This window comes from Bacillus sp. FSL K6-1012, assembly GCF_037964915.1.
Lineage (GTDB): Bacteria > Bacillota > Bacilli > Bacillales > Bacillaceae > Bacillus > Bacillus halotolerans.
In genome coordinates this window covers 2478589-2709274 of the sequence record NZ_CP150175.1, presented here as the reverse complement: position 1 = coordinate 2709274, position 230686 = coordinate 2478589, and the positions used below count along the sequence as shown (strand labels likewise).

The following is a 230686-nucleotide window of genomic DNA, read 5'->3' as shown; positions in this document are numbered from 1 at the left end:
ATAGGAAAATGCGTCTAAGGAGATGGAATATGAATCCGTTTAATAATGACTGTTTTCGTAAGTATTATGATTTTAACACGCATCTGGATTTCTCTAGAAAAGTAAAGGTCTTTAGGGATTTATGTCAAAATAATAGTAAGTACCTTATGAAACAAACAGGGAGTTTGGTTGATTAATAAGGAGGGGAAGTATGAAAAAAAATATTCACATATTGGGAGCCTCTGGTGTCGGAACTTCGACATTGGGTGCTGCATTATCAAAGCGTTTGCCTCATACGCATCTTGATACTGATAATTACTATTGGTTAGATAAATTCACTAAAAAAAGAGAAATTCCTGAAAGAAGAAAGTTGCTTGAAAAAGACTTAACAATAAATGAGAAATGGATTCTTTCTGGTGCAGTGTGTGGCTGGGGCGATAATCTAAAAAGTTATTTTGACCTTGTCGTCTTCTTATGGATTCCACAAGATATACGGCTTGAGAGACTAAGGCACAGGGAATTTCAGCGTTATGGAAACGAAGTGTTAGCCGGTGGCAGTAAATATGAACAATCAAAAACATTTTTAGAGTGGGCTTCTTTATATGATAATGCTGGAATGGAAGTTAGAAGTAGAGCTTTGCATGAACATTGGATGGCAGATTTATCTTGTCCAGTGCTAAAGATTGAAGGCGACTGCTCAGTCAATGAAAGAGTTGACCGTGTCTTGGATTATCTGAGTTCTAATTAAACTAACGGATAGCAATAGCTGCATCTGAAAATAAATCCAAAAATCAAAGACAGTTCCAGTATGGCATTTAATGAGCTGTTTTTTATACCGCTATCAGTTTGCCTACTATTTTTGGTAGCATCCCCACAACAGAGAAGAGAATGTTCTTCATAAGGAAGTTTTTGGTTCAGTTGCAGGAAATGGAACCTAAAAGATTAGATACACCCTGAAACCTGTCCAGCTAGTGCTTATGCTGGTTACCATTGAGTGAAAAGCCCTTGCCGATCCTTTTTTGTTGGTGTAATCATTAGTGAATTATTACAATTGCAAATGATAGGGGCAAGGGAAATAAATGGACTTCAAAGGAGTTTAATCATGAAAAATAATGATAAGAAGAAAGAGGTTCAAAGAAAATACAGAGAAGAGATTAAAAAAAAGAAACAAGAGAATGAAGATAATAAAAATTTTATTAAAGAAACAATTATTGTTGTTACGATAATTGTATTGTTTATTTTTTTCACATATACTTTGCAAGGTTTTTAACAAGAAGCCCTCTTTTCCCATTTCGATACTCTGCAATTTCCCTCACAATAAACGCTCAATTTTTTTACATGAGAATATAAAAGAAACATAAATGAAAATATAAATGAGAAAAACAACAAAAACCCTTGCCATGTAAGGGTTTGTAAGGGATTCGAAAATCACTTTATAAATGAGGTTATTATTGAGATATAAATGAGAATCTAAATCTTATTAGTAAACATAATTAAACATAATAAACAGAAATAAATAATAATAAACTAACTGCGTTTATTTATCTGATTTCCGTCTTTCCTTTAATTGCTCCGTTATAATCTCCAAAGCAGCCTGTAAGATTTCATCAGTTACTTCACCGTCTTTAGCTGCAAGGAATGTTTCAGGATCATTTAACACTTTTTTTGCTTCATCCTGAAATACTTTTTCATTGCTTTCTCCTTTAAGAAGATAATCCAAAGAAACATCAAGTATGTTTGAAATATTAATTAAGGTTTTATAGTCAGGCTCACGACTACCTAGTTCATAGGCGGTGTAGGCAGGCCGAGTAATTCCAAGTTTATCAGCCATATTTTGTTGGGTTAGTTTCTTTTGTTTTCTGCACTTTTTCAAGTTCTCGGAGAACATTTTAATCACCTGACTTTTGTTTTTATTCTATATCTCATTGTAACGTAACAAAGAGTTACATATAAGTTTTAGTAACAAAACGATACTTTTTTATGAAAATGTGTTGACAATGTAACGGATCGATACTATTATCTAAGTAACGAAACGTTACATTTTCTGATTAAGGGGGTGAAACCTGATGAGAAAATGGCTTAAGAAAAACCGCTTAGAAAAAGGGTTGACTCAAAAAGAAGTTGCCAAAGCTGCACAGATTGGTAGAGCATACTACACTATGATAGAAAATGGTACTAGGAACCCTAGTGTTATTGTCTCAAAAAAAATAGGAGAGAAATTAGGCTTTGATTGGACTATTTTTTTTGATGATGTATGTAACGAAACGAAACATAATTCTAAGGATTCAGCATGAGTAGAATTCACAAAGGAGGCCTTTTAATTATGAAAGTCATCTTGAAAAAAGGACCGCTGTTTGAACAGGCAGAGGCCAAAGCTTACAAATATCTCAGTGGCATACTTGTTCAGCGAATGAATGAACATCAAGAAAAGTTAGCACAACAAAAGAAAAAGGAATCAGCCTAAGTCATTTATATCCAGCATGGTCTATTAACTTCAATTTTAAAACTGAAAATCGAATATATCAGGAGGCAAACATATGGAGAACAACCCATACAACATGCGGAATTTACCGCAGATTATGCGTAGTGCCCGTAAGGCTGCAGGTCTTTCCCAATACCAAATCGGCAAATTAATCGGAGGTAAGGATCAAAGGTATGTTTCAGATGTTGAAAATGGACTTGCCAAGCTCACTCCAGAGTTATGTATCAAGTGGTTTGAGAAGTGCGATGCCTATGAACATATTGATCTTGTCCATTACTTATTTAAACTTCATCCCACAGCGGCTGCTCCTATTGATCCGGCACTTAATGAATGTGCAAGTAATGCGGTGATTAATATGGTTCACCAATTGGAGGAAGCATTACAAGCAACCAAACATTTAGCCCGTTGGCTTACGGATAACCGACCAGGTAAAACAGAGGAACTGCCGATGGCTGATATTAAACAGATTTTTGATTTGATTGCGGCTAACAAAACATTGATTTATTCACTTGTTCGTACTCACGGGTTGAAAATGCAGGAGCTTGCAGATAGGTGGACGCGGAAAGCTCTAGTTGATCAAGTTGCTATGGCAAAACAAGAAGGAAGGAAGGCGGTTTCAGTATGAATACTAATCATTTCTTGAAGTCAGATGTTCCTATCGCAAAAAGAAAAATCGAATCAGCAGAAGAGCTATCAATCATGCTGTCAGAGGCATTACGTGATGGTGATTATGAAGAAGCGATTAGTCTTGCTGGAAGCATCAAGGTTCTTACTGAGGATATTAGCCGGCTGGCAAACAAAGGACGTCTTTATGAAACGGCATTGAAAATGCAACAGCAAGGTATCAACTTAACTGTAGTGAGCAGGTGTATAGGATGATGGTTCATTTTGTTCATAAGCCTGCAACTGCTTTGGAGGTTCGTAAATGGTGTGCGATGATTCGTAACAATAGAGAATTCCATCTGTTATGGGATAGACGTGCAGACAAATTCAGAGAGGAGAGTAAGAATGGTCGAAAATCCAATTGTCATAAACAACTGGCACGATAAGTTGACTGAAACGGATGTGCAAATAGATTTTTACGGTGATGAAGTAACACCAGTTGATGATTATGTAATTGATGGCGGCGAAATCATTCTCAGAGAGAACTTGGAAAGATATCTAAGGGAGCAACTTGGTTTTGAATTTAAAAATGCGCAATAAAAAAGCCCACTCGGCAAAGTGGACTTCTTTAAAGGCTATCAATAAAAACTCATGTGCAAATATTTTATCAGATAGCCTCAATAAAAACAATGGGGGTTAGGTAGTATGACAAGCAAAAGGGCTGAGGTTCATGCTAAGACTTCTGAAATGAGCCGCGATGAATGGCTTATTGAAAGGAGAAAAGGAATTGGCGGCTCAGATGCATCCGTTATCTTGGGACTAAACAAGTGGAAGACACCTTTTGAATTATGGTTAGACAAAACAGGACAGGTCCCTGTTAGTGAATTGCAAAGTGAAGCTGCTTACTTTGGATCATTGCTAGAAGACATTGTTGCAAAAGAATTTGAGATACGTAGTGGCAAGAAGGTTAGACGTAAAAAAGCAATACTCAGACATCCAGAATATAATTTCATTTTGGCTAATGTTGATCGAATGATCGTTGGTGAAAAAGCGATCCTTGAATGTAAAACAACATCAGCCTACAACTTTAAAGAATGGGAAGACGAAGAAATTCCAGAGAGCTATATCGTTCAGGTCCAGCATTATCTGGGTGTGCTTGGACCTGAATATCGGAAAGCTTATTTTGCTGTGCTGATCGGCGGAAACAAATTTGCCTGGAAAGAGATTGAGCGAGACGACGAGTTAATTGACATGATCTTTGAAGCAGAGATTGAGTTCTGGAATGACAAGGTCTTAGGCGGACAAGCTCCTGCTTTAGATGGTTCAAGTGCTGCGGAGGAATACCTCAAAAAACGATATGCCGAAACGGAAAATAACAAAGCTATTGATTTAACAGCGGCTAATCGAGAACGTATTCAACAATATTTGTGCCTAAAAGAACAGATCACAGAGCTTCAAAGCCAGGCAAAAGAATTAGAAAATCAGATCAAACATGAAATGAAGGATGCAGAGTACGGGTTTGTCGGAGGCTATCAAGCTTGTTGGAAGCCTGTTGTCTCATATCGAGTTGACACGAAAAAGCTCAAAGAGCAGTTTCCGGATATTTACGAGAAGGTCAAAAAGGAAACTAATTTCAGACGTTTTGGAATCAAGGAGGTTAGCTGACTATGGCTACTAATCAATCAATTAAAAACAACATCCAAAAAAAACAAAAAAGCGTTCCTGTTCAGCAACAAGGAGCAACCATGAAAGGCTTGCTTTCCTCACCATCCGTTATTAAGCGATTTGAGGAAGTGTTAGGGAAGAGGGCTACACAGTTTACTGCTTCTATCTTAAGCCTTTATAACAGTGAGCAGATGCTTCAGAAAACAGATCCTATGAGCGTTATTTCATCTGCGATGGTGGCAGCTACACTCGATCTACCTATAGATAAAAACTTAGGGTATGCCTGGATTGTTCCTTATGGAGGAAAGGCTCAATTCCAGCTTGGATACAAAGGATATATACAGCTTGCCTTGCGAACAGGCCAATATAAGTCCATCAATTGCATACCGATTCATGAAGGCGAATTGCAGAAGTGGAATCCGCTGACTGAGGAGATCGAGATTGATTTTGAAAAACGAGAATCTGATGCGGTAATTGGTTATGCAGCTTATTTTGAGTTGATAAATGGCTTCCGAAAAACAGTGTACTGGACAAAGGCACAAGTAGAAAAGCACAAAAAGAAATTCAGTAAGTCTGATTTTGGATGGAAAAATGACTGGGATGCGATGGCTCTTAAGACTGTATTAAAAGCAGTTTTAAGTAAGTGGGGAATTCTCTCTGTGGAAATGCAAAAAGCAGTTATTGAGGAAGATGAAACAAGGGAACAGATTGACATTACGAATGAAGCGGATAGTAGTTCAGAAATTATCGATTCCGAGCCTTCAAACAAAGACGAACCGGAAAAAACAAGCGAACAAGAAGCTGATCCTTTTGACGGCAAGCCTGTAGATATAAAAGAAGATGAACTTCCGTTCGATTGAGGTCGGCACCCGTGACATAACTGCACTCTGTGAAAGGAAGTAGGTGATTAACTTGGACATCAAAGCAATGGGGTATGTGGTCATACCCCGACTACCATTCAAAGAGTTTAGGGATGAAAAAATCTATGATCACTTGTTCAAAAGAGCTGAATACAGGCCAAATCAAGAGTTAGAACTTGGGCAGACGATTATCAAAGTTGTAGAACTTGCAAAAGACTTTAATTGGTCAGCTGCTCAGATTAAATACTCACTAGACCGAATGGAGAAACAGGGATATATCAAATTGGACCGTCTTCCACAAAAAAGAGGGTTCATCGTCACCATACTTCATTATGCAGACTACATACAGCTAGGAAATTACATGAAGAAAAAAGCTCTCGAACCAGCTGAGATCGAACATAAGGAGGTTGATGACAAAATGAAAAATGCCTTTGAGTTATATGAAAACAAAGTTGCTCGGTCAGTCGGCCCGATGGAGGCACAGCGAATTGGATACATGGTCGACGATTATGGTGAAGAAAAAGTGATGGGGGCTATCAAGACAGCGTTTCAATTAAAAGGGAAAGCAGCTAGTTTGTCATACGTTCAAGCCATCTTATCAAATCCATTCACTCAAAAGAGAAAGGAGAAACAATATGGCTATAAACAAAGCAGTCAGTATAGACACCGCATTTCAAACGATCATGCAGGAACTTCGGGAAAAGTCAGCCCGCTTTTTGGTAACAAAACAGGCCGCATCCGAAGAAAAGGCTGATTTTGATTGTCCTTATTGTAAGGATCGTGGAATTGTCGTTTATCGGGTCCATAAAGACACTCCTTGGTATTTGGATGAACAGTTAGAGCTTATGATTCCTAACGAAATGGTACCTGAAGATGACTTTCTGTTAGGAAAGGTTTGCACGCCGGACAAAGCTAGTGAATGGAAAGATACTTATTCAAAACAGTGTGAATGTGTGAGACGAAAGAAAATTGCCAGACTCATGGCAGCTAGTGGCATTACAGAAGAATTTGAAAAGCTTCTCTTTGGTAACTTCATTACAGACGGTAAGCCAGACATGATCAAAGATGCTTATGAATGTGCAGTGGAATACTATAAAGATTTTCAAAAAATCAAAGGAGAACGGCAAAACAGTATCGCATTACTTGGACAGCCAGGTAGCGGTAAAACTCATTTGCTCACGGCGATAATGAATAATCTGATCAAGAAAAAATCAGTACACTGCATGTATTTCCCTTATGTAGAGGGCATGGGTGATTTGAAAGCTGACTTTGACAATTTAGAAGCAAAACTCGATGCCATGAGAAAGGTCCAAGTTCTATTCATTGATGACTTATTCAAACCAATAAACGGGCAGCCAAGGGCAACCGATTGGCAGGTTGAACAAATTCAGTCTGTCATTAATTATCGGTACTTGAATCACAAGCCTTTGCTGATTTCTTCGGAGTTAACAATCGATGAGCTTTTGGACATTGACGAGGCTCTTGGTTCACGAATTCACCAGATGTGTCGTGATTACATAGTGATTATTAAAGGCGATCGAATGCAATTAAATCATAGGTTAGGTGATTGGGAATGAAAAAGAAAACGAATATAAAAGCAACTGGTGGACTTTATATATTTGGACCTCTAAGTCCTACAGAAGGTAAAGATCTTACACCAACAATCCGTTTACTTGAGGAAAAAATAAAGCAAATGGAGCGGATGCTGAGTGCTTAAAGCAGTCGTGTCTCTGCTGGCAATTTTACTCTCCGCACCGAGAATAGAAAAAGAAATTCAGCTATGGGAACAGCTTGATGGGAGGTAAAGAGCAGTTGGATTGCATTAAGTTCACTGTATATGGTGAGCCAGTCGCACAAGGACGGCCGCGTGGATCAATACGAAATGGGAAGGTGCATATGCGTGATCCAGCGAAATCAAAGCATTTTAAGCAGTATGTTGCATTGGTTGCGTCTCAGCATCGCCCAGAAACAATTATTACTGGTCCTGTCTCAATGGATGTCAAAGTGTACAGGCCAATGCCAAAAACAGTTTCAAACTCATCAAAGAAGAAAGAAAAAGCTGAAAAGGGTCTTCTGCGGCCGACTACAAAGCCCGACGTTGATAATTATGTAAAGGGTGTGAAAGATGCTTTGAATCATCTGATATACAAAGATGATAGTCAGGTTGTGGATCTGAAAGTTAGCAAGTTTTATAGCGAAGAGCCGAGAGTGGAAGTCATGATAAAAGAGGTTTCTGTCTAAAAATAAAAAACACCGAAGCGCTTAGCCACAGTGTTCTTGATATGAACTGGTACTTCTATCATAACATAGGGGGCGTTTTGTGTGTACAATCCAAGAGAAATAAACATCAAAAAAGACTTCACTATTCAGCAGAAAATCGACCCGGGGAAGGTTAAGATCATTGTATTAGATGGGAATCAAGGTACAGCCCATGTCTTAGATGCTCCGGAGCATGGCAAAACGGTGATCCAGACGGTAAAGGGCAACTTTGCGCGGGTTGATCATGAGATAGGGTTTAAAGTGAAATGATTCTGGAGATTCAACTTTAAAATGTGTAGTGTTTGTAAACCTTGATAGAATATAAAATCAAATTCTTCTTCTTTAAATAAGTGGGTTCTGTGTTATTATTTACCTTGATACGTTAAAAAGGGTGAAAGACATTGCGGAAACTTAGAGATAGTGATATCCGGGAAGTTTTGTTAACTCATTTGCTTAATAAATTTTCCGATGATGAAAATATAAAAATAATCAATGAATTAGGTGTTCTTCATGGACAATCTAGAGTAGATATAGCTGTGATTAATGGTATGCTTCATGGATTTGAAATTAAAAGCGAAAGCGATACATTATTAAGACTGCCAAGTCAGATAGAAGACTATAATAAGGTATTTGACAGAATGACAATAGTTGTTCAGAGAAATCATTTACATGCGGTCCGAAAAATAGTTCCAAAATGGTGGGGAATTCTTCTTGTTACAAGGAATAAAGATCAAATAAATTTAAGGGAAGTTAGAAAAGGGAGATGTAATTTGAAAGTAGACCCTTTTTCATTAACTCACTTGCTATGGAGAAATGAAGCACTCGATATTTTGAAAGAAAGAGGTTTGCAAAAAGGATACTTAAGCAAACCTCGGGCAGAATTATATGAAAAGATCTGTAATAGTTTCACTTTGGAAGAGATAAAGGTTATTGTGAACGAGCAACTAAGGAATCGTGAAAACTGGAGAGTTGATTGCTAGCCAAAGTTAAATGGTGGTTAGTTCCAACTTTCCTCCAAGTTTCTGCATTACCTGTACTATTTCTTCCATGTGCACATTCATATATATAATTGTCACCAAAAGAGTAATCCTTACCATAAAAGCTATGATGCTCAATTAGTCTTTTACATAATGTTTGAGCTTGTTGCCACTTTCCGAATTTCGGACTTCTTACTGAATGTCCTCTAAAAAATAAATAATCCTCATTTGAGGTATACCTAATATTTGCGGCCATTTGTATCAATCGAGGATCAATTGATATGTATTCAGGATTAGAAATTACATAATCACCGAATGATGGGAATCTTGATAAATTAGTTGATAATAACTTTTTGTAGATGAGCCATTCGCTTCTCGGAATGCTTCCATCTGTACCAGTTGGTATTGAAGATAAATTCTCTGGAACACTCGTTCCTATAAAGGTAAGGGTTCTCCAGTCATTTATATATGGAAGTGTTAAGAATGTACCCGCGACTAATGAAGACATACGTGATGTGTGATTGGGGTCGATGTATCTATAATCTAGTATAATATCAATTTTTTCTGGAGAGGCTGGGAATTTTCTTAAGAAAGTACTTATTAATTCATCAGTATTATCTAAATGTTTATCTGACAATCGTATGCAGTATCCTGTATCATAAGTCTCTATAATGGTATGAACAGCCTTTTCATAATTCAGACCAGAATTCGGACATATAACAGGAATTGCATTTAAATTTTCTTTTAATAATGAATCAAAAATATGTTTCAGTGGGTGTATTTTATTGACGGTCATTTCTTCGTCATCAATACATATTTGAAAAGCATCGATAAATATAGTGTTAGCACTGCCCCAAGAATTTTTTAATTGACTAGCAAAATTCTTAATATGTTCGTCAATTGTTTTTTTGGGACATTCGTTCTCGAAATCCCAGTCTATGGGCGGGATCTCTACTAACGGTGTAATTTTATTTTTAATTTTGTCATCAAGTTCTTTAATTGCATTTTGTTCACCTCTTTTCCACCTTAATACTGGAACATAATGATTTTCATTAAACATACTAAAAACCTCCAATTTTTTAGGATAAATGTATTACGAACCGAAAAAACAAAGGTTTCATAAATTCAGAAAAATTATTACATTCTTTTTGAAATTCAACTTGATTATGAAAATACTCGATGAAATCGATGATTTAAATGAGGCTTTCTATATCGTAACTGAAGATTTTTTAAAATGATTATTTCAGGGGTGATTTAATGTTTAAAAGAATACTTAATTATTTAAAATCAAGTGAAAATAGATGGCTAATTGTTGGATGGGTGTTTGTTTTTGTAGCTGTACTGACTCCTACAGTGCTACTAATTAAATTAAATAGCAGTTTGAATCTTGAGAAGTTTGGGTCTTTAGGATCGATTGGAGATTTTCTAGGTGGAACCACTGTTGGATTATTATCGCTTGCCAGTATAGTTTTTGTTGTAGCCACTATCTCAATGCAGAAGAAAGAGCTAGCGCTACAAAGAAAAGAACTAACTATGCAAAAGGATGAACTAAAAAAGACAAGAGAAGAATTCGAACTTTCTAATAAAACTTTGTTAAAACAGCAGTTTGAAAATACATTTTTTAATATGATTAATCTGCATCACAATATTTTAAAGGACTTAAAATTAGAGAAAAATGAAAAAGTTTTCTCAGGAAGATATGTATTTGAGCAACAATATGAACAATTAAAGAGACTTTATAACAATGTAATTAAACAAGATTTTTTTAATGAGACAATTCATCAACTTGTTAATAGTGAAGAAATAGAAAAAACAAATCAAATAACTAAAATACTTTACTTAAAAGAAAAGAGAGATGAGGTATTCGATTTATTGGAAGAAAATATTTCTTCTTATACTTATTATGACCAATATGACGAAATACAAATTGATTCGCGCTATTATGAAGCTGAAGAAAAAATTTATAATGAAACAGATACATATTGGTTAAAGATTAAAAAAGATGCAGAAACTTATTTTGAAAATAACATGAAGAATAATAGGGAAGTTTGTAGAGAGTATTTGTTAACGACAAAAAGAATGTTTGATTATGTACTTAAAGAACAAGAGAGTAATAAAATAAGTAAAGATTTTTTTTTCGATGATATCACAATTAACTTTTTACTTGAATTTAAGAAGAACTTTCTACTTTCTCCTTTAAAGCGTTTGAAGAATAATGCTTATGAGTTAATGTATGATCGAAATGAAGAAGTAATAGGACATTATTTTAGAAACCTTTATAGGATTATAAAGTTTATACAGGATGAAAAGTTTAGTACAGATATAGAAGAAAATGAATTAGAACAAAGGAAATATAGAGGCATTCTTCGTGCTCAACTTTCATCAATTGAATTATTAATGCTTTTCTATAACATAACTTATTCAGAAAAAGGAAAGAAGTTTTCTGATTTGATTTTAAATAAAAATTTTTTTGATGATCATTTAGTGAAATCAAAATTTTTATGGACAAATGATAGTCAAGAATTAAGAAAAATTAATTAAACTAGTCCAAGATGGAAAGCCTGCGGACACTGAACTTACAGCATTTACGCTGTTTGTTTGGTGTCCGTTTTTTATTTGAAAAAGGAGGACACAATCATGAATCGAAAAGATATTGAAAATCTAATCAATAGCTATCACTGGATGGTGAAAGAGGTTCGTCGTTTGCAGAGGGTACTCTATGGTTCAGTAATTCCAATGAAGAATTGGGGTGTTGCACAATATGGATTAGAAGCAGCTATGCCGAAAGGAAGTCCTGGGAAGAGTCAGGCTGAATTGCGGCAAATGGATATGAGAGAAGAACGTCTTTTCAAACGTCTTAAGTATTATGAGGAACGAGTATATGCGGTGGAGGTAGGTGCCGAAAAGATCAAAGGTGAGCAGCACAAAGTTATTTATGATTGCATGATGGAGGGGATTAGCTACCGTGCTATTGCTCTTCACTTAGGTATCTCACGGGAAACGGTACGAAAAATGAAAGACGAATTGATCAGCCAATTATGCCAAGATTGCCACTTTGAGCGTTTATTGAATCTGAAAAAATCTGTGGTGTAAAATGGGAGGCAGGTCGGCGCGGATCATTTAATCATTCGCGTTAGGAATAAATTAAAAAACAAAAAACCTCTCTCCTAACGGAGAAAGGCATGAGCGATTGCAATCAAAATTGCGACTGCAAACTCCCGGGAAATTTTGATGTGGATTTCCATAACCACACCCCCCTCTAGGCGAGTAAGGATTTCGACTTGTTCGGATTAACCGTGAGAGCCGCGCTCACCTAGCTTACAAAAGCTTGAAATAATTTTAATATAAAAAAGGATCTGTGTAATGCGTAATCGTTCGACAAATTCTGCAAAATGTTCTTTGTCGAAACCTTTTGCCGATATTAAGGTGGGAGGTGAAAACGTGACAAGAACAATTAATGTTAATCAGCAACATTTGTTAGAACAGTTAGCAGGCGGGTCAGTAAACCGTCAATGCACAATAGAAGCTCTAATTGATATTCTCATCGATAAAAAGGTATTTACTGAAGAAGAATTCGTTAAATATCAAATGCATCATTTAGAACAATCAGCAGATGAGCACTCTGCGGAGCTTTTAGGTATCAGTAAAGAAGATTACATAAAGAGCAGAAAATAAGCATCGTGATTTTTTTGTCGACAAATTTTGCAAATAGTTCCATTGTTGATGACAATAACCGATAATAAGGTGGGAGGGTGAATAAATGGTAAACAAACCGACTACCGAGATTGTATTGGATATATCAGATAAATTGGCTGGGGTTTTAAATAATAACCATACTTCTTTGATAGGGATTTTAGCGCCATATGTGATAGCAATTGCTTCAGTAATTGCTTCTGTAATATTAGGAGTACTATCTTATAATTCAGCTAAGTCTGCACAGCGTATATCATATGAGATTGGGAAGCAGAATATTGAGGCGTTAGATAAAAGCAGGTATATAGAAATTATAAGTAAAGAAAGAGCACAATGGATTGAAAAGTTAAGAAATATTTTTCATGACTTTAATGAATCAGTTCATTTATATTCATTAGAGTTAGATAGAATAAAAGGTTTTATAAATATTAAACCAGAAGAAGAATTAGAACTTAAAAGGCTTAAAAATAATATTCAACATAACTGGGCAAAAACTTTTTTATATATTAACCCATCTGAAAAAGTGACCCAAAAGTTAGATGATTTAATTAATAATGAGCTTTATAAAATTTTATTTATTGAAAAAGCTCTATATTCTAGATTCGATCCTAAACAAGTAAATGAAATTCACCCCGAAATAATATTTATACAAAATGTAATACTAAAATCGGAGTGGAAAAGATTAAAATTAGAAGTTGAAGGTGGCCGTGAACTAAATGAAGAGGAAGTCAATTTTATTTTTATGGAAGTGGCCAAAAATCAACATGAAGAATTCTATGAAAAATTATTAAAAACAGAGTTAGCTAATTAAGCCTTCTATCTAAGAATGCTTTTTTAAATTCTCTATAAACTGCTTCCGGTAGCCTTTTCCAAAACAACACGAATCAGAAGGAGGCAACAATAAATGTAGATGGTTGAAAAGCACATAAAGGCGTATAAGGATTACGTCAAAGGCATGAAATACAAGGACCTTGCCGAGAAATACGGGGTGTCAGTGAACACCATTAAATCATGGAAACAGCGGCATGGTTGGAAAAGAAAAAAGTGTGCACCTATTTCAAAAAGTATGCACACAAATAAAGGTGGGCAGCCAGGTAACAAAAATGCTTTAGGGAATAAGGGCGGCGCACCAAAGGGAAATCAAAACGCTGTGACTCATGGATTCTTCTCAAAGTTCCTACCAGAAGAAACACTATCGATTATGGAAGGGATTCAAGAACGTTCGCCTGTCGATATGATATGGGATCAGATACAGATTCAATATGCTGCAATTATAAGGGCACAAAAAATCATGTTCGTTTCTGACAAGGAAGAAATGATCAAGGAACAGAAAAAGAAAAAGTCTGTTCTATCCGAGACAAATGAAGTCGAAGAGGAAGAATACGAATTCCAATTTTCTTGGGACCGTCACGCCACATTCTTAAATGCTCAATCACGGGCAATGGCAGAACTCAGAAACCTTATAAAGCAGTTTGACGAATTAGCCCATACTGAGGACGAACGACGCCTTAAATTGGAGCATATGCGTTTAAGTATAGACAAGAAAAAATTAGAGATTGAAGAACTTACAGAAGAAGATAAACCTTTTGAGATCACCATTGTGAACAAAGGTGATGACAGTGATTAAACAAGTAAACCCTCATTTTAAAGAATTTCTTTTTGACTGGAATCAAAAGTTTCAATTCTTAGTAGGCGGTTATGGATCATCCAAAAGTTATCATGTGGCACTCAAGATTGTTCTGAAATTGCTAAAAGAAAAGCGTACTGCACTTGTTATTAGAGAAGTGTACGACACACATAGGGACTCCACATTTTCTCTATTTGATGAACTTGTAAGTGATCTGAAATTAGATCATATCGTTAGTTGTGTATCTTCTCCTATGCAGATTCGATTTTCAAATGGCAGCCGCATCATCTTTAAAGGGATGGATAAGCCAGCCAAACTTAAATCGATTAATAATATTTCACTCATTTGGATTGAGGAATGTTCTGAAGTGAAGTATGAGGGATTCAAGGAGCTGTTAGGACGTCTTCGTCACCCGACTTTGCCGCTCCACATGATACTCTCAACAAATCCAGTCGGAGAGGACAATTGGACTTTTAAGCATTTTTTTAAAGACGACCGAGAGAAGCGGTTTGTACTGGATGATAAGGAGCTTTATGAAAAGCGGATAATCGTTAGCAACGACACCTATTATCATCACTCAACGGCAGATGATAATCTTTTTCTGCCAGAAAGCTATGTCCAGCAACTTGAAGAATTGAAGACATACGATCCAGACCTTTACCGAATTGCGCGGAAAGGTCATTTTGGCGTGAATGGAATTCGGGTACTACCGCAGTTTGAAGAACGGCCACATGAAGAGGTTATGACTGCAATCTCTAATATTAACCGTCCACTTAAACGAGTTGGCATGGACTTTGGTTTTGTTGAGTCGTATAACGCCGTTGTTAGGGTTGCTGTGGATCACGAGAAGAAATATCTCTATATCTACTGGGAGTATTACAAAAATGGACTGACGGATGATAAGACAGCCGAAGAACTCAAGGAATTTGCAGTGACTAAAGAATTAATCAAGGCGGATTCTGCAGAGCCAAAGACAATACGTTACTTTCAGCAACACGGTTTCAATATGGTGGGCGCTCGTAAGTACCAAGGATCACGACTCCAATACACAAAGAAGATCAAACGGTTCAAGAAGATTATTTGCTCTGATCGTTGCGAGAACACGATTTATGAACTTAAACCGCTCACTTATGCTACCGATAAGCTGGGGAACATCTTAGAAGACGAGTTCACCATAGACCCACATACACTGTCAGCTATTTGGTATGCACTTGATGACTACGAGGTAACTGATTTGAAAGAAGAATCTAAAGGAAGACCGCAAAGATCAAGACCAGGAAGGAGGTAAAGTATGTCAAAACAATCTGTTAAAGCACGAGTGATCAAAGCCTCACCACCTACTGAATCAACAAAACAAATCTATGAAGATGAATTTGCGGACAGTTATGACAGCAACATTTTGCCGCCTCCGTATAATCTTAAAGAATTAAAGATGATTGCTGAGTATTCAACGATCTTACAGCAATGTGTTGATGCCTACAGGACAAATATTGTGGGTTTTGGATTTGATTTTGAGTACTCGTTTGATGTGAATTCGCCAGATGTGAAAAACAATGAAAAAACAGAAGCTGAAAGTGAATGGACAAAGCTTGAAGAGTTCGTTAAATATCTTCACTTTGATGAGTCAGCTGAGACTTTACTCGGCTTTGTTATTGAAGACCGAGAAAAGACAGGAAATGGTTTTATTGAGGTCATTCGAAATGGTGAAAATAAGCCGGCTGGTATTGAGTATATGGACGTTCAAAATGTTCGTGTTTGTAAATTGTCTGAACCAATTGAAGTTGATTTTACATACTTCGAAAAAGGACAAATGAAATCAATCAAAAGAGAAAAACGATTTCGCAAGTATGTTCAGATGATTGACGGTCGTATGGTTTACTTTAAAGAATATGGTGATCCTCGTACTTTAAATTTAGAGACAGGCCAATATGATGAACAGACTCCATTCGAAAAACAAGCAAATGAAGTGGTTCATTTCAAAATAGGAAGCGGTACTTATGGAAAGCCTCGATGGATCGGCCATATTGTTAATCTGTACGGAGCTCGTAAAGCAGAAGAGCTGAACTTCATGTACTTCAAGCAAGGTAGACATATTCCCGCTGCTATTACAATTGAAAATGGTATGTTGTCAGAAGACTCATACACGCAATTGCAGGATTATATGAATGGGCTTGAAGGGGTGGAGAACGCTCATAAGTTCCTATTACTTGAAGCAGAAGGCATAGAGAAGGGGAAAAACATTCATGGTGATGAAGAGATTGCTCCAGTGAAAGTCGATATTAAATCACTTGCTGAAATCCTTCAAGAGGATGCCTTGTTTCTGGAATATGACCAAAAGAGCCGAGACAAAATTCGATCGGCTTTTCGTTTGCCTCCACTTTATACAGGTGAAGCCCAAGATTACAACAGAGCGACAGCAGACACAGCAAGAAAGATTACTGAGGAACAAGTATTTCAGCCTGAACGAAAATTAATCACAGGTAAACTGAATGCTTTATTTCTAAATGATCTTGAAATTCATAAGGTTCGTCTTATGTTGAAAGGGCCTGACTTTAGAGACCCGCTTGAGATTGCTAAGGTTTTAACACCGTTTATAACAGCTGGTGCAGTTTCTCCGAATGATCTACGTGATTTAGCTGGGAGAGTTCTTGGTAAGACGCTTGAGGAATGGCCTGAGGAAGAATACAATAGGCCGCTTGGTAAGACTAACGAGTCGTCTGCTTCTGATCCTTCGGCTACGCTGTTTAAATCTAAGGCCGGTACTCCTGATATGATTGGATTATTAAAAGATATGCGGGATGTTTTGGAGGATCTGAAGAGATGAACAAAACAGATAAACTGCTGGAAAGTCTAAATGCTTTTATTAAAAAAGCCGAGGAAGATGAGATGAAGAATCTAATGGAGAGTGTACCTGATTTCCCCGGCCTTTCTAAGATACCCAAATTTGTTGAAGAATATGAAAAAGGAATCGCCAAATTGCTCAGACGCCAGCGTAAGAAGTATTTAGACGGTCTGAATGGTTTTGTAAGCAAAGATTCGAAAGCGACTTTAGAAGCGCTTCTAGTGTTTTTTACACAGAACCTATTCGCGGAGGATGATTTCGAGGAAGAATTTCAGGAACTGACCGAGGGATTCTTGCAGCAGACCATTGAAGAACTGGCCGAAGTGATCATGGACTCTATAGATCCGGAAGTGCCTTTTAAGGTCTTATCCAATCGTACAATTAATTGGATTAAGGGTTGGTCTGAAAAACTGGCTCAGATCATGAAGTTAAACACTCATGAAGCAGTAGAAAACGTGCTGACGGATGCAATCGAAAACGGTTCTACAATCCAAGACATTGAGTTGACTCTCAAAGACATGCCACAATTTGATAGGGAGCGGGCGCGTACCACGGCCATCACTGAAGTGCTTGCTGCTTCCTCTGCCGCTCAGCATGAGTCATATGCACAATCGCCGGCAGTTAAGAAAAAGAAATGGCGGCACAGCGGAGGGAAGAAAAACAACCCGCGTGAGAATCATATTGATCTTGATGGCACAGTAATTGGCGTAGATGAAGAATTTCAGATACCAGGTAGTGGCGAGACATGCATGTTTCCACGAGATCCTAAACTATCTGCAGGTGAGCGGGTTCATTGCCATTGTGTTCTATCACCTGTGGTAGATAACGATATCTTAGGGTTGTCAGCTGAGGAAAAGGAAAAGATTCGAAGAGAAGCTTTAAAAGAAATTTAGAGAACCATTGAAACCCTGGCTATTTTATTTCGTAAAGTAAAATAGGAGGGGAGTATATGGAAACAATTTTAACATGTTTAAAAGACTATGGAGCATTATTAGGGTCCATTGTGACTGTGATCCTAACATCAATCTTGGTAATGCAACGGAACAAACTGAAAAGAAATGAAACTATTTTAACTGAAAGTCTAATGGAAGCAAGCGGGTCTCTTTTCTTCTCCATTAAAAACATATTAAATAAAGTTAAGATTACTGATATTACTGAAGAACTGAAAGAGTTTTTTGATAAATACTCAAAAGACCACAATTCACTTGTTAAATTAAAAGATAAGCGTATTATTAAACGGTTTGTAGAACTAGAGGAACTTTATTATGTCTATCTTTCAGAAAAAACCAGTGAAAATCTAGATAGACTTATGACCAAGTTTGTAATTCTGAAAAATGATATTGAGCAGGTGTTTTATACGGAACACAAGGTTGTTAATAAAGAAGTACGATGGTATTTAATTATTGAAAGTAAAGAAAATATATGGTTCCGAATGCTGTTGAGGGGATATAGGTATTTTAGTCACACTGTTATTTTTGCAGCCTTTTTGGATATCATTATGGTGTATGTAACTATAACAGACAGGTTTTCAGAAGAACATATGCTAGAAGGTATTTATGGTTGGGTTTTCTTATTCACCCAGTTGATTTCTATCTTGTTGGTATTTGTTCTATTTGTAAATTTTATGATTCATTTAACTGAAGAAGAAAAAGATAATTGGGGAACTAAATTTTGTAGATTTATAATACCTAAACGTTTGGTTCAAAGATTTCCTTTCTTAAGGAGATTTACTGAGGGAGATAATGAAGTTAATAGCGAAAAGAGAGCAATTAAGGAGTATGAAGAGAAATACAAACAATGGTTAAATCGTGAAAGGAGGTGAACAACATGCCAAGAGAATTAGTAAATGCAAAAATCACACATGTTTCGTATGTAGACAAGGCTGCTAATCAAAAGCAGTTCTTTTTTATGAAGTCAGAAGAAAAGCCGGTATTTCAAAAAGAAGTCAAGGTTCTTACCAAAGAAGCGGACGAGCAAAAACTTGTGTACGGTATCGTATATGAGCCGGATACAGTAGACGCCCACGGTGATTTCATGACAGCTGCAGAAATCGAAAAAGCCGCTCATGGATTCCTGAAAGATGCCCGAGAAATTGACAAGCAACATGATTTTCAGGGCGGTGTTGGTGAGGTGGTTGAGTCCTATGTCGCACCGGCAAACTTTGAAATGAATGGGGAAACCATTAAAAAGGGTTCATGGGTTCTTGTGACAAAGGCTTCAGAAGAAGTATGGGAGCAAATCAAAAAAGGCGAAATTACCGGTTATTCAATGGCTGGTACTGCCGAAACAATTGAAAAGCAAGAAGAAAAGCCCGTTTCTCAAGAGAAAACAGATGAGAAAGGGCTTTTTAATTTGCTCAAAAACTTTTTTATGGGTAAACAACAACAATCATATGAAGAGCCAGTTGAAAAGGCAGGGAGAAAGTTTTCCGCTTCAAACCTGCAGGAAATTAAAAATGCTCATACTGCTCTCGGTAACTTGCTGAGTCAGGTTGAGACAGAAGAGGAGGAAAAAGAAATGACTTCGGAGGAAGTAACGAAATCAATTCAAGCCGCTTTAGAGCCGATTGAGAAGCGGCTGGCAGATCTAGAAAAAGAAGAAGATCCTAAAAAGAAAGATAAAGAAAAAACAGACGAAGAGGTTGAAAAAGAGGGCGAGAAGTTGAAAAAGGCAATATCAGAAGCTGTTCAACCGCTCGTTGATCGAATTGAAGCAATCGAAAAAAAACGTGGAACATCTAAGCAAACCGAAGAATCGGGTTCTGAACAAATTCAAAAATCAATCTGGTCAGGGTTGTTTTAATGGATAAGGAGGATACGAATGAGAAATCAAGAGGTTATTAATAAAGCAGAAATGACGCTTTCTACTTTAGAGAGCGGCGGGATTATGAACCCTACTCAAGCTTCAACTTTTATTCGAATGGTTCAAGATTCGCCAACTATTTTAAGAGATGCGCGTGTTATTCAAATGGACCATGACACACAGAAAATCGAGAAGATCGGTTTTGGTCAGCGTATTTTAAGGGCAGCCCAAGAAGGAGTTGCGTTAACTAAAGATCAAAAATCAGTTCCATCAACTAGCACAGTTAACTTAAGCACAAAAGAAGTTATTGCTGAAGTTAACATCACTTATGACACACTTGAAAACAACATCGAAAAAGATGGCCTTCAAAATACAATCATGCAAATGATAGCTGAACGTGCTGCGGTTGATATTGAAGAGTTGCTTGTAAATGGGGATACATCTTCGTCCGACTCATATCTTGCACAATTAGATGGCATCAGAAAACAAGCTACATCTCATATTGTCGATGCTGCAGGTGAGGAACTGACACGCCAAACATTTAAACGAGGATACAAAGCTGTACCTCCTAAATATTTGCGAATTCCGCAGGAGTTCCGTTTCTATACATCGCCTGGTATTGAGGTTGAATGGAAAGATCGTGTAGCGGATCGTCAAACGAACTTAGGGGATGCAGCTGTTCAAGGTGGTCTTTCTTCTGCGTTTGGTGTTCCGGTCAAAGGTATTGCAAATTTACAGCCTTATACGATTGGAGAGGGAGATACTGCAGCCGATGTTTCTGATATCATCCTAACTCATCCGAAGAATATTATTCTCGGATTCTCTCGTAACATTCGAATTGAAGTAGATAAGGACATTCGTCGCCGTATGTTTATCATTGTTTTGACAGCGAAATTGGATAGTGTTTTTGAAGAAGAGGACGCCGTAGCCAAGATCGTGAAAGTGAAGGAGTAGGTGGTCTGGCGTGTATACTGCAAAGCTTATTAAAGGCAAAACATACAATGTTATGGGAATAACCTTTCGAGCAGGTGTCAGTCAAACAGTATCGAAAAAGCTCTATGAGTATTTAAATGAAAATCCATATTTTGTACTAACCCAAGAGCTTAATAATCAAAAGGAGGATCCGATAAATTATACTGAATCGGAATTGAAAGGTATGAATAAAGCAGAGCATGAATCCATTATTTCTAATCTTGGTGGCAATCCGTCTGACTTCAAAAACGCAGATGAAAGAATTGCCTACATCCTTAACCAAATAGATAACAAAGGGGAGTGACCTTATGCTGTTAATCACTCCTGATGAATTAAAGAGTTATTCAGTTTTTGAGTCTGTAAAGACCAGGCCTGACGAGTTGTTAAAACAGGATATCCTTGAGGCTACTGCTGATATCATTCTTAAAGTTGGACATGACTTTTCAGATGCAGAGTATATTCCTTTGCCTGAAACGGTTCGACTGGCCCTATTAAAGTTGTCGCAGTTTTATGCTCTTATAAATGGCGACGAGTCAATTATTAAAGGATATACAACTGAAAAGATTGGTGATTATTCTTATACTCTAGGGGATGGCAGTTCTCTTCAAGAACCTGATGTGTATGCATTAATAAAAGATTATGTGAAACCGGCTAACCCTGATTTAGAAGGGATTGAAGCGAAAGTGCGGATGAGATCAATATGAGTTATCAATCATTATTGACTCACAGATGTGACATTTACCATCTGCAGGAGAAAAAAGAAAATAGAAAGCAAAAATTCGGGGTGCCGGTTGAAGATGTTCAACCGGTTTTTTCGTACCCTGATGAGCCGGACATAGAAAATCAGCCGTGTTTTTTTATAGAAAAGAGTCAGTCCATTATCCAACAAGAACCGAATGTAGCTATTTATCAATCATTCCTTGTGCATTTCCCTGCTACTACTGATATTCGAGTAAATGACAGGGTGGTTTGGGATGGTACTGCTTATAAATTACAGAAGCCCCGCAAAGTCAGGAATCATCATTGGGAAGTGACGGCAGTACGGGAGGTTGAATGTTTGTGAAGATCAAAGGTCTTGATCAGTTCATTCAGTCATTAAACCGTGCTTCTCGCGGAGAATTGAAAGGGAAATACGAGGAGTGGCTTGAAGCTATGGGTTTTGAGTTCCTAGACATTATTCAAGATGAAATTATCAGGACGAAGACGGTAGACACACGCCGCTTGCTTAATTCCTTTCAGAAAGGTGACCAGGATAATATCTTTTCAATGACAAAAGGCAGCTTAAAGTTGGATGTTGGAACAAATCTGGAATACGCCTCATACGTGAATGACGGGCACTTTACGATCGATCCGTCTAAAAATCAGGATAGACGGTGGGTCCCAGGGCGGTGGAAAGGCGACCGTTTCGAGTATGACCCTGCTGAAAGAAATTCCGGCATGCTGCTGAAGTTCCAATGGGTAGACGGTTCTGGGTTTTGGGATAATGCCATGGCTGTATTTCAGTTGATGTTTGAGAGAAGCCTTGAGCGGAAGCTGCAGCAATGGATTGATGAAGAATTTTAAGGCGGTGCTGCCATGAATCAAGAAGTAGGTTCAATTATGGGCTATCTATACAAACTGTATCCTGTTCAAGTGTATGAAGAAGAAATACCACAGAACTTTGCTGTTCCGTCTCTTTACTTTCCACCGGCTTCCACGGTCGATGGGGCGGACACAGTATCTACGTTTCAGAAAGCCTATATTTTAAACGTAAAACTCTTTCACGAAAACGCACAGAAGGCTCATAATGAAGCAGAAAGGATTGTGGATACACTTAGAAGCAAAAGGGGCATAATTCCGCTTATACAAGAATCTGGCGAGGATACAGGTGATTTTATTCGGCTATCTCGAATAGAAACGCGGGTATCAGATGATTACGCGACCATTGTCTTAAACTGGACGAGCCGCTATTGGTATGAGCGAGAAGAACAGCGTTCAATAGATGGTTTTAAATTTAAAAGTGGGGTGAAATGATGGCCACTAAAAAAGAGAAAGCAGAAAATGCTTTTTATATTAAGGATTTGCGAGAGCACAGTCGAGAGCTCTTTGGGGTAAAACCCGAGGTGTTTGACGGTGCTCTTTTTCATGTTCATAAAACGAGTATTACAAAATCGGAAGCGAAGAAGTTGATTACTCAGTTTCTTCAAAAGGAGGTCAAATAGATGAACGGCGGAACATTCACACCCGGCAAGGAAAAAGAGCGTGCCGGTATTTACTTTAACTTCAAAACGACCGCGGAGAACCGTGTTTCTGCCGGAGAACGTGGAACAGTTGCGCTGCCGATAGCATCCAGCTGGGGTGAGGTTAAGAAATTCATTTCTATCTCTTCCATCGAGGACTTGAATAAAAAAGTAGGGTTGAATATTGATGATCCATCGCTATTGCTTTTACGTGAAGCAATGAAAAAGGCAAGTACAGTCTTGCTTTATCGTCTGACGGAAGGTCTTCGTGCTTCAGCAGACATTAGCGAAGGTGTAAAAGCTACTGCTCTTTATGGCGGCACAAAGGGTAATGACATCATTATCAGCATCACTGAGAACGTTATTGACTCTTTGAAAGTTGATGTCACTACCTACCTTGATCAGTCAGAAGTGGATAAACAAACAGTGTCTAAAGCTGAAGAGCTTAAACAAAATAACTATGTCACGTTTACAGGGAAAGGTGATTTAACAGTCACTATTCCGTTAACCGGTACGGCCCCTGAAGACATTAGCGGGGCTCTTCCGGCATCTTCCGGAATCCGCTTGTCAGGCGGGACAGACAAAACACCGACAAATGCCGATTATACAGCTTTCTTGGAAGCGGCTGAAACGGAATACTTTGACACAATCGCACTGCCTGTAGAGGATAACGAGCAATTAAAAGCAACGTTTGTTGCGTTTATCAAACGGCTGAGAGACAACCAAGGGCAAAAGGTTCAAGGTGTACTTTCAAATTATAAGGGAGACCATGAGGGTATTATCAATGTAACTGGTGGAGTCCTACTTGAAAATGGAACGGAGATCACTCCTGAAAAAGCTACGGCTTGGGTTGCCGGCGCGAGTGCGGGGGCTACATTTAATCAATCACTTACATTTGTAGAATACGAGGGAGCTGTAGATGTTCTTAACCGAATTGACAACGACGAAATCGTTGAACGATTGTCAAATGGGGAATTCTTGTTTACTTATGATTCTCGTGATAAATCAGTATCGGTTGAAAAGGACATTAATTCACTCACAAGCCTAACAGCTGAGAAAAATAAGATGTTCCAGAAAAACAAAATTGTCCGTGTACTTGATGCAATCAATAATGACCTGACATCTCAATTGAAAGCATTGATCAAGTCTCGCAAAGCAAGCGGCAGTGACGTTCCCGCTACAAATGACGGATTGCAGTTTGTAAAAACACTGATTACTCAATACTTGAGTGTTCTTCAAGATAACGGGGGCATTACTGATTTTGATTCAGAGAATGACATTACAATTGCTCTGAATAATGATCGTGACGGCTTCCTGATTGATCTTGCAGTTCAACCGGTGGATGCAGCTGAAAAATTCTACTTTAATGTTGAGGTGAAATAGGAATGGCATTAAAAGCGCAAAACACCATTTCAGGTAAAGAGGGCAGGCTGTTTCTTGATGGAGAAGAAATGGCCCATATCAAAACTTTTGAGGCCAATGTGGAGAAAAATAAATCCGAGGTCAATATCATGGGCCGTCGGATGACGGGGCACAAAACGACTGGAGCAAATGGAACGGGAACAGCCACTTTTTATAAAGTGACTTCTCAATTTGTTCTTATTATGATGGATTATGTGAAAAAGGGAAGCGATCCTTATTTCACGTTGCAAGCTGTACTGGATGACGCATCTTCCGGTCGAGGTACTGAACGTGTCACTTTATATGATGTAAACTTTGACTCAGCGAAAATCGCCGGACTTGATGTGGACTCTGAAGCATTAGAGGAAGAAGTACCATTTACTTTCGAAGACTTTGATGTTCCTGAAAAGCTTAAGGAAACTTTTTAAGAATCAACTGTAATGCATTTCAATTCTTCTTGAAAAATTTTAGAGGAAACTCGTATCATCTAGGGAAAACTAGTAGAATCTAATACATAACCACTTGATAACGTTGTGGTAAAGTGGTTAAAATAGTATTATCAATACTATAGGTATTTCACGAATACCTATGTAATGCATTTCATTTCTTTTAGTTTTCCATGTATTTCTTTCCAAAGAAATGCATAAAATAAAAGAGACCCGGTTGCCGCCGGGTCAGTATAAATGTTGGCCTATCAAGAGGGCTGGCTTAACAACTTCATGAAAGTATTTAGGATAGACTTTACCCTTTAACTTTGCCGAGCTCAAGGGGTGGGTCTATTTCTTCTTTATATAAGTCAACAGGGCAATTATAAATGACCCGAAAGCAAGCATAAGCATTAATGCTTGAAATGTTGACACGTGCATCACCCCCTTTCATGAGGGAGTGAGCCAGACCGCCCTTGAGATGTTGAAAGCCAATATTCATTTATACTAAACCATATTGTACCATAACACTTTCATAATCCGAGGGTTTTTAATAAAAGAAAAAGGGTTAAGGCTTCTATGATCAGGTCGTTTTGAACTCATAGATAAAAAAAGTAACAAATAAAAGATACAAATAATTATATAATCAATATATATTCATGTTATAATGGTGCCAAGCAAAAGTATTGCAATTAATCGCGTAAGTTTATAGGTAGCACTAAATTGCAACAATACAACTTGTTAACGTGTATTTCTTTCTTGAGAAATGCATAAAATAAAAAAAGATAGAGTGCTGCAACACTCTATCTTTTAGGATTTGCTATTTAAGCATCCGTTTGTTTTGGACACTCATTGCTAGCCGCAGGGGTGTCTTTCTTTTTAAATGTGAAAATAAAGGTCAAAAAAGCCAAAACCACAGTCACAACACTGCCAAGTAAATTGGCAAAGTTTATAATGACCATAAATGTTTCATAGGCAGACATATGAATTCACCTCCCTTTTAACGAATATAAATTAAGCAATGATTGTATGGAGGGACTTACATGCTGCATAAGGCAGCTTATCTAGTATTATAACTGAAATAATTGGAAAGGCATATTTTTTATAGAAAATATGCCTTTTTTATTTCCATTTTTGAAAAGGAGCTAATAAACATGAGCGAAAAACAAAACGAAAAAACATATGATCTTTCATTCTTTATGCCAGGAAAAACAATCGAAGCTGAAGAGGTTGAAGTGCCTATCTCAAAGCGGTTTGTAGATAAGCAAGGAAAGGTGATTCCGTTCGTATTCAAAGCTATTACGACAGAACGCATTGATGAGTTGGAGAAAGAAAACACGACATACAAAAATGTAAAAGGCCGAGGTCGCGTAAAGGAGTTGGACAGCCAACGCTTTTATGCTCGTATTGCGGTTGAAACGACTGTTTACCCGAACTTTAAAGCTAAGGAACTACGTGAGGCCTACAAAACAGAAGATCCAGTGGAAGTCGCCAAACGTGTTCTTTCTGTCGGCGGTGAGTATGCAAACTGGCTGAACAAAGCAATTGAAATCAACGGCTTTGATGATGATCTCGAAGACCTTGAAGAAACAGCAAAAAACTAGTAAAGGACGGGGACAAAGAGGCTGTATATCTTTATTACGCGATGCATGAGCTCAAATACGCCCCGTCAGAATTAAGAGAACTATATGAGGCACCGCGACAATTCAAGGCGCTCTTATATGGGTTTATCAGTTATAAGCTTGAGCTGTTAGAAGAAGAAGCGAAGAAGGGAGGTAATTAACTATGGCTAAACTAACAGCCACGTTTGAATTACATGATAAGATTTCCTGCAAGCTTCGAATGATACAAGGCAATGCTGAAAGACTTAAGAGGGCCGCTAATGGCCCTCTTATTTTTGACGCTGAAGACCGGACTGAAAGAGTTATGCGGCGAATTGACCGATCTGCCAACCGTTTGACCGGTCGGGCTCGATCGATTGAAGTGGATTTAGATGATCGAGCTTCAAATGGCTTACATTCTATACGTCAGCAAGCTGAGGATCTTACCGAGAGCCGCCATGAGGTGACGGTTTCCGTAAATGATCTAGCTACACCGCGTTTTCGCTTAATCCGTGGAGGTCTGTCTGATTTGAATCGCTCGCACGCTGAGCCAACTGTTTCAGTTCGTGATCGAGCTTCAAACCAATTAGATGAGATCCGTCGTCAAGTGTCCGATGTAGATAGCGAACATGCAGAGCCAACTGTTTCAATTAAGGATAGAGCTTCAGCGGCTCTTGATGCAATTGAAGCGAAAATAGACAGCTTGAAGATGCTACCATTACTCTGGCAGTTGCAGGTGGTTTTTCTGCAGGTTCAATTATGGGTTCTGGTAAAAGTACAATGTCTCAGGATGCTTATGTGTCAGCAACTTCAAACGTTAATAAAAAAGATGTTGCAAGAATGACGGATCAGATCTATTTCAACAATAAAGCGGGCAGTTCTCGGGAAGAAGTCAGTTTATCTCTAAGAAACTTATCGCAACAGACAGGGGCGTCTAAAAAAGCTCTGGCTGAATTGACTGAGTCGTCAAGTAAGATCGCCCAGCTCATGAATGCTGATCAGACAGAGGTAGATCGCGCTTTCAGTTCAATGTATAACAACTTGAAATTGTCCGGGAAACAAAGCGGAGACTTAATTGCTTATGTATATCGGAATGCCGGTGACCAAGCTGACGATTTATTGGACACGATGAATGAATACAGTTCCACCTTTAAAGACTTGAAGCTCACAGGCGGCCAAATTGCAAACGCCATGATAAAAGGAACAAAGGGTGGCGCCAGAAACTTCGATAATCTAGCCGATAGTATGCGTGAGTTTAACATCCGCCGAACCGAAATGTCTGATAGCCAAGTGGACGCATTTAAAACGCTGTTCGGAGCCAAGGAAACTAAGAAAATGTTCAAGGGCTTCAAAGATGGTTCAATAAGCGGAGAGGAAAGTTTATTTAGGGTGGCAAAAGCCCTTTCTAAAGTGAAAGATAAAACAAAGCGGGCTGCTATTGCAACTGAGCTTATTGGAACACAATACGAAGACCTTAAACAGCCGATTTTAGATATGGCTGAGGGTATTGGTACAAGTGCCAAAACAAGCGGTGAATTAGAACGAAGCTTTACGAAACTTCGGGATAATAACCCGATGACACCGGTTAATGATGCCATGAGAGATTTTGAAAGCATATCTAAGGATATGGGAACTTCTCTGCTAACTGGATTAGGGCCAGCCTTTGATAAAATCAGCTCGTACATTAACAGTAAAGAAGGTCAGGAAAAACTTAAAGAGATCAAAAAAGATATTGCCGATCTTGGTGAGGAGATAGGTGGTAAGTTAAACGTAGCCATTGAGTGGAGCGTCAACCATTGGGATGATTTGAAAACAGCGATTAAAGTTGTGATCCCTTCTTTAATTGGGTTGATTGGTTATTTGAAAATACTACGTCCGCTGTTAAAAGGCATAGGTACTGTCGGAAGTGATGCAGCAGGAGTAATCCGAAAGCTAATTCCAAAACGTACTCCTGAAGCTGGCGCTAATACGCGAAGTGAAAGGAGGAACAGAAACAGTAATCGTAATGCCAGCACAAGGACATCCAAAACTGCCATAGGTCCAACGAGTTTGCCTCGAAGCGGCAGCTTAACATGTTGCTGTTGTAGCGATGGAGGTAAAAATGATCGCATTCGTAGAAGACGAGGGAAAAGAGTTTTAGGACGACGCGGTAATCCAAACCGAATGAACCCTTCTGATAGTTCAATTGCTGTGTCATCTGAACGGTTGGAGAGAAGGCGTTCCGGAAGAACTGTAGGTACTAATCCAACCAGAGATTCAAGATCAGCAATAATCACTACGAGATCGGAGCTATACTCAGCTGGTAGAGCTGCAGGCGGTACATCGAAGTTCGGGAAAGTCTTAAGTCCTCTGAAAAGTGTTGGCAAGTTTGCAAAGGGAGTCCCTCTATTAGGAACAGCGTTAGCGGCAACAGATTTAATTGGGATGAATAAAGACAATGTAGGTGAAAAAATTGGATCAGCTGGCGGTGGTCTTGCTGGAGCGGCTACAGGAGCAGCTATTGGCAGTGTTATTCCAGGAGTGGGAACAGCCATTGGTGGAATAGTTGGTGGTATAGCAGGCACCATGGGCGGTTCAAGTTTAGGTAAGGCGTTTGATGGTTCAGAAGTAAAAAAGAAACTAGACAGTACATTATTTGATCAAAAATGGTGGTCTGAAAAATGGTCCGGTATTAAGAGTAATGCGAAGACTTCTCTGAATGGGTTAAGTGATACATGGTCTCATGTAAAAGAAAAGGTGAAGTCTACTTTATTTAATAGTGAATGGTGGTCTGAGAAGTGGTCTGGCGTTAAAAGCTGGGCACAGGACAAATGGAATAGTGCATCATCTGTTTGGGAGTCCGTAAAGGGAAAAATAAAATCCACTTTGTTTAGTGAGAAGTGGTGGTCAGGAAAATGGGAAGGCGTGAAAGGTTGGGCTCAAAGTAAGTGGGACAGCGCGTCTTCTGTTTGGCAATCCGTTAAAGGAAAGCTAAAGTCCACTTTATTTAGCGAGAAATGGTGGTCAGGAAAATGGGAAAGTGTAAAGAGCTGGTCAAAAAATAAATGGGACAATGCTAAATCAATATGGAAAAGTGTTAAGAGTTCCATCTCAGAAACCCTTTTTAGTAAGAAGTGGTGGTCTGAAAAGTGGCAGAGTGTAAAGGAATTGGGAAGCAGTATTTTAGGCGGAGTAAAAGAAGTTGGTGGTAAAGTAGCTTCAAGTGCGAAAAAAACTGCTGGTAAAGCGTGGGGATATGTGAAGAGTGGCGTAAATTATTTATTTGGTACGGGAAAAGAAAAGCCAAAGAAACATGCTACTGGTGGTTACATTACGAAGCCAACGATATCTTGGATTGGTGAAGCTGGTAAAGAGTTTGTTATTCCTGTTGAGAATAATAAAGGTCGCGGCAAAATGCTCCTTTCTCAAGCTGCTTCGAAATTAGGGATGAATGTTGTTGATGATATAGCATCTGCTTCATCTGCAGGAGGTGAACCAACAACTTCCCCGCTAATCCGTAGAGCGGCGGTGACTGCTTCTGTATCTCCTATCATTGACACATCCAGTCTGGATGAACAAGCGACTTCATTTGGTCAACAGTTCACTAAAGGCTTTGATCAAGGAATTGGAGATCATGTTGTTTCTATGGACGCTTGGAAACAGAAAAACGTTTGCCAGCCAATGAACAATTTAATCTCTTATTTTCCGAATTACGGAAAGCAAGTGGTCAATGGATATGCTAAAGGTCAAAACAGCACTTCGACCGGTACAGATAGCTTCTTGCAGACGAAGGTTAAAATGCCATTTCAGAACACTGTTAATAAATCTTCATCATGGGGAAGCGGAACGATCAAAGGTTTTGCTTCCGGACAAAATAGCTCACAAACTGGTACTGATCAATACGTCAGCACTCATATTAACAAGCCGTTTATCCGCTCTAAAGAATCATCAAACGGATGGGGGAGCGGTATGATCGGTAATTTTGTTTCAGGCATGACTTCTAAGGCAAGTGAAGTCAATGAGGCTGCCAAGGAACTGGCGAAAAAAGTTGAGAAGGCATTTCGTGAAGAGCTGGATATTCATTCACCTTCCCGTGTCATGATGAGTCTTGGTCGTTTTGCCTCTATAGGTATTGTAAAAGGTCTGGATTCTGTTGATGTGAAAAAGTTTGCTGAAAAACAAGCAGGCTCACTAGCTGCTGCTTATTCCGGAATGGGTGCAGTAAGCGGGAATGTAAAGCAATGGCTCATGGCTGCTATCATGGCTACAAAGACACCGATGAGCTGGCTTCCAGGGCTGATGACAATTGCTCAGCATGAGTCAGGCGGTAATCCGAAGGCAATCAACTTATGGGATAGTAATGCGAAAGCAGGACATCCATCTCAGGGGCTCATGCAGACAATCCCAAGTACCTTCAACGCACACAAATTGCCGGGCATGAATAATATTCTTAACCCGATTCACAACGCTGCTGCTGCGATTGGCTATATCAAAAGCAGATATGGATCAATTAATAATGTACCAGGCATTAGAAGCATGAGACGCCGTGGACCGTATGTTGGTTATGCGAACGGCGGACTCATTACCAAAGAGCAGATTGCCCTTGTCGGTGAAGGAAACAAACGGGAATGGATCATTCCGGAGGAGCGGGGCATCCGCGGCCGCTATCTGTTAGCTCAAGCAGCTAAAGCGCTCGGAATGGAAGTCACAGACCCATCTCAAACTGGCCAAACTGAATTATCCTCCGGTCAAATAACAGCCGCTACTACAGGCAGCCAACAAACAACAGTTACAGCTGCAGGAGGCAAAGAAGTTGTTATCCAGTTTAATGGTGATCAGCATTTTCACAATGACCAAGACATGAACAGCCTTGTAGCTAAGATTAAGCAGGCCCTTGTCGAGGAGCTTGAACAGGATATCAACATTGGAACGAAGGGAGTCGTTGCTTTTGACTAAATCCATATATGAATTCTGGATGTCACAAGGGAAGGACAAGCTGCGGCTTCCTGTCCTTCCTGAACAAATTGATATTTCAAACACAATTCAAAATGAATCAGTAAAAGTGGCTAGTTTTGGGGAGATCACTTTTATTGATAAACCGGGAGCGAAAGAAATTTCGTTCTATTCTTTTTTTCCAAAGAAACACAGCCCGCTTGCTGAGTATAAGGGATTTCCTTCTCCTGAAAATGCTATTACAAAGATCGAGAAATGGGTGAAATCTAAAAAGCCGGTTCAATTCTTAATTACTGGAACGAAAATTAATTTAACTTGCAGTATCGAGGTTTTTTCTTATAGCGAGGGCCAAAAAGATATAGGTGATCGTGATTATGAAATAAAGCTGAAGGAATACAAAACTGCTTCGCCGCGGAAGATCAAGCAGAAGAAAAAGACGAAGAAGAAACGGCCATCTAAATCAGCTCCTAAAACATACACCGTTAAGAAAGGCGATACACTGTGGGACCTTGCGGGCAAATTTTATGGAGACAGTACAAAATGGCGCAAGATCTGGAACGTCAATAAAAAGGCTATGATCAAACGAAGCAAACGGAATATAAGACAGCCAGGACACTGGATCTTTCCTGGGCAAAAATTAAAGATACCGCAGTAAGCAGGTGATGACAATGATAGAACTTTTCGTCATTAAAGAAACGGAATGGCTTGAGCTGGTGACTGAAAGTGTTTCTCTTGAGGGACAACGGTATCAGGCACCGCGATCAATCACAGCAAAGATCATAACGAAACAAGGAACCCATTCATATTACAGCGTATCAGAAGGGGATACGGTTCTGTTTAAGTGGAAAGGGAAAGAGCTGTTTCGAGGTATTGTGTTTTCTCGCAATCCGGAAGAACATGGGCTGACCTTTACGGCTTATGACATGCTGCAATATCTGGTTAAGAACAAAGATGTTTATGTTTTCTCAAATCAACGTGCAGACGAGATTATAAAACGGTTGGCGCGAGATTTTCAGATTCCGACTACATCCATTGCAAATACGGGTTACACCATTAAATCATTAGTGTTTAAAGATGATACGAGCCTTTATGACATGATTCTGAAAGCCTTGAAACAAACGAAGAGCCAAACAGGAAGGAATTATCAATTATATTCTGCGAAAGGAAAGCTCGGTCTACGAGCTTGGCCAGATCCTTCAGAAGTATGGGTGCTAGAATCGGGTGTGAACATTACTGGTTATCAATACAGCACTTCCATTAATGACACAGCCACAAAAGTAAAGCTCCGCCGGCAGAAAGACAATAAAACATACACAGCCACCGCAAGTGACAGCTCAGGGATCAGTAAATATGGTGTGCTTCAGTATGTCGAAACGGTTTCTGATAACATTAACCAGGCGCAGCTTCAGGAGCGTGCGAAAGTCAAACAGGCACAGAAAAAAGGTGTTAAAAAAGAACTTAAGAGTATTCAAGCGATTGGCATTCCGGATCTTCAGAGCGGCTTGCCCGTCTATATCTCAATTCCGGAAGTCGGGGTTAAGAAAACATACTGGATTGATACAGATAAACACGAATTTAAAGGATCGACACACACGATGACCATTGATGTGGTTGAGAAAAATTCTATCCCTGATGGTGTTTCCTCATGAGATTAAGTGAAGCAATCAAACATTTGGCTGTCGGTGCAGTTGATTCTGAGTCACCGGTGGATATTATGCCGGCTGAAGTGGTTTCCGTTTCTCCTGTTGAAATTAAACTCAATGAAAATGAAAAGCTAATTATTCCGTCTGATTTGATTATTATTCCTAAACGGCTGCGCGCTGGAGGAGATGAAGAACTAAAGATGGGTGAGAATGTGATGGTTGTCTCCTTAAAAGGCGGACAATCATTTTTTATTCTCGACAAAATATAGGGGGTGCCTGGGTTGGCCCTTTCGCCAGAAATTGAATTTGATGATATTGAAGATAACAGCGAAGTCATAGAGACCTCGCAAACCTACAAAATAGATTTTGAAAATGGCTGTATCACAAATGAAATTATCACAGGCCTTGAAGCGATTAAGCAGTTTGTATATCTGTCTCTCCATACTGAGCGATATGCATATTCTGTTTACAGTCATGACATTGGAAATGAGCTTCAAGACGTGCTGGCAGATAACGAAACAACAGACGCATATAAGAAAATGGAGATCCCTCGGCTGATAGAGGAAGCACTGATCTATGACGACCGAATTTCTGCTGTTACAGATTTTGAAATAGATAAACAAGGCGAATCGTTCCGTGTCTCCTTTACAGTCGAAACTGACGAAGGAACATTGGAGATCGAGGAGGTGCTTGGCGAAGATGTTTGAAGATCAAACCTTTGAAGTGATTATGGATCGTATGTTGAACAGCATTTCAGCGGACATTGATACAAGGGAAGGCAGCGTGATTTATAATGCCTTAGCTCCTGCAGCCGCAGAATTGGCCAAGTCTTACATTTGGCTCGATACGGTGCTGGAACTTGTCTTCTCGGACACAGCACAAGGAGAATTCTTAGATCGTCGTGCTACTGAAGCCGGCATCGAGCGAACGGCTGCCACAAAAGCAGTCAGGGCAGCGGAGTTTACTGAAGGTGTGACCATTCCTGTAGGCTCTCGCTTTTATGTTGATAATCTTTATTTTCAATACACAGTTGACGGGACGTTGGAATGTGAAACAGCCGGAGAAGCGGGGAACGCGAATATTTCTGGCCAGAATCTATTGTCATTAGACACTATACCTGGGCTTCAAAAAGCGATTGTGAAAGAGATTCTGATTCCTGGACGTGAAGAAGAGGATGATGACAGTTTAAGAGCTAGATATTTTACCCGCGTGCGTCGAGAAGCTGTCAGTGCCAATAAAGCACACTATAAACAATGGGCTGAAGAAGTAGACGGAGTGGGGAAGGCAAAGATCTTTCCGCTTTGGAACGGGGACGGCACAGTCAAAATTGTCGTGACTAATGCTAACTTGGAACCTGCTTCCGATATTTTGATTTCTAAGGTTAAAAACTATATTGATCCTGAACCCGGACAAGGTGAGGGACAAGCGCCAATAGGTGCCTTTGTCACAGTGGAGAGTGCGGTATGGAAAGAGGTTGAGATTTCAGCCGAGGTACTTCCCGAGGTCAATAGCTCTATCGAACAGGTAAAGCAAGAAATCGAATCAGGTGTTTTAAATCTCTTTAAAAAGATTGCTTTTGAAGATAACGTTATCCGTTTATCGCAGATTAATAATATCGTCTACAATTCACCTTCAGTAAGTGATTACGCAGATATTAAAATCAACGGCGTGGCCGAAAATTTGGTTCTGAGTGATGTCGAAATCCCTAAATTGGGGCAGGTGAACATCATTGAGCAAACTCGATGAAATGACTTCTTACCTGCCGCCGTTTCTTACCAAATTAAAGGAAATGGCTGAACTTCTTAAAGCGGAAGCTCCGGAATTTGAGAAGCAAAATAACAGTATCTTTGATCTGACAGATCAGCTGTTTGTTACTACGGCAACCTGGGGGCTTGAACGATGGGAAAAGATTTTGAACGTAATGCGGGAATCAGGTGACACCGATGAGATCCGCCGATTGCGTCTAATCTCTAAAATGTCCAACATACCCCCCGCAACATATAGGGCCATTGAACACGCGTTGAACCGGTTCCTGAAAAATCCGTCAGCTCAGGTTCGGCTGCTTCCCGGAGAGTACCGTTTTAATGTTGATATTGATATAGATGATATGCAGCATATGAGCGAGCTCATAGAAACATTGGAGAATATGAAGCCAGCTCATTTGGCATATACCTTGCGAGCTGCTTTGAATGAGCCACTCCAAATAAAAGATACTGTCATTTTGAATAACAGAAGGTATCGAAAAGCAAGTGAGCTAAAGGTAGGTTATTCCGTCACGCTCAATAATAACGAGGTGGTCCTTGTATGATTACACAGCTTTATAGAGAGCGTACAGCTGCAGATTTGAAAAATAGAATATCGAAAGTGCTGCTGAATGGAAATGAAACAGAAATTGTGGAACTCACCATTCAGGGTGCCGTTGTCACGGTGCTTACTCAACGAGAGGAAGACATCAAACATATTAAGAGTGTTCAGATACTTGATGATCAAAACAACGTGATTACGGAAAGAACAACAGATTTAGACGTTAGTAATAATAGAACGCTAGATTTTAGGATTACTTTTGAGGTGGTGTAACAATGGCTTATGATGCAAAAACAGATTGGCTCCCGGACGATCCGATTAATGAAGATGATGTGAACCGTTGGGAGAAAGGCATTCAAGATGCGCATAAAGATTTAGCTGTACATAAAAATGACATGAACAACCCTCACAATACAACAAAGGCGCAAATCGGGCTAGGGAACGTTGATAATGTACAGCAAGCTTCGAAAAAAGAATTTGAAGAGCATCGTAATGATTTACAACGGCACATTACACCAGTGGAACGGGAGAATTGGAATGCAAAAGAAACAATTGTCGGAGCTCAGGAAAAAGCGGATAAGGCTTTATCGGATGCAAAATATTACGTGGATACCAACTATAAAAATAACAATCTGACGTTAATTACTGGAGACAATGCTATTCAAGATGCAAGAACAGGAGGGGAAGAATATCCTTTAGGACTGACCTTAATGGACATTGGGCAGGGAAATACTACAGGCTACCCCTTGGGTTATGGCATTGTCAAAAATGAAAAATATAATAATTACGGTTTCACTCAATACTTTTACGGAACAGGGAATGAGTCTGGGACTTACTATGACAGTACAGGAGTTTGGATTAGACACTGGTGGAGTGGTTCAGGCTGGACTCCGTGGCAAAAGATATCAGGTTTTGCTCATGCGAATATTGGAACTACAGGTGTTCAGTATTTGAAAAAGATTGATCACACTAAAATTGCATTTAACAGGGTCATCAAGGATAGCCATAATGCTTTTGATACTAAAAACAATCGATTTATTGCTCCGTACGATGGAATGTACTTAATCGGGGCAAGTATATATACCTTAAATTATACATCTTATATAAACTTTCATTTGAAGGTTTACCTAAATGGAAAAGCATATAAAACACTGCACCATGTAAGAGGAGACTTTCAGGAAAAGGATAATGGGATGAATCTTGGTTTAAACGGCAATGCGACTGTACCCATGAATAAAGGAGATTACGTTGAAATCTGGTGCTACTGTAATTATGGAGGAGACGAAACACTGAAAAGGGCAGTAGATGATAAAAATGGTGTATTTAACTTTTTTGATATACAAGAACTTGGAGGCCGAAACTATCCAAGATTTTAGGAGGTAACGATGAATATAGGCGAAGCTATTCTTTTTAAATACCCAACAGCTGATCCAACAAAGGATTTTATTGTCCAGAATAATGGTGACGGAACTCCCTCATATATAGCAGAGTGGAATATTAGGGCACCTATACCAACTGAAGCAGAGTTAAAATCTTGGTGGGAAGAGCTTCATAATACATCTGCATATGAACCACCAGTTCAAGTGGATCTACTCGCGCAAGAGTTATCGCAGGAAAAACTGGCTCGTAAACAGCTTGAAGAATTAAACCAAACTTTGGGAAGTGAGCTTTCAAAAATAAAGTTGCAACTGCTTACTCTACAAGGAGGGAAAGATTCATGAATTATTGGGTGCTGGCTTTGCATTATAACTGGGCTTCTTCTGAAATGGTGAAACAGGCAATTCATCTCAAAGATTGCTCGCCCGAAGATTTACAGGAAGGAATAGAGAAAAAACTCATTACAGCTGAACAGTATAAAGAGATCACAGGAGAAGCCATTTAGGGCTTTTTTATTTTGCCTTAAAGGGGGTGGTTCCGTTGTAAACCCATGCTTACCACTAATGATCATGATCTTATAGCAAGGAGGATTTTTAATGGCATCATATAGTTTTCAATTTCCAACAGATGTAACCGGTAAGCCGGGGGCAGCCAAGCCATACAGAGAAGGAAACAGAGATTTTGTTGTGCCGGTAGCTTCAATTTCCGGTAATGCAGAGCTGCTGACGAACGCAGTTTTAAAAGCCACTGAAGTATACACGCAATATGGTCAAGATCGATTAGGTCAGGTTTTAATTTCAAAAGTAAAAGGTCACGCTTATTCTGATCGTGAAGGTACCTTATTCATTGAAGAAAGTAACGATATGAATTCATGGACTACAGTCTCTTCGTTGGTTGTCAAAGCAAATACACTTGGCGAGACTGAATGGGTTCATTTAACTAAACGCTATTTCCGTTTCAGATACGGAAATGGTAACCTGCAGCAATCTGAATTTTTACTATACCAGTCACTGGGCGCAGGTGAAGAGGATATAAACATTAACCACACTGTTCCTATTACAGCAGTTGCTCCGTTCTCAGTCCAGTTAGATAAAAGCAGCTTAACTGATGATGGTCGTTTAAAAGTTCAGACTGAAGGCCTGAACCTTAGCTCATTAGACACTCAAGCAAAAACAATGGATATTGTCTTTCACGATAAAACAGAAACCATAGGTGAGGGTAACCGATTCACCGTTGGATCATTTAAAACGTTACTCATTGAAGTTTATGGGACGGCTGAGACAAGTGAATTGAAATTCTGGGGTAAATCCTTATCGGGAACAAAAAGAGCCTTGAGAGGGCAAAAAGTGGATGACGGAACATTTGCCACTAGCACAAAAGGAAAATCTGAAGCCTGGTCTTTTGACATTTCCGGTTTTAAAGAAATTGTTATGGAGCTTACAGCTTTAACAAATGGAAACTTTTCAGTTAGAGGGACGGCCGTCTCATAAGATCCGGCTGTCCTATTTTTATTTGCCTCGGAGGAGGTGATTAGAAATGGAGGAGACAAGTTTGTTTATCAATTTTGAAACATTAGATTTAGCAAGAGTATATTTATTTGGAGGGGTGAAGTACCTTGATTTACTTCTAGTTCTTAGCATAATAGACGTTTTAACAGGAGTAATTAAGGCATGGAAATTCAAGAAACTGCGAAGCCGGAGCGCATGGTTTGGCTATGTCCGCAAGCTACTCAATTTCTTTGCGGTCATTTTAGCAAACGTTATTGATACAGTCCTCAATTTAAACGGTGTCCTAACCTTTGGTACAGTTCTTTTTTATATTGCTAATGAAGGATTGTCAATAACTGAAAACTTAGCACAGATCGGTGTTAAAATCCCATCAACAATAACAGATCGATTACAAACAATTGAGAACGAAAAAGAACAGAGTAAGAATAGCGCAGACAAAGCTGCTGGCTAAGCCAGTGGCTTTTTTATTATGTAGACAGAAGGAGAGAGGATATATGCCAATCAAAGTTGTTAAAAATCTAGTCTCTAAATCAAAATATGGATTGAAATGTCCTAATCCAATGAAAGCTGAATACATCACTATTCACAACACTGCGAATGATGCTTCAGCAGCCAATGAGATTTCTTACATGAAGAATAACTCTAGCTCAACGAGTTTTCACTTTGCGGTAGACGATAAACAAGTCATTCAAGGAATTCCAACGAATCGAAATGCATGGCACACAGGAGATGGAACAAACGGTACAGGGAATCGTAAGTCGATTGGTGTCGAAATTTGTTATAGCAAGTCAGGAGGGGCACGATATAAGGCAGCGGAAAAGCTTGCTATTAAGTTTGTGGCACAGCTGCTTAAAGAACGAGGATGGGGTGTTGACCGTGTCCGCAAGCATCAAGACTGGAACGGTAAGTATTGTCCGCATCGTATTTTGTCAGAGGGAAGATGGAATCAAGTTAAGGCTGCCATTGAAAAAGAATTAAAGTCGCTAGGTGGGAAAATAAGTACAAGCAAAACAAGTACAGCTAAAAAGAAAACAACAAGCTCAAGTAGCAAGAAAACGTCATATACGCTGCATTCTGGCATCTATAAAGTGACAAGCCCGATGCGAAAAGGAGACGACGTAAGGCAAATTCAAAAAGCACTGGCTGCACTATACTTCTACCCGGATAAAGGAGCTAAGAATAATGGAATTGACGGTGTGTATGGCCCAAAAACAGCAGATGCCGTAAGACGGTTCCAGCTGATGAATGGACTAAATCCTGATGGCATTTATGGACCGAAAACGAAAGCAAAAATAAAAGCACTTTTGAAGTAATAAAAGGTCCCTTGAATTTTCAAGGGACCTTTTATGGATTATAAAGTTTCAATATTCTTTTCTATTTTTTGAATAACTTGTTCGAGCCATACTAATGGAGATACTCCGTAACTACGAATGTCTACTCCGTCAGCAGCTTCATCGATAAAATCATTCTTTTCTTCATCCGTATAATCACTGTTAATAAAATCTTTTAATGCTACTATATCAGTTTCTTGCTCTTCTTTTGGAATCTCTTCTAAGTATTCGTCCAGTGCTGATTCTGGAGTTTCTATATCTTGATGAAAAATACCTCCTAGAAATTGAAAAACAGGTTCGGAAATGTTTGTATCTATCATGGTATCACCTCGTTGGGTAGCCAGTTAATATAAAGCTACCATCTTTGTTCTTTTTCAATATAATTTTAGCATTAGTTAAATCAGTAATTGTATCTTCTCCCTTTGGTATTCCTCTTCCTAAAACTTCATTCCCTTTATAAGAGAGTACTAAAGGCTTTTTCACATCACTATTTAACCATTTTTCTATTTTCGCTTTATTATTTGTGAGAGCACTATTAGCAACTCTTTCTGCAGTTGCTCTATCTTTAAATGATGATGAACCGGATATCTTCTTGTTACTCATTTTGCTCTTATCAAGTCTTTGAATTAGTTCTTCGTCGGTCTTCCCAACATGTCTTTCTATAAGATGCCCGCCTTTTGCCTCATGAGCAGCTAATCCTCCACCAGGTGCGAGAGGGGTACTATCACCTTGTTTGACATTACCGATACCCATGTTGTTAGAAGTTTCAGATTTTCTAAGTACACTCTCTTTTTTATCTTCAATAATCCTTTTTAATAAAGGCGTATTCTTAATATTATATGTATTGTCGATGTCTTGGGCAATCCCGACAAGTGCAAGATCATTCTTATTTCTAACAATAGAATGAATATAGGCTGTTCCCTTTTTAATCCCATTATTCACATGAGAAGCTGCTGTTCCACCTTCAGCCACTTTACCCACTTTTGAGAGCTTAGTAGTGGTTTGTACTGCGGCACCCGCACCTTTTGGTCCAACAATATTGCCGATTGCATAACTGATATAATGTGCTCTTGTGTATGCATCACCATTTATCATTTTATCATTCCATGAATCGGCGATGTTTGTCCAGATTATTTTTGGATAGGAGGGAACGCTTAAGACTGTTGTAATTGTTTTTGTAAGTTTTAGTTCCATAGGAAGCTGTGAATATTCCCAGGCTCCTACAACCAAGTCTTTGATGCCATATATCGTATCGTCAATCGTATCGTTAATCCCATCATTAACACCATCGATGATATCAAATGCTGTCTTACCAGCATTGATTACACTTTCACCGACGGACTTCAACTGTTTTGCTTGTTCTAGCTGCACTACATACTGTAACTGTGCAGGCTCAAGGTTCTCATACCCGATCTTCTTCGCAATTTCTAAATACTCATCCGGATCTGAGACACCATTCGCAAGCTTTTTCTTTAAGTCTTTTATCTCGCGTTCCTTCGCTTCTTCTTTCTTAATCTTCAAATAGGCTTCAGTCTGTTTCTCAATATCGCCTTTTTTCTTATGTATGTCGCTTTCACGGTACGCCTTGGCGTTGTAGTGGATGGGCGTAGCGTTTTTGCCTTTGCCCGTTGCTTCTTGGAGCTTTTGGAAATCTGACTTGATGAATTGTTCATTTGGTTCTGACATAGCATATTCTGTCAGTAAATCTTCGTCAAGATCACCTAGTTTTTCAATTGTTTTTTTGCGTTTGTCATTGGCATCTGCAAGCTCATCCTTGAAGGTTTCTGTTGAAAACAAGTCGAGCGGGAGGATGTCGTCGATATCGTTTAGAATATCTTTCATGGCTTTTTTCTGTTCAGACATGATGGATTTTGATTTTTTATGGGCGTTAGCCAGTTCATGTTCTAGAAAAGATTCCTCAATATAAGCATCAGAGAGGCCTTTGTCCTCGACAGCTCCGGCAATGCTGTTAAAGAATGCGATTTTCATGTCAATGTAGTCAATCCATTGATCAGTGACACAAACATGATCGTGATAGAATGCTTTAATGTTATTAGCGCCTTTACCTGAGAATTCGCTGTCGTCCAGTTCAGCGACGCTTTGTAAAGCTTTTCTCAAGTTGACCATTTGCGTCCTTAGTTCTTTATATTCTTTGGCGCGGTCTGTAGCTTCAGACATAAGTGTTTTAGCTTCAAAGACTTTCATAATCATACCCTCTCATTTAATCATATAACAAAATATTACCATGGAAGAATGATGAAACTAACTGTTATGTAGATCAAATGGTGGAAATGAATCATTCGATCTGTGTCATTTTACCTATTTGCTAATCCTTTCAATGAAAGGGGACTTTCCAATTGTAACATCGCCATCATGAAAAATTTCGATAACGTAGCCAGATTCACTAAACATAAAAGTATCTGATCCAACGGCAGTTACATCATCAATTACGTTTAATGCATGCTCAAGACTGGTTTTTAATGCTGGCTGTTCTCCGTAACCCCAAAGAATAATAATGTTCCTATCTTTAAAATGGTGTTTAGCTAGTCAATCGTAAATCTCTTCCTCGTAAACTATAGATTGATGACAACAAACTTCTTTCCACTTGATTCGTCCCCAAGATGTAAAGGGAAAACTGTTTGAAAGCAGTTCATAATATTTTGCCGTTAATTCTTCTGATAAGATTTCTTTGTTTTTCCCTAGAGCTTCTAAGCATTCATCAAATAAGTCCAAAATGTTCACCTCAAAAGCTTTATGTATGATGGATTTTTTCAGTATCAGAAATAAGAAAAAGCCGTTATGAAACGGCTAAAGGGAATTAGAACTAATGTTGTTTATCGAATCAAACAAGGAATTCATGAGTAGGTGCTAGAGTTACATTCCGGGATGCTTCCTTCATTTCGCCATTAGACATAGATCCGAAAAAGGCAAGTCCAATTAAAACGGCGGATAAACTGATAAACAATTTAGATTTCATACATGCATTCCCCTTTCGATATTTGCTTTTGAGCATATACCATCTTCTTGAAACAGATGATACTATCCTCTATTTTTCCATTATAATCGAAAAGGTTGCCTCCTAACAATGCCAGATCTTCCAGATAAGGGTATCCTTTGCCGTTCTCTAAACGAGAAAAAATGTTGAGGAGTTTAGGTGTATCGCCATTTCTTATATAAAGAACGTCTAATGCTTCAAATAAGTTCATAAAAAGTTCGTCTTTAAAATCTACAGCACTTCTGATTCCTTTGCGGAAGCAATCCATTGCTTGTTCTTTTTTGCCTTGTTTAAAATAAATCAACGCTAGGTCATGATAAGCTTGCGGAAGTACGTCAGAGTTAATTTTTTTGTATTGAACCAAGGCTTGTTCGATGTAACGAGCAGCCTTATTTAAGTTGTCCATTTTGTGATAGCAGTTGCCGAGATTAAAAAATGCAGTGGCATAGATGTGAGTATTTTTACTTTTAAGCAGCTCGGCACCTTTTAAAGCTTCTTGAAGGTGGGGGAGAGCTTTTTCATGATTTTCAAGGTCATCGTAGTTACCGGCAATGACAAAATGGCACTGAATACGCCGAACAGAATAAAGTTCATGTTTTTTATAGATATTGTATGAAAGTTCAGCGTAGTGCATTGAGATATGAGTCATTTTCATATGATAATAGACTTCGGATAACTTAAAATAAAACTCAGCTTTTTCAATCTTGTCGGAGATCGTTGGAATTTTGCGTTCAGCTTTTTTGTAATATGTAATGGCCTTTGTGTATTCACCGTTTCTAAACTCATACATCCCGCGGAAGAAGTTATAATAATATGCCCGCATATTGTCTAGTTTTTTCTTATGGCCTTCGATTTTCTTTAAATATTCTGAAAGTTCCATTCGATTTTCATCAGATGGCAGCGTGTATTCCAACATGATCTTATGGCGAAAGGCCATTAATTGATAATAAATAAGCAAATCTTGATCTTCTTCCATAACCTCTATATCACGTTCGATTTCAGCTTTTAACATTTCAGCATCAGTAACGTTGAATTTTTGAATATGCCTATGCCATTCATTAATCTTCATTCCCACTTCAGCTGATGTGATTGATATCAAGATATTCACCCTTCCCTTAACTCTACTAGTAATGTAAATATTAACAAGTTTTCGTTCGCAGAAAAAGGCAATAGGGCACCGCAATTTAAATTTTCGGTGGGACCGCAATAACTTTTTTCGCTTCTTATAAAAAACCGTGATTATATGCCAGGCTTCTGAGAGGTTAAAACATCAGATTATGAAAAGCAAACATAAGAAATAAGTAAGAGGAGTAAATTATGTATTTACTCCTTTTTTCTGTTTATAAAAGGATTGCCTATGATTTGGTGTCAAGTCGCGGAAGTAATGATAAATTATCTGAAAAATGCGGAGTATAGATATAATATTCTCTTATGCAATTCTTCCTTGTAAAAAAATTTGGGTTGAAATAATGTAATTAATGAAAAGAAGTTACCTTTTTTGATAATTATGTTTGTATTAAACACATTAATTGAAAAGCAAATTAAACCTATAGCTAGATAGTTCTCTCCGATATTTTCTTAAAATCGTTTTCTATAAATTCACGAGCAACTTGTGAGGAAACACCTTCAATCATCATAATTTCTTGTTCCAACAAGGAATTAGCAGTTTTGAAAATATCATGTTCTTCCCTAGAAAGTTTAATTTTTTTGTTCATTGCATACCGAGAATCTCTTGCAAGTTGAATAAGATCCTCACATCTCCCCAATCTCAATTGTTCTTTAAGGGAACTTGTTCTTTCAAAATAACTTAGCGTTAGGTTTTTTTTATGATCATAAGGACGTTGACTAACAGACCTCAGTTTGGTTACTGAAGAAATAAGACGTAGACCTAATTTTTGTGCTTTTTCTTTTGGAACGTATATAAATAACTTTTGATCAGTAATGTAAATTTTATAATACACTTTAAAATTAGCATTAATTCTGAGTTCTTCGATCCCACTGAGGTAACCCACTCCATGTAAAGGATAAAATACTTTATCACCGATTTTAAACATTAGACCCACTCCTGACTTATTGGAAAACCAACAAAACTCTTTAAATTAATTTTACCACACGCGTGTCAAGGGTTTTCTGGGAATAAATATGTCTAAAATGTGAATTTTTCTCATTGGAATGAGACAGCCGTTAATAATCAGTTGATACAAAGTATTGGATTAAACACTAATTCATGAACCATTAAAGAGGTAGCTTTATGTGTTTATAATCTGCATTTGCCATTCATTATTAGTGCATATAACATGCAATTTATTTCCATATAAATTTTCATTTCAAAGCAGTAAGATCGAAAAAACTTGAAAATAATGCTTGCAAAAATGCGCAGAAAATATGTTAAGATGCATCTTGTCAATAACAAGGAGGTATTGTAATTATGAAATTTAATATGGACAAATATGTTTCTTAGCCCTTCAGATTGAAAATATTGCGAATCTTCCAAATGGTAATGTAACGTATAAAATTGAAATTTAACGAGTAAAGGAAGTGGGAATCATGAATTTATCTAAATTTATTGAGTCTTTGTTTAAACCTTTTGAATTTGGAAATCTAAAACTTAAAAATCGCATTGTAATGGCACCTATGACTCGGAGTTTTTCACCAAATGGAATTCCAAGAAATGACGTAGCTGACTATTACTGTCGCAGAGCTGAAAATAAAGTGGGGTTAATTATTACGGAGGGAGTGCTTATTGAACACCCAGCTGCAGGAGCAGAACATGATGTCCCCCATTTTTATGGAGAAGAAGCATTAAATGAATGGGCTCGTATCGTTCAAAAAGTGCATGAATCCGGTGGGAAAATTGCTCCGCAGATTTGGCATACAGGTATGGCACGGGAGAAAAATCATTTTCCTGATGTAGACGTTAATTCTGTTGGGCCTTCTGGTATTAACTTTAAAGGAGAACAAGTATCTGAACCTCTCAGTGTCCAAGAAATTCATGAACTTGTTAAGAGATATGCACAAGCTGCCTCCAATGCTAAAAAAGTTGGTTTTGACGCTGTTGAAATCCACGGAGCTCATGGCTATCTAATCGATCAATTTTTTGCGGATTCCTTTAATAAACGTACGGATGAATATGGTGGGGATTTAGTTCAACGTACTCGTTTTGCCGTAGAGGTTATTAAGGCTGTACGTGAGGCTGTTGGTCCTGACTTCCCAATTATTTTTAGATTTTCTCAATGGAAATTAAACGACTATAATTTCAAACTAGCGAAAAATCCTGAGGAGCTAAAAAGTTTTCTCACACCACTTGTGGAAGCTGGTGTTGATATTTTCCACGCATCAACTCGTCGATTTTGGGAACCTGAATTTGAGGGTTCTGACCTTAATTTGGCAGGATGGACAAAGAAGCTCACTGGTAAGCCTGTTATTTCTGTAGGCTCTGTGGGCACTAATGCTGAATTGACAAAAGGCTTGCAGCAAGGGCAGACGAAACAAAATGACCCAACTGCGCATCTGGATGAGCTTACGTATAAGCTGGATAGTGGCGAATTCGACTTAATCGCTATTGGACGTGCATTAATCAGCAATCCAGACTGGGTAACCAAAATTCAGGAAGGAAGGATTGAAGAATTATCCACATTTACAAAAGAAGATTTGAAAACCTTAGTTTAACATATCAAATACTTTCATCTGAAAATTAGAAGAGATAAAGCAAGAGTTCTACAGTAGCTCTTGCTTTATCTCTTTAAACATTACAGAGTAAAGCCATTGCCCCTCTTTTCGGTTAGAAGCTTCTGTTTTTATAGTAAGAGTCAGCTATTTTTTTATAATATGAGAATAACTTTGACTTTTTGTAAACTTCATAGCTTCTTCAGCTCAAACCTATATTATCGGAGGTTTTTATGCAAAAATTTATTCAAATTACTGGTGCTAGAGAGAATAACCTTAAAAATATTAGTTTAAATATTCCTCGTAATCAAACTGTTGTTTTGACAGGAGTCAGCGGTTCTGGCAAGTCCAGTCTCGCCTTTGATACTCTATATGCAGAGGGACAAAAGCAGTATGTTGAATCTTTGTCTTCTTATGCTCGAATGTTTCTAGGACAGTTAAATAAACCTGATGTTGACAAAATTGATGGTTTATCGCCAGCGATAGCGATTGAACAAAAGACGACTTCCAACAATCCGCGCTCCACTGTTGGAACAGTAACCGAAATTTATGACTATCTACGACTGTTATGGGCAAGAGCTGGTGTGCCGCACTGTCCAAACTGTGGGCTAGAAATTAGCAGACAGTCGATAGACCAAATTGTAGATCAAATCAACCGATTACCTGAAGGTACTCGCTATGCACTGCTTGCTCCTATGATTCATGATCAGAAGGGAGAACACCGTGAGGTTATTCAACAGGCACAAAAAGAAGGATATGCCCGGCTCCGCATCAATGGTGAAATAGTAAGTACAAACGATCCTATTCAGCTTTCTGCTAATAAAAAAAATACAATTGAGATTTTAATTGATCGTCTGGTAGTCCGTGCTGGGAATCAACAAAGACTTGTTGATTCGTTGGAAATGGCGATAAAACTGTCAGGAGATACAGTCATTATTTATGATTATGGTACTAAGGAAGAATTTATTTTTTCTCAAAGCTTTGGGTGTGCACAGTGCGGGTTTTCACTTCCAGAATTATCGCCACGCATGTTTTCTTTTAACAGTCAACATGGAGCGTGTGTAAGTTGTGCTGGTCTTGGTTACCATCTTAAGGCCGATCCTGATAAAATCTTACCGAATCGAAAACTATCGCTCCGACAAGGAGCAATTGTAGTCAAAGGTTGGAAAAATCCTGAACAAGGTTCATCTGCAAGGATATACTATGAAGCCCTTGCTGAAAAATATAACTTTGACTTAGATACACCACTCATAGAATTCTCACAATCTGCTGTTGATGCCTTATTATATGGCACCGACATTGAACTACTGCAATCACATCAGAAGAAGATAAAATCTGTAATAACAACACGTAAATCATTTGAAGGTGTGATTAGAAACATTGAACGCCGTTATGTAGAGACAACATCGGAGCCTGTCAAAAAGGAATTAGAGGAGTACATGTCTCCACTAATCTGTACCACTTGTAATGGTAATCGACTGCAGCCTGGTATACTAGCAGTAACTATCGATTCGATAAATATAGCCGATTTTTGCAATTTATCCATTACACAAGCTTTAACCTGCATTAAAGATATAAAGCTATCTGGCGCTCGTGCAACCATAGCAGAGTCTGTATTAACAGAGATTCAAGAAAGGTTATTATTTTTAGATAATGTAGGACTGGGTTATTTGACACTTGGACGTACTGCCACCACTTTATCTGGTGGGGAGAGTCAGCGAATCCGCCTAGCTACTCAAATTGGTTCCAGGTTGACTGGTGTGCTTTACATTCTTGATGAGCCGTCAATTGGTCTGCATCAGAGAGACAATGACCAGTTGCTTAAAGTAATTCAACAAATGCGAGATCTCGGTAACACTATAATTATTGTTGAACATGACGAAGACATTATTCGAGCTGCAGACTGGATCATTGATATTGGTCCACAAGCAGGTAAGCATGGCGGCGAGATTATAGCTCAAGGTAACTTGAATTGTATTATAAATGAACCTCGTTCTCTGACAGGCCAATATCTGTCTGGTATCCGAAGTATCCCATTTCCAAAAAAACGGAAAACTGGAAATGGTAAAGTTTTGAAAATTATTGGAGCAACCGAAAACAATCTTAAAGATATTGATGTATCAATTCCCCTGGGAACCTTAACCTGTGTGACGGGTGTATCTGGCTCCGGTAAATCAAGCTTGGTTAACGAAGTCTTACAAAAAAAACTCGCTTCTATACTCAATGGTGCGCATACTAAACCGGGAAGGCACCGTAGCATAGATGGAATTGAGTATTTGGATAAAGTGATTCATATCGATCAAAGCCCAATTGGGCGTACACCACGTTCAAATCCGGCTACGTACACAGGACTATTCAATGACATTCGGGCGCTGTTTGCCAACACAAACGAAGCCAAATTAAGAGCATATGGTCCCGGGCGGTTCTCTTTTAATACAAAAGGTGGGCGCTGTGAGGCATGTGGTGGAGATGGAGTTATGCGAATTGAAATGCATTTTCTACCTGATGTCTACGTAGAATGCGAGATATGCAAAGGAAAACGGTATAATCGTGAAACACTGGAGGTTTATTATAAAAGTAAAAGTATTGCCGATGTGCTCGAAATGACTGCAGAGGAAGCCTTCACCTTTTTCCGAAATCTTCCGCGCATTCGTAAGAAGATTGAAGCACTCTGTAAAACCGGGCTGGGATATATTAAGCTTGGTCAACCTTCAACTACACTGTCCGGCGGTGAAGCACAGCGCGTAAAACTCGCAGCTGAGTTACTTAAACCATCTACCGGTTCGACCTTATATATTATGGATGAACCTACTACTGGTCTTCACACTGCTGATGTACACCAACTAATCAATATTCTTCAAGAACTTACCGAGTTAGGTAACACTGTGGTAGTGATTGAGCATAATTTGAATGTAATCAAGAATGCTGATTATATAATTGACTTGGGTCCAGAAGGCGGTACAGGCGGAGGTTATATCGTATGTTGTGGTACGCCGGAACAAGTAGCAGATTGTGAGACTAGTCATACAGGTAAGTATTTTAAAAAATATCTTAATAATTCGAGCTTTAAAGCTAGTATAGGAGACAAAAATGATGAATCTAGCGAATGAACGGGTAAAGCACCGTCAGTTTGGCGAAGGACAGGTAGTTGAAAATACTGAGGATCGAATTACGGTCCAATTTGGTAAACAAATTGGTCTTAAATCCTTTATTTTCCCCGACGCTTTTGAGAATTTCTTGTTGATTGACAAGCTGGTTGTTCAACATGAGATTCATAAAATTTACGAACAGAAAATAGAGCAAGAGCGAAAACTACAACAGGAACGTATGGAGAAAGCTACTAGATTAGCCGCCGAACAGGCTAAAAATCCAAAAACCAAGCATAAAAAAACTACTTCGGCAAAAAGGAAAACTGAAAAGTGATGGAACTCAGTATTACACATGTTTTAAATATCATACAATATCATTTAATTTCCGGATGATAAATAAACATTAGGGGCATATATATCCTGCTATAATTAATCTAAATAATTACGAAAAAAAGAGTATTAATCTATAAAATATTAAATAGCATCAAAGGCGTTAGTACAGGTTACTAACGTCCTTTTTACTGACTTCTTCATTTTAAGATTTCTTCACGCACCGGAGGGAGATAACATTGAGTAAAAATCAAAAGCTATGGACGGAGCAAGAAGATGAATACCTACTAAAGTATTATGGATCTAAATCTCTTGAACACAGCAGACTTTGGCTTCATTAATTAGCTTACATCAGGGAATCAAGCACCAATGGTGCTCAAATCGCGTGAGTACAGCTGTATTTAAGTTAATAGATGTCCCGCCTATAATGCTTTAGTATTTAGTCGGGAGATTCACTGCTGCTTTATTAATTTTATTTAATAAAACATACACTATAACGGGAAATAAATGGATATAAAATTAACAATCGGAGGCTTCAAATTATGAATAATAGACAAGCAGCACTAGATATGGCTCTAAAACAAATTGAAAAACAATTCGGTAAAGGATCAGTTATTAAGATGGGAGAAGGCACATATACAAAAGTTGAGTCATCTAGCTCAGGCTCATTAGCTTTAGATATAGCTCTTGGAATTAATGGTTATCCCAAAGGAAGAATTATGGAAGTTTACGGACCCGAAAGTTCAGGTAAAACAACAGTTTCCTTACACGCAATTGCAGAAGTACAAAAAAGTGGAGGTCGAGCTGCCTTTATTGATGCTGAACACGCACTTGATCCAGTTTACGCAAGAAAAATAGGTGTAGATATTGATGAGTTACTGTTATCGCAACCGGATACTGGTGAACAGGCACTTGAAATTGCCGAAGCATTAGTTAGAAGTGGTGCTGTTGATATTATTGTTGTTGATTCAGTAGCAGCATTAGTTCCACAAAAAGAAATTGAAGGGGAAATGGGAGACTCTCACATAGGTCTACAAGCTCGTTTGATGTCTCAAGCTCTTCGTAAACTATCTGGAGCAATCAATAAGTCAAAAACCATTACCATCTTCATCAATCAAATCAGGGAGAAGGTAGGCGTTATGTTTGGAAATCCGGAAACAACGCCAGGTGGAAGAGCATTAAAATTCTATTCTTCCGTTCGTCTTGAGGTTCGCCGGGGTGAACAACTTAAACTAGGAAATGACATAGTTGGTAATAAAACAAGAATTAAAGTAGTCAAAAATAAGATGGCACCTCCTTTTCGCACTGCTGAAGTAGACATTATGTATGGAGAAGGTATATCAAAAGAAGGGGAAATCATAGATATTGGTTCTGAATTAGATATTGTTCAAAAGTTTGGATCTTGGTTTGCATATAATGAGGAGCGTTTAGGACAGGGACGAGAAAACGCTAAGATTTTCTTAAAAGAAAATCCTGAAATTAGAGAAGAAATTAGAAAAACCATTATTGATTTCAAATATAGTAATGGTATTCAGACCAATACTGATATTGATACTGATACTGATATTGATATTGATACTGATAACAGTATTGATAACGATAGCGAAAAGCAATAAAAACATAAAACACCTTTCCATATGGCAAAGGTGTTTAGCTTTGGAATTTATAGGGGAAATGGCTCATCCAGTTTATTCACTCAAGGTTGCAGAGATGAGTAAGGTTTACGAGAATACATTTAGCTACATTATTAATGAAATATAGTGATACGATGTAACCTATAAATTTTATTAAGTTTCATCCTGATAAATAAAAAAGACTTGCTTTAGGTGAAAAGCAAGTTAAAAGAAAGAGAATCACATTGTCAGTTCCCTTATAATTCAGAAAGTGTAATGAAACATTAACATATAGTTGAAATCGAATTAAAAGTAAATTAATTTATAAAAAAGATTAATTTTCTACCTGATGTTTATGTAGGATGCGATATATGTAAAGGGAAACGTTACAACGACGAAATGCTGGATATTCGTTATAAGGGTAAAAGTATTGACGATGTGCTAGAGATGACTGCAGAGGAAGCTGTTTGCTTTTTTGAATGCTGCCACGGTAAAACCTGTCTGAGATATATTAAGCTTGGCCAACCTTCAACTACACTGACTGGTGGCGAAGCTCAGCGCGTAAAACTGGCAGCTGAGTTACTTAAAACATCTACCGGTTCGATCCTATATATTAAGGATGAACCTACCATTGGTCTTCACACTGCTGATGTACACAAAATGCTTTTTGACGAGTTTCTTCTATATCATGAAGAAACTCGTCAATTACATCAATTTTTGCACATATGCTCATGCTTGTTTTTTACTTCATTTTTTAAAACTTTTCCTACACTGTTTTTAGGAAGTGAAGATACGAATACAACATTTGGCACTTTATACGGTGCTAATCGTTCTCTACAGAAGTTTACTACCTCTTTTTCTGTTAGTCCTGAGTTCTGCTCTTTGACCACAAAGGCATAAGGAACTTCACCATAAACATCATCAGGCATACCAACAACTGTCGCTTCTAATACATTGTCTACAGCTAGTACAACTTCTTCTACTTGATCAGGGTAGATATTGTCTCCTCCGTATACAATCACATCTTTATAGCGGCCTTCAATATAAAGGAATCCGTCTTCATCCAAGCGTCCTGCATCTCCCATAGCTAACCAGCCATCTTGCAAGACAGCATTTGTTGCCTTTTCGTTTTTCCAGTAGCCTTTAAAGATATAAGGACTTCGTACAAGGACTTCTCCTTTTTCTCCCGTTGATACTTCTTCACGTGTTTCTGGATCCACAATTTTAACTTCTACATGCGGAGCTAGTTTACCAGCTGAGCTTATTTTTTTCCACCCCATTTGAGGATGCCAAGAGCTGATAACCCCTGCTTCTGTACTTCCGTATCCATGAGCTAAAATTATGCCATGACGGTCATATTGTTTAATTAGAGATTCAGATACTTTTGTTCCACCTGAAAAAGCAAGTTTTAGTGGAAAATCATAGTGAGGCTGTTTTTCAAGCTTTTCTACAATATATTTAAGGGCTGGTGGTAATGCAAATAACATTTTTACGTTTTCTTTTTCAATAATATCGATTACTTTAGCGGGCTCTGTTTCCTTTGAACATACCATTGTGATTCCAGATTTTACGCACATGAAAAAGAAACACATTGAACTTATATGGAAGAATGGATGTACAAACAGGTAGCGCATATTCGTATCGAAATTTGCACATATTTCTAGGCCATCAAAATTTAAAAAGGCACTTAGCGCTCCATGTGCAATCATGCAGCCTTTTGACTTACCTGTGGTACCTGATGTAAACATCATTAATGCAAGATCTTCTGGTAGTACTTCAGGAAGCACTGCTGGTCTAGTTGTTTCATATGATGAAAATTGAGTCGTGAATTCTTTTGCATCTTCAATCAATAGCATAAAGCTAATTGTGTGAGTTTGCTCTGCTTTTTCCAAAACTGGCTTAAATTCATGATGATAAACAATGGCTTTTAACTGTCCGCTTGTAATGATGCTATCAAGTTCATAAGGTGTCATACTTTTACTTAATGGAACAATAACAGCTCCTACTTGTAAAATACCCATCATAACAACTGGGTATGCAATACTTGTATGAGCTAAAATGCCAATACGGTCTCCCTTTTGAATACCTTTTTCTAAGAAATAATGAGATAACTGATTTACTTTTTCGTGAAATTCTTTAAATGTATAACGTTCATTATGCTCAACTAGTGCTTCATGTTGAGGGAAAATCTCTGCACATTCTGTGACTAAGTGTTGTAATGTGTTCACTTTTATCTCTCCTTTTTGTTAAACTATTAAATATTTTATTGACCAAAATAAAAAAACTTCCCTTAGTAAAAGGTTAAGTTTATTAAGATTCATCTATAATTTTAACATAGCGAAAAAAATTTTCTCTAGCGTTTTTTTAAAAAGTTCAAACTATTGAAAATCCAAGTAAATTTGAATTCTCATTTAATTAGTGTAATTGCTGAAGTGTTTTTGTTTGGGCAACTGGATGATCAGATGTATATAATAATTGAGTAGAAGTGTTTTTTCCTATGACCCAGTGATATTCATCTAATAATCTATTGGTATCTTTTTGTGTTTTTGCATCAGAGTGATTAAATCTTTCTATAAGGAAGAAATTAAAAATCTTAATCAATATAGATGAAAAAGCAAGGACATTCATTGTTTGTGCTCACCATTTTTAAACCATTATTGATATAAACGTATAGAAATGATGGCAAATAAAGATAAGGAGTGTAATGAAAATAAGCTTACATAAGCAATGATATAGATTTACTATGTTGAGGGCCTAGTATAAGTATCGAAAAACCGATGGTTTTAACTATCGGTTTTTTAAGTGCATTTTTCACACTCATTGAAAATGATCTCATTAGGACAAACACCTTTTACATAGCATTACCCAAGGGGTGATGCATTTTATGAAGGTAATAATCATCGAGGGACCGCAAGCTGACAAATGCATTAACGATTGCTATCATTATTTAATAAAACTATATAGGAAGGAGATCCAGGGTGATAGCAATATATGTAAGGGTATCAACCGAGGAACAAGCGATCAAGGGATCGAGCATCGACAGCCAGATCGAGGCCTGCATAAAGAAAGCAGGGACTAAGGATGTACTGAAGTATGCAGATGAAGGATTTTCTGGTGAGCTTTTAGAACGTCCAGCTTTGAATCGCTTGAGGGAGGATGCAAGCAAGGGACTTATAAGTCAAGTCATTTGTTATGATCCTGACCGTCTTTCTCGGAAATTAATGAATCAGCTTATCATTGATGACGAATTGCGAAAGCGAAATATACCATTGATTTTTGTTAATGGAGAATATGCTAATTCTCCAGAAGGTCAATTGTTTTTCGCAATGCGCGGGGCAATCTCAGAGTTTGAAAAAGCCAAAATTAAAGAACGGACTTCAAGCGGCCGACTTCAAAAAATGAAAAAAGGCATGATCATTAAAGATTCCAAACTATATGGCTATAAATTTGTAAAAGAGAAAAGAACTCTTGAGATATTTGAAGAGGAAGCCAAAATTATTCGGATGATTTTCAACTACTTTACCGATCATAAGAGCCCTTTTTTTGGCAGAGTAAATGGTATTGCTCTACATTTAACCCAGATGGGGATTAAAACAAAAAAAGGCGCCAAAGTATGGCACAGGCAGGTTGTTCGACAGATATTGATGAACTCTTCTTATAAGGGTGAACACAGACAGTATAAATATGACACTGAGGGTTCTTATGTTTCAAAACAAGCAGGGAACAAATCAATAATTAAAATAAGACCTGAAGAGGAGCAAATCACTGTTAAAATTCCGGCAATTATTCCAGCCGAACAATGGGATTATGCTCAAGAACTCTTAGGTCAAAGTAAAAGAAAACACTTGAGTATCAGCCCTCACAATTACTTGTTATCGGGTTTGGTTAGATGCGGAAAATGCGGAAATACCATGACAGGGAAGAAAAGAAAATCACATGGTAAAGACTACTATGTATATACTTGCCGGAAAAATTATTCTGGAGCAAAGGACCGCGGCTGCGGAAAGGAAATGTCTGAGAATAAATTGAACCGGCATGTATGGGGTGAAATTTTTAAATTCATCACAAATCCTCAAAAGTATGCTTCTTTCAAAGAGATTGAGCAATCAAATCACCTGTCTGATGAATTAGAACTCATTCAAAAAGAGATAGAGAAAACAAAAAAAGGCCGCAAGCGTCTTTTAACGCTAATCAGCCTAAGCGATGACGATGATTTAGATATTGATGAAATCAAAGCGCAAATTATTGAGCTGCAAAAAAAACAAAACCAGCTTACTGAAAAGTGTAACGAAATTCAATTAAAAATGAAAGTCCTGGATGATACAAGTTCAAGTGAAAATGCTCTAAAGAGAGCCATCAACTATTTTCAATCAATCGGTGCAGATAACTTAACTCTTGAAGATAAAAAAACAATTGTTAACTTTATCGTGAAAGAAGTTACTGTTGTGGATTCTGACACCGTATATATTGAAACGTATTAAAGAGGGGGGGATGCACCCCCCTTTTGTAATTACAATCTCATTTTCAATACACCGCGCAGCATACGTCGCCAGTTTTGTCCCTTTTCCGGCGGAATAGCTTTCAATTCCTTTGATCAGCCCGATTGTTCCGATGGAGATTAAGTCCTCTGCGTCTTCACCTGTATTTTCAAACTTTTTTACAATATGGGCGACCAAGCGAAGATTATGCTCAATCAGCATGTTTCTGGCATGTTCATCCCCTTTAGCCATGAGCTCTAAGTATTTTTTTTCGTCGCTGCTTGAGAGCGGTTGTGGAAAGGCATTGTTTTTCACGTAAGATACTAAAAAGACAAGCTCTTTAACTACAAAACCGAGCGCTGCGAAAACACCTGTCACCATCGTCACCTCCACATGATTATGTAGGCAAAAGCCTATATGTCAATGTATGTGATCGGAAGGCTGTCTGTGTCTGTACCGGGAAATTTCTCAATGGGGAGCTTAGGTTTTGTTTTTTAAAATAATCTTTACGCTGCCCCCATACATTTAAATGAACGAAACTGTATGGGGGGATGAGGATGAAAAGATGGATGGCAATGCTTCTTCTGGCGGCAGCAGTTTTTCTTTGTTTGTTGGGAAAGGATATGACGGCTCCGCAACAGGCCAAGGGGGCTGCTTTATATGACAAAATTTTATACTTTCCGTTGTCTCGTTATCCGGAAACCGGGGATCATATAAGAGATGCGATTGCCGAAGGACATTCTGATATATGTACAATTGATCGTGGTGGAGCGGACAAAAGGCGGGAGGAATCATTAAAAGGAATTCCAACGAAGCCTGGCTACGATCGGGATGAATGGCCGATGGCAGTTTGTGAAGAAGGAGGCGCCGGAGCCGATGTCCGATATGTAACGCCTTCTGATAATCGCGGCGCCGGTTCATGGGTAGGAAATCAAATGAGCAGTTATCCAGATGGCACCAAAGTGTTGTTTATTGTTCAGTGATAAAAGAAGAGGCTCAATTCTGAGCCTCTTTTGCTATGATCCTATTTTGCCGCTAGGCTGATTCTCCTGAGGAGGATACGATTCTGTTTCTCGCCAATACTGGCGTGTTCCTTCTTCACGTACAACAATTCCGATCTTTGCGAGTTCAAGACGGAAATCTTCAATGTCGTCTGTTTCCTCTTCTTTCAGTGCTTTCTGACGAGCCTTCAATATAGCATGAGCGCTTGGAGAGAGATCGGGTGATTCAGGTACCCATCGTCTAAATTTATCTTTAAACGGGTCTCCTTCAGCCGACCACACGTAATGGTGCTTTTTAAAGGCCTGTTCAATGATTTTAGGTTTTTCATCTATTTCTTCACGTGCCAGTTCATATCCGTCTGTTCCTAAGAGGACAAGCCGTTTATGATCAATAAATACCAGAGCAATGTCTCCGGAGTTGATCGTTTGAACATGCTTGCCTTTCATTAATTCCACGGAGTCGTCTGTAATCTGTACAGTTAATAGCAATTTCATGATTGAATGAGCGAACCATATACCGGCAATCAGGCCAAGCAGCGCGGTGATAAACTTAACCGGTGATCCGTGAAAAGAGGTAACAAGCCGAAGAGGGCCTTCTAATGGAGTCCACGGCAGGGATAATGCCCATTTCGCAAGCTGATGAAAAAAATAACCAATGAGAAGACCGATGATTGCAAGTGTACCGTATAATAAACATTTCGCGGTTTTCGTAATTCCAATTATAGTTTGTGTTTGATCCGGCAAGTTGTCACCTTCTTAGCTAGAAATAAGTTGAATTCCCTTCCCATATTTTAACTTAAATAGAGAGGAAATCAAGAATGTTTCCGCTATTTTTGCTGTCATGCATGAAGCCGCCAAATGATTATCAAGCCTTCTTTATGATAAAGATCATACAGAAACAATATGACACGGAGCAGTAAGTTACTGGGGATAAAAGGAATTACTCTTGCTGATCGCGGCCCGCTTTTGTTTTTTATTTGAGAAAACAGGACGTATCACATAGCAGTTCACAGGGAACATAAAGAGTAATGGCTTTAGAGTTTAGACAACCAGGAGGAACTCACATGAAAATAGGATTGATCGGCTTAGGGAAAATGGGCATAAACATAGGAAAGCAATTGATCGACCGCAATCATCAAGCAATCGGTTATGACGTGAATCAAGCGGCTGTTGATGAACTGATATCTTATGGGGCTGAGGGGACAACAAATATAAAAGAATTGATTTCATTATTAGATACGCCGCGAATTTTGTGGGTGATGGTGCCGCATGACGTTGTGGATGCTGTACTGAGTGATGTGGCACCGTTATTAAACGAAGGGGATATTATCATTGAGGCTGGAAATTCTCATTATAAAGAATCGATCCGGCGGTACAATCAAATGAAAGAAGCCGGTCTTCATTATCTCGACGCCGGAACTTCCGGCGGTATGGAGGGAGCGCGTCACGGGGCTTGTTATATGGTTGGAGGAGACCCGGAAGCATGGCGTATCGCGGAGCCGCTGTTTCGGGATACTGCTGTTGAAAATGGATATTTATATGCCGGAGAAGCGGGCAGCGGCCACTTTTTGAAAATGATTCATAATGGCATTGAGTACGGAATGATGGCTGCCATTGGTGAAGGATTTGAAGTGCTGGAAAACAGTCCGTTTGAATTTGACTATGAGAAAGTCGCAAGGGTATGGAATCATGGCTCTGTCATAAGGTCGTGGCTTATGGGGCTGACTGAGCGAGCTTTTTCTAAAGACGCGAGGCTCGATCAGATCAAAGGCGTCATGCATTCCTCAGGGGAAGGGAAATGGACAGTGGAAACGGCACTAGATCTGCAGACAGCAGCTCCGGTGATCGCGATGTCGCTCTTGATGAGATACCGTTCGTTAACAGACGATACGTTTACAGGAAAGGTCGTTGCTGCGCTCCGTAATGAATTTGGAGGACATGCAACAGAAAAAAAGTAAGGGGGGCAAAGCGGGACGCCCTTATTTTTTTGACGCTTTCACCAGATGAGGAAACTTTATATATATGATTAGCATCAGGATCAGAACGTAGGCCCCGTAAATACTGAAAGATAATAATTTGTTGCTGGAGAAATTGGCGCCGGCAATGGTAACAACTAAAATGTTCGGAATTTTTCCTATTAAAGAGGCGAAGAAAAAAACATGCCACCGAACACTGCTTAGTCCGCATACAACGTTCATGACTAGAGAAGGGATAACAGGGATAAGCCTTCCCAATAAAACTGCAGTAAACGCATTTTTATCGAATGAAGCCTCGTAGCCTTGTATAGCAGGATAAGCTTTTATTTTTTTTCTGGCCCAATCTCGAAAGCTGTACCTCGCGAGAAAAAACAGCAATATCGTACCGAGCATTGAACCGGCCAGTGTAATCCAAACACCATTTGCAATTCCGAACACAGCGCCATTTAAAGCTGCAATGATTGCAAACGGCACAATCGGGAAAAAGACGTCGGCGGCTATCAGCAGCATACTACATAAAACGGAGATCAATCCGCCTGCTTTTATAGCATCAAGCCAAGCTTCTTTCTGATAGAATCCGACTGCAATAACGGCGATGATCAAGATTATACCTAAAGTCTTTTTTAACATATCAATTATCCACTCCCAACACTTGTGGCGATGTCAGGAGGCAGAATCTCCGGCATCTACGTTAGTATAACTTGTACCGTTTCGGTGGTTCAACTGTCATACGAGTGGGGGGAAATACAATTCTTTTTTATCTAGTAAAATAGGCTGTCCATTTCTCTTGTTGCTGCATTCTTTAATAGTAGGGAGGGATAGAAATGGTAGCGATAAAAAAGGATTTTATACCAAAATCAAACGATAACCGTCCCGGCTATGCGATGACACCTGCCTATATTACGGTGCACAATACAGCAAATACCGCCAAAGGTGCCGATGCGAAAATGCACGCTGATTATGTGAAAAACCCAAGTACATCTGTCAGCTGGCATTTTACAGTAGACGATTCAGACATCTATCAGCATCTTCCTCTTACTGAAAACGGGTGGCATGCTGGCGACGGCACCAATGGGACAGGGAATCGCAAATCAATCGGGATTGAAATCTGTGAAAATGCAGACGGCGATTTTGACAAAGCAGTAGCTAATGCGCAGTGGCTGATCAAAAAATTAATGAAGGATCACAATATTTCGCTGGATCGTGTTGTTCCCCACAAAAAATGGTCTGGAAAAGAATGTCCCCGCAAACTCTTACATCAATGGAGTGCTTTCAAAAACGGAATTTCTTCCTCTGATACGCCATTTGAAGAATCACCCAAATCTTATCCTCTGCCTTCAGGAGTAATAAAACTCACTGCGCCTTATAGAAAAGGCACTAAAGTTCTTCAGCTGCAAAAGGCTTTAGCCGCCTTTCATTTTTACCCCGATAAAGGCGCGAAGAATAACGGTATTGACGGCATTTATGGACCGAAAACAGCAAATGCCGTGAAACGTTTTCAGCTGATGAATGGATTAAAAGCTGATGGTATATACGGACCAAAAACAAAGGCCAAGCTTAAAGCGAAATTAAAATAAATGCAGAGGTAATCAGTAGCCTGTTTCCTCTGGCGGAAACAGGTTATTGCATTCAACTCTCTGAAGTGTTTTTTCGCAGAAAAAGACGGGAACTGAAATAGATATCTCACCCCTTACTGGAAACAGAATGATTTTAGTCGAGAGGGACACGTTAACAATAGAGAGAACGCTATAACGAAAAAACTCTGCGTTGAATGAAACAGAACAGAGGTATAACATAAAGATGAAGCTTTTGGGGGTGTAAAGATGAAGTATATATTCATCCTTTTCCTTCTGCTGTTCGTTACAGCAGGATGTGAAGGAAAGGGATACGAAGACGTGGTAGCATTTGGTGACAGCAATACACGCGGCTCTAATTGGGATTATCGTGACTATCCAAAAGCGCAGCAGTGGGTCAATATATTAAAAACAGCTGAACGCGGGAATCTTGATATCCTCAACGCAGGAATTGGAGGACAAACGACTGAAGATGCCCGTTTACGGTTTCAAACAGATGTACTCGATCAAAAACCTAAGCATCTTTTTATTATGTTTGGCACTAATGACGCTGGGATTCTGGCTGAAGGAAAGCCAAGAGTGTCAAAGCTGCGTTTCAGAGAGAATCTGGTGTACTTTATAAAAGAAAGCAGAAAACACGGCATCAAGCCTGTTTTAATGACGTGTATCCCTATTATTGAAGGAAACGGGAAGCATCACCTCTTTTACTATTCCAGGTATAAAGCGGCTGCTTTTGAATCAAAAGGCGGGGCGAGAAAGTGGCATAACTCATACAATGATATTACAAGAGATGTCGCGAAACATATGAATGTGCCTCTCGTAGACAACTGGAAGCACTTTATAGAAGCAGACGGCGGAAAAGCTACTGATGAAGCACTTATCCAATCCGGCTTGATAGATCCTTCTGGCAATCATATGACACCTAAAGGGGCAAGGGTTGTTTATGAAGGAATACAAGATGGGCAGGTCCTGAAGCGCTGAACCGGACAAAGGCCTAAAATGTTTTATTTCTCCTACATAGGCTGTTATAGAAACATTTTTAAGGAGGCGCGCTTCACATGTACAGCGGTTATTTATACACGTATCCTTTCGGCGGCTGGCCATATGGCGCAAGCAGAGCATACGGATACGCTTTTATCGTTGTTTTGATTGTTGTTCTCCTGATTGTGGGCGGAGTGTATTGGTTCACATGAAATCCAGCCCTGGAAACACCTCTTTTTAGGGGTGTTTTTTGCTGAAAACAGTAGTAAAGCGCGTAACTGAAGTGATATAATATCAGTCATCTGAGTAAAAAAAGGAAATACGCCCGGAAAAAATAGACAAATTCCTATTAAGAAGATACGGAAATAATATGTCCGAGCGATCTTCTTTTTATTTCGTTTTCGATTAACTCGATAAAGTCACGGTTTAAATTCATTTCGGTGGCTTTGAAATAAGATTCTATTAATAATTCATCAGACAATTTTCTCATGCTAGGAACCCAATTAATGGGAGAGACACCTCCTTCATAGTTGGAATCATTCATGACTTTGTGACATACATTTATAGGTTGCGTTCATCTGAAGCTGAAGATTATCTTTAATCTACCATGAATTGCATATAAGAACAATCGTTCTGTTATCCACACCAAAAAGTGGATAACTTGTGAGTATCGTGTTTATAATTTGTCTAAAGAGTGATGTAATAAGAGTGGATAGTGTGTGTAAATTTATCCACACCTGGTGAAGAAACCCAATTTTTGTCGAAATTTTTTTGCTCAGTTTTTCTTTAAGCGCAAGTTCGATTTTTTTCGACATGAATTTTAAGAGAAAGAAAAGGGAAGGGTGCGGGTTTTGTTAAAAAAGTTTTTTTTACCTGACGAGTTTGTTAAAAATATTTTTCATATTACACCTGAAAAATTAAAGGAACGAAATGTAAAAGGAATTATCACTGACCTGGATAATACACTTGTTGAATGGGACAGACCAAACGCAACACCGCGATTGATCGAGTGGTTTGAAGAAATGAAAGAGCACGGCATTAAAGTGACGATTGTCTCTAATAATAATGAGCGAAGAGTAAAACTTTTCTCGGAACCGCTCGGCATACCATTCATCTATAAAGCAAGAAAACCGATGGGCAAAGCTTTTAATAGAGCAGTGCGTAATATGGAGCTGAAAAAAGAGGACTGTGTTGTCATCGGAGACCAGCTGCTGACTGATGTACTCGGCGGGAACCGTAACGGCTACCATACGATCCTGGTCGTGCCTGTCGCTTCCTCGGATGGCTTTATTACGCGCTTTAACCGCCAGGTCGAACGCAGAATACTGAGTGCTCTCAAACGAAAAGGGCACATTCAGTGGGAGGAGTAAGAATGGAAAAGGTTGTTTGTATCGGCTGCGGAGTCACAATCCAAACCGAAGACAAAAATGGTCTGGGATACGCGCCGCCGGCTTCGCTTTCTAAAGAAAGTGTGATTTGCCAGCGTTGCTTCAGACTGAAAAACTACAATGAAATACAAGACGTTTCCTTAACGGATGATGACTTTTTAAACATCCTTCATGGAATTGGAGAAACTGATTCTCTCGTTGTTAAAATTGTTGATATTTTCGATTTTAACGGCAGCTGGATTAATGGATTGCAGCGCTTAGTCGGAGGCAATCCTATATTGTTAGTCGGAAACAAGGCGGATATTCTGCCTAAATCGCTCAAAAGAGAACGGCTGATCCAGTGGATGAAGCGCGAAGCGAAAGAGCTTGGCTTAAAACCGATTGACGTATTTTTGGTCAGTGCGGGACGCGGCCAGGGAATCAGAGAAGTCATTGATGCGATTGAGCATTACCGTAACGGCAAGGATGTTTACGTTGTCGGCTGTACCAATGTAGGGAAATCAACGTTCATTAACCGGATTATTAAAGAAGTGTCAGGTGAAGACAACATTATCACGACATCCCAATTCCCGGGCACAACTCTTGATGCAATTGAAATTCCGTTAGATGACGGCTCTGCGCTTTATGATACACCAGGAATCATCAATCACCATCAAATGGCGCACTATGTAAACAAAAAGGATTTAAAAGTACTCTCGCCCAAAAAGGAACTGAAGCCGCGCACATTCCAGCTAAACGATCAGCAAACGCTGTATTTCGGCGGACTGGCAAGGTTTGATTATGTTTCAGGTGAAAGAGCTGCCTTTGTCTGCTATATGCCGAATGAATTAATGATTCACAGAACGAAACTGGAAAATGCAGACGCGCTTTATGAAAAGCACGCAGGAGAATTGCTCACACCGCCGGGAAAAGATGATATGGATGAGTTTCCAGAGCTGGTTGCCCATACGTTTACGATGAAAGAGCAAAAGACAGATATCGTTTTCTCTGGGTTAGGCTGGGTAACGGTGCATGACGCGGATAAAAAAATAACGGCTTATGCGCCAAAAGGCGTTCACGTATTTGTTCGGCGCTCATTAATTTAACAAAAAGGGGAGAGGAGTATGAAGAAGCTGTACGGGGTTATCGGAAATCCGATTGCGCATTCCATGTCGCCGGATATCCATAACGCGGCTTTGAAGGATCTTGGCTTGGACGGACACTACCATGCATTTAAGGTGGAAGAGAATCGTCTGGAAGATGCGGTAAAAGGGATAAGAGCTCTTGGTGTACAAGGCATCAATGTGACTGTTCCGCACAAGGTTTCCATCATGGATCATCTCGATCATATTGATGAGAGCGCAAAAGTGCTTGGTGCCGTTAACACTGTCAGAAGAGAAGGAGACAAGCTTGTCGGATATAATACAGACGGAGAAGGCTTTGTGAAATCTTTAATGAGAATTTTGGACAAACCAGTCTCCGAACTGTCTTTCTTAATGATCGGCGCGGGCGGGGCAGCCAGAGCGATTTTTACAACGATCGTCCGCGACAATCCGGAAAAGTTTGATATTTGCAACCGAACGATAGAAAAAGCCAAACAGCTCGCAGAATCTGCTCCCTCGTTCCGCAATGTAGAAGTGTTAAGCATAAAAGAAGCAGAAGAACGGCTTGAGCAGTATGATGTAATTATCCATACAACATCTGTAGGCATGTATCCAAACGTGGAAGATATTCCGCTTTCATTGCAGCGTGCTGCAAGCAGTGCGGTTGTTTGCGATATCGTGTATAATCCGATTCAGACTTCACTATTAAAAGAAGCAAAGCAAAAAGGTCTGAAAACACTGGATGGAGTCGGCATGTTTGTTGAGCAGGCGGCATTGTCTTTCCGCTTGTGGACGGGACATGAGCCTGATGTTGAAAAAATGAGATCTATTGTAGTAGGGAAATTAGGAGGAAAATAATGTTAATAGGAAAACAAAAACGTTTCTTGCGTTCAAAAGCGCACCATTTAAGCCCAATTTTTCAAGTAGGAAAGGGCGGAGTCAATGACAACATGATTAAACAAATTTCTGAAGCGCTTGAAGCGAGAGAGCTGATTAAAATCAGCGTTCTTCAAAACTGCGAAGACGATAAAAATGATGTTGCGGAAGCTCTTGTAAAAGGAAGCCGCGCACAGTTGGTTCAGACGATCGGCAATACAATTGTTTTATATAAGGAATCAAAGGAAAATAAACAAATCGAGCTTCCTTAAGGTGGTTGAAATGAAGAAAATCGGAATTTTCGGAGGCACGTTTGATCCTCCGCATAACGGTCACCTTTTAATGGCGAATGAGGTGCTGTATCAGGCGGAGCTCGACGAAATTTGGTTTATGCCCAATCAAATTCCTCCGCATAAACAGGATGAAGACTATACAGACAGTACTCATCGGGTGGAAATGCTGAAGCTTGCTATTCAGTCTAATCCATCCTTTAAGCTGCAGCTGGCTGAAATGGAAAGAGAAGGGCCGTCATATACCTTTGATACCGTTTCTTTACTAAAGCAGCGATATCCGAATGATCAGCTTTTCTTTATTATCGGTGCTGACATGATTGAATACCTGCCGAAATGGTATAAGCTGGACGAGCTGCTGAATCTTATTCAATTTATCGGAGTAAAGCGCCCCGGTTTTCATGTTGAAACCCCTTATCCGCTTCTCTTTGCAGACGTTCCGGAGTTTGAGGTATCATCGACTATGATAAGGGAACGGTTTAAAAGCAAGAAGCCCACTGACTACTTAATCCCTGATAAAGTGAAGAAGTATGTAGAGGAGAATGGTTTATATGAATCGTGAGAAGGCACTTGCCTGCGTCAAGCAGCAATTGACCGAGCACCGATATATCCATACAATTGGCGTAATGAACACGGCGATTGAACTTGCGGAGCGCTTTGGCGCCGACTCCAAAAAAGCGGAAACGGCGGCTATCTTTCATGATTACGCCAAATTCCGCCCGAAAGAAGAAATGAAACAAATTATAGCCAGAGAAAAAATGCCCGCGCATCTGTTGGATCACAACCCGGAACTGTGGCATGCTCCGGTCGGCGCTTACCTAGTCCAGAGAGAAGCGGGAATTCATGACGAAGATATTCTTGACGCGATCAGATATCATACCTCTGGGCGTCCGGGCATGACGCTTTTGGAAAAAGTCATTTACGTTGCTGATTATATTGAACCAGGCCGTAAATTTCCCGGTGTCGATGAGGTGCGTGAACTTGCAGAAACGGATTTGAATCAAGCGTTGATTCAGTCGATCAAAAATACAATGATTTTTCTAATGAAAAAAAATCAACAGGTTTTCCCAGATACATGTTTAACTTATAACTGGCTTGTGTCTGGCAAATGAACAGGAGGAATATGTGAATGAATCAAACGTCCATTTTAAAGATTGCAGCTGCGGCTTGCGACGATAAGCGGGCAGAGGATATTTTAGCACTAGATATGGAAGGAATTTCTCTGGTTGCGGATTATTTTCTGATCTGCCACGGTAATTCAGACAAACAAGTGCAGGCCATTGCGCGTGAAATCAAGGACCAGGCTGAAGAAAACGGCATTGAAGTCAAAAAGATGGAAGGCTTCGATGAAGCAAGATGGGTATTAGTTGACCTTGGGGATGTCATTGCCCATGTGTTTCATAAGGATGAAAGAAGCTATTACAACCTAGAAAAACTGTGGGGAGACGCTCCTCTCGCAGACCTGGAACTTGGAATGAACCAATGATTTACCAAGGCTTTGCAAGCGTGTATGACGAGTTAATGTCTCACGCACCTTACGACAAATGGACAAAGTGGATTGAAGCATCTCTACCGGAAAAAGGCCGTATTCTCGATTTGGCATGCGGCACCGGAGAAATTTCAATCCGGCTTGCCGAAAAAGGCTTTGAAGTCACCGGGATTGATCTCAGTGAAGAAATGCTTTCTTACGCCCAGCAAAAAGTACCAGCTAAACAGCCGATTCTTTTCCTTCAGCAGGACATGAGAGAGATTACCGGATTTGAAGGCCAGTTTGACGCGGTTGTGATCTGCTGTGACTCCTTGAATTATTTAAAAACGAAAAATGACGTAATGAATACCTTTAAAAGTGTATTTCAGGTGCTGAAGCCGGACGGCATATTGCTGTTTGATGTTCATTCACCGTATAAAATAACCGAGGTTTTTCCTGGGAGCACGTTTGCTGATCAGGACGAAGATATCAGCTATATTTGGCAAAGCTTTGCCGGAAGTGAAGAGCTTTCCGCCATTCATGATATGTCGTTTTTTGTTTGGAACGGAGAGGCGTACGACCGCTTCGACGAAACACATGAGCAAAGAACGTTCCGAGTGGATGAATACGAAGAAATGCTGGCAAGCTGCGGCTTTCAGCTTCATAAGGTTACCGCTGATTTTACCGATTCAGCGCCGTCACCACAATCTGAACGCCTGTTCTTTAAAGCACAGAAATCAAAAACCATCGTTTACTAAGACGATGGTTTTTAAAATGCCTTTTTACCCTTTTGCATATAACAAACGGCTATGACATACTCGTTTACACATGAAACTGCTTCTTCACCGCGGAAATATCCTCTTCGTACTTCAAATGCGTATTTTGAAACACCCGATGAAACATATCCTGTACACCGCTTTCGAGTGCTTTAATGCCTTCTCCTGTCACGCCGCCTTTTACGCAAACCTTTTCCTGTAATGCAGGAAGGGTATACAATTCTGTTTCTAACAGTTTTCCCAGCCCGACAAGCATTTCTTTACACATGAGTATAGCGTCCTGTTTAGACACTGACGTTTCCGTAACGGCTGCATCTATAAACCGCTGAATCAGATAGCTCATAAAAGCGGGTCCGCAGCTTACGATATCTGACGCTACTCTTGTGATGTCACTTTCAATTTGCAGCGGATTAGAAATGTGCTTCATCAGCTCGTTGATTTTTGTTTTTGCTGCCTCCCCGCAACTTTTACCGAAGGTGACAAGAGAAACGCCAGCAAGCGCCCGGTTTGTAATACTCGGGATAACTCGTGCCACTTGACATGGCACATACTGTTCCAGCTGATCAGTCTGAAGCGGGCTTGTAATTGAAATGAGAATGTGATCCTTTGTTAAATAAGGGACTGCCCTTGACAATAATGGATATATATCAAGCGGCTTTACACAGATGAAAATGATCTCATTTTCTGCAACAAGCTTTTCAAGGCTCTCTGTTACGTTTAAGCTGTTGTAGCGGTTTTTTATCTTCAACGCTTTTTCAATTGTGCGGTTTGTGATTGTGATGTTTGAGGGATCGGCTGCTTGTGATTCAATAAATGATTCTATAAGGATCGTACCCATATTTCCAGTGCCGATAAAGCCAATCTTCAATGATTTCCCCTCCTTTGAGCTATTATCCTCTAAACCATATGTGATAAAGAAACAAAATATGACGAAAGCGGGGCGCATGCAAGTTGAATTGGTTGAATCAACATAAAACGATAATCATGTCAGTTGGCTCTGCTGCTGTTCTCATTGCAGTTCTTTGCCTCTTTTTTTTCAGCGGAAATAACAAAGAGCCTGTAAAACAAGTTGTATCTAGTGAAAAGGAAAATGAGGAGGTCAAGCAGGAAGCAACAAAAGACAAAGCGGAAGAAAATATTGTAATCGATATAAAAGGCGCTGTTAAGCATCCCGGCGTTTATGAAATGCATACGGGAGACAGAGTATCGCAGGCTATTGAGAAAGCAGGCGGCATTGGTGAAAAAGCAGATGAAACGCAAGTGAATTTGGCGGAACTTTTACAGGACGGTACAGTGGTGTATATACCGAGTAAGGGAGAAGAGGCGGCACAGCAAGCGGCCGGCGGCGCTGTACAAAGCAGTACGGGGAAGGAGACTTTGGTCAATATCAACACAGCAACATTAGAGGATTTACAAAACATTTCGGGAGTAGGGCCTTCAAAAGCCGAAGCGATTATTGCGTATCGGGAAGAGAACGGGCGTTTCCAGACAATCGAAGATATCACAAAGGTTTCGGGAATTGGCGAAAAATCTTTTGAAAAAATAAAGTCTACCATTACAGTAAAGTGAATTGACGGTCATACATGATGATAGGTAAACTAAAGAACAGGCAACACAACATTTGGAGGGAACAACGTGGAACGAATTTCATGGAATCAATATTTTATGGCTCAAAGCCATTTACTGGCACTGCGCAGCACCTGCCCGAGATTGTCTGTCGGCGCTACCATTGTCAGAGATAAACGTATGATCGCAGGAGGCTATAACGGATCAATCGCAGGCGGCGTACATTGCGCGGACGAAGGATGCTTAATGATAGACGATCATTGCGCGAGAACGATTCACGCGGAAATGAATGCGATTCTTCAATGCTCTAAATTTGGAGTGCCGACAGATGGAGCGGAGATATATGTCACGCACTATCCGTGTATTCAATGCTGTAAGTCTATCATTCAAGCCGGTATCAAAACAGTATATTACGCTGAGGATTATAAAACACATCCGTATGCCCAGGAGCTATTTGAGCAATCAGGCGTTACGGTTGAACAGGTTGAACTCGATGAAATGATCGTTGATCTGAAAAACAGAGAAAAGCTTTCATTTGTAGCGGGGCTTTTAGAAAAATTAGCGGATGCCGGTCTTGCAGAGGAAGATTTGAAGAAAATACATGAACAGGCTAATAAACTTTTTACGAGTTATGTGTGATTGATGCGGAATTCGCGTCTATTATTGCCTTTGGCGGCAGCTTCAGCAACGGCTGGAATTGCTGCCGCCTCTTATTTCTCCGCTGTCTTTCTCTTCTTCCTCTTTCTTCTTATTGTGTCAATCAAAACAAGGCACGCTCCACTCATTTTTGTTTGTTTATTCTCTTTTGTACTCAATGTTGCCCTGTTTAAGATCACAGATTCTCAAAATACTTCTTCGTATCAGCAGGGCAGCTATCACTTCAAGGCGGTTATTCATAGTATTCCTAAAATTGACGGGGATCGGATGTCTATGCTGATCAAGACGCCCGATGGCGAAAAATGGGCTGCCTCTTATCGGATTCAGTCTTTAGCTGAAAAAGACAAACTGTCACATCTAGAGCCGGGTATGGCATGCGAATTGACTGGTACTTTGGAGAAGCCAAAACAAGCAACAGTGCCGGGAACATTTGATTATCAACAGTATCTTTACCGGCAGCATATTCATTGGAGCTATTCTGTCACATCTATTGGAAATTGCAGCGAGCCTTCAGATGTCCGGTATAAGCTTCTCAGTTTGAGAAAATACATCGTATCATTTACGAACACGCAGCTTCCGCCAGATTCAGCAGGAATCGTACAGGCGCTTACAGTAGGTGAAAGATCTTATTTAGATGACGATGTGCTTAATGCTTACCAAAGTCTAGGTGTTGTCCATCTGTTAGCCATCTCAGGACTCCATATCGGGATTTTGACAGCAGGCCTATTTTACGCAATGATCCGTCTGGGCATAACAAGAGAAAATGCGTCAATCCTATTGCTTTTGTTTCTGCCGATCTATGTTATTTTGACAGGTGCAGCGCCTTCTGTTCTCCGAGCCGCTCTGATGTCCGGCATCTACTTAGCGGGAAGCCTTTTTCAGCAGCGGGTGAATTCTGCCGGGGTAATCTGTCTTTCGTATATTGTCCTCTTGCTTTTTAATCCCTACTACCTTTTTGAAGCTGGATTTCAGCTTTCATTTGCGGTCAGTTTTTCTTTAATTCTCTCATCGTCTATTTTTCAGCATATCAAAACGAGTCTGGGACAGCTGACGATTGTATCTGTTATTGCCCAGCTAGGCTCACTACCCATTCTTCTGTATCATTTTCAGCAGTTTTCTATCATTAGCATTCCGATGAATATGGTGTTGGTGCCTTTTTATACATTCTGTATTTTACCGGCTGCTATTATAGGAGTTATTCTATTATTTTTTTCAGCGTCCGTCGGTCAATTTCTGTTCTATTGGTTTGATGTAATGATGACCTGGACCAACAGACTGATCACTAAAATCGCTGATATAGAAATATTCACAATCATCATCTCTCGCCCTGCACCTGCTCTTCTTCTCTTATTCACGCTCACTGTCATCATATTGCTTATGAGTATTGAGAAACCCTCATTTCTCCGGCTGACAGTGTCCACAGGCCTTTTTTGTGCAACACTTATCCTGCTCTTTGTTTTCCCTTATGTTAGTTCCGAGGGAGAAGTAGATATGATTGATATCGGACAAGGTGACAGTATGTTTGTCAGTGCACCGTATCAGAAAGGCCGTGTTTTAATTGATACGGGAGGCACTTTGTCTTATTCGTCAGAGCCTTGGCGGGAAAAACAGCATCCTTTTTCACTGGGGGAAAAGGTGCTGATCCCTTTTTTAACGGCAAAGGGCATCAAGCAGCTTGATGCGCTGATACTGACGCACGCAGATCAAGATCATATCGGAGAGGCAGAGGTTTTGCTGAAGCATCATAAAGTGAAGCGTCTCATCATTCCGAAAGGGTTTGTTTCTGAACCTCATGATGAGAAAGTGCTGCGGACTGCCAGACAGGAGGGTGTGGCAATTGAAGAGGTGAAGCGGGGTGATGTATTGCAAATAAAGGACTTACAGTTTCATGTGCTGTCACCGGAAACGCCTGATCCGGCAAGTAAAAATAATTCTTCTCTCGTTCTATGGATGAAAACAGGCAGGCTCAGCTGGCTCCTGACGGGTGATCTGGAAAAAGAGGGGGAACAGGAGGTTATCGATGTGTTCCCAAATATAAAAGCGGATGTGTTAAAGGTGGGGCATCATGGAAGCAAGGGCTCGACCGGTGAAGAATTCATCAAACAGCTTCAGCCCAAAACGGCGGTCATCTCAGCGGGTGAAAACAATAGGTACCATCATCCGCATCAAGAAGTTCTTCAATTGTTAAAGAGCCGATCCATTCGTGTGCTGCGCACTGATCAAAGCGGCACGATCCAATACACGTACAAAAGCGGATCTGGAACCTTTTCTGTTTATCCTCCATATGATACATCAGATATGACAGAGACGAATTAAAAAAGACTGCCGAGAAATCAGCAGCCCGGGCAGTCGTGTTATGAACCAACCAGGTGAATAACCGTTGCCATGACAAACAATAAGGCGAAAAATCCGAAGGACACAACAAAACCAACCGCTGAATCTACAGCATCATTTCGTTTGCTTTGAACGTTTTTTTCAAAATCATTCAATTTCATCCCCCCTGACTGACTTAAGTATAATGGAATCGTTTTGAAAAATCTAGAAGCTAAGGTAACGTTTTCTGTTCTGGTGATTATCGCCTTTTTACAAGCTGTCCCGGGGGCTTGCGAACAGGCGTTTAATATAAATGGGGAAGCAGCTGTCAGGCTTCCTCTTTACTATTTTGCAAACTCAATTTAGGATAGAAGGGGATGATGAAAGAGAGGAAGTCGTACAACAATGGTATTTGATGTGTGGAAAAGCCTGAAAAAAGGAGAAGTCCATCCGGTTTATTGTTTATACGGAAAAGAGACGTATCTGCTCCAGGAAACCGTCAGCAGGATCAGACAGACGGTGATTGATCAAGAGACGAAAGATTTCAACCTGTCTGTTTTTGATTTGGAGGAAGACCCGCTTGATCAGGCGATTGCCGACGCTGAAACGTTCCCGTTTATGGGGGAGCGGCGCCTTGTCATTGTGAAAAATCCATATTTTTTAACGGGTGAGAAAAAGAAAGAAAAAGTTGAGCACAACGTCAGTGCGCTTGAATCGTATATACAATCACCGGCACCATACACGGTCTTTGTTCTGCTTGCGCCTTATGAAAAACTGGATGAGCGGAAAAAACTGACCAAAGCGCTAAAAAAGCAGGCGTTCATGATGGAGGCAAAGGAATTAAACGCGAAGGAAACGACAGACTTTACGATCAATCTGGCGAGAACCGAGCAGAAAACGATCGGCACCGAGGCGGCAGAGCATTTGGTTTTGCTTGTAAACGGGCATCTGTCATCCCTTTTTCAGGAGATTCAGAAACTCTGCACGTTTATTGGAGACCGTGAAGAAATTACGCTGGATGATGTAAAAATGCTTGTAGCGAGAAGCCTGGAACAAAATATCTTTGAACTGATTAATAAAATCGTCAATCGGAAACGAACTGAGAGTCTGCAAATTTTTTATGACTTACTCAAACAAAATGAAGAACCGATCAAAATTATGGCTCTTATATCGAACCAGTTCCGGCTGATCCTGCAGACGAAATATTTCGCGGAACAAGGGTACGGCCAAAAACAGATTGCCTCTAATTTAAAGGTGCATCCATTCCGGGTAAAGCTGGCGATGGATCAAGCAAGGCTTTTTTCAGAAGCCGAGCTCCGGTCTATTATTGAACAGCTTGCCGTTATGGACTATGAGATGAAAACCGGGAAAAAGGACAAGCAGCTTTTACTAGAGCTTTTTCTCTTGCAGCTGTTAAAAAGAAATGAAAAAAACGATCCTCATCATTGAGGATCGTTTTTGTTTTATGCAGAAAGTCCGTTCACTTTTTTCGCTAGTCTTGATTTGTATCGAGCTGCGGCATTTTTGTGTACAAGACCTGTTTTCACTGCTTTATCAATACGTTTAGCTGCTTCAGTAAGAGCAGTTTTCGCTTTGTCAGCTTCGTTGTTTGCAACAGAAGCTTCAACTTGTTTGATTGCAGTACGCATAGCAGATTTGATTGTCGCGTTATGAGCGCGGCGTTCGTTATTAGTTTTTGTACGTTTAATCGCTGATTTAATGTTTGGCATGTGTTTCACCTCCTAAGATACAACCTGTAGCACAGTGTCTTAAGGTTAAATCTTCTTCACAATAGAACAAATTGTATTCTATCAAACACACCTTTAGATTGCAATATAAATGTAAAGTATTTTTCATTGAAGGAATGCTTTTAAGCATGATTCATTTTATAAATGGAAACAATATGGATACTGAATATCGAAGGAGGCCCTGTATGAAAAAGAGTGAGCTGGATGTAAATCAGTATTTGGTACGTACGGATTTAGCGGTTGAAACGAAGGAAGCCATGGCTAATCAGCAGGCTGTGCCTGCAAAAGAGATAAAAGGTTTTATCGAAAAAGAACGCGATCATGGCGGAATAAAAATCCGCACTGTTGATATCACGAAGGAAGGCGCTGAGCTTTCAGGAAAAAAAGAAGGACGTTATTTAACAATTGAGGCCCAAGGGATCAGAGAAAATGACTCGGAAATGCAAGAGAAAGTCTCTGCTGTATTTGCGGAAGAATTCTCAGCCTTTCTGGAAAGCCTTAAGATCTCAAAGGATGCGAGCTGTTTAATTGTCGGCCTCGGCAACTGGAACGTGACACCTGATGCGCTCGGTCCGATGGCTGTAGAAAATCTATTGGTGACAAGACATTTATTTAAACTCCAGCCTGAAAATGTGCAGGAGGGCTACAGGCCTGTCAGCGCATTTGCTCCTGGTGTCATGGGAATTACAGGCATCGAAACAAGCGACATTATTAAAGGGGTAATCGAACAGTCAAAACCTGATTTTGTGATTGCCATTGATGCACTTGCGGCGCGTGCGGTAGAAAGGGTCAACACAACCATTCAAATATCAGATACAGGAATTCACCCGGGGTCAGGCGTTGGAAATAAACGCAAAGACTTGAGCAAGGACACCCTGGGCGTACCTGTCATTGCAATCGGTGTACCAACAGTCGTTGACGCGGTAACAATTGCCAGCGATACGGTTGACTACATATTAAAGCATTTTGGCAGAGAAATGAGAGATGACAGTCCGTCGAGATCGCTTGTTCCGGCGGGAATGACGTTTGGGAAAAAGAAAGTGCTTACTGAAGAGGATCTTCCCGACCCAAAACAGCGTCAATCGTTTCTCGGCATTGTCGGGACTCTTGAAGAAAACGAAAAGCGGCAGCTCATTCATGAGGTGCTGGCGCCTCTGGGCCATAATTTGATGGTCACACCGAAGGAAGTCGATTCATTTATTGACGATATGGCAAATGTGCTGGCAAACGGATTAAATACAGCGCTTCATGAAAAGGTGTCTCAAGAAAACAAAGGCTCCTATAATCACTAAACGGTTCTACTTCCTCTAGCTTGTTCATAGAGTAATTACTAGACAAGCGCTGGAGGGATTCAATGAGAAATAAACGCAGAAACAGACAAATTGTTGTTGCGGTGAATGGCGGGAAAGCGATAAAGGCGATCTTTCTATTTATCGCATGCCTAGTAGTGATTTTTGTTTTATCTGGTGTGCTGACGTCTCTCCGGCCGGAACTCAGGCCTTCGTCTGACTCTTTTTACGGGATTGCCGACGAACTGCCGGGTGACGTATTTGCACACTTGCTGCGGATGGAAAACCATTATTTCGCTTCTGACCTTTCTCAAACCGACAGCTCATTTCATCTATCACGTCTTTCTTTAAAGCTGGCGACAAGTATTAATCTCGAAGATCCGCGAAGTTTTCTTGGACGCGAGCTGCCTGGGTTTGCGCAATTTGACACAGAGATTCTTTTAGCGGGACAAGGCACCGATTATACAAACATGCCGTCGGAATCCCCGCCGCCTTCAAAGGTGATGCAGGAAGAAAGAGAAGCGAATTTGGCGGAGATTGAAAAACAGCAGACGCAAACAGACAATACGAAAAAAGACCCGCCAAAACAAACAACCGGCGATAAGAAGGTTGTCTTTATCTATCACACGCACAATACAGAATCTTATCTCCCGTTATTAAAAGGTGAGACCGACCCCGATATGGCGCGTCATTCTAAAGCAAACGTCACCCTCGTGGGGGACATGTTCGGAAAAGCGCTGCAATCTCAAGGTATCGGAGCCACAGTTAATAAAACGGATATACAGGCAAAACTGAGCAAAAAAGGGTTGAATTATGCCAGATCCTACGATGAATCAAGGCCGGTCGTACAGGAAGCCCTTGCGTCAAACAAAAATCTGCAATATATCATTGACATCCATAGAGACTCCAGGCGCAAGAAAAATACGACGGCAACCATTAAAGGGAAAAGCTATGCCCGGGTGGCGTTTGTGGTCGGCAAAAAAAGTAAGAATTTCGAAGAAAACTACAAAATTGCAAGTGAGCTTCACAAGCTGATGGAGAAAAAATACCCGGGACTCAGCACAGGGGTCTTTTCTAAAGGCTCACCAGGCGATAACGGAGTTTACAACCAAGACTTAAACGACAGAGCGCTTTTGCTTGAATTCGGCGGAGTGGACAACAATCTCGAAGAGCTGCAGCGGGCGGCTGACGCAACCGCTGACGTATTCAGCGAAATGTACTGGGATGCTGAAAAGGTTAACGCTGAAAGCGGCGAGACGAAAAAACAATAAGAAATAGGTGGTCGAGTTGATTGCATATCTTGGCAAATGCTTGCTTCTTGTGGCGATGATGTTTATAGGCGTCCTGTTCGGCATGCAGCAGGCGAATAACGGCATGCTGAGCATGAAAGGCTATCATGATCCTTCACTGAAAGGCGCGTTTACGCTCACAGACGGAGAAAATAATGAAAAAGAAGCGACCGTTTTAGGGGAAACAGTAACCTCGAAAGATTTAGAAGAAAAACAAAAAGAGCTGGAACAGGTGGAAACCTTTAACGTTTTCTCTAAAGCCGGAAAAACGCTTTCTGACACAGTGACCAACACAGCCCAATCGATGTATGAATGGATACGGGATATGAGAAAATAAGTGCTTGAAAGAGAAAAGCAGCCCCAGTATGAGAGGGAACTTTTCTCTTTCTTGTTTTACATTGAATCTTTACAATCCTATTGATATAATCTAAGCTAGTGTATTTTGCGTTTAATAGTAGGAGTGATAGATTGTGACAGATAAAGAAAAGCGTTTAGAGAGGCAGTCGAGAATTCGGAATTTCTCCATCATCGCCCATATTGACCACGGAAAATCGACCTTAGCGGATCGAATTTTAGAAAAAACGTCGGCAATCACTCAACGAGAAATGAAAGAACAATTGCTTGATTCTATGGATCTTGAACGCGAACGGGGCATCACCATTAAATTAAACTCTGTTCAGCTTAAATACAAAGCGAAAGACGGAGAGGAATATATTTTCCACCTGATTGACACACCGGGACACGTCGATTTCACATATGAAGTATCCCGAAGCCTTGCTGCCTGCGAAGGAGCGATACTTGTCGTGGATGCGGCGCAAGGAATTGAAGCGCAGACGCTTGCGAACGTTTACTTGGCGCTTGATAATGACCTTGAAATTCTTCCAGTCATTAATAAAATCGATCTGCCAAGCGCAGAGCCGGAACGAGTTCGCCAAGAGGTGGAGGATGTCATCGGCCTTGACGCATCGGAAGCCGTGCTCGCTTCAGCAAAAGCCGGGATCGGGATTGAAGAGATATTAGAGCAGATCGTAGAAAAGGTGCCTGCTCCGACCGGAGATCCAGAGGCGCCGCTTAAAGCGCTGATCTTCGACTCGCTTTATGACGCTTACCGCGGTGTCGTGGCTTATATCAGAGTCGTTGAAGGAACGGTAAAGCCGGGGCAAAAAATCAAAATGATGGCAACCGGCAAAGAGTTTGAAGTGACAGAAGTCGGTGTGTTCACGCCGAAAGCAACTCCGACAGATGAACTGACCGTCGGCGATGTAGGCTTTTTAACTGCTGCGATCAAAAATGTCGGTGACACACGCGTCGGTGACACGATAACAAGCGCGGCCAATCAAGCTGCCGAAGCATTGCCTGGATATCGCAAGCTGAACCCGATGGTGTATTGCGGTTTGTATCCGATCGATACGGCCAAATACAACGATTTAAGGGAAGCTCTTGAGAAGCTTGAACTGAATGACTCATCGCTTCAATATGAAGCAGAGACATCCCAAGCGCTCGGATTCGGTTTCCGCTGCGGATTTTTAGGTATGCTTCACATGGAAATCATCCAAGAGCGGATTGAGCGTGAGTTTAAAATCGACCTGATCACAACGGCACCGAGTGTTATCTATGATGTGTATATGACAGACGGCGAAAAGGTTGTTGTCGACAACCCGTCCAACATGCCTGACCCACAAAAGATCGAAAGAATCGAGGAGCCGTATGTAAAAGCGACAATGATGGTGCCGAACGATTATGTCGGTGCGGTGATGGAGCTTTGTCAAGGAAAACGCGGCAATTTTATCGACATGCAATATTTAGACGCAAATCGTGTCAGCATTGTCTATGACATGCCATTAGCGGAAATCGTTTATGAGTTTTTTGATCAGCTGAAATCAAGCACAAAAGGCTACGCGTCCTTTGATTATGAACTGATTGGCTACAAACCGTCTAAACTTGTCAAGATGGACATTATGCTGAACGGAGAAAAGATCGACGCCCTTTCATTTATCGTGCATCGCGATTACGCGTACGAACGCGGAAAAGTAATTGTAGAAAAACTGAAAGAGCTTATTCCGCGCCAGCACTTTGAAGTACCGATTCAAGCGGCGATCGGCCAGAAAATCGTGGCCCGCTCTACCATTAAAGCGATGCGTAAAAACGTATTGGCTAAATGTTACGGCGGAGACATCTCGCGGAAACGGAAGCTTCTTGAAAAACAAAAAGAAGGAAAACGCCGAATGAAGCAGGTCGGCTCAGTTGAAGTGCCGCAAGAAGCATTTATGGCGGTCCTGAAAATGGACGACAGTCCGAAAAAATAATAGAAGCCGCCGCAGTCCTGTACTGCGGCTTCTTTCTGTAAAGAAGGTGAATACATTGAAATCAGCTTATATCCATATTCCATTTTGTGAGCATATTTGCCACTACTGCGATTTCAATAAATATTTTATTCAAAGCCAGCCCGTCGGCGAGTATTTAAACGCACTCGAGAAGGAAATAATAAATACGATAGAAAAAACGGGGCAGCCTGATTTGGATACGATTTTTATCGGAGGAGGCACGCCGACATCCCTCTCTGAGGACCAGCTCAAAAAATTGATGGACATGGTCAGCCGTGTGCTGAAGCCTTCAGACTCTTTAAAAGAATTCGCTGTTGAGGCGAACCCGGACGACCTATCAGCAGAAAAATTGAAAATACTCAAAGAAGCGGGCGTTAATCGTTTAAGCTTCGGTGTGCAAACATTCGAAGACGACCTTCTAGAAAAAATCGGACGGGTGCATAAACAAAAAGACGTATTTGCATCTTTTGAACGTGCAAGGGAAATTGGTTTTGAAAATATCAGTCTCGATTTGATGTTCGGTCTTCCCGGACAAACGCTTAAACATCTGGATCATTCTTTAAAAACTGCTTTATCCCTGAACGCAGAGCATTATTCCGTTTACTCTCTCATTGTAGAACCGAAAACGGTATTTTATAATTTGATGCAAAAAGGGCGGCTTCATCTGCCGGCGCAGGAACAGGAAGCCGAAATGTACGAAACGGTGATGAGCCGGATGGAAGCTGCCGGTATTCATCAATATGAAATCAGCAATTTTGCAAAGCAAGGCATGGAATCTCAGCACAATCTGACGTACTGGAGCAATGAGGAATATTTCGGTTTCGGAGCAGGAGCCCACGGGTATATCGGCGGAATTCGAACAGTAAACGTTGGACCTGTTAAGCATTACATTGACCTGATAGCTGAAAAAGGTTTTCCTTACCGGGATACACATGAAGTGACGATGGAAGAACAAATTGAAGAAGAGATGTTTTTAGGATTAAGAAAAACATCCGGAGTCAGCAAAAAGCGGTTTGAAGAGAAATACGGTCGTTCTCTTGATAAACTGTTTCCCGGCGTTTTAAAAGAGCTTTCTGAAAAGGGACTGATTCTTAACACAGAGTCTGCCGTTTGTTTGACTCATCAGGGAAAATTATTGGGTAATGAAGTTTTTGGCGCTTTTTTGGGTGAGTTATAATTGACATTTTTCTTGTGGTTTGATACTTTTGTTATAGATTTAGCACTCGCTTGTTGAGAGTGCTAACAGAGGTGATGATGATGTTAACAAATCGTCAGCTGCTGATCCTTCAGGTCATAATCAACGATTTTATTAAATCGGCGCAGCCGGTCGGATCTAGAACTCTTTCGAAAAAAGATGAAATCACATTTAGCTCTGCAACAATAAGAAACGAGATGGCTGACTTGGAGGAGCTGGGCTTTATTGAGAAAACCCACTCTTCTTCAGGACGTGTTCCGTCGGAAAAAGGGTACCGGTATTATGTTGATCATTTGCTGTCGCCCGTCAAACTGACAAAAACCGACCTAGACCAAATCCACTCGATCTTCAAAGAAAAAATATTCGAGCTGGAAAAGACAGTTCAAAAATCAGCACAAATTTTGTCCGATCTTACGAATTATACGTCTATCGTACTCGGGCCGAAGTTGAGCGAGAATTATCTTAAACAGATTCAAATCATACCGATTCAGCCCGATAAAGCGGTAGCCATTCTCGTAACCAATACGGGGCATGTGGAAAATAAAACGATTAATTTTCCAACCAAAATGGATCTGTCTGATATTGAAAAGCTGGTAAATATACTGAACGACCGTTTAACCGGTGTTCCGATGGATGAACTGAATGAACGCATTTTTAAAGAAGTTGTCATGTACTTAAGGCAGCACATTAAGAACTACGACAACATCCTTGAAGCGCTGCGTTCAACATTTCATTCGACAAGTCACGTTGAAAAATTGTTTTTCGGCGGGAAAATCAATATGCTGAACCAGCCCGAGTTCCATGATATCGGCAGAGTGCGGTCGCTGCTTTCTCTAATCGAAAAGGAGCAGGACGTCTTGAAGCTCGTCCAATCTTCAGATACAGGCATTTCGATTAAAATCGGAAAAGAAAATGACTATGAAGAGATGGAAAACTGCAGCCTGATTACAGCCTCTTATTCAGTAGATAAGAAGCAAATAGGCTCAATTGCGATCATCGGACCAACCCGTATGAATTATTCACGGGTCGTCAGTCTGCTTCAGCATGTGACTTCAGACTTGTCAAAAGCATTAACAAGTTTGTATGATGAGTAAGGGAAATTTGGCAAATTTTATCGAAGGGCATCACCCGCCCTTCTCCTTACACTTTTGAGGGAGGTGAACACAATGTCAGAAGAAAAACAAACCGCGGAACAAAACGAAACAGAAGAGCAAGAAGTAATCGAAGAACAAGCTGCCGCTGAAGAACAGCAGGAAGAAACAAACGAAAGCGAACTTCTTCAAAATCAAATTAACGAATTGCAAGGTTTGCTTGAGGAAAAGGAAAACAAACTTTTGCGTGTTCAAGCAGACTTTGAAAACTATAAACGACGCAGCCGCTTAGAAATGGAAGCGTCACAGAAATACCGTTCTCAAAACATCGTTACTGAATTGCTGCCGGCTCTTGACAGCTTTGAAAGAGCGCTTCAGGTTGAAGCCGACAATGAACAGACGAAAAGTTTGCTCCAAGGAATGGAAATGGTCCACCGCCAGCTCGTAGAAGCCTTGAATAAAGAAGGCGTAGAAGCAATCGAGGCTGTAGGACAGGAATTTGATCCGAACCTTCACCAAGCCGTTATGCAGGCTGAAGATGAAAACTACGGCTCCAACATTGTCGTTGAGGAAATGCAAAAAGGCTACAAGCTGAAGGATCGCGTCATTCGCCCTTCCATGGTAAAAGTGAATCAATAATTACATAGCAGGAGGTTATTCAAGTGAGTAAAGTTATCGGAATCGACTTAGGTACAACAAACTCATGTGTGGCAGTGCTTGAAGGCGGCGAGCCTAAAGTTATTGCTAACGCTGAAGGAAACCGCACAACTCCATCAGTTGTCGCATTCAAAAACGGCGAACGCCAAGTAGGGGAAGTGGCTAAACGCCAATCTATCACAAACCCTAACACAATTATGTCTGTCAAACGCCATATGGGTACAGATTACAAAGTTGAAATTGAAGGAAAAGATTACACTCCTCAAGAAGTGTCTGCTATCATCCTTCAACACCTTAAATCATACGCTGAAAGCTATCTTGGCGAAACAGTATCAAAAGCAGTTATCACAGTTCCTGCATACTTTAACGATGCTGAGCGTCAAGCGACAAAAGACGCTGGTAAAATCGCAGGTCTTGAAGTAGAACGTATCATCAACGAGCCGACTGCAGCAGCGCTTGCATACGGACTTGATAAAACAGATGAAGATCAAACGATCCTGGTATACGACCTTGGCGGCGGTACATTCGACGTTTCCATCCTTGAACTTGGCGACGGTGTATTCGAAGTTCGTTCAACTGCCGGTGACAACCGTCTGGGCGGAGACGATTTTGACCAAGTTATCATCGATCATCTTGTGTCTGAATTCAAAAAAGAAAACGGCATTGATCTGTCAAAAGACAAAATGGCGCTTCAGCGTTTGAAAGACGCAGCAGAAAAAGCGAAAAAAGATCTTTCCGGCGTATCTTCTACGCAAATTTCTTTACCGTTTATCACAGCTGGAGAAGCAGGACCGCTTCACCTTGAACTTACATTAACTCGCGCTAAATTCGAAGAGCTTTCTTCTCATTTAGTAGAGCGCACAATGGGCCCTGTCCGTCAAGCGCTTCAAGATGCAGGACTTTCTGCAAGCGAAATCGACAAAGTCATCCTTGTCGGCGGATCAACTCGTATTCCTGCCGTACAAGAAGCAATCAAAAAAGAAACTGGAAAAGAAGCGCATAAAGGCGTAAACCCGGATGAAGTTGTAGCGCTTGGTGCTGCAATTCAGGGCGGCGTTATCACTGGTGACGTAAAAGACGTTGTTCTTCTTGACGTTACACCGCTTTCTCTCGGTATTGAAACAATGGGCGGCGTGTTCACAAAACTGATCGACCGCAACACAACAATTCCGACAAGCAAATCACAAGTGTTCTCAACTGCTGCTGATAACCAAACAGCTGTTGATATCCATGTTCTTCAAGGTGAGCGCCCAATGTCTGCCGACAACAAAACACTCGGCCGCTTCCAGCTTACTGATATCCCGCCAGCACCGCGCGGCGTGCCTCAAATCGAAGTTTCTTTCGATATTGACAAAAACGGTATCGTAAATGTAAGAGCAAAAGACTTAGGCACAGGAAAAGAACAAAACATCACAATCAAATCTTCTTCAGGTCTTTCTGATGATGAGATCGAACGCATGGTAAAAGAAGCGGAAGAAAATGCTGACGCTGATGCGAAGAAAAAAGAAGAAATCGAAGTCCGCAACGAAGCAGATCAGCTTGTTTTCCAAACTGAGAAAACATTAAAAGATCTTGAAGGCAAAGTGGACGAAGAACAAGTGAAAAAAGCCAACGATGCCAAAGACGCCTTAAAAGCAGCGATTGAGAAAAACGAATTTGAAGAGATCAAAGCGAAAAAAGATGAGCTTCAAGCAATCGTTCAAGAGCTTTCTATGAAGCTTTATGAAGAAGCTGCTAAAGCACAGCAAGCTCAAGACGGAGCAAACGCTGAAGGCAAAGCTGATGACAACGTTGTCGACGCTGAATACGAAGAAGTAAACGACGACCAAAACAAAAAATAAGTTTCTTTCTGAGTCAGCCCGCTTTTGGGCTGGCTGAAAAGAACATATTTCATAATCTGATTCAATGGTTAGAAAGTCAAAGTCAGGCATCTCTTGGCTTTGACTTTTTTTCTTGCCCGGGATAAAAGGAATTGAAAAATCATAATTCAAAATGATACAATCTAATTTATGTGAGAAATTCGGGAGAGTGAAGTAGATGAGTAAGCGTGATTACTATGAAGTGCTGGGTGTAAGTAAGAGCGCTTCAAAGGATGAAATAAAAAAGGCTTATCGAAAGCTGTCAAAAAAATATCATCCTGACATTAACAAAGAAGCCGGATCAGATGAAAAGTTTAAAGAAGTCAAAGAAGCATACGAAACGCTGTCTGATGACCAAAAACGGTCTCATTACGACCAATTTGGCCATACTGATCCTAACCAAGGCTTCGGCGGCGGCGGTTTTGGCGGCGGCGACTTCGGCGGTTTTGGTTTCGATGATATTTTCTCAAGTATTTTCGGCGGCGGCACTAGACGAAGAGATCCGAATGCACCGCGTCAAGGGGCGGATCTGCAATATACGATGACTTTGTCATTTGAGGATGCCGTTTTCGGAAAAGAAACGACCATCGAGATTCCGCGTGAGGAAACATGCGATACATGTAAAGGCTCAGGGGCGAAACCTGGTACAAATCCGGAAACGTGCTCACACTGCGGAGGCTCCGGTCAGCTAAATGTGGAGCAAAACACGCCGTTTGGTAAAGTTGTCAACAGACGAGTCTGCCACCACTGCGAAGGTACAGGTAAAATCATTAAAAACAAATGTGCGGATTGCGGCGGCAAAGGAAAAATCAAAAAACGCAAAAAAATCAACGTCACAATTCCTGCCGGTGTAGATGACGGGCAGCAGCTGCGTCTCTCAGGACAGGGTGAACCAGGCGTAAACGGCGGCCCTGCCGGGGATTTATTTGTCGTATTCCACGTGCGCGCCCACGAATTCTTTGAGCGCGACGGAGATGATATTTACTGTGAAATGCCGTTAACGTTTGCTCAAGCCGCGCTTGGAGATGAAGTGGAAGTTCCGACGCTTCACGGGAAAGTGAAATTGAAAATCCCTGCCGGTACACAAACAGGAACAAAATTCAGATTAAGAGGCAAAGGCGTTCAAAATGTCAGAGGCTATGGACAGGGTGACCAGCATATCGTCGTCCGCGTTGTCACTCCGACAAACTTGACAGATAAACAAAAAGATATTATCCGCGAATTTGCCGAAGTCAGCGGAAACCTGCCTGATGAACAGGAAATGAGTTTCTTTGATAAGGTAAAACGCGCGTTTAAAGGCGATTAATTATTGGATGAGGAGTTGGTAGTTTTGAAATGGTCCGAATTAAGCATTCACACAACACATGAAGCGGTCGAACCTATCTCAAATATTTTGCATGAAGCTGGTGCGAGTGGGGTTGTGATAGAGGACCCGCTTGATTTAATTAAAGAACGTGAGAATGTGTACGGGGAAATCTACCAGCTCGACCCCAATGATTATCCGAACGAGGGTGTCATTGTCAAAGCGTATCTGCCGGTCAACAGCTTTCTTGGAGAAACGGTAGAGGGCATAAAAGAAACAATTAATAATCTGCTTCTTTATGATATTGATTTGGGCAGAAACCATATCACCATTTCCGAAGTGAACGAAGAGGAATGGGCGACTGCTTGGAAAAAGTATTACCACCCTGTGAAAATTTCTGAAAAGTTTACGATTGTGCCGACGTGGGAGGACTATACGCCGGTACATACGGATGAGCTGATTATTGAAATGGACCCGGGAATGGCATTCGGAACAGGCACACACCCGACAACCGTACTTTGTATTCAGGCGCTTGAACGCTTTGTGCAAAAGGGTGATAAGGTGATTGATGTAGGTACAGGTTCCGGAATTTTAAGTATTGCGGCTGCAATGCTTGAGGCTGAATCGGTTCATGCCTATGATCTTGATCCCGTTGCTGTAGAAAGCGCACGTCTCAATTTGAAGTTAAACAAGGTTAGCGATATAGCTCAAGTCAAACAAAATAATTTGTTAGACGGGATTTCAGGAGAACATGATGTGATCGTTGCCAACATTTTGGCTGAAGTCATCCTTCGTTTTACTTCACAGGCTTATCATCTGCTGAAAGACGGCGGGCACTTTATTACTTCAGGAATTATCAGCCAAAAAAAGCAAGAGGTAAAAGAAGCATTGGAACAGGCTGGTTTTACCATTGTGGAAATCCTCTCAATGGAAGATTGGGTCAGCATTATTGCGAAAAAATAACAGTTAGTAGGTGTCACAGCGTATGCAACGATATTTTATCGAGCTCACGAAGCAGCAAATGGAGGAAGCGCCGGCTATTTCAATTACCGGAGAAGATGTTCATCATATTGTAAATGTCATGAGAATGAACGAGGGAGACGAGATTATCTGCTGTTCTCAGGACGGCTTCGAAGCAAAATGTGAACTTCAATCTGTTACCAAAGAAAAAGTGTCCTGTCTTATGATAGAATGGACGAATGAAAACAGAGAGCTTCCGATAAAGGTTTATATTGCAAGCGGCCTCCCGAAAGGGGATAAACTTGAATGGATTATCCAAAAGGGGACTGAGCTGGGAGCTCATGCCTTTATTCCTCTGCAAGCCGCACGCTCTGTTGTCAAGCTGGATGACAAGAAAGCTAAGAAAAAGCGGGAAAGATGGACAAAAATTGCGAAGGAAGCGGCGGAGCAATCGTACCGAAACGAAGTGCCGCAAGTGCTGGATATCCATTCCTTTCAGCAGCTTCTTGAAAAGGTGCAGAATTTCGATAAATGTGTCGTTGCATACGAAGAGTCATCGAAGCAAGGAGAAACAAGCTCGTTCAGCGCAGTTGTAAGCAGCCTTCCGAAAGGATCATCCCTTTTGATCGTATTCGGTCCCGAAGGCGGTTTAACAGAAGCGGAGGTTGAGCGGCTCACGGCGAAAAACGCTGTTCCGTGCGGCCTCGGACCGAGAATTTTAAGGACAGAAACCGCTCCGCTATACGCGCTGAGCGCAATTTCTTATCATACAGAGTTATTAAGAGGTGATCAATAATGGCAACTGTTGCGTTCCATACGCTTGGCTGCAAAGTCAATCATTATGAAACAGAAGCAATCTGGCAGCTTTTCAAAGATGCGGGCTATGAAAGAAGAGACTTTGAACAAACAGCTGACGTATATGTCATTAATACATGTACGGTAACAAATACGGGAGATAAAAAAAGCCGACAAGTGATCAGACGCGCCATTCGTCAAAATCCTGACGGCGTCATCTGCGTCACAGGCTGTTATGCGCAAACCTCGCCAGCGGAGATTATGGCAATCCCGGGTGTTGACATTGTAGTCGGAACTCAGGATCGTGAAAAAATGCTCGGCTACATCGATCAATATCGTGAAGAGCGTCAGCCGATCAATGGCGTCAGCAACATTATGAAAGCTAGAGTATATGAAGAGCTTGATGTACCTGCTTTCACAGACCGGACAAGAGCGTCATTAAAAATACAGGAAGGCTGCAATAACTTCTGCACGTTCTGTATCATTCCGTGGGCGCGCGGACTTCTCCGTTCACGTGACCCGGAGGAAGTTATTAAACAAGCACAGCAGCTTGTTGATGCGGGTTATAAAGAAATCGTACTTACTGGTATTCATACAGGCGGCTACGGTGAAGATATGAAAGATTACAACTTTGCCAAGCTTTTGAGAGAACTTGACGCCCGTGTTCAAGGTGTGAAACGGATCAGAATTTCGTCCATTGAGGCAAGCCAGATCACAGACGAAGTGATTGAAGTTTTAGACCGTTCAGATAAGATTGTGCGCCATTTGCACATTCCGATTCAATCCGGATCAAACACAGTGCTTAAACGGATGAGACGCAAATACACTATGGAATTTTTCGCTGACCGTTTAAATAAGCTGAAAAAAGCACTTCCGGGCTTAGCCGTAACCTCCGATGTCATTGTAGGCTTCCCTGGTGAAACAGAAGAAGAATTTATGGAAACCTATAACTTTATCAAAGAAAACAGATTCTCTGAACTGCATGTTTTCCCTTACAGCAAACGTACGGGAACGCCAGCTGCGCGGATGGAAGACCAAGTGGATGAAAACGTCAAAAACGAACGTGTACACCGCCTGATTGCACTTTCTGACCAGCTTGCGAAGGAATATGCCTCTGATTATGAAAATGAAGTCCTTGAAATTATTCCTGAGGAAGCATTTAAAGAATCAGATGAAGAAAACATGTATGTCGGCTACACAGACAACTACATGAAAGTTGTTTTCAAAGGTACGGAAGACATGATCGGCAAAATCGTGAAAGTAAAAATACTAAAAGCAGGCTATCCATACAATGAAGGACAGTTTGTCCGTATTGTTGAGGATGACATAACAGAACAAATGCGTATGTCTTCTTAATCTGAAAAACCGGTGCATCTGAATGTGCCGGTTTTTTATGTTCAGTTTTTAGCTGGGATAAGCAGTTTAATAAAGCTGTAGAACAAGTTGGTAAGCGGTAAAAACAAAAGAGCTGATACGACATTAAATAGCAGACTGAAATGGGCGATTCTTTGGGCAGGGTCTGCCGAGAGCTGTTCAACAAATCCGGTCGCTGCCGCCAAAAACGGGAATACAATTGCTACGCCGATTATGTTAAACAAAACATGGGCGCACGCTGTCTGTTTTGCGGCATATCCGCCGGATACAGCAGCCATGACAGCTGTAATGCATGTCCCGATGTTTGACCCAAGCACAACGCTCATTGCCTGTGTCAGTCCAATAACGCCTTCATTCATAAAGCTCATTAAAATGCCGATGCAGACAGAACTTGAGTGAATGATTGCAGTTAACACCATGCCGATAAGCAAAGCAGACCAGTTTGAGTCGTTTACATGATGAAGAATCCCTGCACCTGTTTTCAGCTGAGTAAGCGGTTCTGCAAGACGGCTGAAGCCGCTGATGCAAAAAAAGATAATTCCGAGTCCGAGAAAGCTTGTTCCCAGCTGCTTGAACGGATACCTGCCCGTCAGAAAAAACAGCAAACCGCCAATCAATAGAATCCAAATCAACACATCCATTTTGATTGCAAGAAATTCGGTTGTAAAGGTAGATCCGACATTTGTTCCAAGGATCATCGGTATAGTCCGTTTAAAAGAAAGGGCCCCCGCACTTACAAATCCGATGACAATTACCATAAAGGCGGAGCTGCTTTGGAGAAATCCTGTAAAAACAATACTGATGAGGAATGCTTTTAATGGATGATCCGTAAAAATCAGCAGCTGCTCTTCAATTTTTGAATACGCCAGCGAAATTAAACCTTTCCGAAGCATGTTCATTCCTGCGAGAAAGAATAATATAAGAGCAGTAAAACTAATCAGAAGCAACATTTTATTCACCAACCCCTTTCTATCATTATATAGACAGGCAGTCCCGCTCATGACGGAAAAGTGAACTCACTTAGTTGACCTGACTGAAGGCTTATATTATAATGTCAAAGTACATGTTTATATGTGTAACTTAAAGGTAGTCGATTGGTGTATTCGGAGGGAGGGAAAGAGAATGTCAAAAACGGTCGTTAGAAAAAACGAATCGCTTGAAGATGCTCTTCGTCGCTTCAAACGCAGTGTATCAAAGACAGGTACTTTGCAAGAAGCAAGAAAGCGCGAATTTTATGAAAAACCTAGCGTAAAGCGCAAGAAAAAGTCTGAAGCTGCTAGAAAACGCAAATTCTAAAAGAGGGTGGATTTATGAGTCTTCTTGAGCGACTTAACCAAGATATGAAGCTATATATGAAAAGCCGTGAGAAAGACAAACTGACTGTCGTTCGAATGGTTAAGGCTTCACTTCAAAACGAAGCAATTAAGCTTAAGAAAGACAGTTTGACCGAGGATGAGGAACTCACTGTCCTTTCTCGTGAACTTAAGCAACGTAAAGACTCCCTCCAGGAATTTTCAAACGCTAATCGTTTAGATTTAGTAGATAAAGTTCAAAAAGAGCTGGACATTTTAGAAGTTTATTTACCACAGCAACTATCAGAAGAAGAGCTGCGTACAATCGTAAATGAAACCATCGCGGAGGTCGGTGCGAGCTCAAAAGCGGACATGGGCAAAGTGATGGGGGCAATTATGCCTAAAGTAAAAGGTAAAGCTGACGGAAGTTTAATTAATAAGCTTGTGAGCAGTCAACTGTCTTAAATGGCGAAGAAAAGGACATCTTTCTAAGAGAGATGTCTTTTTTTATACATAAAAAAATGAAACCTTTGATACATTTGTTACGTATGAAGAGAAGGCACTTACTATACGAGGAAGGAGGGATACATCGCCCTTGCTTCAAACAAAAGGATTCCGAGCGGCTCTTTTGAGCATATTTCTACTATCATTATTAGGAGTTCAGCTGCACACAAAAGCAGAAAAACAAACCGTCTACGTCATTCCCGTTGAAAAAAATGTCGAACAGGGTCTCGCCTCGTTTTTGTCACGTTCGCTACAAGATGCAGAGGCTCAGCATGCAAACCATATTATTCTTGATATTAACACACCGGGAGGACTGGTGAAATCAGCTATTGAAATAGCGGACACGATCAACGAAACGGATATCCCGATAACTGCTTATGTAAACAAACGGGCATTGTCTGCTGGTGCATATATCGCGTTACAGGCTGACGCCATTTATATGGCGCCCGGAGGAAAGATGGGAGCCGCGGCGATCATAGACGGTAAAGGCAATGCTGCTGACAAAAAAGCTGAATCATTCTGGCTTGCGGAGCTGGAAGATGCTGCAGCAAAAAACAACCGTGATCCAAAATATGCGCGTGCCATGGCAGACCCTGATGTAGATGCAAGAGAAGCGGGCGCGCCGAAGGGAGATCTGCTTACACTGAATGCGGAAAAAGCTGTTGACGTAGGCTATTCAGAAGGAACTGTTAACAATCTTTCCGCGCTTGTGAAGAAGCTTGGATACGAAGATGCACATATCAGCTATGCTGAGGAAAGCTTTGCAGAAAAGGCAGCAAGGTGGCTGACCAGTCCGATTGTTGTTCCTATTTTATTGACAATTGCCTTTTTAGGCCTTACTGTTGAGCTTTTTTCTCCTGGTGTCGGTCTGCCTGGAACAGCAGGATTGATCGCTTTGATCCTGTTTTTTTACGGACATCTTGCAACGGGTCTTGCCGGATATGAAACGGTTCTCCTCTTTATAGCAGGGGTGATTCTGATCCTGATGGAGATATTCCTCCCCGGAGGAATTATTGGTTTACTTGGCTTGGGAGCAATTGTTGCGAGCTTATTTTTGGCCGCGGGAAGCTTCACAGTCATGGCGGTTTCTCTCTTGATCGCCTCAGCTGTTTCCATTACAGCTTTCATTTTACTGACAAGGGTGTTGGGAAAGCGTATGAAATTCTTTAAGAAATTTATATTAAATGATTCTACAAATACAGAGAGCGGTTATGTGTCAAACCAAACGCGCACGGACTTAATCGGCAAGGAGGGCGTGACCTTTACGCCGCTGCGTCCCGCGGGAACCGTCATTATCGATGATGAACGTCTTGATGTGGTATCTGAAGGATTATTTACAGAGAAAGATAAAAAAGTAAAAGTAATCAAAGTGGAAGGCTCGCGCATTGTCGTGAGAGAAATTTAAACAGAAACGAGGAGAAGTAGCATGGACCCATCAACATTAATGATACTGGCTATTGTCGTAGTAGGGATCATTGTTTTAGCTGTATTTTTTACATTTGTACCTGTTATGCTCTGGATTTCAGCTTTAGCAGCCGGAGTTAAAATCAGCATTTTCACTCTAATAGGGATGAGGCTTCGCCGCGTCATACCGAACCGGGTGGTTAATCCGCTGATTAAAGCGCATAAAGCGGGACTCGACGTTGGAACAAACCAGCTTGAAAGCCACTATCTTGCCGGAGGGAATGTAGATAGAGTCGTTAACGCACTTATCGCAGCTCAGCGTGCTAATATTGAGCTTACATTTGAACGCTGTGCAGCCATCGACCTTGCCGGACGTGATGTATTGGAAGCCGTGCAAATGAGCGTTAATCCGAAGGTCATTGAAACACCGTTTATTGCAGGTGTTGCCATGGACGGAATTGAAGTGAAGGCGAAAGCGAGAATTACAGTAAGAGCCAATATCGACCGCCTCGTCGGGGGGGCGGGTGAGGAAACGATTGTAGCCCGTGTAGGCGAAGGCATCGTCTCTACAATCGGTTCATCCGAAAATCACAAAAAAGTGCTGGAGAACCCTGATATGATTTCTCAAACGGTTCTCGGTAAAGGCCTGGATTCAGGAACCGCCTTTGAAATTCTTTCGATTGATATTGCTGATGTTGACATTGGTAAAAACATCGGGGCGATCTTGCAGACGGATCAGGCAGAGGCTGACAAAAATATTGCACAGGCCAAAGCCGAAGAACGCCGTGCAATGGCTGTTGCTCAAGAACAGGAAATGCGCGCACGTGTAGAAGAAATGCGAGCTAAAGTGGTTGAAGCCGAAGCGGAAGTGCCGCTTGCGATGGCCGAAGCTTTGCGCGAAGGAAATATCGGCGTCATGGACTACATGAATATTAAAAACATTGATGCAGACACAGATATGCGTGATTCATTCGGTAAATTAACGAAAGACCAATCGGATGAAGACCGCAAATCATAATCTCTCTATGCAGAAGGGAGAATAGTGATGGAAGATATACTGACGAATCCGCTTGTTATTGCAGCGATTATCGGAATTATTTCCACGATTTTCGGCAAAGTGAAAAAAGAAGAAGAAAAAAACAATCAAAATCAAAAAAGAAAAAAGCCGCAGACAATGAAACCTGCTTCTGTTCAAACTAAACAATCAGCTGAAGAAACGCCAGCTCCTATTCCAAACCGCTTGGAACAGATGAGACAAGAAGCTGAAGACAGACGGAAGGAAACGGAAAGAAACCTGAAAGGGCTTGAGCGGGATCTTACTGCCGCCAAACATAAATCTGTGTATACCAAGCAAAAACTGCTTCAGGTCAATAAAGACACTGTGGTGCAAGGCATTGTCTTAGGCGAGGTATTCGGTCCGCCAAGGGCAAAAAAACCTCATCACACAATGCGAGCAGCCCGCAAAAATTAAGTGTTAGAACCCTCTTTCAAATCATACATATGAGATGAAAGGGGGTTCTTTTTGTATGGGGCAAAGAAAGAATCGTTTAAAAGCTTGGCTGACAAGAGCATTGGAAATTCCCCCGGACGTTATGATGGATCTGCCGCGGATCACAATGGTCGGCAGACTTCATATCTACATAGAAAACCACAGAGGCCTTCTGCTGTTCAGTGAGAATGAAGTGAGGCTGATGCTGAAGCAGGGCCAGTGCATCATATCAGGAAAAAACTTTGTGATCAAAGCGATTCTTCCGGAAGAAATACTTTTGGAGGGTACGATTGATGTCGTTCGATATGTTGAGTCATAAAGCCGAGGGGGAAATGTTGTGAAAAATAAATGGCTGTCTTTTTTTGGTGGTAAGGTCCAGCTTGAAGTGACGGGACGAGGCATTGAACGGCTCCTTAATGAATGCACAAGAAGAGGGATTCCGATCTTTCATCTGAAAAAAAAGAAAGAAGCCGTCTTGTTATATATACAGCTTCAGGATGTACATGCCTTTCGGCGTGTCAGAAGAGAATTTGACTGTAAAGCCCGTTTTATCAATCGAAAAGGGTTCCCGTTCTTATTGCTGAAATCCAAACTGAATTTAGGTTTTACAATTGGTTTTGCGCTTTTTTTTATCCTATTGTTTTTGCTCTCCAATATGGTGTGGAAAATTGAAGTGACTGGTGCAAAGCCTGAAACGGAGCACCAAATGATGCAGCATTTGAAGGAAATCGGCGTCAAAAAAGGGCGATTGCAATTTTTAATGCAGTCTCCCGAAAAAATACAAAAATCGTTAACCAACGGCATAGACAATATCACTTGGGTCGGAGTCGATTTGAAAGGCACGACCATCCACATGAAAGTTGTGGAGAAAAATGAGCCTGAAAAAGAAAAGTATGTCAGTCCGCGCCACATTGTCGCCAAAAAGAAAGCAACCATTACAAGAATGTTTGTGCAGAAAGGACAGCCCATGGCCGCAATCCATGATCATGTGGAAAAGGGGCAAATGCTTGTCTCCGGCTTAATCGGAAGCGAAGATGAGCAGCAGGAAGTCGCCTCTAAAGCTGAAATTTACGGCGAGACTTGGTACAGATCTGAAGTAACGGTGCCCCTTGAAACATTATTTAACGTCTATACGGGCAAAGTAAGGACAAAGCACAAGCTTTCTTTTGGCTCATGGGCTTTCCCAATCTGGGGGATAACGCTTAAAAAAGAAGAATTAAAACATCCAAAAACAGAACAAGAGAAGCATTCGCTTCATTTTCTCGGTTTGGAGCTCCCTGTTTCTTATATCAAAGAGCAAACGAGAGAAAGTGAAGAGGCTTTGCGAAAATATACGAAAGAAGAAGCAGTTCAAGAAGGAATCAAAATGGGTAAACGGGATGTAGAGAGTAAAATAGGCGAGGACGGCGAGGTGAAAAGTGAAAAAGTTTTGCACCAGACAGTCGAGAATGGTAAAGTAAAGTTGATTATTCTCTACCAAGTTATAGAAGATATCGTTCAAACCACACCTATTGTCAGGGAGACTGAAGAATGACAGAACATTTACTTGCGATGAATCAAAAACTGAAAAGCCCGGACGAAGCGCTTTCACTGTTCGGGAATCAAGATTCTTTTTTGACACTGATGGAGAAAGATCTGGATGTAAATATCATTACGCGAGGCGAAACGATTTATATTTCAGGCGATGAAGAATCGTTTCAGATTGCCGACAGGCTGCTGGGATCACTTCTCGCATTAATTCGCAAGGGGATAGAGATCTCTGAACGTGATGTGATTTCCGCCATCAAGATGGCAAAAAAGAATGAACTTGAATATTTTGAAAGCATGTACGAAGAAGAAATTACAAAAAACGCAAAAGGCAAATCGATCCGTGTGAAAACCATGGGACAGCGGGAATACGTAGCCGCCATGAAACGAGATGATCTTGTATTTGGCATCGGCCCGGCAGGAACCGGAAAAACGTACCTTGCTGTCGTAAAAGCAGTCCACGCATTGAAAAACGGACATATTAAAAAAATCATTTTAACAAGACCTGCGGTAGAAGCCGGTGAAAGCCTCGGTTTTTTACCAGGTGACCTGAAAGAGAAAGTAGATCCTTATCTGCGCCCGCTGTATGACGCTCTTCATGATGTGCTTGGAACAGATCATACAGAACGGCTGCTGGAAAGAGGAGTCATTGAAATCGCTCCGCTCGCTTATATGAGAGGCCGGACGCTTGATGACGCCTATGTTATACTTGATGAAGCACAGAACACTACGCCTGCCCAAATGAAAATGTTTTTGACGAGACTGGGTTTTGGCTCTAAAATGATCATTACAGGTGACGTTAGCCAAATTGATCTGCCGAAAGGCGTCAAATCGGGACTTGCAGTAGCGAGAGAGATGCTGAAAGAAATCGACGGCATTTCTGTGATTGAACTGGACCAGACAGACGTGGTCAGACATCCGCTTGTTGCGAAAATTATTGAAGCATACGATAAGCAAAATTAATCCTGAATGACCCGATCGCGCGTTATCGGGTCATTTTTGCTTATGAGCTTGATTTTCTAGAGGAGGTTCTTGTGTTGAAAAAGAAGGGGAAGACCAAAAGCGGCTCAAAAAAGTGGCGCGGCTTTAAAAATGCCCGCTCCATGCATGTACTGCTGTATCTTCTGCTGGCTGCGATTATGTTCGCATTGCTTTTTGTACATGTGAAGCCGGAAACGCTTGATTTAGACCTGTTTTCAGTCAGCGACAAGACCATTTATGCTCCGGCAACCGTGGAAGATCAAAAAGCGACAGAGGAAAAAAAGCAAGCTGCTGAGGATGCGGTCGAAGATCAATATACCTTAAAGAAAGATTATACAGACAATCGAATTGATCTTGTGTCATCGATATTCGACAGTATCAGTGAAGTGAAAAAATCAGCAGAAGAAGACAGCAGTTCACCATCAGAAAAAACAATGATTAAGTCGGTGAAAAATAAGCTGACGTCAGATGTGAATGATTCTATATCAGAGGATGCCATCAAGACTTTGCTGAAGGCGGACCATGAAGATTTTTCATTTGTCAGAGATACTGTCATAACAGCAGTAAACTCAGTGATGAGCAGTGAAATCCCGTCGGATAAATTATCTGAAGCAAAAGATAAAGTGCAAAAAGAACTGAAGAGTAATTCTATCCCGTCTAAATATTTAGGAGCCGCCACGGAAATCGGGCGTTACGCAATTATTCCGAATTACGTCTTCGATCCAAAAGCAACAGAGGCAAAACGCCAGGAAGCGTCAGACAATGTTCAGCAGGTTCAGATCAAACAGGGGCAGGTGCTCGTGGAAGAAAATGACCTCATTGATCGGGAAGTGTACAGAAAACTTGAGCTGACCGGATTGTTAAATAACTCCAATTTGTTCAAACCGATTAGCGGCCTTTTGATTATGATCGGGCTTTTCATTGCTACACTCGTTTACTATTTCGAAAAACAGAATCAAAATCTGAAATTCAAAAACAAGTCGATCCTATTATTCTCCATTATTACAACGCTTTTGCTTGTTATTATGGAGGTTGTCAGTTTATTTCAAAAGATGGAATATAACAATATTGGCTATCTTGTTCCCATTGCGGCCGGTGCAATCTTAATCAAGCTGCTGATGAATGAACGGATCGCTATTTTAGGAAGTATCATTCTTGCGATTTGCGGAAGTATGATGTTTAATCAAGGTGTGACAGGAACATTTAATTATGTCATTGGTATTTATTATTTGATCAGCGGTATTTCCGGTGTTTTGTTTTTAGGAAAACACAATGGCAGATCAAAAATTTTGCAGACCGGGCTTTTTGTGGCGTTTATCAATATGATTGTGGTTCTATCTCTATTATTGATTCAAAACACCGCGCTGTCAGGCTTGGAAATCGGGACGCTAATGCTGATGGGGGTTGTGTCGGGATTTGCTTCCTCCGTATTAATTATCGGGCTTATGCCGTTTTTTGAGACAGGTTTCGGCATTTTGTCCACAATGAGGCTGATCGAGCTGTCCAACCCTAACCATCCGCTGCTTCGAAAAATACTGACAGAAACACCAGGTACATATCACCACAGCGTCATGGTCGCCAATTTGTCAGAGGCCGCCTGCGAGGCGGTAGGGGCAAATGGTTTGCTTGCAAGAGTCGGTGCGTATTATCACGACCTCGGAAAAACAAAGCGGCCGCAATATTTTATTGAAAATCAAATGAATATTGACAATCCGCATGATAAGCTTTCTCCGCAACTCAGTAAAAATATCATTATTTCGCATACCACTGACGGGGCGAATATGCTGAGGAGCTATAAATTTCCAAAGGAGCTTGTGGATATTGCTGAGCAGCACCACGGGACCTCTCTTTTGAAATTCTTTTATTATAAAGCGAAAGAAAAAGGCGATCAGATTACAGAGGAAGAATTCCGTTACCCGGGACCGAAGCCGCAGTCAAAAGAAGCCGCGATTATATCAGTGGCAGACAGTGTCGAAGCGGCTGTCAGATCGATGCATAACCCAAATCCTGAACGAATTGAAAAGCTTGTCCGGGGCATTATATCCGATAAGCTTCAGGACGGACAGTTTAGTGAATGCGATTTGACATTTAAAGAGCTTGATACAATTGCAAAAACGCTTTGTGCAACATTAAAAGGAATTTTCCACTCCCGGATTGAATATCCGGAGGCTACTAAGAAGGTGAAATAGATGAGTTTATTGATTGATATCGTAGATGAAACCGGAAGTGTCTCTGAAGAGATGCTTAAAGAAGTAGAAAATCTGCTTCAATTTGCCGCTGAGCGCGAAGGAGTTCAGGACCAGGCTGAGGTTTCTGTCACGATCGTTACCAATGAAGACATTCAGCAGATCAATAAAGAGTATCGGGGAAAGGATACGCCGACAGACGTCATCTCTTTTGCTCTTGAAGAAGAGGGAGAAGACGAAGTTGAAATTGTCGGTGCTGAAATGCCGCCGGTTCTAGGTGACATTATCATCAGTGCAGATCGTACAAGAGAGCAGGCTGAAGAATATAACCATTCTTTCAAGAGAGAGCTTGGCTTTCTAGCGGTACATGGATTCCTGCATCTTTTAGGATATGACCATATGACGAAAGAGGAAGAAGAGGAGATGTTTACTAAGCAAAAGGATTTGCTGGACGCCTATGGACTCAAGAGATCATAGAAATGAGCTGAAGCGATTCCTAATGAGCTTCGTGCACGCAGGGCGGGGCATATGGAGAACGGCGCGGACGGAGCGGAATTTTCAATTTCATGCCGCGGCTGCCTGCGCCGTTATCATTTGCGGTTTTCTCGTTAATCTCAGCCTGACAGAGTGGGCTATTATTTTTCTTTTGATTGGCGGAATGCTTTCACTGGAGCTTTTAAATACAGCTATTGAACACACGGTTGATTTAGTAACAGATAAACATCACCCGCTTGCTAAGGCGGCTAAGGACGCTGCTGCCGGGGCTGTTTGCGTTTTTGCCGTGATTTCGTGTATTATTGGTTTACTTATTTTTTTGCCAAAGCTGTCTGGCTGAAAATTCTTACATTTATTTTACATTTTTAGAAATGGGCGTGAAAAAAGGAGCGCCATTATGTAAAATATAAAGTGATAGCGGTACCATTATAGGTAAGAGAGGAACATGTACACATGAACAGACAGAAATTGATAACAGAAGCTTTAAAAGCGCGTGACATGGCATATGCACCGTATTCCAAGTTTAAAGTAGGAGCCGCTCTTCTTACCAAAGATGGAAAAGTGTACAGAGGCTGCAATATAGAGAATGCGGCATACAGCATGTGCAACTGCGCTGAGCGTACCGCTTTGTTTAAAGCTGTTTCTGAAGGCGATACTGAGTTTCAGATGCTGGCAGTAGCTGCTGACACCCCGGGCCCAGTATCACCGTGCGGAGCCTGCCGGCAGGTGATTTCTGAGCTCTGCACAAAGGACGTTATTATCGTGCTGACCAATTTACAAGGACAAATACAAGAAATGACTGCAGAAGAATTATTGCCAGGCGCATTTTCATCGGAGGATTTACATGACGAACGAAAGCTTTAAATCAGGATTTGTATCCATTATCGGAAGACCAAACGTAGGAAAGTCTACTTTTTTGAACAGAGTGATCGGCCAAAAAATCGCGATCATGAGTGATAAACCCCAAACAACAAGAAATAAGGTGCAAGGGGTATTAACGACAGGCACATCACAAACGATTTTTATTGACACACCAGGAATTCATAAGCCTAAGCATAAGCTTGGAGACTTTATGATGAAAGTGGCGCAAAATACATTAAAAGAAGTCGATTTGATCTTATTTATGATCAATGCTGAGGAAGGCTACGGCAAGGGTGACGAGTTCATTATTGAGAAATTGCAGAATACCTCGACACCTGTTTTCTTAATCGTAAACAAAATTGACAAGATCCATCCAGATCAATTGCTTCTGCTAATTGACGAATACCGCGGGCGATATCCTTTTAAGGAAATTGTTCCGATCTCTGCATTAGAGGGAAATAACATTGAAACATTGCTGGCCCAGATTGAAGCATATTTGCCTGAAGGTCCGCAGTTTTATCCGAGTGACCAGGTGACCGATCATCCGGAGCGTTTTATCATTTCTGAGTTGATCAGGGAAAAGGTGCTGCATCTGACAAGGGAAGAAATCCCGCACAGCATTGCGGTAAGCATCGAATCGATTAAAGGGCAGGACAACGGATCCGTGCACGTGGCGGCAACAATTGTGGTTGAACGGGATTCTCAAAAAGGCATTGTCATCGGGAAAAAAGGCAGCCTGCTGAAAGAAGTCGGAAAAAGAGCGAGAGCGGATATCGAGGCCCTCTTAGGTTCTCGCGTCTATCTTGAATTGTGGGTAAAAGTGCAGAAAGACTGGCGTAACAAAATGTCCCAGCTTCGCGACTTCGGCTTTAAAGAGGATGAATATTAATCTCTTGCTGTGTCATTATCTCACATGAACAGGGATACATTAGCAAATTTTGTTTAACATGAAATGGAGGACATCTGGTCAAGATAAAGGTAAGAATTTGGAGTTTAGGTAAGCTAGTTTAACTACAGAAAGGTGGGTTTCTTGTGTTGAATTTTACCTGGAACGTATTTTCTCAAACAGGAAATGTTGATACGTATCTTCTTTTTAAAGAACTGGAAAAAGAGAACATGGAAAGACCCGAAGAACTAGAAGATGAGCTAGCCCGATTTGATTTTCCAATTTTATAGACCTCTTGACCGCTCCTGTTTTAGGAAGGTGCGGAAATGCTGACAAAATGTGAAGGAATCGTTCTTCGTACCAATGATTACGGAGAGACGAATAAAATTGTTACTTTACTGACAAGAGAACACGGAAAAATAGGTGTTATGGCCAGAGGAGCCAAAAAACCGAACAGCCGTTTATCAGCAGTCAGCCAGCCCTTTTTGTATGGTTCATTCTTAATGCAGAAAACAACAGGCCTCGGAACCCTTCAGCAGGGTGAAATGATCCTCAGCATGAGAGGCATCAGAGAGGATTTGTTTTTAACTGCATATGCAGCTTTTATTGCTGAGCTCGTTGACAAAGGCACAGAAGAAAAAAAAACAAATCCCTATTTGTTTGAATTTATTTTAGAATCCTTTAAACAGCTTGACGAAGGAACAGACCCAGATGTTATTACCTTCATTGTTCAAATGAAGATGCTTGCTGTGATGGGACTGTATCCTGAGCTTAATCACTGTGTGCATTGTAAAAGCCAGGATGGGACATTCCATTTTTCTGTTCGCGATAACGGTTTTATTTGCCACCGCTGCTTTGACAAAGACCCTTACAAGGTGCCGATTAAACCGCAAACGGCAAGGCTTTTGAGACTGTTTTATTACTTCGATCTTTCAAGGATTGGCAATGTATCTTTAAAGCAGGAAACGAAAAATGAATTAAAGCAAGTTATTGACTTGTACTACGAAGAATATTCAGGGGTTTATCTGAAATCGAAGCGTTTTTTAGATCAAATGGAGAGCATGAAACATCTTATGGGTGAAAACAAAAGTTGACATATGGCCCATCTTTTTATATGATCATTTATTATAAAATATGTTGCAGTGAGAGAAAGAAGTACTTGCGTTTACCTCATAAAAGCGACCTTAGGACGGTGTAAGCTAAGGATGAGCGCGCAACGAAAGGCATTCTTGAGCAATTTTAAAAAAGAGGCTGGGATTTTGTTCTCAGCAACTAGGGTGGAACCGCGGGAGAACTCTCGTCCCTATGTTTGCGGCTGGCAAGCATAGAGACGGGAGTTTTTTGGTTGCTGCCGCAGCAATTTTATGAAAGAAAAGTGGAGGTGCTTGAAATGAATATTCAAGACATGATTCTAACCCTGCAGAAGCATTGGTCTAATGAGGGCTGTGTGCTCATGCAGGCATACGATGTAGAAAAAGGGGCCGGCACGATGAGCCCGTATACATTTTTGCGGAGTATCGGTCCTGAGCCGTGGAAAGTGGCTTACGTTGAGCCGTCAAGACGCCCAGCTGACGGCCGATACGGAGAAAACCCGAACAGACTCTATCAGCATCATCAATTTCAGGTCATCATTAAACCATCACCTGATAACATTCAAGAGCTGTATTTAGACTCTTTGCGCGCTCTCGGAATTGATCCGCTTGAGCATGACATCCGTTTTGTTGAGGACAACTGGGAGAATCCGTCTTTAGGCTGTGCGGGTCTTGGCTGGGAAGTATGGCTTGACGGAATGGAAATTACACAATTCACGTATTTCCAGCAGGTTGGGGGACTTGAGTGTAAGCCTGTTTCCGTGGAAATTACATACGGAATTGAGCGTCTGGCCTCTTATATTCAGGATAAAGAAAATGTATTTGATCTTGAGTGGACGTCAGGGTTTACTGTGAAAGATTTATTTATGATGGCTGAGTACGAGCATTCCGTTTATACATTTGAAACATCTGATGTTGATATGCTGTTCCAATTATTCAGCACGTATGAAAAAGAAGCGATCAAGCAAATGGATAACGGTCTTGTGCATCCCGCATATGACTACGTGCTTAAATGCTCGCACACATTCAACCTTCTTGACGCCAAAGGGGCAATCTCTGTTACAGAGCGGACAGGCTATATCGGAAGAGTGCGGAATTTAGCAAGAAAAGTCGCAAAAACCTATTATGAGGAACGAGAAAAACTAGGGTTCCCAATGCTTAAAGGGGAGGGTTCTTCTCATGAGTAAACAGGATTTACTTTTAGAGATCGGATTAGAAGAAATGCCGGCGCGCTTTTTGAATGAAAGCATGGTTCAGCTTGGTGAAAAGCTGACAGGCTGGCTTGCAGAAAAAAATATTGCACACGGTGAAGTGAAGCTTTTTAATACACCGAGACGCCTTGCTGTTTTAGTAAAGGGTGTAGCAGAAAAGCAGGATGATATAAAAGAAGAAGCAAGAGGGCCTGCAAAAAAAATCGCCCTTGATGCTGACGGCAACTGGACAAAAGCGGCGATTGGGTTTTCAAAAGGCCAAGGTGCCAGTGTGGAAGACTTGTACATGAAAGAAATAAAAGGCACGGAATATGTTTTCGTGCAAAAATTCCAAGCAGGACAAGAAACCAAAACGCTTCTGCCTGAACTGAACAGCTTAATTACAAGCCTCCATTTCCCGAAAAACATGAGATGGGGAAATGAAGATCTCCGTTATATCCGTCCGATTAAATGGATTGTCGCTTTATTTGGCCAGGATGTCATTCCGTTTGCAATCACAAATGTTGAGTCAGGCCGGACGACACAGGGGCACCGGTTCCTGGGGCATGAAGTGTCTATTGAATCACCTTCAAGTTATGAAGAACAGCTGAAACAGCAGCATGTTATTGCTGATCCAAATGTTCGCAAACAGATGATTCAATCGCAGCTGGAAGCAATGGCCGAAGAAAACAATTGGAGTATTCCGGTTGACGAGGACCTCCTTGATGAGGTCAATCATTTAGTAGAATATCCGACGGCTCTTTACGGGTCATTTGAATCTGAGTTTCTGTCCATTCCTGAGGAAGTGCTTGTAACGACAATGAAAGAGCATCAGCGCTATTTCCCTGTTAAAGACAAAAACGGAGATTTGCTGCCTTACTTTATCACAGTCCGTAACGGAAACAGCCACGCGATCGAAAATGTCGCGCGAGGCAATGAAAAAGTGCTGCGTGCTCGTTTGTCAGATGCTTCCTTCTTCTACAAGGAAGACCAGAAACTGAACATTGATGAAAATGTGAAGAAGCTTGAAAACATTGTGTTCCATGAAGAGCTTGGCTCTCTCGCTGATAAGGTAAGAAGAGTAACAGCGATCGCAGAGAAGCTTGCTGTCCGTCTTCAAGCTGATGAAGATACATTAAAACATGTGAAACGTGCTGCTGAAATTTCTAAATTCGACCTTGTGACACACATGATATATGAGTTCCCTGAGCTTCAAGGAATTATGGGTGAAAAGTATGCGAAAATGCTTGGCGAACATGATGCTGTAGCCGCAGCTGTCAACGAACATTATATGCCTAGATCTGCAGGCGGAGAAACGCCCTCCACTTTTACTGGGGCGGTAGTTGCCATGGCGGATAAGCTGGATACAATCGCATCCTTCTTCTCTATTGGCGTCATTCCGACTGGTTCACAGGATCCTTACGGCTTGCGCCGCCAAGCGAGCGGTATTGTCGCTATTCTGCTTGACCGGAATTGGGGCATTTCGTTTGAAGAGCTGCTGACTTTCGTACAAACCGAAAAAGAAACCGAACTGTTAGATTTCTTCACTCAGCGTCTAAAATACGTCTTAAATGCGGAGCAGATCAGACATGATGTAATAGATGCCGTGCTGGAAAGCTCTGAGCTTGAACCATATTCGGCGCTCCACAAAGCGCAAGTGCTGGAACAAAAACTGGGTGCGCCAGGCTTTAAGGAAACAGCAGAAGCTTTAGGCCGAGTGATTTCTATCAGCAAAAAAGGAGTTCGCGTGGAAATTCAGCCTGATTTGTTTGAAAATGAATACGAAGCGAAGCTGTACGAAGCTTATCAAGCTGCTAAACAAAATCTGCAGGAAAGCTTCAGCAAAAAGGATTATGAGGCGGCACTTTCTTCCCTTGCGGCCTTGAAGGAACCGATTGATGCTTATTTCGACCATACGATGGTTATTGCTGATAACGAGACATTAAAGGCAAACCGATTAGCGCAAATGGTAAGCTTGGCGGATCAGATCAAGTCCTTTGCTAATATGAATGCCCTTATTGTAAAATAAAGAAAGAAAAGGCGGTTGCTGTGTGATCGGTAATCGTCTTTTCCCCATTTGAAAGTTTTTTTGTTTGATTACAAAGCATTTACGTTATAATATGGTTTATTATTTCTTTACATAGATACGAAGTGAAAAGGTGGTGAGTACGATCGAACTAAATAAACGGCAAGAACATATTTTGCAGATTGTAAAAGAAAACGGACCGATTACAGGGGAGCATATTGCCGAACAGCTGAATTTAACGAGAGCAACACTGCGTCCGGATTTAGCCATACTCACCATGTCAGGTTTCCTTGAGGCGCGCCCGAGAGTCGGTTATTTCTATACTGGAAAAACCGGCACGCAGCTTTTGGCAGATAAACTGAAAAAGCTTCAGGTGAAAGACTTTCAATCTATCCCCGTCGTTATTCACGAGAACGTTTCTGTATATGATGCGATTTGCACCATGTTTTTAGAAGATGTAGGTACTCTGTTTGTAGTGGACCGTGATGCTGTTTTAGTCGGAGTGCTTTCACGAAAGGATTTACTACGAGCCAGCATCGGCCAGCAGGAGCTTACTTCTGTCCCTGTGCACATTATTATGACTAGAATGCCGAATATTACAGTGTGCAGACGCGAGGATTATGTGATGGACATTGCAAAGCACTTAATTGAAAAACAAATCGATGCGCTGCCTGTCATCAAAGATACCGATAAAGGATATGAAGTGATCGGCAGAGTGACGAAAACAAATATGACCAAAATACTTGTCAGTTTATCAGAAAATGAAATCCTATAAGAGCGCAGACTAACGGGGGGATAATATGAATAACCGCATCATCTATGTTGTATCGGATTCCGTCGGTGAAACGGCCGAATTGGTAGTCAAAGCTGCATTAAGCCAATTTAACGGCTCAGCGGATGATACACATGTAAGAAGAATTCCTTATGTTGAAGACATTGGCACTATCAATGAAGTGATTTCACTTGCAAAAGCAGATGGAGGCATTATCTGTTTTACACTTGTGGTGCCGGAAATAAGAGAATATTTGATTGCCGAAGCGGAAAAAGCAAATGTTTTATATTATGATATTATCGGCCCGTTAATTGATAAAATGGAAACAGCCTACGGTTTAACGGCGAAATATGAACCGGGACGGGTCCGCCAGCTTGATGAAGATTATTTCAAAAAGGTCGAAGCGATTGAATTTGCTGTTAAATACGATGATGGGCGTGACCCACGAGGCATTTTAAAAGCTGATATCGTTTTGATCGGTGTATCGAGAACCTCTAAAACACCGTTATCTCAATATCTTGCCCACAAGCGGCTGAAGGTTGCCAATGTTCCGATTGTTCCGGAGGTTGACCCGCCGGAAGAGCTCTTTAATGTTGACCCGAAAAAATGCATCGGCCTGAAGATTAGTCCGGATAAACTGAATCATATCAGAAAAGAACGGTTAAAATCGCTTGGCCTCAATGACAAGGCCATCTATGCAAATATCAACAGAATTAAAGAGGAACTGGAATATTTCGAAAAGATCGTGGATCGAATCGGCTGCCAGGTTGTAGATGTTTCAAATAAAGCAGTAGAAGAAACAGCAAATATTATCCATCATCTCAAAACGAAAAACATGTAACTCAGGACGCTCTATCCTGGGTTTTTGACTTTGCCAAAAGGGAATAATGAAAAACAATAGCATCTTTGTGAAGTTTGTATTATAATAAAAAATTGTGATAAAATGATTAATTTTAGGTTTAAGGTTAGTGTGATACGAATAAACTATTATGGGTAAGATGTCAAGAATTTCTCCCGGAAATTTTTCGACAAATTCATATACACCCGCATTTTTGCAGGGTGTGCGATTTTGCTTGCTTTTATGCAGGAGTTTAATGGAGGGATGGAGAATTACTCTTCTTAATGAAAAAGAAAAGACGATTTTTGTCGATGCTGATGCTTGTCCCGTAAAAGACGAAATTTTACAAACAGCATCCGATTATGAAGTTCAAGTTCTTTTTGTCGCTTCATTTGAACATTACCAGCTTTCAAGAAGTCAGGAAGAAAAATGGAAGTATGTTGATCCTCATAAAGAAGCTGCTGATTTATATATCGCAAATCATGTAAAACCGGGAGATGTCGTGGTGACGCAGGATATTGGTTTAGCATCCCTGCTTGTGAACAGGAATGTCACCGTCATGTCGGAGAGAGGGCGTCTTTACAAGGAAGATACGATTGATTTTGCCCTTGAAGGCCGTCATGTTTCCGGCAAACAAAGGAGAAAAGGCATATATGCCAAAGGGCCTAAAAAATTGAATCATGAAGATCGAGAACGATTTGTTACACTGCTGCAAAAAATCCTGTCGAACGATGAAGGGATTTTGCACTAAAACATCGAATAATGTACGACGGAGTGTTATAAGATGGGAAATCGGATACCAGATGAAATTGTAGACAAGGTGCAAAAGTCGGCAGATATCGTTGAAGTCATAGGTGATTATGTTCAATTAAAGAAGCAAGGCCGAAACTACTTTGGACTCTGTCCTTTTCACGGAGAAAGCACACCTTCGTTTTCCGTATCGCCAGACAAACAGATTTTTCATTGCTTCGGTTGCGGAGCGGGCGGCAATGTTTTCTCCTTTTTGAGGCAGATGGAGGGCTATTCGTTTGCTGAGTCGGTTTCCCACCTTGCGGACAAATACCACATTGATTTTCCAGATGATATAACGGTTCACACCGCAGTCCGGCCAGAATCCTCCGGAGAACAAAAAATGGCGGAGGCTCATGAGCTTCTGAAGAAATTTTACCATCATTTGTTAATAAATACAAAAGAAGGTCAAGAAGCGCTGGATTATTTGCTTGCAAGAGGGTTTACAAAAGAGCTGATTGATGAATTTCAGATCGGCTATGCTCTTGATTCTTGGGATTTCATAACAAAATTTCTCGTCAAGCGGGGCTTCAGTGAAACGCAAATGGAAAAAGCGGGTCTGCTAATCAGACGCGAAGACGGAAGCGGATATTTTGACCGTTTCAGAAACCGGATCATGTTTCCGATCCATGACCATCATGGAGCTGTTGTGGCTTTCTCAGGCCGAGCGCTTGGCAGCCAGCAGCCAAAATATATGAACAGTCCGGAAACGCCGCTTTTTCATAAAAGCAAGCTGCTTTATCATTTTCACAAGGCCCGGCTTCATATCAGAAAGCAGGAAAGAGCTGTCTTATTCGAGGGATTCGCTGATGTCATATCAGCGGTAAACTCAGGCGTAAAAGAGAGTATAGCGACGATGGGCACGTCTCTGACAGATGATCATGTAAAGATTCTGAGAAGAAACGTGGAGGAGATTATTCTTTGCTATGACTCTGATAAAGCCGGATATGAAGCCACCTTGAAAGCTGCAGAGCTTCTTCAGAAAAAAGATTGTAAAGTCAGAGTCGCAATGATCCCTGACGGATTGGATCCTGACGATTACATTAAACAGTACGGCGGAGAAAAATTCAAAAACGACATTGTCGATGCAAGCGTTACGGTAATGGCGTTTAAAATGCAATATTTCCGGAAAGGAAAGAACCTGTCCGATGAAGGCGATCGATTAGCCTACATTAAAGAAGTGCTTAAAGAAATCAGCGCGCTGTCAGGATCACTTGAACAGGAAGTCTATGTGAAACAGCTTGCTTCCGAATTTTCGATTTCCCAGGAGTCATTAACTGAGCAGCTGACTGTATTCGGCAGACAAAACAAACCTGCTGACAGCAGCGGTGAAACGAAAACAAGAAGAGCGCATCTGACAACTAAGGCAAGGCAAAAACGGCTGCGCCCGGCGTATGAAAATGCAGAAAGGCTTTTACTGGCGCATATGCTTCGTGACAGGGGCGTCATAAAAAAAGTCATTGACCGGGTCGGGTTTGAATTTAATATTGATGAACACCGCGCTTTGGCAGCCTATCTGTACGCTTTTTATGAAGAGGGTGCCGAGCTGACGCCTCAGCACCTTATGGCCAGGGTGACGGATGATCATATAAGCCAGGTACTGTCTGATATTTTAATGCTTCAGATTAATCAAGAACTCAGCGAGGCCGAGTTATCAGATTATGTGAAAAAAGTGTTGAATCACAGAAAATGGTCAATGATAAAAGAAAAAGAGGCGGAAAGAGCCGAAGCCGAAAGGCAAAAAGATTTTTTGAGAGCGGCATCTCTGGCTCAAGAAATCGTTACTTTGAACCGATCTTTAAAATAACCGGGACAACTGATGAGGAGCTTTCATTGGCAATGATTCCTTGCGGAGGAGCAAATAGATCGCTTGACCTCATCATGAATTGTCATTTCATTATTCGCACATTGTTAAAGGCAGTTCACATAGAAAACGCCTGAATGGACCGAATAAGAATCATACCGCTTTTAGAATTCGTTGCAAGCTTTGGAAGGAGGGATCCATAATGGCTGATAAACAAACCCACGAAACTGAATTAACATTCGACCAAGTGAAAGAACAATTAACCGAGTCTGGTAAAAAACGTGGCGTTTTGACATATGAAGAAATTGCTGAGCGTATGTCCAGCTTTGAGATTGAATCAGACCAAATGGATGAGTATTATGAATTTTTAGGTGAACAAGGTGTTGAATTAATTAGTGAGAATGAAGAAACAGAAGATCCTAATATTCAGCAGCTTGCCAAAGCCGAAGAAGAATTTGACCTTAATGACCTAAGTGTACCGCCTGGTGTCAAAATCAATGACCCAGTTCGTATGTATTTAAAGGAAATCGGCCGGGTTAACCTTCTTTCTGCAAAGGAAGAAATCGCCTATGCGCAAAAAATTGAAGAAGGTGATGAAGAATCCAAACGCAGATTGGCTGAAGCGAACCTGCGGCTTGTTGTCAGCATCGCCAAACGGTACGTCGGACGCGGAATGCTGTTCCTTGACCTGATCCAAGAAGGTAACATGGGTCTGATGAAAGCCGTTGAGAAATTTGATTACCGTAAGGGTTATAAATTCAGTACGTATGCTACGTGGTGGATCAGACAGGCGATTACACGCGCCATTGCCGATCAGGCGAGAACGATCCGGATCCCCGTTCATATGGTTGAAACCATTAATAAATTAATCCGCGTACAGCGTCAGCTATTGCAAGACTTAGGCAGAGAGCCAACACCTGAAGAAATTGCGGAAGACATGGATTTAACACCTGAAAAAGTACGTGAAATCTTAAAAATAGCACAAGAGCCAGTGTCCCTTGAAACACCGATCGGTGAAGAGGATGATTCCCATCTTGGTGATTTCATCGAAGATCAAGAGGCTACTTCACCTTCAGATCACGCGGCATACGAGCTATTGAAAGAGCAGCTTGAAGACGTGCTTGATACGTTAACAGATCGTGAAGAAAATGTATTGCGGCTTCGATTCGGTCTTGATGACGGACGTACAAGAACATTGGAAGAGGTCGGCAAGGTATTTGGAGTTACGAGAGAGCGTATTCGACAAATCGAAGCGAAAGCGCTGCGGAAACTAAGACATCCTAGCAGAAGTAAACGTTTGAAAGATTTTCTAGAATAAGATGGAACGGGTCTTGCAGATCCGTTCTTCTTTTTTTAAAAAGATATATGGATAATATGCCTTTATTTTACTGAAAAATGATGTCATTTGCAAATGAACATTGTAATGAAAAATTTCAATATACCAATCCATATTTTCTATTGTAAGCGTATACAATACATTATACAATAGAATAAAAGGAATGTTAGAGAAATAGGCATGTTTTGATTCAATTTTGTATAAAGTGTGAATAAAAAACTTTTGTATGCCAATCCATTTACTTTTTGTAAAAATAAGTTAGAATTAGAAGTGTTTACATAGGGGGAAGGATCATAAAGGGGGAAGGGAAATGAAATGGAATCCGCTTATTCCATTTTTACTAATCGCTGTTTTAGGAATTGGTCTGACTTTCTTTTTATCAGTAAAGGGGCTTGATGACTCTCGCGAGATTGCGAGCGGTGGAGAAAGCAAGTCTGCTGAAAAAGATGATGCAAACGCTTCACCGGAAGATATTTACAAGGCGAATTGTATCGCGTGTCACGGGGAAAATTATGAAGGGGTTTCGGGTCCGAGTTTAAAAGGTGTAGGGGATAAGAAGGATGTCGCTGAAATCAAAACAAAGATTGAAAAAGGCGGTAATGGAATGCCTTCCGGTCTTGTTCCGGCTGATAAGCTTGATGACATGGCAGAATGGGTGTCTAAAATTAAATAAAGGATGTATCTTTCTCCTTATACGTTCTCAGGCCGCCGAGATGTTCTCGACAGCCTTTTATTTTTGTCCGTCATCCCGACTTGATGTTGTTCCTGCAAAGAAATAAACTGAAAATCATTCGCTCAGCTTGGATTCCGGGCTGATTTTTTATATGATAGAAAAGGAAAAAATGATTGAGAAAAGTTGTGATGACTAGTGAACGAATTAAAATTATCAAAACGATTACAAACAGTAGCGGAGTACATACCGGATGGAGCCGTAGTAGCGGATATTGGTTCTGACCATGCTTACCTTCCCTGTTATGCGGTGCTGAATCATAAAGCCAGCAAAGCTATTGCTGGAGAAATAACAGACGGTCCATTCTTGTCTGCCAAACGGCAGGTCGAAAAATCGGGTTTAAGCGCACACATAACGGTAAGGCAAGGAGACGGCCTGGAAGTGCTTCAGAAAGGTGAGGCTGACGCCATAACAATTGCCGGAATGGGCGGGTCACTGATCGCTCATATTTTAGAAGCAGGCAAAGAAAAACTGACAGGTAAAGAACGGCTTATTTTACAGCCGAATATTCATGCCGTTCATATTAGAGAGTGGCTGTATAAAGAAGGATACGCACTTATTGATGAAGTGATTCTTGAGGAAGACGGAAAGTGCTATGAGGTACTTGTCGCCGAATCCGGAAACAGAGATGCAGCTTATGCAGGAATTTCTTTGCCGGCCGGAATGCTCGTAGGCCCATTTTTGGCAAAAGAAAAGAATGCTGTATTTTTGAAAAAATGGACACAAGAGCTTCAGCATACTCAAAACATATATGAACAGATCAGCCGTGCTGCAACATCTGAAGATAACAAACAGAAATTGAAGGAACTAACCGATCGAATGAAGCTATTAAAGGAGGTTATCGATCATGGCTAAAACGGTAAACGGACAGCAAGTCATCCAGCTGTTTGAACAATTTTCTCCGAAAGCCTATGCAGTTGAGGGCGATAAAATCGGTCTGCAAATCGGCAGTTTAAATAAACCGGTTAAAAATGTGATGGTTACGCTGGATGTATTGGAAAGCGTTGTCGATGAAGCGATTGAAAAAGATGTTGATTTAATCATTGCGCACCATCCTCCTATTTTCCGGCCGCTAAAGCATATTTCAACTGATCAGCCCGGCGGAAGGCTGATTGAAAAGTGTTTGAAGCATGATATTGCTGTCTATGCGGCTCATACTAACTTAGATGTTGCTGATGGCGGCGTAAATGATCTGCTTGCTGAGGCCTTGGAGCTGAGTGAAACTGAAGTATTGGCCCCTGCTTATACCGATCCTCTTAAAAAGCTGGTCGTATACGTGCCGAAAGAATATGAGGAGCAGGTCAGAGGAGCGCTGGGAAATGCGGGGGCAGGCCATATCGGTGAGTACAGCCATTGTGCGTTTTCATCTGAGGGCATTGGCAGCTTTAAGCCACTGGACGGCGCACAGCCTTTTATCGGAGAGGTAGGAGAGCTTGAGCTCGTTCATGAAGTCAGACTGGAGACTGTGTTTCCTAAAAGCATAGAAAAAGCCGTTATAAACGCAATGATAAAAAGCCATCCATATGAAGAAGTGGCTTATGATGTTTATCCTGTCGAACAGTCACCAGCTGAAAAAGGGCTAGGCCGTGTCGGAACACTTAAAAATGAAATGACGCTTCAGGAATTCGCTTTGTTTGTGAAAGACAAGCTTCAAGTGAACGGCGTCAGAATGGTGGGACAGGCTGACAGCATGGTGAAGAAAGTAGCTGTTCTCGGAGGAGACGGGAACAAGTATATCCACCAGGCAAAACGAAAAGGCGCAGATGTTTACGTTACAGGTGATCTATATTTCCATGTTGCCCATGATGCGATGATGCTTGGTCTGAATGTCATTGATCCAGGCCATTACGCTGAAAAAATCATGAAAGAAGGCGTCACAAAAAAACTGACGTCAATGTGTAAGGATAAAAAAGTAGACGTCAATATCTTTATTTCTGAAACGGATACAAATCCATTTACTTTTCTATAAAAAAAACTGAGGCTGTGAGGGCCTCAGTTTTTTGCTTTCACTTTCGGAAGGATTTTTTTGAGCGGAACATTGTGTTCAATTGTCCAAGTTGATGGGTCTTCATGATCGAACTGTTCTAAAAAGCGAATCACTTCTTTGGTGATCGGTGTCGGTGTTGAAGCTCCGGCAGTAACGGCAACGGTATTTACGCCTTTAAGCCATTCCAATTTTAATTCGCTTAGATCGCCGATTCGGTACGCTTTTGTTCCGGCTATTTCCTCTGACACTTGAGCGAGCCGGTTTGAATTGTTGCTTTTCGGGTCGCCGACAACGATCGTTAAGTCCGCTTTTTTCGCCTGTTCCGATACAGCTTCCTGCCGTACCTGAGTAGCCAGGCAAATCTCTTGGTGATATTCAACGTGAGGATATTTTTCCTTCACAAGCTCCATAATATCGTGAACATCCCATTGAGACATTGTCGTTTGGTTTGTTACGATCAATTTTTCAGCTTGGGTATCGAGATTTTTGACATCTTCCGGCGTTTCAACCAAGTGAACGATATCAGGCGCAACGCCAACCGCTCCTTCCGGCTCCGGATGGCCTTTTTTGCCGATATAGATTACGTGGTATCCTTTTTCTTTCATTTCTAAGATTAAATTGTGGGTTTTCGTTACATCCGGACATGTAGCATCTATTGCGACTAATCCTTTTTCTTCGGCGATTCGTCTAACCTCGGGAGAAACGCCGTGCGCTGTGAAAATGACAGTTCCTTTGTCAACCTGCTTCAGGATGTCCAGTCGATTAGCGCCGTCCAATGTATAAATGCCATCTTCCTCAAACGCATCAGTGACGTGTTTATTATGAACAATCATCCCGAGTATATAAATGGGTCTTGGCAAGCTTTTATCCAGTGCCGCGTTTTTAGCGATTACCATAGCGTCAACAACACCATAGCAATAGCCGCGCGGCGAAATTTTAATTACGTCCATTTTCGGTTGTCCTCCAATACAGAAGTGAGTAAAGGCAATATAAAAAGCCGTAATCAAACGGCTCTAATCTTGCATTCTTCTGATCTCCATTATAGCCAAACTCACTCCAGATATCAAAGAATGTTAAATATATAATCTCGGCTTTGAACTGCCTGATGTTTTTTTCGAGGAAGGAGAGGGCGTTTCCTTTTTCTGTGAGACAGATGTTTTTGATTTTTGTTCCTTTAAGTCCGGTGCTGCTGTTTTTTTTGCAGATGATGGTCTGCTTGCTATTGATTTTTCCTTTTCACCAGATTCGTTTGCCGCAGCTTTCTTTTCTGTTTCTGTATTATCTTCTGTTTCTGTATTATCTTCCGATTCTGTCTTCGTTTCTTCTTCAGTGCCCTCTGTATCATCGTTTTTGCTTAATTGACTGTAAAGCTTTATCATTGCCGGCAGATTGCGGACTAAGGGTCCGTACTGCTGGATCATAGGGGTGACTTGCTGCGCCATGCCGAGCACTTTTTGCACATTGTTGAGCATACTGGATAACGATGCCGGATTGGCGAGATTTTGAATGCCTTGCAGACCTGCTCCTCCGCCTGCGGCTGCTCCGGGTGCCCCTGTGCCTCCTGCGCCGGGCAAAAATTTGGACAGCATCCCTTTTAAGCCTGTGCCCGCCCCATTTCTTGCTCCAGCGTTTGGCTGAGGAAGAAATTGCTGCCCTGATTGCTGGAAACCTTGCTGCGGCGGACCAAATGAAGGTCTTCGCATTTCAGGCGCTGTTCTTCCCATCATGCGCTGGTTTTGCATAGGGCGGGGCGGACCGGGCTGCGGATAGTTTCTCATTGGCTGCTGCTGTGAAAACATACTTGTACCTCCTTTCAGCTCTCTCTGCTATTACAATATGCATGGGTTTCGGTATTTGCTTTCCTTATCTGAATAAACAAACGCCTTCCAAACGTGGTGTTTTTAAGGTAAATCGGGTATAATGTGATGATGGACACATAATGTGCCGCTTTAAGGAGCTGGGAAAAATGAAAGAAACTAAATTTGATGTGTATGAATTGAAACCGTTTATTATAGATGCAGTACATCGCCTTGGTTTTTATGAACCGACTGATATTCAAAAAAGGCTGATTCCTGCTGTATTAAAAAAAGAAAGCGTCATCGGACAGTCTCAGACGGGAACCGGAAAGACTCACGCTTACTTACTTCCTTTGTTAAATAAAATTGATCCTGCTAAGGATGTCGTTCAGGTGGTCATCACGGCTCCGACGCGCGAGCTTGCCAACCAAATTTATCAGGAAGCGCTGAAAATCACGCAGGGTGCAGAAGGCGATTCGATCCGTTCGAAATGTTTTATCGGAGGAACAGATAAGCAGAAAGCCATTGATAAACTGAAAACGCAGCCGCATCTAGTCGTCGGAACGCCGGGACGGATTGCGGATTTAATCAAAGAACAGGCATTAAGTGTTCATAAAGCTGAGTCTCTTGTTATTGATGAAGCGGATTTAATGCTGGATATGGGGTTCCTTGCAGACGTTGATTACATTGGTTCACGCATGCCGGAGAATCTGCAGATGCTTGTGTTCTCTGCAACTATTCCGGAAAAGCTGAAACCGTTTTTGAAAAAATATATGGAAAATCCGAAATATGCCCACGTGGAGCCGAAACAGGTCACTGCTGCAAAAATTGAGCATATTCTTATTCCTTCAAAGCACCGTGATAAGGACAAGCTCCTTTTCGATATCATGTCTAATCTGAACCCATACTTAGGCATTGTGTTTGCCAATACGAAAAACACTGCCGACCATATTGCCAAATATTTGATGGGCAAAGGTATGAAAATCGGACTTCTGCACGGCGGCTTAACGCCTCGTGAGCGGAAAAAAGTCATGAAGCAGATTAATGATTTGGAATTCACTTATGTAATTGCAACTGACCTCGCCGCAAGAGGTATTGATATTAAAGGTGTCAGCCATGTCATCAACTATGAGCTGCCGGATGATCTTGATTTCTATGTTCACCGTGTGGGCAGAACAGCGCGCGCGGGTTCTTCAGGACAGGCCATGACAATTTATGAGCTTTCTGATGAGGATGCATTGGTGAAGCTTGAGAAAATGGGTATTGAGTTTGATTACCTGGAGATTGAAAAAGGCGAATGGAAAAAAGGCGATGACCGCCAGCGCCGCCAAAAGCGTAAAAAGACGCCAAACGAAGCAGATGAAATCGCCCATCGTCTCGTGAAAAAGCCGAAGAAGGTTAAGCCGGGATATAAAAAGAAAATGAGCTACGAGATGGAGAAAATTAAGAAAAAACAGCGAAGAAATCAATCTAAAAAAAGAAAGTAGGGGAACCGGTTGTTGAGAATAGGTTCACACGTCTCTATGAGCGGAAAACATATGCTTCTGGCTGCGAGTCAGGAAGCAGTCTCTTACGGGGCGAACACGTTTATGATTTATACAGGTGCGCCGCAAAATACGCGCCGAAAAAAAATTGAAGACTTAAATATAGAAGCCGGCCGCGCTCACATGCAGGAAAACGGGATCGACGAGATTATCGTACACGCGCCTTATATTATTAATATTGGCAATACGGTCAATCCGGCTACGTTTGAGCTTGGTGTTGATTTTCTCCGCTCTGAAATTGAGCGGACAGCTGCTATCGGCGCAAAGCAAATCGTCCTTCACCCGGGTGCTCATGTTGGCGCGGGAGCCGAAGAAGGCATTAAAAAAATTATTGAAGGTTTAAATGAAGTCATTGATCCGAATCAAAATGTGCAGATTGCATTAGAAACAATGGCAGGCAAAGGATCTGAATGCGGCAGAAGCTTTGAAGAGCTTGCGCAAATTATTGATGGCGTGACACACAATGAGCATTTGTCTGTATGCTTTGACACATGCCATACACATGATGCCGGCTACAATATTGTCGAAGATTTTGACGGAGTGCTGAATGAGTTCGATAAAATTGTCGGTATTGACAGAATCAAAGTGCTCCATATCAATGACAGCAAAAATATCAAAGGCGCGAGAAAAGACCGTCATGAAAATATTGGCTTCGGGGAAATCGGGTTTGACGCATTGCAATATGTCGTTCATCATGAGCAGTTAAAAGACATTCCGAAAATCCTTGAAACGCCGTATGTCGGTGAAGATAAAAAGAACAAAAAACCGCCGTACCGTTTTGAAATTCAAATGCTGAAAGAAAAGCAATTTGACAACACATTACTCGAAAAGATTTTACAGCAATAAAAAAAGGGGGGGATTGAATTCCCCCCTTTTTTCAGCTTGTGAACTGTTTGAAAAGTTCATGAACGGTTTGGGCTGTTTCTTTTGAAGTAATGGATTCTACTTGTTTCAGCAGCCGCGTACGTTCCTGCTCATTAAAAATATTCACATTTTTCCCGTATAACAGGTTTGCTACTTCAACTGCCTGCGGTTTTGTCAGACTGATTCCGTATTGCTTAGAGTACTTCAATAAATCTTCAGCAGTGGCTTGATTGAGCCTCTGCAAAATAATTCTTTGAAATAATATCATCGAACATTCCACCTCTCAGACATAATGTATGGGCAAATCAGTAAAATGTGTCAGCATTTCATGGTAAAATAGAGTCATAGTCTATTTAAAATAGTTATTGCAGGAAAGGAGATTTTATGACCCCAACAAAACAACACAAAAGAGAATCATTTACCCATTTTATATTCAGGGTCATCATGATTCTGATTGGAGCTGCGTCTGCGGCGGTAAGTATTGAATTATTTTTAGTCCCCAATGATTTTATTGATGGAGGCATTATCGGTGTATCACTTATTTTAGACCACCTCTTTATGTCAAACCCCTTTCTGAATTTCGCTGTATTCGTTGTCATCTTAAACATTCCTTTTATGATCTTCGGATATAAATATATCGGTAAGACCTTCCTCGTTTCTACTGTTATCGGGATTGTCGGCCTTGCCTTAATCGAATCCTCGCTTCACCACGTAGAAGCCATTACGACACAGCCTATTCTGGCTACAGTATTCGGAGGTCTTTTGCTCGGCTTTGGTGTCGGGCTGGTAATTCGAAACGGTGGTTCAATGGACGGCACAGAAATTCTCGGTATCCTTCTAACGAAAAAACTGCCGTTTTCAGTTGGTGAGTTTGTGATGCTCATCAATGTATTTATCTTTATTTGGGCCGGTTTTGTGTTCGGTCCTGAGCAAGCTATGTATTCTTTCATGACTTACTACATTGCCATGAAAACCATTGATGCGGTCATCCAAGGGCTGGATGAAACAAAAGCTGTGATTATTGTCTCGGACCAGTATGATGAGATTTCCGACGCAATATTACACCGTCTCGGACGCGGAACAACAAAGCTGAAGGGAAAAGGCGGCTATACAGACGAGGAAAAAGATGTGATTTATGCAGTTGTCACAAGGCTGGAAGTGACCAAGCTCAAATCCATTGTGTTTGAAGTCGACGATAATGCATTTATTACAATTATGAATACTCATGAAACAAGAGGCGGTAAATTCAAAACCGCAATCCACTAGGCTTTCATTTACTTTTATTCATTTTATGGGTATAATTTTATCAGTAGTAAAGAAAATGGCTTGCTGGTCAGACAGCTGCCATTTTCTTTTTGATATATAAGATACGTTCGTTCTTAAGCAAAGCGAAAAGGGGGGCCCTTCATGAACGTACAAGAAGCGCTGAACTTACTGAAAGAAAACGGATATAAATATACAAGCAAACGGGAAGATATGCTTCAGCTTTTTGCTGATTCGGACAGGTATCTGACCGCTAAAAATGTACTGTCTGCACTAAATGATGATTATCCCGGTTTAAGCTTTGATACGATTTACAGAAACCTTTCTTTATATGAAGAGCTAGGTATTTTGGAAACGACTGAGCTCTCCGGTGAAAAGCTGTTCCGATTTAAATGCTCATTTACTCATCATCACCATCACTTTATTTGCCTGGCTTGCGGCAAAACAAAGGAAATTGAGTCTTGTCCGATGGATAAGCTCTATGATGATCTAGATGGCTATCAGATCAGCGGGCATAAATTTGAGATTTACGGGACATGTCCAAGCTGTGAACAGGAAAAGCAAGATCAACCTTCTGCGTAAGAGTTAAGGATAGAGAAAAAGGAGCCTGATCAGGCTCCTTTTTTAATTTTTCACACGTATGAAATAATGTTTATTTTCATTTATCCATTGAACCGCTTCGAGCCAGTTGTTAACTCTAATGATATTTGAATCGATCGGAAGCTGGTTATAAGGCGAATTGAATAAAATCACCGGTATACCGGCTTCTTTTGCAATCATCATTGCGTTTCCGTGATGATCCTCAAAAAACAAGTCGATGTCATGTTTTTTGACCGCTTCGACTTTATGATGCCCGCCCACGAGCTCTATGTGGTCATAATGGATGTTTTGTCTGTCAAACCATTCGAACGTAACATCGCTTAAATGAGTCCTTCTCGCCGTAATATAAATCAGCCGGTGCTCCTCTTTGAGGAGGTCAAGGGACTGTTTTGCATGCTGCGCAAGAAGTGCTTCTTTATATATGATTGCTTCATTTTGATTCATCCAATCCCAAAATTCTTCCTGTGTAATATGTAACAGTTTTGTTAAATCATAATCCGTCATATCGTTTAATGAAATGGAAAGATTAAACGAGTGGTTTAAATAAGGGACGAATGTATCCTGAGCCGTGATTGTGCCGTCAATATCTATTCCTAACCGTAACATGCCCACACTCCTTCAGTTTCATCCTTCCAAGTGTAACATAAACAATTAACATTACCAGAAAAGTTTAGCAAACATGAATCAGCAAAAATGGATCAAACTATAAAAGCTCCTTTAATAAAACAGAAGGGGGAATTGAAGGTGGCAAACGATTACGAAAAACGTGATAACAACAGTTACTATGTAGATCATGGTTCTGAAGGAACAAATATTACCCGCGACAATGATGGTTTTTTTGAGGAAACGGCTGCTGAAATTGCAGAGCCTTTCCGTGCTTCTGACCGAAGCGGTGACCAAGAGAATGACCGCAGCGGCGGAAATGTCAATGAAGGACGGGGGATAGGTTATATCGCTTTAGCCTTGTCCATTATTTCATTGTTTGTTCTTCCTGTTTTGTTGGGAGCTGCCGGTATTATTGTCGGCTATATCGCAAGAAGAAGAGGAGCCCAAAGCCTGGGTGCATGGGCTATGGGGATTGGTGTTGTTTCATTAGTGCTTGGAATATTTATTATTCCATTTTTCTAATACAAAAAGCTTGACGGGTTCCCGTCAAGCTTTTTGTGTTTCTTCAGCTAATTTCGCTTTTTCAGCCTCAAGCTTTGCGTAGTGCTCTTCAGCAAGTATGTCGATTTCTTTTTTCAGTTCTTCAACCATTGTTTCTTCTGGAACCTTACGGACAATTTTACCTTTTCGGAACAGAAGGCCTTCGCCGCGTGCTCCAGCGATGCCGATATCAGCTTCTCTCGCTTCACCTGGGCCGTTTACCGCACATCCGAGAACGGCGACTTTAATCGGCGCTTTCACTTTAGAAATGTATTCTTCCACTTCGTTGGCGATACTGATCAAATCAATCTCGATACGGCCGCAAGTCGGGCATGAGATGAGGGTTGCAGCGTTAGAGGCCAAACCAAAGGATTTCAATAGCTCTCTCGCTACTTTAACCTCTTCAACCGGGTCTGCGCTTAATGAGATACGCAGGGTGTTACCGATGCCCTTGCTTAAAATCGCGCCAAGTCCTGCTGCGCTTTTTACTGTACCGGCAAACAGCGTTCCTGACTCGGTGATTCCGAGGTGAAGCGGGTAATCAAATGCTTTTGACGCTTTTTCGTAAGCCTCGATGGCAAGGTTTACGTCAGAAGCCTTCATGCTGACGATAATATCGTGAAAATCTAGATCTTCAAGAATCTTAATGTGATGAAGAGCACTTTCTACCATGCCGTCTGCTGTCGGATATCCGTATTTTTCTAAAATCCGTTTTTCCAATGAACCTGCGTTTACACCAATTCGGATTGGAATCCCTTTTTCTTTTGCCGCTTTAACGACCGCTTCGACTTTTTCACGGCGGCCGATGTTGCCTGGGTTGATTCGTATTTTATCTGCGCCGCCTTCAATGGCTTTTAACGCAAGCTTATAATCAAAATGAATGTCAACAACGAGCGGAATGGAGATGCGTTTTTTAATATCCGCAATGGCGTTTGCCGCCCGTTCATCCGGACAAGCCACCCGCACGATTTGGCATCCGGCTTCAGCCAGCCGGTTAATTTCCGCAACCGTTGCTTCTACATCATGTGTTTTGGTTGTTGTCATGCTTTGGATAACGACTTCATTGTTACCGCCTATTGTTAAAGGTCCCACTTTAACGGGACGCGTTTTTGTACGATGGGTGATTTCACTCACTTGTCAATCGCTCCTTAATTGTAGTTGCCGCTTCTAGATAGAATAAACCTAGTATGGTGTATGTCAATGTATTTTACAAATTATATTGTAACAGTGTATTCGCCGAACTGACAAGAAATTAACGTTAATTATGGGTAGACCGGGAATTTGTATGCTGTTCCTGCTTGAATCGTATTGGCTTTTACACTTGGATTAAGCGTTTCAAAATCCTTTACAATATCGTCAGGGGAACTTGCAGACCCGACAATTGACATGACCGTGTCACCCGGTTTTACCGTCACCGTTTTATACGCTGTTTCCTGTACAGTTGTTTTTGCCGATGCTTTATAGACAGGGAGGTTCTGAATGGGGATCGTTCCAATTTTAAGATCATAAAAAATAATAAAAAGGATAAAGAGAATGCTGAATACAAAAGTGAGACGTTTCATTGATTTTGCCTCCCGCATACAAAATTTTTATAACATTGTATGCTTGTCCGTGTTGATTCATGACAAAAGAAAAGAGACTGCGAAGGCAGTCTCCGAATTAAGCAACAGCTTTTTTGGACGGGAGCTCTTTTAATACGAGAAACAGGATGACAAAGTTAACAAACCAGTTGACTAAAAATTCACTTGGCACCGTTGTTTCTAACGCACGCATAATCGTAAAAAATATTGTTGAAAGGGTAATGGAGTAAGCAGAAAGCTTCCATAGCTGCTGGTAGGACAGCTGCTTTTGCTGAGCGTTCTTTATGATTAGCCCGATAAGCGCCAAGAATGATACCTCAATAAATTTTCCCGCCGCTGTCACGAGAAAAATGAGTACCGAGAGAACAGTCACGATCATTGTTTTATTTTGGTTTAACCCTGCAGTGACATCTTTTTTGGTTAAATCTGACGGCATCATTGAGTAAGCCATCTCTTGGGCCTGTCCGTCAATGGCCAAAACAAACTTATCCTGAAGTATACCTATTGCGTTTTGCTTTGCTTTGATTTGTTCAGTGCCATATGCATCCGTCGGATCAAACACAATGACAAAGCCGTTTGCCTTTGATTCTGTGGCTTTTTTTTCATCCGTCTGAAGTTTGCCGTTTGAAATTGTGAAATCAGGGAAATCTTTGTTTAAAACGGATTTAAAGCCGTTCATAGATTGGACGGTCCCTGAGCTTACATAATAAGCAGTGGGGATCGCAAAAAGGACAGAAAGCAAAAATACATAAAGAATCGCTTTTCCGATTCCTTGAAATCTTGTTTTTGCAATATCCCGTGGAGAGTATGTACTTTTGATGAAAAGCTGAAATACATTCACTGTCTTCACTTCCTAGCTATACAATATATGTTGCTTATTGTATCGTTGCCTGCGTATGAATACAAGGAAGACCTGCATTGGCAGAAGTGTAAGATAAGAGATGTAAGCATAATGAGGAGGATGGATTCTATGGATATTTTGTATTGGCTGTTGATCGCGGCACTATTTATCATCGCTTTTATCGGGCTTGTGTATCCTGTTATTCCAAGTGTTGTATTTATCGTTGCCGGTTTTGTATTATACGGATTTTTGTTTTCTTTCAGTCCGTATTCCTATATGTTCTGGCTGGTTGAAGCTGTATTCGCCGCAGTATTATTCGCCGCAGATTACGTTTCCAATCTGCTTGGTGTAAAGAGGTTCGGCGGAAGCAAAGCTGCTATTTGGGGGAGTACGATCGGGTTGTTGATCGGTCCCTTTGTGATTCCGGTTGCGGGGATTATTTTAGGGCCGTTTATCGGAGCTGTTTGCGCAGAGCTTATCGTACATCAAAAAGATGTAAAATCAGCGTTTAAAATTGGGCTAGGCTCATTGATCGGCTTTTTAACGGGGGTCATTGCAAAGGGAATTATTCAGCTTTTAATGATCGGATATTTTTTATGGACTGTCCTGTAAGAATTGCTGTCAGGAGGTTTAAGGGGGCAAAGTAACGGTTAAAGTGAAATATGTCTGCTGAAATAGCCAAATTGTGAGCTTTTTCATTGATTACACGGCGTTCTTTTGTTACATTGAATGAAGAAAGGCTCGCTGTGAAGCGGCATTTCAGTACATATATATTAAGGAGGAATTATCATGGCTTACGAACTTCCAGAATTACCTTATGCGTACGATGCTTTAGAACCGCATATCGACAAGGAAACTATGAATATTCACCATACGAAGCACCATAACACATACGTTACAAATTTAAACAAAGCGGTTGAAGGAAACACTGCTCTTGCAAACAAATCAGTTGAAGAGCTTGTTGCAGATCTAGATTCTGTTCCTGAAAACATCCGCACAGCAGTCCGCAACAATGGCGGCGGACACGCGAACCACAAATTATTCTGGACACTTTTATCTCCAAACGGCGGTGGCGAGCCAACTGGCGAGCTTGCTGAAGAGATCAACAGTGTATTTGGAAGCTTGGACAAATTCAAAGAACAATTCGCTGCAGCAGCAGCTGGACGTTTCGGTTCAGGCTGGGCATGGCTTGTTGTAAATAACGGCAAACTTGAAATCACAAGCACGCCAAACCAAGATTCTCCGCTTTCTGAAGGCAAAACGCCTATCCTAGGTCTTGATGTTTGGGAGCATGCTTACTACCTTAACTATCAAAACCGCCGTCCTGATTACATTTCAGCTTTCTGGAATGTGGTAAACTGGGACGAAGTTGCTCGTCTTTACAGCGCAGCAAAATAATAACGCAAAACAAGGCCCTCATAAAAGGGCCTTGTTTTTTTATGTCTTCTCTTTACATATCTCGGTTTCAGTGAGACAGACTAAGGGGTAGTAAAGGGGAGTCAGTAATGAGCAAACTAAAAAAGGTAATTGGAGATGTAAATGTAAATAAAGGATTACTTCTTCTGCTGACCGTTGGCGGTCTTTACTCGTTAGGAATTGCGCTTTCCAATACATTTGTGAATGTGTATCTCTGGAAGCAGTCAGGAAAATTTATTGATTTGGCGATATACAACTTATCGATTGTGACGATGCAGCCGATAACATTTTATTTAGCTGGCCGATTAGCCAAAAAAATAGACCGGGTTTTCATTCTTAGATTTGGAGTGATTTTTTTAGCAGCATTTTATTTAAGTGTGCTGCTGGCTGGAGAAACTGCAGCATCACGTCTTGTTCTCATCGGAGCGGTGCTCGGAGTAGGCTATGGATTTTACTGGCTCGCGTTTAATGTGCTCACCTTTGAAATAACAGAGCCTGATACGCGGGATTTTTTCAACGGCTTTATGGGCATCCTGTCCTCATCCGCAGGAATGATTGGTCCGATTGTTGCAGGATTTGTCATCTCAAGGCTTGAAAATAATACGGGTTACACTGTCATTTTCAGTCTCTCCCTCAGTTTATTTGCACTGGCTGTCATGATGAGCTTCTTCCTAAAACGTAGAGAATCAAAGGGCCAATTTATGCTGAGTAAGGTATTTGGAGAACGCCACACTAATATGAACTGGCGGCGAATTACAAATGCGCATTTTTTTCAGGGCTTGAGAGAAGGGATTTTCGTCTTTTTAATCAGTGTTTTTGTGTTTATTGAGACAAACAGCGAACTGGCCCTCGGAACCTTTGGTCTCGTCAACTCCGCTGTTTCCTTTTTTGCCTATTATTTTGCATCAAGGCTGATCAAGAAAAAGGCCCGTAAAAAATCAATTTTGCTGGGCGGCCTTATTTTGTACGGTGCGCTGTTTTTGATACTCTTTCATATGAGCTTTACGACATTATTGACGTACGGCGTGTTTATTGCGATCGGCTATCCTCTTTTGCTCGTGCCTTATGTATCGCTTACATATGATGTCATAGGACGGGCCAGACATGCCAGAAAAGCGAGAATTGAATATATCGTGCTGAGAGAAATGTTTTTAAACGCCGGCAGAATTGTTTCGATTTTATGCTTTCTCCTTATCGTGGCCCTTTTTAAAGAAGATATGGGTATACCGTTGTCGCTTGCCATCTTGGGCATCGGGCATCCGCTCATTTATTACTTTGTCAAGGATATTCGTTTTAAAGAGAAAGAAGAGGAAAATGAAACTATGGAGGAAGACGGCCACAAACGGGTGACTGAACCGAACCTTTTAAAAGGCGAAAGATAATTTTTTGGCAATAAGGGGTTATCTGTAGAAAAAAGTCGAAAAAACCTTTAAAATGAAAAATGGCACTCTTACTTGAGTGTCTTTTCTTTCTGTAAATAGAAAAAGGTGATGTTATGAGGAGAAATAAACAAAAAAAGCAAAATCATAAAGAGAAAAAGAAGTCGCTTCCGATCCGGCTGAATATTTTATTTTTGGCCGCTTTTGTCATATTCACCTGGATTATTGTGGAGCTTGGCATTAAGCAGATCGTTCAAGGCGATGATTACAAAAATCAAGCCAATCAGCAGGAACAAAGTGAAGTCAGCTCGGCGGTGCCGCGCGGGAAAATTTATGATCGGAATTTTAATGCCATTGTAACAAATAAGGCTTTAAATGCGATTACATACACCAGATCTAAATCTACAACGCAAGAACAGCGTTTGAAAATCGCAAAAAAGCTGGCGGATATGATTAAAGTCGACACAAAAAAAGTAACAGAACGGGATAAAAAAGATTATTGGATTTTGACTAGACCAAAAGAAGCGAAAAAGCTGATTACTTCTAAGGAAAGACAGCAGGTAGAAAATAAAAAATTATCAGATGATGATTTATACCAGCTCCAGCTAAAACGGATTACTGATAAGCAGCTGAATGAATTGACTGATAAAGACATGCAGATTCTCGCCATTAAAAGACAGATGGACTCCGGATATGCGTTAACACCGCAATACATCAAAAATGAAGATGTTTCAGCGAAAGAAATGGCAGTTGTAAGTGAACATTTAGATGAACTGCCGGGTGTTGATGTCACATCAGACTGGGAACGTGAATATCCGTATAAAAATCTTCTCCGCTCAGTGCTCGGAAGTGTTTCCAGCTCTGATGAAGGATTACCGTCAAATCTGCTCGACCATTATTTATCGCTCGGCTACAGCAGAAACGACAGGGTTGGTAAAAGTTATCTGGAATATCAATACGAAAGCCTTTTGCAGGGGCAAAAAGCGAAGGTGGAAAATATCACAGATTCAAACGGCAATGTAACGGGAACAAAGACCGTTTCTGAAGGGAAAGCCGGTAAAGATCTCGTGCTTACGATTGACATTGACTTGCAAAAATCAGTTGAAAAAATCATTGAGAAAAACCTCAAGTCTGCTAAAGCAAGACCAAGTACTGAATTGTTAGACCGGGCATTTGTCGTCATGATGGACCCGAGAAACGGCGAAGTGCTGACGATGGCGGGTAAGCAGATTAAAACAGAAAACGGGAAATATAAAATTGATGATTACGCACTAGGGAATATGACGTCATCTTATGCTATGGGATCAGCTGTCAAAGGCGCAACTGTACTGACAGGTCTTCAAACCGGTGCCATCAATCTGAATACAGTTTTTCAGGATGAACCATTATATATTGGCCAGGATAAAAACGGCAAAAAATCGTGGACTACTTTGGGACCTGTTAATATTCAAAGAGCCTTAGAGCAGTCTTCAAACGTATTCATGTTTAAAACTGCAATCGCACTTGGAAAAGGTGAATATAAACCGCATCAAGCTTTACCGATTGATACGACGGCTTTTGATACGTTCCGGAATTATTTCAGTCAATTTGGACTTGGTGTAAAAACTGGGATTGACCTTCCAAATGAAATGACAGGCTATAAAGGAACAAGCAGATTGACGGGATTCTTGCTAGACTATGCTATCGGCCAATATGATACGTATACACCGCTCGAACTAGCACAATATGTATCAACAATCGCAAATGGTGGCTACCGCTTGAAACCTCAGCTTGTAAAAGAAGTAAGGGAACCTGATGCAGAAAAAGGAATCGGGGCGGTCGTACAATCTGTTCAGCCTGAAGTGCTGAATAAAGTGGACATGAAAAGCGATTATATTAAAGAGGTTCAAGCCGGGTTTAGACGAGTCGCGACTAAAGGAACTGCGGCAAGTCAATTTGCTTCAGCATCTTATAAACCTGCTGCTAAAACAGGAACAGCACAATCGTTCTATGACGGACCAAATAAATCAAAAACAGGTGAAAGTACTTATAATACAACACTTGTTGCTTATGCGCCTGCTGATAACCCTGAGGTTGCCATCTCTGTTGTAGTTCCTTGGGCTTATGTAGATTACAGCGCTAAATATACCATTACGAACGAAATCGGCAGAGAAGTATTGGATAAATATTTTGAGCTGAAATCGAAGCAGGACAAAGAAGATACTCAGCAAAAGAATAAAGACAAAATCGAAGAAAAAGCAGAAAACACCTCGTCTTCTGCTAACTAAACAGAAACGCCCACATCATGTGGGCGTTTTTTTATACAAAAAAATGCACGGATTTACAAAACCTTAACATTCGATTTAAACCTATTTTACATAGAACCTTTACTCTATACGTGTAGGACAAATTACACATTATACGCAGGGGGAATTCAGGAAATGAAAAAAAACAAATTGGTGCTTATGCTTCTGATGGCTGCTTTTATGATGATTGCAGCTGCATGCGGAAACGCAGGAGAAAGTGAAAAAACAAATAGCGGCTCTGCAAAAGGAGAAGAAAAGGCATCAGGTTCTTTAACCATTTCTGGTTCATCGGCCATGCAGCCATTAGTACTTGCAGCTGCAGAAAAATTTATGGAAGAAAACCCTGATGCTGATATACAGGTACAAGCAGGGGGGTCTGGAACAGGGCTTTCTCAAGTATCTGAAGGAGCTGTTCAAATCGGAAATTCAGATGTTTTCGCTGAAGAAAAAGAAGGTATCGACGCAAAAGCGCTTGTAGACCATCAAGTTGCAGTAGTCGGTATGGCAGCGGCTGTAAACCCTGATACAGGTGTAAAAGATATCTCAAAAGATGAATTGAAAAAAATCTTCACTGGCAAAATCAAAAACTGGAAAGAGCTTGGCGGGAAGGACCAAAAAATTACGCTTGTAAACCGTCCTGATTCTTCAGGTACACGTGCTACATTTGTAAAATACGCGCTTGACGGAGAAGAACCAGCAGAAGGCATTACTGAGGATTCTTCCAACACTGTGAAAAAAATCATTGCTGATACTCCGGGAGCGATTGGATATCTTGCATTCTCATATTTAACAGATGACAAAGTAACAGCTTTATCTATTGACGGTGTGAAGCCGGAAGCGAAAAACGTTACAACTGGAGAATATCCAATCTGGGCTTATCAGCATTCTTATACAAAAGGCGAAGCGAAAGATCTAGCGAAAGAATTTCTTGATTATCTAAAGAGTGAAGACATTCAAAAAAGCATTGTAACTGACCAAGGGTACATTCCGGTGACTGATATGAAAGTGACTCGCGATGCCAAAGGGAAGCAAAGCTGATCTAAATAAAAAGAGGAGTGCGGAGACTTCCGTTTCTCCTCTTAACACATTCATAGGAGTGTAAAACAATGATAAACAATAGAGAAAATATGTCTGTGAGCGAACGTTTAATCAGCTCAAGGCAAAATAGGCAATTGGATGAAGTTCGGGGAAGAATGATCGTGACAGCCTGCGCGCTTATAATGATAGCGGCATCTGTGGCGATCACCATTTTCCTCGGCATTAAGGGGCTGCAATCTTTTCTTGTAAATGGTGTAAGCCCAATTGAATTCTTAACGAGTCTGAATTGGAACCCTACAGATTCTGATCCGAAATACGGAGTGCTGCCTTTTATCTTTGGCTCATTTGCAGTAACGATTCTCTCCGCTCTCATTGCTGCGCCGCTCGGCATAGCAGGTGCAATCTTTATGACAGAAATTGCGCCGAATTGGGGGAAGAAAGTGCTGCAGCCGGTGATCGAATTATTGGTCGGCATCCCATCTGTTGTTTATGGATTCATAGGTCTTACAGTATTGGTGCCTTTTATTGCTCAGTTCAAAACGAGCGGAACAGGACACAGTTTATTGGCGGGAACGATTGTGCTTTCCATTATGATTCTGCCGACGATCACATCTATCTCAGCCGATGCGATGGCATCACTTCCGAAAAGCTTAAGAGAAGGTTCTTACGCTCTCGGTGCGACAAGATGGCAGACCATTAGAAAAGTGCTCATCCCTGCAGCTTTTCCGACATTAATGACTGCCGTTGTCCTAGGTATGGCCCGTGCGTTTGGTGAGGCTCTTGCTGTCCAAATGGTCATTGGAAATACAAGAGTATTGCCTGAAAGTCTGTTTGACACCGCAGGAACATTGACAACCATTATTACGCTGAATATGGGCCATACCACTTACGGAAGCGTTGAAAATAATACACTGTGGTCAATGGGACTTGTGTTGCTGGTGATGTCATTCTTGTTCATCCTGCTTATTCGCTACTTGTCATCTAGGAGGAAAGTGTAATGAACCGCAAATTAACAGATAAACTGGCGACTGGAATGTTCGGTTTATGCGCAGCCATTATCGCCGCGATTCTAGTCGGTCTGTTTTCCTATATTATTATTAACGGTGTTTCTCAGCTCAGCTTTGATTTTATTACGACAAAATCAAGTGCCATTGCCGCAGGAGGCGGGATACGAGACCAGCTGTTTAACTCCTTTTATATTCTGTTTATCACGATGCTGATTACCATCCCGCTCGGAGTGGGCGGCGGAGTGTTCATGGCGGAATACGCGCCTAACAACAAAGTGACAGATTTTATCAGAACGTGTATTGAGGTCCTTTCATCTCTTCCATCAATTGTCATTGGAATGTTCGGCTTACTGATGTTTGTTAACCTGACAGGCTGGGGATATACGATCATAGGCGGGGCGCTGGCATTAACGGTCTTTAATCTTCCTGTTATGGTGCGTGTGACAGAAGACGCGGTCCGTTCAGTCCCTAAAGATTTGAAGGAAGCATCGCTCGCTTTAGGTGTTTCTCGATGGCATACCGTAAAAACCGTTTTAATACCAAGTGCAATCCCTTCCATCATTACAGGTGCCATTTTAGCGTCAGGAAGGGTGTTCGGGGAAGCGGCGGCTTTATTATTTACAGCAGGGCTTACAACGCCGCGCCTCAATTTTGCAGAGTGGAATCCGTTTTCTGAAACATCGCCGCTTAATATTTTCAGACCCGCTGAAACACTTGCGGTCCACATTTGGAACGTAAATACGCAAGGGATGATTCCGGATGCTGAAGCGATTGCCAACGGCGGTTCTGCAGTGCTGGTGATTTCAGTCCTAGTCTTCAATCTCGCGGCGAGATGGCTTGGAACAATAATCTATAAAAAGCTTACGGCAAATTAGACCGGAAAGAGGCGAAAACAATGTCTGAACAAATGCTAAAAGAAAAGCCTGAGAGCGCGGTTTTAATTCCTCAGCAGCACCATGTGCTCGAGATGAAGGATCTGTCTATTTTCTACGGAAACAAACAGGCCGTTCGTCACGTGAATATGGAGATTGAAAAAAATGCGGTGACTGCTTTGATCGGGCCGTCAGGATGCGGCAAATCTACTTTTCTTAGAAATATTAACCGCATGAATGACTTAATTCCTTCTGCAAGAAGCGAAGGTGAAATTTTGTATGAAGGATTAAATATACTGGGAAGCAATATTAACGTTGTCAGCTTAAGAAGAGAAATCGGCATGGTCTTCCAAAAGCCGAATCCATTTCCAAAATCGATCTACCATAATATCACGCATGCATTAAAATATGCCGGAGAGCGGAACAAATCAGTGCTCGACGACATCGTGGAAGAAAGCTTAACAAAAGCGGCGCTCTGGGATGAAGTAAAGGACCGTTTGCATTCATCTGCACTTTCGTTATCAGGCGGTCAGCAGCAGCGTTTATGTATTGCCAGAACGCTCGCGATGAAGCCGGCCGTTCTTCTTCTTGATGAACCTGCTTCAGCGCTAGATCCGATTTCGAATGCGAAAATAGAAGAATTGATTACGGAATTGAAAAGCGAATACTCAATTATTATTGTCACTCACAATATGCAGCAGGCTCTGCGGGTGTCTGACCGGACGGCTTTCTTTTTAAACGGCGAGATCGTTGAATACGGACAGACCGAACAAATTTTCACAAGTCCGAAGCAGCAAAAAACAGAGGATTACATTAACGGGAAATTCGGATAGGAGGCTGGCAATGAGTATTGCTACCGAAGCTGTAAAGAAACAGGAAGTATATCAAGTCAACGGAATGAATTTATGGTATGGGGAAAACCATGCCTTGAAAAATATCAATTTGAATATTAATCAAAACGAAGTCACGGCGATTATCGGGCCGTCAGGATGCGGCAAATCGACATTTATTAAAACATTGAATTTAATGATTCAGATGACGCCGAATGTAAAGCTTGCGGGTGAGCTGAACTATAATGGCAGCAACATTTTAAAGGATAAAGTCGATATCGTAGATCTACGCAAAAATATCGGCATGGTATTTCAGAAAGGAAACCCGTTTCCGCAATCAATTTTTGATAATGTCGCTTACGGACCGAGAGTTCACGGCATCAAAAATAAAAAGAAGCTGCAAGACATTGTAGAAAAGTCATTAAAAGACGTGGCGCTGTGGGATGAGGTGAAGGATCGTTTGCATTCATCTGCACTCTCATTATCAGGCGGCCAGCAGCAGCGTCTCTGTATCGCCAGAGCTCTTGCGACAAACCCTGATATTTTGCTGATGGATGAGCCGACATCTGCGCTAGATCCAATTTCGACGAGAAAAATTGAAGAGCTCATTCTTCAGCTGAAAAATAAATACACCATCGTTATCGTGACGCACAACATGCAGCAGGCAGCGAGGGTTTCTGATCAAACTGCATTTTTCTACATGGGTGAGCTTGTTGAATGCGACAATACAAATAAAATGTTCTCTCAGCCGAGAGATCAAAGAACACTCGATTATATTACAGGGAAATTCGGATAAAAAAAACAGGCTGTTACATAGCCTGTTTTTTTTATCGTGTTAATGTTTTAACGATCTTTTTGAAGCTCATATCTGATTTAACTTTAAATTCTCCGGCACGAATCTCCTTGTGATACCCAGCGTCGATCACGTAGTCATTAAAGTCCTTAGCTGAAGAAATAATGCCTTCTTTTTCAAGAATAGCTGATACATCTGCAGTGCTCATGCCGTCTTTAATGATGAGCTTGTACGTTTTTACTTTGTTTTTCGAGTCTGAGCTGCTGTCATCGCTCAGAGATTTCTCTTTTGAGTCGAGAAGCTTTTGATATTCATCACGGTTAACAGAAACCATTTTTTTGGAATCGAGATAATTGTTCACGTCTTGCTCGGTTACTGTTTTTTGTTCTTTTACAGCAGCGGCTTGATCTTCATCTGTCAGATAAAAAACACTTGCGAGAACGGCTGTCGCTAATATGATACCGCCGGCAAATGCCTGAATGCCTCGTTTTGTCATACGAGCACCTTCTCATTATCTTTTATAATCGTATTCACGTCTTCTACTGATACATGCTCAGCTTTAGCAATTGCTTCAGCTGACATGCCGTTATTATATTTAGAAAGTATTTGTTTGGCGATCTTTTGATTGATGCCGCTGTTCTTTGCTTTGCGGATCACAAGGTTTGTTTCAAGTAATTCTTCCTCAAGCACTGTCATTTTCTTTTTGAGCTTATAAATTTCCTGCATAGCAGAAAGCTGCAATGTTTCAAGCTCCTGCTCGACATCTTTCATCGGATCTCGTTGAGAATATGAGAATGCAATTAGCGCTATACTGACGATAAACAACGCAATAATAGCAATTTCCACGTTTCATCACCTTCTATTCTTTTTTTATCCTTCTTTTTTATACCATAAAACAAGTGGATTCTAAAGGAATTCGCGAAAAAAACGAGTTTTTGTCGAGAAATCTTTCTTTTCTTCCTTTATGGGTAATGGTTTAATAGGATCACCGAGCCAATGGAAGGAAAGGAGAATGTGAGAAGCCTATGGACAAACACTCATTTCCCCATAACATTCGAAGCGGGATTCCTTTTTTTAGGGACATATTCGACATGAACATCCAAAACTCTCACACATTGACAGTCCGATGGAATCTTTCAGTTGAGACGATGAAACTGGCGGAAACCGTGCTTTTCGAAAAAACGCCGGACATGATAAAAGAAATCCGTATTTTCGTGAAAAGAAACGGTATAGAAGCTGTCAGGACGAAACGCATAAAACGGGGCAAAGGGAAATGGATCATTGTTCAGGTGCCTGGTAATGCTTTATATCGCGCAGAATGCAGAATACTGAATTCAATGAATGTTTCTCTCAAACTAGCTGAAACAGAGGACATCTTTCTTGCAGAAAACGGTGTCAGCGATATAAACAGTTTTCGCAATGCAGAAATACATACCAGGTGGGAGGAGCAATTTTCTGCTTATACCTGCTATCGCACTGAGGGAAAAGGGAAATGAACATCCTTATGCTTTCATTCGAGCATCCTAATAAACCGAAAAGCGGGCTTGGTGTTCATTTGAGCCGTCTTATTTCTTATTTAAATCCGCATATCAAAATAACGGTATGCGTTCCAAGCGGTAAGCTATGTTCCAATGCGAATGTTGAAGACTTTATAGCTGATGTCAATGTCAGAATGGTTCAACAAGTGTTGTCATGCAATGAACGCTTTGATCTGATTCATGCCCATGATGACATGACGGCTCCTGCCGCTCATTATTTGAAAAAGAAGCTTGGCATTCCGCTTGCTGCAACGATCCACGGGCTTGAAAGCAGAAGGAAGCGTGCATGCAAAGAAACGCCTCATCCGTACAGGCTGCTGACGGAGAGGCTCCTCCTTGAAATTTCCGACGAACTGATTGTGTTAAGCAGTTTTATGAAGAGATCGATGAATAAGGCGTATCCGTTTCGTGAAAAAATAACCGTCATCCCAAGCCCTCTGTCTCTGCAGGCAAAAAGTGGCTTAGCTGAAAGGATTATTCATAAAAGATACTTGTTTTCGTTTGGAAGGTTTGTTCCGGAAAAAGGGTTTTCACAGCTGTTGAAGGTATTTTCTATTCTGAACAAATGCCGGCCTGACCTTCAGTTGGTGCTAGCTGGACAAGGGCCGTTTCTGGCTGCCTATAAGAAACTGGCTGAGCAATTGAGCATAAAGGAAAGTGTAATGTTTTATCCTTTTTTAAATAGAAGAGAGATCGTGACGTTACTGTCTCAATGTGAAATGGCTGTTTTCCCAAGCTTTTATGAACCCTTTGGGCTCGCTGCACAAGAAAGCATGGAACAAGGCGTGCTGACAGCTGTTTCACAGTCGGGCGGTTTTTGTGACTTTGCCGTTCATGACAAAACTGCAATTGCTGCTGATTTTTCGCAAGAACGGGAAGCGGCCGATAGGCTTCACAACATATTAATAGATGAAGAAAAGGCCCGCCGGATAAAAGAAGCGGGCAGAGAACAGGTGATGAAACTGCATCATCCACGGATCATCCAAGCATCATATTTGCAGCTTTATCAGCGTCTATCCAATAATTCATCATTTCATTGAAAAACATCCTAGCATTCCGTGCATTATAGTGGTATTATATATAAGTCTGAATAAGTAAATGATATTTAGTTTGGAGGGAAAACAATGCGCGTTAATATTACTTTGGCTTGCACAGAATGTGGTGAGCGTAACTATATTTCTAAAAAGAACAAACGCAACAATCCAGACCGCGTTGAATTTAAAAAATATTGCCCACGTGATAAAAAATCTACGTTACACCGTGAAACAAAATAACAGCATAGCTGTTTAGGTGTAAGAAAAAAGCCAGAGCTTTGAAAAAGGTTCTGGCTTTTTTCTATTCCGAGGGGGGATGGAAATGAAATCACAATTAAGAAAAAAAACAATAGAAACGTTATCAGCGATATCGAATGAAGAACTGTCTAAGAAAACTGCGCGTATCAACGAGCATTTATTTTCTCTCCAAGAATGGCAAAATGCCAGCATCATAGCCGTCACCATTTCAAGAGGGCTGGAGGTACCGACACGACCGATCATCGAAAAAGCCTGGGGCGAAGGGAAAGAAGTTTGTATTCCAAAGTGTGATCCCGACACGAAAAGAATGCAGTTCCGCACATTCCAAGCGGATGATCAGCTGGAAACGGTTTACGCCGGACTTCAGGAGCCGATGATTGAGAAAACGAATGAAGTGATCCAATCACAGATTGATTTGATGATCGTGCCTGGCGTATGTTTCGATGCCAACGGCTATAGGATTGGCTTTGGCGGCGGTTATTATGATCGTTATTTAAGTGATTATAAAGGGAACACAGTTTCTTTGCTTTTAGAATGCCAGCTGTATGATCACGTGCCGCATCTGTCACATGATATCCCGGTTCAAATGCTGGTTACTGAGGAACGAATCATTTCTTGCTTTTCATAGCTTTCTCGTCCCTCCGTCAAGAATAAATAAGAAAGAATAACAAACCCTAATGGCAGGAGGGATATAATGAAAAAATTTATGATCTATGCCATTTGTGCTGTTTCTGCCGTGATGTTTTACCAAAACCGTTACCGTCTCATGAATATCGTGCTCAGCCAGCCCGGGATTAGACGGTCCTTTATTCATCTTTTTTTAAGAATCCCGTTTATCCGCAATAAGTTTATACAGCAAGCTTTTTAAAAATCCCGTTTTCACGGGATTTTTTGCTTTTAGTAGGCGTCAAGAGCACCAGCTGTTATAATGAAAAAAAACCATTGGAGCGGTAAACATGTATTTGTTGGAGTATGCATATTGGAAGGTCGCGGCGCATTTAGTAAGAAGAGGGTATGGCGTCATACAATCCGGTGAATCTGATGAAATATGGCTGGAAGCACCGGACAAATCCTCTCATGATCTGATTCGCCTCTTTAAACAGAATATTGATTTTCGCCAAGAAATTGCAAGGGACATAGAAGTGCAGGCGGAGCGAGTAGAGCATGTCAGAAAGTCTATCGGCAAGCGGCATTTGAAGCTGCTGAATGTGCTGATTACAGCGGAAGCCCCTGTCGATGACTGGGAGGAAATCGCTGAAAAGCCTTTTGAAAAAGGACAGGCATCCGTTGAAACGGCACTTGTGACTAGTACTTCGCTTCATGAAGATCTGCAGGCAGTTTTTCCCTCACTTGATGCTGATGAATGGACGGAAGACCGAGACTCATTGGAACACGCGCAAATGGCCAAAGAACGCTTTTTTTTACTAGTGCAGAAACAAGAAGAACAGCGAAAAAAAGAAGCGGCGTTTTTCCAGAACGGAAAACCGATCTTTACATATTTGTTCATCGCGTTGCAGCTCGTGATGTTTTTCCTGCTCGAAATAAACGGAGGCAGCACCAATACGGAGACGCTTGTTGCTTTCGGTGCTAAGGAAAACGGCCTGATTGCAGCCGGAGAATGGTGGCGCCTGCTGACGCCGATTGTGCTTCACATCGGCCTTGCGCATTTAGCCTTTAACACGCTGGCTTTATGGTCGGTTGGAACCGCTGTTGAGCGCATGTATGGATCAGGCAGATTTTTGCTGATTTATTTGGCGGCGGGTATCACGGGATCGATCGCCAGCTTCGTGTTCAGTCCGTATCCGTCAGCCGGTGCTTCAGGCGCCATATTCGGATGCTTAGGCGCATTGCTGTATGTAGCTGTGTCAAACCGAAAAATGTTTCTAAAAACGATAGGCACAAATATTATTGTTATTATCCTGATAAATCTGGGTTTTGGCTTTGCGGTCTCAAATATTGATAATTCGGGGCATATTGGCGGCTTGGCCGGCGGTTTTCTTGCTGCGGCAGCACTTGGTTTGCCAAAAGCAAAAGACTGGGGCAAAAAACTGGTGTCAGCGATTCTGCTGGCTGCCCTGGCCGGCGGGTTTCTCTATTACGGATTGCATTCACCGTCCCATCAGGAGACAGCGCTGATCCGGCAGGCAAATGAGCTTTACCAGGAAGGAAAATATAAAGAAGTAACCGAATTGCTGAACGGTGAAGCAGAGCAGAAAGACGCTTCAGCTGATCTTCTGAAAGTCCTGGCAGTTTCTGATATTCAAATCGGCGAATATGATCAGGCGATTTCTCTTTTGGAAAGAGCAGTGCAAAAAGAGCCTAAAGACCATGCGTCCTATTACAATTTGGCATTGCTGTATGCGGAAAAAAATGAACTTGGTCAAGCTGATCAGGCAATCAGGACCGCTGTAAAGCTGAAGCCGAAGGAGAAGCGTTACATAGAACTGCAGCAGCAAATTGAAAATAATAAAGAATAAATGACTGGATGAGAAAACGTTGAATTTGCCAAGGAATGAATCCCGGGTATTTTTGTCAGCGTTTTCTTCTTGACTGGCCGGTTCTTTATGACTACGCTATTTATAGTTAAGATCAAGAATGGTGAGGAATATGAATACATTTTATGATGTACAGCAGCTGTTAAAAACATTTGGACACATTGTTTACTTTGGTGACAGAGAGCTTGAAATTGAGTTTATGCTTGATGAATTAAAGGAACTATATATAAATCATATGATTGAGAAGGAGCAGTGGGCTAAAGCGGCAGCTGTCCTTCATAAAGAGCTGGAACAAACAAAAAAACGAAAGAGATTTACGTAAAGGTTAAGGTGATAAAAATGGACGAGATATGGTTTGCGGGAATCGATCTTGGAGGAACGACGATAAAACTCGCATTTATTAATCAATATGGAGAGATTCAGCATAAATGGGAAGTGCCGACCGATAAGTCCGGTGACACCATTACCGTGACAATAGCAAAAGCGATTGACAGCAAGCTGGATGAGCTTCATAAACCGAAGCACATCGTCAAATATATAGGAATGGGCGCACCGGGGCCAGTAGATATGGCAACTGGGGTCGTTTATGAAACGGTAAATCTGGGCTGGAAAAACTATGCTTTAAAAAATCATCTGGAAACGGAAACAGGCATCCCAGCGGTTATAGAAAATGATGCGAATATTGCCGCGCTCGGAGAAATGTGGAAGGGTGCGGGTGATGGCGCAAAAGACGTCATTCTCGTTACTCTAGGCACAGGAGTTGGCGGCGGTATTATTGTGAATGGGGAGATTGTGCACGGGATAAATGGCGCTGGCGGAGAAATCGGCCATATTTGCAGCATCCCTGAAGGCGGGGCGCCGTGCAACTGCGGTAAAACAGGCTGTATTGAAACCATCGCGTCAGCAACTGGCATTGTTAGAATTGCAAAAGAGAAAATTGCAAAAGCTAAAAAGCCGACTCAATTAAAAGCATCTGATCATTTAACGGCACGAGATGTATTTGAAGCAGCAAATGAAAATGATGAATTAGCTCTTGAAGTTGTCGATTATGTAGCTAAGCATCTCGGCCTGGTGCTTGGCAATCTGGCCAGCTCGCTTAATCCGTCAAAAATTGTTCTCGGCGGCGGCGTTTCAAGAGCCGGAGAATTGCTGAGATCCAAAGTCGAGAAAACATTCCGTATATGTGCCTTTCCGCGCGCTGCGGAAGCGGCTGATATATCTATTGCGGCGCTTGGAAATGATGCGGGCGTTATCGGAGGGGCTTGGATTGCTAAGAATGAATGGCTGAAACACCAAAATTGTTAAATTTGTGAAAATGAAATTGATTTTTTGTTATGTTCAGGTTAAGATTTAATTTGATGTGTTAATGAGAATGTTGTGAATAGACTGATTTATTTGAGCGTGCTTGCATAGGAGGTTGAAATGCGAAAAACGTTTTTTTCGATAATTTCATTTATGCTGATTGCCATTTTAATGATGTGGCTGAAAACGTATGTTGTTTACAAAACCAGTTTTCATATTAAAATTGACAATCTTACGCAGGAATTTATTCTGTTTATCAACCCATTGAGCTTTTTGCTGCTTATTTTTGGCTTCAGCCTGTTTTTAAAGGGAAGAAACAGAAATCGTTACATTATTGCCATGAGTTGTGTTGTCACATTTGTTTTGCTGGCGAATATGGTTTTTTATCGTTTTTACAATGATTTCCTAACGATTCCGGTTCTTTTTCAAACAAGCAATATGGGCGATCTGGGAAGCAGCATCGGAACGCTTCTTGAGCCGACAGACCTCCTATTGGCTGTAGATATCGTGATTTTAATATGGCTTTATATGCGTCAAAAAGCCTTTCAATCAGACATCCCCTCCACGAAAAATGAACGGGCGGCATATTTTTTGTTTGTGGCTTCCGTTTATTTCTTCAACTTAGGTCTGTCTGAGGCAGAACGGCCGCAGTTATTGACACGCTCATTTGACAGAGAAATGCTCGTTAAAAATATCAGCCTTTTTAATTTTCATATTTATGACGGAGTACTTCAGTCGAAGCAATCCGCACAAAGAGCGCTGGCTGACAGCAACAGCCTGACGGAAATTGAAAACTATGTCACAGCCAATGCGAAAGATGCCAATAAGAACTTATTTGGCGCCGCAAAAGGCAGAAACGTCATACTCGTATCTCTGGAGTCGACACAAAGCTTTGTGATCAATGAAAAGGTGAACGGAAAAGAAATCACCCCGTTTTTGAATGATTTTATAAAAGAAAGCTATAACTTTAGTAATGTTTACCACCAAACCGGGCAGGGGAAAACCTCTGATTCTGAATTTATCGTTGACAATTCACTTTATCCGCTTGGACGAGGCGCTGTGTTCTTTACAAATGCGGGCAATCAATACATGGCCGCCCCGGAGATACTCAAAAATAACGGATATTATTCAGCGGTGCTCCATGCTAATAATAAAAGCTTTTGGAATCGCGACTTAATGTACGATTCATTTGGGTATGATTCATTTTTTGATATTGAATCGTATGATGTCAATGACGATAATTCAGTCGGCTGGGGGCTGAAGGATAAAGAATTTTTTGAACAGTCTTCAGAGCTGATGAAAAACCTGCCTCAGCCGTTTTACTCCAGGCTGATCACACTCACGAACCACTTTCCGTTTGACCTTGATGAAGAGGACAAATTGATTGAGGAATATGATTCAAGCAGCCAAACGTTAAACAAGTATTTCCCAACTGTTCGTTATCAGGATGAGGCGCTGAAACGATTTATCGAAAAGCTGAAGGAAGACGGGTTATATGATAACTCCATTATTGTTTTATACGGTGACCATTACGGGATATCGGAAAACCATAATGAAGCGATGGGGCAGTTTTTAGGGAAAGAAATTACACCATTTGAAGAAGTGCAGCTCCAAAAAGTGCCGTTTGTCGTTCATATTCCTGGAATTACAGACAAGAAGCCGAAAACGATTGATAAGGTAGGCGGACAAATCGATATCCGGCCGACGCTGATGAATCTGTTAGGTATTGATACAAAGAACTTCATTCAATTCGGCAACGATCTGCTTTCTGACGACAAATTGGACTTTACAGTGCTGCGGGACGGAAGCTTTATCACAGACCAGATCGTGTATACTGACGGTCTATGTTATGACAAAGCGACTGGAAAGCCTTTGAAAGAGGCAAAACAATGTGAAACATTTGCAGATAAAGCGAAGCAGGAGCTTTCACTTTCCGATGAAATCATTTACGGAGATTTGTTACGATTTTATGATCAGGAAAGATTGGACAATTCGTCAAAACGAAAAGAAAAACAAATTCTTGATCAGGCCTCATGATCACAAAGTCTCCCGTATCAAAAAATGCGGGAGGCTTTCTTTTTTAAAAAACGCCGTCATATAGTAACAAAAAGGGGGATGATGATGGCGTTTATTACGATAAAACCTGAGATCAAATACAATTACACTTTATTGGCAAGAGAACTGAAGATAGATGAGACATTGCTTAGAAGTGCCAATCAAACAGCACAGAAACATCAATTGTACTGTCCGGGTTATAAGATTGAAGAAAGCACTGATAAGGAGCTTCAATCCATTCAGGAAGTAAAGCGCTTTTTACACCCGCTGCAGCTGCAGCCTGCTGATGACTGGCTGGAGCAAGAAAAAATCTATGACTTTCTTGCTGCCGAAGAGGAAATTAAAAAAATAATCAATGTGTTTCCGTTTGTTTCATGCCGGGAAATCGGACGTTCCGTTTTAGGCAGGCCGATCTGGGAGCTGGCAGTTGGGGGAGAGCATACCTCCAAAAAAGTTCACATGAATGCATCGTTTCATGCAAATGAGTGGATTACCACGTCTGTACTGCTGAAGTGGCTGAAGGAATATTGCCTTTCTTTATGTCATAATACGAATTTCTTTGGTTTTACTCCTTTGGAGCTGTTCAGCCGAACCTCTCTGTCTCTTGTTCCTCTTGTGAATCCGGATGGCGTTGATCTTGTCTTACACGGATCAGCGGGCATGGGAGACAGGAGAGATGAACTTGATAGACTAAACTGCCATCGTCCGAATTTTAATGAATGGAAAGCAAATATTAACGGAGTTGATTTAAATAAACAATTCCCGTCTTTATGGGAAATTGAAAAATACCGCAAACCAAAAACGCCCAGCTACCGAGATTTTCCCGGAACTTCTCCGCTCACGGAGCCGGAATCCATTGCGATGCAGCAGCTGATAACAGCGGATCCGCCTGACAGGCTGGTGGCCCTTCACACTCAAGGAGAAGAAATCTATTGGGGATATAAAGGCCTTGAGCCCGAAGAATCGGCTGCAGTAATAAAGGATTTTGAGACGATAAGCGGAAACATTTATAAAGGAGTCAAGGATATTGACAGCTATGCGGGATTCCGCGACTGGTTTATTCATCACTATTTTAAGGAAGGTTATACGGTGGAGCTTGGAAAAGGTCAAAATCCCTTGCCGTTTGAGCAGTTTTCACATATTTACAAGGCAACAAGCGGGATCTTATGGAGGTCGTTATTTTTTCCTGAATAACTGAAACTTTTTCTTTTTCGTACCGTATCAAATATGGGACAATAAATATGATCGGAGGGGGAGGCTGATGAGATCAGTTTGTTTGATTCTGCTGTCAGCATTGCTAGTTTGTTTATCGGCATGCGAACCATCTCATCAGCAGCAAAAACAGGCAGCGACGGCAAAAAGTGAGGAAAAAGAGATTGTTCCGCTGCCAGCAGGAAAAGCGGACGGAGCGGAAGGCTGGCTCAATAACAACACCATTCTGTATACAGCCTCAGATCCGACAAAAACAGAGCTTCTTGCATATCAAATCTTTAATGGCAAAACGAAAAAGCTCTATCAGACGGATGGTCAAATCGTTGATGTTCAAATCAATCCCAAGAAACAGATGATTCTGCTGCAGATCACGCATAGCCAACAGACAGCAGTAGTTTTGCTGAATCAAAAAGGGGAGAAGCTGTACCAGAAAGAATACGAAACGTACGAGCTGGAGGCAGCATGGAATCAGTATGATCCGTATCAAATGATGGTCACGGTATTCACTGAAAACTGGGACTTCAATACATATCACGTGGATGCCAAAAAAGACAAGTCTGCTTTAAGTCGAATACAGGTACCGTTTGTCCATTGGACCTCAAAAGACACATTTGACTATCTAAAAGAGGGAAGAAACGATAAAGAAGGCCCTTTGTATACGTATGATATTGCTTCTGAAGAGGAGAAAAAGCTGGAGGAGGATGTCCTTTACTTTGATTCTTTTCATAATATGAACTTTACCGTCAAAGCAGATTCCGGAGAGAACGGCTTGTATAAATTTACATCACCGCAATTGAATGGTGAAGCAGTTACAGCAGAATGGCCGCTCCAAACCAAATATACAAGTCTGGCTCCGATGGAGTATGATTTTGATGAGGATGGCGGTCTGTTTTACACGTTTAAAGAAAGCGGAGACGCATATAAGCTGTCTGCGATCGATATGAAATCAGGAGAGGTACAGGATCTTCTTACTTTGCCTGAAATGGAGCCGATCCAAGTATCCCCGAACGGAAAATATGCGTTGTACGGTTTTCATTTTGAGCGCATAATTTCATTAATATCACATGAAATGAAGCCAATCATCATTGATAAAAAGGAGATGGAATAATTAATGGCTATCGCAGATGTAACCATTATCCCAATCGGAACAGAAACACCTAGTGTGAGCGCCTACGTGGCGGATGTGCAGAAAATTTTAGAGGGCTACAAGGCAGAAGGGAAAATCAAATATCAGCTGACACCAATGAACACACTGATTGAAGGCGAACTCAGCGACCTTTTTACTGTGATTCAGGCGATTCACGAAGCGCCGTTCCAAAAAGGGCTTCACAGAGTGGCGACCAACATTCGCATCGATGACAGACGGGACAAAAAAACGACGCTTGAAAGTAAAATAGAAAGCGTGAATAAACATTTACAGCAATAAAAAATAAACCTGTATCCCATTGGATACAGGTTTTAATGTGCAGTAGGATAACCGCTGTTTATCACCGTCATCACTGTAAACCAGCCAAACACACACAAGGTGGCCCCGGCTAATAAAAATCCAAGTATATTTTTGTTTTTCACAGAACGCAAGACTCCCCATAAAGCGAAAAGAGCGACAAGGCCGAAAATCACGACAAGTAACATTACGCAGCCCCCTTTACATTGAAAAACCTGCAATTCTTTCCATTTTTATTCTACCTGTTTTCAGTGTGTTTGTCGATAGCGTTTTCATAGCGATTGTTTGAATCTTTTTTCAAAAACCCTCATAATAGGAGCATAAAAAGGAAAGAGGTGAGAAAAGTGAAATGGAGAAGAATGCCTGTAGGACCGATTCAAGCGAATGCATATTTTTTAATCAGTGATGATCAATGCCTGATTTTTGATCCGGGCGGCGAAGGAGATAAAATCAACCAATACATAAAAGAAAAAGGATTAACGCCTTTAGCCATTTTACTGACACACGCCCATTTTGATCATATTGGGGCGCTGGATGACGTGAGAGACAGATGGGATATTCCTGTCTATCTGCATCAAAATGAAAAGAATTGGCTTACAGATGCCTCATTAAACGGCTCAGGAATGCTGAGAGGGATAGAAGTGACAGCTAAGCCGGCAGATCATTTGATTGAAGGGGACGGTGAGCTGAATATTGGGCCTTTCCATCTGGAGACGCTATTTACACCGGGACATTCCCCGGGAAGCGTTTCATATTACGTGAAGGATGCCGACCTGGTGATTTCCGGTGATGTCCTGTTTCAAGGCGGGATAGGCCGTACAGATTTACATGGAGGCGACCAAGAAACGCTGCTGACGTCTATCCATGAAAAACTGCTTACGCTGCCGGAGCACACATTGGTGTTAAGCGGACATGGCCCTGAAACTGACGTGCAGACTGAGCAGGATCAAAATCCGTTTTTAAATGGTTTTTCATTATAGAAAAAGAGACAAACCGATGAGGTTTGTCTCTTTTTGCCTTTAATGTCCTCCGCCGCCTGGTACCATAATAAAAATGGAATAGTATGTGAAGCCGGCAAAGAAGATGGTTAAATAAGCGCCAAAGATATAAATGTACATCCGTTCTGTTAAATTCAAATACGATAGAAACACAAATAAGATCGTCTGTCCAAAAAATAAAAGGGAAGCATCTTTCATATCACCTAAATAAAACATGACTGCAAATATTCCCGTCCAAAATCCTAACACCCGGAACATGCGATTCATTTTTATCCCCTCCCGAGAGTCCCTCTGACTGTTATTATAATAGATCACGGACAAAAATGTAAACATTTTCATTATTAATATGAAAAATGGTATTTAACCCTTTGATTGCGTTTTCTATTATATGTGCGGTTTTTTAGAAATAACCCGAAAAAAAGTTCAATAAATGGTTTAAAGAAAAATTGATACGGGTAGTTATTCTACAAAGAGATCGTTAACTGGAGGAGGAAAAAACATAATGGAACAATTAACTTTTTACTCATATCCAAGCTGCACGTCATGCCGAAAAACAAAACATTGGCTCAAAGCGCACCAGATTGAATTTAACGAACGGCACTTATTCAGAGAAACTCCAACGATGGATGAATTAAAGTATATTTTATCTTTAACCACAGAAGGAATTGACGAAATTTTAGCAACAAGAAGCCAAACCTTCAAAAATTTAAATTTAAACATTGAAGATATGACTGTAAACGAAGTGCTGGAACTTTTAATTGAGAAACCGAAGCTTTTGCGCCGTCCGATTCTCGTGGACAACAGGAAGCTTGTTATCGGATACAATCCGGGAGAACTGTTAAAGTTATCGAAGAAGAAAACGGTTCATCAATCTGCATGATGAAAAACCGAAGATCCGCTGATTTGCTTGAATCAGCTTATCTTCGGTTTTTCACGGTTCAGAAACTGGGCTAGCTGGATTCGAACCAACGATCACGGAGTCAAAGTCCATTGCCTTACCGCTTGGCTATAGCCCATTGAATATAAAAATAGTATGTGTAACGTGAGACAAGTTATACATATCAATCATACACTTTTTGAAAGATAAACATCACAGGAGGTAACCGATGAAATGAAAGCTCTAGATCAGTATTTAACAGAGCACAAAGAAGACATTACACTCCAATGGCTGGAAACATGCACGTTAAAAGGAAGTTTGCTGTATTCTGCAAAAGATCAGCAAAAATTAGAACGAAAATTAAAAGAGCAGCATGAATCATTGGTAGCCATTGTAGCAAATTCCATTAGAAAAGAAGAGGTGAAGGATCAGCTTAACCAATGGTCACTTCAATGTGCCAGAGACCGTGCTGTTCATGAAGTGACCGTGACGGAAAGTGTCAGTCAGTTTAACGCTTTCAGGCACATCATGTGGCAATGGATTCAAGACTTCAGCGAAACCGCTTCTTCCCAAGAAATCGGCATCCAGGAGATATTTGAGTGGAGCAAGATTTTGAATCAAACGATTGATGAGATTATCGAGGTATTTACAGAAGAATATCATCAGGTCACGGTGATCCAATTAAATGCGCAAAAAGAAATGATCAATGAATTGAGCGCACCGATTATGCCGATTTCTAAAGAGATTGGGATTCTTCCCCTTGTTGGTGAAATTGACACGTACAGAGCGAGAACCATTTTGGAATCCGTTTTGGCCCAATGCTCGGCGTTAAAGCTTTCATATTTATTTTTAGATATATCCGGTGTTCCTATCGTCGATACGATGGTTGCCTATCAAATCTTTAAAGTGATTGACAGCACCAAACTGCTGGGCATTGAGACGATTATTTCAGGAATCAGGCCTGAAATCGCCCAGACTGTTGTGAAGCTCGGATTAGATTTTTCGAATGTGAAAACAGAGCAAAGTCTTGCTAAAGCTTTAGCCAACAAAGGATTTAAGATAGAAGAATCTTAAGATGTCCCTTAAGGGATGTATTTTTTTGAAGTACGTTCAACAATGAAGAGAAGCAACAGCTGAACAGCCTGTGCTAGGGCTATTCAGCTTTTTTTACTTCGATAAACAAAATATGGTGACTGTCGATGTCTTTTACCTTGAATGAGTAGCCGTCATATTCAATGACACTTTCAGGCTCGGCGTCTATGTTTTGTGTGAGAAACCAGCCTCCGAGCGTATCGACTTCAGCATCTGATAAATCAGTTCCAAGCAGGTTATTCACGTCACTGATTAATAACTTCGCATTTAATAAATAATGATCTTTTCCCAGCTCACGAACATGAGGCACTTCATCTGCATCAAATTCATCGCGTATTTCTCCTACAATTTCTTCAATAATATCCTCGACGGTGATCAATCCTGAAGTTCCGCCATACTCATCAATAAGAATCGCCATATGAGTGCGTTCCTTTTGCATTTTGATGAGTAATTTGTAAATCGGAATGGTCTCAATGACATGAATGACGGGCTGTATGAAGGGTTCAATTTTGTGCTTCTGAAAAGAAAAATCTTTCGTCAGCAATGAAAACAGCACTTCTTTCATATTGATCACGCCGATGACGTTATCTTTATCTTCTTTTACAACCGGGTAACGGGTATATTTGGTCTGCTTAACCGTTTCCCGCATGCTTGGAATCGAGTCATCCTCAATAGACAAACTGACCATTTCGTTTCGCGGGACCATGATCTCCTTTGCCATTCGTTTATCAAATGTAAATATATTATTCATATATTTTAATTCGCTTTTTCTGATTTCTCCGCTTTTATAGCTTTCGGTCAACAGTACTCTAAGCTCTTCCTCCGTATAAGCCAGTTCATGCTCTGATGCCGGCTTCAGCCCAAAAAGTCCTGTGATCATTCTGGCAGACTGGTTAAGGAGCCAAATGAACGGAAACATGATTTTATAAAACCAGATTAATGGCTTCGCGAGCATCAGCGTAATGCTTTCTGCTTTTTGAATCGCGAAGCTCTTCGGTGCCAGTTCCCCGATGACGACATTTAAATACGTTACCACTAAAAAGGCGATAATAAGGGAAAGAAGATGGGTAAGCGACTCGTTTAAACCTGCCTTCTGAAAGAGCGGACGAAGCAGAGTCTGTACAGTCGGTTCACCCAGCCAGCCGAGTCCTAAAGCTGCGACCGTGATGCCCAGCTGGCAGGCTGATAAATATTCGTCAAGATGAGTGACCACATGTTTTGCCGCTTTAGCGCCTTTTTTGCCTTTTGCGACAAGCTGATCAATTCTGGATCGCCTGACTTTTACGATCGAAAATTCTACGGCGACAAAAAATCCCGTTAACAAAATTAAAAACACGACTGCTAATAAATTGATAAATTCCAAAATAAACTGCCTTCTCCAAGGAAGGCATGCACCTCCCTTTCCGATGTCTTTCTACATTCCATACCACCGGCAAAAGCTCACAAAACATGTGATGAAGTGCCTAAATGGTTTAGGAATGCTTCTCCTTGGGCAATTAAAGAACAAAAGAATAAAAGTCTGGAGGATCGTAACATGAAGGTACATACAGGTGGGGATTGGTTTTGGTACCAAATGGGGCCTCAGGAAAGAGATAAGGCAAGAGATCTGATCCATTTTTCTCATTGGCCGCAATGTGAAAAGTGGTTTGAAAATAATCATCATATTAATTTTTTGCGCGTGGATACAACAGAAGCTGAGAATGAAGCGGTATTTGGCTCGATCGTATATGATCAGGGGCTTGGCGAGGAAAAAGACCATACCGTTTTTCATTTCTATATTACTAGGCAATATTTTTTCACAATTAACTTTGATTTTGCGATTTTGGATGGGATTAAGGGAAAACAAGTTGTCCAGCAAATGGAGAGAGCGGATAGTACCATGGAGGGATTTTTGATCCTTCTCGGCGAGTTAATGAATGCGTATTTAATCGGTGTAGATGAATTTGAAGTAAAGCTGAGAAAACTCAGATGGCAAATCAAAGACGACAATAGCAAAAGCATTTTAAACCGTGTTCATCTCCTGCACCATGAGCTGATGGTCTGGAAAAACTTAATCCTAAGCGCTAAAAAAATTGAAATGGCATTGAAAGAAACCTTTTTGCTCCAAAATGATAGTAAAAAGGTTTATCAGCGGATACAACTCAAAATTGACAGGGGGTTTACATACATCAGCGAATTTGAAGGGGAGCTTAATAGTCTGTTGCATTCAGAGGAAGTCATTACCTCTCACAGGGGAAATGAAATATTCAAAGCGCTGACCATTTTCACGACGCTTTTTACGCCGGTTACAGCACTCGGTGCCCTCTGGGGGATGAACTTTTCCGTGATGCCTGAGCTGAATTGGAAATACGGTTATGTCTTTTCTCTCTTATTGATTATCACTTCTACAGTCTTAATCTACCTATATTTGAAGAAGAAAGGCTGGACGGGAGATATGCTGCAGGAACGGAAGGATAAAAAGAAATCTCGAAAACGGCGGATACTGTAGAATGTTTCATTTTTTGTGCAGCGGATAAAGAATAAATAGAACACGGTAAAGGAGGAATTGAAATGAAAGTAAGAGATATCATGACTGCGAATGTAGAATGCTGTGAGCCAACCGCATCAGTCACTGAACTAGCCAAAAAGATGAAAGACTCCAATGTCGGTTCTATTCCAATTTGTGAAAGCGGCAGACTTCAAGGCATCGTTTCTGATCGGGACATTGTCACCAGAAGCTTAGCTGAAGATCAAATGGAAGCGAAAGCAAGTGATATCATGAGCACCGAAATCGTTTCCGGTCATCCTGATATGTCTGCTGATGAAGCGAGTCAGCTCATGGCAGAGCATCAAATCCGCCGTTTACCGATTCTTGAAAATGAACGTTTAACGGGTATTGTTGCGTTAGGCGACCTTTCCGTTAAGAAAGACACAGACCAGAAAGCCGGAAAAGCATTAAGTGAAATTTCTAAATCAGCATAACAAACAGTTTGGAAGAGGTAACTGCCTCTTCCTTTTTATTTTGTATACAATAAACTGATTCGCCAATTTTAGAAAGCATCAAACTTCGATTTATAAATCCCTCTTTGGGTGCCAGAGCCGGACTGCGTACCTCTGTCCATCAATCTCTTTTCAAACCCTTATTAAAATTGAAAATGATGTGATACATATAGCTGAATTTCTCTTTTTAATAAGGGCGAAATGGTTTTTTAGGTTGTAAAATACATCAGAAATCACATTTTCTTTGTTTGATTACCATGTCTTCTTTTTCTACAATACGCTTTGAAAGGAGAGGGAATCAAAGTGGATTCGATAGAAAAAACAAGCAAAACTTTAATTGAAGAGGCATATAGGACGAAGGCCTCTGACATTCACATTGTGCCGAGGGAACGGGACGCAATCATTCATTTTCGGGTTGACCATGCATTGCTGAAAAAGCGAAACATGAAAAAAGAAGAGTGTGTAAGACTCATTTCTCATTTTAAGTTTCTCTCAGCTATGGACATAGGGGAAAGAAGAAAGCCGCAAAATGGATCTCTTACTCTAAAATTAAAAGAGGGTGACGTTCACTTAAGGATGTCAACGCTCCCGACAATTAACGAAGAAAGCCTCGTCATCAGAGTGATGCCTCAGTATAATATCCCTTCGATTGACAAACTGTCTTTATTCCCAAAGACAGGAGCCACCTTGCTTTCATTTTTAAAACACTCCCACGGCATGCTGATTTTTACCGGACCAACAGGCTCTGGGAAAACAACAACATTATATTCTCTGATCCAATATGCAAAAAAACATTTTAATCGAAACATTGTCACACTTGAAGATCCAGTGGAAACGAGGGATGAAGATGTTCTTCAAGTGCAGGTGAATGAAAAAGCCGGTGTCACATATTCCACAGGGCTGAAGGCTATTTTGCGCCATGACCCCGATATGATCATCTTAGGTGAGATTAGAGACGCTGAAACAGCCCAAATTGCGGTGCGGGCAGCGATGACTGGTCATTTAGTGCTGACGAGCCTTCATACGAGAGATGCGAAGGGCGCGATTTACAGGCTGCTTGAATTTGGCATTAATATGAATGAAATCGAGCAAACGGTTATTGCGATAGCGGCTCAGCGTTTAGTTGATTTGGCTTGCCCGTTTTGTGAAGACGGATGTTCATCAGTGTATTGCCGCCTGTCACGAAATGTCAGGAGAGCAAGCGTATACGAGCTGCTTTACGGGAAAAACCTTCAGCAGTGTATCCAGGAAGCGAAAGGGGACAATGCAAATTACCAATATCAAACGCTGCGTCAAATTATAAGAAAAGGGATTGCGCTCGGCTATTTAACGACAAACAACTATGACCGGTGGGTTTATCATGAAACAGATTAGAAAAGTTTGGCCGTTAAAGGATCAAGCCTATTTACTGAAAAGGCTGGGTGAAATGACAGCGGGCGGATACAGTCTTTTAGACGGATTGCGCCTGATGCAGCTGCAAATGAATAAAAGGCAGCTGGCGGACTTGGCTAACGCAATAAGCCGGTTGAGAGAAGGAGAATCGTTTTACAATGTATTAAAGAGCTTGTCATTTCATAAGGAAGCCGTCGGTAGTTGTTATTTTGCTGAAACACATGGGGAATTGCCGGCTTCCATGATTCAGAGCGGAGAGCTGCTGGAACGAAAAGCAAGCCAAGCAGAACAGATAAAAAGGGTGTTGCGATATCCTCTTTTCCTCATCTTTACCGTTGTTGTCATGCTTTATATGCTGCAAAACATCATCATTCCTCAGTTTTCCGGTATTTATCAATCGATGAATGTAGAAACGTCACGCACAACAGACATCATTTTTGCGTTTTTTCAGCACCTTGATACTGTGTTCATATTAATGGCCATTTTGGCTGCAGGAATAGGTCTTTATTATTGGTTTGTGTTCAAGAAAAAATCCCCTGACCATCAAATGCTCATTTGCGTAAGCATTCCTTTGTTTGGAAAGCTGGTCAGGCTGTTTAACAGCTACTTTTTTTCTTTACAGCTGAGCAGTCTGCTTGCATCAGGTCTTTCTATTTATGAAAGTTTGAAAGCATTTAGGAAGCAAACGTTTCTCCCTTTTTACCGCTATGAAGCTGAACAAATGATTGAACGGTTAAAAGCCGGTGAAACCATTGAAGCTGCTTTATACAAACGGCCTTTTTACGAAAATGATTTTTCAAAAGTGATATCTCATGGCCAGCTAAGCGGCCGCTTGGATCGGGAACTCTTCACATACAGCCAGTTTATATTGCAGCGGCTTGAGGACAAGTCACAAAAATGGACAGGCATTCTTCAGCCCATTATTTACGGATTTGTCGCAGGGATGATTTTAATTGTTTATCTATCGATGCTCCTGCCTATGTATCAGATGATGAATCAAATGTGAAAGGAAGAGGCGGATGAATGAGAAAGGGTTTACACTTGTGGAAATGCTGATCGTTCTCTTTATTATTTCTATTTTGCTATTGATCACCATACCGAATGTAACAAAACATAATCAAACCATTCAGAAAAAGGGCTGTGAAGGCCTGCAAAACATGATAAAGGCGCAGGTAACAGCATATGAACTCGATCATGACGGGAAGACACCAAGCCTCGGCGATTTACAGGCAGAAGGTTATGTGAAAAAAGATGCGGTTTGTCCAAATGGAAAGCAAATTATCATTACCGGCGGGGAGGTTAAGGTTGAACATTAAATTAAAAGGGGAAGCTGGATTCACCCTTTTAGAAAGCCTGCTTGTTTTAAGCCTCGCCTCTATTATGCTGATTGCGGTGTTTACCACGCTTCCTCCTATTTATGAAAATACAGCATTACGACAGACAGTATCCCAGCTGAAAAACGATATTTTACTTTCACAGCAGACCGCAATTTCCAATCATCAAAGAACAAAAATTCTTTTTCAAGAGAAAAAATATCAATTAATCATAGGTGACACTGTTATAGACCGTACTTATCATAACGGGCTTTCGGCAGAGTTACTGACATTAAAAGACCGCTTGGAATTTAACGAGAAAGGGCACCCGAATATAGGCGGGAAAATCCGTATAAAAGGGCGTGCCGCCTATGACATAACAGTTTATTTAGGGAGCGGAAGAGTGAATGTGGAGAGAAAATAAAGGCTTTTCTACAATTGAAACAATGGCTGCCCTCAGCATATGGCTCTTTATGCTTCTGACGATCGTGCCGTTGTGGAACAAGCTGATAGCTGATGAACATATAGCGGAGTCGAGAGAAATGGGTTATCAGCTTGTCAATGAAAGCATAGGCAAATATATACTGACAGGAAAAGGAAATTCGTCACAAACTGTTTCGATGAACAATAGCAAATACTCGATGACATGGGAGGAGGAGGGAAAGTATCAAAACGTATGCATCACATCAGACGCCTATAAAGACAAGCCATTTTGCCTCAGCATTTTGCGGACAGACTGGCTATACGCTTCTTAATGTATTATTTTCGCTCTCTGCTTATTTGCTCATATCAGGATCGTTAGCGATATTCTTTCATCTATTTTTGTCACGTCAACAGGAGAATGAGGGCTTCATGCAGCGGGAATGGGTCATTTCGGTAGAGCAGATCATGAATGAGTGCAAGCAGTCGCAGACAGTGCAGACAGATGAGCATGGCAGCGTCTTAATCTGCAGAAATCTGTCAGGGCAAGAGGTCCGTTTTGAAATCTACCATTCAATGATCAGGAAAAGAGTAGACGGAAAAGGGCATGTTCCGATTCTTGACCATATTAAAACAATGAAAGCCGGGGTTAAAAATGGGATGCTTTGGTTGAAAGTCAAGAATGAGAATGATAAAGAGTATCAAACCGCTTTTCCGGTATATACGTCGTTAGGAGGTGGGTGAATGTACTACTCAAAAGGGTTTATCTATCCGGCTGTTCTTTTTACATTTGCCCTTGTGATGCTGATTGTGAATTTCACCGCCCCTCAATTTGTTTCACGGCATATGTTTGAGAAGGAAACAAAAGAGTATTACACAGGAGAAAATCTGCTGCAAAATGGCGCGCTTCTATCCATCAGGCATATACTTGAGCACAGACCAGGCCGAAAGGGTTCACAGCAGTTTCAATATGGACATGTATCTTATGACATTCGCAAAACAACCATAAAAGAACAGCAAGAAATCACTCTTAAAGCCATCACAGAGTCGGGAACAGAAAAAAACGCTCAGCTGCTGTTCGATCAAAATCAGAAAAAACTGCTGAGCTGGACAGAATAAACCAGCGGTATGTGTATAAAAAAAGTCGTGTGAGCCAACACTTCATAATAACTGAATGATGAGGTGATCACGTGAAAACGAATGATTATGTCAAATATATGACTCAGCAATTTGTGAAATATATAGACACTCCAAAAGATAAGCGAAAAGAACGAAAAGAGGTTCGAAAAGAAACAAAAACGCCTGCTTCTCAGCATTGGTTCGGTATTTTACCTTATGGTTTTAGGCTATGGCTGAAAAGAAAAAAATAAATTGTACCAATATAACGAACAAGGTCCTTCACATGGAGGACCTTATTGATATTCTTCTAAAATTGCAATTTTATTCACCTTTTGACTATGAGGATCGAAAGAAATTGTGACAAACACGCCGAATTCCTTTGAGCCTTCTCTCAGGGTTAAATGATATTGCTTCACAGCTTCGTCTTTTCTTTTGCGGTCCCAAACTTTTTGTTTAACCAGTACCTGTGCGAGCGGGTACCTTTTTTTTGCTTCTTTTACAGCAAGCTCTTCCCATTTTGACATGTGGCGGGCGGTTACAAGCGGCCCTTCTTCTGCTTGAGCGGCACTGGTGCCGAAACCGAGAAGAGACAGACAAATCACACATTGTTTGATCATAAGCCGTCACCCTTTCTTTGTTGTTTATTATTGCCAAATGTTAACCGGATATGCGTTTAATTTCTCACATAACAATCCCAAAAAATTCTAAAAACTTAAAAAGGTGAGCAATATTGAGTAAGGCTATGCAATATGATGAAAACATTCTTTTAAACGAACAAAATGGCGGATTTTGGTGTTTTTAAATCCTTCAATCGTTGATTATACTCAGTTTGTATGGTTCTTAAAAGAGAACGATTGTCACATCAAGTTACAGTGTTTTACAGGGGGTAAGGTATGTTTCGATTGTTCCGCAATCAGCATAAGGCTAAGACAAAATTAAGAGTGCTGCTTGTTTTTCAGCTTTCAGCCATATTCAGTCTGACAGCGGCCATATGCTTACAATTTACCGGAGATACAAGCGCAGCTTTTTATGATATTGAAAACTTTGATGTTTCGCTTCAAACGTGTGAGAACTTTCAGCATACAGATAAAAACTGTCATTACGATAAACGGTGGGACCAAAGTGATTTACACGTGGTGAATCAAACAGATACAAAAGGTACTGTCTGTTCCCCTGTTCGTCTATTTGTCGAGCTGGAAAACAGAGGCGAGAAACTTAAGAAATCGAAATGGAAGTGGGAGCTTCATAAACTGGCAAACACCCGCAAACCGCTAAAAGACGGGAACGTAATAGATAAAGGATACGTTTCCAACCAAATAGGCGAATCACTTTACAAAATTGAAACAAATAAAAAAGTGAAATCCGGCATTTATGTGTTTAAAGTATATAAACCGGCCGGCTATCCGGCGGACGGAAGCAAGTCTGAGTGGTCGGATCCAATGACAATTGTGAAGTGTGACGAAAAACCGACGACACCGAAAAAGGAAAGTCAGCCGGCTGTGAAAAAACAGCACAATCAAGCAGACAGTGACAGAAAAGACAAAACAGATAAAGAAAAAACAGCCGACAAAGCCGTAACTGAAGACAAAGAAAATCAACCAGTTCAGAAGGAAAGCGGGGAAGAGGATGAAGAAAGCATTAAAGCTGATCAGTAATATCCTTTACGTAATCATCTTTACTCTGATTATTGTGTTAACGCTAGTTGTCATATCAACACGTTCATCCGGGGGAGAGCCGGCAGTGTTCGGATACACGCTGAAATCAGTACTGTCTGGCTCGATGGACCCTGAATTTAAAACGGGCTCATTAATTCTTGTTAAAGAAATCACGGATGTGAAAAAGCTCCAAAAGGGCGACGTGATCACATTTATGCAGGATGCAGACACAGCGGTGACCCATAGAATTATTGATATGAAAAAGCAAGGCGATCATTTGTCATTCCAAACAAAAGGGGATAATAACGCCGCAGCTGATTCTGCGCCTGTGTCGGATGAAAATGTCCGCGCGCAATATACAGGTTTTCAGCTTCCTTATGCCGGCTACATGCTTCATTTTGCCAGTCAGCCGATCGGCACAGCTATTTTACTGATTGTTCCCGGCGTTATGCTGCTGATCTACTCCTTTGTGACAATCAGCAGTGCGATCAGGGAGATTGAAAGAAAGACGAAAGCCTTGGAAACAGAGACAAAGGACAATACGATGTCCACTTAACATCAGTTGTAAACCTGGCAACAGGTTTCGATAATATAATCATTCAATAAAAGGGGAGTTTACCATGGGTATGAAAAAGAAATTGAGTTTAGGAGTTGCATCAGCAGCACTAGGGTTAGCTTTAGTAGGAGGAGGAACATGGGCAGCATTTAACGACATTAAATCAACGGATGCTACTTTTGCATCAGGCACGCTTGATTTAGCAGCGAAAGAAAATTCAGCCAGTGTCAACTTATCAAATCTAAAGCCGGGAGATAAATTGACGAAAGATTTCCAATTCGAAAATAACGGCTCACTTGCGATCAAAGAGGTATTAATGGCGCTGAATTATGGAGAATTTAAAGCAAACGGGGGAAGTAATACATCCCCAGAAGATTTTCTCAGCCAATTTGAGGTTACATTATTGACAGTCGGCAAAGAGGGAGGCAATGGCTATCCGAAAAACATCATTTTAGATGATGCCAACCTTAAAGACTTATATTTAATGTCCTCTAAGAATGATGCTGCGGCGACTGAAAAAATTAAAAAACAAATTGATCCTAAATTCTTAAACGCAAGCGGAAAAGTCAATATAGCGACAATTGACGGTAAAACCGCTCCTGAATATGACGGCGTTCCAAAAACACCGACTGATTTTGACCAGGTTAAAATGGAAATTCAATTTAAAGACGATAAAACAAAAGATGAAAAGGGACAAATGGTTCAAAATAAATATCAAGGCAACTCATTACAGCTTCAATTCTCATTCGAAGCAACACAGTGGAATGGCTTGACAATCAAAAAGGAACATACTGATAAAGACGGTTACATTAAAGAAAATGAAAAAGCGCATAGCGAGGATAAACATTAATAGAAAAAAGAGGTGGCTCAGTACATGCGTACTGAGCCATTCTTATGTTCATTGACAAAAGAGGAGTAAGTGCCTCTGCTCAGGCACTACTCCTCTTTTTGGGATTTTCTCCATTTTTGATAATCTAAAAATTCACGAAATTGTTTTTTCGATACCCCAGATGTCATCGCATCGCGAACCAATTTCTCCCATTCACTATCTAATTGACCATCGTATTCGGTTTCATGTTTTTCATCAAGCAAAGTATGAACCGAGACGTCCAGAACAGCGGAGACTTTTTCGAGAAATTGAATGGAGGGGTTCGTTTGTAGATTTCGTTCTATTGAGCTTAAATAAGACTTCGCTACCCCAGCTTTTTCTGCTAGTTCTGATAGTGAGTAGCCTTTTTCTTTACGGTATTGTTTAATACGCTGGCCAATCAATGTCATCACCTTCCTTGTGATATTATAGCACATTCAGAAAGGATTTATGGTATGACTTCTGGCTGCCGGACCAGGATGAGCAGACTTTTTGTTTAAAAGTAAATATTTGCGTATTTCCTCAGGGCTGATATTTGCTTCTCTGGCTTCCATCATTAATTCAACCCATTCTTGATCTAATTCGAAGTGCTCTTGTTTTGCATTTTTCATGCAGTTTCTCCTCCTAAAATACTTGTTTATGTATTTCAGCCAGTCCGGCCATGACCATTGTACGCCTTCTGTGGTCTCTGGAAGTCATTTGCCAATTGAATAGCCAGAATTTTTTTCCAATATACCTTTATTATAATAGCATTTTTCCAAAAAAAACGAGAACGATGTCGAATCTGAAAAAAGTTAGCTCGAAATATTATTTTGCAGAAAAAATAATCCGCCATTCTCGATCTGAACTGATATCTTTGGTTGATACAAGGCTTTTAACGCCTGTTTTTCAAGATGGTACTCTTCTGGTTTTTCTTCTGTATGCTCATAAAACTGATCAAGCAATTTCATATCGTTTTGCCACCTGTTTACCGCCTGCTCTGCCCAGTCTGACGGTTCTTGCATAGCGGCTTGGGTAATGTAGCTCTCCATCCGCTTAAGACCGCTTTCAGGTTTGATCATAGGCGATATGGTGAAACAATAGTCACATATTTGTGATGTCAATGAAAGCTGTACGAGCTTACTTTGAAAATCTTCAATCATGGTTCCAGAGACAAGGTGAAGACCTAGTGACAATAGCTTATCCTTTTTCATGTCGGACTGGTATGAAATCATGACATTTATACCAAGCCAAGGCTGAAGCGGAATTTTCGCTCCGGCTGATTCAATTTTCTCATACATTCTGGTAAATCTCCCATTTTGTTTAACTGCTTTAAATATTTGAAAAAGGCGTGGCGCCCCGAAATAAATAAATTCGCCGTCTAGGTCTTTTGGAGCAGATTCCTTATCTGTAATGAACGTCATTTTCATCGGATTCGGGTCGCCGCCGGTCTTCTCGCGCCAGTGCCAGTAAAAAGGCCGATTCATGATCTGTTTGTCCATTTCAACTGTAAGCTGAACCGTTATGTAACCGGGGCCTTGGTCGATGATCGGACAGCTGTTTGCCTGGAAAAAACGAAGCAGAAATTGGTGAACCTCTTGCTGTCTCACTTGTAAAACCTCCTTGCGGCTAAGAACCTTTTTTTTCAGCGGGCTGCTGTTTTTTATAAGACAAAAATGAGGTTAAGTTGTCCATTTTAATTTTCATTTCTTCTTCGGTTGCCGAATGGTACAAAATATCGTGCAGGTGCTCTTCAAAATTGTTGACTTGAATTTTTGTTAAAATGTCATCAAGCTCGCCGACCACTTTTTCAAATAAATGAATTTTTTCATATAAAAGCTTTAAAATATGCTCTTCCACTGTATGTTTGGTAGCCATGTTATAAATATGGACGTCACGCTCCTGCCCGAGCCTGTGGATTCTTCCGATTCTTTGTTCAAGCCGCATCGGATTCCATGGCAAATCATAGTTAATCATGTGATTGCAAAACTGCAGGTTGATCCCTTCGCCGCCTGCTTCAGTTGCAATCAGCACTTGAACCTTCCCGCGGAAAAGGTCCTTCATCCAGTCTTTTTTCCCGCGTTTAAATCCGCCTCTGAACGGCACAGAGCTGATGCCGTGTTGCTGAAGAAACCACTGCAGATAAATTTGAGTGGCACGGTATTCTGTAAAAATAATGACTTTATCGTCTATCTTTTTAATCAGATCGATGACTTGATTCGCTTTAGAATTTTGTGTCACTTGATTGATGCGGTCCATTAATATAGAAATGGTGTCTTCATCAATGGCTGGTGCCTGTTTTTCTTTTTGGTCGAGCATTTTTTTCAATGTCATGTACACAGCTTCCCTGCTTGAACAGCATTCTCTTTGGAGTGTCATAATGGAGAACATGCTGGCCGGTTTGTTAATGCTTTCTTTCAGTCGGGAAATCTCATCGTAAAGCGCCTGCTCTGATGGAGAAAATTCAATCGGCACTGTTTCGACGCGGCGCTGCTTCCAATTCAGCCCGGTGTCATGCCGCCTGTTGCGAATCATGACTTTATTCACTAGATCTTTTAAATGATCATGCGCTTCTAAGCTGGATTTCTTTTTAGAAAACATTTCTTGAAAGTGATTCTGATTGCCTAAATGACCAGGCTTTAATAATGAAACCAAATTGAATATTTCTTCAACACGGTTTTGGATTGGCGTCGCAGTCAGCAGCAGGCAGTATTTTTTCACAAGATTCCGGACAAATTCATAGTTCTTTGTTTTGCTATTTTTGAGCTTGTGGGCCTCATCAATAATGACGAGATCATATGGGATTGACAGCACAATTTCCCGGTGGGGCGAGCGCTTTGCCGTATCGATGGAGGACACGACGATATCGCACTGCTCCCACACATAGCTTTTCTTTTGCTCAACAGCCGGAATCAAAAATTTTTCCTGAAGCTCTTTCACCCACTGCGAAACAAGAGAAGCTGGCACAAGGATCAGAATTTTTTTGGCTAACCCGCGAATCATATATTCTTTTAGAATCAGTCCGGCTTCAACAGTTTTGCCGAGCCCCACTTCATCTGCTAAAATCGCTTTTCCGTTCATTTTTTCAACAACCTTCTGCGCAACCTCAAGCTGATGGGGAAGCGGCGTGAAGGAAGGGAGATATAATGGGGCCCGCAAGCCTTCAAATTCAGGAATCGCCAATGTTTCCTGGATTTCTGATGAAAGCTTGTACAGCTCCCAGTTTGACCACGGACCGTCGTTTTTCAGTCTTTCGGCAAATTCTTCGGGCCATTTTGTGTCATATGTGATTTCTGCATTCATTGCTGTGAAACCGCCTTTCATATTCTTCAATTTTTTAAATGAACAATATAAGAAAAATCCGCCCAAATTGCTGTTGCCCCGCATATAGTGATGATGGTAGGATATGAGTATGTATTTGATGTAAGATATTGCTATAGTATGTCCATAACAGCATGAAAATATGAGCGAATGACAGCAAGGGGAGAGACCTGACCGAGAAAACCGGGATACAGGCGCCGAAGGAGCAAACTGCGGAGTGAATCTCTCAGGCAAAAGAACTCTTGCTCGACGCAACTCTGGAGAGTGTTTGTGTGAAATGCGCAAGCCACCAAAGGGGACGTCTTTGCTATTGCAAAGTAAACTTTCAGGTGCCAGGACAGAGAACCTTCATTTAATATGAGGTGTTTCTCTGTCCTTTTTTGTATGTTTTTTTAGCTGCGCCGTTGAAAAAGGGGAGGAATTTGATGCTGAAAAGAACACCGTTATTTGAATTGTATAAGGAATATGGAGGGAAAACGATTGATTTCGGAGGCTGGGAGCTTCCTGTTCAATTTTCTTCAATCAAAAAAGAGCATGAGGCTGTCCGAACAGCAGCCGGGCTGTTTGATGTATCTCATATGGGGGAAGTCGAAATCACGGGGGATGACAGTCTGTCTTTTTTACAAAAGCTGATGACAAATGATGTATCCGCGTTAAAAACCGGCCGTGCGCAATATACCGCGATGTGCTATCCGGATGGCGGCACCGTTGATGATTTACTCATCTATCAAAAAGCTGAAAACCGCTATTTGCTTGTCATAAATGCTTCAAATATAGATAAAGATCTTGCTTGGCTCAAAGAACACGCAACAGGAGATGTCCAGATTGACAATTTGTCAGATCAGATTGCGCTTTTGGCCGTGCAGGGCCCGAAAGCAGAAACAATCTTAAAAAATCTGACAGCTTCAGATGTGTCTGCTTTAAAACCATTTGCATTTATTGATGAAGCTGATATCAGCGGCTGCAAAGCACTCATTTCGCGAACCGGCTATACGGGTGAAGACGGGTTCGAAATTTACTGCCGCGCTGATGACGCCGTTCGAATCTGGAAACAGATCATTGAAGCGGGTGAAGAACACGGGCTTATGCCATGCGGGCTTGGGGCGCGTGATACACTCAGATTTGAAGCGAAGCTCCCGCTCTATGGCCAGGAGCTGACTCGGGATATCACGCCGGTTGAAGCCGGTATAGGATTTGCCGTAAAACACAAAAAAGAGTCTGATTTTTTCGGGAAGTCTGTATTGAGTGAAGAGAAAGAAAACGGGGCGAAACGAAAGCTCGTCGGTCTTGAAATGATTGAAAAAGGAATACCGAGACACGGATATGAAGTGTTTCAAAGCGGCAAGTCCGTCGGAAAGGTGACAACAGGCACCCAGTCACCGACATTGGGGAAAAACGTGGGCCTTGCCTTGGTTGATGCTGGAGCGAGTGAGATCGGAACTGTTGTAGAAGTGGAGATTCGCAAAAAATTAGTGAAAGCAAAGGTAGTTAAAACACCATTTTATAAACGCTAAAAATTTTTCTTTGGAGAGGGGTCAACACATGAAGCACCGCTATTTGCCCGCGACAGAAAAGGATAAACAGGAAATGCTTGATGCCATCGGTGCAAACACGATCGATGATTTATTCGCCGATATACCTGAGAACGTCAGATTCAAAAAAGAGTATCAATTCAAAAAGGCAAAATCAGAAACAGAATTAACAAAAGAACTGACAAAGCTGGCGTCTAAAAACTGTGATACCGTTCAATACGCATCTTTCTTAGGCGCCGGTGTATATGATCATTATCAGCCGGTTATTGTGGATCATGTCATTTCAAGGTCTGAGTTTTATACAGCTTATACACCATATCAGCCGGAAATTTCTCAAGGGGAGCTTCAGGCGATTTTCGAGTTTCAAACGATGATTTGTGAATTAACTGGCATGGATATCAGCAACTCTTCTATGTATGATGGCGGAACAGCCTTGGCGGAAGCTGCGATGCTTGCCTCCGGACATACGAAAAAGAAAAAAATTGTGGTGTCAACAACCGTGCACCCTGAATCGAGAGAAGTGCTGAAAACATATGCAAAAGGACAGTATATTGAAGTTGTTGAAGTCCCTGCCGCAAATGGAGTGACTGATCTTGATGCTTTGCGCGAAACCGTTTGTGACGATACGGCGGCAGTCATTGTGCAGTACCCGAACTTTTTTGGTCTGGTTGAGCCGTTGAAGGATATTGAGCCGATCGCTCATCAGGGAAAATCCATGTTTATTGTCTCAGCCAATCCGCTTGCATTGGGACTTCTGACCCCGCCGGGCGCTTTTCAGGCCGATATTGTGGTTGGCGACGCACAGCCATTCGGGATTCCTTCCGCATACGGCGGACCCCATTGCGGTTTTTTTGCGGTCACGAAAAAATTAATGAGAAAGGTGCCGGGCCGCCTCGTCGGACAAACGGAGGATGAAAACGGAAAAAGAGGTTTTGTGCTTACCTTACAAGCCAGAGAGCAGCATATTCGCAGGGATAAGGCGACGTCAAACATCTGCTCGAACCAGGCTTTAAACGCACTGGCCGCTTCCGTCGCCATGACGGCTCTCGGGAAAAACGGCGTAAAAGAAATCGCCCGCCAAAATCTCTTAAAAGCCAATTATGCTAAGCAAGAAGCGAAAAAAGCGGGGCTCACCGTAATGTTTGACGGGCCGATGTTTAACGAATTCGTTATCAAACTAGATGAACCTGTGAAATCGGTAAATCAAAGATTGCTGACAAAAGGGATCATCGGCGGCTACGATTTGGGTCTGACGTATCCGGAGCTTGACCGCCATATGCTTATTGCCGTAACAGAGCTGAGAACAAAAGAAGAAATTGATGCACTCATTCAGGAATTGGGGGATCGCCATGAATAATCAGGATCAGGCACTTATTTTTGAGCTTTCAAGAGAAGGCCGTGTCGGCTACAGTCTGCCGGAGCTTGACGTACCGGAAATGGAAGTGGAGGACCTCTTGTCAGACAGCTATATCCGGGATGAGGACGCAGAGCTGCCGGAGGTTTCTGAGCTGGATATTATGCGGCATTACACAGCATTGTCCAGACGGAACCACGGGGTTGATTCGGGCTTTTATCCGCTCGGTTCCTGCACAATGAAATACAATCCGAAATTGAATGAAAAAATCGCGCGGATTCCCGGTTTTGCCGCGATTCATCCTCTTCAGGACGAAGACACAGTGCAAGGCGCTTTGGAGCTTTTATATGACTTAAGCAAGCATCTCGAAGAAATTACGGGAATGGATGAGGTCACGCTTCAGCCCGCGGCGGGGGCGCATGGCGAATGGACGGGACTGATGATGATCCGCGCTTATCATGAGGCGCGCGGAGATATGAAACGGACAAAGGTCATTGTCCCCGATTCAGCTCATGGGACAAATCCTGCGTCTGCAACAGTTGCCGGTTTTGAAACGGTGACGGTGAAATCGAATGAAAACGGGCTTGTTGATTTAGAGGATTTAAAAAGAGCGGTGAATGAAGAAACCGCAGCTCTTATGCTGACGAATCCGAATACACTCGGATTATTTGAGGAACAGATCACCGAGATGGCGGAAATCGTTCACCAAGCCGGAGGAAAGCTGTATTATGACGGCGCTAATTTAAATGCCGTGTTAAGTAAAGCGAGACCCGGTGATATGGGATTTGATGTGGTGCATCTTAATTTGCATAAAACCTTCACAGGGCCTCACGGCGGAGGCGGTCCGGGTTCAGGTCCGGTTGGCGTAAAAGAAGATCTGATTCCTTATCTGCCAAAACCCGTTTTAATCAAAAAAGAAGGTCGATTTACTTTTGACTATGACCGCCCTCACGCGATCGGCCGTGTTAAGCCTTATTACGGCAACTTCGGCATCAATGTCAGAGCATATACGTATATCCGCTCTATGGGCCCGGACGGGTTAAAGGCCGTTACTGAAAACGCGGTGCTGAACGCCAACTATATGATGAGAAAGCTTGCCCCTTATTACGATCTGCCGTTTGACCGCCATTGCAAGCACGAATTTGTATTGTCAGGGAAACGCCAGAAAAAGCTTGGGGTGCGTACGCTGGATATTGCAAAACGGCTGCTCGATTTCGGCTATCATCCGCCTACAATTTATTTTCCGCTTAATGTTGAGGAGTGCATCATGATTGAGCCGACAGAGACAGAATCCAAGGAAACGCTGGATGCGTTTATTGATGCTATGATCCAAATTGCGAAAGAAGCAGAGGAAACTCCGGAGCTCGTACAGGAGGCTCCGCATACAACAATCGTCAAAAGAATGGACGAAACAAAAGCAGCCAGACAGCCTGTACTTAGATACGAGAAAAACGTAAGCAGCGAACTTGTAAAATAAAAAAACAGCTGTCTGATATCAGACAGCTGTTTTTTTAATTTTTGGCTTTGATTTTTCCGCCCCATTTTTTAAAGCCGCCCTTAAGGTTATAAATCTCAGTGCAGCCGTTTTTGCGCAGGGTTTGTGCCGCGCGTCCGCTGCGGACACTGTTCTGGCAGTACAGATAGACAGGCTTGTCCGGCCGGATTTCATTTTTTCTCTGTTTCAGCTGAGAAAGCGGAATGTTGCGGGCGCCTAAAATATGTCCGCCATCAAATTCATTCGGTTCACGAACGTCGATAAGCTGCGCTTTGCGGTAACCAGCGCGGAATTCTTCTTCCGAAAGTGTTTTCATAATTCGCTGCTGATAGACATATGAAGCAATCATATAGACGATAAACGCAGCAAAAATAATTAAAACGATCATATTAGACAATGTGATTCTACTCCTTTAACGTATAAAATCAAAACCCTGCTTCTTTAAACAAGGGCATAGAGACGTTTTCGACAAATACTATTATAGTAAAGCACGGCGCGATTGTCATCCATAATGGAACTAAAATATTTTTCATTTTCCCGGCAGTTTGTTAAACTGATTCTATTAAAACGGTAAGGAAGGTCTCAAAATGGAAAAAGAAACTTGGCGGTTTATAGACTCAGGAAATGCAAGCCCGGCTTTCAATATGGCGCTTGATGAAGCGCTTTTATATTGGCACAGTGAAAAGAAAATTCCTCCCGTCATCCGTTTTTACGGCTGGAATCCTGCGACGCTTTCTGTAGGTTATTTTCAAAATATTAAAAAGGAAATCAATTTTGAAGCAGTACATAAGTATAATCTTGGATTTGTCAGACGCCCGACCGGAGGAAGAGGGGTGCTCCACGATCAGGAATTGACATACAGCGTAATCGTTTCTGAGGATCATCCGGAAATGCCGGCGACTGTAACCGAGGCATATCGGGTTATTTCAGAAGGCATACTTCAAGGCTTTAGAAATCTTGGTCTGGACGCTTATTTTGCCATTCCGAGAACCGAAAAAGAAAAAGAAAGCTTAAAGAACCCGCGGTCATCCGTTTGTTTTGACGCGCCGTCCTGGTATGAGCTTGTTGTGGAGGGGCGCAAGGTGGCGGGAAGCGCGCAAACGAGACAAAAAGGCGTCATCCTTCAGCACGGCTCCATTCTGCTTGATTTGGATGAGGACAAGCTGTTTGATCTGTTTTTGTATCCGAGTGAAAGAGTCAGAGAGCGGATGCAGCGCAATTTTAAAAATAAAGCGGTTGCGATTAATGAACTCACCGATCACCCGGTGACGATGGACGATGCACGCAAGGCTTTTAAATCCGGATTTGAAACCGGCTTGAATATTCACTTGGAGCCGTACGAATTATCTCAGGAAGAGCTTAATTTTGTTCAGGACTTGGCAGAAACAAAATATGCTTCTGATGAATGGAATTATAAGCGGTAAAAAGGGCTTTTTGGCCTGCAGAGCATCCTTGTTTTTTCAAGTTCATTAGTGTAAACTTGTAATGATTTATAAAGTTAAGGTGCTTTTTGGGAGGGTTTCGATGACGACACCAAGTATGGAAGATTATATTGAACAGATTTATATGCTGATTGAAGAAAAAGGATATGCAAGGGTTTCTGATATCGCGGAAGCATTGGCAGTCCACCCCTCCTCTGTAACAAAAATGGTTCAAAAACTAGATAAAGACGAATATTTAATTTATGAAAAATATCGCGGTCTCGTGCTAACGTCTAAAGGAAAGAAAATAGGCAAACGGCTAGTATACAGACATGAATTGCTTGAGCAGTTTTTAAGAATCATTGGTGTTGATGAAGAGAAAATATATAACGATGTCGAAGGAATCGAGCATCATTTAAGCTGGAACAGCATTGATCGCATCGGTGATCTTGTTCAATATTTTGAAGAAGACGATGCGCGTAAAAAAGAGCTGAAATCAATCCAAAAGAAAACAGAACATCATAATCAGTAAAAAGGCGGGTCTCAAAGGAGGCCGCCTTTTTTTGATGAAATGCGCCCTGCTTCATTCATTGGTCTATTTCTTCGCGTTTTTTCTTAAAATGATAGTAAGCCATTGGATGGAGGGGGAGGGTATGGGATGTATATTGACGGTGTGTTTTCTGGCGGAGGGGTAAAAGGCGTGGCGCTTGCCGGCGCTTATGAAGCGCTTGAGGAAAAAGGCTTCCGCTTTGCACGGCTTGCCGGCACAAGCGCCGGCGCCGTTATTGCCGCTTTTATTGCATCAGGTTATTCAAGCAAGGAAATTCACGCTTTGATTGAAGAAGTGGACGGAGAGAGGCTGCTGGACCAGCGATACTCATTTCTCCCCTTAAAAATGCTCCAATGGGTGTCCATTTACTGGCGTTTGGGCTTGTTTAAAGGAGACACATTAGAAAAGTGGATCGCCGACCTTTTAAGAGCGAGAGGCGTACGCGTCTTTGGCGATTTGAAAAAAGGCTCTTTGCGGCTCATCGCTTCGGATCTGACAAACGGTACAATGATCGTGCTGCCGGACGACTTGGTCCGCTACGGGTTAAATCCGGATATGTTTCCGGTTGCCAGAGCGGTAAGAATGAGCTGCAGCATTCCCTATTTTTTTGAACCAATAAAATTAAAAACAGATACAGGAACTGCCACCGTAGTGGATGGGGGCGTTTTAAGCAATTTTCCCATATGGCTGTTTTCTAAAGAAAGAAAACGACCTGTTATCGGTGTGACGCTTGCGCCGAATGAAAGGGAGCGGCCGAAAAAAAATATCGGAAACGCTTTCGAACTGTTTGGCGCTCTGTTTGAAACGATGAAGGATGCGCATGACGCAAGACATATCGCGTCACGCTATGAGCAAAATATCATTTTTCTTCCGGTTGACAACGTGATGGCGACCGAATTTCATTTAACACAACAAAAAAAACTAGCCCTGATTGAGCTAGGTAAAAGTCGGACAGAGCAGTTTTTAAAGCAGTGGACCTATTAAAAAAGCGCTCTGTTTTTCTTTTTATTTTTTTTTCCTTCTATGACAGTCAGCTGCGTCTGGCTTTTTTTCTTGAGAATCATCGGCTTAGGTTTGCTGGCGCTCGGAACGCTTCGCAGATGGCTCACCCGTCCTTTATGCCCGGCGCGGTGCTTTGCTTTTTGTTCTTTCAGCCGGCGCCGCGATTGTTTGGCCGCTTTTTTAAAAGCCGCTCCTTCACTGCCAGTATTTCGCTTCATTACATATTTCACAATAAAATAAATAATGATACCTGCCAAGATGACGGTTATCGCCATTTTTGCCATTTCTCCGGGATTGGTTACCAGCACATACAGGAAACCGAACGCTCCCAGCGCAATTAATACAGCAATAATAGGTTGTACACGATGATTCATAACTGTCCACCTCCGAAAGTAATAGCAGGGCAACGGATATTAGATGACGTTGTGAGAAGGCTGCTCTTTTTGTTCAGATCTTTCTTCGAGTCTGAGAAGCTCGTTAAAGCTTTCGATTGCAACTTCAACTTGGTCATCCTTAGGTTCTTTCGTCGTTAACAGCTGAAGCCAGAGGCCCGGGTACCCGAGACATTTCAAACCGGGAATATCACGCACTTTATTTGTCAGCTGCAGCACTTCAAAGGAAATCCCAAGTACAACCGGTATGAGAGCGACACGATCTATAACACGCAACCAAAGCGGATCTGTTGGAACAAGCAAGTATACAAACATACCGACAATAATGGTAAATAAAATAAAGCTGGACCCGCAGCGGTAATGAAGCCGTGATTGATTTTGAACGTTCTCTACAGTAATTGGCAATTTCTGTTCATAACAGTTTATGACCTTATGTTCGGCTCCATGATATTGAAACACTCTTTTAATCAGCGGTGTCATGGATAAAAAATAAATATAACCGAGCAGCAAAATCAATTTGAATAGACTTTCAACTGCGATTTGCGCTGTGTCCGATGGAAAAACCGGTCTTGTCAGTTCAGCTAAGAAAACAGGAACCAATGTAAATACGAATTTACTGAACAAAAATGATAAGACGCCGATCACTGCAAGGCTGAGATACATTGACAGCCCCGAGGCTTTTTTTTCTTCCTTAAGCGTCTCGTCCTCAGACGGATCAAGTCCGTAGCGTTCACTCGAGAAATTCAAATGCTTTGTGCCGTTAGCGCTCGCTTCAATAATAGCCGCGATCCCTCTTATAAATGGTATTTTTTTTACCCTGTTCAGCTTCGGATTGTGTTTCCGGGGAAGCTTGAAGAAATCAATGCTTCCGTCTGTTCTTCGTATGGCCGTAACGTAATTGTGTTTTCCGCCAAACATAACGCCTTCCACAACCGCCTGCCCGCCGTAAGCGGGCGGAATTTTATGTTTTGACATATTCATCAACCTGCCTATTTCTTTAGGATTGCTAACTATTTCCTTTCACTCTATTGTACAGGAAACAGCGCGAAACCTCTAGATTGACGGGCTGAAAATTTGCCAGAGCCTTGCTTTTTCTACATGCAGTATACCCGTTATTTTCAAATTTTACTCGCTGCTGTCAAAATGTGTGAGCTTTTTTATTGACATTTCATTTTTTGGGCACACTTTAACAAGGAGGTGGCCGTTATGACAAGTGAAAAAAATACAGATCAAAACGAACAAACAAAAGAGGATCAGGGACCGCCTGTGCCAATGGGCGCCAGGGTAGCGGCGACGGGTTTTTGCGGAGGCGTATTATGGAGTTTCGTCGGTTATATCGCCTACTTATTTCATTTTTCCGAAATCAGCCCCAATATGATATTGCAGCCGTTCGTGCTCGGAGAGTGGAAGAAACATGGTTTAGGAACGATTATCAGCATCATTGTGATTGGCATCATTTCGATTGGCGGGGCGTTTCTTTATTATCTTCTCTTGAAACGCTTGAAAACGATGTGGCCTGGTATGTTATACGGCTTGCTGCTTTGGCTGCTCGTGTTTTTTGTGTTTAATCCGATTTTCCAGGATGTGCGCGCTGTAACTGAATTGAAATCAGATACGATTATTACAACAATTTGCATCTATCTGCTTTACGGGCTGTTTGTCGGATATTCAATTTCATTTGAATATAATGAGCTGAACTCGGAAAAGCTGGCACGTGCGCTGGGAACACAGAGAGAATAGTGTATTATCCTTTTTTGTTATGATAAAATGTTCACGAGAAGTGAACATTTTTTACATGAGAAACCCTCGCGAAAAGGAGAGAGCCATGTGCCTCATTTTTTGATTTTGAACGGCCCGAATGTCAATCGGCTGGGGAAGCGTGAGCCGGATGTATTTGGGCGTCACACACTGACAGATATTGAAACAGATCTTTTTCAATTTGCTGAAGCCTTACATATTCAGCTTACTTTTTTCCAGTCTAATCATGAAGGCGATTTGATAGACGCCATACACGAGGCTGAGGAACAATATGACGGAATTGTTTTGAATCCGGGCGCGCTGAGCCATTACAGCTATGCAATCAGGGATGCTGTTTCAAGCATCAGCCCTCCTGTGGTTGAGGTGCATTTATCAAATTTATACGCCAGAGAAGAATTCAGGCATCAGTCAGTGATCGCTCCTGTTGCGAAAGGGCAGATTGTCGGCCTCGGATCTGAAGGCTACAAGCTTGCTGTTCGCTATTTATTAAGCCGGCAAGGGGGAGAATAAAGATGAAACTTGAGAAATTAAGAAACTTGTTCGAACAGCTGGGGATAGACGGAATGCTGATTACAAGCAGCATCAATTTGCGCTATATGACCGGTTTTACAGGGTCAGCGGGCTTAGCTGTCATATCCGGAGACAGGGCTGCGTTTATTACAGATTTCCGTTATACGGAGCAGGCGAAGGTTCAGGTAAAGGGCTTTGAAATCATTGAGCACGGCGGCAGCCTGATTCAAACCACTGCCGACACAATTGAAAAGTTCGGCATCAAACGCCTCGGTTTTGAACAAAACAGTATGACCTACGGCACATACGCGTCCTACAACGCGGTTGTCAGTGAGGCTGAATTAGTGCCTGTGGCTGAATCCGTGGAAAAGTTGCGCTTGATTAAGTCTAATGAAGAGATTAAGATATTAGAGGAAGCTGCGAAGATTGCAGATGATGCTTTCAGCCATATCTTGACGTTTATGAAACCCGGCATTTCTGAAATAGCTGTTGCCAATGAATTGGAGTTTTATATGAGAAGCCAAGGAGCGGACAGCTCTTCTTTTGATATGATTGTCGCCTCGGGCCTTCGGTCAAGCCTTCCCCATGGAGTGGCAAGTGACAAACTGATTGAAAGCGGGGATCTTGTTACGCTGGATTTTGGCGCTTACTATAAAGGATATTGTTCTGACATTACCCGAACGGTCGCTGTAGGCCAGCCTAGTGATCAATTGAAAGAAATTTATCAGGTCGTATTTGATGCTCAGGCACTCGGCGTCGAACATATTAAGCCGGGCATGACAGGCAAAGAGGCTGACGCCCTGACTAGGGATCATATCGCTGCAAAAGGCTACGGCGAGTACTTCGGCCATTCAACCGGGCATGGGCTCGGCATGGAAGTTCATGAGTCGCCGGGGCTGTCAGTCAGATCTTCAGCTATTCTTGAACCGGGCATGGTGGTTACAGTGGAGCCGGGCATTTACATACCAGAAACAGGCGGTGTCCGAATTGAAGATGACATCGTGATTACAGAAAACGGCAACCGGACAATTACCCATTCCCCAAAAGAACTCATTATTTTGTGATTGGAATATAGGAGGACATTAAACATGATTTCAGTAAACGATTTCCGTACAGGATTAACAATCGAAGTGGATGGCGGCATTTGGCGCGTCGTTGACTTCCAGCACGTAAAACCGGGTAAAGGTGCGGCATTTGTCCGTTCTAAACTTCGCAACCTGCGTACTGGCGCGATTCAGGAAAAAACATTCCGTGCTGGTGAAAAAGTGGCAAAAGCGCAAATCGAAACAAAAACAATGCAATACTTATATGCAAACGGAGACCAGCACGTATTCATGGATACAAGTTCTTATGAACAGCTTGAACTGAGTGAAACTCAAATTGAAGAGGAATTAAAATATCTGCTTGAAAATATGTCTGTACACATCATGATGTACCAAGATGAAACACTCGGTATCGAACTTCCGAACACGGTTGAGCTGAAAGTGGTAGAGACTGAACCTGGCATTAAAGGTGATACGGCATCAGGCGGTACAAAACCTGCGAAAACCGAAACTGGTCTTGTTGTAAACGTGCCGTTCTTTGTCAATGAAGGCGACACTCTTGTAGTCAACACATCAGATGGTTCTTACGTTTCAAGAGCGTAAGGAGAAAAAAGAGGCCTGTTCCCAATTGGGAGCAGGCTTTTTTTGTGCGCAAAAACAGAATCTTTCTTTTATACGAAAATGGCAAGACTACTTCCGACAGCTAGAGCATATCATATAAAAAAATGGGAGGTTGGGAGAGTGCTATGAAATTTTTTCTTGGAAATATCAATTCTACTGTTTTGACAATGGCCGGATTGCGAGTTTTATCCTCCATGATTGAGCTGACGGCCGCGATTGTGATGCTTGTGACAAATGATGTCCGCAAAGCGGTTGTGGTCAACAGCATTCTTGCTATTGTCGGTCCGCTGATTTTTATCATCACCATGACTGTGGGAATCTACCAAATTGCCGGGCAGCTGTCATATGCAAAACTGATCTTGATTTTTACGGGTGTCGTGTTGATTTTAGCGGGTGTCCACAAATAAAGAGAGGCTTGTCATAAAGTCTGCCTCACATCATACATTTTAAAGAAGCCGATCGGTAGAAAGGAGGAGACACTGTTGAATGAAATTGCTGACGTTCTCCCTGAATCCATGAAAAACGCCCTTTCTGAAATACCGGAACATCAATGGCTGGAAATCGAAGAAATCAGAATTCGGGTTAACCGCCCTGTTGAACTGATACGAAAAGGACAACCTCTTTTTTTGTCCTATGCGGGCACGGCCGAGGATGCCCACCTGATCCTCAGCCGGCTGAGCAATTATAGTATGTATACGCTCGAAGAAGAGCTGAAGAAAGGGTATGTCACCATCAGGGGCGGCCACAGAGTCGGACTTGCAGGCAGAGTCATTACAGAAAACGGAGGGGTGAAGGGCCTCCGCGACATTGCGTCTTTTAATATACGAATTGCCCGGCAAAAGCTTGGAATTGCAGAACCGCTGCTGCCTTATCTGCATCAAAACGGCTGGCTGAATACATTGATTATCGGTCCGCCGCAAACCGGTAAAACAACGCTGCTTCGTGATATTGCCAGACTTGCGAGCAGCGGCAAGAACCGCATTCCGCCCGTAAAGACAGGCATTGTCGATGAACGGTCAGAAATTGCCGGGTGCCTGCGCGGCATTCCGCAGCATCAATTCGGACAGAGAATTGACGTGTTAGATGCCTGTCCGAAGGCAGAAGGGCTGATGATGATGATCCGGTCAATGAGTCCCGAGGTGATAATTGTTGATGAAATCGGAAGAACGGAGGATACAGAAGCACTTCTCGAGGCGCTGCATGCCGGTGTTTCGGTCATCGTATCCGCGCATGGCTGGAGTATTTCTGATCTGATGAAGCGGCCTTCATTAAAGCGTCTGTGGGAAGAAAAAGCCTTTGACCGCTATTTGGAATTATCCAGAACGAAGGGGCCGGGCACGGTAAGCCGTATTTATGACAAAGACGGAAACGTGCTTTCTGGAACGAGGGACGTGAAAACATGCTGAAGCTGTTAGGCGCTGTATTCATTGTAGCTGCGACAACATGGACAGGTTTCGAGACGGCGAAAATTTATACAGAACGGCCAAGGCAAATCCGTCAGCTGCGTGCGGCGCTCCAATCTCTCGAGGCGGAAATTATGTACGGCCATACACCGCTTCACACCGCTTCGCAGCAGATCGCAAAACAGCTTGCACAGCCTGTTTCGGCTCTGTTTCTCAGTTTTAGCGAACAGCTGGAGAAAGGCAGTGATTCCGCTAAAACGGCATGGGAGCAAAGCTTAAAAAAAGTGTGGGACAACATGTCACTGAAAAAAGCCGAATATGATGTGCTGAAGCAGTTCGGCGAGACGCTTGGGATTCACGATCGAATCTCACAGCAAAAACATATCAAGCTGGCACTTACACACTTAGAGGCATCGGAAGCGGATGCTGAGCAGGCACAAGCGAAAAATGAAAAGATGATAAAAAGTTTAGGCTTTTTAGCGGGCTTGTTACTCATTCTTCTATTGATGTAAACGTGAGGGGAGCAAAAATAAAATGGGAGTAGACGTTAATGTCATTTTTCAAATCGCCGGAGTGGGAATCGTGGTCGCTTTTTTACACACGATTTTGGATCAGATGGGAAAAAAAGAATACGCCCAGTGGGTGACGCTGTTAGGTTTTATCTATATTTTATTTATGGTCGCCACCATTGTGGATGACCTCTTTAAAAAGATAAAAGCTGTGTTTTTATTTCAAGGATAGGGGGGCTTACAGATTGACATTGTTCAAATTGTAGGTTTAGGGCTGATCGCCACCTTCCTTTCTTTGATCGTAAAAGAACAAAAGCCGACATTTGCCTTTTTAATTGTCGTATTTGCCGGATGTGTTATTTTTCTCTATTTGGTAGATCAAATCTACGACATTATCAGAATGATTGAAAAAATAGCCGTTAACGCCAATGTCAACATGGTATATGTTGAAACGATTTTAAAGATTATCGGAATCGCCTATATTGCTGAATTCGGGGCGCAGCTCACCAAGGATGCCGGTCAAGGGGCCATCGCCTCGAAAATAGAATTGGCGGGGAAAATTCTGATTCTCGTTATGGCTGTTCCTATTTTAACCGTGATTATTGAAACGATTCTCGGACTTATACCTTCCATGTCATAACCGAAAGGAGGCGGCAGATTGAAGCGTTTTCGATGGGCGTTGGTTCTTGCGGTGCTGCTCGTATTCGGCTGCACAGAAATTGTACAAGCAGCAGACGATTCGGTCCAAACAGAAGAACATACCGAAACACCGGAGCAATTGGCTGAAAAAACGGCAGAGTCGCTTGAAACAGACAAGATCGGTGAATTTTGGAATGACATAATGACGGAGTACGGCGGGCTTCTGCCGGAAAGTCAAAAAGGAAGTTTGCTTGAGTTTATAAACGGCGATAAATCTTTTTCACCGCAAGAATGGCTGAAGGCTCTCTTTTCTTATTTGTTTCATGAAGTGCTTGCCAATGGAAAGCTTCTCGGCACGTTGATTTTGCTAACGATTTTTTGCGTCATTCTTCAGCTTCTGCAAAATGCATTTCAGCAAAGCACAGTCAGCAAGGTTGCCTACGCAATTGTTTATATGGTGCTGATTATCCTTGCACTGAACAGCTTTCATGTAGCGATCAATTATGCGACAGAGGCGATTCAGACGATGACCAGTTTTATTTTGGCTCTCATTCCTCTCCTGCTGGCGCTTTTGGCTTCCTCTGGAGGAGCTGTATCTGCGGCCTTCTTTCATCCTGTTATTCTTTTTCTAATGAATACGAGCGGTCTGCTGATTCAAAATATCGTCATGCCGCTGATTTTCTTATCAGCAATTCTGAGCATCGTCAGTACAATGACTGAACAATACAAAGTAACGCAGCTGTCCAATCTTCTCAGAAATATTGCCATCGGAGCGCTGGCAGTCTTTCTCACTGTGTTTCTCGGCGTCATTTCTGTGCAGGGTGCCTCGGCGGCAGTGACAGACGGCATTACGCTCAGGACGGCTAAGTTTATTACCGGCAACTTCATTCCTGTTCTTGGAAGAATGTTTACTGACGCAACGGATACGGTGATCAGCGCTTCCTTATTGCTGAAAAATACGGTAGGAATCCTAGGTGTCGCCATTTTGATTTGTATTGCGGCTTTCCCGGCAATCAAAGTGCTTTCTCTCGCTTTTATTTACAAGCTGGCAGCCGCGATTCTCCAGCCGCTCGGCGGCGGTCCGGTCATTACCTGTCTCGATGTCATCAGCAAAAGCGTCATTTATATTTTTGCGGCTCTCGCTATTGTGTCTCTCATGTTTTTTTTAAGCCTTACCGTCATTATTACTGCCGGAAACCTCACGATGATGATGAAATAAAGGAGGCTGACGGATGAGTTTTTTAACTGAATGGCTTACCAGCATCGTCTTATTTATCCTATTTGCAATCGTTATTGATATGCTGCTGCCGAGCTCCAGCATGCAAAAGTACGCAAAAATGGTAGTCAGCCTGCTGCTGATCGTCGTCATGCTTACTCCAATCTTTAAGCTTTTCAAAACAGACCCCGAAGTCATCTTTGAATACCTCACAAAAAACGGGCAATCGGAATCTGCCGAAATAAAAAATCAGATCAATTCAAAAAAAATAGAAATACAAGCTTCCCAGCGCGCATATATTTTAGAAGAAATGGCTGTCCAACTAAAAAAGAAAGCGGAGGAGATGTTCAGTCATGACGAATATAAAGTAGACCAAATCAAGATCACGGCAGGAGAAAAAGTAGATTCAGAAGAGGATATCAAAACAATCAGCGTGTATATGGCCCCGTCTTCTGAAAAAACGGTCCAAACGGTCGCGCCGATCGACATTAATACGGATCATGCATACGTCACGAAAGAAAAAGCGGAACAAAAAGAAGCTAAACAGATTGAGACAAAGCTTGCGGACATTTGGGAAATCGGCAGTGAGAAAATTACGGTTCATATGGAAGGCGGGGAGAGGATCGGCAATGAATAAAAACGGATTATGGAACGTATTGAAAAAGCAGTTTCTTCCGGGGCAATCGAAGGACGGCGAAAAACCGAAGCTGACCAAATATCATTACTTTCTGTTCGTTTTTGTTCTCGGCGTCTCCTTTATGCTTGTCAGCCAGCTCTTTTCTTCACCGGAGAAAACGGAAAACGCCCAGACCATAACAGCACCGGCATCAGCTGATGCGGCGGACAGCAAAGAGAAAACAGCTGAAGTGTTTAAAGCCTCTAAATCTGATGATCCTAAAAACTCTATTGGCGATTATGAAAAAGAATATGAAAACCAGCTGAAGGAAATTCTTGAAACCATTATCGGCGTGGAGGATGTCTCGGTTGTGGTCAATGTAGACGCAACGTCACTGAAGGTTTATGAAAAAAACAAATCAAGCAAAAATACAACAACTGAGGAAACAGACAAAGAAGGCGGAACTAGAAGTGTGACGGATCAAACATCAGAGGAAGAAATCGTCATGATCAGGAATGGGGATAAAGAAACCCCTGTTGTCGTTCAAACGAAAAAACCTGATATACGCGGTGTACTCGTTGTTGCTCAAGGAGTGGACAACGTTCAAATAAAACAAACCATTATTGAAGCGGTGACACGGGTCCTGGATGTTCCAAGCCACCGGGTTGCGGTTGCCCCTAAAAAAATAAAGGAGGATTCATAAATGCTCAAAAAACAAACCGTTTGGCTGTTAACAATGCTCAGTCTTGTTGTGGTGTTAAGTGTTTATTATATCATGTCACCGGAAAGTAAAAACGCGGTGCAGATGCAAAGTGAAAAAAGCCCGTCAGACAGCGGTGAGGTAGCAACTGAAAAAACACCTGCCAAGGAAGACACAAAGGAAAAAAACGGTGCTGAAACAGAGAAAGAAGACGGAACAAAGGGTACGAAAGATTCTTCATCAGACAAAGAAACTTCCGCTGAAGCGAGTGAAAAAGGAACAGTTGTGACCGAAACCGCCGATGATGATCTCTTCACAACGTACCGCCTTGATTTAGAGGATGCCAGAAGCAAGGAAAGGGAAGAACTGAATGCGATCGTATCCAGCGACGATGCAACAGCAAAGGAAAAGAGCGAAGCATATGATAAAATGACAGCCCTCAGTGAAGCGGAAGGAACAGAAAAACAGCTTGAAACACTGATTAAAACACAAGGCTATGAAGATGCCCTCGTAAATGCGGAAGGAGACAAAATCAACATCACGGTCAAGTCTGACAAACACTCCAAATCTAAAGCTACAGCCATCATAGACCTTGTTGCCAAAGAAATTAAAACGATGAAAGACGTTGCTGTCACATTTGAGCCTTCCAAATAGTTAATGAACAACCGCCCGCCGAAACGCGGGCTTTTTGCATGCCAATCATATTAGAGTTGAATTCAAAAGTCCGCTCCTGTAAGATAAACATAGTATGTACTTTTAGTAGTAACCTATAAAAAAGAAATTTCAATACATAGGAGTGCGATGGAATGTTAAACATTAAAGAAATCCATGAGCTGATTAAAACAATTGACGAATCTTCAATTGATGAATTCGTATATGAAAATGAAGGTGTTTCCCTAAAACTGAAAAAACACGAAGCGGGTACTGTGCAAGTGATGCAGCAAGCACCGGCAGCACCTGTACAAGCAGCGGCTCCGCAAACGGCACAGCCTCAAGCGCAGCAAGCAGCGCCGGCACCTGCACAAGAGGCGCCGAAACAAGATGAAAACCTGCATCAAATCAAATCGCCGATGGTGGGAACATTTTATGCTTCTTCATCACCGGAAGCCGGTCCTTATGTAACTGCAGGCTCTAAAGTAAATGAAAACACAGTTGTCTGCATTGTGGAAGCAATGAAGCTATTCAACGAAATCGAAGCGGAAGTAAAAGGCGAAATCGTTGAAGTATTAGTTGAAAACGGCCAGTTGGTTGAGTATGGACAACCTCTATTTCTTGTAAAAGCAGAGTAAGGAGACTTAACATGATAAAAAAGCTATTGATCGCCAACAGAGGAGAAATTGCTGTCAGAATCATCAGAGCCTGCAAAGAGCTCGGCATTGAGACTGTCGCTGTTTATTCAGAAGCTGATAAAGATGCCCTGCATGTGCAAATGGCTGATGAGGCTTTTTGTATCGGACCGAAAGCATCAAAAGACAGCTATCTAAACGTTACAAATATCGTAAGTGTCGCCAAGCTTACCGGCACAGATGCTATCCATCCGGGATACGGATTTTTAGCTGAAAACGCCGACTTCGCGGAATTATGTGAAGAAGTGAATGTCACGTTTGTCGGACCTAGCGCTGAGGCCATTTCAAAAATGGGAACAAAAGACGTTGCGCGGGAGACGATGAAACAGGCGGGCGTGCCGATCGTTCCAGGTTCACAAGGAATTATAGAAAATGTGGAAGAAGCGGTTTCGCTGGCTAATGAAATTGGGTATCCTGTAATTATAAAAGCCACCGCAGGCGGAGGCGGAAAAGGAATCAGGGTTGCGCGCACCGAAGAGGAATTGATTAACGGCATTAAGATTACTCAGCAGGAAGCTGCAACTGCATTTGGAAATCCTGGAGTTTACATCGAAAAATACATAGAGGATTTTCGTCATGTTGAGATCCAAGTGCTTGCCGATAATTATGGAAATACCATTCATTTGGGCGAACGCGACTGCTCGATTCAAAGACGCCTTCAAAAGCTTTTGGAAGAATCACCATCTCCTGCGCTTGATTCAGAAATCAGAGAGCAGATGGGTGAAGCAGCGGTTAAGGCTGCAAAAGCAGTTGGCTACACAGGCGCGGGCACAGTTGAATTTATTTATGACTACAGAGAACAGCGCTACTACTTCATGGAAATGAACACAAGAATTCAAGTAGAGCACCCAGTCACAGAAATGGTGACAGGAACAGACCTGATTAAGGAACAAATCAGAGTCGCATCAGGAATGGAACTCAGCCTCAAACAAGAAGATGTTCTATTTGAAGGCTGGGCCATCGAATGCCGAATTAATGCGGAAAACCCAAGCAAAAATTTCATGCCGTCACCTGGTGAAATAAAAATGTATCTGCCGCCGGGCGGTTTAGGTGTCCGTGTAGATTCAGCCGCGTATCCGGGCTATACCATCCCTCCGTACTACGACAGCATGATTGCGAAAGTAATCACATACGGAAAAACGAGAGATGAAGCGGTTGCCCGCATGAAGCGCGCATTAAGCGAATTCGTCATCGAAGGTATAGAAACAACAATCCCGTTCCACATCAAACTGCTTGAACACGAAACATTTGTCAGCGGAGAGTTTAATACGAAGTTTTTAGAAACATATGATGTAATGGGCTCATAATTTTTACGGAGGTGAATTGAATGAAAGACAACAGCTTGCTTAAAATGGATCATGAAGACACGCATTTAGGTAAGGTTGAGATCGCGCCGGAAGTCATTGAGGTGATTGCCGGTATCGCAGCTTCAGAAGTTGACGGCATTGCTGAAATGCGCGGGAACTTTGCGACAGGCGTCGTCGAGCGCTTCGGCAAAGTAAACCACGGCAAAGGCGTAAAAGTCGACTTGGCGGATGACGGAATTACGATCGATGTCTACTGTGTTGTCGCATTCGGCGTTTCCATTCCGAAAGTCGCAGCGGCCGTTCAGGAAAACATTCGTCAAACCTTATTAAATATGACGTCTCTTTCAATTAACGAGATCAATATTCACATCGTCGGCATTCAATTTGACACAAAAGCCCAGGAAGTCGAAATCGACGAAGAAATGTAAATGGCTTAACAGAAAACCAAGGGGAGGGCGGCCCTTTGGTTTTTTTACACGTTACCCTTTATTTCAAAGCATGAAGAAAGCCGGCTCGAGGCAGCCGAGTTTCTTCATGATCGTGAAATCCGAATGATCATATGAAGGTGTGTAAAAATATTCGGTAATAGGGTCGAAAAACCTTGATTTCAATATGCGGATACGAAAAAAATATGTTATGATCTCTTTATGGCTTAACGACAAGCGGATAAAGAGGATCAAAGGAGAAAGAAAATGAAAAGAAGAACAGCAAGAGAAAAAGCTTTGCAGGCACTATTTCAAATTGATGTCAGCGATATTGCAGTGAATGAAGCCATTGAACACGCATTAGATGAAGAAAAGACAGATCCTTTCTTTGAAAAGCTTGTATACGGTGTACTTGAACACCAGGTTCAGCTGGATGAAATGATTTCGAAACATCTGGTGAATTGGAAGCTTGACCGGATTGCCAATGTTGACCGTGCTATTTTGCGTCTGGCAGCATACGAAATGGCATATGCCGAAGACATTCCGGTAAATGTCTCCATGAACGAAGCGATTGAGCTGGCGAAACGGTTTGGTGATGACAAAGCGACAAAATTTGTAAACGGGGTTCTTTCTAACATTAAATCTGATATTGAACAATCATAGGAGGAAAGAAAATGACTGCAACAATCATCGACGGAAAAGAAACGGCAAAAGAAAAACGCGAACAATTGGCAAAAGAAGTAGAAGAGCTTAAAAAGCAAGGCGTCACTCCCGGCCTGGCGGTTATTTTGATTGGAGATGACCCAGCTTCTCATTCTTACGTGCGGGGAAAGAAAAAAGCAGCAGAAACAATGGGCATGAATTTTAAGCTTGATCAATTCGACAGCAGCCTCACAGAAGCTGAACTGCTTTCGATTATTGACAAATACAATGAAGACCCTGAGTTTCACGGAATTCTCGTTCAGCTTCCGCTTCCAGACCATATTTCTGAAAAAGCGGTGATTGAACGTATTTCTCCTGATAAGGATGTAGACGGTTTTCATCCGTTAAATGTAGGGAAAATGCTGCTTGGCGAAGATACATTTCTTCCTTGCACGCCGCATGGAATTGTTGAGCTTTTGAAGAAAACCAATATTGACCTTTCCGGTAAAGAGGTTGTTGTAGTCGGCCGAAGCAATATTGTCGGTAAACCTGTCGGCCAGCTTTTATTAAATGAAAACGCGACAGTAACATACTGTCATTCAAGAACAAAAGATATATCTGAACATACGAAAAAAGCGGACATCCTGGTGGTGGCGGTCGGTAAAGCCAACTTCATCACTGCTGACCAGATGAAAGAAGGCGCCATCGTTATTGACGTCGGCGTTAACCGTTTGGAAAGCGGAAAGCTTTGCGGAGACGTTGAGTTTGAAGGTGCGAAGGAAAAAGCATCCTTTATTACACCTGTTCCGGGCGGAGTCGGTCCTATGACCATCACGATGCTTGCGCATAATACTGTTAAATCTGCGAAACGTACGTTATCATAGATCTTTGGAGATATTCAGAGACAGGCTAAAACCCTGCCTCTGGATAATGAGCACGATACCCGCTTCTTCAGGCTCCTTAAGCCAGAGCGGGTTTTCTTTAGTTATGGTGCAGGAATGCTTACGAGAGGAGTTTGAGACATGGGTGAAACAGCGTATGTTACTGTCTCAGCGCTGACAAAGTATATAAAACGAAAATTCGATGTAGATCCTCACCTTGAAAATATTTGGATTAAAGGCGAATTATCGAATGTAAAGATACACACGAGAGGCCATATTTACTTCACGTTAAAAGACGAAAACGCCCGGATGCAGTCGGTCATGTTCGCCAGACAGAGCGAGCGTCTTCCTTTTAAACCTGAAAACGGTATGAAAGTGCTGGTGAGAGGCGGAATTTCCGTATACGAACCGAGCGGAAACTATCAATTATATGCAAAAGAAATGCAGCCTGACGGGGTCGGAGCGCTTTATTTAGCGTATGAAGAATTAAAAAAGAAGCTAGCCGGAGAAGGTTTATTTGACGAACGCTACAAAAAACAAATCCCCGCATTTCCAGCCACAATCGGGGTTGTGACATCACCCACAGGTGCTGCTGTCAGAGATGTCATTACAACTCTAAAAAGAAGATATCCCCTTGTAAAAGTCATTGTTCTTCCAGCGCTCGTTCAGGGTGAAAATGCGAGCAGATCAATCGTTAGGCGCATTGAAGAGGCGAATGAAAAACAGGCGTGCGACGTATTAATTGTCGGAAGAGGCGGCGGATCGATTGAGGAACTGTGGGCGTTTAACGAAGAAATCGTAGCGCGTGCGATCTTTGCTTCCAACATACCGATCATTTCGGCAGTCGGGCATGAGACGGATTTTACCATCAGTGATTTTGTTGCGGATATCAGAGCGGCGACACCTACAGGAGCAGCTGAGATTGCAGTGCCCCATACCACTGATTTAATTGAACGGACGAAAACGGCGGAAGTCAGAATGACAAGAGCGATGCAGCAGCATCTCATCCAAAAAAAAGAACGGGTTCAAACACTTCAATCCTCATATGCATTTCGCTTTCCTAAGCGGCTGTTTGAGCAAAAAGAGCAGCAGTTTGACCTTGCATATCAGCAGTTTCAAGCTCAGCTTACCGCGCTGTTGGACCGGAAAAGCAGACAGCTTGAGCGCGAAACATACAGATTAGAGGCGCTGCATCCCCATGAACAGCTGAAACAGGCGAGAAAACGGTATGAGGATCAGACGAATCAGCTGAAAAAAAATATGAATATCCAAATGAAGCAGCTGCATTCTCAGTTTCAAACCGTTCTTGGCAAGCTGAACGCGCTAAGTCCCCTTCAAATTATGGAAAGAGGATACAGCTTGGCTTATAAAGAAGATGAACTCATAAAAAGCGTCAGTCAGATAGAAGAGAAAGACCAGCTTGAGGTAAAGCTGAAGGATGGCGTGCTGACCTGTGAAGTATTAAATAAGAGAGGGGAAGAAAAATGACAGACACGAAAAAAAATGAAAGCATGACGTTTGAAGAAGCGATGAAAGGCTTAGAAAGCATTGTATCAAAGCTTGAAGAAGGCGATGTGCCTCTGGAGCAAGCAATTAACTACTTTCAAGAAGGAATGGCTCTTTCAAAAATGTGCCATGAAAAGCTTCAAAAAGTAGAAAAGCAAATGGACTTCATTTTAAAAGAAGACGGCGAACTGGCACCTTTTAGTGTTCAGGAGGAAGACGAAGGTGACAAATAAATTAGCTAGCTTTCTGGCGGAGCGTAAAAAAGCGGTTGAAAAACAGCTCTTTGTATATACAGAAAACCTTAATATCCCGGATTCATTAAAAAAATCTATGCTGTATTCCCTTGAGGCCGGAGGGAAACGGCTGCGGCCTCTCATCGTGCTGGCGGTTTTGAATGCGTACGGAAAAAGTGAAAAAGACGGTATCCCAGTCGGGTGCGCTGTTGAAATGATTCACACGTATTCATTAATTCATGATGATCTGCCTTGCATGGATGATGATGATCTGCGCCGCGGAAAGCCGACAAACCATAAAGTATTTGGTGAAGCCACGGCTGTTTTAGCGGGAGACGGGCTGCTTACGGAAAGCTTTAAGCTGATTACATCCCATGTGTCAGACGAAGTATCCGCAGAAAAGCGGCTTCGTCTTGTGAATGAACTGATTTCAGCAGCGGGAACCGAGGGCATGGTCGGGGGGCAGATCGCCGATATGGAAGCAGAAAACCGTCAGGTCACGCTTGAAGAACTTGAATCCATTCATGAACGAAAAACAGCCAAACTGCTCGGTTTTGGCGTCATCGCCGGCGCTATTTTGGCGGATGCGCCTGAGGAAGAAATTGAAACATTGCGCGTCTTCAGCAGCCACATTGGAATCGGTTTTCAAATCAGAGACGACATTTTAGATGTAGAAGGCAGTGAAGAGAAAATCGGCAAACGTGTCGGCTCGGATACAACGAACGACAAATCGACTTATCCGTCACTTCTGTCACTGGAAGGGGCCAAAAAGAAATTGGACGGTCACATAAAAGAAGCAAAGCGCTTGATCGACGGGCTCTCCCTTCAAAAAGACCTTTTGCATGAGCTTTGTGATTTAATTGCGGCTAGAGACCACTAAAACGATCCTTATTTGAAGCGGCTGCACGACATATGGTAAAATGTAAGCAGTTTCGATGAAAATCAAAAGGAAGAGCGCGTTTGTCTTTTTTTATGCCTGAGAAATGATCTGAGTTCAGCTCGGCATTTAAGACATATATCAATGCAGAAATTCATGCTGAAAGTGAGTTGATCCGCTTTGGATCTTTTATCAATACAGGACCCGTCGTTTTTAAAAAACATGTCCATTGATGAATTAGAGAAATTAAGTGATGAAATCCGTCAGTTTCTGATTACGACTTTATCGGCTTCTGGCGGTCACATTGGCCCTAATTTGGGTGTCGTTGAGCTTACCGTTGCATTGCATAAGGAATTTAACAGCCCGAAAGACAAGTTTTTGTGGGATGTAGGCCATCAGTCTTATGTCCATAAGCTGCTGACGGGCCGGGGAAAAGAATTTGAGACCCTTCGTCAGTATAAAGGGCTTTGCGGATTCCCGAAGCGGAGCGAAAGCGAACATGACGTATGGGAAACCGGTCACAGCTCAACTTCCTTGTCAGGTGCGATGGGGATGGCGGCCGCTCGCGATATTAAAGGAACGGATGAGTTTATCATTCCGATTATCGGTGATGGTGCGCTGACCGGCGGAATGGCGCTTGAAGCGCTGAACCATATCGGTGACGAGAAAAAAGACATGATTGTTATCCTCAATGATAATGAAATGAGTATCGCTCCGAATGTCGGTGCTATTCATTCCATGCTCGGACGGCTGCGAACAGCCGGGAAATACCAATGGGTTAAAGATGAGCTTGAATACCTGTTTAAGAAGATTCCGGCTGTTGGGGGCAAGCTTGCCGCCACGGCAGAACGTGTCAAAGACAGCCTGAAGTATATGCTTGTCTCAGGCATGTTTTTCGAGGAACTCGGATTTACTTATTTAGGCCCTGTGGACGGACACTCTTATCATGAGCTGATTGAGAATCTTCAATACGCTAAAAAAACAAAAGGCCCTGTCCTTCTGCATGTGATCACCAAAAAAGGAAAAGGGTACAAACCTGCTGAAACCGATACGACCGGTACGTGGCACGGAACCGGCCCATATAAAATTAATACAGGTGACTTTGTAAAACCAAAAGCCGCAGCGCCTGCATGGAGCAGCCTTGTCAGCGGCACAGTACAGCGAATGGCACGTGAGGACGGGCGAATCGTGGCGATAACACCGGCAATGCCTGTCGGTTCGAAGCTTGAAGGCTTTGCGCAGGAATTTCCTGACCGAATGTTCGATGTCGGAATTGCAGAGCAGCATGCCGCTACAATGGCCGCCGCTATAGCATTACAAGGGATGAAGCCGTTTCTGGCTATCTATTCAACGTTCCTGCAGCGTGCATATGACCAGGTTGTTCATGACATCTGCCGTCAAAACGCCAATGTGTTTATCGGAATTGACCGTGCCGGATTAGTCGGTGCAGATGGCGAGACGCATCAAGGCGTATTTGATATCGCGTTTATGCGCCACATTCCAAATGTGGTCTTAATGATGCCAAAGGATGAAAATGAAGGGCAGCATATGGTTCATACAGCGCTCAGCTATGACGACGGTCCAATCGCCATGCGTTTTCCGCGCGGAAACGGCCTCGGCGTCAAAATGGATGAACAGCTTAAAACGATCCCAATCGGCACGTGGGAGGTGCTGCGTCCGGGTAGCGACGCGGTCATCTTAACATTTGGAACAACAATTGAAATGGCGCTTGAAGCTGCTGAAGAGCTGCAAAAAGAAGGCCTTTCCGTACGCGTCGTCAACGCGCGATTCATTAAGCCGATTGATGAAAAGATGATGAAGGATATACTAAATGAAGGCTTGCCGATTCTAACGATTGAAGAAGCGGTCTTAGAAGGCGGATTCGGAAGCGCGGTTTTAGAATTCGCTCATGATCAGGGAATGTATCATACGCCGATCGACAGAATGGGCATACCGGATCGATTTATAGAACATGGTAGCGTAACGGCGCTTCTTGAAGAAATAGGATTAACGAAACAGCAGGTGGCAGACCGAATTCGATTGCTGGCACCGCCGAAGACACATAAAGGAATTGGATCATGACGGCTAAGAAAGAACGATTAGATGTATTACTAGTGGAAAGAGGGCTTGCGGAAACGCGGGAAAAAGCGAAACGGGCCATTATGGCAGGGATCGTGTATTCGAATGAAAACCGCTTGGACAAGCCTGGAGAAAAAATTGACCGCGAGCTTCCGTTGACGATCAAAGGAAACCCGCTGAAATATGTGAGCAGAGGCGGCTTAAAGCTTGAAAAAGCGCTGAAAGAATTTCCTGTCTCTGTTCAGGACAAAATTATGATTGATATCGGTTCCTCCACCGGCGGCTTTACAGACTGTGCTCTGCAAAACGGTGCAAAACAGTCGTACGCGGTGGATGTAGGCTATAATCAGCTTGCGTGGAAGCTAAGACAGGACGAACGCGTCGTCGTGATGGAACGCACGAATTTCCGTTATGCGACTCCGGCAGACTTCACAAAAGGCATGCCGGAGTTTGCTACGATTGATGTATCCTTTATTTCACTTCGGCTGATCCTGCCCGTTTTAAAAACATTGCTTGTACCGGGCAGCGATTGTATTGCGCTTGTCAAGCCTCAGTTTGAAGCAGGCCGGGAATCTGTCGGCAAAAAAGGCATTGTCAGAGATCCGAAGGTGCATGCGGATGTTCTGCGGCGTATGATCAGTTTTTCGGCTGGCGAGGGCTATATCTGCAAAGGCCTGTCATTTTCTCCAATTACGGGAGGAGACGGAAATATTGAATTTCTCCTTCATTTGCACTGGCTGGGAGAAGGTCAAGAAGGTGCAGGTTTGCCTGAGGAGGAAATCAGCCGTATAGTGGAAGAAGCACATAAGACGTTAAAAGAAAAAAAAGCAGATGTACCGGAATAATAGGGCGCTATTATTCCTTTTTTCTGCATTCATGTACTTTTTGCGGAGAATCATATACCATATAAGAACAGATAAGCTGGAAATAGAGGTGCTTACATGAACAAAGGCCAGAGGCATATCAAAATCAGAGAAATCATTACAAGCAATGAAATCGAAACCCAAGATGAATTGGTCGACATGCTGAAGCAGGATGGATACAAGGTGACACAAGCCACGGTTTCACGTGATATTAAAGAGCTTCACCTTGTGAAGGTGCCGACAAATAACGGCTCATATAAATACAGCCTACCGGCGGACCAGCGTTTCAATCCGCTGTCTAAGCTGAAACGGTCACTGATGGATGCTTTTGTGAAAATAGACTCAGCAAGCCATATGATTGTGCTGAAAACCATGCCGGGCAATGCCCAGGCAATCGGAGCGCTTATGGACAATCTGGATTGGGACGAAATTATGGGGACCATTTGCGGAGATGACACCATTTTAATTATTTGCCGGACTCCTGAAGATACCGACGGCGTAAAAAGCCGGCTCCTAGAGCTGCTGTAAAGGAAATCTAACAAAGATAAGAGGTGTAATGCTGTTTGTTAGCTGAATTATCGATTAAAAACTTTGCCATTATTGAGGAACTGACGGTTTCTTTTGAACGCGGGCTTACGGTTTTAACAGGAGAAACCGGAGCCGGCAAATCCATCATCATAGATGCCATTTCACTTTTGGTCGGTGGCCGCGGTTCATCTGAATTTGTCAGATATGGAGAAACAAAAGCCGAGCTTGAAGGGCTGTTTCTGTTAGATAGCGGCCATCCCGTTTTTGACGTTTGTGCTGAACAGGGGATTGACGTTTCAGATGAAATGATCGTCATGAGAAGGGATATCAGCACGAACGGAAAAAGCGTATGCCGGGTTAATGGCAAACTTGTAACGATTGCGTCGCTTAGAGAAATCGGCAGGCTTTTATTAGATATTCACGGGCAGCACGATAACCAGCTGTTAATGGAGGACGAAAACCATCTTCAGCTTTTGGACAAGTTTGCGGGAGCCGAAGTGGAAAGCGCACTTCAAGCGTATCAGGAAGGCTATCAGCGATATATGAAGCTGCTTAAAAAGTTGAAGCAGCTTTCTGAAAGTGAGCAGGAAATGGCACACCGGCTTGATCTGATTCAATTTCAGCTGGAAGAAATCGAATCAGCAAAGCTTGAACTGAACGAAGATGAGCAGCTGCAAGAAGAGCGCCAGCAAATTTCAAATTTCGAGAAAATATTTGAATCACTGCAAAATGCTTATAACGCGCTGCGCAGCGAGCAGGGCGGTCTGGACTGGGTCGGAATGGCCTCGTCTCAGCTTGAAGATTTATCCGATATTAACGAACCGCTGCAAAAACTTTCTGAGAGTGTTTCGAACTCCTACTACCTTTTAGAGGACGCTACATTTCAGATGAGAAATATGCTGGATGAGCTTGAATATGACCCCGAGCGCTTGAATTTTATTGAGACGCGTCTTAATGAGATCAAGCAGCTGAAGCGGAAATACGGGGCAACCGTTGAGGATATTTTAGAATATGCTTCTAAAATTGAAGAAGAGATTGATCAAATTGAAAACAGAGACAGCCATCTGCAAAGCCTGAAGCAGGAGCTGGATTCGGTTGGTAAAGATGTTGCAGTAGAAGCGGCAAACGTTTCCCGAATCCGAAAAACGTGGGCGAAAAAGCTGGCTGAGGAAATCCATCGTGAACTGAAAAGCTTATATATGGAAAAGTCGACTTTCGATACGGAGTTTAAGGTCAGAACGGCGACCCGCGATGAGGAAGCACCGGTCGTAAACGGACAGCCTGTTCAGCTCACTGAACAAGGGATTGATCTGGTGAAGTTTTTAATTTCCACCAATACGGGCGAGCCGCTGAAATCTCTTTCTAAAGTTGCTTCTGGCGGAGAGCTGTCGAGGGTCATGCTTGCCATTAAAAGCATTTTTTCCTCACAGCAGGACGTTACCTCGATTATATTTGACGAGGTAGATACAGGTGTAAGCGGCAGGGTCGCTCAGGCTATTGCTGAAAAGATTCACAAAGTATCGATGGGATCACAAGTGCTATGCATTACGCACCTGCCTCAGGTAGCAGCCATGGCCGATACCCATCTTTACATTGCGAAAGAATTAAAAGACGGAAGAACGACGACGCGTGTAAAGCCGCTGACTAAACAAGAGAAGGTGACGGAAATCGGACGCATGATAGCAGGAGTCGAAGTCACAGACTTGACGAAACGCCATGCGAAAGAGCTGTTAAAACAAGCGGATCAAGTCAAAACAACTGGGTAAGCTGCGCGATATGCGCAGCTTATTTTTTTGTATACACATCCATTCGTTCATCAGTATATCCAATGTTTTTCTTTATAAGACAGTTATAAATAAGGGCTGAGAAGGCAAAAGTAATGATGTAGCAGCAATTCATAAAGAAGGTGTGGGGTAGGAGCGAGGAGAGTGAAGTAGTGAATGCCGGATAACATCAGAAAAGCAATAGGTTTAATTCTCCTTGTTTCGTTATTAAGTGTAGGTTTATGCAAACCATTAAAAGAGTATTTACTGATTCCAACGCAAATGAGAGTATTTGAAACCCAAACACAAGCCATTGAAACGAGTTTATCGGTAAACGCCCAGGAAAAATCATCAGAAGCGTTTACAGTTGAGAAAGACCCGCATGAAATCAAAGTCACAGGCAAAAAATCAGGCCAGTCAGAATTAGTATATGATCTTGCCGGATTTCCAATCAAAAAAACAAAAGTGCAAGTTCTTCCGGATTTAAAAGTCATACCGGGCGGGCAATCCATCGGTGTCAAACTTCATTCCGTGGGAGTCCTTGTCGTCGGATTTCATCAAATTAACACAAGCGAAGGGAAAAAATCCCCTGGTGAATCGGCAGGTATTACAGCAGGCGACATTATTATTGAGATGAATGGACAGAAAATTGAAAAAATGAATGATGTTGCCCCGTTTATTCAAAAGGCGGGAAACACCGGAGAGTCACTTGATTTGCTGATCAAACGTGATAAACAGAAGATCAAAACAAAGCTGATTCCTCAAAAGGATGAAGCTGAAGGCAAATACCGAATCGGTTTATATATCAGGGATTCTGCCGCGGGCATCGGCACGATGACTTTTTATGAGCCGAAAACAAAAAAATACGGAGCGCTTGGCCACGTGATCTCCGATATGGATACGAAAAAACCAATCGTCGTGGAAGATGGAGAAATTGTCAAATCGACTGTGACATCAATTGAAAAAGGGACAGGCGGAAATCCTGGAGAAAAACTGGCGCGATTTTCCTCTGAACGCAAAACGATCGGGGACATTAACAGAAACAGCCCATTTGGAATCTTCGGCACGTTACATCAGCCGATTAAAAACAAAATATCAGATAAGGCGCTGCCGGTTGCCTTTTCAAATGAAGTGAAAAAAGGGCCTGCGGAAATCTTAACGGTCATTGATGATGATAAAGTAGAAAAATTTGATATCGAAATCGTCAGCACGACACCGCAAAAATTTCCGGCTACAAAAGGAATGGTCTTAAAAATTACCGATCCGAGACTGCTGAAGGAAACAGGCGGCATTGTACAAGGCATGAGCGGGAGCCCAATCATTCAAAATGGAAAGGTCGTCGGCGCTGTCACCCATGTGTTTGTCAACGACCCGACAAGCGGTTACGGTGTGCATATTGAATGGATGCTGTCTGAAGCAGGAATCGATATTTACGGAAAAGAAAAAGCAAGCTGACTGCCGGATCTCCGGCAGTTTTTTTGCTTTTCTCCCTCTTCACTTCTCATCATACATACGTTAAAATGAACAAAAGAAGATTTTTCGACAAATTCACGTTTCCTTATTTGTCAAATTTCATTTTTAGTCGAAAAATAGAGAAAAACATAGAATAACGAAGATATGCCACTATTATTGTTAGTTATGATTTTTTTTAGAGGGTATATAGCGGTTTTGTCGAATGTAAACATGTAGCAAGGTGGAATCCTGTTAACTACATTTGGGGAGGAAGAAACGTGGAGAAAATTAAAGTTTGTGTTGCTGACGATAATCGAGAGCTGGTAAGCCTGTTGAGTGAATATATAGAAGGACAGGAAGACATGGAAGTCATCGGAGTTGCTTATAACGGACAGGAATGCCTGTCGCTATTTAAAGAAAAAGATCCTGATGTGCTCGTCTTGGATATTATTATGCCTCATTTGGACGGACTTGCTGTTTTAGAGCGACTGAGAGAATCCGATCTGAAAAAACAGCCAAACGTCATCATGCTGACAGCCTTCGGACAGGAAGATGTCACGAAAAAGGCCGTCGATTTAGGAGCGTCCTACTTTATTCTCAAACCGTTTGATATGGAAAACCTTGTCGGCCATATTCGCCAGGTCAGCGGAAATGCCAGCAGTGTGACGCATCGCGCGCCGTCATCACAAAGCAGCATTATACGCAGCAGCCAGCCTGAACCAAAAAGGAAAAATCTCGACGCGAGCATCACAAGCATTATCCATGAAATCGGCGTCCCTGCACATATTAAAGGCTATCTCTATCTGCGTGAAGCGATCTCAATGGTGTACAACGACATCGAACTGCTCGGCAGTATTACAAAAGTCCTCTATCCGGACATCGCCAAAAAATTCAACACAACCGCTAGCCGTGTAGAAAGAGCGATCCGCCACGCGATTGAAGTGGCATGGAGCAGAGGGAATATTGATTCCATTTCCTCATTGTTCGGCTATACAGTCAGCATGACGAAGGCAAAACCTACAAATTCAGAGTTCATTGCGATGGTTGCGGATAAGCTGAGATTAGAGCATAAGGCTTCTTAAGCATGATCAGCAAAAGCACTTAAATCAAACGTCTTTTATTTATTGGTTTCCGCTGATAAATAGGAGGCGTTTTGTTTTTGGATAAATCTGTTATAATGAATGCGGTAGATGGGTGAATATTTGTTTATACGCTTGGAGTGATCGAAAATGTGTGAAAAGTACGGGCTGCTGATGGCTGTATTTATCCTTTCGCTTTGTGTCAATTCAAACATCATCGTGGAGTCACACAAAATAGGCATGCTGATTGACTTCATTTCATTTGCTGCAATGGTCATATGTATATTCGTTGGTTGGACCATGAGAAACAGAAAGTCAAAAACGGATTGAAACCTTTTCCGCTGTATGTTCGTAGTAAAAAGAGCAATTGAGGTATAAAGGAGACATATCATGAAAAAGAGAAAACGTGACGGACTGCTGTTCGATTTTCTAACCGAAGGAATTGGTCAGCTTCTCATTTTGCCATTTAAATATGTGCACAAACTATTCGATTGACGAAAAGGCCCTTTCCTAAGGGTCTTTTTTTATCAAAAAGACTGCCGAAACATTTCGGCAGTCACATCAAATTAATCTTTATAAGGAACCCATCCAGGTGTGTTCACAATCGCTTGCCATAGCGGCTCAGGCAAGTGATATTTTTCTTTGTCTGTCCCTTTTATCACAGTTTCAATTTGTTTTTCGCGTCCTTCTTTTACTTTTACAGCCCAATCAGGATCAACTAAAATTTCACGCCCCATCGCCACCAGCGGAATACCGTTTTCAATCACAGCAAGCGCGTCATCAGCAGAATGGATGGAACCAACAGCAATCAGAGGCACCTTGTGTCCGACACGTTCATTCAATAAGTCCATGCGCGTACGTGTCGGGTCTGCCCCGCGGCGCGCTTTGGAGTTGACGTCCATCAATGAAATATGGAGGTAATCCAGTTCTTTTTCTACTAAGGCATCAACAAGCGTGAAGGTTTCTGTCATTGTCAGTCCCGGTGTATCTGGCTCTTCCGGAGACAGGCGGTAGCCGACTAAAAATTCATCTTTCGCGTGATCGGCAATTGCTTGTTTCACCTCATCCACAATAGCAAGCGGGAAGGCTAATCGTTTCTCATCGCTTCCTCCCCAGCGGTCTGTGCGCTGATTTGTTTTTGGGGAATAAAACTGCTGAATTAAGTAGCCGTTTGCACCGTGAATTTCGACACCGTCAAAGCCGGCTTCAATGGCGCGTCTTGTCGCTTCTCCAAAAGCCTTCACAATGTTTTCAACCTCTGCTTCTGTTAAGGCGCGGGCCATTTGTTTGCCGTTATCAGACACGTCACTTGGCGCGACAACATCCTGATTCGGAACGAGCTCAGCAGGGCATTCAATTCCTCCGTGATGAATTTGCACAATCGCTTTTGACCCTTGTGCTTGAATGGCTTGCGCTAATCTTTTTAGCCCGGTAATATGTGAGTCGTCATGGATGGCTGGCTGTCCGGGAAATGCTTTTCCATCAGGTGTGACGTTTGCGCATGCTGTAATCACCATTCCCATTTCTTTTGATCGGGGGATGATATAGTCCAGCTCCGCTTCAGAAATCGTACCGTCCTCATTGGAAGAATAATGGGTCATTGGGGCAACCGCGATCCGGTTGTCAATCGTAACGCCGCTTCGGAATGTAAATGATTCAAAGAGCGGTTTGTACTTTGGATTCATAAGATCATCTTCTTTCGTTTGGATTCGCACATATTCTAGCCTATATGTAAAATTTGATGCAATCAATCTGCTTCACCGGCTGAATATCTTGAGTGCCGAATGTGGTTTTCTTCGCTCTTTTTCGGGGCTTTTGTAGCAGCCTTTGATTTGATGGCCAATGGAGCAAGTGATGACCGCCGCGGCTAGCAGCAGAACGAATTTTTTCATGAGCTGTAACTTCTTTCTGTAAAGTAAATATTCTTTAAAAGCTTACGCCTGCCCAACCCTTCCGTCAAACCATCTGCTCACCGTATTCATCAATTTTTTTTAAAATGAATATAAAGTTGCTTCTTTCAGCTAATTTTTTCTAAAATGCTGCTCTTTTAGAGACATCCTCATAGACAGATCCGCTTGCTTTCTTTCTAACAACAGGAAATCAGCAGGTCAGATAGCCCTTTTGAAAATCATGGAAATGTTGTGCCGGCTTTTGTGCAAGCTTTACAAATCCGCCATTCTGGTCAAAGATAAAAGCCAAACATCAGGAAGAGGTGATCATGTGAAACAAGCTGGTCTATTTCTGTTTACTGTACTGCTGCTTTCCGGATGCAGTATTGCAAGCGCGGATGAATCAGCCCCGAGGTTTACAGAAGAGGGCAAATACATCGGCTCGGCCGATCCTCATACAATCGCTGTTTCCCTTAACGGAGAAGAAACCATGATACAAGTTCCAAGAGACAAGCGCGATGATTGTGAGGATCTGCCAGATCACACAAATGTCCAGGTGAAATATATAAAAAAAGAGAACGGAACCTTACAGCTGGAAGATATTCAGCAAAAGAATTCGTAATGACAGACCGGAGGGAGAAACGTTGAGAATGTTATGGAGGAGTTTAGCGATATGCGGATTGGCTTTTATGCTCGCACCCTGTGCGCAAGCGGCAGAGCCGGTAGCAGGGAAGACGGTATATATTGATGCCGGCCATGGCGGCAAAGACAGCGGGGCAGTCGGAAACGGGCTCTTGGAGAAAAATATTAATTTGGCTGTCTCCCGTCATGTTGTGGACAAGCTGAAAGCGGAAGGAGCGAACCCTGTCGCTACAAGGACAGATGATCATTTTCTGACCTTGGAGGAAAGAGTGGCAAAAGCAAGTGCAAACCATGCCGATCTTTTTGTCAGCATTCATGTGAATTCGGGCGTTTCCTCCGCTTCAGGCACGGAAACGTACTTTCAGTCTGATTATGAAGCGGAAAACAGTCAGCGGCTGGCATCGGATATTCAGTCAGAGCTGGTATCATCCTTGCAAACAAGAGACAGGGGTGTGAAAGAATCAGATTTTTATGTCATTACATATTCACAAATGCCGAGCGTGCTGGCTGAGCTTGGATTTATTACAAACAGCTCTGATGCGGACAAGCTTGGGAGTGAAGTATATCAGGAAAAAGCTGCAGACGCGATTGTCGCGGGGATCGATTCTTATTACGCACAATAGTCTGAGTACAAGAAACCTTAATTCTAGAGTGACAAGGCCAAAATCAGTATAATGAAGAAAACGGGCAACTTTAGGCTTGAGGTGAAACAATGACAAAGATTTTTGCCCATCGGGGGGCATCAGGTCATTATCCCGAAAATACAATGATTGCATTTGAAAAAGGGATTGAAGACGGAGCAGACGGAATAGAGCTTGATGTTCAGCTGACAAAAGACGGACGTATTGTCGTTATTCATGATGAAAGGCTCGACCGGACGACATCCTTAAAAGGTTTCGTAAAGGACACGGTGTACGATGTCTTGAAATCCGCGGATGCGGCTGCCGGTCATCATCAAACAGTCGGCGATGTAAGGGTGCCGCTGCTGGAAGACGTGCTCTCGTGGGCTGAAAAAAAGGATTTTCTGATTAACATTGAATTGAAAAACAGCGTGATCCGCTATGAAGGAATGGAAGAAAAAGTGCTTGAGGCAGTAAAGCGATTTAAAATAGAAGAAAGAACGATTCTGTCCGCATTTAATCATGAAAGCTTAGCGTTATGCGGCCGGCTGGCACCCCATATTGAGCGGGCGGTACTAACCTCAGATGTGCTTTATCAGGCTGATCAATATGTAAAATCTATTCCGGCAGCCGGCTACCACCCAAAGCTGCATAGTCCGGCGGTAACGGATGAAATGCTGGAGCAAATGCGGAACAGTTCGATTAAGGTAAGGCCTTTTACAGTCAATCGGCCAGACGATATGGAGCATTTGATGAAAATGGGAGCAGACGGCATTTTCACAGATTTTCCGGAGCGGGCTGCTGCCATCGCTAAGAAATTGAATAGAAGAAATTAGTTTTCAAGAAGGCTGCCGGAGCAGCCTTCTTTTTTCATTCATTCATACCTGTTTCAAAGCATACATTCATAGAAGACATCAAGAAATGTAAGCGCTGTCTATCTTCTGATTTGAGGTGACACTATGAGGAAAACAGTTATTGTAAGTGCTGCGAGAACCCCGTTTGGTAAATTTGGCGGGGCATTAAAAGAAGTAAAAGCTGCTGAACTCGGGGGCGCTGCTATGAAAGAGGCGTTAAAGCGTGCCGGAGTCTCTGGAGATCAGGCGGAAGGCGCGGTCATGGGTATGGTTGTCCAAGCCGGTGCGGGCCAGATACCTTCCCGGCAAGCTGCCCGTATAGCCGGATTGCCTTGGAGTGTGCCATCGGAAACGCTGAATAAAGTTTGCGCCTCCGGCCTCCGCGCTGTCACTCTATGTGACCAAATGATTCGGGCGCATGATGCGGACATTCTTGTTGCCGGAGGCATGGAGAGCATGAGCAATATTCCGTATGCTGTTCCCGCTGGCCGCTGGGGCGCGCGGATGGGTAACGGTGAGCTAAGGGATTTAATGGTTTATGACGGATTAATGTGCGCTTTTGATGAAGTGCACATGGCCGTTCACGGAAATACGGCGGCCAAGGAATATGGAATTTCACGTAAAGAGCAGGATGAATGGGCCCTTCGAAGCCACAAGCGGTCGGCCGAGGCGGCCGATGAAGGAAAGTTTGATGAAGAAATTGTTCCTGTCAGCTGGCTTGGCCGGAAAGGAAAAACAAACATTGTTGACAAAGATGAAGCGATTCGCCGCGATACCACTCTCGATCAGCTTGCGAAACTTTCCCCGATTTATTCGAGTGACGGATCCATTACAGCCGGCAATGCGCCGGGAGTCAACGACGGAGCGGGTGCATTTGTATTAATGTCTGAGGAAAGAGCCGCTGAACTTGGAAAGCCTCCTCTTGCAACCATTCTTGGTTTTTCAACAGCCGGAATGCAAGCGCATGAGCTTGCGGCTGCTCCGGGATATGCAATAAACAAGCTGCTGAAAAAGACCGGTTTTACATTACAGGATATTGATCTTTTTGAAGTCAATGAAGCATTTGCATCTGTTGTATTAACAGGTGAAAAAATCGTCGGGTTTGATCTTGAAAAAGTAAACGTGAATGGCGGAGCGATTGCGCTGGGCCACCCGATCGGCGCTAGCGGTGCGAGAATTTTGATGACACTTGTGTACGAATTAAAGCGCCGGGGAGGCGGACTGGGTATTGCTGCTATTTGCAGCGGGGCGGCTCAGGGAGACGCTGTCTTGGTTCAAGTTCATTAAAACATTGACGGAGAAGGGGATTTGAATGGAAATCAAACATATCATGGTAGCCGGCGCCGGACAGATGGGAAGCGGAATTGCCCAAACAGCGGCTGAAGCCGGCTTTTATGTGCGGCTGTATGATTTGAATCCGGAGGCAGTGGAAACTGGGTTTCAGCACATAAAAAAGCATTTGAACCGCGCTGCTGAAAAAGGAAAAAAGACGGAAGCTGAAGTGAAGGCTGTTATCAGCCGTATTTCGCTTTCCACCGCGCTGGAGGAGGCGCAGCATGCGGATGTTGTGATTGAAGCAATTGCAGAAAGCATGACGGCAAAAACTAAATTGTTCAAAAACCTTGATCATATTTGCCCGGCTCATACGCTTTTGGCCAGCAATACATCTTCCTTGCCTATAACAGAAATTGCGGCTGTCACAAATCGTCCAGAACATGTCATTGGCATGCATTTTATGAACCCCGTCCCTGTTATGAAACTGGTTGAAGTCATTCGCGGCCTGGCGACATCAGATGAAACGGCATTAACCATTACGGCATTAGCGGAAAAAATGGGGAAAACACCGGTCGAAGTCAATGATTTTCCCGGATTTGTCTCCAACCGTGTGCTTCTCCCAATGATTAATGAAGCCATCTATTGTCTTTATGAGGGGGTAGCTGAGCCAAACGCAATAGACCAGGTTATGAAACTTGGCATGAATCACCCGATGGGTCCGCTTAAATTAGCTGATTTTATCGGGCTGGACACGTGTTTGTCGATAATGGAAGTCCTTCACTCCGGGCTTGGAGACTCCAAGTACCGTCCTTGCCCGCTGCTTCGTAAGTACGTCAAAGCAGGGTGGCTCGGCAAAAAGAGCGGACGCGGCTTTTATCATTACGGCGAGGAGAAGAATACCTGAAGTCAATTCCAATCCGGGGGTGGCCGAGTTGCATTTAACCCAAGAGCAAGTCATGATGCGAAAGATGGTGCGTGATTTTGCCCGAAAAGAAATTGCTCCTGCTGCGGAGGTCATGGAGAAAACAGATGAATTTCCATTTCAGCTAATGAAGAAAATGGGTGAACACGGCTTGATGGGAATACCAGTGCCGGAACAATATGGCGGCGCTGGAGCGGACGTTGTTTCTTATATTTTGGCCATTCATGAGATTTCTAAAATCAGCGCGGCGGTCGGTGTCATTCTTTCGGTTCATTCCTCAGTGGGCACAAATCCGATTTTGTACTTCGGAAACGAAGAGCAAAAAGTGAAATATATACCAAAACTCGCCTCAGGCAACTACTTGGGTGCATTTGCGCTGACTGAGCCTTACTCTGGATCGGATGCCGGGAGCCTTCGCACCACAGCAATCAAAAAGAACGGCAAATATATTTTAAACGGATCGAAAATTTTCATAACAAACGGCGGTGCCGCTGACCTCTATATTACGTTTGCTTTAACTGCTCCAGGCCAAAACAGGAGCGGGATTTCGGCTTTTATCGTTGAAAAGAACACACCGGGTTTTACAGTCGGCAAAAAAGAAAGAAAGCTGGGGCTTCACGGGTCCAATACAACAGAGCTGATATTTGAAAATGCGGAAGTGCCGGAAGAGAATTTGCTGGGCGAAGAGGGCGATGGATTTAAAATTGCGATGGCGAATCTGAATGTGGGGCGCATCGGCATTGCAGCACAAGCGCTGGGAATCGCAGAGGCTGCCCTAGAATATGCGGTTGCTTACGCGAAACAGCGTGTCCAATTCAACAGGCCTATCGCAGCCAATCAAGGCATATCGTTTAAGCTCGCCGATATGGCGACAAGAGCAGAGGCGGCAAGGCACCTTGTCTATCATGCGGCAGATCTCCATAACCGCGGCCTGGCCTGCGGAAAGGAAGCGTCCATGGCTAAACAATTTGCTTCCGATTCAGCGGTGAAGGCTGCCCTTGAGGCAGTCCAGATTTATGGAGGATATGGTTATATGAAGGATTATCCGGTCGAACGGCTGCTTAGGGATGCAAAGGTAACACAAATTTATGAAGGTACAAATGAAATTCAAAGACTCATTATTTCCAAGCACCTGCTTGGCGCAATCTGACAGATAATAACGCAAAGCGGAGGTTGAGAATATGGATGGTAAACAGCATTTTTCTCCAGGTCTGGACGGGGTCGTAGCGGCAGAAACGGATATTTCTTATCTTGACACACAGTACAGCCAGATATTGATTCGAGGCTATGATTTAATTGATCTTTCAAAAACCAAAAGCTATCTAGAACTGGTACATCTATTGCTGGAGGGGAGGCTGCCGGATGAAAATGAAACGGAAACGGTCAAAAGGAAGGTCAACAGCGCTTCAAACCTGACGGCTGACATTGTCCGTCTTCTTGAGCTGCTGCCTGAACATACTCATCCGATGGATTGTCTGCGAACCGGGGTATCGGCTCTTGCCGGCTACGACCGCCAAATTGACGATCGGTCGCCTTCTGCAAACAAGGAACGCGCCTATCAGCTTTTAGGGAAAATGCCTGCGCTCACAGCAAGCAGCTATAGAAAGATAAATAAAGGAAAACCGATTCCCCCGCTTCAGCACCTATCCTACAGCGCGAATTTCTTATACATGATGACAGGCAAAATACCGTCCGCATTGGAAGAGCGGATCTTTGACTGTTCACTCATTCTGTACAGTGAGCATGAGATGCCGAATTCAACCTTTACGGCCAGGGTGATTGCTTCAACACAATCGGATCTTTATGGCGCATTGACAGGAGCTGTAGCTTCTTTGAAGGGGAATCTTCATGGAGGCGCAAACGAAGCGGTCATGTATATGCTTTTGGAGGCAAAAACAAAGCCTGATTTTGAACAAATCCTGTTATCAAAACTGAGAAATAAAGAAAAAATCATGGGCTTCGGCCACCGAGTGTACATGAAAAAAATGGACCCGAGAGCGCTAATGATGAAAGAAGCGCTTCAGCAATTATGCGATCAAGCCGGAGATCACCGTTTATACGAAATGTGTGAAGCAGGGGAGCAGCTGATGGAGCGGGAAAAAGGGCTTTATCCGAATTTGGATTATTACGCCGCCCCGGTGTATTGGATGCTTGGCATACCAATTCCGTTGTATACACCTGTCTTTTTCAGTGCGAGAACGGCAGGCTTATGCGCACATGTGATTGAACAGCATACCAATAACCGCTTGTTCCGCCCGCGTGTCCGCTATACCGGCCCGCGATATGAGAACAAATCCAAATCATGAAAGGAATGGGTCGAATGCTGAAAACGGATCATGTCATTGAAGAAATAACAGACTATGTGCTTGAGAAAGAGATTACGAGTTCAGAAGCGTTTACAACGGCAGGTCACGTTTTGCTGGATACACTCGGCTGCGGGATTTTAGCGCTCCGCTATCCCGAATGCACCAAGCTGCTCGGCCCGATTGTGCCAGGAACCAGTGTGCCAAACGGAAGCAGAGTGCCGGGAACGTCATATGTTCTTGATCCTGTACGGGCAGCATTTAACATAGGGTGTATGATCCGCTGGCTTGATTACAACGATACATGGCTTGCGGCGGAGTGGGGGCATCCGTCAGATAACTTGGGGGGCATTCTTGCGGCGGCTGATTATGTATCAAGAGTGAGGCTGTCTGAAGGAAAAGAGCCATTAACGGTTCGCGACGTCCTTGAAGCGATGATCAAGGCTCACGAAATTCAAGGTGTGCTGGCTTTAGAAAACAGCTTAAACCGAGTCGGGCTTGATCATGTGTTGTTTGTCAAGGTGGCAACGACGGCTGTAGCCGCAAAGCTGCTGGGCGGCGGAAGGGAAGAAATCAATCATGCGCTTTCGAATGCTTGGATTGACAATGCAGCCTTGAGGACATACCGGCATGCGCCTAATACAGGCTCGCGCAAATCGTGGGCCGCAGGAGATGCGACCAGCAGGGGCGTTCATCTCGCACTGATGGCATTAAAAGGGGAAATGGGTTACCCGACAGCTTTGACCGCTCCGGGCTGGGGCTTTCAAGACGTATTATTCAACAAGAAAGAGATCAAGCTCGCCCGCCCGCTTGACGCTTATGTCATGGAAAATGTGTTGTTCAAAGTCTCTTATCCTGCGGAATTCCACGCCCAGACAGCGGCAGAGTGTGCCGTCATTCTTCATCCGCAGGTCAAAGACCGTATCGATGAAATTGACCGTGTTGTTATCAGAACGCATGAATCAGCTATTCGCATCATTGATAAAAAAGGCCCGCTGCATAATCCCGCGGATCGCGATCATTGTCTGCAATACATCACAGCGATTGGTTTAATATTCGGTGATATCACTGCACAGCATTATGAGGCTGATACGGCAAGTGATCCAAGAATAGATAAACTTCGAGAAAAAATGGAAGTGACTGAAAACAAAGCATATACGGAAGATTATCTCAAACCAGATAAACGCTCCATTTCAAATGCCGTTCAGATTTATTTTAAAGACGGAACAAGTACAGAGATGGTTGAATGTGAATTTCCGCTGGGCCATCGTTTTCGAAGAGGCGAGGCTGTGCCAAAATTGTTAGAAAAGTTTTCTGCGAATCTCAAAACCCATTTTTCTGAGAAGCAGCAAAAACATATTTACAAGCGCTGCACCAGCTCTGAAACATTACAAACGATGCGTGTAAACGATTTTGTCGATATGTTCTGTATGTGAAAGGAGGATTCATATCTTGTCTTGGATCGTCAATAAGCAATCGTCACAAGAAGAGCTTGCTGAACGCTTCCGCAAGCTGATGTGTGCGCCGGAAATATTGCAAATTCCTGGTGTTCATGACGGGATGGCCGCCTTGCTTGCGAAGGAGGCCGGTTTTTCTGCCTTATACTTATCGGGTGCGGCTTATACGGCCAGCAGGGGGCTGCCTGATCTCGGAATTGTTACGTCGGCAGAAATGGCCGAACGGGCAAAAGATCTTGTCCGCGCAGCAGACTTGCCTTTGCTCGTTGATATCGATACGGGCTTTGGCGGGGTATTAAACGCTGCCCGCACCGCCCGCGAGATGCTGGAAGCAAGGGTGGCAGCTGTGCAAATAGAGGACCAGCAGCTTCCGAAAAAATGCGGGCATTTGAATGGCAAACAGCTTGTCCCGGCTCAGGAATTGGCGCAAAAAATAAAAGCCATTAAACAAGCGGCACCATCACTTGTGATTGTCGGCCGTACAGATGCAAGAGCGCAAGAAGGACTTGAATCCGCAATAAAACGCGCTTTGGCATACATTGAGGCGGGAGCGGACGCAATTTTCCCTGAAGCGCTTCAAACGGAAAACGAATTTCGCCAGTTTGCTGAACAGATCCCTGTCCCGCTTCTTGCCAATATGACTGAGTTTGGGAAAACCCCGTATTATCATGCAGATGAATTTGCTGCTATGGGGTTTCAGATGGTGATCTATCCGGTCACCTCGCTCAGAGCTGCGGCAAAGGCTTATGAACGGATGTTTAGCTTGATAAGGGAGCGCGGATCGCAAAAAGAAGGGCTTGATGATATGCAGACGCGTAAGGAGCTGTATGAAACGATTTCTTATTATGATTATGAAGCGCTGGACAAAACGATTGCCAAGACCGTCTTGCCTGATAAATAATGCGAACAAAAAAGCCGGAGCATTCTCCGGCTTTTTTACATCTTTTGTTTTCTGAATCGCGGACTGACTTGATTGCGTTTTCTGTCTCTGTACAAGATGAACCCGGCCAGCACATACAGGCCGAAAACGAAAAAGATTAATCCTGATAAACCTTGGAGCCAAAGAGAAGAAAATGGCTTTACCGTATGGCCGAAAAGCATATCTCTCATCAGTTTAATGCCTAAAGCAGAAATGGCGCCGGGGAGCACTAAAATCAAAAGCGCAAGAAGTCGGCTCATGTTCAGAAAACCCCTTTATTTTTCATTTCCTTTATTGTCCAGCGGAAAAAATATTTTGTCAAGAGAAGAAAACGTGGTAACATAGGGTTGTGCAAATTATTGCAACGGAAAAAACAGGTATGCAAATTTTTTCATACAAAGGGGTATCGGGATGCAGAAGGTACTGATTGTAGGTGCCGGTAAAAGGGGAACGGCGTTATTACAAATTCTCATTAAAACAGCCATCATAGACATTATTGCCGTGGTTGACAAAAACCCCGAAGCGCCGGGATTAAAAGAAGCAAAACATTATGGAATTGCCGTTTCATCTGATTGGAAACCATACATACAAGAAAAGCCGGATATCGTCATTCATACAACGGGTGATCAAGCTGTACTTGACGAACTCCTTCAGGAAAAACATGAGCAGACCATTGTTATGCCGGGAAAGATGGCTTACATTGTGTTTCAGCTTATGGAAGAAAAACAGCAGCTGATTCAAATGCTAAAAGAACAAACATACAAACATGACCGAATCTTTAATTCCACCCACGACGGAATGATTTTTATTGATATCAATGAAGAGATCATTCTGTTTAATCATATGGCTGAAAATATGGTGGGAAAACAACGTGAGGAAGTCATTGGACGCCCGATCAAAGAAGTCATCCCGAGCACAAAGATGCCTCGGATTTTAAAAACGAGAGAGCCTGAATACAATCAAAAACAGCTCTTGGGTGAAAATTTGCAAATTGTAACAACAAGGCTGCCGATCATTGATGAAGGCGGACGTCTGCTCGGAGCACTCAGTGTATTTAAGGATATTACAGATGCAGTCGAGCTGGCGGAGGAAGTGACAAATTTAAAACAGGTGCGCACGATGCTGGAGGCGATTATACAATCCTCCGACGAGGCGATTTCTGTCGTTGATGAAAACGGCATTGGCCTGTTGATCAATAAAGCATACACAAAAATGACTGGGCTTTCTGAAAAAGAAGTCATCGGCAAGCCGGCGAACACTGATATTTCTGAAGGGGAAAGCATGCATTTAAAGGTGCTTGAGACAAGACGCCCAGTGCGCGGCGTCAGAATGAAGGTCGGCCCGAATGAAAAAGAGGTCATCGTCAATGTAGCGCCGGTGATTGTGGATGGCATTTTAAAAGGCAGTGTCGGCGTGATCCATGACGTGTCAGAAATTAAAATGCTGACCGCGGAGCTTAACAGGGCCAGGCAGATTATCCGCACGCTCGAAGCGAAATATACCTTTGACGATATTATCGGCAAAAGTGAGCAAATGCTGGTTGCGCTTGAGCAGGCGAAGCTTGGAGCGAAAACGCCGGCAACGATTTTGCTGCGCGGAGAATCGGGCACGGGCAAAGAGCTGTTTGCCCATGCCATCCATAACGAAAGCGACAGGAAATACAATAAATTCATCCGCGTAAATTGCGCCGCTCTTTCAGAAAATCTTCTGGAATCAGAACTGTTTGGCTACGAGGAAGGCGCGTTTTCGGGAGCGAAGCGCGGCGGCAAGAAGGGCTTATTTGAAGAAGCCAATAACGGCAGCATTTTCTTAGACGAAATCGGCGAGCTGACGCAAAATATGCAGGCGAAACTGCTGCGCGTCCTTCAAGAAAAAGAGATCGTCAGAGTGGGAGGCACGAAGGCAATCCCTGTTAATGTGAGAATTATTGCAGCCACAAATGTAAATATCGAAAAAGCAATGGCGGATGGGACGTTCCGTGAAGATCTGTATTACCGCATCAATCGCTATCCCATCTCTATTCCCCCTTTGCGTCAGCGGATTGAAGACATTGAAGCACTCAGTGAAAGGCTCATTCAAAAAATTAACCGCGATTACGGCCGGAATGTAAAGGGACTGACCCAGCAGGCTTTGCGGGCATTGTCGGCTTACCATTGGCCGGGGAATGTCCGCGAGCTGGAAAATGTCCTTGGACGAGCAATGATTTTTCTGAAGCCGCACATGGAATGGATTGAAAAAGAGCATTTGCCTGTATTTGAAATAGAACAAAAAGGAAGCAGCGCAGAACAGGGAGCCGGGTTTGACTTTCCTGACATCGAAGGCGAAAAGCTGTCTAAGGCCGTTGAAAAATTTGAAGCGCACTTGATTCAGCAAACGCTGGAAAAGCATCATTTTAACCGTACGAAAACAGCGAAAGCCCTCGGCGTCAGCATTCGAAATTTATATTACAAAATGGATAAATACGGCCTTGCAAATGAAGGCATGCAATAATTTGCAGAATAAGCGCAAACATCTGCACGAATCTTTCTTCGCATCCATCATGACAGCATCGCACCGAGCTGGCATAGAACTTGCATAATAAAAAGCGGAGTCGAGACAAGAAAGGTGGTAACTGATGAAGCTGAAAGATTTGATCGGCAAAGCGTCGATGTACAAAAACAAGACCATTGCGGTTGCTCATGCTGAGGATGAGGAAGTGATCCGGGCTGTGAAACTGGCAGCCGAGCATTTGTCCGTCCGTTTTTTATTAGTGGGCGACAGCAAAAAACTGAACGACCTGACATCCTCCATGCAAGGGCATCAAGTGGAAATCATTCATGCCAATACGCCGGAGGAATCGGCGAAGCTAGCGGTTCGCGCTGTTCATCAAAAAAAAGCAGACGTCTTAATGAAAGGGAATGTGCCGACTTCTGTTTTGCTTAAAGCGGTATTAAACAAACAGGAAGGGCTGCGGAAATCCCGTGTCCTTTCTCATGTGGCCGTGTTTGATATTCCTGACTTTGAGAGACTGATGTTTGTGACAGATTCGGCTATGAATATTGCCCCTTCGCTGGAGGAGCTTCAGCAGATTCTTCAAAATGCTGTTCATGTCGCGCGTGCAGTAGGGAACAATATGCCAAAAGCGGCTGCCCTTGCAGCGGTAGAAACGGTAAATCCGAAGATGGAAGCGACGGTCAATGCAGCTGCTCTCGCCCAAATGTGCAAAAGAGGGCAGATTAAAGGGTGCATTGTAGATGGACCGCTTGCCTTGGATAACGCAGTATCGCAAATTGCCGCGGCTCAGAAAAAGATTTCGGGAGACGTAGCGGGCAGCGCCGATATCCTTCTTGTCCCTTCGATTGAAGCGGGAAATATTTTATATAAATCACTGATTTATTTTGCGAAAGCACACGTGGCGGCTGTCATTACGGGGGCCAAAGCGCCGATTGCATTAACGAGCAGAGCGGATTCCGCTGAAAACAAACTGTATTCGATCGCGCTGGCATTATGCGCATCTGAAGAATACACACTTTAGGAGGAACTGATATGGAACTTTTTAAATATATGGAGCAATACGATTATGAGCAATTGGTTTTCTGCCAAGACGAACAATCAGGATTAAAGGCAATTATCGCAATTCATGATACAACACTGGGACCAGCGCTCGGCGGAACGAGAATGTGGACGTATGAAAATGAAGAAGCTGCGATTGAAGACGCACTGAGACTTGCAAGAGGCATGACCTATAAAAACGCGGCGGCAGGCTTAAACCTGGGTGGCGGAAAAACGGTTATCATCGGCGATCCGCGCAAGGATAAAAATGAAGAAATGTTCCGCGCGTTCGGCCGTTATATTCAAGGGCTTAACGGCAGATATATTACGGCTGAGGATGTCGGCACAACGGTTGAGGATATGGATATCATTCATGATGAAACAGATTTTGTCACAGGTATTTCCCCAGCATTCGGCTCTTCAGGAAATCCGTCTCCTGTTACTGCTTACGGGGTGTATAAAGGCATGAAGGCTGCCGCTAAAGCTGCATTCGGCACGGACTCTCTTGAAGGAAAAACCATCGCTGTACAGGGTGTTGGCAACGTGGCTTACAATCTATGCCGCCACCTTCATGAAGAAGGAGCAAGCTTAATCGTTACGGATATCAACAAGCAATCAGTTGAACGTGCGGTACAAGATTTTGGCGCTCGTGCGGTTGATCCAGAAGATATTTATTCACAAAACTGCGATATTTATGCGCCGTGTGCTCTTGGTGCAACCATCAATGATGATACTATTAAGCAGCTGAAAGCTAAAGTGATTGCAGGCGCGGCTAACAATCAGCTGAAAGAAACTCGCCACGGCGATCAAATTCACGAAATGGGCATTGTTTACGCACCGGACTACGTCATCAACGCGGGCGGCGTTATCAACGTTGCGGATGAGCTTTACGGCTATAATGCGGAACGTGCACTGAAAAAGGTTGAGGGCATTTACGCTAACATTGAACGTGTCCTTGACATTTCCCAGCGTGACGGCATTCCGACGTATTTAGCGGCTGACCGCTTGGCTGAAGAACGAATTGAACGCAATCGCCGCTCAAGAAGCCAGTTTTTGCAAAACGGCCACCATATATTAAGCAGACGCTAAGAAATTGATCTGGAGGTTTTGAAATGCTACATGATGAAAAACGCATTCTCACCATTAATCCAGGCTCAACTTCAACGAAAATCGGTGTTTTTCATAATGAACGCAGTATTTTTGAAAAAACACTGAGACACGACATAGAAGAGCTGCAGCAGTTCGACCATATTATTGACCAGTATGAGTTTCGAAAAAAGCATATCCTCGAATCGCTTCATGAACAGGGCATCAATATTTCAAAATTTGATGCTGTCTGTGCCAGAGGGGGTCTTCTCCGTCCGATAGAAGGCGGGACATATGAAGTGAATGACGATATGATTGAGGACTTGAAAAGCGGTTATGCAGGACAGCATGCCTCCAATTTAGGAGGCATTATCGCAAGAGAAATTGCTGACGGCCTCAACATTCCATCTTATATTGTAGACCCTGTTGTAGTTGACGAAATGTCAGAGCTCGCTAAAATATCAGGCATGCCGGAAATTGAACGGAAAAGCATTTTTCATGCTTTAAACCAAAAAGCTGTCGCCCGTAAGGCGGCAGACTCTCTTGGCAAACGATATGAGAATATGAAAATGATCATTACTCATTTGGGCGGCGGCATTACAATAGGTGTACATGACCGGGGCCGGGTGGTGGACGTCAACAACGGCCTTCACGGAGAGGGACCGTTCAGTCCTGAACGCGCAGGAACAGTGCCTGCGGGGGATCTCGTCGATTTATGCTTTTCAGGAGAATATACAAAAGAAGAAATGATGAAAAAACTGGTGGGAACCGGCGGGCTCTCCGGTTATCTAGGTACAAATGACGCTGTGAAAGTAGAACAAATGATTCAGGAGGGCGATGAAAAAGCCCGCTTAATTTTTGACGCCATGGCGTATCAGGTAGCGAAAGAAATCGGAGCAGCAAGCGCCGTTTTAAAAGGCGAAGTCGAGGCCATTGTTCTGACAGGAGGTCTGGCTTACGGCAAAAGCTTTGTTTCCAGCATCAGATCATACATAGATTGGATTTCGGACGTTTTAGTATATCCGGGAGAAAACGAACTGCAATCTCTGGCCCAAGGGGCGCTCAGGGTATTGCAGGGCGAAGAGCAATCCAAACAATATCGCATTGAATAGACAGACAGGAGTGAGTCAGATGGCAACTGAGTATGATGTAGTCATTCTGGGCGGCGGTACAGGCGGTTATGTCGCGGCGATCAGAGCGGCGCAGCTCGGCTTAAAAACAGCCGTTGTAGAAAAAGAAAAGCTCGGCGGAACATGCCTGCATAAAGGCTGTATTCCGAGTAAAGCGCTGCTGAGAAGCGCGGAAGTGTACCGGACAGCCCGTGAAGCCGATCAATTCGGAGTCGAAACGTCCGGCGTTTCCCTCAACTTTGAAAAGGTACAGCACCGTAAGCAGGCTGTTGTCGATAAGCTTGCAGCAGGCGTCAATCATTTAATGAAAAAAGGAAAAATTGACGTGTATGACGGATATGGGCGCATCCTCGGACCGTCTATTTTCTCTCCGCTGCCGGGAACGATTTCTGTTGAACGGGGAAATGGCGAAGAAAATGACATGCTGATCCCGAAGCAGGTCATTATAGCTACAGGTTCAAGGCCGAGAATGCTTCCGGGTCTGGAAGCGGACGGAGAGTTTGTTTTGACCTCGGATGAAGCGCTCCAAATGGAGGAGCTTCCAAAATCAATGATCATCGTCGGCGGAGGGGTCATTGGAATCGAATGGGCATCCATGCTTCATGACTTTGGCGTAAACGTAACGGTTATCGAATATGCGGACCGGATATTGCCGACTGAAGACCAGGACATTTCAAAAGAAATGCAAAGCCTTCTTACGAAAAAAGGAATTCAGTTTGTCACAGGAGCTAAAGTGCTGCCTGATACGTTAAAAAAATCATCAGGCGAAATCAGTATACAGGCGGAAAAAGACGGAGAAACCGTCACTTATACATCGGAAAAAATGCTCGTTTCCATCGGCAGACAGGCAAATATCGAAGGAATCGGTATAGAAAACACCGATATCGTCACTGAAAACGGCGTCATTTCAGTAAATGAAAGCTGCCAAACGAAGGAATCTCATATTTATGCAATCGGAGACGTAATCGGTGGCCTTCAGTTAGCTCATGTTGCATCGCATGAAGGAATCATTGCCGTTGAGCATTTTGCGGGTCTCAATCCGCATCCGCTTGATCCGACACTTGTACCGAAGTGCATTTACTCAAGCCCTGAAGCTGCCAGTGTCGGCTTAACAGAAGATGAGGCAAAAGCGAATGGGCATAATGTCAAGATCGGCAAGTTCCCATTTATGGCAATTGGAAAAGCGCTTGTATATGGAGAAAGCGACGGATTTGTAAAAATCGTGGCGGACCGTGAAACGGATGATATTCTCGGCGTGCATATGATAGGCCCGCATGTCACTGACATGATATCAGAGGCAGGTCTTGCAAAAGTGCTGGATGCGACGCCATGGGAGATCGGACAAACGATCCACCCGCACCCGACGCTGTCTGAAGCGATTGGAGAAGCAGCGCTTGCTGCAGATGGCAAAGCCATTCATTTTTAAAAGCATAAAGGAGGCGCTCGAATGAGTACAAACCGACATCAAGCATTAGGGCTGACTGATCAGGAAGCCGTTGATATGTATAGAACGATGCTGTTAGCTAGAAAAATCGATGAAAGAATGTGGCTGTTAAACCGCTCTGGTAAAATCCCGTTTGTTATCTCTTGTCAAGGACAGGAAGCAGCACAAGTAGGAGCAGCTTTCGCCCTTGACCGTGAAACGGATTATGTGCTGCCTTACTATAGAGACATGGGTGTCGTGCTTGCGTTTGGCATGACTGCGAAGGACTTAATGATGTCCGGGTTTGCCAAAGCAGCAGATCCAAACTCAGGAGGCCGCCAAATGCCGGGGCATTTCGGTCAAAAGGAAAACCGGATCGTGACGGGGTCTTCTCCGGTAACAACGCAAGTGCCGCATGCGGTCGGCATTGCGCTGGCTGGACGAATGGAGAAAAAAGACATTGCGGCTTTTGTCACATTTGGAGAAGGATCTTCAAACCAAGGCGATTTCCATGAAGGGGCAAACTTTGCCGCTGTTCATAAGCTTCCGGTTATTTTTATGTGTGAAAACAACAAATACGCGATTTCGGTCCCTTACGATAAGCAAGTAGCATGTGAAAATATTTCAGATCGTGCCGTAGGCTATGGAATGCCTGGCGTAACGGTGAATGGAAACGATCCGCTCGAAGTTTATCAAGCGGTGAAAGAAGCGCGTGAACGGGCGCGAAGAGGAGAAGGCCCTACCTTAATTGAGACGATTTCTTACCGCCTGACACCGCATTCCAGCGATGACGACGACAGCAGCTACAGAGGCCGTGAAGAAGTAGAGGAAGCGAAAAAAAGTGATCCCCTATTTACTTATCAAGCCTACTTAAAGGAAATAGGCCTGCTGACCGAAGAGATAGAACAAACCATGCTGGACGAAATCATGGCAATCATAAACGAGGCGACAGATGAAGCGGAGAACGCTCCTTATGCAGCTCCTGAGTCAGCGCTCGATTATGTGTATGCGAAGTAGGGAGGAAGTACAAATGTCAGTAATGTCATATATTGATGCGATCAATTTGGCAATGAAAGAAGAAATGGAACGAGATTCACGTGTCTTCGTTCTTGGGGAAGATGTAGGAAAAAAAGGCGGGGTATTTAAAGCCACAGCCGGTCTGTACGAACAATTTGGAGAAGAGCGTGTCATGGATACGCCGCTTGCTGAATCAGCGATCGCCGGAGTCGGTATCGGAGCGGCTATGTACGGCATGAGGCCGATTGCTGAAATGCAGTTTGCTGATTTTATTATGCCGGCGGTAAACCAGATTATTTCCGAGGCTGCTAAAATCCGCTACCGCAGCAACAATGACTGGAGCTGCCCGATCGTTGTCAGAGCGCCGTACGGTGGCGGCGTGCACGGAGCGCTTTATCATTCTCAATCAGTCGAAGCGATTTTCGCCAATCAGCCCGGACTGAAAATTGTGATGCCTTCAACGCCATATGACGCGAAAGGACTCTTAAAAGCCGCAGTTCGTGATGAAGACCCGGTGCTGTTTTTTGAGCACAAGCGCGCGTATCGTCTGATCAAAGGAGAGGTTCCGGCAGATGATTATGTACTTCCTATCGGCAAGGCTGATGTAAAAAGGGAAGGCGATGACATCACGGTGATCACATACGGGCTTTGTGTCCACTTTGCTTTACAGGCTGCAGAACGTCTCGAAAAAGACGGCATTTCTGTACATGTGGTGGATTTAAGAACGGTATACCCGCTTGATCAAGAAGCGATCATCGAAGCGGCATCCAAAACCGGAAAGGTCCTTTTGGTCACAGAAGATACAAAAGAGGGCAGTATCATGAGTGAGGTGGCTGCCATTATATCCGAGCATTGTCTGTTCGACTTAGACGCGCCGATCAAACGGCTTGCAGGTCCTGATATTCCGGCTATGCCTTATGCGCCGACAATGGAAAAATACTTTATGCTCAACCCTGATAAAGTAGAAGCGGCGATGAGAGAATTAGCGGAGTTTTAAAGACGTAAGGAGGATACGATCATGGCAATAGAACAAATGACGATGCCGCAGCTTGGCGAAAGCGTAACGGAGGGCACGATCAGTAAATGGCTTGTCGCCCCTGGAGATAAGGTGAACAAATACGATCCGATTGCGGAAGTTATGACAGATAAGGTAAACGCGGAGGTTCCGTCCTCTTTTACCGGTACAATAACAGAGCTTGTGGGAGAAGAAGGCCAGACCCTGCAAGTCGGAGAAGTGATTTGCAAAATCGAAACAGAAGGCGCAAAGCCGGCTGAACAAAAACAAGATCAGGCGGAAGCGCCAACTGCCGGGCAAGCTGCTCCTGAAAGCCGCACTGAAGCAGCCAGTCAGGCCAATAAGAAACGTTTTTCTCCAGCCGTACTTCGTTTGGCCGGAGAGCATGGCATTGACCTTGAGCAAGTGAAAGGAACGGGCGCCGGCGGAAGGATCACGAGAAAAGATATTCAGCGTATCATTGATTCAGGCGGCGTTTCAGAACAGACTGAAGAGCCAAAAGCAGCAGCTCCTGCACCAGCGCAAAAACAGGAGACGAAAGAAAACGTTTCTCATCCTGCTGCAGCAGCCGGAGATAAAGAAATTCCTGTCACAGCTGTTAGAAAAGCGATCGCTTCAAATATGAAACGAAGCAAAACAGAAATTCCTCACGCTTGGACGATGATGGAAGTCGATGTCACAAACATGGTGGCATACCGAAACAGTATAAAAGATTCCTTCAAGAAAACAGAAGGCTTTAATTTAACTTTTTTCGCCTTTTTCGTAAAAGCGGTCGCTCAGGCGTTAAAGGAATTCCCGCAAATGAACAGCATGTGGGCGGGGGACAAAATCATTCAGAAAAAAGATATCAACATTTCAATCGCGGTTGCCACGGAAGATTCTTTATTTGTTCCGGTGATCAAAAACGCTGATGAAAAAACGATTAAAGGCATTGCGAGAGAAATTACCGACCTTGCCAAAAAGGTAAGAGACGGAAAACTGTCAGCAGACGATATGCAGGGAGGAACGTTTACCGTCAACAATACAGGTTCATTCGGATCTGTTCAGTCGATGGGAATCATCAATTATCCTCAGGCTGCGATTCTTCAAGTGGAATCGATCGTCAAACGCCCGGTTGTCATGGATCATGGCATGATTGCGGTCAGAGATATGGTCAATCTGTGCCTGTCTTTAGATCACAGAGTGCTTGATGGCCTCGTGTGCGGAAGATTCCTGGCACGTGTCAAAGAAATTTTAGAATCGATAGATGAGAAGACCTCTGTCTACTAAACAAACAGAAAGAGCATTTTTTGAACGATAACTTCAAAAAATGCTCTTTTTCTATGTACCATTATTCTGCGATTCGGATTTTCATTTCAACCCGATATTCTTCTTGTTTTTTCGGAGAATAATGAATCGGTATGATTAACTCGTAAACATCACTGATAACCGTTAATTGACGGTCCGTGATATACTTGATCAGCTTTTGTAAGTTGAGAAAATAATGCTCTGGCGAGAAATTATAAGCGATACAAACATATTTGCCTTTTGGTATTGTTGTGATTTCCATATCCGGCGTAATCGCAGAAATTTGTTTATTCGTTAAGACAGGCGTAAAAATATGACGGTAAGTCATTTCATCAATGTTGTTGTACGGCTGAAACGAGAAAGTAGCACCGTAGCTATTGTTCGAAAAACCATCAGCTGATTCGATAAATGTTTTTAGTTTGCTGTATGAGGCGTTGAGCACGTTTTCAGGCCCGATTCCCTCTGCCTCTGTCTGTATAATCCGTGTTTCTTCCTCATCTAGAACAAACACCTCACCGAGCGCAGGATATTCCATCTGCCGTTTCATTCGCTTTTTCACCAGAGAAATGGTCTGCTCCAATGTTGATAAAAAATCTAATTTCTCCCTGATTTGCTTTTCCTGCTCTGTATAAAAAGCAAACAGTTCCTCCATCTCTAATTCCTGTGCCTTTTTCATCTCTTCTAAAGGTGTGCCAATATATTTTAATGATTTGATCAAATCAAGATGATAGAGCTGGGAGTCAGTATAATAGCGGTAGTTCGTATCCGGGTCGACGTAGGCGGGTTTGAATAAATCAATCTTATCGTAGTAACGAAGCGCTTTAATCGACACATTTGCCAGTTTTGAAACTTCTCCAATTGAGTAAAACGAGTCCTTCATGCCATCCCCCCTTATGATCAGTATAATGAAAAAGCGCATCCTTTGCAGTACACAAAGAATACGCTTTTTTTACATGCTGGCTTTTATATGGGCAGGGGCTTTCCAGGCAATGGTCAGCGCAATGCCTATGGCTAAAGCTACTGTTGCAAAATAAAATGGATAGTTTAAGTCAATATCGAATAGCATTCCCCCGATAATAGGGCCGAACACATTGCCGATACTCGTAAACATTGAATTCATCCCGCCGGCAAACCCCTGTTCATTTCCCGCAATTTTTGACAGATAGGTTGTTACGGCCGGCCGCATAAGATCGAATCCGACAAATACGGTGAAGGTAACTAATAAAATCGCAGCATATGAATTTACGATGGTCAGCAAAAACACAAGACTAGTTGAGAGAATTAAGCTGTAGCGGATTAAACGGATTTCCCCAAACCACCTTGTGAAGCGGTCGAATAAGACGACTTGCGTGATGGCTCCGACAATTGCTCCCCCAGTTATCAAAATGGCAATGTCACTGGCCGTAAATCCGAATTTATGATCAACGAATAACGCAAATAAAGATTCAAACGATGCTAATCCAAAAGACGATATTAAAATGATGAGAAAAGCAATGAAATACATAGGTGCAAAAATCCGCTTGAATCCTGTCTTTTGGCCCTCTATTTTCTCATTCTCAGGATTTCGCTCCGGTTCCCGAAGCGTTAGCATCGATAAAATGGCTGCTATTAACGCAAAGGCTGCCGCAAAGAAGAAAGGCAGACGGGAATGGATTTCCGCTAAAAATCCGCCAATGCCGGGACCGATAATAAAACCTGTTGAAATAGCGGCTGACATATAGCCGAGCGCTTTCGGCCGTGTTTTAACAGTAGTGATATCGGCGATAAAAGCCGTGACCCCGGGCATAATGAAAGCAGCACTGATACCGCCAAGCATACGGGATATAAATAAAATGTCAACTGTTTTTCCGATGCCGAATAAAAACTCTGAAACACTAAAAAACAACAGGCCAATCACGATCATAATTTTGCGTCCGAAGCGGTCAACCCAGCGTCCGGCGATTGGTGACACAATAAGCTGCGTAACAGCGAAGCATGCAACCATATAGCCGACCGCGGTACCGGATAAATGCAATTCATTCATAATCGCGGGCGTTACCGGAATCACAAGCCCGATCCCTAAAAAGGCAATGAATAAATTGGTTAATAATATAGCTAATGTGATGTTCTGTTTCTTCATGTGACTTCCCCTTTTTACGAAAGTGTATCCCTTATACTGTAAGACCTCCTCTTAGGGGAGAGTCAACGGATTTCTTTCTATGAAGCTGTTCGCTCTTTATAAACGTCCTTTACCAGCGGACAGTTATTCATTGCGGGGAATAAGCATGTCAATGTGCTGCGGAAGGACTTGAATCACAGCGGGTGTATGTGTGTACACTTCTCCATCTGTATCAGCCTTTTTGACGGTATCCGTTTCAATTTCGACGCGAGAGGCCTGAACATAGGACAGCTCACCGGTGAACCGCTCTATTGTGCCCTGTTCCATATTCATCAGCTCGCGCAAAGCGGAGAGATTGGTGCTGCGGCAAATGAGGATATCAAGTAATCCGTCACATATACTGGCATCCGGCAGGGGAATTCGATTCGTTCCGATGTACTGTCCGTTCATGACAAGCAGCATAACGGCTTCATCTTTTATCTCTTGCCCATCGATTGTCAATGAAATAGGAAAGGACTCAGCGGATGAGACGGTACGTAACGCGCTTGTAAAATAGCTGATTTTTCCTAATAACGCTTTTTCCGTTTCGTTGATTTGATTCGATGTTTCTGCGATCAGGCCGATCCCCCAGAAATTCAAAAAATAACGATCGTTCATCTGGCATACATCAACCTTGGATTTTTTTCCTGACACGAGTGCTTCGGCTGCCTTTGCAAGATTTTGAGGAATGCCCAGCACTCTTGAAAAGTCATTGCACGTTCCGCCGGGCAAAATACCGACAGCTGGCCTTCTTTCTAAAGTACTGATGCCATTGATGCATTGATGGACTGTACCGTCGCCGCCGAGAATAAAGACAGTCTCGATAGAATCATCTATTGAACGGCAAAAATGATAGGCATCGTCTTTTTTCTTTGTCTGTTTAATGATCACCTCATCTAACGATTGTGATAAAACCGGCACAACAGCTCCTAATGCTTTTTCTATATTTTTGTTGCCGGCGTTTCCGTTATGAATAAGTAAAGCTTTCCGGTGGCTCATACAAAACTGCTCCTTTATTTATACATCTGATTATATAATTCCCTTATCTTGTAAGGAGTAAACGGAAAGCAAAAAATCCTCCGATATAAGCGGTAGCATTTGCCGATAAGGCGGTTTCCTTGCTATCATAAGAACAGATGATGAAAAAGGAGAGGTCTTCATTGAACATGGACTTTAATTTATTTATGAATGATGTTGTCCGCCAAGCGAGACAAGAAATTACAGCTGCCGGATATACCGAACTGAAAACAGCTGAAGAGGTGGACGAGGCACTTACGAAAAAAGGAACGACGCTTGTCATGGTCAACTCTGTCTGCGGATGCGCGGGCGGGATCGCAAGACCGGCTGCATACCATTCCGTTCATTATGACAAAAGACCTGACCAGCTCGTGACTGTGTTTGCGGGACAGGATAAAGAAGCGACGGCAAGAGCGCGCGAATATTTCGAAGGATATCCGCCATCCTCTCCGTCATTTGCTATTCTAAAAGACGGGAAAATCATGAAAATGGTGGAGCGTCATGAAATTGAAGGCCATGAGCCGATGGCAGTTGTCTCTAAACTGCAGGAAGCCTTCGAAGAATATTGCGAAGAAGTATAAGATAAAACCCCGGATGCCCGAGCGGCACGGGGTTTTTTTGTGCATAAAATTCCAAGTTATAATGAATAAATATTAGAGTTTATTCAATGGCTACGCTACAGAAGATGTCCTTTTATCTAGTAATATGAAAAGAGATTGCTGGAAAAATAAGCTTTGAGATAATTTTTAAAAATAGTATTGCATAAAAATAAGAAAGTGTTTAAAATACAAATTAACGAATAAATATTCAAATATGATAAAAGTAATGAATATGGGGGAAATGGATCATGAAAAAATGGCTCTTATTACTGATAGCTGCGTGCATCACCTTTGCATTATCTGCTTGCGGCTCAAGCAGTTCAGGTTCAGAAAGCGGCAAGAAAAAATTAGTTATGGGAACTTCGGCGGATTACAAACCGTTTGAATATAAAGATGGCGATAACATTGTCGGTTTTGATGTAGATTTGGCAAAGGCCCTTGCGAAGAAAACCGGCTACGAAATTGAAGTGCAGGATATGGACTTTAACAGCTTAATTACAGCACTGAAATCAAAACAAGTTGATTTGGTTTTGTCAGGAATGACACCGACGCCTGATCGTAAAAAACAAGTTGATTTTTCCGATGTATATTACACAGCGAATCATATGATTGTCAGCAAAAAAGACAGCGGCATTAAGTCTTTAAAAGATCTCAAAGGAAAAACAGTCGGCGTTCAGCTTGGCTCCATTCAGGAAGAGAAGGGGAAAGAGCTTTCTCCGGAATATGATTTTAAAACAGAAGACCGCAACAGAATTTCTGATTTGGTGCAGGAAATCAAATCTGACCGCTTTGACGCCGCGATTATTGAAGACATGGTGGCAGAAGGGTATTTCAAATCAAATGATGACCTGCAGGGCTTCGTGATTCCTGATGCGAAAGCGGAAGAAGCCGGTTCTGCGATTGCTTTCAGAAAAGACAGTGAACTGACGGACAAATTCAATAAAGCGCTCAAAGAAATGCAAGATAACGGAGAGCTCGAAAAATTGAAGAAAAAATGGTTCACTGGCGAGAAGTAAAAAAAGCGGCTCAACTTTTTCGTTGAGCCTTTTTATTGAATAGGAAATCTTTTTTCCTGTAAGAAAAGGAGACAAAGGCTATGAATTTGGATTTTTCAGCAACGATCCCCCAAATTCCTTTTATATTAGAAGGCTTAGCAATCACATTAAAAATTGTTGTTGTATCTGCTATTATCGGACTTATATTAGGGATTGTGCTAAGCTTATGCAAGATCAGCACATTCCGCCCGCTGATCTGGATTGCTGATTTTTACACATCAGTATTTCGCGGCACGCCTTTAGTGCTGCAGCTTATGATTGTTTATTTCGGGCTCCCGCAGCTGCTCGGCTTTCAAATTGACCAGTTTTGGGCGGCGGTTGTCGCATTGTCACTGAATTCCGCTGCTTATGTATCGGAAATTATCAGAGCGGGAATCAACGCAATTGATAAAGGGCAAAAAGAGGCTGCTGTCGCACTGGGTGTTCCGTACGGCAAAATGATGAAGGATCTGCTTTTGCCGCAGGCCTTCAAAAATATATCACCTGCCATTGTAAATGAATTAATTACGTTAACAAAAGAATCGGCGATCGTTACCGTTATTGGTCTTGGCGATGTCATGAGACGCGCGTATCAAGCTGGCGCCGCCACTTACAATTACCTTGAGCCGCTGATTATCGCCGGATTGATTTATTATGTGCTTGTCCTTATTTTAACGTTTATCGGCAAGGCTGTAGAAAGGAAGCTGAAATCCAATGATTAAGGTTGAAAAGCTGTCAAAATCATTTGGGAAACATGAAGTATTAAAAAACATTTCAACAAACATCGCTGAAGGTGAGGTTGTTGCCGTCATTGGCCCTTCAGGCTCAGGCAAATCAACATTTCTTCGCTGTTTGAATCTCTTGGAGAAACCTAACGGCGGAACCATCACAATTAAAGACAAAGAGATTACACAGCCGAAAACCAATACATTAAAGGTACGGGAAAACATCGGAATGGTATTTCAGCATTTTCATCTTTTTCCGCACAAAACGGTTCTCGAAAATATCATGTACGCACCTGTAAATGTCAAAAAAGAATCCAAGCAGACTGCACAGGGAAAAGCCGAAGAGCTGCTGCGCAAAGTCGGATTGTTTGAAAAGCGAAATGACTATCCAAACCGTTTATCAGGCGGACAAAAGCAGCGTGTCGCCATCGCTCGTGCTTTGGCAATGAATCCTGAAATCATGCTGTTCGACGAGCCGACATCCGCGCTTGACCCTGAAATGGTCAAAGAAGTGCTCCAAGTCATGAAAGAACTGGTTGAAACCGGTATGACCATGGTAATTGTTACACATGAAATGGGCTTTGCAAAAGAAGTGGCCGACCGCGTGTTATTTATGGATGAAGGAATGATCGTCGAGGACGGCAACCCGAAAGAATTTTTTCTTTCGCCAAAATCCAAAAGAGCGCAGGACTTTTTAGAAAAAATATTATAGAATATAGGGAAAAAGGAGAAGGCTTGTGCTTCTTCTTTTTTGTTGAAGAAACAAATAGAATGGAGTCCGACATGTTTAAAATTGGTTACCGCACAATAAAGACCGCACTTGGAACAGCTCTGGCTATTTATTTAAGCCAGCTATTGCATTTGCAAAACTTCGCATCAGCAGGAATCATCACCATTTTGTGCATACAAATCACACAAAAACGGTCGCTTCAAGCGTCATGGGCCCGATTTGCAGCATGCTGTCTGGCAATTCTCTTTTCCTATCTCTTTTTCGAACTGATTGGTTATCATCCATTTGTCATTGGATTGCTTTTGCTGATTTTCATCCCGACAACAGTTGTATTAAAAATCAACGAAGGTATCGTCACCAGCTCTGTTATTATCCTTCATCTGTATATGTCCGGCGGCATTACGCCCCAATTCATCTGGAATGAAGTCCAGTTAATTACGGTGGGAATCGGCGTTGCTCTTTTAATGAATCTGTATATGCCGAGCCTTGACCGGAAGCTGATCGCCTATCGAAAAAAGATAGAGGACAATTTTGCTGTCATTTTCGCAGAAATCGAACGGTATTTGTTAACTGGTGAGCAAGATTGGACAGGAAAAGAAATTCCGGAAACACACCAGTTAATCACTGAAGCCAAAAACCTGGCGTACCGAGATGTACAAAACCACATTCTGCGCCACGAAAATCAGCACTATCATTATTTTAAAATGAGAGAAAAACAATTTGAAATCATTGAGCGCCTTCTTCCTAAAGTGACATCCATCTCCATTACGGTGGACCAAGGTAAAATGATTGCTGAATTTCTTCGCGATCTGCGGGAAGCAATTCACCCGGGGAATACAGCCTACAAATTTTTGAAAAGACTTGCTGACATGAGAAAAGAATTCGAAGAGATGCCGCTTCCTGCGACAAGAGAAGAATTTGAAGCGAGAGCCGCACTCTTTCATCTTCTTGGGGAAATGGAGCAATATTTAGTGATCAAAAGTTATTTCAAAGGAATCAAAGCAGAAAAATCGCTCGCTTAACTCGCATGAGCTCATCCTCCATTGGTCAACCTAATGGAAAAGGAGGAGCTTATGCGTTTTTTCTTATGTTCAATATTGATGATTATTTCTCCGATATGGCCGCTTGGCGAAAATCCGCTTCCAGGTGACCCGTATGTCATCGTCAACAAGAAAACAAATGAGCTTGCTGTCATCATCGACAACAAAATTGAAGGCGTTTATCGTGTGGCAACCGGAAAGTCGGATGATCTGACGCCTGAGGGAGAATTTTCGATTACAGTAAAAGCGGCGAATCCTTATTACAGAAAGAAAAATATTGAAGGCGGAGCTTCTGAGAACCCGCTTGGGGCAAGATGGATTGGGTTTGATGCGAGAGGGACAGACGGCCGGATCTACGGAATTCACGGGACAAACCGGGAAGAATCTATCGGTCAATTTGTATCTAACGGCTGTATACGTATGCATAACGATGAAGTTGTCCATCTGTTTCAAGAGATTCCGGTGGGGACGAGAGTGCTGATCACGAAAGACTCCCGGTCTTTTGAGGAGATTGCCATTGAGCATAAAGCCCTGATAAAAAAGCAGGTTGTTCCTGTTCAATAGGCCGCCTGCTTTTTTATCATTATAAAAACATAACGATTCCTGAGAGTACTGTTGAAAGAATAAAAACTCCCAAAATCACGATTAAAACGCTTTTCATCAGTTTTTGAGACATGGTTTCACTCCTTAGACAATCTGATTATATTTTATCGTGTTTTGTATGGGCGGACAAGCGATATCTATTGCCGGAAAGCAGGGATGAAAATGACCGGACTTGACCATATTGGGATTGCCGTTTATTCCATAAACAAGGCCAGAGCTTTTTATGAAGATGTATTGGGATTAACGTTTCTTCATCAAGAAACGGTTGAAGAGCAAAAGGTGACCATTGCTCTTTTCCAAGCGGGAGGCGTTTATTTGGAGCTGATCGAGCCGTTAACGCCTGACAGCCCTGTCCGTACATTTTTAGATAAAAAAGGAGAGGGGCTGCACCATGTTGCGTTTCTATGCAGCGGCTTAACAGATCAGCTTCAAGCATTATCAAACCGGCAAATTGATGTAATAGACAGGCAGCCGAGACAGGGAGCAAACGGGAAACAGATCGCGTTTATTTCTCCGCGGGAAACAAACGGCGTGCTTGTCGAGCTCTGTGAACCGAAAGGAGATTAAGACATTGAACATGAATGAGCATATCGGTCATCTATACAACAGGCGCAGGCAGGCGGAAGAAGGCGGGGGACATGCAAAGCAGGCTGAACAGCGGAAAAAGGGAAAGCTCACAGCGCGGGAAAGGATCGCCTATCTCTTGGATGAGGATAGTTTTATCGAATTATATCCCTTCATGGAGAGCCGAAGCTTAACGAGGGAGCAGCGTATATTGGGAGATGGAGTCGTGACGGGTTACGGTACGATTGACGGCCGCTCTGTATATGTGTTTGCGCAGGATTTTACCGTATTCGGCGGGGCGCTTGGCGAAACCCATGCGAAAAAGATTACCTCTCTTATGGATCTTGCAGCAAAAAATAAAGCCCCGATTATCGGGCTGAACGACTCAGGTGGTGCGAGAATTCAAGAGGGTGTGGTATCATTAGATGGATACGGTCACATATTTTACCGAAACGTCTTATATTCCGGAGTCATTCCGCAAATCTCGGTTATATTAGGACCGTGCGCTGGAGGCGCTGTGTACTCTCCGGCACTTACTGATTTTATCTTTATGGCAGAACAGACGGGCCGAATGTTTATTACCGGTCCGAAGGTCATTGAAAAAGTAACAGGAGAACAGGTTGATGCGGAGAGCTTAGGAGGAGCGGGAATACATAATGCCGTCAGCGGAAATGCCCACTTTTCCGGAAAAACGGAAGAGGAGGTTCTGGCAGGAGTGAAGAAGCTGCTGTCTTATTTGCCGCTCGACAAACAGATATCACTACCTTCATCTGTGGATGAGGCCTCCAGCTCGTTAATAAACCGCCTCGTGCCGGCTGACAGCACAAAGCCGTATGATGTTCGGGCGGTGATTCAGGAATTGGCTGATCCGCAGTCTTTTTTTGAGATTCAGCCGTATTTTGCGAAAAATATCGTCATCGGATTTGCAAAGCTTGGCCAAAAAACGATCGGAATTGTGGCAAACCAGCCGAAACATTTAGCAGGAAGCCTGACGATTGACGCGGCTGATAAAGCAGCGAGATTTATCCGGTTTTGTGACGCCTTTGACATCCCGCTGTTAACTGTCGAAGATGTTCCGGGGTTTTTGCCCGGCATTCAGCAGGAGCATAACGGCATTATCAGACACGGAGCCAAATTGCTGTTTGCTTATGCAGAAGCGACGGTCCCAAAAGTAACGCTCATTATCAGAAAAGCGTATGGCGGGTCGTATGTCGCCATGAACAGCAAATCCATCGGAGCGGATCTCGTGTTTGCTTGGCCAAATGCCGAAATCGCAGTGATGGGTGCTGAAGGTGCGGCATCTATTTTGTATGATAAGGATATTGAAGCGTCAGCTGACCCGCAAAAGACAAAACGCGAAAAAACAGCTGAATACAAAAAACAAAACGCCAGCCCTTACAAAGCGGCGGCATGCGGAATGGTCGATGACATCATTTTGCCGGAAGAATCAAGGAAAAGACTCATCCAAGCTTTTCACATGCTTGCACATAAGACAGAAGAGAGACCGAAAAAAAAGCACGGTAACATACCGCTTTAACATGGAGGGACTTACAAATGGTGAATGAAAAACGCCTGCTGGAAGAATTTTTAGAGCTTGTACAAATCGATTCAGAAACGAAGCACGAGGCTGAAATCTGCAAAGTGTTGAAACAGAAATTTTCTGATTTAGGGGTAGACGTAAAAGAAGACGATACAATGGATATCACTGGCCACGGAGCCGGTAACCTGATCTGCACATTAAAAGGGACGAAAAAGACAGATACAATTTATTTTACATCTCATATGGACACAGTCGTACCCGGAAACGGCGTAAAACCGGTTGTTGAGGACGGATATGTCAAAACAGACGGCACAACGATTTTAGGCGCCGATGACAAAGCCGGATTGGCTGCCATGTTTGAAGCAATTAAAGTGCTCAAAGAAGAAAACATTGAGCACGGCACGATTGAATTCATCATCACAGTAGGTGAAGAATCAGGTCTTATCGGGGCAAAGGCGCTGGACCGTTCCATGATAACAGCATCCTACGGTTATGCTCTTGATTCAGACGGAAAAGTCGGCAATATCATTGTTGCGGCACCGACTCAGGCGAAGGTAAGAGCGGCGATTTATGGTAAAACTGCACACGCCGGAGTTGAACCAGAAAAAGGTATATCAGCGATTACAATCGCAAGCAAGGCCATTTCAAAAATGCCTTTGGGCCGCATCGATGAAGAAACAACAGCAAACATCGGCCGATTTGAAGGCGGCACACAAACAAACATTGTGTGCGACGAAGTTCATATTCTCGCTGAAGCCCGTTCTTTAGTTCCAGAAAAAATGGAAGCGCAGGTTCAAAAAATGAAAGCTGCTTTTGAAGAGGCGGTAGCTGATATGGGCGGACGTGCAGAAGTCGAAATCGAAGTCATGTATCCAGGGTTTAAATATCAAGATGGCGACCAAGTCGTTGAAATCGCGAAAAAAGCGGCAGCGAAAATCGGACGCACGAGCGAGCTGCAAACGAGCGGTGGCGGAAGCGACGCAAACGTAATCGCAGGCCACGGCATCCCAACGGTCAATCTTGCTGTCGGGTATGAGCAAATTCATACGAAGAACGAAAAAATGCCGATTGAAGAGCTGGTGAAAACAGCAGAAATGGTTGTTGCCATTATTGAAGAAGCAGCAAAATAATGAAGAAAAACCCGAGTGCGGATCTGGCATTCGGGTTTTTTTCTGACAGTCAGTGCCATTGTCGAAGCGGCCAAAATAACACGTCTTGTTTTTTGGCAAAATGAAGCAGCGGTTCTGAGTCTGGTAAAGTGATTTCGTGAGCATCAGCCACTGTATTGATTGAAAACTGGGCCTCGGCTCTTTGAAGAAGCCAAGGATGATGGTGAATGTCCTCATAATAGAGCTTGTCACGATGGGCGGTGTAGAGTCTGTAGCGCTCCGTCAGCCAGTAATCAAGCGAACCCTCTTGCGCTGTAAAAGGCGCAGAGAGCGGCCGGTACTTGGCGCCGAATTCTGCTTTTCCGGCGTCTCTCCGTTTGCTTCTATATTCCATATCAGCCCCATTTTTTTCGGCTTTCATATCGGCGTAAAAATAAGGCAAATGAAAGAAAGTCCGTGCACCTTGAACTGCCAGCCGATGATCAGCATCTAAGCTGAAGAAATAAATGCCCGGCTTGCCTTTATAGGTGACATAAGTGCGCAGGTTAAGCTCTGGAAAGGACTGGGCTCCGGGAATAGGAGGGAGAAAACGCGCGCGAAGGTTTGTGAGCATAAAGGGAAGCACGCTGACCCAAGCTTGTCCGTTATATGTATCTATGTCCAATATCGGCGGAATCTTAGCTCGAAGGGTAGAGTAATCAACCGGCCAATGAGCAAATAAGACATCATTCCATGTTTGTTTCATGATCCAAATTCCCTCAGGCACAGAAATATTTTTTTGTTGAGACTGTTCCGTCACGACACCAGCTCCTTTCATTTGGATGTGAGTAAAGGTATTCCCGATTTTCTTCTTTTTAAACGGATGCAGGTTCTAAAAAGTGATGGAAATAAAAAAACAACTCCGAACAAAAGTCGGAGTTGTTTTTTTATTTCACCGGCTCTGTAAGAGCGGCTGTTTTTTTATGTTTATGGTGTGTCATCTGAAGTACGACGTTTTGCACTGTCAAGAACAGGCCGCTGGTGAACCAGTACAGCGGAAGGGCCGCAGGTACATTAAGCGAGAAAATCGTCATCATCACAGGGAAGATAAACACCATTAGCTTTGCAGATTGCTGCGCTGCCGGATTTTGCGGGACAGCGGAATATTTCGCACTCAGCTTTTGAGCGACATAGGCTTGGACAAAATACATAATCCCTGCACTAAGGGACACGAGAATATCAGATTGTCCTAAACTGAACCATAGAAACGAGTGCGACGCAATTTCAGGTGTTGAACGAATTGCGTAATAAAACCCAATCATAATCGGAAACTGAATCAGCATTGGAAGACAGCCCATCGCAAGCGGGTTGATATTATGCTCCTGATACAGCTTCATCATTTCCATTTGAAGTTCTTTCTGCTTTTCCGGGTCCTTTGTCTTTTTGATTTTGGCTTGAATGCTGTCTACTTGCGGTTTAATGACTGCCATTTTCTCTTGGAACACACGCTGTTTTTTAAACTGATTGACAAACAAAGGCAGTACCACAACGCGCACAATAACGGTTACAAGAATGATAGACAACCCGTACTCTCCGTGAAACAGTCCGGCAACGCCTTTCAGCAGCGAGGAAAAAGGCTCAATTAAATAGTCGTGGAAAAAACCGACGTTACCGAGACCTCCCACCTGATTTGTTGCAGCAAAAGCTGCGTTGCCCGAGCATAATACGATCAAAAAGGCCCCTAAAGCCAAAAGTTTCTGATATGTTTTTAACAATTTGTTCTCCTCCTTTTTATAAATGCGGTTTATAAAAGAAGGGAACTGACGTCTTCATCATCATTCACAGGTGAATTCATGCGGAAGACTTTACGTATCCAAGTTGTAATGCGATGATATATAATAATAAGAAAGTCTGTTCGGTTTATTCGAAAGACCGTCTGATGTTCATCTGTTCGTTTTGATTTCCACTGCTCGCCGGCACGGCACTCTCGCAAGAGAAAAGCAATCCCGATGGCGGTCAGAGCCGGAAGAATAATTGTGAAAAAATCGACTAAGAATAAAACGTCATTTATCGATTCCACAAACATTGTAATCACATCCATTCAATACCTTCATTTTACTATATGTACAAGCCGTTGTCTAATGAACGGAAAGGAGATATGTTTATGCCGGGGAAGGGCCGAATTATTTTCCATATTGATATGAACAGTTTCTATGCATCGGTGGAAATGGCATATGACCCGGCTCTCCGAGGAAAGCCGGTTGCAGTTGCCGGAAACGTCAAAGAACGCAAAGGCATCGTTGTCACATGCAGCTACGAAGCAAGGGCGCACGGCGTGAAAACAACCATGCCGGTTTGGGAAGCAAAGCGTAACTGTCCTGAGCTCATCGTCCTTCCGCCGAACTTCGACCGCTACAGAAGCTCTTCAAGAGCGATGTTTAGCATCCTCCGTGAATATACAGATTTGGTGGAGCCTGTATCCATCGACGAAGGCTATATGGATATGACGGATACACCATACAGCCGCAATGCCTATGAGACGGCAAAAGAAATACAAAGCAGACTGCAGAAAGAGCTGCTGCTTCCGTCAAGTATCGGAATTGCCCCTAATAAATTTCTCGCTAAAATGGCATCCGATATGAAAAAACCGCTTGGGATCACCATCCTGAGAAAAAGAGAAGTGCCTGATATCCTTTGGCCTCTCCCAGTTGGAGAAATGCATGGCGTAGGTAAAAAGACGGCGGAAAAACTGAACGGGCTCAGTATTGATACGATTGGAGATTTAGCAGCAGCTGACGAACACTCGCTAAAACGGCTGCTCGGCATCAACGGGCCCCGTCTAAAAAATAAAGCGAACGGCATTCACCATGCTCCTGTTGATCCGGAGCGCATTTATGAATTTAAAAGCGTAGGTAATTCATCCACACTTTCTCATGATTCTGCCGATGAGGATGAGCTGTTAGCTGTTTTTCGCAAACTGTCCGCATCAGTTAGCGACCGTTTGCAGCGTAAGGAAGTAATGGCTTCAAAGCTGTTTATTATGATCAGATATGCGGACTGGAAAACCATTACGAGAAGCATCACACTGAAGAATCCGATAGATCAAAAAAACGAAATATATAATGAAGCAGAACATCTCTTCTTTAAGCATTGGAACAAAAACCCCATCAGGCTGCTCGGCATTACCGGAACGGATTTGGTAGAAAAAGAGCAGGCCTATAAGCAGCTCGATTTGTTCAGCTTTACAGAGGATGCGAAGGATGAACCGATTCAGCAGATGATGGAAAAACTGAATGAAAAGTACGGCTCCAAGCTGATCAGAAAAGGTGCAAAGGTTAAAAAAGACGAGAGCAAAACAAGCGGGACAAGCTTTAATAAAGATTTTTTTCAAGATGAAAAGAAAAGCTGAATGTCTTGAAATAAGGGGGTGAAGTATGGTAATTTCAATAGTATAAATATCATTTTATTTTAATGTAAATTTTAAAATGGTTAAACGTTTGCAGAAGGGACGTTAGAATATGTCAAAACAACAAATCGGAGTTATCGGACTTGCGGTAATGGGTAAAAATCTGGCTTTAAATATTGAAAGCCGAGGATTTTCTGTTTCTGTTTACAACAGATCAAGCAGCAAAACCGAGGAATTTTTGCAGGAGGCTGAAGGCAAAAACGTTGTCGGCACCTACAGCATTGAAGAATTTGTTCAATCCTTGGAAACACCGCGCAAAATTTTGTTAATGGTTAAAGCGGGAACTGCTACAGATGCGACAATTCAATCTCTTCTTCCTCACTTAGAGAAGGACGATATTTTAATTGACGGCGGAAATACATATTATAAAGATACACAGCGCCGAAACAAAGAGCTTGCTGAAAGCGGCATTCATTTTATCGGCACAGGCGTTTCAGGCGGAGAAGAAGGAGCGCTTAAAGGGCCTTCTATCATGCCTGGCGGACAAAAAGAAGCTCATGAACTTGTGAAGCCAATTCTTGAAGCAATTTCTGCAAAAGTTGACGGTGAAGCGTGTACGACATATATCGGTCCGGACGGTGCCGGCCATTATGTAAAAATGGTGCACAACGGTATTGAATACGGGGATATGCAGCTGATCTCTGAATCTTATTTCATCCTGAAGCAGGTACTCGGTCTTTCAGCTGATGAGCTTCATGAAGTATTTGCTGAATGGAATAAAGGCGAGCTTGACAGCTATCTGATCGAGATTACTGCTGATATCTTCACGAAAAAAGATGAAGAAACAGGTAAACCGCTTGTTGATGTAATTCTTGATAAAGCGGGTCAAAAAGGAACAGGAAAATGGACAAGCCAAAGTGCACTTGACTTAGGTGTTCCGCTTCCGATTATCACTGAATCTGTATTCGCACGTTTTATTTCAGCGATGAAGGATGAGCGTGTGAAAGCAAGCGGCCTTCTTTCAGGGCCTGAAGTGAAGCCTGTTACAGAAAATAAAGAAGAGCTGATCGAAGCAGTCAGAAAAGCGCTGTTCATGAGCAAAATCTGTTCTTACGCCCAAGGATTTGCCCAAATGAAAGCAGCTTCTGAAGAATACAACTGGGATCTCAATTACGGTGAAATCGCTATGATCTTCCGCGGCGGCTGCATCATCCGTGCGGCATTCCTGCAGAAAATCAAAGAAGCTTACGACCGTGATCCTGAGCTTGATAACCTGCTGCTTGACAGCCACTTCAAGAACATTGCAGAAAGCTACCAAGGAGCGCTTCGCCAAGTGATTTCACTTGCAGTTGCCCAAGGTGTGCCGGTACCTTCATTCTCAAGCGCACTAGCTTATTATGACAGCTATCGCACAGCCGTGCTGCCTGCAAACTTGATCCAAGCGCAGCGTGACTACTTCGGCGCCCATACTTATGAGCGCACAGACAAAGACGGTGTCTTCCATACTGAATGGATGAAATAATGATGTGGAAATCCCGCAGCCTGACAGCTGCGGGATTTTTTTGAAATAGAGTGCGGGGAACGAAAGGATGTATGTTTTGCCTGTAAATGAGTATGTACTTGAAAATTTTCCTGGTTTACGACTTACACCTCCTTTGTTTTATAACTGGCAGATCGGCATCCGGTTTGAAATAGGCGTAGGATATAATGTGAATGCTGCTTATCTACACAGCCCTTGTATAGATAACGCATACAAGAGAGCTGTCACTTTATTTAAGTCTTTACATGCCGATGATGATGATATATTTGTTATAGCTGAAGGGGGAAGGAGATATAAGAGCAAATTACATATTTTCTCACGGTACATTCGAGAAAAAGCTGTGTTGAAAAAACTGCAGCACATTGCTGTCTCTTATACTTGTTCTGATGATGATAATAAAACGCATAGATTTTTTCTGAGGTGTAAAGCTGGTGATGTAAGATATATTTCAATGCTGAGAGCGATATGTAATCAAGATATGGGGATAAAACCAAGTATTTCTCAAAAAATTTACTTTATCAATATAAAAAAGAGAACCATTTTTTATCTTTATGATGATCGAGGCTGCGATATTTTAGCTGCTGCAGCTGAAACAATACAGGATATGTATGAAACATATAACAGTTGGATATTAGATTACGACAGAGAGAGAATCAATCGTCTTTTTGAGCCGCTTAGAGGCAGAAAGCTTGATACAACATAAATAAAAGGCTGAAAATGCTTTACAAGCACTTTCAGCCTTTTTCTTTATATATTCCACCAATGCAAGCCGTCTTTCGCCAAAAGATCATCTGATTCTTTTGGACCCATAGAACCTGCTTCGTAGTTTGGCGATAGGGTTTTGTTGGCTGCCCATGTTTCAGAAATGGAATCGACAAAGCTCCAAGAAAGGGCCACTTCATCCCAGTGTGCGAAGTTCGTCGCATCGCCGAGAAGACAGTCGTGAATCAATTTTTCATATGCTTCAGGAGTGTTCAGCTCGTCATTGCAATTGCTGCAGTAATCCAGTTTGATTGGCTGCGCGTGTGCTGCTCCTCCGAGTTTTTTAGCGTTTAAGTAAAGTGTAATGCCTTCGTCAGGCTGAATATGAATGACGAGTAAGTTCGGATTCATGTTGTTTTCATTGCCGTAGTACAGGTTCATCGGAATGTCCTTAAATTGAACGACAATTTTTGTAGACTTTTCTTTCATTCGTTTTCCGGTACGGATGTAGAATGGAACACCAGCCCATCTGAAGTTGTCGATCAGAAGCTTTCCAGAAACAAAGGTTTCTGTATTTGAGTCAGGAGCGACGTTATCTTCATCTGTATAAGCAGGGACTGGCAAACCGTCAATTTCACCGGCTTGATATTGTCCGCGCACAAAATACTCATCCACTTCGTCTTTTGCAATAGGGCGGAGGGCTCTCAGCACCTTCACTTTTTCGCTGCGGATTTCTTCTGTGTTCAGTTTAATCGGCGGCTCCATTGCGAGAAGCGCAACCATTTGCATAATATGGTTTTGCACCATGTCGCGAAGGGCGCCTGATTTTTCGTAATATCTAGCACGGTCTTCAACACCAAGTGATTCGCTTGATGTGATCTGGATATTTGAGATGTAGCGGTTTGTCCATAGCGGTTCGAAAATCGCATTGGCAAATCGAATGACCTCAATATTCTGCACCATTTGTTTTCCTAAATAGTGATCGATTCTGTAAATTTGATCTTCTGTAAATGCTTCGCGAATTTCTTGATTTAATGCTTGCGCGCTCGGCAAGTCATGGCCGAACGGCTTTTCAATCACAAGGCGGGACCAGCCTGTAGTTGCTGTAACACCTTCTGATTTTAATGTCTTTGCAATTGTCCCAAAGAATTCTGGGGCCATTGCCAAGTAGAACATTCTGTTGTTCGGGATTTGATATGTATCTTCCAGCTGGTTGAGCAGTACGTTAAGCTCTTGATAAGAACCAGGGTTTGTCACGTCAAACGGGTGATAATAGAAATGAGACGTGAAATCATCTATATGTTTATCAGCAGCTGAGGAAATAGATGTTTTGACGGTTTGGCGAAGATCCTCATTGGACCAAGGTCTTCTTCCGACTCCTACAACTGCAAACTCTTCTCCGATTTGTCCGTTTTTATATAAACGGTGAATGGACGGATAGAGTTTTCGTTTTGCTAAATCTCCCGTTGCACCGAATATGACAATTACTGCTTTTGGTTGTTGGTTTGTTTTCACTAAAAGTACCTCACTTTATTCGAAGCTTTATTTTAGTACCCCGCATATTTCCTTCATTTTAAATCTAAAATTCAACGAAAGCAAACATTTAAGACCTTTTTTTGCAGAATGGCGCAAAAATATTTCTAGAACGAAAGGATTGCCCGAATCAGAGGCAAGATTCACATTTTACGCATGATCCTGTATTCTTGTAGGTAACTAGTTCTAGTAGGAGGAAGGAAATGTGGAATTACTTTTTTTAGGGACGGGAGCCGGAATTCCCGCTAAGTCGAGAAACGTGACGTCGATCGCATTAAAACTGCTTGAAGAAAGGCGATCTGTATGGCTGTTTGACTGCGGGGAAGCCACACAGCATCAAATTTTACATACATCGATTAAACCTCGAAAAATAGAAAAAATCTTCATTACTCACATGCACGGCGATCATGTATACGGTCTTCCAGGGCTTCTTGGCAGCCGTTCTTTTCAGGGCGGTGAGGA

Annotated in this window: 263 protein-coding genes, 1 tRNA gene, 6 pseudogenes and 1 riboswitch (1 of these 271 cut by a window edge); of the genes and pseudogenes, 219 read left to right on the top strand and 51 right to left on the bottom strand. The window is 42.3% G+C overall.

Translation table 11 applies throughout. From position 1 onward, the window contains the following. Positions 1-190: 190 nt before the first annotated feature. The gene (locus NSS75_RS14075) at positions 191-727 is read left to right on the top strand and encodes an AAA family ATPase (protein WP_015251646.1); all 537 of its coding nucleotides are present in this window, start codon (positions 191-193) and stop codon (positions 725-727) included. A 354-nt stretch (positions 728-1081) separates the two neighbouring features. Continuing rightward, positions 1082-1249 (top strand): hypothetical protein, encoded by a 168-nt coding sequence (locus NSS75_RS14070; RefSeq protein WP_021480134.1) that lies wholly within the window; start codon positions 1082-1084, stop codon positions 1247-1249. A gap of 267 nt (positions 1250-1516) precedes the next feature. Here NSS75_RS14070 and sknR read toward each other — a convergent pair whose 3' ends face one another. Beyond that, the gene (gene sknR / locus NSS75_RS14065) at positions 1517-1867 is read right to left on the bottom strand and encodes a transcriptional regulator SknR (protein WP_004398704.1); all 351 of its coding nucleotides are present in this window, start codon (positions 1865-1867) and stop codon (positions 1517-1519) included. Between the two features lie 175 nt (positions 1868-2042). On the opposite strand from sknR, the gene NSS75_RS14060 reads away from it, so the two are divergent. From NSS75_RS14060 to NSS75_RS13995, 14 genes are all read left to right on the top strand, one after another. Continuing rightward, complete coding sequence (locus NSS75_RS14060) at positions 2043-2273, top strand: helix-turn-helix transcriptional regulator (protein WP_339237646.1); 231 nt, start codon at positions 2043-2045, stop codon at positions 2271-2273. A gap of 29 nt (positions 2274-2302) precedes the next feature. Continuing rightward, the gene (locus NSS75_RS14055) at positions 2303-2443 is read left to right on the top strand and encodes a hypothetical protein (RefSeq protein ID WP_032679254.1); all 141 of its coding nucleotides are present in this window, start codon (positions 2303-2305) and stop codon (positions 2441-2443) included. A gap of 73 nt (positions 2444-2516) precedes the next feature. Further along, the gene (locus tag NSS75_RS14050) at positions 2517-3086 is read left to right on the top strand and encodes a helix-turn-helix transcriptional regulator (RefSeq protein WP_339233468.1); all 570 of its coding nucleotides are present in this window, start codon (positions 2517-2519) and stop codon (positions 3084-3086) included. Continuing rightward, positions 3083-3340, top strand: a complete 258-nt coding sequence (locus tag NSS75_RS14045) for a YqaH family protein (protein WP_015714340.1) — start codon at positions 3083-3085, stop codon at positions 3338-3340. The genes NSS75_RS14050 and NSS75_RS14045 overlap by 4 nt, the downstream gene beginning before the upstream one ends. Continuing rightward, the gene (locus NSS75_RS14040; protein ID WP_339233466.1) at positions 3337-3510 is read left to right on the top strand and encodes a hypothetical protein; all 174 of its coding nucleotides are present in this window, start codon (positions 3337-3339) and stop codon (positions 3508-3510) included. The genes NSS75_RS14045 and NSS75_RS14040 overlap by 4 nt, the downstream gene beginning before the upstream one ends. Continuing rightward, complete coding sequence (locus tag NSS75_RS14035) at positions 3470-3664, top strand: hypothetical protein (RefSeq protein ID WP_339233464.1); 195 nt, start codon at positions 3470-3472, stop codon at positions 3662-3664. Before NSS75_RS14040 ends, NSS75_RS14035 begins: the two co-directional genes overlap by 41 nt. A 105-nt stretch (positions 3665-3769) precedes the next feature. Then, positions 3770-4729 (top strand): YqaJ viral recombinase family protein, encoded by a 960-nt coding sequence (locus NSS75_RS14030; protein ID WP_339233462.1) that lies wholly within the window; start codon positions 3770-3772, stop codon positions 4727-4729. A gap of 2 nt (positions 4730-4731) precedes the next feature. Then, positions 4732-5589, top strand: coding sequence for a recombinase RecT (locus NSS75_RS14025; RefSeq protein ID WP_339233460.1), 858 nt, complete (start codon positions 4732-4734; stop codon positions 5587-5589). Positions 5590-5665: 76 nt separating this feature from the next. Next, positions 5666-6343 carry a DnaD domain protein gene (locus NSS75_RS14020; protein ID WP_187952997.1) on the top strand — a complete coding sequence of 226 codons (678 nt, stop codon included), beginning with the start codon at positions 5666-5668 and terminating at the stop codon, positions 6341-6343. Continuing rightward, entirely contained in the window at positions 6225-7166 is a 942-nt protein-coding gene (locus NSS75_RS14015) for an ATP-binding protein (protein ID WP_339233458.1), read from the top strand. The genes NSS75_RS14020 and NSS75_RS14015 overlap by 119 nt, the downstream gene beginning before the upstream one ends. After that, positions 7157-7306 carry a hypothetical protein gene (locus NSS75_RS14010; RefSeq protein WP_268290700.1) on the top strand — a complete coding sequence of 50 codons (150 nt, stop codon included), beginning with the start codon at positions 7157-7159 and terminating at the stop codon, positions 7304-7306. Before NSS75_RS14015 ends, NSS75_RS14010 begins: the two co-directional genes overlap by 10 nt. A gap of 95 nt (positions 7307-7401) precedes the next feature. Further along, positions 7402-7830 (top strand): RusA family crossover junction endodeoxyribonuclease, encoded by a 429-nt coding sequence (locus NSS75_RS14005; protein WP_268290699.1) that lies wholly within the window; start codon positions 7402-7404, stop codon positions 7828-7830. 81 nt (positions 7831-7911) lie between these two features. Then, on the top strand, positions 7912-8118 hold the full coding sequence (locus NSS75_RS14000; protein WP_268290698.1) for an XtrA/YqaO family protein: 207 nt from the start codon (positions 7912-7914) through the stop codon (positions 8116-8118). A gap of 131 nt (positions 8119-8249) precedes the next feature. Then, positions 8250-8828: a sce7726 family protein gene (locus tag NSS75_RS13995; RefSeq protein WP_144486704.1), complete on the top strand. Its 579-nt coding sequence runs from the start codon at positions 8250-8252 to the stop codon at positions 8826-8828. Here NSS75_RS13995 and NSS75_RS13990 read toward each other — a convergent pair. Continuing rightward, positions 8776-9885, bottom strand: a complete 1110-nt coding sequence (locus tag NSS75_RS13990) for a beta family protein (RefSeq protein ID WP_268290697.1) — start codon at positions 9883-9885, stop codon at positions 8776-8778. The two genes, NSS75_RS13995 and NSS75_RS13990, sit on opposite strands and share 53 nt — an antisense overlap. 197 nt (positions 9886-10082) lie before the next feature. Here NSS75_RS13990 and NSS75_RS13985 point away from each other — a divergent pair, with 197 nt between their 5' ends. From NSS75_RS13985 to NSS75_RS13895, 19 genes are all read left to right on the top strand, one after another. Continuing rightward, entirely contained in the window at positions 10083-11366 is a 1284-nt protein-coding gene (locus tag NSS75_RS13985; protein ID WP_268290696.1) for a putative phage abortive infection protein, read from the top strand. A 96-nt stretch (positions 11367-11462) separates the two neighbouring features. After that, positions 11463-11918, top strand: coding sequence for a sigma-70 family RNA polymerase sigma factor (locus tag NSS75_RS13980; RefSeq protein WP_339233452.1), 456 nt, complete (start codon positions 11463-11465; stop codon positions 11916-11918). A 348-nt stretch (positions 11919-12266) separates the two neighbouring features. Next, on the top strand, positions 12267-12500 hold the full coding sequence (locus NSS75_RS13975; protein ID WP_046663735.1) for a hypothetical protein: 234 nt from the start codon (positions 12267-12269) through the stop codon (positions 12498-12500). Between the two features lie 85 nt (positions 12501-12585). Further along, on the top strand, positions 12586-13329 hold the full coding sequence (locus NSS75_RS13970; protein ID WP_268390148.1) for a hypothetical protein: 744 nt from the start codon (positions 12586-12588) through the stop codon (positions 13327-13329). 99 nt (positions 13330-13428) lie between these two features. Continuing rightward, positions 13429-14145, top strand: coding sequence for a phage terminase small subunit (gene terS / locus NSS75_RS13965; RefSeq protein ID WP_339233448.1), 717 nt, complete (start codon positions 13429-13431; stop codon positions 14143-14145). After that, on the top strand, positions 14138-15433 hold the full coding sequence (locus NSS75_RS13960; protein ID WP_339233446.1) for a PBSX family phage terminase large subunit: 1296 nt from the start codon (positions 14138-14140) through the stop codon (positions 15431-15433). The genes terS and NSS75_RS13960 overlap by 8 nt, the downstream gene beginning before the upstream one ends. A gap of 3 nt (positions 15434-15436) precedes the next feature. Next, positions 15437-16969, top strand: a complete 1533-nt coding sequence (locus NSS75_RS13955; protein ID WP_339233444.1) for a phage portal protein — start codon at positions 15437-15439, stop codon at positions 16967-16969. Next, positions 16966-17880, top strand: coding sequence for a phage head morphogenesis protein (locus tag NSS75_RS13950; RefSeq protein WP_221777060.1), 915 nt, complete (start codon positions 16966-16968; stop codon positions 17878-17880). The genes NSS75_RS13955 and NSS75_RS13950 overlap by 4 nt, the downstream gene beginning before the upstream one ends. 56 nt (positions 17881-17936) lie before the next feature. Further along, complete coding sequence (locus tag NSS75_RS13945) at positions 17937-18809, top strand: hypothetical protein (protein ID WP_024122166.1); 873 nt, start codon at positions 17937-17939, stop codon at positions 18807-18809. 5 nt (positions 18810-18814) lie between these two features. Then, entirely contained in the window at positions 18815-19789 is a 975-nt protein-coding gene (locus tag NSS75_RS13940; protein ID WP_339233441.1) for an XkdF-like putative serine protease domain-containing protein, read from the top strand. 18 nt (positions 19790-19807) lie between these two features. Further along, positions 19808-20743, top strand: coding sequence for a phage major capsid protein (locus tag NSS75_RS13935; RefSeq protein WP_339233440.1), 936 nt, complete (start codon positions 19808-19810; stop codon positions 20741-20743). Between the two features lie 10 nt (positions 20744-20753). Continuing rightward, entirely contained in the window at positions 20754-21065 is a 312-nt protein-coding gene (locus NSS75_RS13930) for a YqbF domain-containing protein (RefSeq protein ID WP_339233438.1), read from the top strand. A gap of 4 nt (positions 21066-21069) precedes the next feature. Continuing rightward, positions 21070-21465 (top strand): DUF3199 family protein, encoded by a 396-nt coding sequence (locus NSS75_RS13925; protein ID WP_339233436.1) that lies wholly within the window; start codon positions 21070-21072, stop codon positions 21463-21465. After that, positions 21462-21824 (top strand): YqbH/XkdH family protein, encoded by a 363-nt coding sequence (locus NSS75_RS13920; RefSeq protein ID WP_339233434.1) that lies wholly within the window; start codon positions 21462-21464, stop codon positions 21822-21824. Before NSS75_RS13925 ends, NSS75_RS13920 begins: the two co-directional genes overlap by 4 nt. After that, the gene (locus NSS75_RS13915; RefSeq protein ID WP_327808420.1) at positions 21821-22324 is read left to right on the top strand and encodes an HK97 gp10 family phage protein; all 504 of its coding nucleotides are present in this window, start codon (positions 21821-21823) and stop codon (positions 22322-22324) included. The genes NSS75_RS13920 and NSS75_RS13915 overlap by 4 nt, the downstream gene beginning before the upstream one ends. A 12-nt stretch (positions 22325-22336) precedes the next feature. Then, complete coding sequence (locus NSS75_RS13910; RefSeq protein WP_095713355.1) at positions 22337-22774, top strand: DUF6838 family protein; 438 nt, start codon at positions 22337-22339, stop codon at positions 22772-22774. Further along, a complete protein-coding gene (locus NSS75_RS13905; protein ID WP_033880532.1) occupies positions 22771-22962 on the top strand; it encodes a hypothetical protein in 192 nt (63 codons plus the stop codon). Before NSS75_RS13910 ends, NSS75_RS13905 begins: the two co-directional genes overlap by 4 nt. After that, on the top strand, positions 22963-24363 hold the full coding sequence (locus NSS75_RS13900; protein ID WP_339233429.1) for a phage tail sheath family protein: 1401 nt from the start codon (positions 22963-22965) through the stop codon (positions 24361-24363). A gap of 2 nt (positions 24364-24365) precedes the next feature. After that, positions 24366-24809, top strand: a complete 444-nt coding sequence (locus tag NSS75_RS13895; RefSeq protein ID WP_015714312.1) for a phage tail tube protein — start codon at positions 24366-24368, stop codon at positions 24807-24809. Positions 24810-25157: 348 nt separating this feature from the next. Here the strand turns inward: NSS75_RS13895 and bsrH are convergent, their stop codons facing one another. Both bsrH and NSS75_RS13885 read right to left on the bottom strand, forming a co-directional pair. Beyond that, complete coding sequence (gene bsrH / locus NSS75_RS13890) at positions 25158-25247, bottom strand: type I toxin-antitoxin system toxin BsrH (protein WP_075058862.1); 90 nt, start codon at positions 25245-25247, stop codon at positions 25158-25160. 383 nt (positions 25248-25630) lie between these two features. Next, the gene (locus NSS75_RS13885) at positions 25631-25789 is read right to left on the bottom strand and encodes a hypothetical protein (RefSeq protein WP_268284202.1); all 159 of its coding nucleotides are present in this window, start codon (positions 25787-25789) and stop codon (positions 25631-25633) included. A 171-nt stretch (positions 25790-25960) separates the two neighbouring features. Between NSS75_RS13885 and NSS75_RS13880 the strand changes: the two genes are divergently transcribed. The 16 genes and pseudogenes from NSS75_RS13880 to NSS75_RS13805 all read left to right on the top strand — a co-directional run bounded on the left by NSS75_RS13880 (position 25961) and on the right by NSS75_RS13805 (position 39484). Next, positions 25961-26410 carry a phage portal protein gene (locus NSS75_RS13880; protein WP_268472373.1) on the top strand — a complete coding sequence of 150 codons (450 nt, stop codon included), beginning with the start codon at positions 25961-25963 and terminating at the stop codon, positions 26408-26410. 41 nt (positions 26411-26451) lie between these two features. Then, positions 26452-26589, top strand: coding sequence for a hypothetical protein (locus NSS75_RS13875; RefSeq protein ID WP_289859369.1), 138 nt, complete (start codon positions 26452-26454; stop codon positions 26587-26589). 2 nt (positions 26590-26591) lie between these two features. Continuing rightward, positions 26592-31342, top strand: a pseudogene (locus tag NSS75_RS13870) (phage tail tape measure protein). Further along, entirely contained in the window at positions 31335-31994 is a 660-nt protein-coding gene (locus NSS75_RS13865) for a LysM peptidoglycan-binding domain-containing protein (protein WP_339233423.1), read from the top strand. The pseudogene NSS75_RS13870 and the gene NSS75_RS13865 overlap by 8 nt, the downstream one beginning before the upstream one ends. A 13-nt stretch (positions 31995-32007) precedes the next feature. Next, positions 32008-32988 (top strand): phage portal protein, encoded by a 981-nt coding sequence (locus tag NSS75_RS13860; RefSeq protein ID WP_339233421.1) that lies wholly within the window; start codon positions 32008-32010, stop codon positions 32986-32988. Further along, the gene (locus tag NSS75_RS13855; RefSeq protein ID WP_010330118.1) at positions 32985-33251 is read left to right on the top strand and encodes a DUF2577 family protein; all 267 of its coding nucleotides are present in this window, start codon (positions 32985-32987) and stop codon (positions 33249-33251) included. The genes NSS75_RS13860 and NSS75_RS13855 overlap by 4 nt, the downstream gene beginning before the upstream one ends. 12 nt (positions 33252-33263) lie before the next feature. Next, positions 33264-33689 (top strand): DUF2634 domain-containing protein, encoded by a 426-nt coding sequence (locus NSS75_RS13850; protein ID WP_339233420.1) that lies wholly within the window; start codon positions 33264-33266, stop codon positions 33687-33689. Further along, positions 33682-34728, top strand: a complete 1047-nt coding sequence (locus tag NSS75_RS13845) for a baseplate J/gp47 family protein (protein WP_268407677.1) — start codon at positions 33682-33684, stop codon at positions 34726-34728. The genes NSS75_RS13850 and NSS75_RS13845 overlap by 8 nt, the downstream gene beginning before the upstream one ends. Continuing rightward, positions 34712-35290 (top strand): putative phage tail protein, encoded by a 579-nt coding sequence (locus tag NSS75_RS13840; RefSeq protein WP_095432548.1) that lies wholly within the window; start codon positions 34712-34714, stop codon positions 35288-35290. Before NSS75_RS13845 ends, NSS75_RS13840 begins: the two co-directional genes overlap by 17 nt. Next, a complete protein-coding gene (locus NSS75_RS13835) occupies positions 35287-35559 on the top strand; it encodes a hypothetical protein (protein WP_003229942.1) in 273 nt (90 codons plus the stop codon). Before NSS75_RS13840 ends, NSS75_RS13835 begins: the two co-directional genes overlap by 4 nt. A 2-nt stretch (positions 35560-35561) precedes the next feature. Continuing rightward, positions 35562-36662, top strand: coding sequence for a hypothetical protein (locus NSS75_RS13830; RefSeq protein ID WP_339233415.1), 1101 nt, complete (start codon positions 35562-35564; stop codon positions 36660-36662). A gap of 9 nt (positions 36663-36671) precedes the next feature. Continuing rightward, the gene (locus NSS75_RS13825) at positions 36672-37007 is read left to right on the top strand and encodes an XkdW family protein (protein WP_339233413.1); all 336 of its coding nucleotides are present in this window, start codon (positions 36672-36674) and stop codon (positions 37005-37007) included. Then, positions 37004-37168 (top strand): XkdX family protein, encoded by a 165-nt coding sequence (locus NSS75_RS13820; RefSeq protein ID WP_003229944.1) that lies wholly within the window; start codon positions 37004-37006, stop codon positions 37166-37168. The genes NSS75_RS13825 and NSS75_RS13820 overlap by 4 nt, the downstream gene beginning before the upstream one ends. 91 nt (positions 37169-37259) lie before the next feature. Continuing rightward, complete coding sequence (locus tag NSS75_RS13815) at positions 37260-38153, top strand: phage portal protein (protein ID WP_339233411.1); 894 nt, start codon at positions 37260-37262, stop codon at positions 38151-38153. 46 nt (positions 38154-38199) lie between these two features. After that, positions 38200-38622 (top strand): holin family protein, encoded by a 423-nt coding sequence (locus NSS75_RS13810; RefSeq protein ID WP_339233409.1) that lies wholly within the window; start codon positions 38200-38202, stop codon positions 38620-38622. Positions 38623-38665: 43 nt separating this feature from the next. After that, the gene (locus NSS75_RS13805) at positions 38666-39484 is read left to right on the top strand and encodes an N-acetylmuramoyl-L-alanine amidase (RefSeq protein ID WP_339233407.1); all 819 of its coding nucleotides are present in this window, start codon (positions 38666-38668) and stop codon (positions 39482-39484) included. 38 nt (positions 39485-39522) lie between these two features. Here the strand turns inward: NSS75_RS13805 and NSS75_RS13800 are convergent, their stop codons facing one another. From NSS75_RS13800 to NSS75_RS13775, 6 genes and pseudogenes are all read right to left on the bottom strand, one after another. Next, a complete protein-coding gene (locus NSS75_RS13800) occupies positions 39523-39822 on the bottom strand; it encodes a contact-dependent growth inhibition system immunity protein (RefSeq protein ID WP_080529577.1) in 300 nt (99 codons plus the stop codon). Between the two features lie 4 nt (positions 39823-39826). Beyond that, positions 39827-41707, bottom strand: coding sequence for a T7SS effector LXG polymorphic toxin (locus NSS75_RS13795; RefSeq protein WP_339233405.1), 1881 nt, complete (start codon positions 41705-41707; stop codon positions 39827-39829). A gap of 368 nt (positions 41708-42075) precedes the next feature. Next, positions 42076-42235 (bottom strand): annotated as a pseudogene (locus NSS75_RS13790) (hypothetical protein). Positions 42236-42344: 109 nt separating this feature from the next. After that, positions 42345-42479: a phosphatase RapE inhibitor PhrE gene (gene phrE, locus NSS75_RS13785; RefSeq protein WP_014114495.1), complete on the bottom strand. Its 135-nt coding sequence runs from the start codon at positions 42477-42479 to the stop codon at positions 42345-42347. Next, entirely contained in the window at positions 42469-43596 is a 1128-nt protein-coding gene (gene rapE, locus NSS75_RS13780) for a response regulator aspartate phosphatase RapE (RefSeq protein ID WP_339233403.1), read from the bottom strand. The genes phrE and rapE overlap by 11 nt, the downstream gene beginning before the upstream one ends. A gap of 454 nt (positions 43597-44050) precedes the next feature. Continuing rightward, positions 44051-44551 carry a CarD family transcriptional regulator gene (locus tag NSS75_RS13775; protein ID WP_339233401.1) on the bottom strand — a complete coding sequence of 167 codons (501 nt, stop codon included), beginning with the start codon at positions 44549-44551 and terminating at the stop codon, positions 44051-44053. Between the two features lie 493 nt (positions 44552-45044). Between NSS75_RS13775 and NSS75_RS13770 the strand changes: the two genes are divergently transcribed. The 5 genes and pseudogenes from NSS75_RS13770 to NSS75_RS13750 all read left to right on the top strand — a co-directional run. Next, positions 45045-46166: an NADH:flavin oxidoreductase gene (locus tag NSS75_RS13770; RefSeq protein WP_339233399.1), complete on the top strand. Its 1122-nt coding sequence runs from the start codon at positions 45045-45047 to the stop codon at positions 46164-46166. A 230-nt stretch (positions 46167-46396) separates the two neighbouring features. Then, positions 46397-49273: an excinuclease ABC subunit UvrA gene (uvrA, locus tag NSS75_RS13765; RefSeq protein WP_339233397.1), complete on the top strand. Its 2877-nt coding sequence runs from the start codon at positions 46397-46399 to the stop codon at positions 49271-49273. Then, positions 49257-49586 carry a hypothetical protein gene (locus tag NSS75_RS13760; RefSeq protein WP_339233395.1) on the top strand — a complete coding sequence of 110 codons (330 nt, stop codon included), beginning with the start codon at positions 49257-49259 and terminating at the stop codon, positions 49584-49586. The genes uvrA and NSS75_RS13760 overlap by 17 nt, the downstream gene beginning before the upstream one ends. A 538-nt stretch (positions 49587-50124) precedes the next feature. Then, positions 50125-51198, top strand: a complete 1074-nt coding sequence (gene recA / locus NSS75_RS13755) for a recombinase RecA (RefSeq protein WP_339233393.1) — start codon at positions 50125-50127, stop codon at positions 51196-51198. Between the two features lie 333 nt (positions 51199-51531). After that, positions 51532-51861 (top strand): annotated as a pseudogene (locus tag NSS75_RS13750) (excinuclease ABC subunit UvrA); the annotation flags it as partial. Positions 51862-51905: 44 nt separating this feature from the next. Here NSS75_RS13750 and NSS75_RS13745 read toward each other — a convergent pair. Next, on the bottom strand, positions 51906-53423 hold the full coding sequence (locus NSS75_RS13745) for a class I adenylate-forming enzyme family protein (protein WP_339233391.1): 1518 nt from the start codon (positions 53421-53423) through the stop codon (positions 51906-51908). Positions 53424-54079: 656 nt separating this feature from the next. Between NSS75_RS13745 and NSS75_RS13740 the strand changes: the two are divergent. Both NSS75_RS13740 and spoIVCA read left to right on the top strand, forming a co-directional pair. Continuing rightward, a pseudogene (locus NSS75_RS13740) lies at positions 54080-54258 on the top strand (hypothetical protein). Further along, positions 54216-55676, top strand: coding sequence for a site-specific DNA recombinase SpoIVCA (gene spoIVCA, locus NSS75_RS13735; protein ID WP_339237641.1), 1461 nt, complete (start codon positions 54216-54218; stop codon positions 55674-55676). The pseudogene NSS75_RS13740 and the gene spoIVCA overlap by 43 nt, the downstream one beginning before the upstream one ends. A gap of 27 nt (positions 55677-55703) precedes the next feature. On the opposite strand, the pseudogene NSS75_RS13730 reads toward spoIVCA, so the two are convergent. Further along, positions 55704-56054: pseudogene (locus NSS75_RS13730) on the bottom strand (sigma-70 family RNA polymerase sigma factor); the annotation flags it as partial. A 176-nt stretch (positions 56055-56230) separates the two neighbouring features. Between NSS75_RS13730 and NSS75_RS13725 the strand changes: the two are divergent. Beyond that, positions 56231-56656, top strand: coding sequence for a NucA/NucB deoxyribonuclease domain-containing protein (locus NSS75_RS13725; protein ID WP_101861068.1), 426 nt, complete (start codon positions 56231-56233; stop codon positions 56654-56656). Between the two features lie 33 nt (positions 56657-56689). Here NSS75_RS13725 and NSS75_RS13720 read toward each other — a convergent pair whose 3' ends face one another. Beyond that, on the bottom strand, positions 56690-57418 hold the full coding sequence (locus NSS75_RS13720; protein WP_213417751.1) for a DUF308 domain-containing protein: 729 nt from the start codon (positions 57416-57418) through the stop codon (positions 56690-56692). 320 nt (positions 57419-57738) lie between these two features. On the opposite strand from NSS75_RS13720, the gene gnd reads away from it, so the two are divergent. Beyond that, entirely contained in the window at positions 57739-58632 is an 894-nt protein-coding gene (gene gnd, locus NSS75_RS13715; RefSeq protein WP_101861066.1) for a phosphogluconate dehydrogenase (NAD(+)-dependent, decarboxylating), read from the top strand. Positions 58633-58653: 21 nt separating this feature from the next. Here gnd and NSS75_RS13710 read toward each other — a convergent pair whose 3' ends face one another. After that, positions 58654-59280, bottom strand: coding sequence for a TVP38/TMEM64 family protein (locus NSS75_RS13710; protein WP_024122122.1), 627 nt, complete (start codon positions 59278-59280; stop codon positions 58654-58656). Positions 59281-59474: 194 nt separating this feature from the next. Here NSS75_RS13710 and NSS75_RS13705 point away from each other — a divergent pair, with 194 nt between their 5' ends. From NSS75_RS13705 to NSS75_RS13695, 3 genes are all read left to right on the top strand, one after another. Further along, on the top strand, positions 59475-60227 hold the full coding sequence (locus tag NSS75_RS13705) for an N-acetylmuramoyl-L-alanine amidase (RefSeq protein ID WP_185848806.1): 753 nt from the start codon (positions 59475-59477) through the stop codon (positions 60225-60227). Between the two features lie 246 nt (positions 60228-60473). Beyond that, entirely contained in the window at positions 60474-61205 is a 732-nt protein-coding gene (locus NSS75_RS13700; RefSeq protein WP_024122120.1) for an SGNH/GDSL hydrolase family protein, read from the top strand. A gap of 77 nt (positions 61206-61282) precedes the next feature. Further along, positions 61283-61417 carry a hypothetical protein gene (locus tag NSS75_RS13695; protein WP_010335019.1) on the top strand — a complete coding sequence of 45 codons (135 nt, stop codon included), beginning with the start codon at positions 61283-61285 and terminating at the stop codon, positions 61415-61417. Between the two features lie 137 nt (positions 61418-61554). Here the strand turns inward: NSS75_RS13695 and NSS75_RS13690 are convergent, their stop codons facing one another. Further along, positions 61555-61695 (bottom strand): sporulation histidine kinase inhibitor Sda, encoded by a 141-nt coding sequence (locus tag NSS75_RS13690; RefSeq protein ID WP_003226124.1) that lies wholly within the window; start codon positions 61693-61695, stop codon positions 61555-61557. Positions 61696-62056: 361 nt separating this feature from the next. On the opposite strand from NSS75_RS13690, the gene NSS75_RS13685 reads away from it, so the two are divergent. From NSS75_RS13685 to NSS75_RS13650, 8 genes are read left to right on the top strand one after another with little or no spacing between them, the layout of a single operon-like run. After that, positions 62057-62575, top strand: a complete 519-nt coding sequence (locus NSS75_RS13685) for a YqeG family HAD IIIA-type phosphatase (protein ID WP_003226126.1) — start codon at positions 62057-62059, stop codon at positions 62573-62575. Between the two features lie 2 nt (positions 62576-62577). Further along, the gene (gene yqeH / locus NSS75_RS13680) at positions 62578-63678 is read left to right on the top strand and encodes a ribosome biogenesis GTPase YqeH (RefSeq protein ID WP_101861064.1); all 1101 of its coding nucleotides are present in this window, start codon (positions 62578-62580) and stop codon (positions 63676-63678) included. 18 nt (positions 63679-63696) lie between these two features. Beyond that, on the top strand, positions 63697-64533 hold the full coding sequence (gene aroE / locus NSS75_RS13675) for a shikimate dehydrogenase (RefSeq protein ID WP_038954228.1): 837 nt from the start codon (positions 63697-63699) through the stop codon (positions 64531-64533). Continuing rightward, positions 64533-64823, top strand: a complete 291-nt coding sequence (gene yhbY, locus NSS75_RS13670) for a ribosome assembly RNA-binding protein YhbY (protein ID WP_339233384.1) — start codon at positions 64533-64535, stop codon at positions 64821-64823. Before aroE ends, yhbY begins: the two co-directional genes overlap by 1 nt. 10 nt (positions 64824-64833) lie before the next feature. Next, complete coding sequence (locus NSS75_RS13665) at positions 64834-65403, top strand: nicotinate-nucleotide adenylyltransferase (protein ID WP_010335014.1); 570 nt, start codon at positions 64834-64836, stop codon at positions 65401-65403. Further along, on the top strand, positions 65393-65953 hold the full coding sequence (gene yqeK / locus NSS75_RS13660) for a bis(5'-nucleosyl)-tetraphosphatase (symmetrical) YqeK (RefSeq protein WP_106020125.1): 561 nt from the start codon (positions 65393-65395) through the stop codon (positions 65951-65953). Before NSS75_RS13665 ends, yqeK begins: the two co-directional genes overlap by 11 nt. A gap of 17 nt (positions 65954-65970) precedes the next feature. Next, entirely contained in the window at positions 65971-66327 is a 357-nt protein-coding gene (rsfS, locus tag NSS75_RS13655) for a ribosome silencing factor (RefSeq protein WP_024122115.1), read from the top strand. Beyond that, entirely contained in the window at positions 66324-67067 is a 744-nt protein-coding gene (locus NSS75_RS13650; RefSeq protein ID WP_024122114.1) for a class I SAM-dependent methyltransferase, read from the top strand. The genes rsfS and NSS75_RS13650 overlap by 4 nt, the downstream gene beginning before the upstream one ends. Before the next feature lie 64 nt (positions 67068-67131). On the opposite strand, the gene comER is transcribed toward NSS75_RS13650, so the two are convergent. Then, positions 67132-67953, bottom strand: coding sequence for a late competence protein ComER (gene comER / locus NSS75_RS13645; protein WP_095713318.1), 822 nt, complete (start codon positions 67951-67953; stop codon positions 67132-67134). An 83-nt stretch (positions 67954-68036) separates the two neighbouring features. Here comER and NSS75_RS13640 point away from each other — a divergent pair, with 83 nt between their 5' ends. From NSS75_RS13640 to NSS75_RS13630, 3 genes are all read left to right on the top strand, one after another. Then, positions 68037-68654, top strand: a complete 618-nt coding sequence (locus NSS75_RS13640) for a helix-hairpin-helix domain-containing protein (protein ID WP_339233380.1) — start codon at positions 68037-68039, stop codon at positions 68652-68654. Between the two features lie 66 nt (positions 68655-68720). Beyond that, complete coding sequence (locus tag NSS75_RS13635) at positions 68721-69290, top strand: ComE operon protein 2 (RefSeq protein ID WP_010335007.1); 570 nt, start codon at positions 68721-68723, stop codon at positions 69288-69290. Positions 69291-69293: 3 nt separating this feature from the next. After that, positions 69294-71624 carry a DNA internalization-related competence protein ComEC/Rec2 gene (locus NSS75_RS13630; protein WP_339237638.1) on the top strand — a complete coding sequence of 777 codons (2331 nt, stop codon included), beginning with the start codon at positions 69294-69296 and terminating at the stop codon, positions 71622-71624. Between the two features lie 38 nt (positions 71625-71662). Here the strand turns inward: NSS75_RS13630 and NSS75_RS13625 are convergent, their stop codons facing one another. Further along, on the bottom strand, positions 71663-71797 hold the full coding sequence (locus NSS75_RS13625; RefSeq protein ID WP_010335005.1) for a YqzM family protein: 135 nt from the start codon (positions 71795-71797) through the stop codon (positions 71663-71665). Positions 71798-71837: 40 nt separating this feature from the next. On the opposite strand from NSS75_RS13625, the gene NSS75_RS13620 reads away from it, so the two are divergent. Together NSS75_RS13620 and holA are read left to right on the top strand one after the other, a co-directional pair. Then, a complete protein-coding gene (locus NSS75_RS13620) occupies positions 71838-71987 on the top strand; it encodes a hypothetical protein (protein ID WP_003229985.1) in 150 nt (49 codons plus the stop codon). A gap of 39 nt (positions 71988-72026) precedes the next feature. Next, positions 72027-73070: a DNA polymerase III subunit delta gene (holA, locus tag NSS75_RS13615; protein WP_095713316.1), complete on the top strand. Its 1044-nt coding sequence runs from the start codon at positions 72027-72029 to the stop codon at positions 73068-73070. A 14-nt stretch (positions 73071-73084) separates the two neighbouring features. Here holA and rpsT read toward each other — a convergent pair whose 3' ends face one another. Continuing rightward, positions 73085-73351: a 30S ribosomal protein S20 gene (gene rpsT / locus NSS75_RS13610; RefSeq protein WP_010335003.1), complete on the bottom strand. Its 267-nt coding sequence runs from the start codon at positions 73349-73351 to the stop codon at positions 73085-73087. Between the two features lie 203 nt (positions 73352-73554). Between rpsT and gpr the strand changes: the two genes are divergently transcribed. The 12 genes from gpr to mtaB all read left to right on the top strand — a co-directional run bounded on the left by gpr (position 73555) and on the right by mtaB (position 87487). Next, complete coding sequence (gene gpr / locus NSS75_RS13605) at positions 73555-74661, top strand: GPR endopeptidase (protein ID WP_044154490.1); 1107 nt, start codon at positions 73555-73557, stop codon at positions 74659-74661. A 62-nt stretch (positions 74662-74723) separates the two neighbouring features. Beyond that, positions 74724-75929 (top strand): spore autolysin SpoIIP, encoded by a 1206-nt coding sequence (spoIIP, locus tag NSS75_RS13600; protein WP_101861061.1) that lies wholly within the window; start codon positions 74724-74726, stop codon positions 75927-75929. Between the two features lie 16 nt (positions 75930-75945). Then, complete coding sequence (locus NSS75_RS13595; RefSeq protein ID WP_024122107.1) at positions 75946-76284, top strand: YqxA family protein; 339 nt, start codon at positions 75946-75948, stop codon at positions 76282-76284. 133 nt (positions 76285-76417) lie between these two features. Then, positions 76418-78253 carry a translation elongation factor 4 gene (gene lepA / locus NSS75_RS13590; protein WP_044154493.1) on the top strand — a complete coding sequence of 612 codons (1836 nt, stop codon included), beginning with the start codon at positions 76418-76420 and terminating at the stop codon, positions 78251-78253. Between the two features lie 55 nt (positions 78254-78308). Beyond that, positions 78309-79448: a radical SAM family heme chaperone HemW gene (gene hemW / locus NSS75_RS13585; RefSeq protein WP_024122105.1), complete on the top strand. Its 1140-nt coding sequence runs from the start codon at positions 78309-78311 to the stop codon at positions 79446-79448. Positions 79449-79528: 80 nt separating this feature from the next. After that, positions 79529-80560: a heat-inducible transcriptional repressor HrcA gene (gene hrcA / locus NSS75_RS13580; RefSeq protein WP_095713313.1), complete on the top strand. Its 1032-nt coding sequence runs from the start codon at positions 79529-79531 to the stop codon at positions 80558-80560. A 72-nt stretch (positions 80561-80632) separates the two neighbouring features. Further along, complete coding sequence (gene grpE / locus NSS75_RS13575; protein WP_024122103.1) at positions 80633-81196, top strand: nucleotide exchange factor GrpE; 564 nt, start codon at positions 80633-80635, stop codon at positions 81194-81196. Between the two features lie 23 nt (positions 81197-81219). Further along, a complete protein-coding gene (gene dnaK / locus NSS75_RS13570; RefSeq protein ID WP_024122102.1) occupies positions 81220-83055 on the top strand; it encodes a molecular chaperone DnaK in 1836 nt (611 codons plus the stop codon). A 196-nt stretch (positions 83056-83251) separates the two neighbouring features. After that, positions 83252-84379, top strand: a complete 1128-nt coding sequence (gene dnaJ, locus NSS75_RS13565; RefSeq protein ID WP_024122101.1) for a molecular chaperone DnaJ — start codon at positions 83252-83254, stop codon at positions 84377-84379. 24 nt (positions 84380-84403) lie between these two features. Then, positions 84404-85339, top strand: coding sequence for a 50S ribosomal protein L11 methyltransferase (prmA, locus tag NSS75_RS13560; protein WP_213417748.1), 936 nt, complete (start codon positions 84404-84406; stop codon positions 85337-85339). A gap of 22 nt (positions 85340-85361) precedes the next feature. After that, positions 85362-86132 carry a 16S rRNA (uracil(1498)-N(3))-methyltransferase gene (locus tag NSS75_RS13555; protein WP_103672287.1) on the top strand — a complete coding sequence of 257 codons (771 nt, stop codon included), beginning with the start codon at positions 85362-85364 and terminating at the stop codon, positions 86130-86132. Beyond that, positions 86132-87487 (top strand): tRNA (N(6)-L-threonylcarbamoyladenosine(37)-C(2))-methylthiotransferase MtaB, encoded by a 1356-nt coding sequence (mtaB, locus tag NSS75_RS13550; RefSeq protein WP_024122098.1) that lies wholly within the window; start codon positions 86132-86134, stop codon positions 87485-87487. The genes NSS75_RS13555 and mtaB overlap by 1 nt, the downstream gene beginning before the upstream one ends. 41 nt (positions 87488-87528) lie before the next feature. Here mtaB and NSS75_RS13545 read toward each other — a convergent pair whose 3' ends face one another. Then, the gene (locus NSS75_RS13545; RefSeq protein ID WP_103672286.1) at positions 87529-88455 is read right to left on the bottom strand and encodes a Na/Pi symporter; all 927 of its coding nucleotides are present in this window, start codon (positions 88453-88455) and stop codon (positions 87529-87531) included. A gap of 172 nt (positions 88456-88627) precedes the next feature. Between NSS75_RS13545 and rpsU the strand changes: the two genes are divergently transcribed. From rpsU to NSS75_RS13420, 25 genes are all read left to right on the top strand, one after another. Further along, entirely contained in the window at positions 88628-88801 is a 174-nt protein-coding gene (gene rpsU / locus NSS75_RS13540) for a 30S ribosomal protein S21 (protein ID WP_003152957.1), read from the top strand. Between the two features lie 14 nt (positions 88802-88815). Continuing rightward, positions 88816-89262 (top strand): GatB/YqeY domain-containing protein, encoded by a 447-nt coding sequence (locus tag NSS75_RS13535; protein ID WP_010334989.1) that lies wholly within the window; start codon positions 88816-88818, stop codon positions 89260-89262. A 130-nt stretch (positions 89263-89392) separates the two neighbouring features. Beyond that, positions 89393-90706 carry a nodulation protein NfeD gene (locus tag NSS75_RS13530; protein WP_024122096.1) on the top strand — a complete coding sequence of 438 codons (1314 nt, stop codon included), beginning with the start codon at positions 89393-89395 and terminating at the stop codon, positions 90704-90706. A gap of 21 nt (positions 90707-90727) precedes the next feature. Continuing rightward, complete coding sequence (floA, locus tag NSS75_RS13525; RefSeq protein ID WP_024122095.1) at positions 90728-91723, top strand: flotillin-like protein FloA; 996 nt, start codon at positions 90728-90730, stop codon at positions 91721-91723. A 27-nt stretch (positions 91724-91750) separates the two neighbouring features. Further along, on the top strand, positions 91751-92176 hold the full coding sequence (locus NSS75_RS13520; protein WP_101861057.1) for a hypothetical protein: 426 nt from the start codon (positions 91751-91753) through the stop codon (positions 92174-92176). Positions 92177-92231: 55 nt separating this feature from the next. After that, positions 92232-92513, top strand: coding sequence for a sporulation protein YqfC (gene yqfC / locus NSS75_RS13515; RefSeq protein WP_024122093.1), 282 nt, complete (start codon positions 92232-92234; stop codon positions 92511-92513). Positions 92514-92531: 18 nt separating this feature from the next. Further along, positions 92532-93728, top strand: coding sequence for a sporulation protein YqfD (gene yqfD / locus NSS75_RS13510; protein ID WP_024122092.1), 1197 nt, complete (start codon positions 92532-92534; stop codon positions 93726-93728). Then, on the top strand, positions 93725-94684 hold the full coding sequence (locus tag NSS75_RS13505) for a PhoH family protein (RefSeq protein WP_024122091.1): 960 nt from the start codon (positions 93725-93727) through the stop codon (positions 94682-94684). The genes yqfD and NSS75_RS13505 overlap by 4 nt, the downstream gene beginning before the upstream one ends. Positions 94685-94755: 71 nt before the next feature. Beyond that, the gene (gene pgpH / locus NSS75_RS13500) at positions 94756-96891 is read left to right on the top strand and encodes a cyclic-di-AMP phosphodiesterase PgpH (protein ID WP_081638339.1); all 2136 of its coding nucleotides are present in this window, start codon (positions 94756-94758) and stop codon (positions 96889-96891) included. After that, positions 96892-97365: an rRNA maturation RNase YbeY gene (gene ybeY / locus NSS75_RS13495; RefSeq protein WP_010334982.1), complete on the top strand. Its 474-nt coding sequence runs from the start codon at positions 96892-96894 to the stop codon at positions 97363-97365. Beyond that, positions 97346-97723 (top strand): diacylglycerol kinase family protein, encoded by a 378-nt coding sequence (locus NSS75_RS13490; RefSeq protein WP_024122089.1) that lies wholly within the window; start codon positions 97346-97348, stop codon positions 97721-97723. The genes ybeY and NSS75_RS13490 overlap by 20 nt, the downstream gene beginning before the upstream one ends. Positions 97724-97836: 113 nt before the next feature. Beyond that, on the top strand, positions 97837-98247 hold the full coding sequence (gene cdd, locus NSS75_RS13485; protein ID WP_024122088.1) for a cytidine deaminase: 411 nt from the start codon (positions 97837-97839) through the stop codon (positions 98245-98247). After that, positions 98228-99133 (top strand): GTPase Era, encoded by a 906-nt coding sequence (gene era, locus NSS75_RS13480; RefSeq protein WP_010334979.1) that lies wholly within the window; start codon positions 98228-98230, stop codon positions 99131-99133. The genes cdd and era overlap by 20 nt, the downstream gene beginning before the upstream one ends. A 143-nt stretch (positions 99134-99276) precedes the next feature. Continuing rightward, positions 99277-99420: a YqzL family protein gene (locus NSS75_RS13475; RefSeq protein WP_024122087.1), complete on the top strand. Its 144-nt coding sequence runs from the start codon at positions 99277-99279 to the stop codon at positions 99418-99420. Between the two features lie 36 nt (positions 99421-99456). Continuing rightward, positions 99457-100224: a DNA repair protein RecO gene (gene recO, locus NSS75_RS13470; protein WP_213417747.1), complete on the top strand. Its 768-nt coding sequence runs from the start codon at positions 99457-99459 to the stop codon at positions 100222-100224. A gap of 296 nt (positions 100225-100520) precedes the next feature. Continuing rightward, positions 100521-101408 carry a glycine--tRNA ligase subunit alpha gene (gene glyQ / locus NSS75_RS13465; protein WP_010334976.1) on the top strand — a complete coding sequence of 296 codons (888 nt, stop codon included), beginning with the start codon at positions 100521-100523 and terminating at the stop codon, positions 101406-101408. Beyond that, on the top strand, positions 101401-103440 hold the full coding sequence (gene glyS, locus NSS75_RS13460; RefSeq protein WP_339233368.1) for a glycine--tRNA ligase subunit beta: 2040 nt from the start codon (positions 101401-101403) through the stop codon (positions 103438-103440). Before glyQ ends, glyS begins: the two co-directional genes overlap by 8 nt. 133 nt (positions 103441-103573) lie before the next feature. After that, a complete protein-coding gene (gene ccpN / locus NSS75_RS13455; protein WP_024122084.1) occupies positions 103574-104212 on the top strand; it encodes a transcriptional regulator CcpN in 639 nt (212 codons plus the stop codon). A gap of 25 nt (positions 104213-104237) precedes the next feature. Beyond that, positions 104238-105050: a pyruvate, water dikinase regulatory protein gene (locus NSS75_RS13450; RefSeq protein WP_003237056.1), complete on the top strand. Its 813-nt coding sequence runs from the start codon at positions 104238-104240 to the stop codon at positions 105048-105050. Between the two features lie 253 nt (positions 105051-105303). Beyond that, complete coding sequence (locus NSS75_RS13445) at positions 105304-105798, top strand: YaiI/YqxD family protein (RefSeq protein WP_024122083.1); 495 nt, start codon at positions 105304-105306, stop codon at positions 105796-105798. A gap of 33 nt (positions 105799-105831) precedes the next feature. After that, entirely contained in the window at positions 105832-107643 is a 1812-nt protein-coding gene (dnaG, locus tag NSS75_RS13440; protein WP_024122082.1) for a DNA primase, read from the top strand. A 199-nt stretch (positions 107644-107842) separates the two neighbouring features. Further along, entirely contained in the window at positions 107843-108958 is a 1116-nt protein-coding gene (gene rpoD, locus NSS75_RS13435) for an RNA polymerase sigma factor RpoD (RefSeq protein ID WP_003226225.1), read from the top strand. 328 nt (positions 108959-109286) lie between these two features. Further along, positions 109287-109649, top strand: a complete 363-nt coding sequence (gene cccA / locus NSS75_RS13430; protein ID WP_003237051.1) for a cytochrome c550 — start codon at positions 109287-109289, stop codon at positions 109647-109649. Between the two features lie 243 nt (positions 109650-109892). Beyond that, entirely contained in the window at positions 109893-110561 is a 669-nt protein-coding gene (gene trmK, locus NSS75_RS13425; protein WP_255238327.1) for a tRNA (adenine(22)-N(1))-methyltransferase TrmK, read from the top strand. After that, on the top strand, positions 110554-111675 hold the full coding sequence (locus NSS75_RS13420) for a Nif3-like dinuclear metal center hexameric protein (protein WP_339233365.1): 1122 nt from the start codon (positions 110554-110556) through the stop codon (positions 111673-111675). Before trmK ends, NSS75_RS13420 begins: the two co-directional genes overlap by 8 nt. 23 nt (positions 111676-111698) lie before the next feature. On the opposite strand, the gene NSS75_RS13415 is transcribed toward NSS75_RS13420, so the two are convergent. After that, complete coding sequence (locus NSS75_RS13415; RefSeq protein WP_024122079.1) at positions 111699-112643, bottom strand: 4-hydroxy-3-methylbut-2-enyl diphosphate reductase; 945 nt, start codon at positions 112641-112643, stop codon at positions 111699-111701. Between the two features lie 123 nt (positions 112644-112766). Next, positions 112767-113492 (bottom strand): VrrA/YqfQ family protein, encoded by a 726-nt coding sequence (gene vrrA, locus NSS75_RS13410; RefSeq protein ID WP_095713290.1) that lies wholly within the window; start codon positions 113490-113492, stop codon positions 112767-112769. 167 nt (positions 113493-113659) lie between these two features. Between vrrA and cshB the strand changes: the two genes are divergently transcribed. Beyond that, on the top strand, positions 113660-114976 hold the full coding sequence (cshB, locus tag NSS75_RS13405) for a DEAD-box ATP-dependent RNA helicase CshB (protein WP_024122078.1): 1317 nt from the start codon (positions 113660-113662) through the stop codon (positions 114974-114976). 9 nt (positions 114977-114985) lie between these two features. Then, positions 114986-115879, top strand: coding sequence for a deoxyribonuclease IV (locus NSS75_RS13400; RefSeq protein WP_024122077.1), 894 nt, complete (start codon positions 114986-114988; stop codon positions 115877-115879). 31 nt (positions 115880-115910) lie between these two features. Here NSS75_RS13400 and NSS75_RS13395 read toward each other — a convergent pair whose 3' ends face one another. Beyond that, complete coding sequence (locus NSS75_RS13395) at positions 115911-116165, bottom strand: DUF2624 domain-containing protein (RefSeq protein WP_059352365.1); 255 nt, start codon at positions 116163-116165, stop codon at positions 115911-115913. A 116-nt stretch (positions 116166-116281) separates the two neighbouring features. On the opposite strand from NSS75_RS13395, the gene NSS75_RS13390 reads away from it, so the two are divergent. Both NSS75_RS13390 and NSS75_RS13385 read left to right on the top strand, forming a co-directional pair. Further along, complete coding sequence (locus NSS75_RS13390; RefSeq protein WP_010334965.1) at positions 116282-117163, top strand: YitT family protein; 882 nt, start codon at positions 116282-116284, stop codon at positions 117161-117163. Positions 117164-117304: 141 nt separating this feature from the next. Beyond that, entirely contained in the window at positions 117305-117742 is a 438-nt protein-coding gene (locus tag NSS75_RS13385; RefSeq protein WP_010334964.1) for a Fur family transcriptional regulator, read from the top strand. A gap of 42 nt (positions 117743-117784) precedes the next feature. Here NSS75_RS13385 and NSS75_RS13380 read toward each other — a convergent pair whose 3' ends face one another. Beyond that, positions 117785-118366 carry a hypothetical protein gene (locus NSS75_RS13380; RefSeq protein WP_101861050.1) on the bottom strand — a complete coding sequence of 194 codons (582 nt, stop codon included), beginning with the start codon at positions 118364-118366 and terminating at the stop codon, positions 117785-117787. Positions 118367-118498: 132 nt separating this feature from the next. Between NSS75_RS13380 and NSS75_RS13375 the strand changes: the two genes are divergently transcribed. After that, positions 118499-118888, top strand: a complete 390-nt coding sequence (locus NSS75_RS13375) for a DUF308 domain-containing protein (RefSeq protein ID WP_082687864.1) — start codon at positions 118499-118501, stop codon at positions 118886-118888. Between the two features lie 24 nt (positions 118889-118912). On the opposite strand, the gene ispG is transcribed toward NSS75_RS13375, so the two are convergent. The 3 genes from ispG to NSS75_RS13360 all read right to left on the bottom strand — a co-directional run bounded on the left by ispG (position 118913) and on the right by NSS75_RS13360 (position 121327). Continuing rightward, positions 118913-120031 (bottom strand): flavodoxin-dependent (E)-4-hydroxy-3-methylbut-2-enyl-diphosphate synthase, encoded by a 1119-nt coding sequence (ispG, locus tag NSS75_RS13370; protein WP_174754447.1) that lies wholly within the window; start codon positions 120029-120031, stop codon positions 118913-118915. Positions 120032-120168: 137 nt separating this feature from the next. Further along, a complete protein-coding gene (locus NSS75_RS13365) occupies positions 120169-120468 on the bottom strand; it encodes a LysM domain-containing protein (RefSeq protein ID WP_024122073.1) in 300 nt (99 codons plus the stop codon). 97 nt (positions 120469-120565) lie between these two features. Beyond that, positions 120566-121327: a DUF1189 domain-containing protein gene (locus NSS75_RS13360; protein WP_024122072.1), complete on the bottom strand. Its 762-nt coding sequence runs from the start codon at positions 121325-121327 to the stop codon at positions 120566-120568. Positions 121328-121456: 129 nt separating this feature from the next. Between NSS75_RS13360 and NSS75_RS13355 the strand changes: the two genes are divergently transcribed. The 9 genes from NSS75_RS13355 (at position 121457) to pstB (NSS75_RS13315) (ending at position 130950) form a co-directional block, all read left to right on the top strand. Continuing rightward, complete coding sequence (locus NSS75_RS13355; RefSeq protein ID WP_010334953.1) at positions 121457-121939, top strand: DUF456 domain-containing protein; 483 nt, start codon at positions 121457-121459, stop codon at positions 121937-121939. A gap of 177 nt (positions 121940-122116) precedes the next feature. After that, a complete protein-coding gene (gene sodA, locus NSS75_RS13350; protein WP_024122071.1) occupies positions 122117-122725 on the top strand; it encodes a superoxide dismutase SodA in 609 nt (202 codons plus the stop codon). Positions 122726-122832: 107 nt separating this feature from the next. After that, positions 122833-124125 (top strand): MFS transporter, encoded by a 1293-nt coding sequence (locus NSS75_RS13345; protein WP_101864536.1) that lies wholly within the window; start codon positions 122833-122835, stop codon positions 124123-124125. A gap of 113 nt (positions 124126-124238) precedes the next feature. Then, on the top strand, positions 124239-126389 hold the full coding sequence (gene pbpA, locus NSS75_RS13340) for a penicillin-binding protein 2A (protein ID WP_339233359.1): 2151 nt from the start codon (positions 124239-124241) through the stop codon (positions 126387-126389). Positions 126390-126542: 153 nt separating this feature from the next. Further along, the gene (locus tag NSS75_RS13335; RefSeq protein ID WP_024122068.1) at positions 126543-127445 is read left to right on the top strand and encodes a phosphate ABC transporter substrate-binding protein; all 903 of its coding nucleotides are present in this window, start codon (positions 126543-126545) and stop codon (positions 127443-127445) included. A gap of 68 nt (positions 127446-127513) precedes the next feature. Continuing rightward, positions 127514-128443, top strand: coding sequence for a phosphate ABC transporter permease subunit PstC (pstC, locus tag NSS75_RS13330; RefSeq protein WP_024122067.1), 930 nt, complete (start codon positions 127514-127516; stop codon positions 128441-128443). After that, entirely contained in the window at positions 128443-129327 is an 885-nt protein-coding gene (pstA, locus tag NSS75_RS13325; RefSeq protein WP_024122066.1) for a phosphate ABC transporter permease PstA, read from the top strand. Before pstC ends, pstA begins: the two co-directional genes overlap by 1 nt. 20 nt (positions 129328-129347) lie before the next feature. Continuing rightward, positions 129348-130157: a phosphate ABC transporter ATP-binding protein PstB gene (gene pstB / locus NSS75_RS13320; RefSeq protein ID WP_339233356.1), complete on the top strand. Its 810-nt coding sequence runs from the start codon at positions 129348-129350 to the stop codon at positions 130155-130157. Positions 130158-130167: 10 nt separating this feature from the next. Further along, positions 130168-130950 carry a phosphate ABC transporter ATP-binding protein PstB gene (gene pstB / locus NSS75_RS13315; RefSeq protein WP_198098341.1) on the top strand — a complete coding sequence of 261 codons (783 nt, stop codon included), beginning with the start codon at positions 130168-130170 and terminating at the stop codon, positions 130948-130950. Positions 130951-130981: 31 nt separating this feature from the next. Here pstB (NSS75_RS13315) and NSS75_RS13310 read toward each other — a convergent pair whose 3' ends face one another. Further along, a complete protein-coding gene (locus NSS75_RS13310; protein ID WP_024122063.1) occupies positions 130982-131443 on the bottom strand; it encodes an endolytic transglycosylase MltG in 462 nt (153 codons plus the stop codon). After that, a complete protein-coding gene (locus NSS75_RS13305) occupies positions 131440-131793 on the bottom strand; it encodes a hypothetical protein (RefSeq protein ID WP_010334943.1) in 354 nt (117 codons plus the stop codon). The genes NSS75_RS13310 and NSS75_RS13305 overlap by 4 nt, the downstream gene beginning before the upstream one ends. Before the next feature lie 179 nt (positions 131794-131972). Here NSS75_RS13305 and NSS75_RS13300 point away from each other — a divergent pair, with 179 nt between their 5' ends. The 12 genes from NSS75_RS13300 to NSS75_RS13245 all read left to right on the top strand — a co-directional run bounded on the left by NSS75_RS13300 (position 131973) and on the right by NSS75_RS13245 (position 142267). Continuing rightward, positions 131973-132443, top strand: coding sequence for a hypothetical protein (locus NSS75_RS13300; protein ID WP_253295256.1), 471 nt, complete (start codon positions 131973-131975; stop codon positions 132441-132443). Continuing rightward, positions 132440-133525: a glycosyltransferase family 4 protein gene (locus NSS75_RS13295; RefSeq protein WP_339233352.1), complete on the top strand. Its 1086-nt coding sequence runs from the start codon at positions 132440-132442 to the stop codon at positions 133523-133525. The genes NSS75_RS13300 and NSS75_RS13295 overlap by 4 nt, the downstream gene beginning before the upstream one ends. An 84-nt stretch (positions 133526-133609) precedes the next feature. After that, a complete protein-coding gene (rpmG, locus tag NSS75_RS13290; protein ID WP_003153056.1) occupies positions 133610-133759 on the top strand; it encodes a 50S ribosomal protein L33 in 150 nt (49 codons plus the stop codon). Between the two features lie 82 nt (positions 133760-133841). Beyond that, positions 133842-134405: a 5-formyltetrahydrofolate cyclo-ligase gene (locus NSS75_RS13285; RefSeq protein WP_101861046.1), complete on the top strand. Its 564-nt coding sequence runs from the start codon at positions 133842-133844 to the stop codon at positions 134403-134405. A 66-nt stretch (positions 134406-134471) separates the two neighbouring features. Beyond that, the gene (locus NSS75_RS13280; RefSeq protein ID WP_101861045.1) at positions 134472-134645 is read left to right on the top strand and encodes a hypothetical protein; all 174 of its coding nucleotides are present in this window, start codon (positions 134472-134474) and stop codon (positions 134643-134645) included. An 88-nt stretch (positions 134646-134733) separates the two neighbouring features. Beyond that, complete coding sequence (gene yqgP / locus NSS75_RS13275) at positions 134734-136254, top strand: rhomboid protease YqgP (protein WP_339233349.1); 1521 nt, start codon at positions 134734-134736, stop codon at positions 136252-136254. A 130-nt stretch (positions 136255-136384) separates the two neighbouring features. After that, on the top strand, positions 136385-136594 hold the full coding sequence (locus NSS75_RS13270) for a YqgQ family protein (RefSeq protein WP_024122057.1): 210 nt from the start codon (positions 136385-136387) through the stop codon (positions 136592-136594). A 17-nt stretch (positions 136595-136611) separates the two neighbouring features. After that, positions 136612-137577 (top strand): glucose kinase GlcK, encoded by a 966-nt coding sequence (gene glcK, locus NSS75_RS13265; protein ID WP_044154564.1) that lies wholly within the window; start codon positions 136612-136614, stop codon positions 137575-137577. A gap of 117 nt (positions 137578-137694) precedes the next feature. Beyond that, a complete protein-coding gene (locus tag NSS75_RS13260; protein ID WP_326230530.1) occupies positions 137695-139611 on the top strand; it encodes an LTA synthase family protein in 1917 nt (638 codons plus the stop codon). A gap of 81 nt (positions 139612-139692) precedes the next feature. Further along, entirely contained in the window at positions 139693-140823 is a 1131-nt protein-coding gene (locus tag NSS75_RS13255) for a M14 family metallocarboxypeptidase (protein ID WP_095713309.1), read from the top strand. A gap of 67 nt (positions 140824-140890) precedes the next feature. Continuing rightward, a complete protein-coding gene (locus NSS75_RS13250; protein WP_024122053.1) occupies positions 140891-141949 on the top strand; it encodes a hypothetical protein in 1059 nt (352 codons plus the stop codon). A 3-nt stretch (positions 141950-141952) separates the two neighbouring features. Next, positions 141953-142267 carry an MTH1187 family thiamine-binding protein gene (locus NSS75_RS13245; RefSeq protein WP_010334936.1) on the top strand — a complete coding sequence of 105 codons (315 nt, stop codon included), beginning with the start codon at positions 141953-141955 and terminating at the stop codon, positions 142265-142267. Positions 142268-142299: 32 nt separating this feature from the next. Here NSS75_RS13245 and NSS75_RS13240 read toward each other — a convergent pair whose 3' ends face one another. Next, positions 142300-142473 (bottom strand): DUF2759 domain-containing protein, encoded by a 174-nt coding sequence (locus NSS75_RS13240; protein WP_010334935.1) that lies wholly within the window; start codon positions 142471-142473, stop codon positions 142300-142302. 156 nt (positions 142474-142629) lie between these two features. Between NSS75_RS13240 and NSS75_RS13235 the strand changes: the two genes are divergently transcribed. Then, positions 142630-143265, top strand: coding sequence for an MBL fold metallo-hydrolase (locus tag NSS75_RS13235; protein ID WP_024122052.1), 636 nt, complete (start codon positions 142630-142632; stop codon positions 143263-143265). 39 nt (positions 143266-143304) lie between these two features. On the opposite strand, the gene NSS75_RS13230 is transcribed toward NSS75_RS13235, so the two are convergent. Then, positions 143305-143550 (bottom strand): DUF2626 domain-containing protein, encoded by a 246-nt coding sequence (locus NSS75_RS13230; RefSeq protein ID WP_003226300.1) that lies wholly within the window; start codon positions 143548-143550, stop codon positions 143305-143307. Positions 143551-143782: 232 nt separating this feature from the next. On the opposite strand from NSS75_RS13230, the gene mgsR reads away from it, so the two are divergent. Then, positions 143783-144163, top strand: coding sequence for a transcriptional regulator MgsR (gene mgsR, locus NSS75_RS13225; RefSeq protein ID WP_026014741.1), 381 nt, complete (start codon positions 143783-143785; stop codon positions 144161-144163). A gap of 65 nt (positions 144164-144228) precedes the next feature. Here mgsR and NSS75_RS13220 read toward each other — a convergent pair. Then, positions 144229-144299: transfer RNA gene (locus tag NSS75_RS13220), tRNA-Gln, on the bottom strand. Between the two features lie 95 nt (positions 144300-144394). Between NSS75_RS13220 and NSS75_RS13215 the strand changes: the two genes are divergently transcribed. After that, complete coding sequence (locus NSS75_RS13215; protein WP_185848824.1) at positions 144395-145234, top strand: STAS domain-containing protein; 840 nt, start codon at positions 144395-144397, stop codon at positions 145232-145234. A 79-nt stretch (positions 145235-145313) separates the two neighbouring features. Here the strand turns inward: NSS75_RS13215 and NSS75_RS13210 are convergent. After that, positions 145314-146643 (bottom strand): annotated as a pseudogene (locus NSS75_RS13210) (hemolysin family protein). Positions 146644-146786: 143 nt separating this feature from the next. On the opposite strand from NSS75_RS13210, the gene NSS75_RS13205 reads away from it, so the two are divergent. From NSS75_RS13205 to NSS75_RS13160, 10 genes are all read left to right on the top strand, one after another. Continuing rightward, on the top strand, positions 146787-147740 hold the full coding sequence (locus NSS75_RS13205) for a magnesium transporter CorA family protein (protein ID WP_185848826.1): 954 nt from the start codon (positions 146787-146789) through the stop codon (positions 147738-147740). A 62-nt stretch (positions 147741-147802) separates the two neighbouring features. Continuing rightward, entirely contained in the window at positions 147803-148213 is a 411-nt protein-coding gene (locus NSS75_RS13200) for a CBS domain-containing protein (protein ID WP_024122048.1), read from the top strand. Between the two features lie 321 nt (positions 148214-148534). Further along, complete coding sequence (gene comGA, locus NSS75_RS13195) at positions 148535-149605, top strand: competence protein ComGA (RefSeq protein ID WP_024122047.1); 1071 nt, start codon at positions 148535-148537, stop codon at positions 149603-149605. Then, the gene (gene comGB / locus NSS75_RS13190) at positions 149592-150629 is read left to right on the top strand and encodes a competence type IV pilus assembly protein ComGB (protein ID WP_101861038.1); all 1038 of its coding nucleotides are present in this window, start codon (positions 149592-149594) and stop codon (positions 150627-150629) included. Before comGA ends, comGB begins: the two co-directional genes overlap by 14 nt. 13 nt (positions 150630-150642) lie before the next feature. Further along, positions 150643-150939: a competence type IV pilus major pilin ComGC gene (gene comGC, locus NSS75_RS13185; RefSeq protein WP_010334925.1), complete on the top strand. Its 297-nt coding sequence runs from the start codon at positions 150643-150645 to the stop codon at positions 150937-150939. Next, positions 150929-151360, top strand: coding sequence for a competence type IV pilus minor pilin ComGD (gene comGD, locus NSS75_RS13180; protein ID WP_024122044.1), 432 nt, complete (start codon positions 150929-150931; stop codon positions 151358-151360). The genes comGC and comGD overlap by 11 nt, the downstream gene beginning before the upstream one ends. Next, positions 151344-151691, top strand: a complete 348-nt coding sequence (gene comGE, locus NSS75_RS13175; RefSeq protein WP_339233339.1) for a competence type IV pilus minor pilin ComGE — start codon at positions 151344-151346, stop codon at positions 151689-151691. Before comGD ends, comGE begins: the two co-directional genes overlap by 17 nt. Before the next feature lie 25 nt (positions 151692-151716). Further along, positions 151717-152100 (top strand): competence type IV pilus minor pilin ComGF, encoded by a 384-nt coding sequence (gene comGF, locus NSS75_RS13170; RefSeq protein ID WP_038954226.1) that lies wholly within the window; start codon positions 151717-151719, stop codon positions 152098-152100. After that, positions 152101-152475: a competence type IV pilus minor pilin ComGG gene (gene comGG / locus NSS75_RS13165; protein WP_059335411.1), complete on the top strand. Its 375-nt coding sequence runs from the start codon at positions 152101-152103 to the stop codon at positions 152473-152475. 71 nt (positions 152476-152546) lie between these two features. After that, positions 152547-152726, top strand: coding sequence for a YqzE family protein (locus NSS75_RS13160; RefSeq protein WP_101861035.1), 180 nt, complete (start codon positions 152547-152549; stop codon positions 152724-152726). 42 nt (positions 152727-152768) lie between these two features. Here the strand turns inward: NSS75_RS13160 and NSS75_RS13155 are convergent, their stop codons facing one another. After that, positions 152769-153092, bottom strand: coding sequence for a YqzG/YhdC family protein (locus NSS75_RS13155; protein ID WP_024122040.1), 324 nt, complete (start codon positions 153090-153092; stop codon positions 152769-152771). 276 nt (positions 153093-153368) lie between these two features. On the opposite strand from NSS75_RS13155, the gene tapA reads away from it, so the two are divergent. The 3 genes from tapA to tasA all read left to right on the top strand — a co-directional run bounded on the left by tapA (position 153369) and on the right by tasA (position 155536). Further along, a complete protein-coding gene (tapA, locus tag NSS75_RS13150) occupies positions 153369-154130 on the top strand; it encodes an amyloid fiber anchoring/assembly protein TapA (protein ID WP_101861034.1) in 762 nt (253 codons plus the stop codon). Next, positions 154102-154686, top strand: a complete 585-nt coding sequence (locus NSS75_RS13145) for a signal peptidase I (RefSeq protein ID WP_268496720.1) — start codon at positions 154102-154104, stop codon at positions 154684-154686. Before tapA ends, NSS75_RS13145 begins: the two co-directional genes overlap by 29 nt. A gap of 64 nt (positions 154687-154750) precedes the next feature. Continuing rightward, the gene (gene tasA / locus NSS75_RS13140) at positions 154751-155536 is read left to right on the top strand and encodes a biofilm matrix protein TasA (RefSeq protein WP_024122037.1); all 786 of its coding nucleotides are present in this window, start codon (positions 154751-154753) and stop codon (positions 155534-155536) included. A gap of 86 nt (positions 155537-155622) precedes the next feature. Here the strand turns inward: tasA and sinR are convergent, their stop codons facing one another. The 4 genes from sinR to NSS75_RS13120 all read right to left on the bottom strand — a co-directional run bounded on the left by sinR (position 155623) and on the right by NSS75_RS13120 (position 158836). Beyond that, on the bottom strand, positions 155623-155958 hold the full coding sequence (gene sinR / locus NSS75_RS13135) for a transcriptional regulator SinR (RefSeq protein WP_003226345.1): 336 nt from the start codon (positions 155956-155958) through the stop codon (positions 155623-155625). Positions 155959-155991: 33 nt separating this feature from the next. Beyond that, positions 155992-156165, bottom strand: a complete 174-nt coding sequence (locus tag NSS75_RS13130) for an anti-repressor SinI family protein (protein WP_024122036.1) — start codon at positions 156163-156165, stop codon at positions 155992-155994. Positions 156166-156348: 183 nt separating this feature from the next. After that, on the bottom strand, positions 156349-157143 hold the full coding sequence (locus NSS75_RS13125) for a YqhG family protein (RefSeq protein ID WP_101861032.1): 795 nt from the start codon (positions 157141-157143) through the stop codon (positions 156349-156351). Between the two features lie 19 nt (positions 157144-157162). Further along, on the bottom strand, positions 157163-158836 hold the full coding sequence (locus tag NSS75_RS13120) for an SNF2-related protein (RefSeq protein ID WP_101861177.1): 1674 nt from the start codon (positions 158834-158836) through the stop codon (positions 157163-157165). A gap of 168 nt (positions 158837-159004) precedes the next feature. Further along, positions 159005-159106, top strand: a riboswitch (glycine riboswitch). A gap of 173 nt (positions 159107-159279) precedes the next feature. Here NSS75_RS13120 and gcvT point away from each other — a divergent pair. From gcvT to gcvPB, 3 genes are read left to right on the top strand one after another with little or no spacing between them, the layout of a single operon-like run. Further along, complete coding sequence (gene gcvT / locus NSS75_RS13115; protein ID WP_101861031.1) at positions 159280-160368, top strand: glycine cleavage system aminomethyltransferase GcvT; 1089 nt, start codon at positions 159280-159282, stop codon at positions 160366-160368. Between the two features lie 28 nt (positions 160369-160396). Then, positions 160397-161743 carry an aminomethyl-transferring glycine dehydrogenase subunit GcvPA gene (gcvPA, locus tag NSS75_RS13110; protein WP_101861030.1) on the top strand — a complete coding sequence of 449 codons (1347 nt, stop codon included), beginning with the start codon at positions 160397-160399 and terminating at the stop codon, positions 161741-161743. Beyond that, positions 161736-163217: an aminomethyl-transferring glycine dehydrogenase subunit GcvPB gene (gene gcvPB, locus NSS75_RS13105; protein ID WP_044154625.1), complete on the top strand. Its 1482-nt coding sequence runs from the start codon at positions 161736-161738 to the stop codon at positions 163215-163217. Before gcvPA ends, gcvPB begins: the two co-directional genes overlap by 8 nt. A gap of 34 nt (positions 163218-163251) precedes the next feature. On the opposite strand, the gene NSS75_RS13100 is transcribed toward gcvPB, so the two are convergent. After that, positions 163252-163632: a rhodanese-like domain-containing protein gene (locus tag NSS75_RS13100; RefSeq protein WP_024122030.1), complete on the bottom strand. Its 381-nt coding sequence runs from the start codon at positions 163630-163632 to the stop codon at positions 163252-163254. 190 nt (positions 163633-163822) lie between these two features. On the opposite strand from NSS75_RS13100, the gene lipM reads away from it, so the two are divergent. From lipM to NSS75_RS13085, 3 genes are all read left to right on the top strand, one after another. Next, complete coding sequence (gene lipM, locus NSS75_RS13095) at positions 163823-164659, top strand: octanoyltransferase LipM (RefSeq protein ID WP_024122029.1); 837 nt, start codon at positions 163823-163825, stop codon at positions 164657-164659. A gap of 100 nt (positions 164660-164759) precedes the next feature. Beyond that, positions 164760-165188: a transcriptional regulator MntR gene (gene mntR, locus NSS75_RS13090; protein WP_010334908.1), complete on the top strand. Its 429-nt coding sequence runs from the start codon at positions 164760-164762 to the stop codon at positions 165186-165188. A 126-nt stretch (positions 165189-165314) separates the two neighbouring features. Next, entirely contained in the window at positions 165315-166190 is an 876-nt protein-coding gene (locus tag NSS75_RS13085) for a patatin-like phospholipase family protein (protein WP_101861029.1), read from the top strand. On the opposite strand, the gene NSS75_RS13080 is transcribed toward NSS75_RS13085, so the two are convergent. Then, complete coding sequence (locus NSS75_RS13080) at positions 166187-166582, bottom strand: SA1362 family protein (protein ID WP_044154629.1); 396 nt, start codon at positions 166580-166582, stop codon at positions 166187-166189. The genes NSS75_RS13085 and NSS75_RS13080 overlap by 4 nt on opposite strands. 39 nt (positions 166583-166621) lie before the next feature. Beyond that, positions 166622-167575, bottom strand: coding sequence for a DUF1385 domain-containing protein (locus tag NSS75_RS13075; RefSeq protein ID WP_024122026.1), 954 nt, complete (start codon positions 167573-167575; stop codon positions 166622-166624). A gap of 231 nt (positions 167576-167806) precedes the next feature. Here NSS75_RS13075 and NSS75_RS13070 point away from each other — a divergent pair, with 231 nt between their 5' ends. The 28 genes from NSS75_RS13070 to NSS75_RS12935 all read left to right on the top strand — a co-directional run bounded on the left by NSS75_RS13070 (position 167807) and on the right by NSS75_RS12935 (position 190926). After that, positions 167807-168340, top strand: a complete 534-nt coding sequence (locus tag NSS75_RS13070) for a YqhR family membrane protein (RefSeq protein WP_024122025.1) — start codon at positions 167807-167809, stop codon at positions 168338-168340. Between the two features lie 87 nt (positions 168341-168427). Then, positions 168428-168868, top strand: a complete 441-nt coding sequence (aroQ, locus tag NSS75_RS13065) for a type II 3-dehydroquinate dehydratase (protein WP_024122024.1) — start codon at positions 168428-168430, stop codon at positions 168866-168868. Positions 168869-168870: 2 nt separating this feature from the next. Next, complete coding sequence (gene papA / locus NSS75_RS13060) at positions 168871-169932, top strand: aminopeptidase PapA (protein WP_151175138.1); 1062 nt, start codon at positions 168871-168873, stop codon at positions 169930-169932. Between the two features lie 24 nt (positions 169933-169956). Then, a complete protein-coding gene (efp, locus tag NSS75_RS13055) occupies positions 169957-170514 on the top strand; it encodes an elongation factor P (protein WP_024122022.1) in 558 nt (185 codons plus the stop codon). Positions 170515-170657: 143 nt separating this feature from the next. Next, positions 170658-170939: a YqhV family protein gene (locus NSS75_RS13050; protein WP_010334901.1), complete on the top strand. Its 282-nt coding sequence runs from the start codon at positions 170658-170660 to the stop codon at positions 170937-170939. A gap of 75 nt (positions 170940-171014) precedes the next feature. After that, on the top strand, positions 171015-171938 hold the full coding sequence (gene spoIIIAA, locus NSS75_RS13045; RefSeq protein WP_024122021.1) for a stage III sporulation protein AA: 924 nt from the start codon (positions 171015-171017) through the stop codon (positions 171936-171938). After that, the gene (gene spoIIIAB / locus NSS75_RS13040) at positions 171932-172447 is read left to right on the top strand and encodes a stage III sporulation protein SpoIIIAB (protein WP_024122020.1); all 516 of its coding nucleotides are present in this window, start codon (positions 171932-171934) and stop codon (positions 172445-172447) included. The genes spoIIIAA and spoIIIAB overlap by 7 nt, the downstream gene beginning before the upstream one ends. A gap of 22 nt (positions 172448-172469) precedes the next feature. Further along, positions 172470-172676 carry a stage III sporulation protein AC gene (gene spoIIIAC, locus NSS75_RS13035; RefSeq protein WP_003153142.1) on the top strand — a complete coding sequence of 69 codons (207 nt, stop codon included), beginning with the start codon at positions 172470-172472 and terminating at the stop codon, positions 172674-172676. Between the two features lie 12 nt (positions 172677-172688). Further along, a complete protein-coding gene (gene spoIIIAD / locus NSS75_RS13030; RefSeq protein ID WP_081638335.1) occupies positions 172689-173084 on the top strand; it encodes a stage III sporulation protein AD in 396 nt (131 codons plus the stop codon). Between the two features lie 18 nt (positions 173085-173102). Further along, entirely contained in the window at positions 173103-174302 is a 1200-nt protein-coding gene (gene spoIIIAE, locus NSS75_RS13025) for a stage III sporulation protein AE (RefSeq protein ID WP_069487194.1), read from the top strand. Positions 174303-174315: 13 nt separating this feature from the next. Continuing rightward, positions 174316-174936, top strand: a complete 621-nt coding sequence (gene spoIIIAF, locus NSS75_RS13020; protein ID WP_044154638.1) for a stage III sporulation protein AF — start codon at positions 174316-174318, stop codon at positions 174934-174936. Continuing rightward, positions 174929-175618 carry a stage III sporulation protein AG gene (spoIIIAG, locus tag NSS75_RS13015; protein ID WP_101861026.1) on the top strand — a complete coding sequence of 230 codons (690 nt, stop codon included), beginning with the start codon at positions 174929-174931 and terminating at the stop codon, positions 175616-175618. Before spoIIIAF ends, spoIIIAG begins: the two co-directional genes overlap by 8 nt. After that, complete coding sequence (spoIIIAH, locus tag NSS75_RS13010; RefSeq protein WP_024122016.1) at positions 175619-176269, top strand: stage III sporulation ratchet engulfment protein SpoIIIAH; 651 nt, start codon at positions 175619-175621, stop codon at positions 176267-176269. Positions 176270-176421: 152 nt separating this feature from the next. After that, positions 176422-176904, top strand: coding sequence for an acetyl-CoA carboxylase biotin carboxyl carrier protein (gene accB / locus NSS75_RS13005; protein ID WP_024122015.1), 483 nt, complete (start codon positions 176422-176424; stop codon positions 176902-176904). Between the two features lie 11 nt (positions 176905-176915). Then, entirely contained in the window at positions 176916-178268 is a 1353-nt protein-coding gene (gene accC, locus NSS75_RS13000; protein ID WP_044154640.1) for an acetyl-CoA carboxylase biotin carboxylase subunit, read from the top strand. A gap of 20 nt (positions 178269-178288) precedes the next feature. After that, a complete protein-coding gene (gene yqhY / locus NSS75_RS12995) occupies positions 178289-178696 on the top strand; it encodes a fatty acid biosynthesis protein YqhY (RefSeq protein WP_024122014.1) in 408 nt (135 codons plus the stop codon). Between the two features lie 264 nt (positions 178697-178960). After that, positions 178961-179356, top strand: coding sequence for a transcription antitermination factor NusB (gene nusB, locus NSS75_RS12990; protein ID WP_024122013.1), 396 nt, complete (start codon positions 178961-178963; stop codon positions 179354-179356). A gap of 11 nt (positions 179357-179367) precedes the next feature. Beyond that, positions 179368-180219 (top strand): bifunctional methylenetetrahydrofolate dehydrogenase/methenyltetrahydrofolate cyclohydrolase FolD, encoded by an 852-nt coding sequence (folD, locus tag NSS75_RS12985; RefSeq protein ID WP_024122012.1) that lies wholly within the window; start codon positions 179368-179370, stop codon positions 180217-180219. A gap of 138 nt (positions 180220-180357) precedes the next feature. Then, the gene (gene xseA / locus NSS75_RS12980) at positions 180358-181704 is read left to right on the top strand and encodes an exodeoxyribonuclease VII large subunit (RefSeq protein WP_024122011.1); all 1347 of its coding nucleotides are present in this window, start codon (positions 180358-180360) and stop codon (positions 181702-181704) included. Then, positions 181701-181955 (top strand): exodeoxyribonuclease VII small subunit, encoded by a 255-nt coding sequence (locus tag NSS75_RS12975; RefSeq protein WP_213417730.1) that lies wholly within the window; start codon positions 181701-181703, stop codon positions 181953-181955. The genes xseA and NSS75_RS12975 overlap by 4 nt, the downstream gene beginning before the upstream one ends. Further along, entirely contained in the window at positions 181945-182835 is an 891-nt protein-coding gene (locus NSS75_RS12970) for a polyprenyl synthetase family protein (protein ID WP_095713259.1), read from the top strand. The genes NSS75_RS12975 and NSS75_RS12970 overlap by 11 nt, the downstream gene beginning before the upstream one ends. A 177-nt stretch (positions 182836-183012) precedes the next feature. Continuing rightward, complete coding sequence (dxs, locus tag NSS75_RS12965) at positions 183013-184914, top strand: 1-deoxy-D-xylulose-5-phosphate synthase (RefSeq protein WP_339233323.1); 1902 nt, start codon at positions 183013-183015, stop codon at positions 184912-184914. Continuing rightward, positions 184911-185756 (top strand): TlyA family RNA methyltransferase, encoded by an 846-nt coding sequence (locus NSS75_RS12960; protein WP_024122006.1) that lies wholly within the window; start codon positions 184911-184913, stop codon positions 185754-185756. Before dxs ends, NSS75_RS12960 begins: the two co-directional genes overlap by 4 nt. A 96-nt stretch (positions 185757-185852) precedes the next feature. Further along, a complete protein-coding gene (gene argR / locus NSS75_RS12955; RefSeq protein ID WP_010334883.1) occupies positions 185853-186302 on the top strand; it encodes an arginine repressor ArgR in 450 nt (149 codons plus the stop codon). Between the two features lie 35 nt (positions 186303-186337). Beyond that, entirely contained in the window at positions 186338-188068 is a 1731-nt protein-coding gene (gene recN / locus NSS75_RS12950; RefSeq protein ID WP_101861022.1) for a DNA repair protein RecN, read from the top strand. A gap of 174 nt (positions 188069-188242) precedes the next feature. Further along, positions 188243-189520: a SpoIVB peptidase gene (gene spoIVB / locus NSS75_RS12945; RefSeq protein WP_024122004.1), complete on the top strand. Its 1278-nt coding sequence runs from the start codon at positions 188243-188245 to the stop codon at positions 189518-189520. A gap of 275 nt (positions 189521-189795) precedes the next feature. Continuing rightward, a complete protein-coding gene (spo0A, locus tag NSS75_RS12940) occupies positions 189796-190599 on the top strand; it encodes a sporulation transcription factor Spo0A (protein WP_010334880.1) in 804 nt (267 codons plus the stop codon). A gap of 147 nt (positions 190600-190746) precedes the next feature. Further along, positions 190747-190926, top strand: coding sequence for a hypothetical protein (locus NSS75_RS12935; RefSeq protein WP_339233319.1), 180 nt, complete (start codon positions 190747-190749; stop codon positions 190924-190926). A gap of 236 nt (positions 190927-191162) precedes the next feature. Here the strand turns inward: NSS75_RS12935 and NSS75_RS12930 are convergent, their stop codons facing one another. Together NSS75_RS12930 and NSS75_RS12925 are read right to left on the bottom strand one after the other, a co-directional pair. Then, entirely contained in the window at positions 191163-192281 is a 1119-nt protein-coding gene (locus tag NSS75_RS12930; protein ID WP_268544934.1) for an NADH-dependent flavin oxidoreductase, read from the bottom strand. Positions 192282-192353: 72 nt separating this feature from the next. Beyond that, positions 192354-192488 carry a hypothetical protein gene (locus NSS75_RS12925; RefSeq protein ID WP_339233317.1) on the bottom strand — a complete coding sequence of 45 codons (135 nt, stop codon included), beginning with the start codon at positions 192486-192488 and terminating at the stop codon, positions 192354-192356. 328 nt (positions 192489-192816) lie between these two features. On the opposite strand from NSS75_RS12925, the gene NSS75_RS12920 reads away from it, so the two are divergent. From NSS75_RS12920 to prpB, 9 genes are all read left to right on the top strand, one after another. Beyond that, entirely contained in the window at positions 192817-193107 is a 291-nt protein-coding gene (locus NSS75_RS12920; protein ID WP_024121999.1) for a hypothetical protein, read from the top strand. Between the two features lie 22 nt (positions 193108-193129). Beyond that, positions 193130-193750, top strand: coding sequence for an N-acetylmuramoyl-L-alanine amidase (locus tag NSS75_RS12915; RefSeq protein ID WP_083244528.1), 621 nt, complete (start codon positions 193130-193132; stop codon positions 193748-193750). An 89-nt stretch (positions 193751-193839) separates the two neighbouring features. Beyond that, positions 193840-194583: a glycerophosphodiester phosphodiesterase gene (locus NSS75_RS12910; protein ID WP_185848840.1), complete on the top strand. Its 744-nt coding sequence runs from the start codon at positions 193840-193842 to the stop codon at positions 194581-194583. Between the two features lie 123 nt (positions 194584-194706). After that, positions 194707-195888: an acetyl-CoA C-acetyltransferase gene (locus tag NSS75_RS12905; RefSeq protein WP_216394023.1), complete on the top strand. Its 1182-nt coding sequence runs from the start codon at positions 194707-194709 to the stop codon at positions 195886-195888. A gap of 25 nt (positions 195889-195913) precedes the next feature. Then, complete coding sequence (locus NSS75_RS12900) at positions 195914-196780, top strand: 3-hydroxybutyryl-CoA dehydrogenase (RefSeq protein ID WP_268496678.1); 867 nt, start codon at positions 195914-195916, stop codon at positions 196778-196780. Positions 196781-196808: 28 nt separating this feature from the next. Further along, positions 196809-197948, top strand: coding sequence for an acyl-CoA dehydrogenase (locus tag NSS75_RS12895; RefSeq protein WP_024121994.1), 1140 nt, complete (start codon positions 196809-196811; stop codon positions 197946-197948). Between the two features lie 31 nt (positions 197949-197979). Continuing rightward, on the top strand, positions 197980-199104 hold the full coding sequence (mmgD, locus tag NSS75_RS12890) for a citrate synthase (protein ID WP_339233313.1): 1125 nt from the start codon (positions 197980-197982) through the stop codon (positions 199102-199104). Between the two features lie 14 nt (positions 199105-199118). Further along, a complete protein-coding gene (locus NSS75_RS12885; RefSeq protein ID WP_106020078.1) occupies positions 199119-200537 on the top strand; it encodes a bifunctional 2-methylcitrate dehydratase/aconitate hydratase in 1419 nt (472 codons plus the stop codon). Between the two features lie 16 nt (positions 200538-200553). Continuing rightward, positions 200554-201459, top strand: coding sequence for a methylisocitrate lyase (gene prpB, locus NSS75_RS12880; protein WP_339233310.1), 906 nt, complete (start codon positions 200554-200556; stop codon positions 201457-201459). A 35-nt stretch (positions 201460-201494) separates the two neighbouring features. On the opposite strand, the gene NSS75_RS12875 is transcribed toward prpB, so the two are convergent. Continuing rightward, the gene (locus NSS75_RS12875) at positions 201495-201737 is read right to left on the bottom strand and encodes a DUF2627 domain-containing protein (protein WP_024121990.1); all 243 of its coding nucleotides are present in this window, start codon (positions 201735-201737) and stop codon (positions 201495-201497) included. Between the two features lie 151 nt (positions 201738-201888). On the opposite strand from NSS75_RS12875, the gene NSS75_RS12870 reads away from it, so the two are divergent. The 8 genes from NSS75_RS12870 (at position 201889) to NSS75_RS12835 (ending at position 211948) form a co-directional block, all read left to right on the top strand. After that, a complete protein-coding gene (locus tag NSS75_RS12870) occupies positions 201889-203967 on the top strand; it encodes a sigma 54-interacting transcriptional regulator (RefSeq protein ID WP_339233308.1) in 2079 nt (692 codons plus the stop codon). Positions 203968-204091: 124 nt separating this feature from the next. Next, complete coding sequence (gene yqiS, locus NSS75_RS12865) at positions 204092-204991, top strand: phosphate butyryltransferase (RefSeq protein WP_059293634.1); 900 nt, start codon at positions 204092-204094, stop codon at positions 204989-204991. Between the two features lie 11 nt (positions 204992-205002). Continuing rightward, positions 205003-206097 carry a branched-chain amino acid dehydrogenase gene (gene bcd, locus NSS75_RS12860; protein ID WP_024121987.1) on the top strand — a complete coding sequence of 365 codons (1095 nt, stop codon included), beginning with the start codon at positions 205003-205005 and terminating at the stop codon, positions 206095-206097. Between the two features lie 23 nt (positions 206098-206120). Then, positions 206121-207206, top strand: coding sequence for a butyrate kinase (gene buk / locus NSS75_RS12855; RefSeq protein WP_024121986.1), 1086 nt, complete (start codon positions 206121-206123; stop codon positions 207204-207206). 19 nt (positions 207207-207225) lie between these two features. Then, positions 207226-208650 (top strand): dihydrolipoyl dehydrogenase, encoded by a 1425-nt coding sequence (gene lpdA, locus NSS75_RS12850; RefSeq protein WP_103672250.1) that lies wholly within the window; start codon positions 207226-207228, stop codon positions 208648-208650. Between the two features lie 21 nt (positions 208651-208671). Further along, complete coding sequence (gene bfmBAA, locus NSS75_RS12845) at positions 208672-209664, top strand: 3-methyl-2-oxobutanoate dehydrogenase subunit alpha (protein WP_024121984.1); 993 nt, start codon at positions 208672-208674, stop codon at positions 209662-209664. Positions 209665-209677: 13 nt separating this feature from the next. Further along, the gene (gene bfmBAB / locus NSS75_RS12840) at positions 209678-210661 is read left to right on the top strand and encodes a 3-methyl-2-oxobutanoate dehydrogenase subunit beta (RefSeq protein ID WP_024121983.1); all 984 of its coding nucleotides are present in this window, start codon (positions 209678-209680) and stop codon (positions 210659-210661) included. Positions 210662-210682: 21 nt separating this feature from the next. Beyond that, complete coding sequence (locus NSS75_RS12835; protein WP_103672248.1) at positions 210683-211948, top strand: dihydrolipoamide acetyltransferase family protein; 1266 nt, start codon at positions 210683-210685, stop codon at positions 211946-211948. Positions 211949-212009: 61 nt separating this feature from the next. Here NSS75_RS12835 and NSS75_RS12830 read toward each other — a convergent pair whose 3' ends face one another. The 3 genes from NSS75_RS12830 to NSS75_RS12820 all read right to left on the bottom strand — a co-directional run bounded on the left by NSS75_RS12830 (position 212010) and on the right by NSS75_RS12820 (position 215102). Then, complete coding sequence (locus NSS75_RS12830; RefSeq protein ID WP_029441362.1) at positions 212010-212846, bottom strand: MerR family transcriptional regulator; 837 nt, start codon at positions 212844-212846, stop codon at positions 212010-212012. A 69-nt stretch (positions 212847-212915) separates the two neighbouring features. Then, entirely contained in the window at positions 212916-214085 is a 1170-nt protein-coding gene (bmr, locus tag NSS75_RS12825; protein WP_024121980.1) for a multidrug efflux MFS transporter Bmr, read from the bottom strand. A gap of 123 nt (positions 214086-214208) precedes the next feature. Further along, the gene (locus tag NSS75_RS12820; RefSeq protein WP_326050965.1) at positions 214209-215102 is read right to left on the bottom strand and encodes a YegS/Rv2252/BmrU family lipid kinase; all 894 of its coding nucleotides are present in this window, start codon (positions 215100-215102) and stop codon (positions 214209-214211) included. Positions 215103-215263: 161 nt separating this feature from the next. Between NSS75_RS12820 and brxB the strand changes: the two genes are divergently transcribed. The 6 genes from brxB (at position 215264) to NSS75_RS12790 (ending at position 219812) form a co-directional block, all read left to right on the top strand. Next, entirely contained in the window at positions 215264-215701 is a 438-nt protein-coding gene (brxB, locus tag NSS75_RS12815; protein ID WP_024121978.1) for a bacilliredoxin BrxB, read from the top strand. A 266-nt stretch (positions 215702-215967) separates the two neighbouring features. Further along, positions 215968-216735, top strand: coding sequence for an arginine ABC transporter substrate-binding protein ArtP (gene artP / locus NSS75_RS12810; RefSeq protein WP_059335386.1), 768 nt, complete (start codon positions 215968-215970; stop codon positions 216733-216735). An 80-nt stretch (positions 216736-216815) separates the two neighbouring features. Beyond that, positions 216816-217475, top strand: a complete 660-nt coding sequence (artQ, locus tag NSS75_RS12805) for an arginine ABC transporter permease ArtQ (RefSeq protein WP_014664528.1) — start codon at positions 216816-216818, stop codon at positions 217473-217475. Beyond that, positions 217468-218190 carry an arginine ABC transporter ATP-binding protein ArtR gene (artR, locus tag NSS75_RS12800; protein ID WP_024121976.1) on the top strand — a complete coding sequence of 241 codons (723 nt, stop codon included), beginning with the start codon at positions 217468-217470 and terminating at the stop codon, positions 218188-218190. The genes artQ and artR overlap by 8 nt, the downstream gene beginning before the upstream one ends. 71 nt (positions 218191-218261) lie before the next feature. Next, positions 218262-219230 (top strand): aromatic acid exporter family protein, encoded by a 969-nt coding sequence (locus tag NSS75_RS12795; protein ID WP_101861176.1) that lies wholly within the window; start codon positions 218262-218264, stop codon positions 219228-219230. Positions 219231-219281: 51 nt separating this feature from the next. After that, positions 219282-219812, top strand: a complete 531-nt coding sequence (locus NSS75_RS12790; protein ID WP_268544959.1) for a L,D-transpeptidase — start codon at positions 219282-219284, stop codon at positions 219810-219812. A 19-nt stretch (positions 219813-219831) separates the two neighbouring features. Here NSS75_RS12790 and prli42 read toward each other — a convergent pair whose 3' ends face one another. Then, entirely contained in the window at positions 219832-219924 is a 93-nt protein-coding gene (gene prli42 / locus NSS75_RS12785) for a stressosome-associated protein Prli42 (protein ID WP_003226489.1), read from the bottom strand. Positions 219925-220013: 89 nt separating this feature from the next. Here prli42 and mce point away from each other — a divergent pair, with 89 nt between their 5' ends. Genes mce through NSS75_RS12770 form a run of 3 tightly spaced genes read left to right on the top strand, consistent with a single transcriptional unit; the run spans position 220014 to position 223085 of the window. Further along, a complete protein-coding gene (gene mce, locus NSS75_RS12780; RefSeq protein WP_268544962.1) occupies positions 220014-220418 on the top strand; it encodes a methylmalonyl-CoA epimerase in 405 nt (134 codons plus the stop codon). A gap of 10 nt (positions 220419-220428) precedes the next feature. Beyond that, positions 220429-221952, top strand: coding sequence for an acyl-CoA carboxylase subunit beta (locus NSS75_RS12775; protein WP_103672294.1), 1524 nt, complete (start codon positions 220429-220431; stop codon positions 221950-221952). Positions 221953-221969: 17 nt separating this feature from the next. Further along, positions 221970-223085: a tripeptidase T gene (locus tag NSS75_RS12770; RefSeq protein ID WP_339233300.1), complete on the top strand. Its 1116-nt coding sequence runs from the start codon at positions 221970-221972 to the stop codon at positions 223083-223085. A 49-nt stretch (positions 223086-223134) separates the two neighbouring features. On the opposite strand, the gene NSS75_RS12765 is transcribed toward NSS75_RS12770, so the two are convergent. The 3 genes from NSS75_RS12765 to mifM form a co-directional block, all read right to left on the bottom strand. After that, positions 223135-223863, bottom strand: a complete 729-nt coding sequence (locus NSS75_RS12765) for a DUF2071 domain-containing protein (RefSeq protein WP_127696789.1) — start codon at positions 223861-223863, stop codon at positions 223135-223137. A gap of 127 nt (positions 223864-223990) precedes the next feature. Next, positions 223991-224818, bottom strand: a complete 828-nt coding sequence (locus NSS75_RS12760) for a membrane protein insertase YidC (protein ID WP_024121969.1) — start codon at positions 224816-224818, stop codon at positions 223991-223993. Between the two features lie 29 nt (positions 224819-224847). Beyond that, on the bottom strand, positions 224848-225135 hold the full coding sequence (gene mifM / locus NSS75_RS12755; protein ID WP_081638334.1) for a membrane protein insertion/folding monitor MifM: 288 nt from the start codon (positions 225133-225135) through the stop codon (positions 224848-224850). Positions 225136-225207: 72 nt separating this feature from the next. On the opposite strand from mifM, the gene NSS75_RS12750 reads away from it, so the two are divergent. From NSS75_RS12750 to NSS75_RS12740, 3 genes are all read left to right on the top strand, one after another. Then, a complete protein-coding gene (locus tag NSS75_RS12750; RefSeq protein ID WP_024121967.1) occupies positions 225208-226452 on the top strand; it encodes a DNA polymerase IV in 1245 nt (414 codons plus the stop codon). 109 nt (positions 226453-226561) lie between these two features. After that, positions 226562-227971 carry an NADP-dependent phosphogluconate dehydrogenase gene (gene gndA, locus NSS75_RS12745; protein WP_024121966.1) on the top strand — a complete coding sequence of 470 codons (1410 nt, stop codon included), beginning with the start codon at positions 226562-226564 and terminating at the stop codon, positions 227969-227971. Between the two features lie 67 nt (positions 227972-228038). Next, positions 228039-228692, top strand: a complete 654-nt coding sequence (locus NSS75_RS12740; RefSeq protein WP_339233296.1) for a DUF3885 domain-containing protein — start codon at positions 228039-228041, stop codon at positions 228690-228692. A gap of 44 nt (positions 228693-228736) precedes the next feature. Here the strand turns inward: NSS75_RS12740 and zwf are convergent, their stop codons facing one another. Continuing rightward, positions 228737-230206, bottom strand: coding sequence for a glucose-6-phosphate dehydrogenase (zwf, locus tag NSS75_RS12735; protein WP_010334843.1), 1470 nt, complete (start codon positions 230204-230206; stop codon positions 228737-228739). Between the two features lie 223 nt (positions 230207-230429). Here zwf and rnz point away from each other — a divergent pair, with 223 nt between their 5' ends. After that, positions 230430-230686, top strand: partial view of a ribonuclease Z gene (rnz, locus tag NSS75_RS12730; RefSeq protein ID WP_216394033.1) — the 5' portion only. 667 nt of this gene lie beyond the right edge of the window; 257 of the gene's 924 nt are visible here — the first part of the coding sequence; its start codon is at positions 230430-230432; its stop codon lies beyond the right edge, outside the window.

Excerpts from the sequence above, each read along its gene's own strand:
- mtaB (WP_024122098.1), top strand. The coding sequence starts at position 86,132 with ATGGCAACTGTTGCGTTCCATACGCTTGGCTGCAAAGTCAATCATTAT.
- NSS75_RS12790 (WP_268544959.1), top strand. The coding sequence starts at position 219,282 with ATGCGTTTTTTCTTATGTTCAATATTGATGATTATTTCTCCGATATGG.
- bfmBAA (WP_024121984.1), top strand. The coding sequence starts at position 208,672 with ATGAGTACAAACCGACATCAAGCATTAGGGCTGACTGATCAGGAAGCC.
- NSS75_RS13270 (WP_024122057.1), top strand. The coding sequence starts at position 136,385 with ATGAATACATTTTATGATGTACAGCAGCTGTTAAAAACATTTGGACAC.
- NSS75_RS13310 (WP_024122063.1), bottom strand. The coding sequence starts at position 131,443 with ATGACAAAACGAGGCATTCAGGCATTTGCCGGCGGTATCATATTAGCG.
- pstA (WP_024122066.1), top strand. The coding sequence starts at position 128,443 with ATGAACCGCAAATTAACAGATAAACTGGCGACTGGAATGTTCGGTTTA.
- NSS75_RS13705 (WP_185848806.1), top strand. The coding sequence starts at position 59,475 with ATGGTAGCGATAAAAAAGGATTTTATACCAAAATCAAACGATAACCGT.
- pbpA (WP_339233359.1), top strand. The coding sequence starts at position 124,239 with ATGAGGAGAAATAAACAAAAAAAGCAAAATCATAAAGAGAAAAAGAAG.
- NSS75_RS13990 (WP_268290697.1), bottom strand. The coding sequence starts at position 9,885 with ATGTTTAATGAAAATCATTATGTTCCAGTATTAAGGTGGAAAAGAGGT.
- NSS75_RS14050 (WP_339233468.1), top strand. The coding sequence starts at position 2,517 with ATGGAGAACAACCCATACAACATGCGGAATTTACCGCAGATTATGCGT.
- terS (WP_339233448.1), top strand. The coding sequence starts at position 13,429 with ATGGTTGAAAAGCACATAAAGGCGTATAAGGATTACGTCAAAGGCATG.
- NSS75_RS13520 (WP_101861057.1), top strand. The coding sequence starts at position 91,751 with ATGGAAGATATACTGACGAATCCGCTTGTTATTGCAGCGATTATCGGA.
- gpr (WP_044154490.1), top strand. The coding sequence starts at position 73,555 with ATGAAAAAGAGTGAGCTGGATGTAAATCAGTATTTGGTACGTACGGAT.
- NSS75_RS13365 (WP_024122073.1), bottom strand. The coding sequence starts at position 120,468 with ATGAAACGTCTCACTTTTGTATTCAGCATTCTCTTTATCCTTTTTATT.
- NSS75_RS13250 (WP_024122053.1), top strand. The coding sequence starts at position 140,891 with ATGAGATCAGTTTGTTTGATTCTGCTGTCAGCATTGCTAGTTTGTTTA.
- NSS75_RS13335 (WP_024122068.1), top strand. The coding sequence starts at position 126,543 with ATGAAAAAAAACAAATTGGTGCTTATGCTTCTGATGGCTGCTTTTATG.
- NSS75_RS13215 (WP_185848824.1), top strand. The coding sequence starts at position 144,395 with ATGAAAGCTCTAGATCAGTATTTAACAGAGCACAAAGAAGACATTACA.
- NSS75_RS13955 (WP_339233444.1), top strand. The coding sequence starts at position 15,437 with ATGTCAAAACAATCTGTTAAAGCACGAGTGATCAAAGCCTCACCACCT.
- argR (WP_010334883.1), top strand. The coding sequence starts at position 185,853 with ATGAACAAAGGCCAGAGGCATATCAAAATCAGAGAAATCATTACAAGC.
- NSS75_RS13245 (WP_010334936.1), top strand. The coding sequence starts at position 141,953 with ATGGCTATCGCAGATGTAACCATTATCCCAATCGGAACAGAAACACCT.
- NSS75_RS12925 (WP_339233317.1), bottom strand. The coding sequence starts at position 192,488 with ATGAAAAAATTCGTTCTGCTGCTAGCCGCGGCGGTCATCACTTGCTCC.
- NSS75_RS14070 (WP_021480134.1), top strand. The coding sequence starts at position 1,082 with ATGAAAAATAATGATAAGAAGAAAGAGGTTCAAAGAAAATACAGAGAA.
- pstB (WP_339233356.1), top strand. The coding sequence starts at position 129,348 with ATGTCTGAACAAATGCTAAAAGAAAAGCCTGAGAGCGCGGTTTTAATT.
- accB (WP_024122015.1), top strand. The coding sequence starts at position 176,422 with ATGTTAAACATTAAAGAAATCCATGAGCTGATTAAAACAATTGACGAA.
- NSS75_RS12975 (WP_213417730.1), top strand. The coding sequence starts at position 181,701 with ATGACAGACACGAAAAAAAATGAAAGCATGACGTTTGAAGAAGCGATG.
- NSS75_RS12900 (WP_268496678.1), top strand. The coding sequence starts at position 195,914 with ATGGAAATCAAACATATCATGGTAGCCGGCGCCGGACAGATGGGAAGC.
- glcK (WP_044154564.1), top strand. The coding sequence starts at position 136,612 with ATGGACGAGATATGGTTTGCGGGAATCGATCTTGGAGGAACGACGATA.
- NSS75_RS13630 (WP_339237638.1), top strand. The coding sequence starts at position 69,294 with ATGCGGAATTCGCGTCTATTATTGCCTTTGGCGGCAGCTTCAGCAACG.
- NSS75_RS14040 (WP_339233466.1), top strand. The coding sequence starts at position 3,337 with ATGATGGTTCATTTTGTTCATAAGCCTGCAACTGCTTTGGAGGTTCGT.
- gcvPB (WP_044154625.1), top strand. The coding sequence starts at position 161,736 with ATGAATAATCAGGATCAGGCACTTATTTTTGAGCTTTCAAGAGAAGGC.
- NSS75_RS14025 (WP_339233460.1), top strand. The coding sequence starts at position 4,732 with ATGGCTACTAATCAATCAATTAAAAACAACATCCAAAAAAAACAAAAA.
- NSS75_RS13120 (WP_101861177.1), bottom strand. The coding sequence starts at position 158,836 with ATGAATGCAGAAATCACATATGACACAAAATGGCCCGAAGAATTTGCC.
- lpdA (WP_103672250.1), top strand. The coding sequence starts at position 207,226 with ATGGCAACTGAGTATGATGTAGTCATTCTGGGCGGCGGTACAGGCGGT.
- spoIIIAB (WP_024122020.1), top strand. The coding sequence starts at position 171,932 with ATGCTGAAGCTGTTAGGCGCTGTATTCATTGTAGCTGCGACAACATGG.
- tasA (WP_024122037.1), top strand. The coding sequence starts at position 154,751 with ATGGGTATGAAAAAGAAATTGAGTTTAGGAGTTGCATCAGCAGCACTA.
- nusB (WP_024122013.1), top strand. The coding sequence starts at position 178,961 with ATGAAAAGAAGAACAGCAAGAGAAAAAGCTTTGCAGGCACTATTTCAA.
- NSS75_RS14045 (WP_015714340.1), top strand. The coding sequence starts at position 3,083 with ATGAATACTAATCATTTCTTGAAGTCAGATGTTCCTATCGCAAAAAGA.
- yqeH (WP_101861064.1), top strand. The coding sequence starts at position 62,578 with ATGGAAAAGGTTGTTTGTATCGGCTGCGGAGTCACAATCCAAACCGAA.
- phrE (WP_014114495.1), bottom strand. The coding sequence starts at position 42,479 with ATGAAATCTAAATTGTTTATCAGTTTATCCGCCGTTTTAATTGGACTT.
- NSS75_RS13445 (WP_024122083.1), top strand. The coding sequence starts at position 105,304 with ATGGAGGGATGGAGAATTACTCTTCTTAATGAAAAAGAAAAGACGATT.
- NSS75_RS13665 (WP_010335014.1), top strand. The coding sequence starts at position 64,834 with ATGAAGAAAATCGGAATTTTCGGAGGCACGTTTGATCCTCCGCATAAC.
- NSS75_RS12775 (WP_103672294.1), top strand. The coding sequence starts at position 220,429 with ATGAATGAGCATATCGGTCATCTATACAACAGGCGCAGGCAGGCGGAA.
- NSS75_RS13390 (WP_010334965.1), top strand. The coding sequence starts at position 116,282 with ATGACCCCAACAAAACAACACAAAAGAGAATCATTTACCCATTTTATA.
- ybeY (WP_010334982.1), top strand. The coding sequence starts at position 96,892 with ATGAGTTTATTGATTGATATCGTAGATGAAACCGGAAGTGTCTCTGAA.
- NSS75_RS13345 (WP_101864536.1), top strand. The coding sequence starts at position 122,833 with ATGAGCAAACTAAAAAAGGTAATTGGAGATGTAAATGTAAATAAAGGA.
- NSS75_RS13950 (WP_221777060.1), top strand. The coding sequence starts at position 16,966 with ATGAACAAAACAGATAAACTGCTGGAAAGTCTAAATGCTTTTATTAAA.
- NSS75_RS13555 (WP_103672287.1), top strand. The coding sequence starts at position 85,362 with ATGCAACGATATTTTATCGAGCTCACGAAGCAGCAAATGGAGGAAGCG.
- NSS75_RS13505 (WP_024122091.1), top strand. The coding sequence starts at position 93,725 with ATGACAGAACATTTACTTGCGATGAATCAAAAACTGAAAAGCCCGGAC.
- NSS75_RS13285 (WP_101861046.1), top strand. The coding sequence starts at position 133,842 with ATGAAATCACAATTAAGAAAAAAAACAATAGAAACGTTATCAGCGATA.
- NSS75_RS13200 (WP_024122048.1), top strand. The coding sequence starts at position 147,803 with ATGAAAGTAAGAGATATCATGACTGCGAATGTAGAATGCTGTGAGCCA.
- NSS75_RS13845 (WP_268407677.1), top strand. The coding sequence starts at position 33,682 with ATGTTTGAAGATCAAACCTTTGAAGTGATTATGGATCGTATGTTGAAC.
- NSS75_RS12740 (WP_339233296.1), top strand. The coding sequence starts at position 228,039 with ATGTATGTTTTGCCTGTAAATGAGTATGTACTTGAAAATTTTCCTGGT.
- papA (WP_151175138.1), top strand. The coding sequence starts at position 168,871 with ATGAAACTTGAGAAATTAAGAAACTTGTTCGAACAGCTGGGGATAGAC.
- NSS75_RS13490 (WP_024122089.1), top strand. The coding sequence starts at position 97,346 with ATGGACTCAAGAGATCATAGAAATGAGCTGAAGCGATTCCTAATGAGC.
- dnaJ (WP_024122101.1), top strand. The coding sequence starts at position 83,252 with ATGAGTAAGCGTGATTACTATGAAGTGCTGGGTGTAAGTAAGAGCGCT.
- NSS75_RS13080 (WP_044154629.1), bottom strand. The coding sequence starts at position 166,582 with ATGAATCATCGTGTACAACCTATTATTGCTGTATTAATTGCGCTGGGA.
- NSS75_RS13725 (WP_101861068.1), top strand. The coding sequence starts at position 56,231 with ATGAAAAGATGGATGGCAATGCTTCTTCTGGCGGCAGCAGTTTTTCTT.
- spoIVB (WP_024122004.1), top strand. The coding sequence starts at position 188,243 with ATGCCGGATAACATCAGAAAAGCAATAGGTTTAATTCTCCTTGTTTCG.
- NSS75_RS13910 (WP_095713355.1), top strand. The coding sequence starts at position 22,337 with ATGAATCAAGAAGTAGGTTCAATTATGGGCTATCTATACAAACTGTAT.
- yqgP (WP_339233349.1), top strand. The coding sequence starts at position 134,734 with ATGTATTTGTTGGAGTATGCATATTGGAAGGTCGCGGCGCATTTAGTA.
- NSS75_RS12770 (WP_339233300.1), top strand. The coding sequence starts at position 221,970 with ATGGTGAATGAAAAACGCCTGCTGGAAGAATTTTTAGAGCTTGTACAA.
- folD (WP_024122012.1), top strand. The coding sequence starts at position 179,368 with ATGACTGCAACAATCATCGACGGAAAAGAAACGGCAAAAGAAAAACGC.
- NSS75_RS13830 (WP_339233415.1), top strand. The coding sequence starts at position 35,562 with ATGGCTTATGATGCAAAAACAGATTGGCTCCCGGACGATCCGATTAAT.
- uvrA (WP_339233397.1), top strand. The coding sequence starts at position 46,397 with ATGCAAAAATTTATTCAAATTACTGGTGCTAGAGAGAATAACCTTAAA.
- NSS75_RS13775 (WP_339233401.1), bottom strand. The coding sequence starts at position 44,551 with ATGTTTAAAATCGGTGATAAAGTATTTTATCCTTTACATGGAGTGGGT.
- NSS75_RS13895 (WP_015714312.1), top strand. The coding sequence starts at position 24,366 with ATGGCATTAAAAGCGCAAAACACCATTTCAGGTAAAGAGGGCAGGCTG.
- cdd (WP_024122088.1), top strand. The coding sequence starts at position 97,837 with ATGAACAGACAGAAATTGATAACAGAAGCTTTAAAAGCGCGTGACATG.
- NSS75_RS12930 (WP_268544934.1), bottom strand. The coding sequence starts at position 192,281 with ATGAATCCAAAGTACAAACCGCTCTTTGAATCATTTACATTCCGAAGC.
- yqiS (WP_059293634.1), top strand. The coding sequence starts at position 204,092 with ATGAAGCTGAAAGATTTGATCGGCAAAGCGTCGATGTACAAAAACAAG.
- NSS75_RS13970 (WP_268390148.1), top strand. The coding sequence starts at position 12,586 with ATGGTAAACAAACCGACTACCGAGATTGTATTGGATATATCAGATAAA.
- NSS75_RS12870 (WP_339233308.1), top strand. The coding sequence starts at position 201,889 with ATGCAGAAGGTACTGATTGTAGGTGCCGGTAAAAGGGGAACGGCGTTA.
- NSS75_RS14075 (WP_015251646.1), top strand. The coding sequence starts at position 191 with ATGAAAAAAAATATTCACATATTGGGAGCCTCTGGTGTCGGAACTTCG.
- NSS75_RS13145 (WP_268496720.1), top strand. The coding sequence starts at position 154,102 with ATGAAGAAAGCATTAAAGCTGATCAGTAATATCCTTTACGTAATCATC.
- NSS75_RS13925 (WP_339233436.1), top strand. The coding sequence starts at position 21,070 with ATGCTGTTAATCACTCCTGATGAATTAAAGAGTTATTCAGTTTTTGAG.
- NSS75_RS13770 (WP_339233399.1), top strand. The coding sequence starts at position 45,045 with ATGAATTTATCTAAATTTATTGAGTCTTTGTTTAAACCTTTTGAATTT.
- yqfC (WP_024122093.1), top strand. The coding sequence starts at position 92,232 with ATGGGGCAAAGAAAGAATCGTTTAAAAGCTTGGCTGACAAGAGCATTG.
- NSS75_RS12750 (WP_024121967.1), top strand. The coding sequence starts at position 225,208 with ATGCCGGGGAAGGGCCGAATTATTTTCCATATTGATATGAACAGTTTC.
- NSS75_RS13255 (WP_095713309.1), top strand. The coding sequence starts at position 139,693 with ATGATGGCGTTTATTACGATAAAACCTGAGATCAAATACAATTACACT.
- bcd (WP_024121987.1), top strand. The coding sequence starts at position 205,003 with ATGGAACTTTTTAAATATATGGAGCAATACGATTATGAGCAATTGGTT.
- rpsT (WP_010335003.1), bottom strand. The coding sequence starts at position 73,351 with ATGCCAAACATTAAATCAGCGATTAAACGTACAAAAACTAATAACGAA.
- sknR (WP_004398704.1), bottom strand. The coding sequence starts at position 1,867 with ATGTTCTCCGAGAACTTGAAAAAGTGCAGAAAACAAAAGAAACTAACC.
- artP (WP_059335386.1), top strand. The coding sequence starts at position 215,968 with ATGAAAAAATGGCTCTTATTACTGATAGCTGCGTGCATCACCTTTGCA.
- rsfS (WP_024122115.1), top strand. The coding sequence starts at position 65,971 with ATGAATCAAACGTCCATTTTAAAGATTGCAGCTGCGGCTTGCGACGAT.
- NSS75_RS13385 (WP_010334964.1), top strand. The coding sequence starts at position 117,305 with ATGAACGTACAAGAAGCGCTGAACTTACTGAAAGAAAACGGATATAAA.
- NSS75_RS13795 (WP_339233405.1), bottom strand. The coding sequence starts at position 41,707 with ATGAAAGTCTTTGAAGCTAAAACACTTATGTCTGAAGCTACAGACCGC.
- NSS75_RS13050 (WP_010334901.1), top strand. The coding sequence starts at position 170,658 with ATGAAATTTTTTCTTGGAAATATCAATTCTACTGTTTTGACAATGGCC.
- NSS75_RS12905 (WP_216394023.1), top strand. The coding sequence starts at position 194,707 with ATGAGGAAAACAGTTATTGTAAGTGCTGCGAGAACCCCGTTTGGTAAA.
- spoIIIAH (WP_024122016.1), top strand. The coding sequence starts at position 175,619 with ATGCTCAAAAAACAAACCGTTTGGCTGTTAACAATGCTCAGTCTTGTT.
- NSS75_RS13825 (WP_339233413.1), top strand. The coding sequence starts at position 36,672 with ATGAATATAGGCGAAGCTATTCTTTTTAAATACCCAACAGCTGATCCA.
- prli42 (WP_003226489.1), bottom strand. The coding sequence starts at position 219,924 with ATGTCTCAAAAACTGATGAAAAGCGTTTTAATCGTGATTTTGGGAGTT.
- hrcA (WP_095713313.1), top strand. The coding sequence starts at position 79,529 with ATGTTAACAAATCGTCAGCTGCTGATCCTTCAGGTCATAATCAACGAT.
- sodA (WP_024122071.1), top strand. The coding sequence starts at position 122,117 with ATGGCTTACGAACTTCCAGAATTACCTTATGCGTACGATGCTTTAGAA.
- NSS75_RS13800 (WP_080529577.1), bottom strand. The coding sequence starts at position 39,822 with ATGATAGATACAAACATTTCCGAACCTGTTTTTCAATTTCTAGGAGGT.
- buk (WP_024121986.1), top strand. The coding sequence starts at position 206,121 with ATGCTACATGATGAAAAACGCATTCTCACCATTAATCCAGGCTCAACT.
- NSS75_RS14035 (WP_339233464.1), top strand. The coding sequence starts at position 3,470 with ATGGTCGAAAATCCAATTGTCATAAACAACTGGCACGATAAGTTGACT.
- NSS75_RS14055 (WP_032679254.1), top strand. The coding sequence starts at position 2,303 with ATGAAAGTCATCTTGAAAAAAGGACCGCTGTTTGAACAGGCAGAGGCC.
- cshB (WP_024122078.1), top strand. The coding sequence starts at position 113,660 with ATGAAAGAAACTAAATTTGATGTGTATGAATTGAAACCGTTTATTATA.
- vrrA (WP_095713290.1), bottom strand. The coding sequence starts at position 113,492 with ATGTTTTCACAGCAGCAGCCAATGAGAAACTATCCGCAGCCCGGTCCG.
- NSS75_RS13295 (WP_339233352.1), top strand. The coding sequence starts at position 132,440 with ATGAACATCCTTATGCTTTCATTCGAGCATCCTAATAAACCGAAAAGC.
- glyS (WP_339233368.1), top strand. The coding sequence starts at position 101,401 with ATGAGTAAACAGGATTTACTTTTAGAGATCGGATTAGAAGAAATGCCG.
- NSS75_RS13130 (WP_024122036.1), bottom strand. The coding sequence starts at position 156,165 with ATGAAAAATGCAAAACAAGAGCACTTCGAATTAGATCAAGAATGGGTT.
- NSS75_RS12935 (WP_339233319.1), top strand. The coding sequence starts at position 190,747 with ATGTGTGAAAAGTACGGGCTGCTGATGGCTGTATTTATCCTTTCGCTT.
- NSS75_RS13450 (WP_003237056.1), top strand. The coding sequence starts at position 104,238 with ATGAATAACCGCATCATCTATGTTGTATCGGATTCCGTCGGTGAAACG.
- NSS75_RS13690 (WP_003226124.1), bottom strand. The coding sequence starts at position 61,695 with ATGAGAAAATTGTCTGATGAATTATTAATAGAATCTTATTTCAAAGCC.
- NSS75_RS13880 (WP_268472373.1), top strand. The coding sequence starts at position 25,961 with ATGAGCGAAAAACAAAACGAAAAAACATATGATCTTTCATTCTTTATG.
- yqeK (WP_106020125.1), top strand. The coding sequence starts at position 65,393 with ATGAATCGTGAGAAGGCACTTGCCTGCGTCAAGCAGCAATTGACCGAG.
- NSS75_RS13085 (WP_101861029.1), top strand. The coding sequence starts at position 165,315 with ATGTATATTGACGGTGTGTTTTCTGGCGGAGGGGTAAAAGGCGTGGCG.
- mmgD (WP_339233313.1), top strand. The coding sequence starts at position 197,980 with ATGGATGGTAAACAGCATTTTTCTCCAGGTCTGGACGGGGTCGTAGCG.
- spoIIIAC (WP_003153142.1), top strand. The coding sequence starts at position 172,470 with ATGGGAGTAGACGTTAATGTCATTTTTCAAATCGCCGGAGTGGGAATC.
- recA (WP_339233393.1), top strand. The coding sequence starts at position 50,125 with ATGAATAATAGACAAGCAGCACTAGATATGGCTCTAAAACAAATTGAA.
- bsrH (WP_075058862.1), bottom strand. The coding sequence starts at position 25,247 with ATGCACGTGTCAACATTTCAAGCATTAATGCTTATGCTTGCTTTCGGG.
- NSS75_RS14015 (WP_339233458.1), top strand. The coding sequence starts at position 6,225 with ATGGCTATAAACAAAGCAGTCAGTATAGACACCGCATTTCAAACGATC.
- comGG (WP_059335411.1), top strand. The coding sequence starts at position 152,101 with ATGTACTACTCAAAAGGGTTTATCTATCCGGCTGTTCTTTTTACATTT.
- NSS75_RS13875 (WP_289859369.1), top strand. The coding sequence starts at position 26,452 with ATGCATGAGCTCAAATACGCCCCGTCAGAATTAAGAGAACTATATGAG.
- NSS75_RS13070 (WP_024122025.1), top strand. The coding sequence starts at position 167,807 with ATGACAAGTGAAAAAAATACAGATCAAAACGAACAAACAAAAGAGGAT.
- NSS75_RS12820 (WP_326050965.1), bottom strand. The coding sequence starts at position 215,102 with ATGAGCCACCGGAAAGCTTTACTTATTCATAACGGAAACGCCGGCAAC.
- rpsU (WP_003152957.1), top strand. The coding sequence starts at position 88,628 with ATGTCAAAAACGGTCGTTAGAAAAAACGAATCGCTTGAAGATGCTCTT.
- aroE (WP_038954228.1), top strand. The coding sequence starts at position 63,697 with ATGAAGAAGCTGTACGGGGTTATCGGAAATCCGATTGCGCATTCCATG.
- NSS75_RS13420 (WP_339233365.1), top strand. The coding sequence starts at position 110,554 with ATGGCTAAAACGGTAAACGGACAGCAAGTCATCCAGCTGTTTGAACAA.
- NSS75_RS14030 (WP_339233462.1), top strand. The coding sequence starts at position 3,770 with ATGACAAGCAAAAGGGCTGAGGTTCATGCTAAGACTTCTGAAATGAGC.
- NSS75_RS13985 (WP_268290696.1), top strand. The coding sequence starts at position 10,083 with ATGTTTAAAAGAATACTTAATTATTTAAAATCAAGTGAAAATAGATGG.
- NSS75_RS13815 (WP_339233411.1), top strand. The coding sequence starts at position 37,260 with ATGGCATCATATAGTTTTCAATTTCCAACAGATGTAACCGGTAAGCCG.
- spoIIIAF (WP_044154638.1), top strand. The coding sequence starts at position 174,316 with ATGAGTTTTTTAACTGAATGGCTTACCAGCATCGTCTTATTTATCCTA.
- bmr (WP_024121980.1), bottom strand. The coding sequence starts at position 214,085 with ATGAAGAAACAGAACATCACATTAGCTATATTATTAACCAATTTATTC.
- artQ (WP_014664528.1), top strand. The coding sequence starts at position 216,816 with ATGAATTTGGATTTTTCAGCAACGATCCCCCAAATTCCTTTTATATTA.
- spoIIP (WP_101861061.1), top strand. The coding sequence starts at position 74,724 with ATGAGAAATAAACGCAGAAACAGACAAATTGTTGTTGCGGTGAATGGC.
- gcvT (WP_101861031.1), top strand. The coding sequence starts at position 159,280 with ATGCTGAAAAGAACACCGTTATTTGAATTGTATAAGGAATATGGAGGG.
- NSS75_RS13940 (WP_339233441.1), top strand. The coding sequence starts at position 18,815 with ATGCCAAGAGAATTAGTAAATGCAAAAATCACACATGTTTCGTATGTA.
- NSS75_RS13820 (WP_003229944.1), top strand. The coding sequence starts at position 37,004 with ATGAATTATTGGGTGCTGGCTTTGCATTATAACTGGGCTTCTTCTGAA.
- mce (WP_268544962.1), top strand. The coding sequence starts at position 220,014 with ATGACCGGACTTGACCATATTGGGATTGCCGTTTATTCCATAAACAAG.
- NSS75_RS13760 (WP_339233395.1), top strand. The coding sequence starts at position 49,257 with ATGAATCTAGCGAATGAACGGGTAAAGCACCGTCAGTTTGGCGAAGGA.
- NSS75_RS13545 (WP_103672286.1), bottom strand. The coding sequence starts at position 88,455 with ATGTTGCTTCTGATTAGTTTTACTGCTCTTATATTATTCTTTCTCGCA.
- artR (WP_024121976.1), top strand. The coding sequence starts at position 217,468 with ATGATTAAGGTTGAAAAGCTGTCAAAATCATTTGGGAAACATGAAGTA.
- NSS75_RS13810 (WP_339233409.1), top strand. The coding sequence starts at position 38,200 with ATGGAGGAGACAAGTTTGTTTATCAATTTTGAAACATTAGATTTAGCA.
- comGC (WP_010334925.1), top strand. The coding sequence starts at position 150,643 with ATGAATGAGAAAGGGTTTACACTTGTGGAAATGCTGATCGTTCTCTTT.
- NSS75_RS13155 (WP_024122040.1), bottom strand. The coding sequence starts at position 153,092 with ATGATCAAACAATGTGTGATTTGTCTGTCTCTTCTCGGTTTCGGCACC.
- lipM (WP_024122029.1), top strand. The coding sequence starts at position 163,823 with ATGGAAAAAGAAACTTGGCGGTTTATAGACTCAGGAAATGCAAGCCCG.
- era (WP_010334979.1), top strand. The coding sequence starts at position 98,228 with ATGACGAACGAAAGCTTTAAATCAGGATTTGTATCCATTATCGGAAGA.
- NSS75_RS13905 (WP_033880532.1), top strand. The coding sequence starts at position 22,771 with ATGATGGCCACTAAAAAAGAGAAAGCAGAAAATGCTTTTTATATTAAG.
- grpE (WP_024122103.1), top strand. The coding sequence starts at position 80,633 with ATGTCAGAAGAAAAACAAACCGCGGAACAAAACGAAACAGAAGAGCAA.
- accC (WP_044154640.1), top strand. The coding sequence starts at position 176,916 with ATGATAAAAAAGCTATTGATCGCCAACAGAGGAGAAATTGCTGTCAGA.
- NSS75_RS13205 (WP_185848826.1), top strand. The coding sequence starts at position 146,787 with ATGAAGGTACATACAGGTGGGGATTGGTTTTGGTACCAAATGGGGCCT.
- NSS75_RS13700 (WP_024122120.1), top strand. The coding sequence starts at position 60,474 with ATGAAGTATATATTCATCCTTTTCCTTCTGCTGTTCGTTACAGCAGGA.
- NSS75_RS13945 (WP_024122166.1), top strand. The coding sequence starts at position 17,937 with ATGGAAACAATTTTAACATGTTTAAAAGACTATGGAGCATTATTAGGG.
- xseA (WP_024122011.1), top strand. The coding sequence starts at position 180,358 with ATGGGTGAAACAGCGTATGTTACTGTCTCAGCGCTGACAAAGTATATA.
- holA (WP_095713316.1), top strand. The coding sequence starts at position 72,027 with ATGGTATTTGATGTGTGGAAAAGCCTGAAAAAAGGAGAAGTCCATCCG.
- NSS75_RS13805 (WP_339233407.1), top strand. The coding sequence starts at position 38,666 with ATGCCAATCAAAGTTGTTAAAAATCTAGTCTCTAAATCAAAATATGGA.
- NSS75_RS13855 (WP_010330118.1), top strand. The coding sequence starts at position 32,985 with ATGAGATTAAGTGAAGCAATCAAACATTTGGCTGTCGGTGCAGTTGAT.
- NSS75_RS13260 (WP_326230530.1), top strand. The coding sequence starts at position 137,695 with ATGCGAAAAACGTTTTTTTCGATAATTTCATTTATGCTGATTGCCATT.
- NSS75_RS13230 (WP_003226300.1), bottom strand. The coding sequence starts at position 143,550 with ATGAATCGCATGTTCCGGGTGTTAGGATTTTGGACGGGAATATTTGCA.
- gcvPA (WP_101861030.1), top strand. The coding sequence starts at position 160,397 with ATGAAGCACCGCTATTTGCCCGCGACAGAAAAGGATAAACAGGAAATG.
- recO (WP_213417747.1), top strand. The coding sequence starts at position 99,457 with ATGCTGACAAAATGTGAAGGAATCGTTCTTCGTACCAATGATTACGGA.
- yqhY (WP_024122014.1), top strand. The coding sequence starts at position 178,289 with ATGAAAGACAACAGCTTGCTTAAAATGGATCATGAAGACACGCATTTA.
- NSS75_RS13920 (WP_339233434.1), top strand. The coding sequence starts at position 21,462 with ATGAGTTATCAATCATTATTGACTCACAGATGTGACATTTACCATCTG.
- NSS75_RS13885 (WP_268284202.1), bottom strand. The coding sequence starts at position 25,789 with ATGTCTGCCTATGAAACATTTATGGTCATTATAAACTTTGCCAATTTA.
- mntR (WP_010334908.1), top strand. The coding sequence starts at position 164,760 with ATGACGACACCAAGTATGGAAGATTATATTGAACAGATTTATATGCTG.
- NSS75_RS13710 (WP_024122122.1), bottom strand. The coding sequence starts at position 59,280 with ATGTTAAAAAAGACTTTAGGTATAATCTTGATCATCGCCGTTATTGCA.
- NSS75_RS13395 (WP_059352365.1), bottom strand. The coding sequence starts at position 116,165 with ATGATATTATTTCAAAGAATTATTTTGCAGAGGCTCAATCAAGCCACT.
- rpmG (WP_003153056.1), top strand. The coding sequence starts at position 133,610 with ATGCGCGTTAATATTACTTTGGCTTGCACAGAATGTGGTGAGCGTAAC.
- tapA (WP_101861034.1), top strand. The coding sequence starts at position 153,369 with ATGTTTCGATTGTTCCGCAATCAGCATAAGGCTAAGACAAAATTAAGA.
- glyQ (WP_010334976.1), top strand. The coding sequence starts at position 100,521 with ATGAATATTCAAGACATGATTCTAACCCTGCAGAAGCATTGGTCTAAT.
- NSS75_RS12910 (WP_185848840.1), top strand. The coding sequence starts at position 193,840 with ATGACAAAGATTTTTGCCCATCGGGGGGCATCAGGTCATTATCCCGAA.
- pstC (WP_024122067.1), top strand. The coding sequence starts at position 127,514 with ATGATAAACAATAGAGAAAATATGTCTGTGAGCGAACGTTTAATCAGC.
- NSS75_RS12835 (WP_103672248.1), top strand. The coding sequence starts at position 210,683 with ATGGCAATAGAACAAATGACGATGCCGCAGCTTGGCGAAAGCGTAACG.
- NSS75_RS13835 (WP_003229942.1), top strand. The coding sequence starts at position 35,287 with ATGATTACACAGCTTTATAGAGAGCGTACAGCTGCAGATTTGAAAAAT.
- NSS75_RS12960 (WP_024122006.1), top strand. The coding sequence starts at position 184,911 with ATGACGGCTAAGAAAGAACGATTAGATGTATTACTAGTGGAAAGAGGG.
- NSS75_RS13695 (WP_010335019.1), top strand. The coding sequence starts at position 61,283 with ATGTACAGCGGTTATTTATACACGTATCCTTTCGGCGGCTGGCCATAT.
- NSS75_RS13535 (WP_010334989.1), top strand. The coding sequence starts at position 88,816 with ATGAGTCTTCTTGAGCGACTTAACCAAGATATGAAGCTATATATGAAA.
- NSS75_RS13280 (WP_101861045.1), top strand. The coding sequence starts at position 134,472 with ATGAAAAAATTTATGATCTATGCCATTTGTGCTGTTTCTGCCGTGATG.
- NSS75_RS13380 (WP_101861050.1), bottom strand. The coding sequence starts at position 118,366 with ATGTTACGGTTAGGAATAGATATTGACGGCACAATCACGGCTCAGGAT.
- comGE (WP_339233339.1), top strand. The coding sequence starts at position 151,344 with ATGTGGAGAGAAAATAAAGGCTTTTCTACAATTGAAACAATGGCTGCC.
- gnd (WP_101861066.1), top strand. The coding sequence starts at position 57,739 with ATGAAAATAGGATTGATCGGCTTAGGGAAAATGGGCATAAACATAGGA.
- NSS75_RS13935 (WP_339233440.1), top strand. The coding sequence starts at position 19,808 with ATGAGAAATCAAGAGGTTATTAATAAAGCAGAAATGACGCTTTCTACT.
- NSS75_RS13415 (WP_024122079.1), bottom strand. The coding sequence starts at position 112,643 with ATGGACGTAATTAAAATTTCGCCGCGCGGCTATTGCTATGGTGTTGTT.
- NSS75_RS12795 (WP_101861176.1), top strand. The coding sequence starts at position 218,262 with ATGTTTAAAATTGGTTACCGCACAATAAAGACCGCACTTGGAACAGCT.
- NSS75_RS12830 (WP_029441362.1), bottom strand. The coding sequence starts at position 212,846 with ATGAAGGACTCGTTTTACTCAATTGGAGAAGTTTCAAAACTGGCAAAT.
- NSS75_RS12885 (WP_106020078.1), top strand. The coding sequence starts at position 199,119 with ATGCTGAAAACGGATCATGTCATTGAAGAAATAACAGACTATGTGCTT.
- NSS75_RS13900 (WP_339233429.1), top strand. The coding sequence starts at position 22,963 with ATGAACGGCGGAACATTCACACCCGGCAAGGAAAAAGAGCGTGCCGGT.
- gndA (WP_024121966.1), top strand. The coding sequence starts at position 226,562 with ATGTCAAAACAACAAATCGGAGTTATCGGACTTGCGGTAATGGGTAAA.
- dnaG (WP_024122082.1), top strand. The coding sequence starts at position 105,832 with ATGGGAAATCGGATACCAGATGAAATTGTAGACAAGGTGCAAAAGTCG.
- NSS75_RS13075 (WP_024122026.1), bottom strand. The coding sequence starts at position 167,575 with ATGTCAAAACATAAAATTCCGCCCGCTTACGGCGGGCAGGCGGTTGTG.
- comGB (WP_101861038.1), top strand. The coding sequence starts at position 149,592 with ATGAAACAGATTAGAAAAGTTTGGCCGTTAAAGGATCAAGCCTATTTA.
- NSS75_RS13860 (WP_339233421.1), top strand. The coding sequence starts at position 32,008 with ATGATAGAACTTTTCGTCATTAAAGAAACGGAATGGCTTGAGCTGGTG.
- floA (WP_024122095.1), top strand. The coding sequence starts at position 90,728 with ATGGACCCATCAACATTAATGATACTGGCTATTGTCGTAGTAGGGATC.
- NSS75_RS13240 (WP_010334935.1), bottom strand. The coding sequence starts at position 142,473 with ATGTTACTTGTCGTGATTTTCGGCCTTGTCGCTCTTTTCGCTTTATGG.
- NSS75_RS13300 (WP_253295256.1), top strand. The coding sequence starts at position 131,973 with ATGGACAAACACTCATTTCCCCATAACATTCGAAGCGGGATTCCTTTT.
- efp (WP_024122022.1), top strand. The coding sequence starts at position 169,957 with ATGATTTCAGTAAACGATTTCCGTACAGGATTAACAATCGAAGTGGAT.
- rpoD (WP_003226225.1), top strand. The coding sequence starts at position 107,843 with ATGGCTGATAAACAAACCCACGAAACTGAATTAACATTCGACCAAGTG.
- cccA (WP_003237051.1), top strand. The coding sequence starts at position 109,287 with ATGAAATGGAATCCGCTTATTCCATTTTTACTAATCGCTGTTTTAGGA.
- NSS75_RS13355 (WP_010334953.1), top strand. The coding sequence starts at position 121,457 with ATGGATATTTTGTATTGGCTGTTGATCGCGGCACTATTTATCATCGCT.
- NSS75_RS13980 (WP_339233452.1), top strand. The coding sequence starts at position 11,463 with ATGAATCGAAAAGATATTGAAAATCTAATCAATAGCTATCACTGGATG.
- NSS75_RS13650 (WP_024122114.1), top strand. The coding sequence starts at position 66,324 with ATGATTTACCAAGGCTTTGCAAGCGTGTATGACGAGTTAATGTCTCAC.
- pstB (WP_198098341.1), top strand. The coding sequence starts at position 130,168 with ATGAGTATTGCTACCGAAGCTGTAAAGAAACAGGAAGTATATCAAGTC.
- bfmBAB (WP_024121983.1), top strand. The coding sequence starts at position 209,678 with ATGTCAGTAATGTCATATATTGATGCGATCAATTTGGCAATGAAAGAA.
- spoIIIAG (WP_101861026.1), top strand. The coding sequence starts at position 174,929 with ATGAATAAAAACGGATTATGGAACGTATTGAAAAAGCAGTTTCTTCCG.
- NSS75_RS12875 (WP_024121990.1), bottom strand. The coding sequence starts at position 201,737 with ATGAGCCGACTTCTTGCGCTTTTGATTTTAGTGCTCCCCGGCGCCATT.
- yhbY (WP_339233384.1), top strand. The coding sequence starts at position 64,533 with ATGTTAATAGGAAAACAAAAACGTTTCTTGCGTTCAAAAGCGCACCAT.